Annotated in this window: 225 protein-coding genes, 5 tRNA genes, 1 other RNA gene and 2 riboswitches (1 of these 233 cut by a window edge); of the genes, 141 read left to right on the top strand and 90 right to left on the bottom strand. The window is 70.4% G+C overall.

The features are described from left to right. The 4 genes in view from nadC to P8R59_RS16810 are tightly spaced (at most 11 nt apart) and all read right to left on the bottom strand, a layout consistent with a single transcriptional unit that may run on beyond the window. Positions 1-665: the 5' portion of a carboxylating nicotinate-nucleotide diphosphorylase gene (gene nadC, locus P8R59_RS16825; RefSeq protein ID WP_278101999.1), read on the bottom strand. The gene continues 193 nt to the left of window position 1, outside the view; the window shows 665 of its 858 coding nt (coding positions 1-665); the start codon lies at positions 663-665; the stop codon falls past the left edge of the window. Further along, positions 659-2,167 (bottom strand): L-aspartate oxidase, encoded by a 1,509-nt coding sequence (gene nadB / locus P8R59_RS16820; RefSeq protein WP_278101998.1) that lies wholly within the window; start codon positions 2,165-2,167, stop codon positions 659-661. Before nadB ends, nadC begins: the two co-directional genes overlap by 7 nt. After that, positions 2,164-3,495, bottom strand: a complete 1,332-nt coding sequence (gene nadA, locus P8R59_RS16815; RefSeq protein WP_278101997.1) for a quinolinate synthase NadA — start codon at positions 3,493-3,495, stop codon at positions 2,164-2,166. The genes nadB and nadA overlap by 4 nt, the downstream gene beginning before the upstream one ends. 11 nt (positions 3,496-3,506) lie before the next feature. Further along, positions 3,507-4,232 (bottom strand): NUDIX hydrolase, encoded by a 726-nt coding sequence (locus tag P8R59_RS16810; protein ID WP_431606863.1) that lies wholly within the window; start codon positions 4,230-4,232, stop codon positions 3,507-3,509. A 107-nt stretch (positions 4,233-4,339) separates the two neighbouring features. On the opposite strand from P8R59_RS16810, the gene P8R59_RS16805 reads away from it, so the two are divergent. The 4 genes from P8R59_RS16805 to gcvP all read left to right on the top strand — a co-directional run bounded on the left by P8R59_RS16805 (position 4,340) and on the right by gcvP (position 10,270). Beyond that, positions 4,340-5,515, top strand: coding sequence for a MarP family serine protease (locus tag P8R59_RS16805; protein WP_278101995.1), 1,176 nt, complete (start codon positions 4,340-4,342; stop codon positions 5,513-5,515). 67 nt (positions 5,516-5,582) lie between these two features. Further along, a riboswitch (glycine riboswitch) is annotated at positions 5,583-5,677 on the top strand. Then, positions 5,678-5,788: riboswitch (glycine riboswitch) on the top strand. A gap of 47 nt (positions 5,789-5,835) precedes the next feature. Then, positions 5,836-7,023: a glycine cleavage system aminomethyltransferase GcvT gene (locus P8R59_RS16800; RefSeq protein WP_278101994.1), complete on the top strand. Its 1,188-nt coding sequence runs from the start codon at positions 5,836-5,838 to the stop codon at positions 7,021-7,023. Continuing rightward, positions 7,020-7,394 carry a glycine cleavage system protein GcvH gene (gene gcvH / locus P8R59_RS16795; protein ID WP_077051803.1) on the top strand — a complete coding sequence of 125 codons (375 nt, stop codon included), beginning with the start codon at positions 7,020-7,022 and terminating at the stop codon, positions 7,392-7,394. Before P8R59_RS16800 ends, gcvH begins: the two co-directional genes overlap by 4 nt. Beyond that, positions 7,391-10,270 carry an aminomethyl-transferring glycine dehydrogenase gene (gene gcvP / locus P8R59_RS16790; RefSeq protein ID WP_278101993.1) on the top strand — a complete coding sequence of 960 codons (2,880 nt, stop codon included), beginning with the start codon at positions 7,391-7,393 and terminating at the stop codon, positions 10,268-10,270. The genes gcvH and gcvP overlap by 4 nt, the downstream gene beginning before the upstream one ends. 143 nt (positions 10,271-10,413) lie before the next feature. On the opposite strand, the gene P8R59_RS16785 is transcribed toward gcvP, so the two are convergent. Then, entirely contained in the window at positions 10,414-11,370 is a 957-nt protein-coding gene (locus P8R59_RS16785) for a hypothetical protein (protein WP_278101992.1), read from the bottom strand. Positions 11,371-11,652: 282 nt separating this feature from the next. Here P8R59_RS16785 and P8R59_RS16780 point away from each other — a divergent pair, with 282 nt between their 5' ends. Then, positions 11,653-13,389 carry an ABC transporter substrate-binding protein gene (locus P8R59_RS16780; RefSeq protein WP_278101991.1) on the top strand — a complete coding sequence of 579 codons (1,737 nt, stop codon included), beginning with the start codon at positions 11,653-11,655 and terminating at the stop codon, positions 13,387-13,389. 16 nt (positions 13,390-13,405) lie between these two features. Here the strand turns inward: P8R59_RS16780 and P8R59_RS16775 are convergent, their stop codons facing one another. Continuing rightward, positions 13,406-14,236 carry a CPBP family intramembrane glutamic endopeptidase gene (locus P8R59_RS16775; RefSeq protein ID WP_077051800.1) on the bottom strand — a complete coding sequence of 277 codons (831 nt, stop codon included), beginning with the start codon at positions 14,234-14,236 and terminating at the stop codon, positions 13,406-13,408. A 162-nt stretch (positions 14,237-14,398) separates the two neighbouring features. Here P8R59_RS16775 and P8R59_RS16770 point away from each other — a divergent pair, with 162 nt between their 5' ends. From P8R59_RS16770 to P8R59_RS16760, 3 genes are all read left to right on the top strand, one after another. Further along, complete coding sequence (locus P8R59_RS16770) at positions 14,399-16,192, top strand: ABC transporter family substrate-binding protein (RefSeq protein WP_278101990.1); 1,794 nt, start codon at positions 14,399-14,401, stop codon at positions 16,190-16,192. Positions 16,193-16,346: 154 nt separating this feature from the next. Next, positions 16,347-17,891, top strand: coding sequence for an ABC transporter permease (locus P8R59_RS16765; RefSeq protein WP_077051798.1), 1,545 nt, complete (start codon positions 16,347-16,349; stop codon positions 17,889-17,891). Between the two features lie 31 nt (positions 17,892-17,922). Continuing rightward, positions 17,923-18,972, top strand: a complete 1,050-nt coding sequence (locus P8R59_RS16760) for an ABC transporter permease (protein ID WP_278101989.1) — start codon at positions 17,923-17,925, stop codon at positions 18,970-18,972. 20 nt (positions 18,973-18,992) lie between these two features. Here the strand turns inward: P8R59_RS16760 and P8R59_RS16755 are convergent, their stop codons facing one another. After that, positions 18,993-19,595 (bottom strand): PH domain-containing protein, encoded by a 603-nt coding sequence (locus P8R59_RS16755; RefSeq protein ID WP_278101988.1) that lies wholly within the window; start codon positions 19,593-19,595, stop codon positions 18,993-18,995. A gap of 62 nt (positions 19,596-19,657) precedes the next feature. Between P8R59_RS16755 and P8R59_RS16750 the strand changes: the two genes are divergently transcribed. After that, positions 19,658-21,412 carry a dipeptide ABC transporter ATP-binding protein gene (locus P8R59_RS16750; protein WP_278101987.1) on the top strand — a complete coding sequence of 585 codons (1,755 nt, stop codon included), beginning with the start codon at positions 19,658-19,660 and terminating at the stop codon, positions 21,410-21,412. Between the two features lie 158 nt (positions 21,413-21,570). Beyond that, a complete protein-coding gene (gene typA / locus P8R59_RS16745; RefSeq protein WP_278101986.1) occupies positions 21,571-23,484 on the top strand; it encodes a translational GTPase TypA in 1,914 nt (637 codons plus the stop codon). Between the two features lie 9 nt (positions 23,485-23,493). Here typA and P8R59_RS16740 read toward each other — a convergent pair whose 3' ends face one another. Both P8R59_RS16740 and P8R59_RS16735 read right to left on the bottom strand, forming a co-directional pair. Beyond that, complete coding sequence (locus P8R59_RS16740) at positions 23,494-23,847, bottom strand: DUF2200 domain-containing protein (protein ID WP_278101985.1); 354 nt, start codon at positions 23,845-23,847, stop codon at positions 23,494-23,496. 180 nt (positions 23,848-24,027) lie between these two features. After that, complete coding sequence (locus P8R59_RS16735; protein WP_278101984.1) at positions 24,028-24,582, bottom strand: helix-turn-helix domain-containing protein; 555 nt, start codon at positions 24,580-24,582, stop codon at positions 24,028-24,030. 64 nt (positions 24,583-24,646) lie between these two features. On the opposite strand from P8R59_RS16735, the gene P8R59_RS16730 reads away from it, so the two are divergent. The 7 genes from P8R59_RS16730 to ddaH all read left to right on the top strand — a co-directional run bounded on the left by P8R59_RS16730 (position 24,647) and on the right by ddaH (position 30,030). Then, positions 24,647-25,366: an AzlC family ABC transporter permease gene (locus tag P8R59_RS16730; protein WP_278101983.1), complete on the top strand. Its 720-nt coding sequence runs from the start codon at positions 24,647-24,649 to the stop codon at positions 25,364-25,366. Continuing rightward, a complete protein-coding gene (locus tag P8R59_RS16725) occupies positions 25,363-25,677 on the top strand; it encodes an AzlD domain-containing protein (RefSeq protein ID WP_278101982.1) in 315 nt (104 codons plus the stop codon). The genes P8R59_RS16730 and P8R59_RS16725 overlap by 4 nt, the downstream gene beginning before the upstream one ends. A gap of 21 nt (positions 25,678-25,698) precedes the next feature. After that, the gene (locus tag P8R59_RS16720; RefSeq protein WP_077051789.1) at positions 25,699-26,094 is read left to right on the top strand and encodes a histidinol dehydrogenase; all 396 of its coding nucleotides are present in this window, start codon (positions 25,699-25,701) and stop codon (positions 26,092-26,094) included. Positions 26,095-26,145: 51 nt separating this feature from the next. After that, positions 26,146-26,466 carry a ferredoxin gene (fdxA, locus tag P8R59_RS16715; protein ID WP_022878250.1) on the top strand — a complete coding sequence of 107 codons (321 nt, stop codon included), beginning with the start codon at positions 26,146-26,148 and terminating at the stop codon, positions 26,464-26,466. A gap of 3 nt (positions 26,467-26,469) precedes the next feature. Beyond that, entirely contained in the window at positions 26,470-27,573 is a 1,104-nt protein-coding gene (gene dapC, locus P8R59_RS16710) for a succinyldiaminopimelate transaminase (protein ID WP_278101981.1), read from the top strand. Positions 27,574-27,745: 172 nt separating this feature from the next. Next, positions 27,746-29,071 (top strand): citrate synthase, encoded by a 1,326-nt coding sequence (locus tag P8R59_RS16705; RefSeq protein ID WP_278101980.1) that lies wholly within the window; start codon positions 27,746-27,748, stop codon positions 29,069-29,071. Positions 29,072-29,268: 197 nt separating this feature from the next. Then, entirely contained in the window at positions 29,269-30,030 is a 762-nt protein-coding gene (gene ddaH / locus P8R59_RS16700; RefSeq protein WP_278101979.1) for a dimethylargininase, read from the top strand. Between the two features lie 12 nt (positions 30,031-30,042). Here the strand turns inward: ddaH and dapD are convergent, their stop codons facing one another. Further along, on the bottom strand, positions 30,043-30,957 hold the full coding sequence (gene dapD / locus P8R59_RS16695; protein ID WP_077051786.1) for a 2,3,4,5-tetrahydropyridine-2,6-dicarboxylate N-succinyltransferase: 915 nt from the start codon (positions 30,955-30,957) through the stop codon (positions 30,043-30,045). A gap of 40 nt (positions 30,958-30,997) precedes the next feature. On the opposite strand from dapD, the gene dapE reads away from it, so the two are divergent. From dapE to P8R59_RS16680, 3 genes are all read left to right on the top strand, one after another. After that, positions 30,998-32,074: a succinyl-diaminopimelate desuccinylase gene (dapE, locus tag P8R59_RS16690; protein ID WP_278101978.1), complete on the top strand. Its 1,077-nt coding sequence runs from the start codon at positions 30,998-31,000 to the stop codon at positions 32,072-32,074. Then, the gene (locus tag P8R59_RS16685; RefSeq protein ID WP_278101977.1) at positions 32,071-33,294 is read left to right on the top strand and encodes a hypothetical protein; all 1,224 of its coding nucleotides are present in this window, start codon (positions 32,071-32,073) and stop codon (positions 33,292-33,294) included. Before dapE ends, P8R59_RS16685 begins: the two co-directional genes overlap by 4 nt. A gap of 95 nt (positions 33,295-33,389) precedes the next feature. Further along, on the top strand, positions 33,390-33,563 hold the full coding sequence (locus P8R59_RS16680) for a DUF3117 domain-containing protein (RefSeq protein WP_076490128.1): 174 nt from the start codon (positions 33,390-33,392) through the stop codon (positions 33,561-33,563). A 75-nt stretch (positions 33,564-33,638) separates the two neighbouring features. Here the strand turns inward: P8R59_RS16680 and P8R59_RS16675 are convergent, their stop codons facing one another. After that, entirely contained in the window at positions 33,639-34,277 is a 639-nt protein-coding gene (locus P8R59_RS16675; protein ID WP_077051783.1) for an O-methyltransferase, read from the bottom strand. A gap of 71 nt (positions 34,278-34,348) precedes the next feature. Between P8R59_RS16675 and P8R59_RS16670 the strand changes: the two genes are divergently transcribed. Continuing rightward, positions 34,349-34,732: a Sec-independent protein translocase TatB gene (locus P8R59_RS16670; protein ID WP_160897416.1), complete on the top strand. Its 384-nt coding sequence runs from the start codon at positions 34,349-34,351 to the stop codon at positions 34,730-34,732. Positions 34,733-34,735: 3 nt separating this feature from the next. Here the strand turns inward: P8R59_RS16670 and P8R59_RS16665 are convergent, their stop codons facing one another. The 3 genes from P8R59_RS16665 to P8R59_RS16655 are packed head-to-tail and all read right to left on the bottom strand — an operon-like array spanning position 34,736 to position 37,736. Next, positions 34,736-35,887 carry an Mrp/NBP35 family ATP-binding protein gene (locus P8R59_RS16665; RefSeq protein ID WP_278101976.1) on the bottom strand — a complete coding sequence of 384 codons (1,152 nt, stop codon included), beginning with the start codon at positions 35,885-35,887 and terminating at the stop codon, positions 34,736-34,738. Further along, positions 35,884-36,417, bottom strand: coding sequence for a DUF1003 domain-containing protein (locus P8R59_RS16660; RefSeq protein ID WP_077051780.1), 534 nt, complete (start codon positions 36,415-36,417; stop codon positions 35,884-35,886). The genes P8R59_RS16665 and P8R59_RS16660 overlap by 4 nt, the downstream gene beginning before the upstream one ends. After that, positions 36,417-37,736: a magnesium transporter MgtE N-terminal domain-containing protein gene (locus tag P8R59_RS16655; RefSeq protein WP_077051779.1), complete on the bottom strand. Its 1,320-nt coding sequence runs from the start codon at positions 37,734-37,736 to the stop codon at positions 36,417-36,419. The genes P8R59_RS16660 and P8R59_RS16655 overlap by 1 nt, the downstream gene beginning before the upstream one ends. A gap of 71 nt (positions 37,737-37,807) precedes the next feature. Between P8R59_RS16655 and P8R59_RS16650 the strand changes: the two genes are divergently transcribed. Together P8R59_RS16650 and P8R59_RS16645 are read left to right on the top strand one after the other, a co-directional pair. Then, the gene (locus P8R59_RS16650; RefSeq protein ID WP_278101975.1) at positions 37,808-38,551 is read left to right on the top strand and encodes a general stress protein; all 744 of its coding nucleotides are present in this window, start codon (positions 37,808-37,810) and stop codon (positions 38,549-38,551) included. Next, the gene (locus P8R59_RS16645) at positions 38,548-39,234 is read left to right on the top strand and encodes an alpha/beta hydrolase family protein (protein ID WP_278101974.1); all 687 of its coding nucleotides are present in this window, start codon (positions 38,548-38,550) and stop codon (positions 39,232-39,234) included. Before P8R59_RS16650 ends, P8R59_RS16645 begins: the two co-directional genes overlap by 4 nt. Here the strand turns inward: P8R59_RS16645 and P8R59_RS16640 are convergent. The 6 genes from P8R59_RS16640 to P8R59_RS16615 are packed head-to-tail and all read right to left on the bottom strand — an operon-like array spanning position 39,231 to position 46,127. Further along, the gene (locus P8R59_RS16640; RefSeq protein WP_278101973.1) at positions 39,231-39,725 is read right to left on the bottom strand and encodes a hypothetical protein; all 495 of its coding nucleotides are present in this window, start codon (positions 39,723-39,725) and stop codon (positions 39,231-39,233) included. The genes P8R59_RS16645 and P8R59_RS16640 overlap by 4 nt on opposite strands. Further along, positions 39,722-41,449, bottom strand: coding sequence for a hypothetical protein (locus tag P8R59_RS16635; RefSeq protein WP_278101972.1), 1,728 nt, complete (start codon positions 41,447-41,449; stop codon positions 39,722-39,724). The genes P8R59_RS16640 and P8R59_RS16635 overlap by 4 nt, the downstream gene beginning before the upstream one ends. Beyond that, positions 41,446-41,805: a hypothetical protein gene (locus P8R59_RS16630; protein WP_278101971.1), complete on the bottom strand. Its 360-nt coding sequence runs from the start codon at positions 41,803-41,805 to the stop codon at positions 41,446-41,448. Before P8R59_RS16630 ends, P8R59_RS16635 begins: the two co-directional genes overlap by 4 nt. A gap of 56 nt (positions 41,806-41,861) precedes the next feature. Further along, positions 41,862-43,643, bottom strand: coding sequence for a gamma-glutamyltransferase family protein (locus P8R59_RS16625; protein ID WP_278101970.1), 1,782 nt, complete (start codon positions 43,641-43,643; stop codon positions 41,862-41,864). After that, complete coding sequence (locus P8R59_RS16620; RefSeq protein WP_278101969.1) at positions 43,640-45,058, bottom strand: aminopeptidase P family protein; 1,419 nt, start codon at positions 45,056-45,058, stop codon at positions 43,640-43,642. The genes P8R59_RS16625 and P8R59_RS16620 overlap by 4 nt, the downstream gene beginning before the upstream one ends. 37 nt (positions 45,059-45,095) lie before the next feature. Further along, positions 45,096-46,127 carry an endonuclease/exonuclease/phosphatase family protein gene (locus P8R59_RS16615; protein WP_278101968.1) on the bottom strand — a complete coding sequence of 344 codons (1,032 nt, stop codon included), beginning with the start codon at positions 46,125-46,127 and terminating at the stop codon, positions 45,096-45,098. A gap of 103 nt (positions 46,128-46,230) precedes the next feature. On the opposite strand from P8R59_RS16615, the gene P8R59_RS16610 reads away from it, so the two are divergent. Continuing rightward, the gene (locus P8R59_RS16610; protein ID WP_278101967.1) at positions 46,231-47,091 is read left to right on the top strand and encodes a PHP domain-containing protein; all 861 of its coding nucleotides are present in this window, start codon (positions 46,231-46,233) and stop codon (positions 47,089-47,091) included. Between the two features lie 54 nt (positions 47,092-47,145). On the opposite strand, the gene P8R59_RS16605 is transcribed toward P8R59_RS16610, so the two are convergent. After that, positions 47,146-48,606, bottom strand: a complete 1,461-nt coding sequence (locus tag P8R59_RS16605) for a DEAD/DEAH box helicase (protein WP_278101966.1) — start codon at positions 48,604-48,606, stop codon at positions 47,146-47,148. A 150-nt stretch (positions 48,607-48,756) separates the two neighbouring features. Between P8R59_RS16605 and P8R59_RS16600 the strand changes: the two genes are divergently transcribed. Further along, the gene (locus P8R59_RS16600; protein ID WP_077051770.1) at positions 48,757-49,470 is read left to right on the top strand and encodes a ferritin-like fold-containing protein; all 714 of its coding nucleotides are present in this window, start codon (positions 48,757-48,759) and stop codon (positions 49,468-49,470) included. Positions 49,471-49,526: 56 nt separating this feature from the next. Here P8R59_RS16600 and P8R59_RS16595 read toward each other — a convergent pair whose 3' ends face one another. Continuing rightward, complete coding sequence (locus P8R59_RS16595) at positions 49,527-49,814, bottom strand: hypothetical protein (RefSeq protein WP_278101965.1); 288 nt, start codon at positions 49,812-49,814, stop codon at positions 49,527-49,529. A 10-nt stretch (positions 49,815-49,824) separates the two neighbouring features. Next, entirely contained in the window at positions 49,825-50,049 is a 225-nt protein-coding gene (locus P8R59_RS16590; protein ID WP_077051768.1) for a DUF3107 domain-containing protein, read from the bottom strand. 160 nt (positions 50,050-50,209) lie between these two features. On the opposite strand from P8R59_RS16590, the gene P8R59_RS16585 reads away from it, so the two are divergent. Both P8R59_RS16585 and P8R59_RS16580 read left to right on the top strand, forming a co-directional pair. Further along, positions 50,210-53,425 (top strand): ATP-dependent helicase, encoded by a 3,216-nt coding sequence (locus P8R59_RS16585; protein ID WP_278101964.1) that lies wholly within the window; start codon positions 50,210-50,212, stop codon positions 53,423-53,425. Next, complete coding sequence (locus P8R59_RS16580) at positions 53,386-56,709, top strand: ATP-dependent DNA helicase (RefSeq protein ID WP_278101963.1); 3,324 nt, start codon at positions 53,386-53,388, stop codon at positions 56,707-56,709. The genes P8R59_RS16585 and P8R59_RS16580 overlap by 40 nt, the downstream gene beginning before the upstream one ends. Before the next feature lie 64 nt (positions 56,710-56,773). Here P8R59_RS16580 and P8R59_RS16575 read toward each other — a convergent pair whose 3' ends face one another. Then, positions 56,774-58,168 carry a phosphotransferase gene (locus P8R59_RS16575; protein WP_278101962.1) on the bottom strand — a complete coding sequence of 465 codons (1,395 nt, stop codon included), beginning with the start codon at positions 58,166-58,168 and terminating at the stop codon, positions 56,774-56,776. Between the two features lie 64 nt (positions 58,169-58,232). On the opposite strand from P8R59_RS16575, the gene nudC reads away from it, so the two are divergent. Next, positions 58,233-59,144 (top strand): NAD(+) diphosphatase, encoded by a 912-nt coding sequence (gene nudC, locus P8R59_RS16570; RefSeq protein WP_278101961.1) that lies wholly within the window; start codon positions 58,233-58,235, stop codon positions 59,142-59,144. Next, positions 59,141-60,895 (top strand): ATP-dependent helicase, encoded by a 1,755-nt coding sequence (locus tag P8R59_RS16565; RefSeq protein WP_278101960.1) that lies wholly within the window; start codon positions 59,141-59,143, stop codon positions 60,893-60,895. Before nudC ends, P8R59_RS16565 begins: the two co-directional genes overlap by 4 nt. A 740-nt stretch (positions 60,896-61,635) precedes the next feature. Here P8R59_RS16565 and P8R59_RS16560 read toward each other — a convergent pair. Next, positions 61,636-63,048, bottom strand: coding sequence for a zinc-dependent metalloprotease (locus P8R59_RS16560; protein ID WP_278101959.1), 1,413 nt, complete (start codon positions 63,046-63,048; stop codon positions 61,636-61,638). A 125-nt stretch (positions 63,049-63,173) separates the two neighbouring features. On the opposite strand from P8R59_RS16560, the gene P8R59_RS16555 reads away from it, so the two are divergent. Continuing rightward, positions 63,174-64,313, top strand: coding sequence for a YlbL family protein (locus tag P8R59_RS16555; RefSeq protein ID WP_278101958.1), 1,140 nt, complete (start codon positions 63,174-63,176; stop codon positions 64,311-64,313). 43 nt (positions 64,314-64,356) lie between these two features. Then, on the top strand, positions 64,357-67,293 hold the full coding sequence (locus tag P8R59_RS16550; RefSeq protein WP_278101957.1) for a UPF0182 family membrane protein: 2,937 nt from the start codon (positions 64,357-64,359) through the stop codon (positions 67,291-67,293). 213 nt (positions 67,294-67,506) lie between these two features. Here P8R59_RS16550 and P8R59_RS16545 read toward each other — a convergent pair whose 3' ends face one another. From P8R59_RS16545 to idi, 7 genes are read right to left on the bottom strand one after another with little or no spacing between them, the layout of a single operon-like run. Beyond that, on the bottom strand, positions 67,507-68,397 hold the full coding sequence (locus P8R59_RS16545; protein WP_278101956.1) for a prenyltransferase: 891 nt from the start codon (positions 68,395-68,397) through the stop codon (positions 67,507-67,509). Beyond that, the gene (locus P8R59_RS16540; RefSeq protein WP_278101955.1) at positions 68,394-68,702 is read right to left on the bottom strand and encodes a lycopene cyclase domain-containing protein; all 309 of its coding nucleotides are present in this window, start codon (positions 68,700-68,702) and stop codon (positions 68,394-68,396) included. Before P8R59_RS16540 ends, P8R59_RS16545 begins: the two co-directional genes overlap by 4 nt. Beyond that, entirely contained in the window at positions 68,699-69,058 is a 360-nt protein-coding gene (locus P8R59_RS16535) for a lycopene cyclase domain-containing protein (protein WP_077051759.1), read from the bottom strand. Before P8R59_RS16535 ends, P8R59_RS16540 begins: the two co-directional genes overlap by 4 nt. 1 nt (position 69,059) lies before the next feature. Then, a complete protein-coding gene (gene crtI, locus P8R59_RS16530) occupies positions 69,060-70,616 on the bottom strand; it encodes a phytoene desaturase family protein (RefSeq protein ID WP_278101954.1) in 1,557 nt (518 codons plus the stop codon). Continuing rightward, the gene (locus P8R59_RS16525; protein ID WP_278101953.1) at positions 70,613-71,482 is read right to left on the bottom strand and encodes a phytoene/squalene synthase family protein; all 870 of its coding nucleotides are present in this window, start codon (positions 71,480-71,482) and stop codon (positions 70,613-70,615) included. Before P8R59_RS16525 ends, crtI begins: the two co-directional genes overlap by 4 nt. Then, positions 71,479-72,546 carry a polyprenyl synthetase family protein gene (locus P8R59_RS16520; RefSeq protein ID WP_278101952.1) on the bottom strand — a complete coding sequence of 356 codons (1,068 nt, stop codon included), beginning with the start codon at positions 72,544-72,546 and terminating at the stop codon, positions 71,479-71,481. Before P8R59_RS16520 ends, P8R59_RS16525 begins: the two co-directional genes overlap by 4 nt. Then, on the bottom strand, positions 72,543-73,094 hold the full coding sequence (gene idi, locus P8R59_RS16515; protein ID WP_278101951.1) for an isopentenyl-diphosphate Delta-isomerase: 552 nt from the start codon (positions 73,092-73,094) through the stop codon (positions 72,543-72,545). Before idi ends, P8R59_RS16520 begins: the two co-directional genes overlap by 4 nt. A gap of 72 nt (positions 73,095-73,166) precedes the next feature. On the opposite strand from idi, the gene P8R59_RS16510 reads away from it, so the two are divergent. Further along, positions 73,167-73,637, top strand: a complete 471-nt coding sequence (locus tag P8R59_RS16510; protein ID WP_238592376.1) for a MarR family winged helix-turn-helix transcriptional regulator — start codon at positions 73,167-73,169, stop codon at positions 73,635-73,637. Here P8R59_RS16510 and P8R59_RS16505 read toward each other — a convergent pair. The 3 genes from P8R59_RS16505 to P8R59_RS16495 form a co-directional block, all read right to left on the bottom strand. After that, complete coding sequence (locus P8R59_RS16505) at positions 73,621-74,277, bottom strand: formylglycine-generating enzyme family protein (RefSeq protein WP_278101950.1); 657 nt, start codon at positions 74,275-74,277, stop codon at positions 73,621-73,623. The genes P8R59_RS16510 and P8R59_RS16505 overlap by 17 nt on opposite strands. A gap of 152 nt (positions 74,278-74,429) precedes the next feature. Beyond that, positions 74,430-74,945 (bottom strand): hypothetical protein, encoded by a 516-nt coding sequence (locus P8R59_RS16500; protein ID WP_278101949.1) that lies wholly within the window; start codon positions 74,943-74,945, stop codon positions 74,430-74,432. 349 nt (positions 74,946-75,294) lie between these two features. Further along, positions 75,295-75,368: transfer RNA gene (locus P8R59_RS16495), tRNA-Met, on the bottom strand. Between the two features lie 84 nt (positions 75,369-75,452). Between P8R59_RS16495 and P8R59_RS16490 the strand changes: the two genes are divergently transcribed. After that, entirely contained in the window at positions 75,453-76,001 is a 549-nt protein-coding gene (locus P8R59_RS16490) for a DUF6328 family protein (protein ID WP_278101948.1), read from the top strand. Continuing rightward, a complete protein-coding gene (locus tag P8R59_RS16485) occupies positions 75,998-76,804 on the top strand; it encodes a carbon-nitrogen hydrolase family protein (protein ID WP_278101947.1) in 807 nt (268 codons plus the stop codon). The genes P8R59_RS16490 and P8R59_RS16485 overlap by 4 nt, the downstream gene beginning before the upstream one ends. 9 nt (positions 76,805-76,813) lie before the next feature. On the opposite strand, the gene P8R59_RS16480 is transcribed toward P8R59_RS16485, so the two are convergent. Next, positions 76,814-78,019, bottom strand: a complete 1,206-nt coding sequence (locus P8R59_RS16480) for an aminotransferase class I/II-fold pyridoxal phosphate-dependent enzyme (protein ID WP_278101946.1) — start codon at positions 78,017-78,019, stop codon at positions 76,814-76,816. 199 nt (positions 78,020-78,218) lie between these two features. Between P8R59_RS16480 and P8R59_RS16475 the strand changes: the two genes are divergently transcribed. Genes P8R59_RS16475 through P8R59_RS16465 form a run of 3 tightly spaced genes read left to right on the top strand, consistent with a single transcriptional unit; the run spans position 78,219 to position 82,655 of the window. Further along, positions 78,219-79,901, top strand: coding sequence for a S1C family serine protease (locus P8R59_RS16475; RefSeq protein WP_278101945.1), 1,683 nt, complete (start codon positions 78,219-78,221; stop codon positions 79,899-79,901). A gap of 40 nt (positions 79,902-79,941) precedes the next feature. Next, entirely contained in the window at positions 79,942-81,201 is a 1,260-nt protein-coding gene (locus tag P8R59_RS16470) for a CDP-glycerol glycerophosphotransferase family protein (protein ID WP_278101944.1), read from the top strand. Further along, complete coding sequence (locus P8R59_RS16465; RefSeq protein ID WP_278101943.1) at positions 81,198-82,655, top strand: CDP-glycerol glycerophosphotransferase family protein; 1,458 nt, start codon at positions 81,198-81,200, stop codon at positions 82,653-82,655. Before P8R59_RS16470 ends, P8R59_RS16465 begins: the two co-directional genes overlap by 4 nt. A 15-nt stretch (positions 82,656-82,670) precedes the next feature. On the opposite strand, the gene P8R59_RS16460 is transcribed toward P8R59_RS16465, so the two are convergent. Continuing rightward, complete coding sequence (locus P8R59_RS16460) at positions 82,671-83,756, bottom strand: glycosyltransferase family 2 protein (protein ID WP_278101942.1); 1,086 nt, start codon at positions 83,754-83,756, stop codon at positions 82,671-82,673. Positions 83,757-83,798: 42 nt separating this feature from the next. Here P8R59_RS16460 and P8R59_RS16455 point away from each other — a divergent pair, with 42 nt between their 5' ends. Beyond that, positions 83,799-85,028 (top strand): CDP-glycerol glycerophosphotransferase family protein, encoded by a 1,230-nt coding sequence (locus P8R59_RS16455; protein ID WP_278101941.1) that lies wholly within the window; start codon positions 83,799-83,801, stop codon positions 85,026-85,028. A gap of 33 nt (positions 85,029-85,061) precedes the next feature. Here the strand turns inward: P8R59_RS16455 and P8R59_RS16450 are convergent, their stop codons facing one another. The 4 genes from P8R59_RS16450 to P8R59_RS16435 form a co-directional block, all read right to left on the bottom strand. Further along, a complete protein-coding gene (locus P8R59_RS16450) occupies positions 85,062-86,396 on the bottom strand; it encodes a maltokinase N-terminal cap-like domain-containing protein (protein ID WP_278101940.1) in 1,335 nt (444 codons plus the stop codon). A gap of 70 nt (positions 86,397-86,466) precedes the next feature. Continuing rightward, the gene (locus P8R59_RS16445) at positions 86,467-87,393 is read right to left on the bottom strand and encodes a hypothetical protein (protein ID WP_278101939.1); all 927 of its coding nucleotides are present in this window, start codon (positions 87,391-87,393) and stop codon (positions 86,467-86,469) included. Between the two features lie 56 nt (positions 87,394-87,449). After that, the gene (locus P8R59_RS16440) at positions 87,450-88,142 is read right to left on the bottom strand and encodes a phosphocholine cytidylyltransferase family protein (RefSeq protein ID WP_278101938.1); all 693 of its coding nucleotides are present in this window, start codon (positions 88,140-88,142) and stop codon (positions 87,450-87,452) included. Between the two features lie 357 nt (positions 88,143-88,499). Continuing rightward, positions 88,500-88,784, bottom strand: coding sequence for a hypothetical protein (locus P8R59_RS16435; protein WP_278101937.1), 285 nt, complete (start codon positions 88,782-88,784; stop codon positions 88,500-88,502). A gap of 115 nt (positions 88,785-88,899) precedes the next feature. On the opposite strand from P8R59_RS16435, the gene P8R59_RS16430 reads away from it, so the two are divergent. The 3 genes from P8R59_RS16430 (at position 88,900) to P8R59_RS16420 (ending at position 92,398) form a co-directional block, all read left to right on the top strand. Then, positions 88,900-90,513 carry an ABC transporter ATP-binding protein gene (locus P8R59_RS16430; protein ID WP_278101936.1) on the top strand — a complete coding sequence of 538 codons (1,614 nt, stop codon included), beginning with the start codon at positions 88,900-88,902 and terminating at the stop codon, positions 90,511-90,513. Next, positions 90,489-92,051, top strand: a complete 1,563-nt coding sequence (locus tag P8R59_RS16425) for a hypothetical protein (protein ID WP_278101935.1) — start codon at positions 90,489-90,491, stop codon at positions 92,049-92,051. The genes P8R59_RS16430 and P8R59_RS16425 overlap by 25 nt, the downstream gene beginning before the upstream one ends. Positions 92,052-92,131: 80 nt before the next feature. Continuing rightward, positions 92,132-92,398 carry a DUF3039 domain-containing protein gene (locus P8R59_RS16420; protein ID WP_077051737.1) on the top strand — a complete coding sequence of 89 codons (267 nt, stop codon included), beginning with the start codon at positions 92,132-92,134 and terminating at the stop codon, positions 92,396-92,398. Between the two features lie 12 nt (positions 92,399-92,410). On the opposite strand, the gene P8R59_RS16415 is transcribed toward P8R59_RS16420, so the two are convergent. Together P8R59_RS16415 and P8R59_RS16410 are read right to left on the bottom strand one after the other, a co-directional pair. After that, positions 92,411-92,920, bottom strand: coding sequence for a hypothetical protein (locus tag P8R59_RS16415; RefSeq protein ID WP_278101934.1), 510 nt, complete (start codon positions 92,918-92,920; stop codon positions 92,411-92,413). A 166-nt stretch (positions 92,921-93,086) separates the two neighbouring features. Continuing rightward, on the bottom strand, positions 93,087-94,409 hold the full coding sequence (locus tag P8R59_RS16410) for a nicotinate phosphoribosyltransferase (RefSeq protein ID WP_077051735.1): 1,323 nt from the start codon (positions 94,407-94,409) through the stop codon (positions 93,087-93,089). A gap of 180 nt (positions 94,410-94,589) precedes the next feature. Between P8R59_RS16410 and murI the strand changes: the two genes are divergently transcribed. From murI to P8R59_RS16390, 4 genes are all read left to right on the top strand, one after another. Beyond that, positions 94,590-95,408 (top strand): glutamate racemase, encoded by an 819-nt coding sequence (gene murI / locus P8R59_RS16405; protein WP_278101933.1) that lies wholly within the window; start codon positions 94,590-94,592, stop codon positions 95,406-95,408. A gap of 33 nt (positions 95,409-95,441) precedes the next feature. Beyond that, on the top strand, positions 95,442-96,167 hold the full coding sequence (rph, locus tag P8R59_RS16400; protein WP_076490178.1) for a ribonuclease PH: 726 nt from the start codon (positions 95,442-95,444) through the stop codon (positions 96,165-96,167). Position 96,168: 1 nt separating this feature from the next. Further along, on the top strand, positions 96,169-96,765 hold the full coding sequence (rdgB, locus tag P8R59_RS16395; protein WP_278101932.1) for an RdgB/HAM1 family non-canonical purine NTP pyrophosphatase: 597 nt from the start codon (positions 96,169-96,171) through the stop codon (positions 96,763-96,765). A 208-nt stretch (positions 96,766-96,973) separates the two neighbouring features. Continuing rightward, complete coding sequence (locus tag P8R59_RS16390) at positions 96,974-97,558, top strand: hypothetical protein (protein ID WP_278101931.1); 585 nt, start codon at positions 96,974-96,976, stop codon at positions 97,556-97,558. A 50-nt stretch (positions 97,559-97,608) separates the two neighbouring features. Here the strand turns inward: P8R59_RS16390 and P8R59_RS16385 are convergent, their stop codons facing one another. Then, positions 97,609-97,860 (bottom strand): hypothetical protein, encoded by a 252-nt coding sequence (locus tag P8R59_RS16385; RefSeq protein ID WP_278101930.1) that lies wholly within the window; start codon positions 97,858-97,860, stop codon positions 97,609-97,611. A gap of 20 nt (positions 97,861-97,880) precedes the next feature. Here P8R59_RS16385 and P8R59_RS16380 point away from each other — a divergent pair, with 20 nt between their 5' ends. Next, on the top strand, positions 97,881-98,321 hold the full coding sequence (locus P8R59_RS16380) for a hypothetical protein (RefSeq protein ID WP_278101929.1): 441 nt from the start codon (positions 97,881-97,883) through the stop codon (positions 98,319-98,321). Here the strand turns inward: P8R59_RS16380 and P8R59_RS16375 are convergent. From P8R59_RS16375 to P8R59_RS16350, 6 genes are all read right to left on the bottom strand, one after another. Beyond that, positions 98,303-98,485, bottom strand: a complete 183-nt coding sequence (locus P8R59_RS16375; protein WP_278101928.1) for a hypothetical protein — start codon at positions 98,483-98,485, stop codon at positions 98,303-98,305. The genes P8R59_RS16380 and P8R59_RS16375 overlap by 19 nt on opposite strands. Positions 98,486-98,495: 10 nt before the next feature. Then, positions 98,496-99,137 carry a hypothetical protein gene (locus P8R59_RS16370; RefSeq protein ID WP_278101927.1) on the bottom strand — a complete coding sequence of 214 codons (642 nt, stop codon included), beginning with the start codon at positions 99,135-99,137 and terminating at the stop codon, positions 98,496-98,498. An 800-nt stretch (positions 99,138-99,937) separates the two neighbouring features. Beyond that, positions 99,938-100,132, bottom strand: coding sequence for a hypothetical protein (locus P8R59_RS16365; protein ID WP_278101926.1), 195 nt, complete (start codon positions 100,130-100,132; stop codon positions 99,938-99,940). A gap of 237 nt (positions 100,133-100,369) precedes the next feature. Next, positions 100,370-100,645: a hypothetical protein gene (locus P8R59_RS16360; RefSeq protein WP_278101925.1), complete on the bottom strand. Its 276-nt coding sequence runs from the start codon at positions 100,643-100,645 to the stop codon at positions 100,370-100,372. Next, positions 100,642-100,767 carry a hypothetical protein gene (locus P8R59_RS16355; protein ID WP_278101924.1) on the bottom strand — a complete coding sequence of 42 codons (126 nt, stop codon included), beginning with the start codon at positions 100,765-100,767 and terminating at the stop codon, positions 100,642-100,644. Before P8R59_RS16355 ends, P8R59_RS16360 begins: the two co-directional genes overlap by 4 nt. 122 nt (positions 100,768-100,889) lie before the next feature. Continuing rightward, positions 100,890-101,321, bottom strand: coding sequence for a hypothetical protein (locus P8R59_RS16350; protein ID WP_278101923.1), 432 nt, complete (start codon positions 101,319-101,321; stop codon positions 100,890-100,892). 192 nt (positions 101,322-101,513) lie between these two features. On the opposite strand from P8R59_RS16350, the gene P8R59_RS16345 reads away from it, so the two are divergent. After that, entirely contained in the window at positions 101,514-102,431 is a 918-nt protein-coding gene (locus tag P8R59_RS16345; protein ID WP_278101922.1) for a cation diffusion facilitator family transporter, read from the top strand. 3 nt (positions 102,432-102,434) lie between these two features. On the opposite strand, the gene P8R59_RS16340 is transcribed toward P8R59_RS16345, so the two are convergent. Continuing rightward, positions 102,435-104,864: an ATP-dependent DNA ligase gene (locus tag P8R59_RS16340; RefSeq protein WP_278101921.1), complete on the bottom strand. Its 2,430-nt coding sequence runs from the start codon at positions 104,862-104,864 to the stop codon at positions 102,435-102,437. 82 nt (positions 104,865-104,946) lie between these two features. Here P8R59_RS16340 and P8R59_RS16335 point away from each other — a divergent pair, with 82 nt between their 5' ends. Further along, positions 104,947-105,810 carry a Ku protein gene (locus P8R59_RS16335; RefSeq protein WP_077051730.1) on the top strand — a complete coding sequence of 288 codons (864 nt, stop codon included), beginning with the start codon at positions 104,947-104,949 and terminating at the stop codon, positions 105,808-105,810. 9 nt (positions 105,811-105,819) lie between these two features. Here the strand turns inward: P8R59_RS16335 and P8R59_RS16330 are convergent, their stop codons facing one another. Continuing rightward, positions 105,820-106,566 carry a DedA family protein gene (locus tag P8R59_RS16330; RefSeq protein WP_278103846.1) on the bottom strand — a complete coding sequence of 249 codons (747 nt, stop codon included), beginning with the start codon at positions 106,564-106,566 and terminating at the stop codon, positions 105,820-105,822. A 51-nt stretch (positions 106,567-106,617) separates the two neighbouring features. Then, positions 106,618-106,699 (bottom strand) — tRNA-Leu (locus P8R59_RS16325). A 128-nt stretch (positions 106,700-106,827) separates the two neighbouring features. Here P8R59_RS16325 and P8R59_RS16320 point away from each other — a divergent pair. Continuing rightward, on the top strand, positions 106,828-107,856 hold the full coding sequence (locus P8R59_RS16320) for an NADPH:quinone reductase (protein WP_278101920.1): 1,029 nt from the start codon (positions 106,828-106,830) through the stop codon (positions 107,854-107,856). Positions 107,857-107,910: 54 nt separating this feature from the next. Here P8R59_RS16320 and P8R59_RS16315 read toward each other — a convergent pair whose 3' ends face one another. The 3 genes from P8R59_RS16315 to P8R59_RS16305 form a co-directional block, all read right to left on the bottom strand. Continuing rightward, positions 107,911-108,546, bottom strand: a complete 636-nt coding sequence (locus tag P8R59_RS16315) for a YoaK family protein (protein WP_278101919.1) — start codon at positions 108,544-108,546, stop codon at positions 107,911-107,913. Positions 108,547-108,695: 149 nt separating this feature from the next. Next, complete coding sequence (locus P8R59_RS16310) at positions 108,696-110,465, bottom strand: M20/M25/M40 family metallo-hydrolase (protein WP_278101918.1); 1,770 nt, start codon at positions 110,463-110,465, stop codon at positions 108,696-108,698. A gap of 162 nt (positions 110,466-110,627) precedes the next feature. Beyond that, positions 110,628-111,923 (bottom strand): MFS transporter, encoded by a 1,296-nt coding sequence (locus P8R59_RS16305; protein WP_278101917.1) that lies wholly within the window; start codon positions 111,921-111,923, stop codon positions 110,628-110,630. Between P8R59_RS16305 and prfB the strand changes: the two genes are divergently transcribed. The 4 genes from prfB (at position 111,922) to smpB (ending at position 115,577) form a co-directional block, all read left to right on the top strand. Then, the gene (prfB, locus tag P8R59_RS16300; protein ID WP_077052644.1) at positions 111,922-113,034 is read left to right on the top strand and encodes a peptide chain release factor 2; all 1,113 of its coding nucleotides are present in this window, start codon (positions 111,922-111,924) and stop codon (positions 113,032-113,034) included. The two genes, P8R59_RS16305 and prfB, sit on opposite strands and share 2 nt — an antisense overlap. Positions 113,035-113,136: 102 nt before the next feature. Then, positions 113,137-114,135: a cell division ATP-binding protein FtsE gene (ftsE, locus tag P8R59_RS16295; protein WP_278101916.1), complete on the top strand. Its 999-nt coding sequence runs from the start codon at positions 113,137-113,139 to the stop codon at positions 114,133-114,135. Beyond that, complete coding sequence (gene ftsX, locus P8R59_RS16290; RefSeq protein ID WP_077051726.1) at positions 114,132-115,049, top strand: permease-like cell division protein FtsX; 918 nt, start codon at positions 114,132-114,134, stop codon at positions 115,047-115,049. Before ftsE ends, ftsX begins: the two co-directional genes overlap by 4 nt. 51 nt (positions 115,050-115,100) lie before the next feature. Further along, on the top strand, positions 115,101-115,577 hold the full coding sequence (gene smpB / locus P8R59_RS16285; RefSeq protein ID WP_022878410.1) for an SsrA-binding protein SmpB: 477 nt from the start codon (positions 115,101-115,103) through the stop codon (positions 115,575-115,577). A gap of 3 nt (positions 115,578-115,580) precedes the next feature. Here smpB and P8R59_RS16280 read toward each other — a convergent pair whose 3' ends face one another. Continuing rightward, positions 115,581-116,228: an SIMPL domain-containing protein gene (locus tag P8R59_RS16280; protein WP_278101915.1), complete on the bottom strand. Its 648-nt coding sequence runs from the start codon at positions 116,226-116,228 to the stop codon at positions 115,581-115,583. Positions 116,229-116,362: 134 nt separating this feature from the next. On the opposite strand from P8R59_RS16280, the gene ssrA reads away from it, so the two are divergent. Then, positions 116,363-116,732, top strand: a transfer-messenger RNA (tmRNA) gene (ssrA, locus tag P8R59_RS16275). Between the two features lie 64 nt (positions 116,733-116,796). Here the strand turns inward: ssrA and P8R59_RS16270 are convergent. Further along, positions 116,797-117,471, bottom strand: coding sequence for a TetR/AcrR family transcriptional regulator (locus P8R59_RS16270; protein WP_278101914.1), 675 nt, complete (start codon positions 117,469-117,471; stop codon positions 116,797-116,799). 28 nt (positions 117,472-117,499) lie between these two features. On the opposite strand from P8R59_RS16270, the gene P8R59_RS16265 reads away from it, so the two are divergent. Continuing rightward, positions 117,500-118,159 carry a DUF4386 family protein gene (locus P8R59_RS16265; RefSeq protein WP_278101913.1) on the top strand — a complete coding sequence of 220 codons (660 nt, stop codon included), beginning with the start codon at positions 117,500-117,502 and terminating at the stop codon, positions 118,157-118,159. Positions 118,160-118,222: 63 nt separating this feature from the next. Here P8R59_RS16265 and P8R59_RS16260 read toward each other — a convergent pair whose 3' ends face one another. Further along, positions 118,223-118,762: a YaeQ family protein gene (locus P8R59_RS16260; protein ID WP_278101912.1), complete on the bottom strand. Its 540-nt coding sequence runs from the start codon at positions 118,760-118,762 to the stop codon at positions 118,223-118,225. Positions 118,763-118,821: 59 nt separating this feature from the next. Between P8R59_RS16260 and P8R59_RS16255 the strand changes: the two genes are divergently transcribed. Further along, positions 118,822-119,076, top strand: a complete 255-nt coding sequence (locus P8R59_RS16255) for a hypothetical protein (RefSeq protein WP_278101911.1) — start codon at positions 118,822-118,824, stop codon at positions 119,074-119,076. On the opposite strand, the gene P8R59_RS16250 is transcribed toward P8R59_RS16255, so the two are convergent. Together P8R59_RS16250 and P8R59_RS16245 are read right to left on the bottom strand one after the other, a co-directional pair. Next, entirely contained in the window at positions 119,067-119,645 is a 579-nt protein-coding gene (locus tag P8R59_RS16250) for a hypothetical protein (protein ID WP_278103845.1), read from the bottom strand. The two genes, P8R59_RS16255 and P8R59_RS16250, sit on opposite strands and share 10 nt — an antisense overlap. After that, on the bottom strand, positions 119,645-120,448 hold the full coding sequence (locus P8R59_RS16245) for an inositol monophosphatase family protein (protein WP_278101910.1): 804 nt from the start codon (positions 120,446-120,448) through the stop codon (positions 119,645-119,647). Before P8R59_RS16245 ends, P8R59_RS16250 begins: the two co-directional genes overlap by 1 nt. Before the next feature lie 142 nt (positions 120,449-120,590). On the opposite strand from P8R59_RS16245, the gene P8R59_RS16240 reads away from it, so the two are divergent. Beyond that, a tRNA-Lys gene (locus tag P8R59_RS16240) sits at positions 120,591-120,663 on the top strand. Here P8R59_RS16240 and P8R59_RS19265 read toward each other — a convergent pair. Next, complete coding sequence (locus tag P8R59_RS19265; protein WP_431606898.1) at positions 120,625-120,891, bottom strand: helix-turn-helix domain-containing protein; 267 nt, start codon at positions 120,889-120,891, stop codon at positions 120,625-120,627. The two genes, P8R59_RS16240 and P8R59_RS19265, sit on opposite strands and share 39 nt — an antisense overlap. Before the next feature lie 112 nt (positions 120,892-121,003). On the opposite strand from P8R59_RS19265, the gene P8R59_RS16235 reads away from it, so the two are divergent. The 22 genes from P8R59_RS16235 to P8R59_RS16130 all read left to right on the top strand — a co-directional run bounded on the left by P8R59_RS16235 (position 121,004) and on the right by P8R59_RS16130 (position 135,651). Beyond that, positions 121,004-121,630, top strand: a complete 627-nt coding sequence (locus tag P8R59_RS16235) for a helix-turn-helix domain-containing protein (protein ID WP_278101909.1) — start codon at positions 121,004-121,006, stop codon at positions 121,628-121,630. Further along, positions 121,627-121,884 carry a hypothetical protein gene (locus P8R59_RS16230; RefSeq protein WP_278101908.1) on the top strand — a complete coding sequence of 86 codons (258 nt, stop codon included), beginning with the start codon at positions 121,627-121,629 and terminating at the stop codon, positions 121,882-121,884. The genes P8R59_RS16235 and P8R59_RS16230 overlap by 4 nt, the downstream gene beginning before the upstream one ends. Then, positions 121,881-122,324 (top strand): hypothetical protein, encoded by a 444-nt coding sequence (locus P8R59_RS16225; protein WP_278101907.1) that lies wholly within the window; start codon positions 121,881-121,883, stop codon positions 122,322-122,324. The genes P8R59_RS16230 and P8R59_RS16225 overlap by 4 nt, the downstream gene beginning before the upstream one ends. Before the next feature lie 89 nt (positions 122,325-122,413). Beyond that, positions 122,414-122,632 carry an HNH endonuclease gene (locus P8R59_RS16220; RefSeq protein ID WP_278101906.1) on the top strand — a complete coding sequence of 73 codons (219 nt, stop codon included), beginning with the start codon at positions 122,414-122,416 and terminating at the stop codon, positions 122,630-122,632. An 87-nt stretch (positions 122,633-122,719) separates the two neighbouring features. Then, positions 122,720-123,055, top strand: a complete 336-nt coding sequence (locus P8R59_RS16215; protein ID WP_278101905.1) for a hypothetical protein — start codon at positions 122,720-122,722, stop codon at positions 123,053-123,055. Then, positions 123,052-124,566 carry a hypothetical protein gene (locus P8R59_RS16210; protein ID WP_278101904.1) on the top strand — a complete coding sequence of 505 codons (1,515 nt, stop codon included), beginning with the start codon at positions 123,052-123,054 and terminating at the stop codon, positions 124,564-124,566. The genes P8R59_RS16215 and P8R59_RS16210 overlap by 4 nt, the downstream gene beginning before the upstream one ends. Continuing rightward, positions 124,566-124,763, top strand: coding sequence for a hypothetical protein (locus P8R59_RS16205; protein WP_278101903.1), 198 nt, complete (start codon positions 124,566-124,568; stop codon positions 124,761-124,763). Before P8R59_RS16210 ends, P8R59_RS16205 begins: the two co-directional genes overlap by 1 nt. Then, positions 124,760-125,083 (top strand): hypothetical protein, encoded by a 324-nt coding sequence (locus tag P8R59_RS16200; RefSeq protein WP_278101902.1) that lies wholly within the window; start codon positions 124,760-124,762, stop codon positions 125,081-125,083. Before P8R59_RS16205 ends, P8R59_RS16200 begins: the two co-directional genes overlap by 4 nt. 105 nt (positions 125,084-125,188) lie before the next feature. Beyond that, positions 125,189-126,328 carry a hypothetical protein gene (locus P8R59_RS16195; protein WP_278101901.1) on the top strand — a complete coding sequence of 380 codons (1,140 nt, stop codon included), beginning with the start codon at positions 125,189-125,191 and terminating at the stop codon, positions 126,326-126,328. Then, a complete protein-coding gene (locus P8R59_RS16190) occupies positions 126,325-128,244 on the top strand; it encodes a head maturation protease, ClpP-related (RefSeq protein ID WP_278101900.1) in 1,920 nt (639 codons plus the stop codon). The genes P8R59_RS16195 and P8R59_RS16190 overlap by 4 nt, the downstream gene beginning before the upstream one ends. Before the next feature lie 68 nt (positions 128,245-128,312). Continuing rightward, positions 128,313-128,675, top strand: coding sequence for a hypothetical protein (locus P8R59_RS16185; RefSeq protein ID WP_278101899.1), 363 nt, complete (start codon positions 128,313-128,315; stop codon positions 128,673-128,675). A 3-nt stretch (positions 128,676-128,678) separates the two neighbouring features. After that, positions 128,679-129,110 (top strand): hypothetical protein, encoded by a 432-nt coding sequence (locus P8R59_RS16180; RefSeq protein ID WP_278101898.1) that lies wholly within the window; start codon positions 128,679-128,681, stop codon positions 129,108-129,110. A 4-nt stretch (positions 129,111-129,114) separates the two neighbouring features. Further along, complete coding sequence (locus P8R59_RS16175; protein ID WP_278101897.1) at positions 129,115-129,504, top strand: hypothetical protein; 390 nt, start codon at positions 129,115-129,117, stop codon at positions 129,502-129,504. Next, the gene (locus P8R59_RS16170) at positions 129,504-129,917 is read left to right on the top strand and encodes a hypothetical protein (protein WP_278101896.1); all 414 of its coding nucleotides are present in this window, start codon (positions 129,504-129,506) and stop codon (positions 129,915-129,917) included. Before P8R59_RS16175 ends, P8R59_RS16170 begins: the two co-directional genes overlap by 1 nt. Continuing rightward, the gene (locus tag P8R59_RS16165; protein ID WP_278101895.1) at positions 129,917-130,996 is read left to right on the top strand and encodes a hypothetical protein; all 1,080 of its coding nucleotides are present in this window, start codon (positions 129,917-129,919) and stop codon (positions 130,994-130,996) included. Before P8R59_RS16170 ends, P8R59_RS16165 begins: the two co-directional genes overlap by 1 nt. Then, positions 130,993-131,346, top strand: coding sequence for a hypothetical protein (locus P8R59_RS16160; RefSeq protein ID WP_278101894.1), 354 nt, complete (start codon positions 130,993-130,995; stop codon positions 131,344-131,346). Before P8R59_RS16165 ends, P8R59_RS16160 begins: the two co-directional genes overlap by 4 nt. Then, positions 131,346-132,491 carry a hypothetical protein gene (locus P8R59_RS16155; RefSeq protein ID WP_278101893.1) on the top strand — a complete coding sequence of 382 codons (1,146 nt, stop codon included), beginning with the start codon at positions 131,346-131,348 and terminating at the stop codon, positions 132,489-132,491. The genes P8R59_RS16160 and P8R59_RS16155 overlap by 1 nt, the downstream gene beginning before the upstream one ends. Beyond that, complete coding sequence (locus P8R59_RS16150; protein ID WP_278101892.1) at positions 132,491-133,855, top strand: hypothetical protein; 1,365 nt, start codon at positions 132,491-132,493, stop codon at positions 133,853-133,855. Before P8R59_RS16155 ends, P8R59_RS16150 begins: the two co-directional genes overlap by 1 nt. Continuing rightward, a complete protein-coding gene (locus P8R59_RS16145; protein WP_278101891.1) occupies positions 133,848-134,468 on the top strand; it encodes a hypothetical protein in 621 nt (206 codons plus the stop codon). Before P8R59_RS16150 ends, P8R59_RS16145 begins: the two co-directional genes overlap by 8 nt. 1 nt (position 134,469) lies before the next feature. After that, entirely contained in the window at positions 134,470-135,063 is a 594-nt protein-coding gene (locus P8R59_RS16140) for a hypothetical protein (protein WP_278101890.1), read from the top strand. 10 nt (positions 135,064-135,073) lie between these two features. After that, positions 135,074-135,400: a hypothetical protein gene (locus tag P8R59_RS16135; protein ID WP_278101889.1), complete on the top strand. Its 327-nt coding sequence runs from the start codon at positions 135,074-135,076 to the stop codon at positions 135,398-135,400. Beyond that, positions 135,400-135,651 carry a hypothetical protein gene (locus P8R59_RS16130; RefSeq protein WP_278101888.1) on the top strand — a complete coding sequence of 84 codons (252 nt, stop codon included), beginning with the start codon at positions 135,400-135,402 and terminating at the stop codon, positions 135,649-135,651. Before P8R59_RS16135 ends, P8R59_RS16130 begins: the two co-directional genes overlap by 1 nt. Here P8R59_RS16130 and P8R59_RS16125 read toward each other — a convergent pair. From P8R59_RS16125 to P8R59_RS16110, 4 genes are read right to left on the bottom strand one after another with little or no spacing between them, the layout of a single operon-like run. Beyond that, complete coding sequence (locus tag P8R59_RS16125; RefSeq protein ID WP_278101887.1) at positions 135,648-136,001, bottom strand: hypothetical protein; 354 nt, start codon at positions 135,999-136,001, stop codon at positions 135,648-135,650. The two genes, P8R59_RS16130 and P8R59_RS16125, sit on opposite strands and share 4 nt — an antisense overlap. A gap of 19 nt (positions 136,002-136,020) precedes the next feature. Continuing rightward, the gene (locus tag P8R59_RS16120) at positions 136,021-136,860 is read right to left on the bottom strand and encodes a tyrosine-type recombinase/integrase (RefSeq protein ID WP_278101886.1); all 840 of its coding nucleotides are present in this window, start codon (positions 136,858-136,860) and stop codon (positions 136,021-136,023) included. Between the two features lie 41 nt (positions 136,861-136,901). Beyond that, positions 136,902-137,228, bottom strand: coding sequence for a hypothetical protein (locus P8R59_RS16115; protein ID WP_278101885.1), 327 nt, complete (start codon positions 137,226-137,228; stop codon positions 136,902-136,904). Then, entirely contained in the window at positions 137,221-137,544 is a 324-nt protein-coding gene (locus P8R59_RS16110; protein WP_278101884.1) for a hypothetical protein, read from the bottom strand. Before P8R59_RS16110 ends, P8R59_RS16115 begins: the two co-directional genes overlap by 8 nt. 287 nt (positions 137,545-137,831) lie before the next feature. Here P8R59_RS16110 and P8R59_RS16105 point away from each other — a divergent pair, with 287 nt between their 5' ends. The 4 genes from P8R59_RS16105 to P8R59_RS16090 all read left to right on the top strand — a co-directional run bounded on the left by P8R59_RS16105 (position 137,832) and on the right by P8R59_RS16090 (position 140,954). Next, entirely contained in the window at positions 137,832-138,083 is a 252-nt protein-coding gene (locus tag P8R59_RS16105; protein WP_278101883.1) for a hypothetical protein, read from the top strand. Positions 138,084-138,139: 56 nt separating this feature from the next. Beyond that, positions 138,140-138,661, top strand: a complete 522-nt coding sequence (locus tag P8R59_RS16100) for an NUDIX hydrolase (protein WP_278101882.1) — start codon at positions 138,140-138,142, stop codon at positions 138,659-138,661. Continuing rightward, entirely contained in the window at positions 138,658-139,536 is an 879-nt protein-coding gene (locus P8R59_RS16095) for an alpha/beta hydrolase (RefSeq protein ID WP_278101881.1), read from the top strand. Before P8R59_RS16100 ends, P8R59_RS16095 begins: the two co-directional genes overlap by 4 nt. Positions 139,537-139,643: 107 nt before the next feature. After that, positions 139,644-140,954, top strand: a complete 1,311-nt coding sequence (locus P8R59_RS16090; RefSeq protein ID WP_278101880.1) for an SGNH/GDSL hydrolase family protein — start codon at positions 139,644-139,646, stop codon at positions 140,952-140,954. A 69-nt stretch (positions 140,955-141,023) separates the two neighbouring features. Here P8R59_RS16090 and P8R59_RS16085 read toward each other — a convergent pair whose 3' ends face one another. Genes P8R59_RS16085 through P8R59_RS16075 form a run of 3 tightly spaced genes read right to left on the bottom strand, consistent with a single transcriptional unit; the run spans position 141,024 to position 143,512 of the window. Next, complete coding sequence (locus tag P8R59_RS16085) at positions 141,024-142,244, bottom strand: MFS transporter (protein WP_278101879.1); 1,221 nt, start codon at positions 142,242-142,244, stop codon at positions 141,024-141,026. Beyond that, positions 142,241-142,675 (bottom strand): MarR family winged helix-turn-helix transcriptional regulator, encoded by a 435-nt coding sequence (locus P8R59_RS16080; RefSeq protein WP_278101878.1) that lies wholly within the window; start codon positions 142,673-142,675, stop codon positions 142,241-142,243. The genes P8R59_RS16085 and P8R59_RS16080 overlap by 4 nt, the downstream gene beginning before the upstream one ends. Before the next feature lie 39 nt (positions 142,676-142,714). Further along, positions 142,715-143,512, bottom strand: a complete 798-nt coding sequence (locus P8R59_RS16075) for an IclR family transcriptional regulator (RefSeq protein WP_278101877.1) — start codon at positions 143,510-143,512, stop codon at positions 142,715-142,717. 106 nt (positions 143,513-143,618) lie between these two features. Between P8R59_RS16075 and P8R59_RS16070 the strand changes: the two genes are divergently transcribed. From P8R59_RS16070 to P8R59_RS16060, 3 genes are read left to right on the top strand one after another with little or no spacing between them, the layout of a single operon-like run. Continuing rightward, positions 143,619-144,392, top strand: a complete 774-nt coding sequence (locus P8R59_RS16070) for a CoA transferase subunit A (RefSeq protein WP_278101876.1) — start codon at positions 143,619-143,621, stop codon at positions 144,390-144,392. A gap of 1 nt (position 144,393) precedes the next feature. Next, positions 144,394-145,047, top strand: coding sequence for a CoA transferase subunit B (locus tag P8R59_RS16065; protein WP_278101875.1), 654 nt, complete (start codon positions 144,394-144,396; stop codon positions 145,045-145,047). Then, positions 145,044-146,231: an acetyl-CoA C-acetyltransferase gene (locus tag P8R59_RS16060; RefSeq protein WP_278101874.1), complete on the top strand. Its 1,188-nt coding sequence runs from the start codon at positions 145,044-145,046 to the stop codon at positions 146,229-146,231. The genes P8R59_RS16065 and P8R59_RS16060 overlap by 4 nt, the downstream gene beginning before the upstream one ends. Positions 146,232-146,286: 55 nt before the next feature. On the opposite strand, the gene P8R59_RS16055 is transcribed toward P8R59_RS16060, so the two are convergent. After that, positions 146,287-146,541 (bottom strand): hypothetical protein, encoded by a 255-nt coding sequence (locus tag P8R59_RS16055; RefSeq protein ID WP_278101873.1) that lies wholly within the window; start codon positions 146,539-146,541, stop codon positions 146,287-146,289. Positions 146,542-146,674: 133 nt separating this feature from the next. Between P8R59_RS16055 and P8R59_RS16050 the strand changes: the two genes are divergently transcribed. The 9 genes from P8R59_RS16050 (at position 146,675) to serA (ending at position 156,918) form a co-directional block, all read left to right on the top strand. Beyond that, the gene (locus tag P8R59_RS16050) at positions 146,675-148,141 is read left to right on the top strand and encodes an alpha,alpha-trehalose-phosphate synthase (UDP-forming) (protein WP_278101872.1); all 1,467 of its coding nucleotides are present in this window, start codon (positions 146,675-146,677) and stop codon (positions 148,139-148,141) included. After that, positions 148,138-148,917 carry a trehalose-phosphatase gene (gene otsB / locus P8R59_RS16045; protein WP_278101871.1) on the top strand — a complete coding sequence of 260 codons (780 nt, stop codon included), beginning with the start codon at positions 148,138-148,140 and terminating at the stop codon, positions 148,915-148,917. Before P8R59_RS16050 ends, otsB begins: the two co-directional genes overlap by 4 nt. Before the next feature lie 9 nt (positions 148,918-148,926). Further along, positions 148,927-150,645 (top strand): dihydroxy-acid dehydratase, encoded by a 1,719-nt coding sequence (gene ilvD / locus P8R59_RS16040; protein ID WP_278101870.1) that lies wholly within the window; start codon positions 148,927-148,929, stop codon positions 150,643-150,645. A gap of 43 nt (positions 150,646-150,688) precedes the next feature. Next, positions 150,689-152,494 (top strand): acetolactate synthase large subunit, encoded by a 1,806-nt coding sequence (locus tag P8R59_RS16035; RefSeq protein ID WP_077051696.1) that lies wholly within the window; start codon positions 150,689-150,691, stop codon positions 152,492-152,494. 1 nt (position 152,495) lies between these two features. Then, on the top strand, positions 152,496-153,005 hold the full coding sequence (ilvN, locus tag P8R59_RS16030) for an acetolactate synthase small subunit (protein WP_077051695.1): 510 nt from the start codon (positions 152,496-152,498) through the stop codon (positions 153,003-153,005). Between the two features lie 69 nt (positions 153,006-153,074). Further along, a complete protein-coding gene (gene ilvC / locus P8R59_RS16025) occupies positions 153,075-154,100 on the top strand; it encodes a ketol-acid reductoisomerase (protein WP_278101869.1) in 1,026 nt (341 codons plus the stop codon). A gap of 169 nt (positions 154,101-154,269) precedes the next feature. Beyond that, positions 154,270-154,794, top strand: a complete 525-nt coding sequence (locus P8R59_RS16020; RefSeq protein ID WP_278101868.1) for a DNA polymerase III subunit gamma/tau — start codon at positions 154,270-154,272, stop codon at positions 154,792-154,794. Next, the gene (locus tag P8R59_RS16015; RefSeq protein WP_278101867.1) at positions 154,791-155,129 is read left to right on the top strand and encodes a bacitracin resistance protein; all 339 of its coding nucleotides are present in this window, start codon (positions 154,791-154,793) and stop codon (positions 155,127-155,129) included. Before P8R59_RS16020 ends, P8R59_RS16015 begins: the two co-directional genes overlap by 4 nt. A gap of 184 nt (positions 155,130-155,313) precedes the next feature. Beyond that, complete coding sequence (serA, locus tag P8R59_RS16010; RefSeq protein ID WP_077051691.1) at positions 155,314-156,918, top strand: phosphoglycerate dehydrogenase; 1,605 nt, start codon at positions 155,314-155,316, stop codon at positions 156,916-156,918. A gap of 389 nt (positions 156,919-157,307) precedes the next feature. On the opposite strand, the gene P8R59_RS16005 is transcribed toward serA, so the two are convergent. Then, positions 157,308-157,850, bottom strand: a complete 543-nt coding sequence (locus P8R59_RS16005) for a TetR/AcrR family transcriptional regulator (protein WP_278101866.1) — start codon at positions 157,848-157,850, stop codon at positions 157,308-157,310. Positions 157,851-157,931: 81 nt separating this feature from the next. On the opposite strand from P8R59_RS16005, the gene P8R59_RS16000 reads away from it, so the two are divergent. The 5 genes from P8R59_RS16000 (at position 157,932) to P8R59_RS15980 (ending at position 164,046) form a co-directional block, all read left to right on the top strand. After that, complete coding sequence (locus P8R59_RS16000) at positions 157,932-159,470, top strand: MFS transporter (RefSeq protein WP_278101865.1); 1,539 nt, start codon at positions 157,932-157,934, stop codon at positions 159,468-159,470. 25 nt (positions 159,471-159,495) lie between these two features. Next, positions 159,496-160,548: a 3-isopropylmalate dehydrogenase gene (locus tag P8R59_RS15995; protein WP_278101864.1), complete on the top strand. Its 1,053-nt coding sequence runs from the start codon at positions 159,496-159,498 to the stop codon at positions 160,546-160,548. 60 nt (positions 160,549-160,608) lie between these two features. Further along, the gene (locus P8R59_RS15990) at positions 160,609-161,715 is read left to right on the top strand and encodes a branched-chain amino acid aminotransferase (protein WP_077051688.1); all 1,107 of its coding nucleotides are present in this window, start codon (positions 160,609-160,611) and stop codon (positions 161,713-161,715) included. A 335-nt stretch (positions 161,716-162,050) separates the two neighbouring features. Continuing rightward, the gene (locus tag P8R59_RS15985) at positions 162,051-162,818 is read left to right on the top strand and encodes a fumarylacetoacetate hydrolase family protein (RefSeq protein WP_278101863.1); all 768 of its coding nucleotides are present in this window, start codon (positions 162,051-162,053) and stop codon (positions 162,816-162,818) included. Then, entirely contained in the window at positions 162,811-164,046 is a 1,236-nt protein-coding gene (locus P8R59_RS15980) for an MFS transporter (protein ID WP_278101862.1), read from the top strand. Before P8R59_RS15985 ends, P8R59_RS15980 begins: the two co-directional genes overlap by 8 nt. On the opposite strand, the gene P8R59_RS15975 is transcribed toward P8R59_RS15980, so the two are convergent. Continuing rightward, positions 164,030-165,097 carry an aminotransferase class V-fold PLP-dependent enzyme gene (locus P8R59_RS15975; protein WP_278101861.1) on the bottom strand — a complete coding sequence of 356 codons (1,068 nt, stop codon included), beginning with the start codon at positions 165,095-165,097 and terminating at the stop codon, positions 164,030-164,032. The genes P8R59_RS15980 and P8R59_RS15975 overlap by 17 nt on opposite strands. An 81-nt stretch (positions 165,098-165,178) precedes the next feature. On the opposite strand from P8R59_RS15975, the gene P8R59_RS15970 reads away from it, so the two are divergent. From P8R59_RS15970 to P8R59_RS15955, 4 genes are all read left to right on the top strand, one after another. Further along, a complete protein-coding gene (locus tag P8R59_RS15970; protein WP_278101860.1) occupies positions 165,179-166,159 on the top strand; it encodes a LysR family transcriptional regulator in 981 nt (326 codons plus the stop codon). Positions 166,160-166,168: 9 nt separating this feature from the next. Then, positions 166,169-167,683 (top strand): glutamate--tRNA ligase, encoded by a 1,515-nt coding sequence (gene gltX / locus P8R59_RS15965; RefSeq protein ID WP_278101859.1) that lies wholly within the window; start codon positions 166,169-166,171, stop codon positions 167,681-167,683. A 208-nt stretch (positions 167,684-167,891) separates the two neighbouring features. Then, positions 167,892-167,963 (top strand) — tRNA-Gln (locus P8R59_RS15960). A gap of 114 nt (positions 167,964-168,077) precedes the next feature. Then, positions 168,078-168,764, top strand: coding sequence for a hypothetical protein (locus P8R59_RS15955; protein ID WP_278101858.1), 687 nt, complete (start codon positions 168,078-168,080; stop codon positions 168,762-168,764). A gap of 8 nt (positions 168,765-168,772) precedes the next feature. On the opposite strand, the gene P8R59_RS15950 is transcribed toward P8R59_RS15955, so the two are convergent. After that, positions 168,773-171,064, bottom strand: coding sequence for a molybdopterin-dependent oxidoreductase (locus P8R59_RS15950; RefSeq protein WP_278101857.1), 2,292 nt, complete (start codon positions 171,062-171,064; stop codon positions 168,773-168,775). A gap of 151 nt (positions 171,065-171,215) precedes the next feature. Between P8R59_RS15950 and P8R59_RS15945 the strand changes: the two genes are divergently transcribed. From P8R59_RS15945 to P8R59_RS15935, 3 genes are read left to right on the top strand one after another with little or no spacing between them, the layout of a single operon-like run. Further along, positions 171,216-171,635: a hypothetical protein gene (locus P8R59_RS15945; RefSeq protein WP_278101856.1), complete on the top strand. Its 420-nt coding sequence runs from the start codon at positions 171,216-171,218 to the stop codon at positions 171,633-171,635. 59 nt (positions 171,636-171,694) lie between these two features. Continuing rightward, positions 171,695-173,821 carry an adenylate/guanylate cyclase domain-containing protein gene (locus P8R59_RS15940; protein ID WP_278101855.1) on the top strand — a complete coding sequence of 709 codons (2,127 nt, stop codon included), beginning with the start codon at positions 171,695-171,697 and terminating at the stop codon, positions 173,819-173,821. After that, a complete protein-coding gene (locus tag P8R59_RS15935) occupies positions 173,821-175,254 on the top strand; it encodes a mechanosensitive ion channel domain-containing protein (RefSeq protein WP_278101854.1) in 1,434 nt (477 codons plus the stop codon). Before P8R59_RS15940 ends, P8R59_RS15935 begins: the two co-directional genes overlap by 1 nt. Here the strand turns inward: P8R59_RS15935 and P8R59_RS15930 are convergent. Next, positions 175,248-175,946 carry a GntR family transcriptional regulator gene (locus tag P8R59_RS15930; RefSeq protein WP_278101853.1) on the bottom strand — a complete coding sequence of 233 codons (699 nt, stop codon included), beginning with the start codon at positions 175,944-175,946 and terminating at the stop codon, positions 175,248-175,250. The genes P8R59_RS15935 and P8R59_RS15930 overlap by 7 nt on opposite strands. 138 nt (positions 175,947-176,084) lie before the next feature. Here P8R59_RS15930 and P8R59_RS15925 point away from each other — a divergent pair, with 138 nt between their 5' ends. The 7 genes from P8R59_RS15925 (at position 176,085) to P8R59_RS15895 (ending at position 183,242) form a co-directional block, all read left to right on the top strand. Continuing rightward, positions 176,085-177,173, top strand: coding sequence for an urea carboxylase-associated family protein (locus P8R59_RS15925; RefSeq protein WP_278101852.1), 1,089 nt, complete (start codon positions 176,085-176,087; stop codon positions 177,171-177,173). Further along, positions 177,166-177,792, top strand: a complete 627-nt coding sequence (locus tag P8R59_RS15920) for a flavin reductase family protein (RefSeq protein ID WP_278101851.1) — start codon at positions 177,166-177,168, stop codon at positions 177,790-177,792. Before P8R59_RS15925 ends, P8R59_RS15920 begins: the two co-directional genes overlap by 8 nt. A gap of 31 nt (positions 177,793-177,823) precedes the next feature. Further along, complete coding sequence (locus P8R59_RS15915) at positions 177,824-178,993, top strand: ABC transporter substrate-binding protein (RefSeq protein ID WP_278101850.1); 1,170 nt, start codon at positions 177,824-177,826, stop codon at positions 178,991-178,993. A gap of 123 nt (positions 178,994-179,116) precedes the next feature. Continuing rightward, complete coding sequence (locus P8R59_RS15910) at positions 179,117-179,902, top strand: DeoR/GlpR family DNA-binding transcription regulator (protein ID WP_175627610.1); 786 nt, start codon at positions 179,117-179,119, stop codon at positions 179,900-179,902. Continuing rightward, complete coding sequence (locus P8R59_RS15905) at positions 179,899-180,864, top strand: 1-phosphofructokinase family hexose kinase (protein WP_278101849.1); 966 nt, start codon at positions 179,899-179,901, stop codon at positions 180,862-180,864. Before P8R59_RS15910 ends, P8R59_RS15905 begins: the two co-directional genes overlap by 4 nt. Positions 180,865-180,884: 20 nt before the next feature. Further along, a complete protein-coding gene (locus P8R59_RS15900; protein WP_278101848.1) occupies positions 180,885-182,945 on the top strand; it encodes a PTS fructose transporter subunit IIABC in 2,061 nt (686 codons plus the stop codon). 27 nt (positions 182,946-182,972) lie between these two features. Continuing rightward, positions 182,973-183,242 carry an HPr family phosphocarrier protein gene (locus tag P8R59_RS15895; RefSeq protein WP_077051674.1) on the top strand — a complete coding sequence of 90 codons (270 nt, stop codon included), beginning with the start codon at positions 182,973-182,975 and terminating at the stop codon, positions 183,240-183,242. Between the two features lie 75 nt (positions 183,243-183,317). Here the strand turns inward: P8R59_RS15895 and P8R59_RS15890 are convergent, their stop codons facing one another. Continuing rightward, on the bottom strand, positions 183,318-183,956 hold the full coding sequence (locus P8R59_RS15890) for an MBL fold metallo-hydrolase (RefSeq protein WP_278101847.1): 639 nt from the start codon (positions 183,954-183,956) through the stop codon (positions 183,318-183,320). A 217-nt stretch (positions 183,957-184,173) separates the two neighbouring features. On the opposite strand from P8R59_RS15890, the gene P8R59_RS15885 reads away from it, so the two are divergent. Continuing rightward, positions 184,174-184,249 (top strand) — tRNA-Glu (locus P8R59_RS15885). 272 nt (positions 184,250-184,521) lie between these two features. Here the strand turns inward: P8R59_RS15885 and P8R59_RS15880 are convergent. After that, the gene (locus P8R59_RS15880; RefSeq protein WP_278101846.1) at positions 184,522-185,607 is read right to left on the bottom strand and encodes a DUF4349 domain-containing protein; all 1,086 of its coding nucleotides are present in this window, start codon (positions 185,605-185,607) and stop codon (positions 184,522-184,524) included. After that, a complete protein-coding gene (locus P8R59_RS15875; RefSeq protein ID WP_278101845.1) occupies positions 185,604-186,158 on the bottom strand; it encodes an RNA polymerase sigma factor in 555 nt (184 codons plus the stop codon). Before P8R59_RS15875 ends, P8R59_RS15880 begins: the two co-directional genes overlap by 4 nt. Positions 186,159-186,312: 154 nt before the next feature. On the opposite strand from P8R59_RS15875, the gene P8R59_RS15870 reads away from it, so the two are divergent. Beyond that, on the top strand, positions 186,313-187,302 hold the full coding sequence (locus P8R59_RS15870; protein WP_077051663.1) for a TerC family protein: 990 nt from the start codon (positions 186,313-186,315) through the stop codon (positions 187,300-187,302). A 6-nt stretch (positions 187,303-187,308) separates the two neighbouring features. On the opposite strand, the gene P8R59_RS15865 is transcribed toward P8R59_RS15870, so the two are convergent. Together P8R59_RS15865 and P8R59_RS15860 are read right to left on the bottom strand one after the other, a co-directional pair. Further along, positions 187,309-188,622, bottom strand: coding sequence for an LLM class flavin-dependent oxidoreductase (locus P8R59_RS15865; RefSeq protein ID WP_278101844.1), 1,314 nt, complete (start codon positions 188,620-188,622; stop codon positions 187,309-187,311). Then, positions 188,619-189,962 (bottom strand): O-acetylhomoserine aminocarboxypropyltransferase/cysteine synthase family protein, encoded by a 1,344-nt coding sequence (locus P8R59_RS15860; RefSeq protein ID WP_278101843.1) that lies wholly within the window; start codon positions 189,960-189,962, stop codon positions 188,619-188,621. Before P8R59_RS15860 ends, P8R59_RS15865 begins: the two co-directional genes overlap by 4 nt. 231 nt (positions 189,963-190,193) lie before the next feature. Here P8R59_RS15860 and leuC point away from each other — a divergent pair, with 231 nt between their 5' ends. The 6 genes from leuC to P8R59_RS15830 all read left to right on the top strand — a co-directional run bounded on the left by leuC (position 190,194) and on the right by P8R59_RS15830 (position 196,565). Then, on the top strand, positions 190,194-191,675 hold the full coding sequence (gene leuC, locus P8R59_RS15855; protein ID WP_278101842.1) for a 3-isopropylmalate dehydratase large subunit: 1,482 nt from the start codon (positions 190,194-190,196) through the stop codon (positions 191,673-191,675). A gap of 1 nt (position 191,676) precedes the next feature. Next, positions 191,677-192,273, top strand: a complete 597-nt coding sequence (gene leuD, locus P8R59_RS15850) for a 3-isopropylmalate dehydratase small subunit (RefSeq protein ID WP_278101841.1) — start codon at positions 191,677-191,679, stop codon at positions 192,271-192,273. Positions 192,274-192,336: 63 nt separating this feature from the next. Continuing rightward, entirely contained in the window at positions 192,337-193,710 is a 1,374-nt protein-coding gene (murA, locus tag P8R59_RS15845) for a UDP-N-acetylglucosamine 1-carboxyvinyltransferase (protein ID WP_077051658.1), read from the top strand. A 3-nt stretch (positions 193,711-193,713) separates the two neighbouring features. Beyond that, on the top strand, positions 193,714-194,454 hold the full coding sequence (locus tag P8R59_RS15840; RefSeq protein WP_278101840.1) for a lysophospholipid acyltransferase family protein: 741 nt from the start codon (positions 193,714-193,716) through the stop codon (positions 194,452-194,454). Further along, positions 194,444-195,580 (top strand): NAD(P)H-dependent glycerol-3-phosphate dehydrogenase, encoded by a 1,137-nt coding sequence (locus P8R59_RS15835; RefSeq protein WP_077051656.1) that lies wholly within the window; start codon positions 194,444-194,446, stop codon positions 195,578-195,580. Before P8R59_RS15840 ends, P8R59_RS15835 begins: the two co-directional genes overlap by 11 nt. Next, the gene (locus P8R59_RS15830) at positions 195,480-196,565 is read left to right on the top strand and encodes a D-alanine--D-alanine ligase family protein (RefSeq protein ID WP_278101839.1); all 1,086 of its coding nucleotides are present in this window, start codon (positions 195,480-195,482) and stop codon (positions 196,563-196,565) included. Before P8R59_RS15835 ends, P8R59_RS15830 begins: the two co-directional genes overlap by 101 nt. An 18-nt stretch (positions 196,566-196,583) precedes the next feature. On the opposite strand, the gene P8R59_RS15825 is transcribed toward P8R59_RS15830, so the two are convergent. After that, complete coding sequence (locus tag P8R59_RS15825; RefSeq protein WP_278101838.1) at positions 196,584-197,087, bottom strand: DUF3515 family protein; 504 nt, start codon at positions 197,085-197,087, stop codon at positions 196,584-196,586. Between the two features lie 25 nt (positions 197,088-197,112). On the opposite strand from P8R59_RS15825, the gene P8R59_RS15820 reads away from it, so the two are divergent. Further along, the gene (locus P8R59_RS15820; protein ID WP_278101837.1) at positions 197,113-198,105 is read left to right on the top strand and encodes a thiamine-phosphate kinase; all 993 of its coding nucleotides are present in this window, start codon (positions 197,113-197,115) and stop codon (positions 198,103-198,105) included. 19 nt (positions 198,106-198,124) lie between these two features. On the opposite strand, the gene rsmD is transcribed toward P8R59_RS15820, so the two are convergent. Then, complete coding sequence (gene rsmD / locus P8R59_RS15815) at positions 198,125-198,697, bottom strand: 16S rRNA (guanine(966)-N(2))-methyltransferase RsmD (RefSeq protein WP_278101836.1); 573 nt, start codon at positions 198,695-198,697, stop codon at positions 198,125-198,127. 49 nt (positions 198,698-198,746) lie between these two features. Here rsmD and P8R59_RS15810 point away from each other — a divergent pair, with 49 nt between their 5' ends. The 8 genes from P8R59_RS15810 to P8R59_RS15775 all read left to right on the top strand — a co-directional run bounded on the left by P8R59_RS15810 (position 198,747) and on the right by P8R59_RS15775 (position 205,364). After that, positions 198,747-200,909, top strand: coding sequence for an ATP-dependent DNA helicase RecG (locus P8R59_RS15810; RefSeq protein WP_278101835.1), 2,163 nt, complete (start codon positions 198,747-198,749; stop codon positions 200,907-200,909). Positions 200,910-200,925: 16 nt separating this feature from the next. Next, a complete protein-coding gene (gene coaD / locus P8R59_RS15805; protein WP_077051650.1) occupies positions 200,926-201,423 on the top strand; it encodes a pantetheine-phosphate adenylyltransferase in 498 nt (165 codons plus the stop codon). A gap of 143 nt (positions 201,424-201,566) precedes the next feature. After that, the gene (locus tag P8R59_RS15800; RefSeq protein WP_077052639.1) at positions 201,567-202,061 is read left to right on the top strand and encodes a YceD family protein; all 495 of its coding nucleotides are present in this window, start codon (positions 201,567-201,569) and stop codon (positions 202,059-202,061) included. A gap of 2 nt (positions 202,062-202,063) precedes the next feature. After that, entirely contained in the window at positions 202,064-202,273 is a 210-nt protein-coding gene (gene rpmF, locus P8R59_RS15795; protein WP_019179169.1) for a 50S ribosomal protein L32, read from the top strand. Positions 202,274-202,283: 10 nt separating this feature from the next. After that, entirely contained in the window at positions 202,284-202,964 is a 681-nt protein-coding gene (rnc, locus tag P8R59_RS15790; protein ID WP_077051649.1) for a ribonuclease III, read from the top strand. After that, on the top strand, positions 202,957-203,847 hold the full coding sequence (gene mutM, locus P8R59_RS15785; protein ID WP_278101834.1) for a bifunctional DNA-formamidopyrimidine glycosylase/DNA-(apurinic or apyrimidinic site) lyase: 891 nt from the start codon (positions 202,957-202,959) through the stop codon (positions 203,845-203,847). Before rnc ends, mutM begins: the two co-directional genes overlap by 8 nt. 50 nt (positions 203,848-203,897) lie before the next feature. Next, the gene (locus P8R59_RS15780) at positions 203,898-204,335 is read left to right on the top strand and encodes a MerR family transcriptional regulator (RefSeq protein WP_278101833.1); all 438 of its coding nucleotides are present in this window, start codon (positions 203,898-203,900) and stop codon (positions 204,333-204,335) included. Positions 204,336-204,368: 33 nt separating this feature from the next. Continuing rightward, positions 204,369-205,364: an NAD-dependent epimerase/dehydratase family protein gene (locus P8R59_RS15775; RefSeq protein WP_278101832.1), complete on the top strand. Its 996-nt coding sequence runs from the start codon at positions 204,369-204,371 to the stop codon at positions 205,362-205,364. 115 nt (positions 205,365-205,479) lie between these two features. On the opposite strand, the gene P8R59_RS15770 is transcribed toward P8R59_RS15775, so the two are convergent. Beyond that, entirely contained in the window at positions 205,480-206,562 is a 1,083-nt protein-coding gene (locus P8R59_RS15770) for a GNAT family N-acetyltransferase (protein ID WP_278101831.1), read from the bottom strand. A gap of 61 nt (positions 206,563-206,623) precedes the next feature. Beyond that, on the bottom strand, positions 206,624-207,163 hold the full coding sequence (locus P8R59_RS15765) for a hypothetical protein (RefSeq protein WP_278101830.1): 540 nt from the start codon (positions 207,161-207,163) through the stop codon (positions 206,624-206,626). Between the two features lie 195 nt (positions 207,164-207,358). Here P8R59_RS15765 and smc point away from each other — a divergent pair, with 195 nt between their 5' ends. The 3 genes from smc to P8R59_RS15750 all read left to right on the top strand — a co-directional run bounded on the left by smc (position 207,359) and on the right by P8R59_RS15750 (position 212,334). Beyond that, positions 207,359-210,886 carry a chromosome segregation protein SMC gene (smc, locus tag P8R59_RS15760; RefSeq protein WP_278101829.1) on the top strand — a complete coding sequence of 1,176 codons (3,528 nt, stop codon included), beginning with the start codon at positions 207,359-207,361 and terminating at the stop codon, positions 210,884-210,886. A gap of 4 nt (positions 210,887-210,890) precedes the next feature. Beyond that, positions 210,891-211,763, top strand: a complete 873-nt coding sequence (ftsY, locus tag P8R59_RS15755; RefSeq protein WP_278101828.1) for a signal recognition particle-docking protein FtsY — start codon at positions 210,891-210,893, stop codon at positions 211,761-211,763. A gap of 70 nt (positions 211,764-211,833) precedes the next feature. Further along, positions 211,834-212,334, top strand: a complete 501-nt coding sequence (locus P8R59_RS15750) for a DUF2004 domain-containing protein (protein ID WP_076490262.1) — start codon at positions 211,834-211,836, stop codon at positions 212,332-212,334. A gap of 22 nt (positions 212,335-212,356) precedes the next feature. On the opposite strand, the gene P8R59_RS15745 is transcribed toward P8R59_RS15750, so the two are convergent. From P8R59_RS15745 to lipB, 4 genes are all read right to left on the bottom strand, one after another. Further along, positions 212,357-212,686, bottom strand: coding sequence for a hypothetical protein (locus P8R59_RS15745; RefSeq protein WP_278101827.1), 330 nt, complete (start codon positions 212,684-212,686; stop codon positions 212,357-212,359). Beyond that, a complete protein-coding gene (locus P8R59_RS15740) occupies positions 212,683-213,855 on the bottom strand; it encodes an inorganic phosphate transporter (RefSeq protein ID WP_278101826.1) in 1,173 nt (390 codons plus the stop codon). Before P8R59_RS15740 ends, P8R59_RS15745 begins: the two co-directional genes overlap by 4 nt. 215 nt (positions 213,856-214,070) lie before the next feature. Then, positions 214,071-215,105, bottom strand: coding sequence for a lipoyl synthase (gene lipA / locus P8R59_RS15735; protein WP_077051638.1), 1,035 nt, complete (start codon positions 215,103-215,105; stop codon positions 214,071-214,073). Continuing rightward, positions 215,102-215,740, bottom strand: coding sequence for a lipoyl(octanoyl) transferase LipB (lipB, locus tag P8R59_RS15730; RefSeq protein WP_278101825.1), 639 nt, complete (start codon positions 215,738-215,740; stop codon positions 215,102-215,104). Before lipB ends, lipA begins: the two co-directional genes overlap by 4 nt. A gap of 64 nt (positions 215,741-215,804) precedes the next feature. Here lipB and P8R59_RS15725 point away from each other — a divergent pair, with 64 nt between their 5' ends. Both P8R59_RS15725 and ffh read left to right on the top strand, forming a co-directional pair. After that, complete coding sequence (locus tag P8R59_RS15725) at positions 215,805-216,350, top strand: TetR/AcrR family transcriptional regulator (protein ID WP_278101824.1); 546 nt, start codon at positions 215,805-215,807, stop codon at positions 216,348-216,350. A 145-nt stretch (positions 216,351-216,495) separates the two neighbouring features. Then, complete coding sequence (gene ffh / locus P8R59_RS15720; RefSeq protein ID WP_278101823.1) at positions 216,496-218,040, top strand: signal recognition particle protein; 1,545 nt, start codon at positions 216,496-216,498, stop codon at positions 218,038-218,040. Between the two features lie 25 nt (positions 218,041-218,065). Here ffh and P8R59_RS15715 read toward each other — a convergent pair whose 3' ends face one another. Together P8R59_RS15715 and P8R59_RS15710 are read right to left on the bottom strand one after the other, a co-directional pair. Continuing rightward, positions 218,066-218,788, bottom strand: a complete 723-nt coding sequence (locus tag P8R59_RS15715; RefSeq protein WP_278101822.1) for an SGNH/GDSL hydrolase family protein — start codon at positions 218,786-218,788, stop codon at positions 218,066-218,068. A gap of 49 nt (positions 218,789-218,837) precedes the next feature. Continuing rightward, positions 218,838-220,001, bottom strand: coding sequence for a glutamate--cysteine ligase (locus tag P8R59_RS15710; RefSeq protein WP_278101821.1), 1,164 nt, complete (start codon positions 219,999-220,001; stop codon positions 218,838-218,840). 189 nt (positions 220,002-220,190) lie between these two features. Between P8R59_RS15710 and rpsP the strand changes: the two genes are divergently transcribed. Genes rpsP through trmD form a run of 4 tightly spaced genes read left to right on the top strand, consistent with a single transcriptional unit; the run spans position 220,191 to position 222,181 of the window. After that, positions 220,191-220,607 (top strand): 30S ribosomal protein S16, encoded by a 417-nt coding sequence (gene rpsP, locus P8R59_RS15705; RefSeq protein WP_077051632.1) that lies wholly within the window; start codon positions 220,191-220,193, stop codon positions 220,605-220,607. A gap of 5 nt (positions 220,608-220,612) precedes the next feature. Then, the gene (locus P8R59_RS15700; RefSeq protein WP_278101820.1) at positions 220,613-220,843 is read left to right on the top strand and encodes an RNA-binding protein; all 231 of its coding nucleotides are present in this window, start codon (positions 220,613-220,615) and stop codon (positions 220,841-220,843) included. Beyond that, positions 220,843-221,490: a ribosome maturation factor RimM gene (gene rimM, locus P8R59_RS15695; RefSeq protein ID WP_278101819.1), complete on the top strand. Its 648-nt coding sequence runs from the start codon at positions 220,843-220,845 to the stop codon at positions 221,488-221,490. Before P8R59_RS15700 ends, rimM begins: the two co-directional genes overlap by 1 nt. A gap of 1 nt (position 221,491) precedes the next feature. After that, positions 221,492-222,181 (top strand): tRNA (guanosine(37)-N1)-methyltransferase TrmD, encoded by a 690-nt coding sequence (gene trmD / locus P8R59_RS15690; protein WP_278101818.1) that lies wholly within the window; start codon positions 221,492-221,494, stop codon positions 222,179-222,181. An 88-nt stretch (positions 222,182-222,269) separates the two neighbouring features. On the opposite strand, the gene map is transcribed toward trmD, so the two are convergent. Further along, positions 222,270-223,052, bottom strand: a complete 783-nt coding sequence (gene map / locus P8R59_RS15685) for a type I methionyl aminopeptidase (RefSeq protein ID WP_278101817.1) — start codon at positions 223,050-223,052, stop codon at positions 222,270-222,272. 172 nt (positions 223,053-223,224) lie between these two features. Here map and P8R59_RS15680 point away from each other — a divergent pair, with 172 nt between their 5' ends. Further along, positions 223,225-223,716 (top strand): MFS transporter permease, encoded by a 492-nt coding sequence (locus P8R59_RS15680; protein WP_077051627.1) that lies wholly within the window; start codon positions 223,225-223,227, stop codon positions 223,714-223,716. The last annotated feature ends 12 nt before the right edge of the window (positions 223,717-223,728 follow it).

Here is a 223,728-nt window from a genome sequence, read left to right as displayed (position 1 = left end):
AAGTTGTCGAGCATGATCGTGTCGACACCTGCGGCCAGGACGGCGTCGATCTGGTCGAGGCGGTCGACCTCGACCTCGACGTGCGTGGTGTGCGGGAGTCGCGCGATCGCGCTTTCCAGCGCCTGCGTGAGCGGCAGACCGGATGCCGCGAGCACGGCGAGGTGGTTGTCCTTGGCCATGACGGCATCCGAGAGGGAGAACCGGTGGTTGTGGCCGCCCCCGTCGCGGACCGCCTGCCGCTCGATCGCGCGGAGTCCCGGCGTCGTCTTGCGGGTGTCGACGATGCGCGCGCCGGTGTGGGCGACGGCGGCGACGTAGCGGCTGGTGAGGGTGGCGATGCCCGACATCCGCTGCACGAAGTTCAGTCCGATCCGCTCGGCGGTCAGCACCGCCCGTGCGGGGCCGGTCACCACCGCGAGCACTTCGCCCGGGACGAACTCGGCGCCGTCGGCGACGCGGATGTCGACGTCGATCGTCGGGTCGGTCAGTGTGAACGCCGCGCGGAACACGGCGGCCCCGCTGAAGACGCCGATCTCACGGGCGATGAGTTCGGCGCGGGCGGTCGCATCCGCGGGGATGAGCGTCTCGCTGGTGAGATCGCCCCACGGGGCGTCCTCCTCGAGTGCGGCGGTGACGACGCGGTCGATCGCGGCGCGGGTCAGCATGCGAGGGCCTCCTGTGCGGGAAGGGACGTCACGGCGGGGCCGGCCTCGTCGGCGCGGAAGTGGGCGCCGACCGATCCGGTGCGGGCGAGGGCGGCGCCGACGACGTGCTGCGCGACGAGGAGCAGTCCCGCGTCCTCCGCGTTTCGGAGGCGGGGGTCCGCTGCCCACGCGGCGAGGACACCGGCGGCGCGGCGGAGGCCGTCGTCGTCGCGGACGAGCCCGGCGTGCTCCCACATGAGCTCTTGCAGAGCGGCACGGGTGAAGGGGGGAGCGCTGGCGGCCGCGACGACCGGGAGCGGGACGGCTGCCGGCGCCTCGACCGGCGGCCACGCGCGGTCGGTGGCCGCCGCCTCGCCGGCGCGCGCGCCGAACACGGCGCCCTCGAGGAGCGAATTGGATGCCAGCCGGTTCGCGCCGTGCACGCCGGTGCGGGCGGTCTCACCGACCGCGTACAGCCCCGGCACCGTGGTCCGTCCGTCGAGGTCGGTCACGACGCCGCCCATGAGGTAGTGCGCGGCGGGAGTGACCGGAATCGGTTCGCGCGACCAGTCGAGGCCGCGGGCGCGGACGGCGGCGTCGATGGTGGGGAACCGCCGGGCGAGACGTTCGGCGCCGAGGGCCGTGGCATCCAGGCGCACGGGGCGCCCTCCCTGCGCGGCCATCGCGCGGGCGTTCGCGCGGGCGACCACGTCGCGCGGGGCGAGTTCGCCGTCGGGGTGGGCGTCGAAGGCGAAACGGCGTCCGGCGTCGTCGATCAGGGTCGCGCCGTCGCCACGGACCGCCTCGGAGACGAGGAACGCGTCACCGACCGCGAGGGCCGTGGGGTGGAACTGCACGAACTCGAGATCGGCGACGGCGGCTCCCGCGCGCAGGGCCGCGGCGATCCCGTCGCCGGTGGCCGAGACGGGGTTGGTCGTGTGGGAGTAGAGCTGCCCGGCACCGCCCGTCGCCAGGATGACCGCGTCGCCGCGGAGGCGCCGCGTCGTACCGCCCGTCTCGACGTCGATGCCGACGACCCGTTCGCCCTCGATCACGAGCTCCCGCAGCATCGTGTGCTCGAGCACCTCGACGCCCCTCGCCGTGCGCACCGCGGCTCCGAGCGCGGCCTGGATCGCCGCGCCCGTGGCATCCCCTCCGGCGTGCAGCACCCGCGGGCGTGCGTGCGCCGCTTCGAGTCCCCGCGCGAAGTCGCCGTCGGCCGCGCGGTCGAAGGTGACTCCGCGGTGGACGAGCTCGGCGATCCGGTCGGGGCCTTCGGTCACGAGCGTCCGCACGGCGGCGGGGTCGTTCAGGCCCACGCCGGCGGTCAGAGTGTCGGCGATGTGCGAGTCGACGGTGTCGTCCGGGGCCGTGACGGCGGCGACGCCGCCCTGCGCCCAGCGCGTGTTGGTGTCGGCCAGGAAGCCCTTGGTGACGACGGTCACCCGGCACCCCCTCTCCGCCGCGTGCAGGGCCGCGGTGAGACCGGCGATGCCGCTGCCGACCACGATGACGTCGGTCATTTCACGGCGCCGTTCGGCTTGGCCGCGAGCATGCGCTCGAGGGCGACCGTGGCGGGCTCGGCGACGTCGGCCGGCACCGTGATGCGGTTGACGACCTCGCCCGCGACGAGCGACTCCAGCACCCACGCGAGGTAGCCGGGGTGGATGCGGTACATCGTCGAGCACGGGCAGACGACCGGGTCGAGGCAGAAGATCTCGTGCTGCGGGTACTGGGCCGCGAGGCGCTGGACGAGGTTGATCTCGGTGCCGATGGCGAAGGTCGTGGGGTGCTCGGCCGCGGCGATGGCCTTGCGGATGATGTCGGTGGACCCGGCTTCGTCGGCCGCGTCGACGACGTCCATCGGGCACTCGGGGTGCACGATCACCCGGACGCCGGGGTGCTCCGCGCGGGCCCTGTCGATCTGATCGACGGTGAAACGACGGTGCACCGAGCAGAAGCCGTGCCACAGGATCACGCGGCTGTCCTCGAGCTGCTCCGCGGTCGAGCCGCCGAGCGGCCGGCGCGGGTTCCACATCGGCATCTGCTCGAGCGGCACGCCCATCGCCTTCGCGGTGTTGCGGCCGAGGTGCTGGTCGGGGAAGAACAGCACGCGGCGGCCGCGGGCGAAGGCCCACTCCAGCACCGTGCGCGCGTTGGACGAGGTGCACACGATCCCGCCGTGACGCCCGACGAACCCCTTGATGGCCGCGCTGGAGTTCATGTAGGTGACCGGGATCACGGGGACGAGGCCGTCGGCATCCGGGGTCTCGAGGTCGCCGAGCACGTCTTCGAGCTGCTCCCAGCACTCCTCGACCTGGTCGATGTCGGCCATGTCGGCCATCGAGCAGCCGGCCGCGAGATTGGGCAGGATGACGGCCTGCTCGGGACGCGACAGAAGGTCGGCGGTCTCGGCCATGAAGTGCACACCGCAGAACACGATCGCCTCGGCTTCGGGGCGGTCCTTCGCCGCGTTGGCGAGCTGGAACGAGTCGCCGACGTAGTCGGCGTGTCGCACGACCTCTTCGCGCTGATAGAAGTGTCCGAGCACGACGACCCGGTCGCCCAGCGTCGCCTTCGCCGCGCGGATGCGCGCGTCCAGCTCGTCGTCGGGGGCCTCGCGGTACTCGCGGGGCAGCTCGCCCTGCCGCGGCGCGCCCGTGGGGATGACGTCGCCCATCGACGAACCCGGGCCGTAGCCGGGGCGCGTGTCGAAGTCCCAGGGCCCTACGGCGAGGTCGGTCGTGCAGGTGGCGTCGGTGGACGCGCCGGAGACGATCGCCTGGATGACGTGATCGACGGAGGGGTCGATCTCGGGGCGGGGCTGCAGGGTGAGGGATGTCGTGCTCATGGGCGGTCCGATCAGTGACGGGACGTGAGCGGGCCGCGGTCGGCGAGCTCCACGTCACGGTTGTAGCGGTACAGGCGTGCGGGGCGGTGGCTCCCGGTGCGGAAGCGTTCGGTCGGGATGAGGGTGTCGGAGGTGTCGATCTGCCGGCGGAAGTTCGCCGGGTCGAGGCGGCGCCCGAGGATCGTCTCGGTGACCTCGCGCAGGTCGGCGAGGGTGAACTCGTCCGGCAGGAGTCCGTGCGCGATGCGGCTGTAGCCGACCTTGTTGCGCAGGCGCCAGAGCGTGTACTCCACGATGTGGTTGTGGTCGAAGGCGAGGGCGGGCAGCGCGGCCGCGTCGAACCACTCGACGTTCTCTGGCGCGTCGCCCTCGCGGGCGTGGGCGGCGACCTGGGCGTCGACCTCGTCGGAGCGCAGTAGCGCCCAGTACACGATGGACACGACGCGGGTCGGTGAGCGGTCCACCGCCCCGAAGGCGTAGAGCTGCTCCAGATAGCTCGGCGTGAGCCCCGTGGTCTCCTCCAGGGTCCGGGATGCCGCGGCATCCAGGCTCTCGGTCGGGTCGAGCCAGCCGCCCGGGAGCGCCCACCGGCCGCCGTAGGGGTCGCGCGTACGCCGGACCAGGGGGAGCGAGAGCACCGGCTCGTCGTCGGCGTCGCGACGGACGCTGAAGATGACGGTCGACACCGCGACGCGCACGTCGGCGTCGCGGGACTCGGGCTCGGGGGTTCGTGTCATGGTGACCATATCTCCGAGGTCGATCTTAGTGTCATCCTGACCCGAAGGGCAAAACGGCTGTCTCCCAGCGGTCCCGCGTACCCTGGCGCTCGACTCTGGAGGTGCGGATGCCGCTCGTCGACATCGTGTTGATCGTGCTCCTCGCGCTCGCGCTCATCGTGGGCATCGCGCGAGGCTTCCTCGCCACGATCGGCTTCTTCGCCGGCCTCGCCCTGGGCGGGATCGCCGCGTACTGGCTCATCCCGTACGTCGGGCAGTGGGTCGTGGACTCGACCTGGCGCGGTGCGGCGATCGTCGCCGCGGGCGTGCTCCTCCTCCTGCTCGGCGCGGCCCTCGGCACCGCGGTCGGGAACGCGCTCCGCCGCGGGGTCGATCGCATCAAGCTGCGCGTCCCCGAGCGGATCCTCGGCGGCATCGTGAACCTGGCCGCCGCCGCCCTCGCGCTGTCCTTCTTCGCGGGCACGCTCACCACCGCCGGCATCCCGGTCGTCTCCGCAGCCCTGGCCTCGTCCACGGTGGTTCGGACGATCGACTCGATCACCCCCGACCCCGTGCGCGCCGCGCTCGCCGAACTCCGCGGCACGGTGTTCGCCGACGGCATCCCGCGTCTCGGTCAGCTCATCCAGATCGGTCCCGTGCCGAGCGCGCCCGCCATCGCGCTGGACGACCCGGCCCTCACGCAGGCGGCGCAGTCGGTCGCGCGCATCACGGGCACGGCGTACGCGTGCGGCATCACGGCGAGCGGATCCGGCTTCGTGGTCGCGGACGACCGCGTCGTCACCAACGCGCACGTCGTCGCCGGCGTCGACGCCCCGCTCGTGGAACTTCCGGGTCGAGAGGCGCAGGAGGGGCGCGTCGTCTACTTCGACCCGATCGACGACCTCGCCGTGATCGCGGTCGACGGCTTGGATGCCACGCCCCTCCCGATCGTTCCCGCGCTCGCCGTCGGGTCGGCGGCGGTCGTGCAGGGCTATCCGTACGGCGGACCGTTCACCTCCGGGAACGCCACGATCCTCTCCGAGGGCACCGTGCCGGTCCCCGACATCTACGGCGACCAGTCCGCGCCGCGCGAGATCTACGCGCTCGGTGCCGTGGTGCGTCCGGGCAACTCCGGCGGACCGCTCCTGACGCCCGCGGGCGAGGTCGCCGGCGTGGTCTTCGCGCGGTCCGAGACCGACGACGACGTCGGCTACGCCATGACCCCCGCCGAGCTCGACCCCGTGCTGGCGCAGCTCGGGTCGCTGACCGGGCCCGTGGCATCCGGGAGCTGCACGACCCGCTGACACGCTGACGGGCTGTGGAGGTGCGCCGCCTCGGATATGCTGGCGCCCACAAGTCCACACCGGCCCCATGATCGATGCGGGAGAGCTCCGGCGAACGCAGCCGGGCACCGAAGGAGCAAGCCTCCCCGCCAATCTCTCAGGTACGCGTACCGCGTCGATCGGGCCACTCTGGAAAGAGACCCGGGTGCAACCGGCCGGGTCCGCCGACGGTGAAAGCCCGCGTCCCCCGTGACGCCCGGGCGAAACTCTCAGGCTCATGACAGAGGGGGAGTTCTCAGACGTCGACCGGCGTCTGACCGTCCTTGCGAACGGCAGAACTCATGACCGACACCCCCGCTCCACCGCGCTCGTCTCCGCTGCACGACCGGCACGAGGCCCTCGGCGCCTCGTTCACCGACTTCGGCGGGTGGAACATGCCCGTGCGGTACACCTCCGACCTCGCCGAGCACCGTGCCGTGCGCGAGGCCGCCGGGCTCTTCGACATCTCGCACATGGCCGAGTTCTGGGTCCACGACGGTCGCGCCGCCGAGTTCCTGGACTACGCGCTGGCGGGCCGGGTCTCGACGATGAAGATCGGCAAGGCGAAGTATTCGCTCGTGCTCGCGGAGTCCGGCGGAATCGTCGACGACGTGATCGTCTACCGCACCGGCGAGAAGTACTACCTCGTCATCGCGAACGCGGGCAACCGCGACGCGGTCGCCGCCGCGTTCGCGCGGGCGCGGGAGACGTGGTCGGCGGCCCAGGCGTTCCTCGACGGGCCGCCCCCGGGTGGCGAGTACGCGGTGGTGTCCGGAGGTGGCGCCCCCCTGGTCGAGGACGTCACCGACCACGTCGCACTGGTCGCGCTGCAGGGGCCGCGGGCCCGCGGCATCCTCGAATCCGTCGCCGCGGTGACGATCCTGGGCACGCCGCTCGACGAGCTCGGCTACTACGCCTTCACCGAGGGCACCTTCGACGGCGACTCGCTCTTCATCGCGCGCACCGGGTACACCGGCGAGGACGGGTACGAACTGCTCGTGCCCGTGCGGCGCGCCGCGGACCTGTGGGACGCCGTCCTGGATGCCGGTACCCCGGCGGGTCTGATCGCCTGCGGCCTCGCGGCCCGCGACACGCTGCGGCTCGAGGCCGGCATGCCCCTCTACGGCCACGAGCTCTCGCGCGACGTCGCTCCGGCGCAGGCCGGCCTCGGCCGCGTCGTCGCCGTGGACAAGCCCGCGTTCGTCGGCAAGGACGGCCTCGCCGCAGGACCCGCCGACGCCCCCGTGCTGGTGGGCCTCGTGTCCGAGGGCAAGCGCGCCGGTCGCGCCGGCTACGCGGTGCTGCACGGCGACGACACCGTCGGCGAGATCACCAGCGGAGCGCTCAGCCCCACCCTCGGCCACCCCGTGGCCATGGCCTACGTCTCCCCGGCCGCGGCCGAACCCGGCACCACCCTGACCATCGACGTCCGAGGGACACGCATCCCCGCGACCGTCACCGCCCTTCCCTTCTACCGGAGGAACGCATGACCGACCTGACCGCACTCCGCTACACCTCCGAGCACGAATGGATCGCCGTCGACGGCGACGTCGCCACCGTAGGGATCACCGATTTCGCGGCCGAGAAGCTCGGTGACGTCGTGTTCGTCGACCTTCCCGCCGCCGATGCGGCCGTCGCCGCGGGCGACGTGTGCGGCGAGATCGAGTCGACCAAGTCGGTCGGCGAGCTCTACGCACCGCTGACCGGCACCGTCGTGGAGGTCAACGACGCGGTCGTCGACGACCCCTCGCTCGTCAACGCCGACCCGTTCGGCGACGGCTGGCTCGTCAAGATCCGTCTCGACGGCGATCTCCCCGGCGATCTGCTCGACCGCGCCGCGTACGAGGACCTCACGGCATGAGTCTGACCACCGCTGCCCGAACGGATGCCGCGGCCCCCGCCGCCTTCACCGATCGCCACATCGGCATCGGCGCTCACGACCGCGCCCGCATGCTCGAGGTCGTCGGGTACGACAGCGTCGAAGACCTTGTCGAGACCGCCGTGCCGGCATCCATCCACGTCCGTCCCCGCGAGACCAGCGACCTGCCCCCGGCCGCCACCGAGGCCGAGGCGCTGGCGGAACTGCGCGAACTCGCCTCGGCGAACCGCTCGGCCCGGCCCCTGATCGGTCTCGGCTACTACGACACCTTCACGCCCTCGGTGATCCAGCGGAACGTGCTGGAGAACCCGTCGTGGTACACCGCCTACACGCCGTACCAGCCCGAGATCTCGCAGGGCCGACTGGAAGCGCTCATCAACTTCCAGACCATGGTGACCGACCTGACCGGCCTCGCGACGGCGAACGCGTCGATGCTCGACGAGTCCACCGCGGTCGTCGAGGGCATGCTCGTCGCCCGCCGCGCGTCGAAGGCGAAGACCGACGTCTTCCTCGTCGACGCCGATGCGCTGCCGCAGACCAAGGCGCTCCTCGCGCACCGCGCCGCCGCCGTCGGCATCCGCCTCGTCGAGACGACGTACGACGGCGAGGTCCCCGAGAGCTTCGGCGCGTTCGTGCAGTACCCCGGGGCCACCGGCCGGGTGTGGGACTTCTCCGACGTCGCGTCGGCCGTGCACCGTCACGGCGGTCTCGTCGTGGCGGCGGCCGACCTGCTGGCCCTGACGCTGCTCCGTTCCCCCGGGACCCTGGGCGCCGACGTCGCCGTGGGGACGACCCAGCGCTTCGGCGTGCCGCTCGGCTTCGGAGGCCCGCACGCCGGATACATGGCCGTGCGCACCGGCCTCGAGCGGCAGCTGCCGGGTCGGCTCGTGGGGGTGTCGGTGGATGCCGCGGGCAACCCCGCCTACCGACTGTCGCTGCAGACGCGCGAACAGCACATCCGTCGCGAGAAGGCGACGTCCAACATCTGCACCGCCCAGGTGCTCCTGGCCGTGATGGCGGCGATGTACGCCGTGTACCACGGCCCCGACGGACTCCGCGCGATCGCGACGCGGGTGGCGCGGACCGCCGACGCCCTGGCATCCGCTCTTGCGGCCTACGACCTGCACCTCGCCGCTGACGCGTTCTTCGACACGGTCCGCGTCCATGTTCCCGGTCGGGCGCAGGACGTCGTCGACCGCGCGCGCGAACGCGGCTACCAGCTGCTGTGGGTCGACGACGCCACGGTGGGCGTCTCCGTCGACGAGACGACGACGGATGCCGACGTCGCCGCGATCGTGGCATCCTTCGGGCTGCCCGTGGAGGACCTGCCCGCGGGCGAGGCGTTGCGCGGCGTTCCGGAGCGGCTGCACCGCGACGACGAGTTCCTCACCCACCCCGTCTTCCACGCGCACCGGAGCGAGACGGCGATGATGCGCTACCTCAAGACGCTCGCCGACCGCGACTACGCCCTCGACCGGGGCATGATCCCGCTCGGCTCGTGCACGATGAAGCTGAACGCCGCGACCGAGATGGCGGCGGTGTCCTGGCCCGAGTTCTCGCGCGTGCACCCGTTCGCGCCCGAGGCCGACGTGCACGGCTATCTCGCGATGATCGAGCAGCTCGAATGCTGGCTGGCCGAGGTCACCGGGTACGACGCGGTCTCGCTGCAGCCGAACGCCGGCTCGCAGGGGGAGCTCGCGGGGCTCCTCGCCATCCGCGGCTACCACCACGCGAACGGCGACACCGCCCGCACCGTGTGCCTCATCCCGTCGTCGGCGCACGGCACGAACGCGGCCTCCGCGATCCTCGCCGGCATGCGCGTCGTCGTCGTCGCGTGCGACGAAGCCGGCAACGTCGACCTCGACGACCTGCGGGCCAAGATCGCGCAGCACGCCGACGAGCTGTCCGCCCTGATGATCACGTACCCCTCGACCCACGGCGTGTACGAGCACGACGTGCTCGAGATCACGCAGGCCGTGCACGACGCCGGTGGCCAGGTCTACGTGGACGGGGCGAACCTCAACGCGCTCCTCGGGTTCGCCCGATTCGGCGACCTCGGCGGCGACGTGTCGCACCTCAACCTGCACAAGACGTTCGCCATCCCGCACGGCGGGGGAGGGCCGGGCGTCGGCCCGGTGGCCGCGAAGGCCCACCTCGCACCGTTCCTGCCGTCCCACCCGTTCGCCCAGCGCGCGGATCACGCCGGCGGCGTGTTCGACGGCGGACCCGTGTCGGCCGCCCCGTACGGCTCGGCCGGCATCCTGCCGATCTCCTGGGCCTACGTGCGGATGATGGGCGCCGAGGGTCTCCGACAAGCGACTGCGGCCGCCGTGCTGTCGGCGAACTACATCGCCGCCCGCCTGCGCGCGCACTACCCGGTGCTGTACGCCGGCGAGGGAGGGCTCGTGGCGCACGAGTGCATCCTCGACCTGCGCCCCCTCAAGGAGCAGACCGGGATCACCGTCGACGACGTCGCCAAGCGACTGATCGACTACGGCTTCCACGCCCCGACGATGTCGTTCCCGGTGGCCGGCACCCTGATGGTCGAGCCGACCGAGAGCGAAGACCTCGCCGAGCTCGACCGGTTCGTGGATGCCATGATCGCGATCAAGAACGAAGCCCTCGCGGTCGCCGCGGGGGAGTGGCCCGCCGACGACAACCCGCTCGTGAACGCCCCGCACACCGCGGAGGCGGCCGTCGCGAACGAGTGGCCGCACGCGTACCCGCGCGAGACGGCGGTGTACCCGCAGCGCTCGCTCGTCCGCGGCAAGTACTGGCCGCCGGTGCGCCGGATCGACCAGGCGTACGGCGACCGCAACCTGGTCTGCTCGTGCCCGCCCCCGGAGGCGTTCGCGTAGCGGCGCGGGGCCCGGGGCGGCCGCCGAGCGGCCGCGAGACTGCATCTGCCTGACATCCCCACTGCAGGCTGCAATGGAGATGTCAGGCTCGTGCAGTCTCGCGGACCTCGGGGATGCCTCGGTCGTTGCGTCACGGCACATGGTCAGCGGTCGGAGCGGAGGAGGCGCCGGAGGCCCGCCAGCTGAGAGAGATCAGGAGGGGAAGTCGGCGTGAGGCCGGCGGACAGCAGGATGTCGCGGAAGGCCGACGGGTCGACAAGGTCCGCCCACGACCAGTGCGCCACCGTTCGCGCGCCGTGCCGGCGCAGCCGGCGGTCCCGCTCCTCCCGCGCACGCAGCATCGCTCCCGGATCGCCGAACCTGCCGTGGTACTTGAGGTGACCGTCGGCCTCGCCGGCCACTCGGGCCCCCGGCCACCACATGTCCGTACGATCGCCATCGTCGTCCGAAGATCCGATCCAGTGCTGAAGTTCGGGGGCGGGGAACCCCCACCACTCGGACGCTGCGCGGCTGACCGACTCCAGCGCGGACTCCGCCGCGCCGTCGGCTCGTTGCAGCGCCCAGCGCGCTCGACGGCGCCCTCGAGCGGAAGCGCGTTCTTCGTTGAGTGCCGCCAGCACGGCGGGGGCGATCGCCTCTCGGCGCATCGTGGCATCCGCTGCCACGAGACCCGCGGCCGGATGGCGAACGCGAGCGATATCGATACACGTGTCGGCCGGAGAGGTGAGCAGGACGCCGCTCACGTCCTTGACCACTCGGTCATCGTGAGCACTGGTATGGACGTGGACGCCGGTGACGCGGCGTGATGTCGCCGCGTCATCCGCGAGCACATGAACAGCCTCGACCGGCCCCACAACCGGCAGCCCCCACATCATCGCCGCCGACTCGAGGCACAGAACGGCATCGGGATGCCGAAGGAGGTGCGCGTGCACGCGGGCGAGGTCGCGTTCCCACCAGGGGAGCCCATGCCAGTCGTTCGCCGCCGCGTACACCCCGCGCAGGACGGGCACGACCTCGCCCCGGCGGATGCTCCGCGTCGAGTGCGTCAGATCCGTCGCGCGCAGCAGCGGTATCGGTGCCGCGCTCAGTATCGATGTCACGATCTCAGGCTGTGGCATCCCCGTCTGGTCTCCGTTGTTGTCCACAGCCGCCGGGCGCGCTCACCTCCGTGTGGAGGAGGGGCCTCGTGCCGGCGCCAGTCGCCGAGACTGCATCTGCCTGACATCTCCACTGCAGGCTGCAATGGGCATGTCACGCACGTGCAGTCTCGCGGCCTCCGGTGCGGCCACCGGGCCGGCGGGGCCCGGGCCGGCGGGGTCGGGGCCGGCCCCCGCCCCGGCCGCTCCGGGGAACCCACAGGGTGCATTGGGTAGGGTGCCCCTGTGCACCTCGGGCAGTACCAGCAGAACACGATGACCTCGCGACGCCGCCTCGTCAGGCTGGCCGTCCTCGGCACGGCCGCGGCGGTCGCACTGGCGGGCTGCTCGGCCTCCGATCCCGCCCCGCAGGAGGAGCCCCCCGCACGGACGACCCTCACGCTCGGCGTGGTCGGCACTCCGACGAGCTTCAACTCCGAGTCCATCCACGGCGACACCGTCGCCAACCGCGCGATCGCCGCGCTTCTGGACGAACACCTCGGCACCCTCGACGGCGAACTCCAGGTCGTGCCCAATGACGGCCTCGGCCGCATCACCCGTATCGAGGGCGACCCGCTGACCGTCAGCTACGAGCTCTTCCCCGACCGGGTCTGGTCGGACGGCACCCCGATCACGCTCGACGACCTCATGTTCGGCTGGGCCGTCTCCTCGCACTACTTCGACGATGCGACGTACGACGAGACCGGTGCTGTCGTGTCCGGCACGCGGTACTTCGAGACGGCGGACCTGCCCGACCCCAACGCCCGCACGTCGCGCCCCACGCTGGACCGCGCCGCCGACACCCTGACCCTCACCTACGACGAGCCGTTCGCCGACTGGAACCGGCAGTGGCTGCTCGACCGTCCGGTGCACGTCGTCGCAGCGAAGGCGGGCGTGACCGTCAAGGAGCTGATGACGGCGATCCTGACCACAGCCGAGGGGGACCCGTCCGCCCCCGTCGCCCCGAACCCCGTGCTCGCCGCCGCGGCAGCCGCGTGGAACACCGGTTTCGACGCCACCGGTGGTGCGCTGGACCCCGCATCGGCCGTGGCATCCGGGCCGTGGACGATCGGCGAAGCCACCAGCACGTCGATATCGCTGGTGCGGCGCGACGATTATCAGGGCGGCCACTACCCGGCGCTCGAGGGCGTGACGATCCGGTTCTTCCCCGATCAGGCGTCGCAGGTGGCGGCGGTCGCGGCCGGCGAGGTCGACGTCGCCAACATCGGCGAGCCGGACGCGACCGATCTCACGACGCTCGCCGACGCCGGCGTGACCGTGACGACGGGACCGACGGCTCAAACCCTCCAACTGCGGTTCACCGACACGACACCGAACGCGCTCCGTCAGGCGATCAGCCTGTCACTGGATCGGGATGCCATCGTCGAGGAGGCGCTCGGGGAGGTCCGTCCCGACGCGCGCCCCCTGCAGTCGTTCCTGTCGTCGCCCGCGACCGGGCCCACCTATCGGCAGCTGACGTCCGGTAACGGCGCCCCCGGGACGGGGAGCGACGTCGGTGCCGCACGATCGGCGCTGGACGACCGACCGGCCGTGCTCCGTGTGGCGTACGACGCGACCGATCCGGTGTCCGCGATCGTGTTCTCGCAGATGGTGAGCATGGGGGCCGAGGCGGGCATCGCGGTGCGTGCGGCGACGGACACCGACATCGCGGATGCCACCCTCGCCTGGGTCGGAGAGGACGAGAGCCTCTACCGCTCGGCGCGCGACCGTCTGGCCGAGGGCGTCACAACCGTCGACGCCGAGAAGACGTTCGACCAGATGACGCGGGACACAGACCCCGTCGACGTCCTGGCCGCCGCGAAGGAGATCGATCAGGCCCTCTTCGAGGCCTACGCGGGTGTGCCCCTGCTCGAGCGCACGGGTGCGGTGGCGGTCGGCAAGGGTGTCGGGGGAGTGACGTACACCTCGGAGCCGAACGGCGTCCCGCCGTCCTTCTGGACGTGGACGCCGCCGGCACCCTGACCCGACAGGGACATGCTCACGACGTCGCACTGGGCGACGGCGAGGGCGACGGGGGAGCGAAGACGCCGGGCCACCAGGCGGCGGCGAGCGGGTACCCGACGAAAGCGATCACGTCGATGAGCGTGTGGGCCACCACGAGCGGCATGACACGCCCCCAGCGCCGGTAGCACCAGCCGAAGACCAGGCCCATGACGACGTTGCCGAGTGCCGACGGCCAGCCCTGATAGAGGTGGTAGCTTCCGCGCAGGAGCGCCGTCGCGACGATGATCGTCGTCCAGGACCATCCGATCCGCCGCAGGCGATCGAAGAGGTAGCCGAGGAAGATCACCTCTTCCGTGAGGCCCGCGCGCAGCGCCGCGAGGACGAGCAGGGCGATCACCCACCACGACGAGTCCAGCGGCGCCGGCACGACGGTGATGCTCTGGCCGAGGAGCCGGCCCACAGCATAGACCCCGATCCCGGGGACCCCGATGAGGGCCACGAGGGCGAGGCCCCGGAGGACGTCCGACCCGAACCGTCGGAAGTCGAGACCGATGCGTCGGAGCGCGTTGTCCGCGGGCTCCCACAGGAGGTAGATGGCTAGGGCGACGAGCGCGAGCGAGAAGAAGATGCCGAGAAACTGATAAACCGCGTCCCAGAACGGCTCGTCGCTGCGGGAGGGGTTCAGTTGCGTCTGCTGCTGTGAGATCGGTGCCCGCGTCGCGGCACGGACGAAGGCCACGACGGAGTAGATCGCCGACTGACCGACACTCACCAGAAGGACGAGCGCGATCTCCCACGGGAGTCTTCGACGGCGGAAGGCATCTTGTTCGATTCCGGGATCGAACACGCCCAGGGTGCGCGGCATGTTGTCAGATTGCCACATGGGACGGGCTTCGAATTAAAGGTATGTAACGGTTTCCCCAGGAGTTTTGACCAACGCAGAGCGTTTACCTATCGTTTCCGTATCTACGGCCCCCCGCTGTCCCGGCAGTTCCGGGGTGCCGTCAAACCTTGCACAGGAGGCAAAGTGTCTGAAAAGACTCGGCGCACGCGCGCCCTGGCGGCGGGAGCAGGTGTCGCCGTTGCGGCGCTCGCGCTCGCCGGCTGCACCACCACCGCCACGCCCGACGCGGGCGCGAGCAGCGGCGGTACCATCACCATCGCCACGACCAACGCGTTCACCTCGTTCAACGGCGACACCCCCGAGGCGAACCTGGACACCAACGGCATGGTGGGCTACCTCACCGGTGTCAGCGGCGGCCTCGGCCTCGGTGGCTTCCAGCGCCTCGACAAGGACTTCAGCGTCCTCGACAACACCGACTTCGGAACGTACGAGAAGATCTCGGACGACCCGCTGACGGTCAAGTACACGATCAACGAGGGCCTCACCTGGTCCGACGGCGAGCCCATCAACGCCGACGACATGCTCGTCAACTGGGCCATCAACTCGGGCTACTACGACGACGCCAAGCTCGACCCCGCCTCTGGCGAGGTCACCAACGGCGGCACCCAGTACTTCACGCTCGCCGGCAGCACCGCGGGTCTGGACACCACCGCGTTCCCCGAGATCAGCGACGACAACATGTCGATGACCCTCGTCTACTCGAAGCCGTTCGTGGACTTCGAGCTCGTGAACCCGATCGGCAAGCCCGCCCACGTGCTGGCCGAGAAGGCCGGCGTCTCCGAGGCCGACTTCATCACGCTCCTGAAGGACACCCCCAAGGGCAACCCCGAAGCGCCCGTCGCCCCCAACGCGACGCTGAAGGCCGCGGCTGACTTCTGGAACACCGGCTACGACGTCACGGCCATGCCGACCGACCAGAGCCTCCTCGTCGCGAGCGGTCCGTTCATCGTGACCGACTTCACCCCCGAGCAGAGCATCACGCTGGGCAAGAACCCCAACTACAAGGGCAGCATGTCGCCCAAGTACGACCAGCTGATCATCCGCTTCATCGGTGACGCCAACGCGCAGGTCACGGCCCTCCAGAACGGCGAGGTGCAGGCCATCCAGCCGCAGGCCTCCGCCGACACCCTGACGGCGCTCGAGAACGCCAACGCCACGGTCCACTCGGGCAGCCAGCTGTCGTACGACCACGTCGACCTGAGCTTCGGTGGCGTGTTCGCCGACGCGAACGTCCGCGAGGCCTTCCTGAAGACCATCCCGCGTCAGCAGATCCTCGACTCGATCATCAAGCCGGTCAACCCCGACGCCGAGGTGCTCAACTCGCAGATCTTCCTGCCGACGGACGGCGATCAGTACACCACGGCCGTCGCGGCCAGTGGCTACGACGCGTTCACCGAGCCCGACATCGAGGGTGCCAAGGCGCTGCTCGCCGGTGCGACCCCGACGGTCCGCATCCTCTACAACACCAACAACCCCAACCGTGTCGACAGCTTCCGCGCCATCCAGCAGTCGGCGCAGCAGGCGGGCTTCAACATCGTCGACGCCGGTTCGCCCGACTGGAGCTCGCTCCTGGGCAGCGGCAGCTACGACGTGTCCATCTTCGGATGGATCTCGCCCGGCGCCGGTAACGCGGCCCTCCCGCAGATCTTCAAGAGCGGCGGCGGCGGAAACTACAACAACTACAGCAACGCCACCGTCGACACGCTCGTCGACGAGAGCCAGGTCACGACCGACCCGGCGCAGCTCGCTGACATCAAGGTGAAGATCGACGCAGAGACGGCCAAGGACTTCTACGGTCTGCCGCTGTTCCAGCTCCCCGGTCTCTTCGCCGACAACGGCACCGTCCAGGGCATCGACTACTTCGGTGGCCAGACGGGCATCGTGTGGAACGCGCAGGAGTGGACGCTCGCGGGTTGATGACCCGCTGAATCCCTCGTGAGGCGCCGGAGTCGCTCGGCTCCGGCGCCTCACTTCGTCTGCGCGCGGTGCACCCCACCCCGGTGCATGCGCGACTATCCTTTCCTGGGCGCCCACAGGCGTCCGTCACCCGATCGAAAGAAGTCCTCCCGCGATGGTCGGATTCATCCTCAGGCGCATCGCCGTCTCGATCCTGGTCCTCCTGGCAGCGTCGTTCATCATGTACGTGCTGGCCGCCAACTCCGGCGACCCGTTGCAGGACCTGCGCGACAGCTCCGCCGCCAACCGCGATCAGCTCATCGCCGCGCGTGTCGCGGCGCTCGACCTGAACGTCCCCGTTCCCCTCCGTTACTTCCTCTGGCTCGGCGGTGCCGCCGGCTGCCTCATCCCATTCGCCGGCACGTGCAACCTCGGTCTCACGATCTCCAACGCCGCCGTCCTCGACATCCTCCCGACCGCCATCGGGTCGACCCTCCAGCTCGTCACAGCGTCGTTCGTGCTGGCCATCGTCCTCGGCATCGTGGTGGGCGTCGTCTCCGCCCTCCGCCAGTACAGCGGGTTCGACTTCGGCATCACGCTGCTGAGCTTCTTCCTCTTCTCGCTGCCCTCTTTCCTGGTCGCCGTGCTCCTGAAGGAGTTCATGGCCCTGGGCTTCAACAACTTCCTGGAATCGGCCACGGCCATCCCGATCTGGCTCATCGTCCTGCTGGGCGTGATCGCGGCCGTCGTGTGGCAGGCCATGATCGGTGGAGACACCCGCCGGCGTCTCATCGTCGCGGGCTCTGCGGGCCTCGCGACCGTCGCCCTGCTGGTGTACTTCAACCTCACCGACTGGTTCCGGAACCCGGGCCTCGGCCCGGTCGGGCTCCTTCTGCTGATCGCGGGCATCGTCGTCATCACGACCGCCCTCATCGCCGGTCTGCGAAACCGTCGGGCGCTCCTCGTCGCGGCGCTCAACGGTGCGATCGCCTACATCTGCTACTTCGCCCTGCAGGGTCTGTTCGACATCTCGACCTTCGCGACGATCATCATCCTCGGTGTCGTCGCCGTGGCGGTCGGTCTCGTCTCGGGATACGTCCTCGGCGCCCCCGACCGCGGGATGGTCGCGCGCATCGGCGGGCTGGTCGCCTTCCTGTCGGGTGCCCTCGTGGTGCTCGATCGCTACATGCAGTCGTGGCCGCAGTACGTGAGCAACCCGCGCATCAACGGCCGACCGATCGCCACGGTCGGTGCCGGCACCCCCGGGTTCACCGGCGACATGTGGATCACCGGAATCGACACGTTCACCCATCTCCTGCTGCCGACGATCTCGCTGCTGCTCATCTCCTTCGCCGGCTACACGCGGTACGCCCGCGCCGGAATGCTTGAGGTGATGAACCAGGACTACATCCGCACGGCACGCGCGAAGGGCCTGCCCGAGCGCACGGTCATCCTGCGCCACGGCCTGCGGAACATGCTCATCCCGATCGTGACGCTCGTCGCCACCGACGTCGGCGCGCTCCTGGGTGGCGCCGTCATCACCGAGAGGGTCTTCGCGATCTCGGGAATGGGCGCACTGTTCGTCACCTCGATCCAGCGCGTCGATGTGAACCCCGTGATGGGGTACTTCCTCGTCATCGCCATCACGGCGATCGTGTTCAACTTCCTGGCAGATCTCGCCTACGCCACGCTCGACCCCCGCGTGCGAGTGGTCGCATGATCGCCGCCGTCCGAATCCCGGAGGTCCTCCGATGACCCAGATGCTCCCCGAGCCGGCCAACGTCGACGCTCCGCCGCCCTCCGATGAGCGCCACACCGTCGGCGTCAGCCAGGGACGACTCATCCTGCGTCGATTCCTGTCGAACAAGGTCGCCGTCGTCTCCGGCATCCTGTTCGTGCTCCTCGCGATCTTCTCGATCTCGGCGATCGGCCTGGGGCCCATCCCCGGGTGGTGGAAGCACGACTACACCTCGCTCAACCCGCAGAACGACGGGGGAGCGCCGACCCTCACGCTGTGGCCGTTCTCGTTCGGCGAGCACCCGTTCGGTCAGGATCGCATCGGCATCGACTACTTCGCGATGACGATGCGCGGCATCCAGAACTCGATCCTGGTGATGATCATCATCAGCGTCGTGGGCACGGCCGTCGGCACCGTCATCGGCGCCCTCGCGGGCTACTACCGCGGGTGGATCGATTCGGTTCTGATGCGCATCACCGATGTCTTCATCGTCATCCCGATCATCGTGATCGGCGCCGTCGTCGGTCGTGCGACCGGTGGCCTCGGTGTGATCCCGCTGGCGTTCTTCCTCGCGATGGTCTCGTGGACGACGATCGCCCGCCTCGTGCGTGCCGAGTTCCTGTCGCTGCGCGAGCGCGAGTTCGTGGAAGCCGCCCGCGTGGCCGGCGCGAGCGACGCCCGCATCATCTTCAAGCACATCCTGCCCAACGCCATCGGCGTGGTGATCGTGGCGGCGACGCTGCTGGCCGCCTCCGCGATCCTCCTCGAGACCGCGCTGAGCTACCTGCAGCTCGGTGTGCGGCCGCCGGACGTGTCGCTCGGTCTGATCATCTCCGACAACCAGTCCGCGTTCCAGACGCGCCCGTGGCTGTTCTGGTGGCCGGCCGTGTTCATCGTGGTGCTCGCCGTACTGGTGAACTTCGTCGGCGACGGCCTGCGCGACGCATTCGACCCGCGGCAGAAGCGCTTCTCGCTGCGGCGCACCAAGGAGCAGCCCGCGTCGTCGACGACGGCGCCGGCCAGCACCGAGGCGCGCGTGCACCCGGAGACGCCGTCGTCATGACGCGTGGCATCCTCGCGATGTCAGCCCAGGACAATCGCCAGCACGACGCCGACCGCACCCGCGGTCAGCAGAAGCAGGTTGTCGACCCGGGGGCGGACACGGACGGGCACCGTCTCGGCGACGCCGGCCTCGACACGGCCGGCGTCGCGCAGGGCGTACCAGCGGTCGCGGACGAGCGCGGCGGCGCGGCCGGAGTCGGTCGTGGGCAGTTCGCCCGGACGCGTTCCGGGAGCCGTCGTGCCCTCGCTCCGGCGGTGCGCCCGCGCGGCGCGCAGGGAGCCGGTGGCTCCCGGCGCCGGGGCTGCGGTCACACCGATGCGGCGGCCCGGAGTGTGCAGCTGGAGAGCGTAGCGCGTGTCGACGTTGATCAGCGCGGCCCAGGGCACGTCGTACGCGAGCGCGATGTTGTCGACCCGGACACCGTCGTCGTCGACGGTGATCGAGGGCGACCACAGGATGCCGTAGACCAGCGCCGCGGCGCCGAGGGCGCCGACGATCACGAGCGCGGGCGAGACCGCCGCCGCGGGAACGGCCAGCAGGCCGATCGCGACCACGGCGATGAGCGCCCACAGGATGCCGCACAGGATGCGGGTGAACGTCGAACGGAACGTCTGGCGTGGCATCCCCTGATTCTTTCATTCCCCGATCACTCACTCCCGCTGCGCGGGACGGAGAGGACAGCCTCATGAGCACGACCGAGAAAACGGGCGTTCCCGCGCTCGAGATGACCGACGTCAGCGTCGACTTCGCGGTGGACGACGTCTGGGTCCCCGCGGCGAAGAACCTCACCTACTCCATCGCCCGTGGCCAGGTCGTCGCCGTCGTCGGCGAGTCGGGCTCGGGCAAGAGCGTGAGCTCCATGGCGGTGCTCGACCTCCTGCCGCGCAACAGTCGTGTGCGCGGAAGCATCAAGGTCAACGGCCGTGAGGTCACGACGCTCAGCACGAACCAGATGCGGCAGCTGCGCGGTCCCGAGGTCGCCGCGATCTTCCAGGAGCCGATGACGGCGCTGAACCCGGTGCTGACGGTCGGGTCGCAGATCATCGAGGCGCTGCGCGCGCACACGACCATGGCGCCCTCCGAGGCGAAGGTCCGCGCGATGGAGCTCCTCGACATGGTGGGGCTGCCCGATCCCGCGAAGGCGTTCGCGTCCTACCCGCACCAGCTGTCGGGCGGTCAGCGTCAGCGCGCCATGATCGCGCAGTCCATCAGCCTCGAGCCCGCGCTCCTCATCGCCGACGAGCCGACGACGGCTCTGGACGTGACGGTGCAGGCCGAGATCCTCGACCTCATCCGCGACCTCCGCGACCGCCTCGACTCGGCGGTGCTGCTGATCACGCACGACATGGGTGTCGTGGCCGACCTCGCCGACTGGATCGTCGTGATGAAGTCGGGCGAGGTCGTGGAGCAGGGCCCCGCCGTGCGCGTGCTCGGCGACCCGCAGGACGACTACACCAAGGAGCTGCTCGCGTCCGTGCCCCGGCTGGGGGAGACGCTCGAGGGCGAGGCGACCGTCGACGTCGTGGAGTCGCTGGCCGCGGCCGTCGCGAGCGGTCCCGCGCGCACGGAGACGATCCGTCTGGCCGCCGAGGCGCCGGAGATCGCGCACCCCGTCCTCACGCTCGAGAACGTGTCGATCGAGTACGGCAAGAAGGGCCGGGTCGCCGCCTTCCGCGCGGTCGACGATGTCACGCTCGGCATCGCCGAGGGCGAGATCGTGGGCCTGGTGGGCGAGTCCGGTTCGGGCAAGTCGACCATCGGTCGCGCGGCCATCGGGCTCCAGCCGATCGCCGACGGGCGTCTCGTCGTCGACGGAGTCGACATCTCCAGCGGCTCGCGCAAGCTCATCAAGTCGCTGCGCCGTCGCGTGGGCATCGTGTTCCAGGACCCGTCGTCGTCGCTGAACCCGCGTCTGCCCATCGGCGAGTCCATCGGCGAGCCGCTGTTTCTCGCCGGCGAGGCGAAGGGCGCGGCCCTCGACGCGCGCGTCGAGAAGCTCCTCGACGAGGTGCGACTGCCGCGCAGCTACCGCAACCGCTACCCGCACGAGCTCTCGGGTGGGCAGAAGCAGCGTGTCGGCATCGCCCGCGCCCTGTCCCTGCAGCCGCGTCTTCTCGTTGCGGACGAGCCGACGAGCGCCCTGGACGTCTCGGTGCAGGCCCGCGTGCTCGAGCTTCTCAGCGAGCTCCAGCAGGAGCACCGGTTCGCGTGCCTGTTCATCAGCCACGACCTGGCGGTGGTGGATGCCATGGCCGACCGCATCGTGGTGCTCAACCGCGGCAAGATCGCGGAGCAGGGCACCCGCGACCAGATCCTGCGCGCTCCGAAGGAGCCGTACACGCAGCGTCTCATCGCGGCCATCCCCGTGCCCGACGTCGAGGTGCAGGCCGCCCGTCGCGAACTGCGCCACGAGCTGCTGAAGAACACTCCGGCATCCTGACCGCGTGTCGAGAGAGGGGCGGCGATCCCGAGAGGATGCCGCCCCTTTCGCGTCCCCCGACGGTTCCTGAGCGTCCGCTGCCGGTTCCCTCGCGGGCGCCCGGTAGACTGGTAGGGCCCGATTCCGGGCGCCACCCCGAATTTTCCTGGAGACCCTCCATGGCGCACGCCCTTCGTCCTGACCTCCGTAACGTCGCGATCGTCGCGCACGTCGACCACGGCAAGACGACGCTCGTCGACGCCATGCTCCGCCAGACCGGCTCGTTCGGCGACCACGCGCACGTCGAAGAGCGCGCGATGGACTCCAACGACCTCGAGCGTGAGAAGGGCATCACGATCCTCGCCAAGAACACGGCGATCACGTACAACGGCATCCACACCGAGGTTCCGGTGACGATCAACGTCATCGACACCCCCGGTCACGCCGACTTCGGCGGCGAGGTGGAGCGCGGTCTGTCGATGGTCGACGGTGTCGTGCTGCTGGTCGACGCGTCCGAGGGGCCGCTGCCGCAGACGCGCTTCGTGCTGCGCAAGGCGCTCGAGGCGAAGCTCCCCGTCATCCTGCTGGTCAACAAGACCGACCGCCCCGACGCCCGCATCGCCGAGGTCGAGGAAGAGGCGCACGACCTGCTGCTGGGCCTCGCCTCCGACCTCGTCGACGACGTGCCCGACCTCGACGTCGACGCGCTGCTCGACGTGCCGGTGGTCTACGCCTCGGGCCGTGCCGGCGCCGCGTCGCTCAACCGTCCCGACAACGGCTCGCTGCCCGACAACGAGGACCTCGAGCCGCTCTTCGGCGCGATCCTCGAGCACGTCCCCGCGCCGGCGTACGACGACGAGGCGCCCCTGCAGGCGTGGGTCACCAACCTCGACTCCTCGCCGTTCCTCGGTCGCCTCGCGCTGCTGCGCGTGTTCAACGGCACGCTGAAGAAGGGCCAGACGGTCGCCTGGGTGCGCTCCGACGGCACCACCAGCAACGCCCGAATCACCGAGCTGCTCAAGACCCGTGCGCTCGAGCGCTACCCCGCCGACGACGCCGGCCCCGGCGACATCGTCGCGATCGCGGGTTTCCCCGACATCACGATCGGCGAGACGATCGCCGACCCCGAGGACGTCCGGCCTCTGCCGGCCATCACGGTCGACGACCCGGCGATCTCGATGACCATCGGCACGAACACGTCCCCCCTCATGGGCAAGGTCAAGGGCCACAAGCTCACCGCCCGCATGGTGAAGGACCGCCTCGACCGCGAGCTCATCGGCAACGTCTCGCTCAAGGTCGTCGACATCGGACGCCCGGATGCCTGGGAGGTCCAGGGCCGCGGCGAGCTCGCGCTGGCGATCCTCGTCGAGAACATGCGTCGCGAGGGCTTCGAGCTCACCGTCGGCAAGCCGCAGGTCGTCACCAAGCGCGGCGAGGACGGCAAGCTCAAGGAGCCGTACGAGCACCTCACGATCGACGCCCCGGAAGAGCACCTCGGCGCGATCACCCAGCTCATGGCCGCCCGCAAGGGCCGCATGGACAACATGACCAACCACGGCACCGGCTGGGTGCGCATGGAGTTCGTCGTGCCCTCCCGCGGCCTCATCGGGTTCCGCAGCGAGTTCCTCACGATCACGCGCGGCACCGGTATCGCCAACGCGATCTCGCACGGCTACGACGACTGGGCGGGCTCGATCACGACCCGCCAGAACGGTTCGATCGTCGCCGACCGCATGGGTGTCGTCACCCCCTTCGCGATGATCGCCCTGCAGGAGCGCATGAGCTTCTTCGTGCAGCCGACCGAAGAGGTCTACGAGGGCATGGTCATCGGCGAGAACTCGCGCGCCGACGACATGGACGTCAACATCACCAAGGAGAAGAAGCTCACGAACATGCGTTCGTCGACCTCCGACTCCTTCGAGTCGATGACGCCCCCGCGCCTGCTCACGCTGGAGGAGTCGCTCGAGTTCGCCCGCGACGACGAATGCGTCGAGGTCACGCCCGAGAAGGTCCGCATCCGCAAGGTCGAGCTCGACGCGACCGCGCGCGGCCGCAGCGCCTCGCGCGCCAAGCGCCAGGACGCCAACGCCTGAGTCTCCTTCTCAGACGGTCGACCCCTCGCGAAGCACTTTCGCGAGGGGTCGACCTTTCGCCAGCTCGTCGACGAGCTTGTCGAGAAGGCGGATGCGGTACATCAGCGGGTCTTCGACCTCTTCGACGCGGACGCCGCACACGACGCCCGTCACGTTCGCCGCGAGCGGGTTCAGTCGTGCGGCCTCGAAGAACTCCCGGAACGACGTGGATGCCGCGATGTGGCGCGACAGCTCTGCATCGTCGAATCCCGTGAGCCACCGGATGACGGCATCCAGTTCATCGCGCGTGCGGCCCTTGCGCTCGACCTTCGCGAGATACAGCGGGTAGACGCCCGCGACGGGTGTGTCGAAGATGCGGTGCATGCGCGGAACGCTACCCGTGTCCGTCTCCGGGAGCGACAGGTGCGGCGATCCGTCACGCCGGTGCCGCTGCCTTCCGGCGCTTCGGTGTCCAAGACACGCGGATGCTCGCGGGCGCGGTCCGCGTGTCTTGGACACTGGATGCCGTGCTCGCGCCGCAGCGCCCCCGAGGCGCCGGGCGGGTCAGCGCGACTCGGACACCAGGACCGCGCTCGTCCCGGGAGTCAGCGCTTCGAAGACGTGCGGTGCATCTCCGGCGTACGACAGGTAGTCGCCCGGGTGCAGCTCGTACGGCGCATCCAGGGGGCCGACGCGTCCGTGCCCGCTGACCAGCACGACATGCTCGACCGTGCCGCGCTGGTGCGGGTCGGACAGGCGGGGCTTCCCGGGTTCGGCGCGCAGCAGGTAGATGTCGCGTCGTGCGTGCGGGGGACTGGCCGAGAGCAGCACGGCGAGGTAGTCGGCGGCCGACGCCGGGACCGCGGCGGACGGGGCGTCCCCCGCGCGGATCAGGGTGGGGGAGCGCACGCCCTCGTCGACCAGCACCGCGAAGGGCACGTCGAGAGCCGTCGCCAGAGCCCACAACGTCTCGACGCTGGGATTGCCTCCGCCGTTCTCGAGCTGCGACACAGTCGCCTTGGCCACGCCGGCACGGCGCGCCAGCTCGGAGACGCTCAGGTCGCGCCGCTCCCGCTCGCGTCGCAGGGTCGCCGCGATACGGTCACCGAGGTCGCTCATGCGTTCATTATGCTCTCCGTTCGTTCGACTTGACGAACGACCCGTGTCGTTCGAGAATCCGATCATGCGTTCACCAGACCGAACACCGCTCCCCGCCGCCACGCGGCAGGGGCTCGCGGTCGCGCTGGCCACCAGTGCGTACGGCATCTCGTTCGGAGCGCTGTCCGTGGCATCCGGTCTCGATGTCTGGCAGACGTGCGTGCTGAGCCTGCTGATGTTCACCGGAGGCTCGCAGTTCGCGTTCGTCGGGGTCGTCGCCGCCGGAGGGCTCGCGGCGGCTCCCGCGGCGATCGCGTCCGCGGGGCTGCTGGGCGTGCGCAACGCCGCCTACGCGATGCGGATGTCGCCCGTCATCGGTCCGGGGCGCTGGCGCCGCGCCCTCGCCACGCCGTTCACGATCGACGAGTCGGTGGCCGTGTCGCTCGCGCAGCCGACGCCCACGGCGCGCCGCACCGGGTTCTGGGTCACGGGCGTCGCGATCTGGATCGGGTGGAATGCGACCACGCTGGCCGGCGCGCTCCTCGGAGACGTCCTGGGCGACCCGCGGGCGTGGGGACTGGATGCCGCGGCCGCCGCCGCTTTCCTGGCCCTGCTGTGGCCGCGTCTGCGCGGACGCCAGCCGCTCGCGGTCGCGGTCGGGGCGGCGGTCGTCGCCGCACTGCTCACGCCGTGGGTGATGCCCGGCATCCCCGTCATCGCCGCGGCGGGCGTCGCCGTCGCGCTGGGATGGTTCGACCCGCGCCCCGCGTCGTCGGCCACGGACGAAGAGAAGGGGATGCCATGACCCTCTGGACCGCCGTCCTCGCGGCATCCGTCCTCTGCCTCGGGCTGAAGGCGATCGGGTATCTGCTCCCGCAGGCGTGGCTCGACGCGCCGCGCCCCGCCCGCATCGCCGATCTGTTGACGGTGGCCCTGCTTTCGGCGCTCGTCGTCGTGCAGGCCCTGGGTGCCGGCTCCGCGATCGTGATCGACGCGCGATTGCCCGCTGTCGTGGTGGCGGCCGGCCTGCTGTGGCGCCGGGCACCGTTCCTCGTGGTCGTGGCCGCCGCGGCCGTGACAGCCGCGCTCCTGAGGGCGCTCGGCTGGGCCATATGAACCCGCGCCTAGACTGACCCTGTGGGTTCAGGGATCGTTCGCGTCATCGGGTGGGTCGTCGCCTTCCTCGTCGGCGCCTTCTACGGCACCGCGGCCACGGTCGGTCACGCCTTCCGTGTCGGGGTCGTCCCGCTGGGACTCATCCTCGGAACCATCGGGTGCGCCGGACTCCTCATTGCTCTCCGCACCCTGACGCAGGACCGCGTCAACGCGATCGCCGGTGGACTCGGGATCATCGGCGCCACCTACCTGTTCTCGCAGGTCGGCCCCGGCGGCTCGGCGATCGTGGCCGCCGCGACCCCCGACACCGAGTGGATCGCGATCGCCTGGACGTTCGTGGGGCCGATCCTCCTCGCCCTCGTGGCCTTCTGGCCGAACGTGTCGACGCTGCGCGTGCAGCCCGCCGACGGATCATAGGACACCGGCGCGGGGCCGGGCCCCCGTCGCCGTCACGCGTAGACTGAGCGGGTGACTTACGTGATCGCCCTCCCGTGTGTCGATGTCAAGGATCGCGCGTGCATCGACGAATGCCCCGTCGACTGCATCTACGAGGGTGAGCGGTCGCTCTACATCCACCCCGACGAATGCGTCGACTGCGGTGCGTGCGAGCCCGTCTGCCCCGTCGAGGCTATCTACTACGAGGACGACCTCCCCGAGGAGTGGTCCGACTACTACAAGGCCAACGTCGAGTTCTTCGACGACATCGGCTCGCCCGGCGGCGCCGCCAAGGTCGGTGTCATCGCCAAGGATCACCCGGTGATCTCGGCGCTCCCTCCGCAGAGCCACTGACCCGTGGGCGTCGCGGACCTCGCCGACTACCCCTGGGACGCGGTCGCGCCGTACGCCGAGCGCGCCCGACGCCACCCCGCCGGGATCGTCGACCTGTCAATCGGTTCGCCCGTCGACCCGACTCCCGCGGTCGTGGCCGAGGCCCTGGCCGCGGCCACCGACGCGCACGCCTACCCCCAGACGATGGGGACGCCCGCGCTGCGTGAGGCGATCGTCGACTGGTATGCCCGCCGCCGCGGCGTCCCCGGTCTGACCCCCGCGCACGTGCTGCCCACGGTCGGCTCGAAAGAGCTGGTCGCCCTCCTGCCGCTGCTGCTCGGCCTCGGTCCCGGCGACGCCGTCGTGCACCCTCGGGCGGCATACCCGACCTACGAGGTCGGTGCCCGTCTCGTCGGCGCGGAGGCCGTGGCATCCGACGATCCGGCCGAGTGGCCCGCGAACACGCGCCTCGTCTGGATCAACTCGCCGGGAAATCCCGACGGCTGCGTGCTGTCCACGCAAGAGCTGACGGATGCCGTGACCCGGGCGCGCGAACGGGGCGCGGTCATCGCCTCGGACGAGTGCTACGCCGAACTGGGCTGGGACGCGCCGTGGGACACCGCGGGGGTGCCGAGTGTTCTCGATCCGGCGGTCGTCGGCGACGATCTCACCGGTGTCCTCTCGGTCTACTCGCTGAGCAAGCAGTCGAACCTCGCGGGATATCGCGCCGCGTTCCTCGCCGGCGATCCCGAGCTCGTGGCGCGCCTCCTGACCGGTCGAAAGCACCTCGGTCTCATGCCCCCCGCCCCCGTGCAGCGGGCCATGACGGTTGCCCTCGGCGACGACGCGCACGTCGCGGAGCAGCGCGAGCGCTACGCCCGACGGCGCGCCGTCCTCAAGCCCGCGGTCGAGGCCGCCGGGTTCCGCGTCGACCGCAGCGAGGGCGGCCTCTACCTCTGGGCGACGGAGGGCCGCGACGCGTGGGAGAGCGTCGGGCGGCTCGCCGATCTCGGCATCCTGGTCGGTCCGGGACACTTCTACGGCACCCATTTCCCCCAGCACGTCCGCTTCTCGCTCACCGCGACCGACGAGCGGATCGCGGCAGCGGCGGAGCGTCTCACTCCCTGAGCCGCCGAACAGTGGGATCCCTCCATCGGAAGGGGGCATCCTTTGGCGGTGTCATCTGTACGTCGTCGGCCCCGATAGGCTGTAAGGGCACTCCGAGCGGGTCACCCTCCGCCGAGCGCCGTGTCGGGAACCGCGCAGATGGATCCCGGCCGAGGACCATGGTCCTGACCACATGGGCGACCAGAAATCGCAAGGAGGCGCGGTGAGCGACGCGGGTATCGAGCACGACAAGGCCACCCTCACGGTGGGGGGCACCACCGCCGAATTCCCGGTTCTGCGGGGCACCGACGGGGTTCCGAGCATCGACATCGCGTCGCTGACGAAGCAGACCGGTCACACCACGCTCGACTACGGCTTCGTCAATACGGCGTCGACCAAGTCGGACATCACCTTCATCGACGGCGACCAGGGCATCCTGCGTTACCGCGGATACCCGATCGAGCAGCTCGCCCAGCACAGCACCTACCTCGAGGTTGCCTGGCTCCTGATCTACGGCGAACTCCCGTCCGCCTCCGAGCTGGCCGCGTTCGACGAGCGCATCCGCCGTCACACGCTGCTGCACGAAGACCTCAAGCGCTTCTTCTCCTCGCTGCCGCCGACCGCGCACCCCATGTCGGTGCTGTCGGCGGCCACGGCGGCACTCTCGACGTACTACGAGTCCGAGTCCGACCCGCACAACCCCGAGCACGTCGAGCTGAACACCGTCCGCATGCTCGCGAAGCTCCCCGTGATCGCGGCCTACGCGCACAAGAAGAGCATCGGCCAGGCGTTCCTGTACCCCGACAACTCGCTGAGCTTCGTCGACAACTTCCTCAAGCTGAACTTCGGCGTGCTGAGCGAGATCTACGAGGTCAACCCGGTCATGACGAAGGCGCTCGACCTTCTGCTGATGCTCCACGCCGACCACGAGCAGAACGCGTCGACCTCGACGGTGCGCCTGGTGGGTTCGACCGGCGCGAACCAGTTCGCGTCGATCTCGGCCGGCATCCAGGCCCTGTCCGGTCCGCTCCACGGCGGTGCCAACGAGGCCGTCCTGCAGATGCTCGGACGCATCCGCGACTCGGGTGAGAGCGTCGAGCGTTTCGTCGAACGCGTCAAGAACAAGGAAGACGGCGTGAAGCTCATGGGCTTCGGGCACCGCGTCTACAAGAACTACGACCCTCGCGCGAAGCTCGTGAAGGGGGCCGCCGACGAGGTCCTCGAGGCACTCGGCGTGAGCGACCCGCTGCTGGATCTCGCGAAGGAGCTCGAGCAGATCGCTCTCGAGGACGACTACTTCAAGGAGCGTCGTCTCTACCCGAACGTCGACTTCTACACCGGCGTCATCTACAAGGCGATGGGTTTCCCGACCCGGATGTTCACGGTGCTCTTCGCGATCGGCCGCCTTCCCGGCTGGCTCGCGCAGTGGCGCGAAGCGATCACCGACCCGCAGACCAAGATCGGCCGCCCGCAGCAGTTGTACACGGGCGCCGCACAGCGCGATTACCCCGGAATCTGATCCGGCGTCGACGCCCCGTCCCTCTCGCGAGGGGCGGGGCGTTTCGCTGTGCGCGCCGGCTGCGCTCGCTCAGTGATGCGCGCAATGTCAGCCCGATCCGGGTCGATGCGGCTGAGCCTGCGCGGATCGCTGACTTAGCGCCGCCCGGCCGGAGGGGTGGATGCCGAGACTCGGCGTCGGCGCGCTAGGTTCGGTGCATGCCGCGTCTGCTCGTCCGTCGCCCCTCGCCCCTGCTCGCGGAGGGTGAGCTCACGCATCTCGACCGGGTTCCGGTCGACGCGGACGTGGCGCTCGCCCAGTGGCGCGGCTACGTCGACGTCTTCCGGAGCCGCGGGTGGGATGTCGTCGAGATCGAGCCCGCCGATGCGCAGCCGGACGGCGTCTTCGTCGAGGATGCCGTCGTGGTGTTCGGTGACCTCGCCGTGCTCTGCCGTGCCGGAGCGGAATCGCGCCGCGGCGAGGCGCCCACGGTGGCCGCGGCGGTCGCGGCATCCGGACTCGAGGTCGCCGAGATCGTGGCGCCGGGGACCCTCGACGGCGGCGACGTGCTCAAGATCGGCCGGACGGTGTACGTCGGCGCCTCCTCGAGGACGAACGCCGAGGGGATCGCCCAGCTCCGCGCGCTGCTCTCTCCCCGCGGGTGGGACGTCGTCGACGTGCCCGTCACCAAGGTGCTGCACCTCAAGTCGGGCGTGACGGCGCTCCCCGACGGAACGGTGGTTGGTTACGCGCCCCTCGTCGACGACCCGGCGTGTTTCCCGGTCTTCGCGCCCGTCCCCGAAGAGCACGGCACCGCGGTCGTGGTGCTCGACGAGGCCACGGTGCTGATGTCGTCCGACGCCCCCGAGACCGCCGCCGCCTACCGGCAGCGCGGTCTCGAGGTCGTCACGGTCGACGTGAGCGAGTTCGAGAAGCTCGAGGGGTGCGTCACGTGCCTCTCGGTGCGCGTGCGCGACTGACGCCGCGCCGGTTCAGGCGTGCAGCGCCGCGTTGAGGGTCACGCCGACGCCCGCGCGCGCGGATGCTTCCACCGCGCCGGTGAGGGAATTGCGACGGAACAGGATGCCGTCGCGCCCCGACAGCTCGCCGGCCTTCACCGTCTCGTCGCCGACGCGCACCTTCGTCCCGGCGGTCACGTACAGGCCCGCCTCCACGACGCAGTCGTCACCGAGCGAGATGCCGATGCCCGCGTTCGCCCCGAGGAGCGTGCGGGCCCCGATCGAGACGCGGTGGGTGCCGCCGCCGGACAGCGTGCCCATGATCGAGGCGCCACCGCCGATGTCGGTCCCGTCGCCGATGACCACACCCTGCGACACGCGCCCCTCGATCATCGAGGCACCGAGCGTGCCGGCGTTGAAGTTGACGAAGCCCTCGTGCATCACGGTCGTGCCGGGGGAGAGGTACGCGCCGAGGCGCACCCGCGAGGCGTCCGCGATACGGACGCCGACCGGCGTGACGTAGTCGAGAAGACGCGGGAACTTGTCGAGCCCCTGCACCTGGATGCCGTGGCGGAGCAGCGTCGGACGCAGTCGCGTCGCGTCGTCGGGGTGGATGGGCCCGGCGTTGGTCCACGCGACGTTGGGAAGGTGCGCAAAGATGCCGTCGAGCGAGATCTCGTTCGGACGGACGAGGCGGTGCGACAGCGCCTGGAGCCGGAGGTAGGCGTCGACGGTCGAGGCGGGCGCGGCATCCGCGTCGATCGTCACCGTCACGACCTCGACGCGGACGGCACGTCGGTCATCGGGCCCGGCGAGCGCCGAGAGGTCGTGGTCGGCGCCGGCATCGGTGGTGCCGAGCGCGGGTGCGGGGAACCAGGCGTCCAGCACCGTCCCGTCGGCGGAGATGGTCGAGAGGCCGGTACCGGTGATCAGTCGTTCGTTCGTCACTCCGACAGGCTAGCGGGGCGCCCTGGGTAGGATCGGACGCATGCCCACGCTCGATCTGACCGCGTCCTCCGTCGAGATCACGCGAGCGATCTGCGACATCCCCAGCGTCTCGGACGACGAGACCCCGCTCGCGGATGCCATCGAGGCGGCCGTGTCGGGCTACTCCCACCTCGAGGTGATCCGCGACGGCGACACGATCGTCGCGCGCACGTCCCTCGGGCGCTCGCGGCGCGTGGTCATCGCGGGGCACATCGACACCGTGCCGATCAACGACAACCTGCCCACGCGCGACGTCGAGATCGACGGCGAGGCGTTCCTGTGGGGACGCGGCACCGTCGACATGAAGGCCGGCGTCGCCGTGCAGCTCAAGCTCGCCGTCGAGCTCACCGAGCCCCCGGTCGACATCACGTGGATGTGGTACGACCACGAGGAGGTCGATTCCGCGCTGAACGGGCTCGGGCGGCTCGCGCGCAACCACCCCGACCTCTTCGTCGGCGACTTCGCCATCCTCGGCGAGCCGAGCAACGGCGAGGTCGAGGGCGGCTGCAACGGCACCCTCCGGGCCCTCGTCCGAACGACCGGTGTCCGCGCCCACAGCGCCCGCTCCTGGATCGGTGAGAACGCCATCCACAAAGCGGCGCCGGTCCTCGCCCGGCTGGCCGAGTATCGGGCCCGCGAGATCGAGGTCGAGGGGCTCGTCTACCGCGAGGGTCTGAACGCCGTTCGGATCACAGGCGGTGTGGCCGGCAACGTCATCCCCGACGCGTGCGAGGTCGAAGTGAACTATCGTTTCGCCCCCAGTCGTGATGCGGCCGCCGCCGAGCGGGTCGTGCGCGACGTGTTCACGGGCTTCGACGTCGAGATCGTCGATGTCGCCGTGGGGGCGCGTCCGGGACTCGACGCCGCCCTGGCCCGCGAATTCGTGGCCGCGGTCGGCGCCACCCCCCAGCCCAAGTACGGCTGGACCGACGTCGCGCGGTTCTCGGCACTCGGCATCCCGGCCGTCAACTACGGTCCCGGTGACCCGCACCTCGCGCACCACGACCAGGAGCGCGTCCCGCTCGCCCAGATCGAGTCCGTCGAACGCGGGCTCCGGTCCTGGCTGACCGGGTCGTGAGCACGGCGACCGCGGCATCCCCGCGGGCACGGTCCTGGCAGGATTGGCCCGCGGTGGCGCGTATCGCGGTCGTCTACGTCGCGGCGCGCCTCGTCACGACCGGCTTCTTCCTCGTCGCTGCCGCGCTGTCGGGACCGGGGTCCCGCTACGGTGTGTCGCCGTCGCTGGGCGAACTGGCGCTCGGCTGGGACGCCCAGTGGTACTGGTACGCGGCTGTCAACGGGTACCCGTCGCAGCTCCCGCTGACCCCGCAGGGGGGAGTCGCCGAGAACGCGTGGGCCTTCCTCCCGGTGTTCCCGTACCTCGCCGCGGGGCTCGGGACGCTCCTCGGCTCGTGGGCCGCGGGCGCTGTCGTCATCTCGCTGCTGTCGGGATTCGGGGCGAGCGTCGTGCTCCACGGGCTGCTGCGCGACCGCATCGGCGGCTCGGCCGCGATGTGGGCGGTGGCGTTCTTCGCCTGCGGACCGCTCGCGCCGATGTTCCAGGTCGGGTACGCCGAGTCGCTGTTCCTGCTTCTGCTCTTCCTCGCCCTCCGGTGCGTGCAGCGACGCCGGTGGGGGTGGCTCTACGTCCTCGTGCCCGTGATGGGGTTCACGCGCCCCGGCATCCTGGCCTTCGCGCTCTTCCTCGGGCTGTACGGCGTGCACCGGTTCGTGCGGCGGCGCGTGGAGCCGCTGCCGCTACGCGATGTCGCCCACCTCGTCGGGGTCGCTGCCGTTGCGGTGGTGGTCGGGTTCGCATGGCAGGTCATCGCGGGATTGGTGACGGGCGACTCCGGTGCATACCTCGCCACCGAACTCGCGTGGCGGCGAAATTGGATCGGCGACAGCACCGGGAGCTTCATCCCCGTCGACGGGTGGATCCAGGCGGCAGGGTTCTGGTTCACGCAGTGGGGGCTCGGCCCCGTCACCGGCTACGTGGCGCTCGTTCTCCTGGTGCTCGGAACCGCTGCGGCGCTGTTGTTCGCCCCCCAGGTGAAGCGTCTCGGCGTCGAGCTGCGTCTCTGGTCGGCGAGCTACCTCATCTATCTGCTGCTCGTGTTCTTCCCGCAGTCGAGCATCTTCCGCCTGCTCCTCCCGATCTCGCCGCTGTGGGGAGCGCTGGCGGTTCCCCCCTCGCGCACCTGGCGGATCGCCGTGCTGGCGGCCGCCCTGCTGGGCCAGTGGTGGTGGATCTACAACATGTACGGGCTCGGAAACACGTACTGGCAGATCCCGTGACCGCGTGTGACGCGACGCGGGGAGGCGCGGCAACTCGGGGTACTCCGGGGACCGACTAAACTAGTCCGTAGACCAACGACGAAAAGGGGGCCGCCATGGCAGCCATGAAGCCGCGTACCGGTGACGGACCGATGGAGGCCGTGAAGGAGGGCCGGCTCATCATCGTGCGCGTCCCGCTCGAAGGCGGCGGACGCCTGGTGGTGTCTGTCAACGACGCTGAGGCCAAGGAACTGTACGACGTGCTCGGAGGAGTCGTCGGCGCAGCCTGACGCATCATGAACGAAGGCCGGTCCCCGCGGGGACCGGCCTTCGTCGTTCTCGCCGGGGTGAGCCCGCGGCGGTGGTCAGGTGAGGGGAGAGACCGTCGTCAGCTGGAGGAGACCCTCGCCGGTGGTCGAGAGCGCACCGAACACGGCGGGTGAGGTCTGCACCTCCTGGATCAGCGAGCGGTAGGCGGTCGTGACGGCGTCGCGGCGCACGGGATCGGCGACCCCGCCCCCGGCGAGGACGCGCGGAACGAGCACCGTGCCTCCCGCACGGACCAGCCGCAGGCCGTGCTCGACGTACTCGATGACGCCCTCGGCATCCGCGTCGATGAGCACGATGTCGTACGACGCCTCGTTCATCCGCGGCAGGACGTCGGCGGCGCGACCGGTGATGAACCGGGCCCGAGCCGCGGGAACACGGGCTTCCGCGAAGGCGGCGCGCGCGGCACCCAGGTGTTCGGGCTCACTGTCGATGGTGGTGAGGGTCGCCCGGGGCGAGCCGTGGAGCAGCCACAGGCCCGACACACCGCCGCCGGTACCGACCTCGACGATGTTGAGGGCACGGGATGCCGCGGCGAGCACGGCGATCTGCGCGCCGACGGCCGGGCTGATCGGTGCCGCACCGAGCTCGAGCGCGTGCGCGCGTGCGCGTGCAATGTGCTCCGGTTCGACCGTCGACTCCTGCACGAACCGCTCGTTCGCCTCGTAACCGCTCACGTGGACCTCCCCGCCCAGGCTAGACGGGTGAGTGGTGCGGACGTCCGAGGCGCGGCGGGTAATCTGAACTCATGTTCTTCGGGCTCACCATCGAGAAGCTTCTGCTGATCGGTGTGATCGCCGCGCTCATCATCGGACCCGAGCGGTTGCCCAAGTACGCCGAGTCTCTCGCGCGACTGAGCAAGCGGGCGCGCGAGGCGATGCAGGGTGCGAAGACACGCATGCGTGACGAGATGGGCCCCGACTTCGACGACGTCGACTGGCGCAAGCTCGACCCGCGGCAGTACGACCCCCGGCGCATCATCCGTGAGGCGCTTCTCGAGGACACCCCGACGGCGACGATGCGCGCGGCCGGGGCCGCGGCGCTGGCGACCCAGGCGGCATCCGACAAGCCGGCCGTCCCGCCGATCTTCGTCCCCGGCAAGACTCCGCCGTTCGACGACGAAGCCACCTGAGTCTCAGCCGAGATTCAGCGGCAGCGGCCGCCCCGACAGCCCCCGCGGGCGCACCGCGAGAGCGGCGGCCGCGGCGTCGATGGCGATCGATGCGGGGTCTTCGGGCCGGCCGACCACGACGGGGCGTCCATCGTCGCCCCCGGTCCGCAGGGCGGGGCTGAGGGGCACGGATGCCAGCAGCGGCACGTCGTCTCCCTCGCTCGAGAGCGCGCGGGCGACCGCTTCACCGCCGCCCGAACCGAACAGGTCGAGCAGTGTCCCGTCGGGCAGGGCCATCGCGGCCATGTTCTCGATGACGCCGATGGGCTTCTGGCCCGTCTGGCGCGCCACGACACCGGAGCGCACCGCGACGTCGGCGGCAGCGGCCTGGGGAGTTGTCACGACCAGCACGTCCGCGTGCGGGAGGAGCTGCCCGACCGAGATCGCGACGTCGCCGGTGCCGGGGGGCATGTCGAGCAGGAGAACGTCGAGATCGCCGAAGTACACGTCCGTCAGGAACTGCTGGACCGTGCGGTGGAGCATCGGACCACGCCACGCGACCGCGCCGGCGGCTTCCTCGCCCGGACGGCGCAGGAACATCCCGATCGAGATCACCTTCACGCCGTAGGCCACCGCAGGGAGGATCAGGTCGTCGAGCCGGGTCGGCGCCGGGGGCAGCCCGTCGGCGTCGACGAGGCCGAGGAGACCCGGAATCGAGAAGCCGTGGACATCGGCATCCACGAGTCCGACCCGGAGTCCCCGCGCCGCGAGGGCGACGGCGAGATTGGCGGTGAGAGTCGACTTGCCCACGCCGCCCTTGCCGCTGGTCACGGCGATGACCCGCGTGAGCGAGTCGGGTCCGAACGGCATCTCGCGCTTCGCGCGACCGCCTCGGAGACGCTCGGTGAGAGCACGCCGTTCGTCGGGCGACATGACGCAGACGGCTACGTCGACCCGGGACACCCCTTCCACGGATGCCGCGGCGTCGCGGACGTCTCTCTCGATCCGATCCGCGGCGGGGCACCCGACGATCGTCAGGGCGATTCCGACCTCCGCGACGCCGTCGACGACCGTGATGTCTCGCACCATGTCGAGTTCGCCGAGCGGGCGGCGCAGCTCCGGGTCGGTGACGGCGGCGACGGCGGTGCGCACGCGGTCGGCGACCGCCGCACTCACGGGGTGGCCGTCTTCGGTTCGACGCTGTCGTTGTCCTCGAGGCGCTCGAGCGCGGCCTTCAGCTCGGCGCGCAGACTCTCCTTCGTGATCACCTCGTCGGTGAGGTCCCGCACCGCCATGCGCAGAGCGACGATCTCGCGGGCGAGGTACTCGGTGTCGGCGAGGTTGCGCTCGGCACGCTGGCGGTCCTGCTCGATCTGCACGCGGTCGCGGTCGTCCTGCCGGTTCTGCGCGAGCAGGATCAGCGGTGCGGCGTACGACGCTTGCAGCGAGAGCACGAGGGTCAGAGCCGTGAACCCGATCTCGGCGGAATCGAAGCGGAGGTTGTCCGGCATGAGCGAGTTCCACCCCATCCACACCACGCAGAAGAGCGTGAGCGAGAGGAGGAAGGTCGGCGTGCCCATGGCGCGGGCGACCCACTCCGTGAACCGCCCGAATCGATCGCGGGAGGGCTGCGGGGTCCGCGGCGCCAGCATCCCGGTGCGCCCGCGCGGGGCGTCGAGGGCGGTCTGTCGTTGTGCACGTGCCATCAGCGCCTCCTCGGAGTCTGCGTGGGGATCTGGGGGATGCTCGCTGTCGCGAGCGGTCTGATCGTGGTCTTGGGTTTCGGATCGTCGCTGTCGTGCGTGCGCCAGTCGTCGGGCAGCAGGTAGTCGAGCACGTCGTCGATGCTGACGCAGCCGACGAGGCGGTGGGCCTGGTCGACCACGGGCAGCGACACGAGGTTGTAGCTCGCGAGAAGACGGGCGACCTCGGCCGCCGAGGCATCCGCGGGTACGGGCTCGAGCGTGTCGTCGATGATCGCGCCGAGCCGCTCGTGCGGCGGGTAGCGCAGCATCCGCTGGAAGTGCACCGTCCCGAGCAGACGGCCCGTCGGTGTCTCGTACGGGGGGAGGGTGATGAACACGGATGCCGCGAGCGCAGGGTGCAGCTCGTGCCGCCGGATGAGTGCGAGGGCCTCGGCCACGGTCGCGTCCGCGGACAGCACGATGGGCTCGGGGGTCATCAGACCACCGGCGGTGTCCGGACCGTACTGCAGGAGGGCGCGGACGTCGTCGGCCTCCTCCGGCTCCATGAGTTCGAGGAGCTGCTCCGAACGCGACTCGGGAAGCTGGCCGAGGAGGTCAGCCGCGTCGTCGGGCTCCATGGCATCCAGGATGTCGGCGGCGCGCTCGTCGCCCAGCTGCTCGAGGATGTGGACCTGCTCGTCTTCGGGCATCTCCTCGAGGGCGTCGGCGAGGCGGTCGTCGCTGAGTTCTTCGGCGACCTCGATGAGACGCTCCTCGGGGAGATCGAGGAGCGTGTTCGCCAGGTCGGCGGGCTTGAGGTCGGAGTACGTCGCCACCAGCTGCTCGGCCGACTGTGCCTGCCCGGGGGTCTGCTGCTCGCGGACCTCGCTCCAGGCCGCGAACGTGGTCGCACCCTTGGCGAACGGCGAGGCGCTCGTGCGGGGACGGCGCAGGAACAGCTGCCCGACGTCCCACTCGCCCAGGCGGTTGCGTTCGATCGCGACGTCTTCGATGACGGCGTCGCCGGAGCCGTCGACGAGGTGCACTCGGCGTCCGAGCATCTCGGCCATCACCCGCACCTCACCGCCGCGCTGCTGGAAACGGCGCACGTTGATGAGGCCGGTCGTGATGACCTGCCCGGATTGGATCGAGGTCACGCGCCCGATCGACACGAAGACATGTCGGCGGCCGGGGATCTCGACGACGAGGCCCACGACGCGCGGCGCGGCCGACGCGCGGTAGATCACCACGACGTCACGCACCTTCCCGAGGCGGTCGCCCGCGGGATCGAACACCGTGCAGCCCGCCAAGCGGGCGACGAAAACCCTTTGCGTGCTCACCGTCCCAGCGTAGTCCGCGAAGCGTCGGGGGTACCCATCGCGCCCACAGGGCCGCGTGACAAGATGGGGAAATGAGCATGTTCGCGGGACCGATGGGCGCGGGTCGGGACGAGGTCGGCGAAAAGGTCGCGTCGTTCCCGACGTACGAGAAGGCGCAGAAGGCCGTGTCCTCGCTCATCGCGGGCGAGGTTCCCGCGCGCGACATCGCGATCGTGGGGAGCGGACTCCGCTCGATCGAGCGGATCACCGGTCGTCTCGGCTACGCCACGGCGGCACGCTCGGGCGCGCTCAACGGTCTGATGCTCGGTCTCCTGTTCGCATTCATCTTCGTGCTGGGCACGCCCACGGTGCAGATCTCCGCATTCCTCGGTGTGCTGCTGGTCGGCATGGCGCTCGGCATGCTCCTCAGCCTCGGCACGTACGCGATCGTGCGCCGGCGTCGAGACTTCGCGTCCGTCATGCAGGTGACCGCCGACCACTACGACGTCTGCGTGGCGGCGGGGAGCGTCGCGAAGGCGCGGGGCGTGCTCGGGCCCGTGGGCGCCTCCCGAACGGTGGTGGCCCGCCCGGACACGGCGGACGCGGCTCCGCCGCTGTACGGCGAGCGTGTGCAGAACCCGGGCGCGTCGTCGCCCGCGGTACCCCCGCGGCCCCCGGTTCCGTCGCGTCCGGCCGACGACGAGCCGCCCCGGTACGGTGAGCGGGTCGCCCCGCGGCCCACTCCGCCTGTCGAGACGCAGGAGCCGACGCACCCTGACGCGCCGGCGTCGCCGCCCCGGTCGGACGAGTCGGACGCGTCGCGCGACGAGCGGTGAGCGCGCGCGACGTTCGCATCCCCGTCGCGTTGCCGACGGGTGAGGCGGAGGTCTCCGGTCTCTGGGCGGAGGTCGCCGACGCTCGGGCGACGGTCGCGCTGGCGCACGGAGCCGGTGCGGGAATGGACCACCCCTTCCTCGAGGGCCTCGCGTCGGCGCTTGCCGGCGACGGCTTCTCCGTTCTGCGCTTCGTGTTCCCGTACGTGGAGGCCGGTCGACGGATGCCGGGCCCCGCCGCCCATGCCGTCGCCACGTGGGCGGGTGTGCAGGCGTGGCTCGGCGAGCAGGGGATCGGGTCGTTCGTCGCCGCGGGGAAGTCGTACGGCGGCCGGATGGCCTCGGTCGCCGCCGCGGAGGGCGCGTTGTCGCCCCGCGCGCTCGTCTACCTCGGGTATCCGCTGCACCCCCCGGGTCGTCCCGACAAGCCTCGCGCCGACCACCTGCCCGCGATCACCGTGCCGCAGTTGTTCGTCGAGGGGGAGAACGATCCGTTCATCGCACCCCGCGAGCAGTTCGACGCGGTCGTCGCAACCTGCCTCGACGCGCGTGTGCAGTGGGTCGAGGGAGCCAACCACTCCTTCGAGGTCAAGGGCGCGCGTCGGCCCGCCGAGGAGATCGGCGCCGGGCTGGCCGGGGTCGTGGGGGAGTTCGTGGCGGGGGTGGCGGGGGTGGCGGGGAGCTAGTTCGTCGGCGTGTCGTCGCCGAGCGGTGGGACACCACATTGCGACATCGCCAGCAGCTCGACGGCCTTGCGATCGCCCTGGACCGACTCTTCGACGGTCAATGACATGTGCGGTGACTCGCGGATCATGCGAACCTGCGCGAAGCTCAGCGGAATACCAAGCGGGTCTACCTCCCACCCTTCTCCCAATATCTGGGGGACGCGTTCGACGAAGTCCGGAACGTCGAAGTCCGCGTCTACATAGATTGTCCACTGCCCTGTGAAGAACGCACCCGACTGCGTTCCAAATGTCAGCCTCTCGTTGCATGGGTACGGATCGAATTCAGGCGTACGGGCGATCTCCGTGGCTTCGGGAACCGACTTCGCAACGGCGTCGAGGACGGCCAGTGTTTCGTCCCGAACTTGCGAGTAGGGCGGGAGCTTGGCGCTCGCGCAACTCGCGAGCATAAGCAACGAGGCGACAATCAGTGGGGGAAGGATGGCGCATCTCACGATGCTCTTCCCCCATCGTCGAGGACTGACCGGACCCGGTCTAGGACCTTCCCATTCACGGACTCGTCGTCGCTCATCAGTGCGTTGTGGTGGTCGACGCTTTGGTCGACGATCGCGGGAAGGTACCCGGGATTGCCGGTCATCGCGTACGGGATCACTGCCCCCATATCGAACCCCCGTATGCCCGAGTCGACGATGTGCACCCCAGGGATCGATTCGGGCGCGACGGTGAAACCTGCTGGCCCCAGACCGAGCCCCGCGTAATACCTGTTGATGTCGTCCGGCGCTTGCGCCGCGAAGTAGGTCGTGTCCGGGTTCGGCTCGAAGGGGCCGACGGCGCCGACGCTCGCGGCGAGGAATCGCGCATCGACGATGCCGCCGTTCTTCTCCGCCTCGCTGCCGACGGCTCCTCCGTAGGAGTGCTCGTAGCTCATCGTCCAGAGGTCGGGCTGCACGCTTCCGATTCCCTGTATGAAGCGGGCGTACTCGGGTCCGCGGTCTACCGCCATCGAATTCCACTCTGGGCCGGTATGCAGGAGGTTCTTGTCCAACTGCGGCATCGGCCCAGTCATCACGGTGAACGCGACGACGGATGCGCCGCCCGATCTCACCTGCCAGTCGGCGAATCGGGTGATCGGCTGCTCGGACATGAACGCTTCCGCTTTCGCGTTCGTCCCGGGAACGACGAAGAGGGCGGCCTTCGCCGTGGACGGATCGCCCGCCATCTCGATCAATGAGCCGTGCTCCGGATCCCACGCGTAAAGCTGCTTCGTCCCGTTCGCGACGGCGTCGAAGTACGCGATCTCGCGGTCGAGGCGCGCGCGTTCCGTCCGGCGATCGAGGACCTCGAGTGCGTTCGCTCGGGAGCGAGGGGCGCGCAGAGCCTCGAGAGCCTGTCGTCGTGTGCGCAACTCGCGCAGATATTCGCTCGCGCGACCACGGTTGACCTCGACGCGTTCGGCGATCGGCAGTCCGTCGAGGTTGCCGACGAGCGAGGGCGCTGTCGTCGCGAGAGCGTCGGCCGTCCGTCGATCGAGGCGGGACCACCACTCGGCGACCGCGGCGGGACCGGTGCCGCGAATGATGCCCGCCCATTCGGGGTGCTCGACGAGCAGTCGTGCGGGATCGCGTTCCGCGGACAGCCGTTCGAGCAGAGCGAGGCCCGCCGCGTCGGAGATGGAGCCCACGGGCCCCGACGCCTCGGGACCACTCCATGCAGCAAGCGATGTCCAGGCGACGTCCGGTATCGCGCGCAGGGCGGACGCGCAGCGTCGGCTCGCGTCGTCGTACGCCTCGTCGAGATCGGCGGCTTCGCGAGCGAGCCCGCTGGCCCACTCGTCTCGGCGGCGATCGTTCAGCACCGCGGCCGGTCCGTCGGCGCTCTCGTCCCAGAGATCCGCCGGAGGACCGGCATCCCGTCTGTCGGCGAGCAGGGTGCGACGGCGCGCGAGGTCGTCGATCTCGTCCGCGAACCGCTCCAGCGCACGACATGCGGAGATGAGACCGTCGCTGATCTCTGCGGCTGCAGGATGCGTCGTGGCGAGTGAGGCGTGCAGGAGGTCGGCTTCCGGGGCGCGGTAGGCCCCGGGGAGGAGGCTCCAGGCGAAGAGCGCCTGCGTGACCAGGAGTTCGTATCGCTCCGACGTCGTGCGCAGACGAGCCGCGTTCTCGCGCAGACGTTCCGGCTCCGCCGGGGGATCGGGGAGCGCGATCGCCATGCTCACAGACGTCTCCGTCCGAACACGATCGGGTCGAACGGATTCGTCACGGCGGCGGCATCGGATGCTGCGACCTCGGCCGCGCCGGCCATCTCCTCATCCGCGGTGAGGTAGGCGAGCACGACGGTCTGGAGGGCCGAGAGCACGGCTCGGCCGCGCGCGACGATGCGGTGCGCCAGATCGATGCGCCCGGCGGTCAGCTCGACGAGGGCGCCGTGGGCGGGCAGGGCGCGCACGAGTCCGAGGGCCGCGGCATCCGCGGCTCTCCGCAGCCCGCGGGCGGCCTCGTCGAGCTCGTCGAACGAGCGACGCATGCGCTCGCCGAGACCGATCAGTTGCGGGGGATCCACCGAGTACGACATGCGCGGGATCGTAGGCAAACGCGCACCGCCGTGTTTTCACCCTGTGGAGAACCTCGTCACCGGCCGGCGGCGTACCCCTGCATCCCGCGCGGGTTCGCGGCGGCCCACAGCAGCCCGGAGGAGTCACGGCCGACGGCGCTCACCCGTCCGAGCGCCCACTCGCCGGCCCGCCGGACGGCATGCCCGCGGCGTTCGAGTTCCGCGACGACCTCGTCGCCGATGCGGTTCTCGACGACGACGCCGGACGGAGTCCAGGTTCGCGGCCAGAACGAATCGAGTACCCCGGTCGTGTGCAGCGAGGGGGCGTCGATCGCCTGCTGCGGCTCGTATTCCCCGATGAGCATGCGGAGGAGGACGGGCAGTTGCCACGCGTCCTGCTGGTCGCCGCCGGGCGACCCCATCGCGATGACCTCCTCGCCGCGGGTCAGCATCGTCGGGGTGAGCGTGGTGCGGGGCCTCCGACCCGGAATGAGGGATGCCGGGTGCCCGGTCATCACCCACGTGGCCTGCAGGCGCGTCCCGAGGCAGAATCCCAGGTCGGGCACCGCGGGGGAGGACTGCAGCCATCCGCCGGAGGGCGTCGCGGACACGACGTTGCCCCAACGGTCGACGACGTCGAGGTGGCAGGTGTCGCCGCGGGTCTGCCCGCTCCGATCCACCGTCGGCTCGCCGGTGCCGGCACTCGTGACTCCGGCATCCGTCCGGAGCGGCGGCAGGACGGGCGGGCGACCGTCCGGAGAACCGGGGCGTAGGGCGGGGCTGGCGGCGTCGTCGATCAGTGCGGCGCGTTCGGCGAGGTACTCGTCGGCGAGCAGGGCGTCGACGTCGGCAGCGACGTCGGCATCGCCGAACCACGCGTCGCGGTCGGCGTACGCGAGCTTCTGCACCTCGAGGAGGGTGTGGGCACCGGCCGCCGTCGACGGGTCGAGGAGCTCGTCGTCGAGCGGGTCGAGCATCCGCAGCGTCTGCAGGAGGGCGGGACCCTGGGTCCACACGCCGGCCTTGAAGACCCGCCATCCGCGGAACGTCGCCGAGACCGCCGGCTCGAACGACGCGCTCCACCCCGCGAGATCGGCGTCGTCGAGCACGCCGGGATGATCGCCGCCGTCCGAGTGTCGATGGGGGATGCGCGCGAACGCGGCGGCCCGCGGCAGCACTGTCGTCATCCACTCGCGTCGGGCCGCGTCGATCCGAGCCTCCCGACCGTCGGCAGGAGATCCCGTCGCCAGGAGACCTTCCAGCACGCCGGCGTACGCCGGGTTGCGGACGATCGTGTTCGGCGCGGGCGCCGCGCCGGTCGGCATCCACAGGTCGGCCGAGGTCGTCCAGTGGTCGCGGAACAGGTCGGCGACCCGGCCGATCGTCACGGCGGCGCCGGCGACGAGTGGGTGCCCGTCGCGCGCGTAGCCGATCGCGTAGTCGAGCACGTCGGCGAGGTCCCACGTGCCGTGATCGCGCAAAAGCAGCAGCCACGCGTCGACGGCGCCGGGCACCGCGGCCGCGAGCCCGCCCGCGCCGGGCACGAGGTCGAGGCCGCGCGCGCGGAACGCCTCCACGGACGCGCCGGCCGGTGCGGGTCCCTGTCCCATCAGCACGAGCGGTTCGTCGCTGCCGGCGGGGCGCACGATCGCGACGAGGTCGCCGCCGGGGCCGTTGAGGTGCGGCTCGACGACGTGCAGCACGAAGGCAGCCGCGACGGCCGCGTCGAACGCATTGCCGCCCCGCTCCAGGACGGACTGCGCGGTGGCCGTGGCCGTCCAGTGCGTGGATGCCGACATGCCGAAGGATCCGCGCAGCGTCGGCCGCGTCGCGAACGACGCGGGTGGGGTGAACGTCATCGCGCGAGCCGCGCGATCCACTCCTCGACCTCGTCCGCGGTCCGCGGAATCCCCGCGGACAGGTTCACCGGGCCGTCGGCGGTCATGACGATGTCGTCCTCGATGCGCACCCCGATCCCGCGGTACTCCTCGGGCACGGTGAGATCGTCGATCTGGAAGTACAGGCCCGGCTCGATCGTGAAGACCATGCCCGGCTCGAGCAGGCCGTCGTAGTACATCTCGCGACGTGCCTGTGCGCAGTCGTGCACGTCGATGCCGAGGTGGTGGCTCGTGCCGTGGACCATGTACCGCCGGTGCTGGCCGCCCTGATCGGCATCCAGCGCTTCTTGTGCCGTCACCGGGAGCAGGCCCCACTCGGCGACGCGGGCGGCGATGATCTCCATCGCCGCTTCGTGCACGCGTCGGAACGGCACGCCCGGACGCGCCGCGGCGAAGGCGGCATCCGCGGCCTCACGGACGGCCTCGTAGACGCGACGCTGCACCTCGGTGAAGCGTCCCGAGACGGGGAGCGTGCGCGTGATGTCGGCGGTGTACAGGCTGTCGACCTCGACACCGGCGTCGATGAGGATGAGGTCGCCCGGCACGACGGCCCCGTCGTTGCGGGTCCAGTGCAGGTAGCAGGCGTGGGGCCCCGACGCGGCGATCGTGTCGTACCCCACGGCGTTGCCGTCGGCGCGCGCACGGCGGTGGAAGACGCCCTCGACGACGCGCTCGCCCCGCGGGTGCTCGACGATGTGGGGGAGCTCGGCGATGATGTCGTCGAATCCGGATGCCGTGACCTCGACGGCCAGCGCCATCTGGGCGAGCTCGTACTCGTCTTTCACCAGACGCAGCTCGGAGACGAAACGCGTGAGCTCGTCGTCGGCGCCGACGACGCGGTCGTCATCCGTCGAGACGAAGCCGTCGACGTGGGCGGTCGCCAGTCCCAGATCGGCGGCGACGCCGGCCAGCGCGGGGCGCGGACCGATCCAGAACTCCCCGATCGTGGCGTCGGCGTAGAACTCTGGCGTCGTCCGGTCGGCGCGCTCGCGGAAGTACAGCACGGCGTCGTGCCCGCCGTCACGCGGCTCGAACACGAGCACCGAGTCGGGCTCGGCATCCGAGGCCCACCCGGTGAGGTGCGCGAAGGCCGAGTGGGCGCGGAACGGGTAGTCGGTGTCGTTGCTGCGCTGCTTGAGCGATCCCGCGGGCACCACGAGACGCTCGCCCGGGAACGCCGCCGACACCCGCTCGCGGCGACGTGCCGCCCATGCGGCCTGCTCGCGCGGTGCCGGGAGGGTCTCGGGGCGCTCGGCCCAGCCGGTGGAGATGGTGTCGAGGAATCCGCGCGGGAAGGGTGCCTTGCGGTTCGTCGTGGTCTCGACGGGCTTCTGCGGAGCGGAGGCGATCGTGTCGCGGTCGGCGGGGGAGTCCATCACCCCAGTCTCGCACCGCCGGCGCGCGAGCGCACGGTCAGCCCGCCGTGCGCTCCAACTGCACGACGATGGGCCGGTGGTCGCTGCCCGAACCGTCGAGCGTCCGCATCACGACGGAGCCCGTGACTGTCCAGTCGGGGGTGGCCATGACGTGATCGATGGGGGCGCCCAGCAGGGCCGGGAAGTCCGTCGGCCACGTGCCGATCCCGCCGTTGCCGCTCTCCGACGCCGCGTCGCGGCACCGTCCCAGGGTGCCGCCCTCGACGCCCAGGCCGGTCATGTGGTCGAGCGTGGCGTTGAAGTCCCCGGCGAGGATGACGTTGTCGGTCGCGCACTGGTCGGCGAGCCACTGCAGGTCCGAACGCCACTGCGTCATGTACTCCTGGCGCGGTGCGACCGCGTGGGCGGCCACGATGATCGGGCCGTTGCCGGACACCGGCATCGCGACGGCGCTCGGCACCGTCGAGGTGTTGCTCGATCCATCCAGCGAGGACTCGATGACGCTGTAGTCGCCGAGCTCGGGCCGGATCAGCACGGTGGTGGAGGTGGCATCCCATCCGGTGATGCCGTACTCGCCGTACTCGGCGTGGTGCGCCCACATCGGCTGCCCCATGTCGCGCATCAGCTCGGCCACCCGGGTGCCGGTCTCGATCGTCGTCTCGGGAAGGGTCACGACGTCGGCCTTCATGCCCACGGCGAACTGCGCGATCGACTCGGCCGAGGTGGCGGAACCCGCGGTGTTCCAGGTCATCACGCGCAGACTCGTGTCGGTCTTCTCCGGCAGACCGTCGGTGCCGGTGCCGCGCTGCAGCACCATCGCGCCGTTCACACCGGCCGCGGCGACGAAGATCACCGTCAGCGTGAGCGCCAGTGCCCGCAGCGGCCGGATGAGGGCGAACAGCAGCGCCAGGGCGGCCGCCGCGACGAACCCGGCGGCGAGCGGAACGCGGAACGAGATGATCTGCGCGAGCGGGAACGTCCGCTCGATGCCGAACAGGGTCGGCCACGTCAGCGCCGTGGCCGCCGCAGCGCACACGAGCGCGAACACGATTCCGAACAGCCGACGCACGCACTCGACCGTAGGCGAGGCGCCTGGGAGATCCACGGATGCCGCCTCTCCGGCGGCTCCACGCCGGCCGCGGTCGCTCGGGCTCGGGCGGTACGCTCGACGGGTGGAGCGAGATCGACGATTCGAAGGACCCAGTGACCTTCATCTCCACTCGACGCACTCCGACGGCACCGAGTCGCCCTCGCTCGTCATGGCGGCGGCCCACCGGCACGGCCTGCGGACCGTGGCCCTCACCGACCACGACACCACCTCGGGGTGGGCCGAGGCGGCCGAGGCCGCGTCATCGCTCGGGATGACGTTCCTCCCCGGCATGGAACTGTCGGCCCAGCACGAGTGGCGCAGCGTCCATCTGCTGGCGTATCTGGTGGATCCCGACGACGAGGACCTGCGCGCCATGACCGACCGGATCCGGTCGTCGCGGCTGGATCGCGCGCAGATCATGGCCGAGCGCATCTCGCGCGACTTCGACATCGACTGGGGCGACATCGTCGCTCAGACCGAAGACGGCGCCACGGTCGGGCGCCCGCACATCGCCGATGCGCTGATCGCGCGGGGGATCGTCGCCGATCGCACCGAGGCGTTCGCGAGCATCCTTCACCCGCGCAATGAGTACTACGTCTCGCTCTACGCCCCCGATCCCGTCACCGCGGTCGAGCTGGTGGTGGGCGCCGGAGGCGTGCCGATCGTCGCCCACCCCGCCGGGCGCGCGCTCCTTCCGCGTCGGGTCCTCGAGGCGATGCTCGCCGCGGGCCTCGCCGGTTTCGAGCTGCGTCATCGCGAGAATCTCCCGGATGCCACGGCCGCCCTCGCGCGGCTCGCCGACGAACGCGACCTGATCGTCACCGGTTCCAGCGACTACCACGGACTCGGAAAGCCCAATCTGCCGGGCGAGAACACGACCGACGACGACATGGTGGCGCGCCTGATCGCGGCCGGGACCGGCTCGGCACCCGTCTTCCCCTGAACGCGGCGGCGCCGCCCCTCCGAGGAGGAACGGCGCCGTGCGTGCGTGGTCGGGTCAGGCGACCGGAGCGGTCGTGCCGCCCCCGGATCCGCTGCTGCGACGGCGGCGCCGACGGCGCGGAGCCGCGTTGCCGTCGTGGTGCTCGCTGCCGCCTCCATCGTGCGTCCCCGCACCCGCGGCGCGGGGCGTCGCGGACTCGGTGCCCTGCTCACCGGTGCCGGAACCGCCGCGACGACGACGGCGGCGGCGCGAGGCGCCTTCGCCGGTGGCATCCGATCCCTCGGCGGTGTCGGTCTTCTCGACCTTCGGCGCCTGCGCTGCCTTGGGTGCGGTGACGAGCCGGCCCTTGGTGCCCTCGGGGATGTTCAGATCGGTGTACAGGTGCGGGCTCGACGAGTAGGTCTCGGTCGGTTCGGGCTGGCCGAACTCGAGGGCGCGGTTGATGAGGGCCCACTTGTGCAGGTCGTCCCAGTCGACGAAGGTCACGGCGATGCCGGTCTTGCCGGCGCGACCCGTGCGACCGGCGCGGTGCAGGTAGGTCTTCTCGTCGTCGGGGATCGTGTGGTTGATCACGTGGGTGACGTCGTTCACGTCGATCCCGCGCGCGGCGACGTCGGTGGCGATGAGCACATCCCGCTTGCCGGCCTTGAAGGCGGCCATGGAGCGCTCACGCGCCTCCTGGCTCATGTCGCCGTGCACGGCGGCGGCGTTGAAGCCGCGGTCGTTGAGCTCGTCGACGAGCTTCTGGGCTGCCCGCTTGGTGCGGGTGAAGATCACGGCCTTCTCGCGTCCCTCGGACTGGAGGATGCGGGCGATGACCTCATCCTTGTCGAGCGAGTGCGCGCGGTAGACGAGGTGCTTGATGTTGGCCTGGGTGAGGCCCTCGTCGGGGTCGTTGGCGCGCATGTGGATCGGGTTCGACATGAAGCGGCGGGCGAGCGCCACGATCGGCCCCGGCATGGTGGCCGAGAACAACTGCGTGTGGCGGACGGCGGGGACCTTCTGGAAGATCTTCTCGATGTCGGCGAGGAAGCCCAGATCGAGCATCTTGTCGGCCTCGTCGAGCACGACCTCGATCGCGCCCGACAGGTCGAGCAGGCGCTGGTTGTTCAGGTCGATCAGGCGACCGGGCGTACCGACGACGATCTGCGCGCCGGCCTTGAGCTGGTCGATCTGCCCCTCGTACGCCTTGCCGCCGTAGATCGCGACCACGCTGGTCGCGCGGTTCTGCGTCAGCATGTCCATGTCCTCGTAGACCTGGACGGCGAGCTCGCGGGTGGGCACCACGATGAGCGCCTTCACGCCGGGCTCGGGGTTCAGCCCGAGACGCTGGACCACGGGGATGCCGAAGCCGAACGTCTTTCCAGTTCCGGTCTTGGCCTGGCCGATGATGTCCTGGCCCGGGAGGCCGAGGGGGATGGTCTGTTCCTGGATCGGGAAGGCATCCACGATGCCCTTGGATGCCAGGGCATCGACGATGTCCTGATCGACGCCGAGCTCGGCGAAAGTCGTCATGAGCGTGCCTGTTCCGGCGGTGAGAGACCGCCTGGGGAGTCGGATCCACGCCCTCCACTCGTCCACAGGCGCGGGGCCCCGATCCATCGCCGGGGCGAGTCCACTCTACCCGGCGCGTGTTTCGGGGGTCCGACGCCTAGGCTGTAGAGCGTGTTCGAGTGGTTCCGTCGTCGTCGACCGGTCGGTCGCACGCTCCAGCTGCGGTCGCGCGGAGACCTCGGCGACGCGATGCGTGTCGACTTCGCCGAGCTCGCTCCCGAGATCGACACCTTCCTCGGTCAGGCCGCCTACCTGCAGCTCGGCTTCTTCGAGACGTTGAGCGAGCTGATCGCCTCCACTCCCGAACTCGCCGAGAAGGAGTCGCTCTCGCGGGCGGCCGGCGCGGCGCTCATCAAGCACCAGGAGATCGTCGCGCTCATCCGCGAACGGGGCGCCGACCCCACGCAGCTCATGCTGCCCTTCCGCGAGTCGCTGGACGCGTTCCGGCGCAACACGCACGGCGTGCGTCCGCAGGAGACGATGCTGTCGGTCCACATCACCGCGGGCATGCTGGACGACTTCTACCTCGCACTGTCCTCGAGCTACGGCGACACCGGCCGTCGCGTGGCGCGCATCCTCCAGGCCGACGACGATCGCCAGGCCATCGTCGAGATCCTCGGCGCGACGATCGCGAGCGACGAGGAATGGCGCTGGTTGCTCGCGCTGTGGGGGAGGCGCCTCGTCGGCGACACCCTGCTCGTCGCCCGCGCGGCGCTGGCCCACCCCCGGTTGGACAGCGCCGAGGAGGCGAAGGTCGAGCCGGTGTTCACCGAACTCATGGGCGCTCACGCCCGGCGAATGGATGCCATGGGCCTCGCGGCCTGAGGACGTCGCCTCGTGCGGCGGCGCCGCAGCGGTCGGAGCTCGCGGGATGCCGGGGGTCAGATGCCGCTGCGCGCCCGGAGTTCGGCGTCCGCCTGTCGGCGTACTCGCGAGACGGCCGGGATGAGGACGAGCGTCGTGACCGCGGGCGCGAGGATCGAGACGACCCACGGGACCGGGGAGTCGGACCCGATGCCCGCCCACGTGAGGACCGTCCACGAAACGCCCGCGGCGGCGGCACCCGCGAACGGGGACAGGACGACTCCGCGCAACTCCCGGTGAGGCAGCAGGAAGTGCGCGGCGAGACCGACGACCGCGCCGAAGATCAGCGCGAGGAGAATCTGCACGGCCGGTGGCTCAGGCGACGAACCCGACCCGGCGGGCTTCCTCGGTGCCGAGCTCGACGAACGCGAGGTTCGCGGTCGGGACGATGTAGGAGTTGCCCTTGACGTCGGTGAAGGTGACGTGGGTGGCGGACTGGTCGAGCGCCGCGGCGATCGACGACTTCACGGCATCCGAGGACTCACCGGTCTCGAAGTTCAGCTCGCGGCCGGTGTTGGTGATGCCGATGCGGATCTCCACGGTGCTCCCTTTCCGCCCGGGCAACTCGGTCCGCCCGGCGCGATGATCCGACTCTACGACACCAGCGGAGGGGGGTTCCCCGCGGGGGACCCGGCTTCGCGGACGGCGAACGGGGCGGGTCGCGGGGCCGGTGTCGGGGGCCGCGGCTAGCGTGGAACACATGCTGGATCCGGATGCCGTGACCCTCGCCCGAGAGGGCGGTCGGGTGCCCGCGACCGGTGCGGATTCCGCCCCGCGAGCGCTCGGCGAACCGGGGGCCGCGCGCCCGCTCGCCGAGGCCGAACTCGACGTCGAGCAGCGTGCCGTCGTCGACTGGGCGCCCGAGGCGAGCGGCGCGATCGTCGGCGCCCCGGGTTCGGGGAAGACCTCGACGCTGCTCGCGCGCGTCCGCGCCCTCGTGGCCCGGGGCGTCGACCCCGACCACATCCTCGTGCTGACTCCGACGCGCCCCGCGGCGACGGCGCTCCGCGACCGTCTCGCCCTCGCCGTCGACCGCGCCACGGCCGGCGCACTCGCCCGTTCGGTGGCATCCTCCGCGTTCCAGATCGTCCGGGGTGCCGAGGTCCGGCGCGGGGCCGAGCCGCCCCAACTGCTGACCGGGGGCGACGAGGACCAGATCATCCGAGAACTCCTCGAGGGCGATGCGCTCGACGAAGCCGAGGGTCGTTCGCGGTGGCCCGAGTGGCTCGGGCCGTCGATCCGAGCCACCCGTGGTTTCCGCGGGGATCTCCGGGCCTTCCTGGCCGAGTGCACCGACCTCGGGCTCGCACCGGACGACCTGTCCGAGCTGGCCGACCGGCACGCGGTTCCCGTCTGGGCGGCGGTCGGGTCGTTCGCGGCCGAATACCGCGCGGTACGCGCCCAGATGCGCGGCGCCCACCGCGATGCCGCCGATCTGGCCCGCGAAGCCGTCGCCGTCATCGACGAGGCGGCGACCGACCGCGAGCTCCTCGGACGCTTCGCCGCGATCCGCTGCATCCTCGTCGACGACGCGCAGGAGCTCACCTCTGGCGCCATCGATCTGCTGAGGGCGTGCCGGGCGCGGGGGATGGGCGTGGTGGCGTTCGGCGACCCGGATGTGGGCTCCGGCGCGTTCCGCGGGGCGACACCCGAGAACTTCGCGCGCCTCGCGGCTGAGCTCGGGACGCTCGCGGCGCTGGGCGAGCCGCACCGCGGGACCGCCGAGCAGATCGACCTCGTGCGAAGCGTCGCGGCGCGCATCGGCGCCGCGGGCGTGGTCGCCCACCGCCGGCCGCCGGCGGGTGCGGCGCCCGAGGGGTCGGTGCGCACCTTCCTCCTGCGTTCGCCCGCCGAGGAAGCGGACGCGATCGCCCGTCTCCTGCGCGAACGGCACGTCCTCGACGGCGTGCCCTGGAGCTCGTGCGCGGTCGTCGCCCACGATTCACGGCAGGTCGCGGCCCTCGAGGCCGAACTCGCCGCTCGCGAGGTCCCGGCGCGCGCCAGCGGACCCGGGTCGGCGCTCGGTGCCCAGCGTCCGGTGCGTGACCTCGTCGCCCTGGTGGAACTCGGCATGCGCGACCCCGAGACCTGGGCGCCGGATGCCGTGCTCGACGCGCTCCTCGGCACGTACGGCGGGCTCGATCCCATCGAGCTCCGACGCCTGCGTGCCGCGCTCCGCCAGGAGGAGCTCGCCGCCGGAGGGTCGCGCTCCGCCGCCGAGCTGCTCACCTCGGGTCTCCGGCATCCGCTGGAGTTCGCCACGATCGATACTCGCGAGGCCCGCCGTGCGACGCGCGTCGGGGAAACGCTCGCGGCGCTGCGGACGCAGTCCGAGCAGCGGGCGACCGCCCACGAGCTCCTCTGGACCGCGTGGGAGCGCAGCGGTCTCTCCCGTCCGTGGCGCGAGGCGTCGCGCGGACATGGGCCGCTCGCGGAGCAGGCCGACCGCGATCTCGACGCGATCGTCGCGCTGTTCCAGGCCGCCAAGCGGTTCACCGAGCGAGAGCCCGACGGCGAGGCCGCCGTCTTCCTCCGGTCGGTCCTCGACAGCGACGTCGCCGAAGACCGGATCGAGCAGGCCGCCGTCGTCGACACCGTCCGCGTCCTCACACCGGCCGCCGCGGCGGGAACCGCCTTCGACACCGTCGTCATCGCCGGTGTCCAAGAGGGCGTGTGGCCGAACACGCGGCTGCGGGGCGGGCTGCTCGAGACCTGGCGCCTCGCCGACGCCGTCCACTACCCCGACCTTCCCGCCGCGGGCATGCTCGATCGGCGCCGGGCCGCGATGCACGACGAGCTGCGGCTGTTCGTCCGGGCCCTCTCGCGGGCGCATTCGCGCCTGATCGCCACGGCGGTCGACGACGACGACACCGGGCCGAGCGTCCTCTTCGAGATGCTGCCGGCACCCGAGCCCGCGGCATCCGTGCCCGAGCACCCGCTCTCGCTGCGGGGTCTGGTGGCGCGCCACCGTCGGACGCTGACGTCGCCCCGTTCGCCGGCGCGGGATCGACGCCACGCGGCCGGACAGCTCGCGCTGCTCGCGGCCGCCGATGTGCCCGGCGCCGCACCCGAGCAGTGGTACGGCGTGGCCGCACCGAGTTCCACGGCGCCGTTGCGCGACCTGGACCGCGAGGACGTGCGGGTGTCGCCGTCCCGACTGCACGCGCTCGAGCAGTGCGAGCTGGACTGGGTCATCGGCGACCTCGGTGGTGATCGCAGCGGTACGACCGCCGGCGTCGGGACGATCATCCACGCCGCGCTCGAGACCGCGGCCGACGGTTCCGAACAGGCGCTGTGGGATGTCGTGGAGCAGCGCTGGGGCGAACTCGTCTTCGACGCCGCCTGGCGCGAACGCGCAGAACGCGTGCGAGCCCGCGAACTCATCCGACGGCTGGCGCTGTATCTGCGCCGCTTCGACGACGCGGGCGGTCGCCTCGTCGGCGCCGAGCGCCACTTCGAGGTCACCATCCCCGTGGCCGACGCGGGGGAGCACGGGGCGATCCTCAGCGGCGACATCGACCGCGTCGAGATCACGCCGCAGGGCGAGGTCGTCATCGTCGACCTCAAGACGGGCAAGAGCGAGCCCCAGACCGATGCGAAGGTCGCCGACAACCCGCAGCTCGCGGCGTACCAGCTCGCGTTCTCGTCGGGCGCCATCGAGCAGGTGGCCGGGATGCCGGCCGGGGGAGCGAAGCTGCTCGTGCTGCGTCCGACCGCCGCGACGAAGGACTACGCCGAGCCGCACCAGCCCCCGTTCGACGACGACGCCCGCACGCAGTTCGTCGAGCGGGTGCAGCACGCGGTCGGGGTGATGCGCGGGCACCGTTTCGCCGCTCCGTACGAGGTGCACTGCCGCGACGAGTTCTCGTTCGGTCTGTGTCGCATCCACACGGTCTCGGCGGTGAGCGCGTCGTGACCGCGCTGCTGTCCGCCGCGACGATCGCGGCCGCGCTCGGCCAGTTCCCGCCGACCCCGGAGCAGACCGCGGTGATCGAGGCCCCGCTCTCGCCCGCCCTCGTCGTCGCGGGTGCGGGAAGCGGCAAGACCGAGACCATGGCCGGACGAGTCGTGTGGCTCGTGGCCAACGGTCTCGTCCGCCGCGACGAGGTGCTGGGCTTGACGTTCACGCGCAAGGCGGCGGGCGAACTCGCCGAACGGATCCACCGACGCTTGCACCGCCTGTCGGAGTTCGAGGCGCGAGGGCTGCTTCCGCGGCTGACCGCCCTGCACGCCGAGGGGCGTCTCGACGTGTTCGCCGATCTCGCGCGGGTCGAGGGAGCGCGCGGCGACGCCGAACGACGGCGGGTCTTGGACGCGCTCGCCCAGGAGGGCGGAATCGACGGCGACGCCGGAGGCGACGACGACCAGCTGCTGCACCGCCCCACGGTGTCCACTTACAACAGCTTCGCCGACTCGATCGTGCGGGAGCACGGTCTGCGGATCGGCCGGGATTCCGAGGCGGCCGTGCTGTCGGAATCCGCGGCGTGGCTCCTCATGCGACGCGTCGTGTTCACGTCGGACGACCCGCGGCTGGAGGAGCGCCAGGAGTCCCCGCGCACCCTCATCGACGCGGCGCTCCGCATCGCTCGCGACAGCGTGGACAACCTGGTCGACCTCGAGCGGCTGGCGGCGTTCCCCTCCGACTTCGGCCGCATCGTCGAGCGCCCGTCCACCTCCTCGCGCGTCACCGTCTACAAGGACGTCGCGGACGCGGCATCCCGGGTCTCCGCTCTGGGGCTGCTCGCCGAGCTCGCGGAGGCGTACGACCGGGAGAAGGCGCGGCTGGGAGTCATGGACTTCGCCGACCAGGTCGCCGGTGCCCTGCGGATCGTCCGCGAGCATCCGGCCGTGGTCGACGAGCTTCGGTCCCGTTACCGCGTCGTCCTGCTCGACGAGTATCAGGACACCTCGGTCGTCCAGACCGACCTGCTCTCGACCCTGTTCGCCGGGACGGGGGTCATGGCGGTCGGCGACCCCCACCAGGCCATCTACGCGTGGCGCGGAGCGAGCGCGGGCAATCTGGGCGGCTTCCCCGCCGCGTTCGCCCCGGAGGGGGGATGCCAGACCTTCTCTCTGCTGACGAGCTGGCGCAACAGCGCGAGCGTGTTGACGGCGGCAAACGCCGTCCTGGCGCCGCTCGCCAGTCGCTCTCCGGTCGCCGTCGAGGAGCTCCTCCCGCGTCCGGGCGCGCCGGCGGGTCTGGTGGAAGCGTTCTTCGAGCGCGACCTCGACACCGAGGCCGACCGCGTCGCCGCGTGGTTCGCCGGCGTGCGGGCGACTCGTGCGGCGCAGGAGCGCCCCACGACCGGTGCCGTGCTGTTCCGGAGCAAGAAGCACATGGTGCGGTTCGGCGACGCGCTCGGGAGGCGTGGCATCCCGCACCGGATCCTCGGACTCGGGGGACTCCTCACGACCCCGGAGGTCGTCGACGTCGTCTCGGCGCTGCGCGTCATCAGCGATCCCGAGGCGGGGTCGGCGCTGATCCGTCTGCTGTCGGGTCCGCGCTGGTCGATCGGCCTCGCGGACCTCCGCGCCCTCGCGCAGCTCGCGCGGCGCCTCGCCACGCACGACGTCGCCCTGCAGCCGCTCGCGCCCGAGGTGGTCGAGCGTCTGCGGTCGACCCCCGGGGCCGACCGGGCGTCCCTCGTGGACGCACTCGATTTCGTCGCCCGTCAGACCGACGGTCACGGGTGGCTCGCCGACCTCACCGACGAGGGGCGCGCGCGTCTCCGCGAGGCGGGAGCCGTCTTCGCGGGCCTGCGCCGCAACATCGGTGCGCCGATCCCCGAACTCATCCGCCTCATCGAGACCGAGCTGCGCCTCGACGTCGAACTGGCGGCGAACGAGTCGCGCGGGCCGGCGCGCATCGCCTCCGCGCAGCTGCGCGCATTCGTCGACGAGATCCGCGGCTTCCTCGCCGCCGACGAGTCCGGTTCGGTGACGAGCCTCCTCGCCTGGCTCGACCACGCCGAGCAGGCGGACGAGTTCGCGCCGCGTACCGAGCCGCCCGAGGACGATGTGGTCCAGCTCCTCACGATCCACGGGTCCAAGGGCTTGGAGTGGGATGCCGTCGCCGTCGTGCGCCTCGTCACGGACGAGCTGCCGTCGCTCGCCCGCGACACGAAGGGGTGGCTGGGATTCGGCATCCTACCGTCGGAGTTCCGCGGGGACTCGGCCTGGTTGCCGGTCCTGGGGTGGCGGGGTGCCGAGACCCAGCAGGAGCTGAAGGCGGCCATCGAGGCCTTCGTCGAGGCGAACCGTGCGCGGCAGCTCGACGAGGATCGCCGCCTCGCGTATGTCGCCTTCACCCGCGCCCGCGACCACCTGCTGCTGTCGGGGTCGAGTTGGTCGGGCACGAAACGCCCGCGCACACCGAGCGTGTTCCTGGACGAGGCCACCGCCGCTCTCGGCCTCGACCTCGGCGTCGGCGACCCGGGTGAGGATCCGTACGACGGCGAACGCCGGCTGCTGCACTGGCCCCTCGACCCGCTCGGTGCGCGCCGGACTGCGGTGACCGCCGCGGTCGCCGACGTGACTGCCGCGCGCACGCGTGCTCCGTCGGATCCGGATGCTGACTTGGAGCTTCTGCTGGCCGAACGCGCCGACCGCCTGCGTCCTTCGCACGCTCCCGCCCCCACGCGCATCCCGGCGTCGAAGTTCAAGGACTTCGTCGCGGACTACGGCGGGGCCGTCGAGGAGCTCCGTCGCCCGCTGCCGGAGCGGCCGTACCGGCAGACGCGCCTCGGAACCCTGTTCCACGCGTGGGTCGAGAAGCGGTCCGGCATCGTCGGTTCCGGCTCGGGGCTCGACGATCCCGGCCTCTGGGACGACGAGGACGACGGTGCCTCGGCGGCCGACGCCGAAGAGCTCCGCCGGCTGCGCGAGATCTTCGAGAGGTCGGAGTGGGCGGGATTGCAGCCCCTCGAGGTCGAGACCGAGATCGACTTCGTGACGACGCGGCTCGACGGACGTCCCCACGTCGTCATCTGCAAGCTCGATGCCGTCTACCGGCGCGGCGAGCGGTTCGAGATCGTCGACTGGAAGACCGGTCGGCCGCCGACGAACGAGGCCGAACGTCGGTCGCGCATGCTCCAGCTCGAGCTGTACCGCGAGGCCTACCACGCCAAGCACGGGGTGCCGTTCGACCTGATCGACGTCACGCTCTTCTACGTCGGGGACGAGATCGTGCTCCGCGGCTGATCAGCTCCCCGCGCGGACGACGCGCGTGGCCGGGGCGGGGCGTGCCGAGCGACCGAGGGTCCGGTCAGGCTCCGTCGCGGGCGACGCCCCAGCGACGCAGCGCGGCACGGCTGGCGCGCGCGGCATCCTCTTCATCGTCGATGTCCTGGTGCAGGTTAGCCGCGTCGAGGCTCTCGCCGGTCGACGCGGACCCGGCGTCTGCCGCGGAGTCGGCGGCGGACGCCTCGGCGGCGCGCGGGGAGACGCCGGCGGGCGTCCAACCCTCGAGGTCGATCGGAGCGGTCGGACCGGGCTCGTCCGGGAGGTCGCTCACCCCGAACTCCGTCACGGTGCCCTCGGATTCGCGCGCTTGCGCGTCCGCGAGCGCGGCGGCGGCCGCCGCCCGGTCGCGTTCGGCGGAGAGATACAGCGACAGAGCCTCGGGGTCGTAGGCGTCCGTCTGCATCGAGGTGTCCACGACCGAGGCGGCGGTCGGGGGGACCCGCTCGACGAGAGCGAGCGCGTCGTCGATGTCCGACCGGTTCGAGGCGACGATGTGATCGCCCCGCACCCCCTCGGCGAGGGCCTCCAGCAGGGCGACCGCGTCAGCCACCACCTCGGGCTCGCCGGCGTCGTGCCCGTGCACGAGCCATTTCGCGAACTCCAGTTCGGCGTAGAGGCGGGCGCGCTCACGCAGGAGCGGGTCGGGTGAACGTTCGCCGGAGGCCGCGTAGCCGTCGTACACGTCGTCGACGGCGGTGGGGGCGGAAGCGAGCCAGCGGAGGTCGACGGCGGGGTCGCCGACGCTGAGTCCCGACCAATCCAGGATGCCGCTCACCCGCGGCACCCCGTCGGCGTCGTCGACCAGGAGGATCGACGCACTGGTGGCACCGCCGAGAACCACGGCGGATTCGAACCGCCACAGGTCGGGCTCGTGGAGCGCGCGCCGCCACCTCATCATCAACCCGTCGGGAACCCTGCCCGTCGCGTCGGCACGGTCGAGAAGTCGCGCGACGTCATCGCGCACCTGCTCGGGCGCCCGGACCGGCAGCCCGTCGGTACGGACGATCGAGACGGGCAGAGCGTGGACGGCCGCGAGCGCGCCGCCGATGGCGGGCGCGTACCCCGGGCCCTTCGGAAGCTCGCCCGGATCGATGCGGTAGCCGTCGACGACGTCCACGACCAGCACGCGGTTCTCACCGGAGCCGTTCTCGCCGACCACCTCGGGGGCGGCGAAGGGCAGCAGCGCACGGACACCGGAGGTCAGCGCGTGCAGGGCGCGGGACTCGGCGGCGAGGTCGGCCGCCGTCTCCTCGCCCGACGGCATCCGCACGACGACCGTGCGCCCGTCGGCGAGCGAGAGGAGCGCGGAGTCGAAGCGACCGGCCGCGTTCTCGGTGAGCGGAGCTGCGCTCGTCACACCGATACCGGGCAGGGCCGCCGTCGCGGACGCGGCTAGAGTGAGGGGCGAGCGTGCCATGCCCCCAGGGTAGGTCGGTCGCTCGCCCGATCCCCCCTCGCCACGCCCTTGAGAGAGGTGTTCGATGCCGCCGTCCGTTCCCGCGGTTCCTGGTTCTTGGCCCGGAGGGGCCCTCGGCCGTGCCGGAGCGGAGCGCGACGTCGACGACCTGCTCGGCGCCCTCCGTGCGGCGCCCGACACGCGGGTCCTCGCCGTGCGGGGTGATGCGGCGCCCGTCGCCGACGAGCGGCTCGTCCTCGTCGGGGTTCCGGCCGTCCTCGCCGCCCGGGAGTGGGCGTTCCTCGGACGGGCGTCCGATGGTGCGGCGCTGCTGTTGGCGGTCGTGGAGGACGAGTCGGATGCCGAGGCACCTGCCGCGGCCCGGTGGTCGCCGCTCCGCGCGGTCGGCGGTGACCTGCCGGCCGATGAGGCGGAGATCCTCGGCACGGCTGTCGCACTGGCCGGCTGGCTGCGCGACGCGGCCTTCTGCCCCGCGTGCGGTACGCGAACGGTGCTACGACAGGCGGGGTGGTCGCGGCACTGCCCGAATTGCGGTCGCGAGCACTTCCCGCGCACCGACCCCGCCGTCATCGTGCTCGTGGCCTCCGCCGACGACCCCGATCGTGTGCTGTTGGGGGCGAACGCGGCGTGGGGCGGCAGCAGGTACTCGTGCTTCGCCGGATTCGCCGAGGCGGGGGAGTCGCTGGAGGCCACGGTGAGCCGGGAGGTCGAGGAGGAGTCGGGCGTCCGTCTCGAGGCGATCCGGTACCGCGGGTCGCAGGTGTGGCCGTATCCGCGCTCCCTCATGCTCGGCTTCCGCGCACGCGCGATCCGTGACGACGAAGCGCGCGCCGACGGCGAGGAGATCGTCGAGGTGCGGTGGTTCGATCGGGCGGAGATCGGTGCGGCACTGCGCGGCGAGACGGCGGTGCAGCTGCCCGGAACGGCATCCATCGCCCACCGGCTCATCGACGAGTGGTACCGGGGGATCGAATGAGCGTCGATCCGCTGAGCGGGCTCGACGACCATCAACTCGAGGCGGCCCGCGCGTTGCGGGGGCCGGTCTGCGTCCTGGCCGGCGCCGGCACCGGCAAGACCCGGGTGATCACGCGACGCATCGCGCACGGCGTCGACACCGGTGCGTATTCGCCGCAGCGGGTGATGGCGGTGACGTTCACGGCGAAGGCGGCGGGCGAGATGCGCGGTCGACTCCGGGCGCTCGGGGTGACGGGCGTCTCGGCGCGCACGTTCCACGCGGCCGCCCTGGCGCAGGTGAACTTCTTCTGGCCGACGCTCGCGGGGGATCAGGCTCCGAGCATCATCGACAACAAGGTCCGGATGCTCGCCCACGCCGCCGACGGCGTCGGGCTCTCGCCCGACACCGCGACCCTGCGCGACGTCGCCGGCGAGATCGAGTGGCGGAAGGTCACGATGCGGTCGATCGAGCAGTACGCGGCGGAGCGCCCCGGTGGCGTCGGTCGCCTCGGCGTCGATCAGGTCGTGGCGCTGCAGCGGGCCTACGAGAAGCTCAAGGACGAGCGTCGGCAGATGGACTTCGAAGACGTGCTGCTGACCTGCGCGGGCATGATCGAGGCGGAGCCCCGGGTGGCGGCGGCCGTGCGGGAGCAGTACCGGCACTTCACGGTGGACGAGTACCAGGACGTGTCGCCGCTGCAGAACCGCCTGCTCGAACTCTGGCTCGGCGACCGGCGCGACCTCTGCGTGGTCGGCGACGCCAGCCAGACGATCTATTCGTTCACCGGTGCCGACGCGCGGTATCTGCTGGAGTTCGACCGCACCCACGAGGATGCGCGCGTCGTGCGGCTCGAGCGCAACTACCGATCGACGGCCGCCGTACTCGCCGTTGCGAATGACCTCATGCGCGGCCGCCCGGGCGCCCTGGAACTCGTCGCCGCGGAACCGCAGGACGCGCCGGTGCCCACGGTGCGCGCGTTCGACGACGAGGAGGCCGAGGCGGAGGGGGTCGCCGCGGCGATCGCCGCGGCCGTCCGCGGCGGCACCGATCCGCGCGACATCGCTGTGCTCTACCGTTCGCACGCGCAGTCGGCGGTCCTGCTGAGCGCCCTGGCGAAGCAGTCGCTGGCGGCGACCGTGCTCGGCGGCCGGAGGTTCTTCGACCTCCCCGAGGTGCGCCAGGCGCTCATGGCTCTGCGAGCGGCGTCGGTCGCGCCTCTGGATACCGGGTTCCTCGCCACCGTCCGCGACGTGCTGCGCAGCGTCGGGCTCACCGACGAGCCCCCCGCGGCGGGCGGAGCGCTCCGCGACGCGTGGGAGGCGCGCGCGGCGCTGCTGCGGTTGGCCGAGGAGGCGCCCGAGGGGACGGACCTGCGCTCGTTCACCGACGACCTGCAGGCTCGCGCGAAGGATCAGCACGAGCCGGCGACGCGAACGGTGACGCTCGCGACGCTCCACGCGGCCAAGGGCCTCGAATGGGATCACGTCCACCTCGTCGGGGTCAGCGAGGGTCTGCTGCCGATCTCCTACGCGCAGACCTTCGAGGCCGTCGACGAGGAACGGCGTCTGGCCTACGTCGGCGTCACGCGGGCCGCGCGAACGCTGTCGGTGAGCTGGTCGCGCGGGCGAGGACGATCGGAGCGGACGCCGTCGCGGTTCCTTCGAGAGATCGGCAGCGGCAGTCTGCGCTCGGCCGATGCGTTCGCCAGGCCCGCTGGAGCGAGTCGACGCGCAGGTGCAGCGAGCGCGTCACGGGGTCGATCCGACCGCTGAGCAGATGGCGTGCGGCGCGGGCCGCCTCGGCCGCGAGGGCCACGTCGATCGCGGGTCTCGGGCGCGCGAGCAGCTGCGCGGCGACGAGGGGCCAGGAGGGGTCGTCCTGTCGACGGGTGGCATCCAGACAACTCAGGCATGCCGTCGCGCCGGGGGCGATCACGGGGCCGACCGTCGCGGCGGAGCCGTCGAGCACGAGCGGCAGGTGCACGACGTCGTGGCGCATCAGGTCGACCGCCCGCCGTGGGTCGACACGGTGCGCCGCGAGGAGCAGCACCCGGGAGCCCGGGGGCGCGGGGTGGGTCGCGGGCCCTGCCCAGTCCACACGGGGTGTTCGCGCGGGCAGGGCGGCCAGCACGGCGCGCACCGCCCCGGCGGGGAGGTCGTCGGCCACCTGGAGCGCGATCGCCGGCGTCCGCCGTCGTCGCACGAGCGCCGGCGAGAGCTGCGACACCAGGTCGTCGGCGTCGCGGTCGCGACCGCCGTGCACACGGATCAGCGCCCGAAGCGCCGCCCGCGACGTGCCGGACTCGAGCGCGGTGAGGGCGGGATCGGTCCATCGGTGGCGGTGCGCCAGGTGGGCCCGCGCGGGAGAACCGAACTGCACGGCGCCGTCGTGGCGCCAGAGCGGGGGAGCGGAGGGGTCGAGTCGGATCATGCCCCGATGATGGCGCGGGTGCGGCACGCCGGCGGCGTTGTCCCCAGGGCCCCGGCGTCGCAGGGGCCCTGGGGAGGAGGCCTCAGACCGGGCGCTGGTCGCCGGGCGTCGGCTCCTCGCCGTCGTCGTCGGCGGCCGGGTCGCCCTCGTCGCCGGTGCCGGACGAGGCCGCCGTCTCTTCGGCGATGAGCTGCGCGAGCGCGTCGTCCATGGCATCCGAGGGGGCCGTCTCGCCGCGCGACGCGGCCGTGAGCCGTGCCACGAGACCTGCGGGGTCGTCGATGTCCTCCGCCGTCGGCATGAGGTCGGGGTAGTCCCACAGCGCGTCGCGCCCGGCGACGCCGACGGCGTCGGTCACCGCTCGCCACATCGCCGCGGCTTCGCGCATGCGACGGGGGCGCAGCTCGAGCCCGACGAGCGAACCCAGCGCCTGCTCGGCGGGACCGCCGACGGCGCGGCGACGGCGCACGGCCTCGGCGATGCGGGCGGCGGAGGGGAGACGCGACGTGGCGTCGTCGGTGACGACGTCGACCCATCCTTCGATCGTGGCCAGGAGGTTCTCGAGACGCGTGAGCGCAGCGGTCTGCTCCTCCGACCGCTGCGGCAGGAGGGCGCCGCTCTCGAGTGCGCTGCGCAGCTCGTCGGGCTGCGACGGGTCGAAGCGCGACGCGAGCTCTTCCAGTCCATCGGTGTCGACGCGGATGCCGTGGGCGAATTCCCGCACCTGCGAGATGACGTGCAGGCGGAGCCAGCGGGCGTGACGGAACAGGCGGGCGTGCGCGAGTTCGCGCGTCGCGAGGTACAGCGCCAGCTGGTCGTCGGGGATCTCGAGGTCGCGCCCGAAGTCCGCGAAGTTCTGCGGAAGGATCGCCGCATCGCCGTCGGGCATCACGGGGATGCCGACGTCGCCGCCGCCCACGACCTCCGTCGACAGGCGACCGACGACGTGGCCGAGCTGGGTTGCGAAGAGCGAGCCGCCGACGGTCCGCATGAGCCGCCCGGCTCCCGCGATCAGATCCTGCATGTCGTCGGGGGCCTGCTGCCCGAGCGCGTCGGTGAGCGCGTCCGCGATGCTCGTGGCCACCGGTTCGGCCAACTCCTGCCACACCGGGAGAGTGGCGCTGACCCACGCGCCGCGGGTGACGGCCTTCGGCGGGCGCGGAAGGTCGCTGATGGTGGTCGCCTCGCCGAGCCACAGGGCGGCGAGCGAGAACGCCTGGTCGAGGTCGGTGCGCTCTCCGGCAGAAACACCCAGTCCGTCCTGGTTCGCGATGTGCAGCGCCTGGCGCTCGGCCAGACTCCAGTCGATGCCGTCCTGCGGGTTCGCGAAGGCGCCCTGCAGCTGGTTCATGACCGCCTGCATCATCGCCGGGTCGATCTGCATCCCGGACAGACGCGAGAGCTCCGCCGCATCCAGGCCGGAGGTGTCGCCCGACATCAGGCGCCGCATGAGCTCCTGGAACTCCTCCTCGGGGTTCCGGTCGTCGTCTGCCACTTCAGCCGCCTTTCAGCCGGGTCAAGGGGAACGGCATCTACGCTAGTCGCACGATTCCTCGCTTCTCTCGGCTCGGCCCCTCGCCGCTTACGCCGCGCGCGAACGACCCGGCAAAGGTAGGACCCGTGACCCTGTTCGACGAGAACGTCTCCGTCGTGCCCGTCCCTCGGCGGCAGCGGAGCCGATCGACCGTCGTCGGCGTGTGGTCCCTCACCGTGTCGGTGCTCGTGCTGCTCGTGCTGTCGTTCCTGCCGTCGCCGTACGTCATCCAGCAGCCGGGGCCCGTCCTGAACACCCTCGGCACGTCGACCGACGCCGACGGCAACGAGGTGCCGCTCATCACCGTGCCCGACGAGAAGGACACGCCGTCGGAGGGCCGACTCGACCTGCTGACCGTCCAGATCAACGGCAATCGCGAGCGCACCCCCAGCTGGATCGAACTCGCGCAGGCGTGGTTCGACCCGTCCCGCGCGGTGGTTCCGCTCGATCGCATCTTCCCGTCCGGACAGTCGACCGAGCAGCGCAACACCGAGAACGCCGCTCTGATGAGCGACTCGCAGCTCGAGGCCTCCGCCGCCGCTCTCCGCCAGCTCGGCTACACCGTTCCGCAGGACGTGGTCGTGGGGACCATCGACGATTCGGGCGCGTCGGCGGGGGTGCTCGAGCTCGGCGACGTCATCACCTCGCTGAACGGCCAGCCCGTCGCGAGCGTGACCGACATCCGGTCGGCCGTGCAGGCCGGCGGTGGTGCACCGGTGACGCTCGGCATCGACCGCGGCGGCGCGCAGAGCTCGGTGTCCGTCACGCCGCGCCTGACCGATGTCGACGGCCAGCAGCAGTGGCTCCTCGGGGTCGGACTGACACTCACCTTCGACCTCCCGGTCGACGTCAAGATCCAGATCAACAACGTCGGCGGACCGAGTGCCGGCATGATGTTCGCCCTGGGCATCATCGACAAGATGTCCACGGGCGACCTGACCGGCGGTCAGCACATCGCCGGCACGGGCACCATCGATGCGGACGGCAACGTGGGCGGCATCGGCGGCATCCGCCAGAAGCTCTACGGGGCCCGCGACGCCGGTGCCACGTGGTTCCTCGCGCCGCAGTCCAACTGCGACGAGGTGGTGGGACACGTGCCCGACGGCATCCGCGTGTTCTCCGTCTCCACCCTGCAGGATTCCCTCACCGCGCTCGAGGCGATCCGCGACGGAGGCGATCTGGACGCCCTTCCGACCTGCGACGGGACACCCGCCTCGGGATCGTAGTATCCACGGCATACCCCCAGAAGTGGCCGCCTAGGATGGACGGGTGACCACGACCTCAGCGCCGAACCAGGCCACGCCCCCGAACCGTTCACGACGGATCATCTCGATCTCGCTGGCGGTCATCGCCGCCCTGGTCGTGGCTTTCTTCGTCTTCGCGAACCTCTACTCCGACTGGCTGTGGTTCGCGCAGCTCGGTTTCACCGAGGTGCTCACGACGCAGTGGATCGCGCGGACGGTGATGTTCGTCATCGGTTTCCTCGCGATGGCGATCCCGGTGTGGGGCGTCATCCAGCTCGCGTACCGACTGCGCCCCGTCTACGCCCGGCTGAGCTCGCAGCTCGACCGTTACCAGGAGGTCGTGGAGCCGCTGCGTCGACTCGCGATGTGGGGGATCCCGATTTTCTTCGGCTTCTTCGCCGGCTTCGCCGCCTCCGCGCAGTGGGAGACCACGTGGCTGTGGTTCAACGGCGTCGCGACCTCGACCACCGACCCGCAGTTCGGTCTCGACACCGGCTTCTACCTGTTCGCGCTGCCGTTCTACACGACGGTCCTCGGCTTCGCCTCGGCGGTCGTGCTCGTGTGCCTCCTGCTCACCGCCGTGGTGTCGTACCTGTACGGCTCGGTGCGGGTGGGGCAGCGCGAGCTGCGCATCTCCAAGGCCGCACGCATCCAGCTCGCGATCCTCGCCGGCCTGTACCTGCTCCTGCAGGGCGGGAGCCTGTGGCTGGACCGTTACACGACGCTGGTCAACCAGGAGGACCGCATCACCGGCCCGGGATACGTGGGCGTGAACGCCGTCATCCCCGGTCAGACGATCCTCGCGATCGCGGCCGTCATCGTCGCGCTCGCGTTCTTCGTGACCGCGGTCATCGGGCGCTGGCGCTACCCCCTCATCGCGACGGCGCTGCTCGTGGTCTCGGCCATCGTCGTCGGCGCGGCGATCCCGTGGGCGGTCACGACCTTCCAGGTGCGCCCGAACCAGCTCGCCCTCGAGAGCCAGTACTACCAGCGCAACATCGACAGCACGAAGGCCGCGTACGGCATCGACGGCATCGAGAAGGAGAACTTCGCCGCCGCCACGACCGCCGAGGCCGGTCAGCTGCGCAACGACGCCTCGTCCACGGCCCAGCTGCGCATCATGGACCCGGCGATCATCGGTCCGACCGTCCGTCAGCTGCAGCAGTACCGCGCGTACTACCAGTTCAACAACCCGCTCGACGTCGACCGCTACACGATCAACGGTCAGACGCAGGATGCCGTGGTGTCGCTGCGCGAGCTCAACATCGGTCAGCTCGGCGACGCCGCGTCCTGGCAGAACACCACGCTCGTCTACACGCACGGCTACGGCATGGTCGCGGCCGCGGGCAACGAGCGCACGGATGACGGCGACCCGGTGTTCCTGGAGCAGGCCATCCCCGGCACCGGCTTCCTCACCGACCTCAAGTACGAGCCGCGCGTGTACTTCGGCGAGCAGTCGCCGCCGTACTCGATCGTCGGCGGGCCCGAGGGCGGCGAGGACATCGAGCTCGACTACCCCCTCGGTGCCGACGGCGGCACGGAGACGCGCACGACCTTCCGCGGCGACGGGGGACCGAGTGTCGGCAACGTCTTCAACCGCCTCATCTACGCGCTGAAGTTCCAGTCGGAGCAGATCCTGTTCTCGGACTACGTCAACGAGGACTCCCAGATCCTCTACGACCGCAACCCGAAGGAGCGCGTCCAGAAGGTCGCACCGTACCTGACGCTCGACAGCGACCCGTACCCGACGGTGGTCGACGGGCGGGTCAAGTGGGTCATCGACGGCTACACCACGAGCGCGAACTACCCGTACTCCTCGGGCGTCTCGCTGTCGCGGGCGATCGCCGACTCGAACACCCCGTCGCCGACGTACTCGCTCGACAACATCAACTACATCCGCAACTCGGTGAAGGCCACCGTCGACGCCTACGACGGCAAGGTCACGCTGTACGCGTGGGATGATCAGGACCCGATCCTGCAGGCGTGGCAGAAGATCTACCCCACGAGCCTCCAGCCGTGGAGCGAGATGTCGGCCGACCTCATGAGCCACGTCCGCTACCCGACCGACCTTCTGAAGGTGCAGCGGTCGATGCTGGGCGTGTACCACGTCGATGACGCGCGGTCGTTCTTCCAGCAGGACAACCGGTGGACGACGCCGAACGACCCGCAGAACGCCAACGAGCTGCAGCCGCCGTACTACCTGACGATGAAGATGCCCGGTCAGGACGCTCCGTCGTACTCGATGTTCACGAGCTTCATCCCGGCATCCCAGGGACAGGCGCGCAACGTCCTGACGGGGTATCTGGCGGTGGACTCGGATGCCGGTGACGAGAAGGGCGCGAAACGCGGCGACTACGGTCGATTGCGCATGCTCGTGATCGATGCCGAGACGCCGGTGCCCGGCCCCGGTCAGGTGCAGAACACCTTCGACTCGGATACCACCGTGTCGTCGCAGATCAACATCCTGAAGCAGGGTCAGTCGCAGGTGCTCAACGGCAACCTGCTGACGCTCCCCGTCGGCGGTGGTCTGCTGTATGTGCAGCCGGTGTTCGTCCAGTCCTCCGGTGGCACGCAGCTTCCGCAGCTGCGGCGTGTGCTCGTGGCGTTCGGTAACAAGATCGCGTTCGAGAACACCCTCAGCGAGGCGCTGGACTCGCTGTTCGGCGGTGATTCCGGTGCGGCCACGGGCGACGAGTCGGTCACCCCGACCGACCAGACGGGCACGGGCGGCGACGGAACGTCGACCACGCCGACGGCACCGGCCGGAGACTACGCGGCGGCGTTGGCCGAGGCTCAGGCGGCTCTCCAGGCGAAGCAGGAAGCGCTGACCTCGGGTGATCTCGCGGCCTTCGCCACGCAGGACGCCCGTCTCAATGCGGCCGTGCAGCGTCTGATCGAGCTCGAGAATCAGGCCCAGGGCGGGACGGCGACGCCGTCGCCGACCCCGACGCCCGGCGGCTGACCCGCGCAGGCGACAGAGGCCGGTTCCCTTCGGGGAGCCGGCCTCTCTCACATGCCGCGCGGGCGCCGCAACGATCGCGCCACGCCCGCGACCCCGCGCCCCGAGCGGCATCCCTCGCTTCGGTGTCCAAGACACGCGGATGGCGGTGGGCGGCATCCGCGTGTCCTGGACACTCAGGATGCCGCCGCGTCAGGGACCGTCCGCAGCGGTGCCTCAGGCGCTGAGGAACCACCACCAGATGAGCAGCATCGTCGTGCCGAAGCCCGCGATCTGGTTGAGCCAGAGGAATCGGTTCCACCCCGCGGTGGCGCTGTCGGAGGTGGCATCCGTGACGTTGCGGTACGGCCAGCACACGACGAGGTAGGGGATCACGAGCAGCGCCGCGAGCGGCCCGGGCCACGCGGTGAACAGCATGACGACGCCGGCGAGGGCGTAGGCCGTCAGGGCGAAGCGCACCGTCCACCGCGCGCCGCGGGCGGTGGCGATCGACGAGATGTCGGCGGCGCGGTCGGCCTCGACGTCCTGGACGGCGCCGAAGGCGTGCGAGGCGATGCCCCACAACCCGAAGGCGACGAGCACGGCCACGAGCTGCCACGTCCAGGTGGCGCCGGCGAGGACGAGACCGTACACGGCGGGGGAGAAGAAGTGGATGCTGCTGGTCACCGAATCGGCGAAGGGGCGCTCCTTCAACCGCAGCGGGGGAGCGGAGTAGAACACCACGAAGAACAGGCTCAGGGCGAGCACGAGCCACGACAGCGGGGATCCGACGACGACGAGGAAGACGACGAACGGCAGGCACGACAGCGCCGATGCCCACAGGGTGATCGGGTGCATGCGCTTGGCGAGCACCGCGCCGTGCGTTCCGCCCTTGCGGGGGTTGCGAAGGTCGGATTCGTAGTCGAAGACGTCGTTCACCCCGTACATGGCGAGGTTGTAGGGAACGAGGAAGAACAGGATGCCGACGACGAGGACGACATCGACCTGACGCGTGGTGAGCAGGTAGGCGGCCGCGAACGGGAACGCGGTGTTGATCCAGCTCACGGGTCGCGAAGAGACGAACAGCTCCCTCAGCACGCGTCCCGGGGTCAGGGCGGGGGTGGTCATGCGGTTTCCCTCCGGGCGGGGGCGAGAGTGAAGAGAGCGGGAACGAGGAACGCCGCGCACAGGGGATACGCGAAGTCCTCCAGTGGTGCCAGGCCGATTCTGAGCCCGCTGAGGTGCTCCGGCGGGTAGGAGAACAGTCCGACGGCGATCATGATGTTGTCGAAGACGGCGGTCAACGCGATGAGCACGAGCGCGGTCCAGCCCGATGCGCGCATGCGCCGTGCGAAGCCGGGACGTCTCGCGCTCAGCAGGGTCACGACGGCCGTCGCGGCGAGGAAGGGGAGGAGGATCAGCGCATACGTCACGACGCGGACTCCTCCGCCTCGACGCGCGCCGGGGAACCGGCATCCCGCTTCGCCTGACGCCGCTCGAACACCGTCCACAGCACGACCGCGAGGTAGCTGAGGAAGAGGAGGAAGAACACCTCTTCGAGCGGCAGGTGCGGGGCCAGATCGATGCCGACGAACAGCGGGCTGTGGCCCTTCACGAAGACCCCGGTCAGGATGCCGACCGCGTCCCACAGGAGGAAGAACACCGTTCCGAGACCCACCGCCAGAAGCGTCCGACGCGGTGCCGTCCGCAGAGCGAGACCGAACCTGAGATCGAGGGCGATCATGCCCGCCAGCGAGAACAGGATCGCGCCCAGGTAGATCCCGGGCACCTCAGACCGCCGTGCGAGCCGGCTCGTTCAGGGGTCCCGCGGTGCGGTCGCCCGTCATGCGCTTTACCACGAGCTCGGCCGAGATCAGGCACATGGGGAGTCCGATGCCCGGAAGCACCGAGGTTCCCGCGTAGTACAGGTTCGACACCTTCCGCGAGCGGTTCTTCGGACGGAAGATCGCGCTCTGGCCCAACGTGTGCGCGAGCCCAAGCGAATTGCCGTGCCACGCGTGCAGGTCCTGGGCGAAATCCTCGGGGGCGATGGTCTTCCGCACGACGATGCGCTCGGCGAAGTCCGGGATGCCGGTCCACTCGCCGATCTGGGCGATCACCCGGTCCGCGGCGGCCTCGATGCGCGGATCGCCGGCACCGGCGACACCGCCGCGGCCGCTGACGGGATCAGCGGGTACGGGCACCAGGACGAAGAGGTTCTCGTGTCCCGCCGGAGCGACGGAGTCGTCCGAGGCGCTCGGCCGGCAGACGTAGATCGAGGCGGGGTCGGGGATGCGCTTGTGCTCGCCGAAGATCGCGTCGAAGTTGGTGTGCCAGTCGTCGGTGAAGAGCAGCGTGTGGTGCGTGAGCTGCGGAAGCTCTCCCTTCACACCGAGCAGGAGCAGCAGCGCCCCGGGGCTCGGCACGCGGTCCTTCCACCACTTCTCCGGATACTGACGATCACCCTCTTCCAGCAGCTGGGTCTCGGTGTGGTGCAGCTCGGCGCCCGAGACCACGGCATCCGCTGGAACGATCCGGCCGTCCGCGAGCCGCACGCCGCGGGCGATGCCGTCGTCGGTGATGATCGCCTCGACGGGGACGCCGGTCTCGATCTGCACGCCGCGCTCACGGGCGAGCCTCTCGATCGCGGCGATGATCTCGGTGAAACCGCCGCGCGGGTAGAGCACGCCGTCGCCGAGATCGAGGTGGCTCATCAGGTGGTACAGGCTGGGCACCTCGAACGGGGATCCGCCGAGGAACACGGACGGGTAGGCGAGGATCTGCTGCAGCCGCGGGTTCGAGAAGTCCCGCGTCACGCGCTTCCACAGCGTCTGCGTGAGGAGCGGGATGAGCGTCGGGAGACGCGTGATGAGCGCGGGGTCGCGAAGCCCCTGCGTCGAGGAGTAGGTGTCGTACAGGAACTTCGACGTCGACAGCTCGTACGCATCCTTCGCCGAGTCGAGGTACGCCTCGACCTTGTCGCCGGAGCCGGGCTCGTGCTCTTCGAACAGCGCGCGGACGGCCTCGCGACCGGACACCACGTCGATGGGCTCGCCCTTCCCGGGAGGACCGTACACGCGGTACGCCGGGTCCAGACGCACGAGGTCGAGCTGCTCTGCGGCGCTCGTACCGAGCAGCCGGAAGAAGTGGTCGAAGACCTCGGGCATGAGGTACCAGCTAGGCCCGGTGTCGAAACGGAAGCCGTCGCTCTCCCACGACCCGGCGCGACCACCGAGCTGCTCGCGTCCCTCGAACAGGTGGACGTCGTGTCCCTGATCGGCCAGGAGCGCGGCGGTGCCGAGGCCGGCAATCCCTCCTCCGACGACGACGATGCGCTGCGAGGTCATGCGTGGGCCCCTTTCGGTGGGCGTCCGAGGAAGGCGCGCACCGCGAGGGTCGCCTTCACTGCGTCCGGGACGCGGACGCGCGGCGCGCCCGCGGGGGTGCGGCGCAGTCGCCGCGAGAGCTCCGCGAACAGGTCGTGCGCGGCGGTGACCGCGCGGCGGCAGTCCGGCGGGAGGAACGGGACTGTCGCGGCGGCCGCGGCCAGGTCGGCGTCGATGCGGTCGAGGACCGCCGTGCGACGGTCGTCGTCGGCGGCGCCGTCGAGGTAGTCACGGCCGAGGCGGGTGGCGTCGTCGTCGAGGTCGCGGAGGAAGTTCACGTCCTGGAAGGCCGCACCCAGTCGGCGGGCTCCGTCGACGAGGTCGGCGGCGGGGCGCGCCGGCTCCGACATCCCCGCGTTGAGGAACACTTGCAGGCACATCAGACCGACGACCTCGGCCGATCCGTACACGTACGCGTCGTGCGACGCGTCGTCGTGGGCGGCGGTGTCGAGGTCGGTGCGCATCGAGGCGAAGAACGGGGCGATGAGGTCGTCGCCGATGCCGCACTCGCGGGCGGTGCGCGCGAACGCGTGGACGACGAGGTTCGCGCTGAAGCCCGAGGCGATGGCATCCCGCACCTCGTTCTCGAGCGCGTCGAGCGTGGCACGTTCCTGCGCGGGCGAGAGCCCGGCGTCGTGCGCGGGGCCGTCCACGATCTCGTCGGCCACGCGGACCAGGGCGTAGATGTTCCGGACGTGCGGCCGCGGACGGGGGCCGAGCAGGCGACAGGCCAGGGCGAACGAGGTCGAATAGCGGTTGATCACCGCGGCGGCGGCATCGTCGGCCGTGCGCGTGTACAGCTCCAGGCCGGTCGCGGTCGCGCTCACGGGACGCGTCCCTGCACGGCGTCGACGAGGTCGTGCAGCATCGTGCGGCACTCCTCGGGGAGGGTGGATGCCGTGACGATCGCGCGCGCTTCGTCCAGAGTCCCGCGGACGAGGTCTTCCAGCCGTGCCCGCGCGCCGGACTCGCTGAGCGCCCGCTGGGCCGCGCGGATCGCGACCGGGCCGGTGTGCGCCTGCGCGAGCGCTTCGCTCACCGCGGGCCACGACTCGGTCTCGCGGGCCAGGACGATGAGATGCGTCTTCTTCGCCTCGCGGAGGTCGCATCCTTCGTCCTTGCCGGAGATCTCGGGCGAACCGAAGGCGCCGATGAGGTCGTCCACCAGCTGGTACGCCAAGCCGAGGCGCTGCCCGAAGCGTTCGAGTGCCGCACGGACGGGGCCGTCGGCGCCGGCGAGCACCGCTCCCGCTTCCAGGGGGGCCGAGAACGAGTACACCGCGGTCTTGTCGTGCGTGGTGCGCAGGATGGTCTCGGCATCCACATCACGGGCGGACACGGCGTTCTCGACATCGGCGAGCTCTCCGGCGGCGGAGATCAGAACAGCGTCCTCGAGGAGGCGGAGGAGGTCGCCGCGCACGCTCGTCGGAAGGTCGGCCAGAGCGACCAGGCGCCCGGCCTCGTGGAGCAGCAGGTCGCCGGCCAGGATGCCGGCCGCATCTCCGAGGAGCGCGGCGCCCGTGGCATCCGCGCCTCGCTCTTCGCCCCGCGCCCGGAACTCGCCGCCGACATTGGCGACACCGCGTCGCTCGGTGTCGTGGTCGATGACGTCGTCGTGGACGACGAAGGCGGTGTGCAGGAGTTCGAACGCGGCGGCGACCTGGTAGAGCGCGGCACGATCGGTCTCGGCACCGCCGAGCGTGTCGAACGCGGCGACCACGAGGAGCGGCCGGAACCTCTTGCCGCCCCGGGCGGAGCGGGCGATCGCGGATGCCAGGGCCCGGGCGCCGTCGCCATGGTCGCGGAGGCGGCGGGCGAGACGGATCAGAACGGTGTCGATCGCGTCGTCGATGGCGGCGCGCGCCGTGGGTGTGGTGGAGAGAGCGATCATGAGGCCGCCCGGATGGCCGGTGGGGACGAGAACAGGTGAAGCTGCTGTGCCTGGAGAACGAGCCACGGGCTGAAGGCCCACGGCGTGGCCTCCAGCGCGGCGGCGAGGTCGGCGGGGTCGACCCAGCGCGATTCCGCGACCTCGGACGGGTTCAGCCGCGGCTCTTCGTGGGTACGGGCGACGTACACCGGGCAGATCTCGTGCTCGACGATGCCGCTGGCGTCGACCGCGCGATAGCGGAAGAGCGGAAGGGCGAGCTCCACGTCGGAGATCGTGAGTCCGACCTCGAAGGCGGCGCGACGGTGAACGGCCTGCAGGACGGGCTCGGCGGGACCCGGATGGCCGCAGAACGAATTCGTCCAGACGCCCGGCCAGGTCTTCTTGTCGAGCGCGCGACGCGTGACGAGCACCTGACCGTCGGCGTTGACGACGTGGCAGGAGAACGCCAGGTGAAGAGCCGTGTCGGTGCCGTGCACACTCGCCTTCGGTGCCGTTCCGATCTCATTGCCCCAGTCGTCCAGGAGGACGACATACTCGGTCTCGCTCATCGTGCCTCCTGTTTGCTAGTTTAGCTAGCGATGTCAGCCGACTATACCCAGAGCGAAACGGAGGTGTCCACCGTGTCCGTCGTCGACGCCTTTCGTGCTAACAGACCCGGTGTCGTCCGTGCGATGGAGTCGGTCCGCGCTCTGAGCGATGCCCTCGACCGCATGAACAGCGGCATGAAGGGCGACATGGACATGAACGCCAGCGACCTCGCGACGCTGCGGATGCTGATCATCCGCGAGCAGCGCGGACAGATGGTCAGCCCGCACGATGTGGCATCTCACCTGCGGATCTCCACGGCGTCCACGACCAAGCTGCTCGATCGGCTCGCGGCGTCCGGGCATCTCGAGCGGCGTCCGCACCCCTCCGACGGCCGGGCGCGCGTGGTGGTCCTGACGCCGAAATCCCGAGCGGAGTTCTTCCGGCACTTCGGTGCGCACCTCGCGGCGATGGTCGCGGTGGCGGAAGGATTCTCCGACGAGCAGCTCGCGACGATCGCCGAGTTCGTCGACGGACTGAGCGAGGCGATCAGCGGGTCCGATTGAGTGCCCCGCGCGCCACGCGGAGGCCGACATCGTCGAAGATCGCGCGCGGATTGGCGCCGCGACGCGCGGAGGCGCGGACGACCGCGCGCGCATCGCTCCACCCGCCGCCGCGGAACACCCGGGCGTCGCTCGTCTCGGGCGCGAAGAGATCCCAGCACCACTCCGACACGTTGCCGAGGATGTCGAAGAGGCCGTGGAGGTTCGGAAGGCGTCCGCCGACCTCGACCGGTCCGCGCAGGCCGTCGCCTGCGGTCCACGCAATCTCGGCGATCGGTCCGTAGGTGGATCCTGTGGATCCCGCCCGGCACGCGTACTCCCACTCGTCCTCGGTCGGCAGTCGGAAGCCGTCGGCCTCCGTGTCCCAGTCGACGACTTCGCCGTCGTACGCGTAGACGGGATCCCGGCCCTCCCACTCGCTCAGCGCGTTGCAGAAGCGCACCGCGCGCAACCAGCTCACCTGCACGGCGGGGCGGCGCGGGTTCTGGGCCGTGATGCCGAGGATCTCCGCCATCTGCTCCTCGGTCACCGGGTAGACACCGATGTCGAACGCCTCGACGGTGATCTCGCGGCGGTCCTCGCCCCGCTGGTCTCCGCGCAGCACGCTTCCGGCGGGGATGCGGGTCATCTCGACGTCGCTCATCGCCGCCCGCCCGTCTCGCTGCCGGATCGGTCGTCCGTGGAGCGGGGGGAGGGGTCGCGTGAGTGACGGAGCATGGTCCCAGTGAATCGGTCTCGACCCGGTCTGACAGCCGGGTTGACGGGACGGCGCCGAAATCGGAAGGGCGATGCCGCTCAGTAGTCGTCGCCCGGCCACATTCCTTCGGGCAGGACGAAACAGGGGGAGAAGGACAGGATCTGCACGAAGGTCTTGTCGACGGAGAGCGCGACCAGGTACCCCTGCCCGAATTCGCCGATGACGTGAGCCCTCGGCTCCCCGTCGGATGTCAGATCCGTATTCGTCCGGTAGGAGTCGCTCGCGTCGTAGGTCTGGGCGATGTTCTCGGTGACGGCTGCCCCGTCGTAGGTGGCTCCCTCGGTGAGCACGACCTTGGTCTGACCGGTCCATTGATAGGCGCGGTCGCCGCTGCACGACATCAGAACACCCGTCTGGTCTTGGTCGACGGATGCCACGACATCGGCCGGCACCAGGGCGGCCAACTCCCGCTCCATCCGCATCGCGGTCGCTTTGGCGTCCTCGAGCGTCAGGGATGTGTCCACGACTCCGGCGCCACCCGGCGCGACGCATCCGGCGAGGACCGCGGAGAGGGCGACGAGGACGGCGAGGGCGGTGATGTGCCGTCGCTTCATCGAGATCATCCTTCTTTCTCTTCGCCCGGCACCGATTCTTCGATCTATTGACGACGAGCCGAATGTCGAGAACGAGGTGGATGACGCACGGCTAATAATTCTGGCTGGGAGACATGCCCTCGGGGAGGACGAAGCAGGGCGAGAAGGACACGATCTCAGCCGCTCAACACGGCCACGTCGGTCGAATACTGCCCACCCATGTGAACCACTGTAATCAGACGCCGGATTCCGTCGCGGGGGCCTGCAGGGGGCTGTGGACGAGTCGTCTCGGAGCGAGGCCTTCAGATGAGGTCGCGTCGCCGGGGGAAAGCCGAAGGCCCCGGATCCGAGGATCCGGGGCCTTCTCTTGTTGCGGGGACAGGATTTGAACCTGCGACCTCTGGGTTATGAGCCCAGCGAGCTACCGAGCTGCTCCACCCCGCGGCACAAGAGATAAACCTAGCACGGGTTTCGGGTCGTGTCGAATCGACGTTGATTCAGGCGTCGTGGACGGGCCATGATTCGGGGATGCTGACCCCCACCGACGACCCGCGCGACGACCTCCGCGACGGCCGCCCCGAGAGTGCGGCGCAGCGCGCCGACCGCAACTGGGCGGACGTCCTGCAGGAACTCCGGGTGCTGCAGACCGGTACCCAGATCCTCACGGGCTTCCTCCTGGCGCTGGCGTTCCAGCCGGCCTTCGCGGACCTGAGTGGACCGCAGCGCACCGGCTACCTCGTACTCGTCGGACTCTCCGCGCTGACCGCGATCCTCGCTCTCGCCCCGGTCGCGCTGCACCGAGCGGTCTTCCACCGCGGTGTGAAGCCCGTCGTCGTCCGGTTCGGTCATCGTGCCCTCATCGCCGCGCTCACCGCGGTAGCGGTGCTGCTCACCGGCGTCGTGGCGTTCGTGTTCGACGTGGTCGTCGGTGTCGAAGCCGCCGTGATCGCCGTGGTCGTGCTCGTGGTCGTGATCCTCGTACTGTGGGTCGTGGGTCCGGCGGTCCTGCGCCGGCTCAGCGGCGAGAACCGGATCAGCGGTGAGAGCCGGTCCGGCGACGAGAAGGGACGCGGATGACGCACGACAGCGTGGGAGTGGCGGTGGCGCAGTTCGCCCCGGCCGCGTCGAAGCAGACCAACCTGGATGCCATCGGCGATCTCGCCCGCACGGCCGCGGCCCGCGGTGCACGGGTGATCGTCTTCCCCGAGTACTCCAGCTACTTCGTCGACCCGTTCGACACCTCTCTCTCCGAGAACGCCGAAGACCTGGGCGGTCCGTTCACGAGCGCACTCCAGGCCCTCGCCGCCGAGTTGGACGTCGTGCTCGTCGCGGGGCTCGTGGAGCGGGCCGACGACGGGCGTCGCGTGCGCAATGCCATCGTGGCCGTCGGGGGAGCCGGCATCCGGGCCGTGTATCGCAAGCTGCATCTCTACGACGCGTTCGGCCAGCGGGAGTCGGACTGGGTGGCCCCCGGCGAGATCGCGCCTCCCGAGACCTTCGAGGTGGACGGTCTGCGCTTTGGCCTCATGACCTGCTACGACCTGCGGTTCCCCGAGGTGGCGAGGACCCTCGCCGACGCGGGGGTGGACGTGGCGCTCGTTCCTGCGGAGTGGGTGCGCGGCCCGCTGAAGGAGCATCACTGGACGACGCTGCTCACGGCGCGCGCGATCGAGAACACGTTCTTCGTCGCCGGCGCCGACCACCCGCCACCGCTCGGGGTCGGTCACTCGACGGTCATCGACCCGCAGGGCGTCGCGCTCGCCACGATCGGGACGGCCACCGACGTCGTCGTCGCCCACATCGATCCCGGCGCGATCGCCCGGGTGCGGCGCGTGAACCCGGCGCTCGACCTGCGCCGTTTCCGGGTCACCCCGCGCTGACGCCCGCGGTCAGCCCCGTGACAGGGCGGAGAGGCGGCCCACCGCGTCGGTGAGCACCTCGACGCGCTTGCACGCGGCGAAGCGCACGAGCGTCGCGTAGTCGGCTCGGTGGTCCGGCGAAGCGAATGCCGTGAGCGGGATGCCGACGACGCCCGCCCGCGCGGGCAGCTCGCGGCAGAACGTATCGGCGTCCGTGGCCCCGAGGGGAGCGGCATCCACGACCGTGAAATACGAACCCCCGGGGGTGCTGACGTTGAAGCCGGCGGCGCGCAGCCCCGTGCCGAGGAGATCCGCCTTCGCCTTCATCTCGCCGGCCACCGAGGCGAAGAACGTCTCGGGAAGCCGCAGGCCCGCCGCGATCGCCGGCTGGAACGGCGAACCGCCGACGTAGGTGAGGAACTGCTTCACGGCCAGCACCGCGGTCACGAGTTCGGCGGGCCCGGTGACCCATCCGGTTTTCCAGCCCGTGAGCGAGAACGTCTTGCCGGCCGACGAGATGGAGAGCGTCCGCTCCGCCGCACCCGGGAGGGTGGCGATGGGGACGTGCGGGCCGTCGAAGACCAGGTGCTCGTACACCTCGTCGGTCACGATGATCGCGTCGTGCCGATGCGCGAGACGGATCACCTCGTCGAGGACCTCGCGGGAGAACACCGACCCCGTCGGATTGTGAGGGTCGTTCACGAGGATCACGCGCGTCCGGTCCGAGACGGCGGATGCCAGTACCTCGAGGTCGGGTTGGAAGTCCGGCCAGCGCAGGGGCACGGGGACGAGCCGCGCGCCCGCCAGGGCCACACAGGCGGCGTAGGAGTCGTAGTAGGGCTCGAAGACGACGACCTCGTCGTCCGGGCCGTCGATGAGCGCGAGAAGGGTGGAGGAGAGGGCCTCGGTCGCTCCCACCGTCACCAGCACCTGCCGGGACGGGTCGAGCTCGATGCCGTAGAAGCGCTGCTGGTGTTCGGCGATCGCCGTCAACAGGTCGGGGAAACCCCGGCCGGGCGCGTACTGGTTCACGCCGTCCGCGATCGCGCGGCGTGCGGCCTCAAGGACCACTTCGGGCCCGTCCTCGTCGGGGAAGCCCTGTCCGAGGTTGAGGGCACCGGTCGAGGCGGCCAGAGCCGTCATCTCGGCGAAGATCGTCGGAACCGAGGTGCCGTCGGGGGCGATGAGGCCCGCGCCGAGCGCGGTGCGGCGCCAGGCGCCGGGGAGGTCGTGCATGATGCGGATGCCTTCGGGGAGAGGGGGCGGGAACCGCCGGGCCGAAACCCTCTCACCGTAGCGGAGCGGCCCGTGCGCAGGACCCCGCATGACCTCGCATTCCGTTCCTGCGACTCTGATAGATCGGACTCACCCGCGTCATAGGAACCACACAGCATCCGGGGTCATGGTTGATCTCGCCTGGAAGAAGGAGCATCACATGAGCGACACCACGGACGACCGTCCCGAGGACCACCGCCCCACCAGCGACGCCGCCGCGCAGGGCGCGGTCCCCGCGTCGCACGAGACCACCCCCGCCGCAGACGCGACCCCGGTCGCGCCCGCCGCGGAGTCCACCCCGGCGGCGCCGCCGGTTCCTACCCGCTCGCCGGCCGACGCCGCTGCGGCGTGGCCGCCGCCCGCGCAGGCCCCCGCATCCGGTCAGGCGCCCACCGCGTCGCAGCCCACCGCGTCGCAGCCCACCGCGTCGCAGCCCGCCGCGTCGCACCAGCCGACCGCGGCGCACTACGGAACCCCGCAGAACCCGGCGCCGCACGCCCACGGGTACGCCTCCGCGCCGAGCGGTGCGACCACCCCCACCGGGCAGGCCTTCGGGCCCGCCGCGACGGGGACCTACGGCACGCACCCGACGCTGACGCTCCCCGAATCCGAGGTGGCCAAGCCGCGCAAGAAGAGCTCCGGCACCAAGATCGCCGCCCTCCTGATCGCCGCGGCGCTCGTCGGCGGCGGGGCCGGCCTCGGCGGTACCTACGCCGGACTGGCCCTGTGGGGCGGGTCCAACGGTGCGACCGCCTCGGGGCCCACGGCGATCACCGTCAACGACCCGAGCGACGTCAACGCCACGGCCGCCGTGGCCGCCAAGGTCGTACCGAGCGTCGTCACGATCAGCGCGACCGCGGGGACCTCGGGAGGCACCGGATCCGGTGTCATCCTGAGCGACGACGGTTACGTCCTGACCAACACGCACGTCGTCACCCTCGACGGCCAGAGCGGCAACACCACGCTCTCGGTCACCACGTCCGACGGGCGGGTGTACGCCGCGAAGCTCGTCGGCACCGACCCCACCTACGACCTCGCCGTGATCAAGCTCGAGAACGCCTCGAACCTGACCCCGATCGAGTGGGCGGACTCGTCGAAGCTCAACGTGGGTGACAACACGATCGCGGTCGGCGCACCCCTGGGCCTTGCGAACACCGTGACCACCGGCATCGTGAGTGCCCTGAACCGCTCCATCGAGGTCGCTTCGTCCGCGGCGCCGAGCGACAGCTCCGACTCGAGCGAGGGCAGCCAGGGCGGCCAGGGCAGCGGCGAGAGCCCGTTCTTCTTCGATTTCGGTCAGGGCCAGCAGAGCACGCAGGCGACCCAGACGATCAAGATCGCCGTCATCCAGACGGATGCCGCGATCAACCCCGGCAACTCCGGTGGCGCGCTCGTGGACGACGAGGGCAAGCTGATCGGCATCAACGTCGCGATCGCGAGCGCCGGCTCGTCCTCGTCGTCGAGCGGTCAGTCGGGCAACATCGGCGTCGGATTCTCGATCCCCTCCGACATCGCCAAGCGCGTCTCGCAGGAGATCATCGACAACGGCTCGGCGACCCACGGCCTGCTCGGCGCGAGCGTCCAGGACGCCGCATCCATCCAGGGCGCGACGACCACCGGCGCCTATGTCGCCGAGGTCACCGCCGGGGGCGCCGCCCAGGCCGGTGGTCTGCAGAAGGGCGACGTGATCACCGAGTTCAACGGCATCCCCGTCACCAGCTCCGTGGACCTCACGGCGCAGGTGCGCGCGCTCGCCGCGGGCTCCGAGGCCACGGTGACCTACCTCCGCGGCGGCAAGCAGGCCACCGCCCAGGTGACGCTGGGCTCGATGCCCGCAAGCTGAGCCCGCCGTTCCGGACGCCACCCCGCGATAGGCTCGCGGGGTGGCGTCTTTCTCGTTCGGTGCGGGGAATGCGCGAAAACTCCGGCGCATTCCGCTGTATCTCGCGGGGCGACTGCTGACCGCGGTGGTCCCGCGTTCACGGGAGCGCTGGGTGTTCGGCTGCGCGGTCGGCGTGGCCGACGGCGCCCTGGCCCTGTGGCGCGTGGCGGATGCCGCGGGCGAGCGGACCACGTGGCTCGTCGCCGACGAGGGTCAGGCGCAGGAGGCCGAGAGGCTCGGCATCCCTTCCCTCCGGCGCGATTCGCTGCGGGGTCTGTGGGCGACGGCCCGAGCGCGTGTGGTCGTGGTGACCCACGGCTTCGGAGACGTCAACCGCTACGCGGTGGCGGGCGCGTTCGTCGTGCAGCTGTGGCACGGGATCCCGCTCAAGCGCATCGGTCTGGATTCGCCCGAGACGACCCGCAGTGCTCTGTTGCCGGGGTCTCGCGCCGTCACGCGGCTCCTGGCCGTGCTGTACCGGCGCACCATGCGCCAGATCTCTCTGCTCCCCGCCGCCTCGCATCTCGTCCGCGGACGCCTGGAGAGCGCGTTCGGTCTCGACGACGCGCGGGTGCCCGTGACCGGCGAGCCGCGGGTCGACGTGCTCTCGCGAGGCACCGCCGACGAGCGGCGCAGCGCCGCGCGCGACGCGCTCGCCGCCGTGACGGGCACCGATCTCGGTGATCGGCGCCTGGTGCTCTACGCCCCGACCTGGCGCGACGGCGATGTCGACCCGGCGATCCCCACGACCTCCGACGCGGATCGCATCGACGCGGTGCTGGCGCACCACGACGCCGTGCTGTTCGTGCGACCCCACCCGCTCGGAGCGGGGGAGTACCGCCTCACGAGCGAGCGCGTGAAGATGCTCGGAAGCGACCGCGTCGCCGACGTCACTCCGCTGCTGCCGGCTTTCGACGCCCTCGTCACCGACTTCTCCTCGCTCGCCTTCGATGCAGGACTCGTTCCGCTCCCGGTGGTGTTCTTCGCCCCCGACGTCGAGGCGTACGTCGCGCGCCGGGGCCTCTACGGCCGATATCGCGACGTCGCCGGCGACGACGTCCCGCGAACGTGGGAAGCCGCGCTCGCCCGGCTCGACGGCATCCTGGACGATCCGACCGACGCTGTGGAGGCCTCGCGCCGGCTGAGCGCGAGCGTGCACGCTCACCACGACGGGCGCAATGCCGAGCGGGTCCACCGCGCGATCCGCGCCCGACTGACCGCTCGTCGCTTTGCGGCGCCCCCGAGGAGGACCATCCCATGACCGACGTGCGTTTCCTCCACGACGACGGGCGCGCCGTGCTCGAGATCTCCGGAACGGGATTGCGGCCGACGGGCGTGACGCTCGAGGGTCCGCGCGCCCGCGTCACCGCGCGCCTGCACGGACGCGGACGGACCTGGCGGGCCGAGCTTCCCCTCCGCGCGGCGCGGTGGGGCGGACCCGAGCTGCCGCTTCCCACGGGCGAATACCGGCTGCGCATCGAACCGGGGGAGGCGACGGATGCCGCGCCCCCCGCGGCATCCCTGCCCCTCACGCAACTTCCGGGGCTCCGGGCGGAGTGGGATGGCCGACGGCTGCGGGTCGGTCCACCGGTCGACCCCGCCTACGACTCCGGCGAAGGGCAGGCCGCGCTCGAACGGCGGTACGCGACCTCTCGGCAGCCGCTGGAGAACGCCGTGTTCTTCGAGAGCTTCTACGGGCGCACCGCCGGCTGCAACCCGCTCGCCATCGATCGGGAGCTCGCGCGCGTGGCCCCCGCCGTCACGCGCTACTGGAGCGTCGTCGACCTGTCGGTGCACGTTCCCCCCGGGGTCGTCGCCGTGGTGGAGGGCAGCCCCGAATGGTGGCGTGCCCGGGCGGCATCCCGACTGCTCGTCGTCAACGACTGGCTGCGTCGGAAGTTCGTCCGCAAGCCCGGTCAGCGTGTGCTTCAGACCTGGCACGGCACACCCCTCAAGCGTCTCGCACTCCACCGCCCCGGCTTCGATCCGCGAAGGACACTGGCCGTTCTCCGCGAGAGCCGGCGCTGGGACGTGCTGCTCGCCCAGAGTCCCTATGCGGCGCGGCTCCTCTCCCGTGCGTACGCGTTCCTCCGGCGCCCCGTGTGGATCGAGGGGTATCCGCGCAACGACGTCCTCCAGACCGACGACGGCACCGCGACGCGCCGCGCACTCGGCATCGGGGCGGACGAGCGCGTCCTCCTCTACGCCCCGACGTGGCGCGACGACCGGGAGGCGATCGTCGACTTCCTCGATCCGTCCGCCCTGGCACGGGCCACGGATGCCGTGGTGCTCGTCCGCGGCCACACCCGGACGCTTCACCCGGGCGAGGACTCGCGGGGGCCCCGCGTCATCGACGTCACCGGCTACCCGGACACGGCGCGGCTGCTGGCGGCATCCGACGCCCTCATCACCGACTACTCGTCGGTGATGTTCGACTTCGCCATCACCGGCAAACCGATGTACTTCCTCGTGCCCGACCTCGAGCACTATCGCGGAGAGCTGCGCGGGTTCTACTTCGATCTGCTGGATGCCGCCCCCGGACCGGTCGTGCGGTCGCAGGACGACCTCGAGCGGGCGATCGCGGAGGTCGACCCGGCGATCTTCCGCGAACGCTACGAGCGGTTCCAGCGCGTGTTCGTCGCGCGCGAGGACGGTCGGGCGGCGGAGCGGGTCGTCGCCCGGCTCCTCGACCAGGGATTCGTCGACCGGTATTGAGGCGGATGCCGCTGCTCAGGGCAGCGGTGTGTTGCGGCCGTCGAGCCGCGAGGTGTCGACGGTGTCACGGGCTCCGCGCGCGACACCCCAGAGGAACCCGGCTCCCCAGGGCAGGTGCATCGAGGGCAGGACGGCCGCGGTCCAGGCGCGATCGCGCCATCCCCGGCCTCCGCCGCGCCCCAGGGCGACGACGGCGACGAGCACCCCGTACGCGGCGACGGGCAGGTGCACCGCGTGGGCCGCGGGGGAGCGCACGATCCCGAGAGCCTGCGCGACGGCGACGGCGAGCGACAGGGCGGCCGCACCGACGAGTGCCGGGGGAGCGAAGAAGCGCAGGGAGTTGCGTCGTCCGTAGCGCCGTACGAGTTCGCCGCGCCACGCGCCCGTCGCCCGGAACTGCCGCACCAGCCGCGTCCAGCTTTCCCGCGGCCAGTAGACCACCGACAGCGCCGGATCGAACCACACGCGGTAGCCGGCGCGGCGGATGCGCAGGTTCAGCTCCCAGTCCTCGCCGCGGCGGAGGGTCTCGTCGAACCCGCCCACCTCCTCCAGCACGCTGCGCCGGAACACTCCCAGGTACGCCGACTCGGCCGGCCCTTCCTCGGTGCCTCCGTGGTACGCGCCGCCCCCGAGGCCGACGGGGGAGTTGTAGGCGCGGGCGACCGCGCGCTGGAACGGCGAGCGTCCGTCCGCCCGCATCACTCCGCCGACGTTCGCCGCGCGCGTGCGCCGGAGCGTCGCCAAGGCGCGTCGCGTGTATCCGGGTCGCAGCTCGGAGTGCGCGTCCACCCGCACGATCGTGGCGAAGCGGCTCCGATCGATCGCGAGGTTCAGCCCCACCGGGATATCGGCGGCGGGGTTGTCCACCAGCACCACCCGGGGGTCCGCGGCGGCGATCTCGCGGGCGATCTCGTCGCTGGCATCCGTGGACGGCCCGAGCGCCAGCACGAGCTCGACCGGGCCCGGCACCTCCTGCGCCAGCGTCGAGGCGACCGCACGGCGCAGGTACCGCTCTTCGTTCAGGACGGGCATGACGAAGCTCACGCCGGCGTCGTCGGGGGGAACGGGCGCGTCTCGGCGGCCGGGGGTCGCGAGGTGCATCATTCCATCGTCCCACGCCGACCTGGCCGGTACCCTGGAAGGATGCCCCTCGCCCGCGACGCCCGGCTCGCCGTCGGGCTCCTCCGCAAGGCCCTGGCCACCCGCCGTGCGCGCACCGACCTCCGCCGAGCGCTCGCCGAACGCGGACCCCTGCCGCAGAACCGCTTCCGCATCGCGGTCTACTTCGCTGACGGCCCCGTGAACATGTACCAGATGCGCCAGTGGTACGCACCGCTCCGCGAGCTCGCGCGGAAGTGGCCCGTCGTGGTGATCGCCCGCTCGATCCGCGGCGCCGACGCGCTGCTGCGCGACGACGCACTGCCGGTGGCCTACGCCCCCACGGTGCGCGACGTCGAACAGGTGCTCGACGAGCAGGACGTGCGGATCGTCTTCTACGTCAACCAGAACACCCGCAACTTCCAGATGTTCCGATACGGGCGGCGCTGGCACGTGTTCATCAACCACGGCGAGTCCGACAAGATGTACATGACGACCAACCAGTTCACCGCGTACGACTACGCGTTCGTCGCCGGTGACGCCGCTCGGGCGCGTCTGTCCCGGACTCTCTGGGACTACGACCTCGACCGCCGGACCTTCGCGATCGGCCGTCCGCAGGCCGACCACTACTCCGGCGACCTGCCGTACACGCCCGATGGTCGCCGCGTCGTGCTCTACGCCCCGACGTGGGAGGGGGATCGTCCCGCTGCCCACTACGGCTCGATCCTCACGCACGGCGAAGCGCTGGTGACGGCGCTGCTGGCCACCGGCCGTCACCGGGTGATCTACCGACCCCATCCGCGGTCCGGCGTGGTCGACGCGGCCTACGGCGCGGCGAACGATCGGATCGTCGCCGCCCTCGGCGCCGCGAATGCCGCCGATCCGACCGCCCAGCACGTGCACGACACCGGGGCCGATCTCGGGTGGCAGCTCGCCGCCGCCGACCTCGCGGTGGTCGACATCTCCGCGATGGTGTACGACCGGCTCGCCGCGGGAAGACCGCTGCTGGTCACGCGGCCCGTCGACCCGGAGGCCCTCGTGGACGACACCGGGTACCTGTCGGATGCCGAATGGCTGGATGCCGATTCCGCGGCCGACATCGTGGCACGCGCCGACCGGGTGCTGGACGACCCCGACGCCGTCGCGCGCCTCGACCACTGGGTGCGCTACTACTTCGGCGACACGGCTCCCGGTGCCTCGACCGAGCGCTTCCACTCGGCGGTCCGCACGCTCATGGAGCGCTGGGAGAGCTGGAACGCGGGCGTCCCCGCGTGACCTCGCCGGTGCCGATCTCCGGCTCCCGGGTGATCAGGCGGAGAGCGGCGCGAGTCGCCCGATGGCGGCGAGCGGGATGCCGATCCAGTCGGGACGGTTGCGGGTCTCGTAGATCGCCTCGTACACGGCCTTGTCGAGCTCGAACGCGGCCAGCAGCGCGTCGGGGGCCGTCTGGCCCGCGCTGACCGTCTCGGCGTAGCCGGACAGGAACGCCTGCTGCGCCGCGATGACCCAGGCGCGCACGGCCGCGCCGTCGTCGTCGGCCACGGCGCCCGAGACGTAGTCGAACGAGCGCAGCATGCCGGCGACGTCGCGCACGGCGAGGTCGGGGCTGCGGCGCTCCGAGATCGGGCGCAGCGGTTCTCCCTCGAAATCGAGCAGTACCCACCCGTTCGCGGGCGTATGCAGGACCTGACCGAGGTGCAGGTCGCCGTGCACGCGCTGCAGGGGCGGCCACGCGGCCGCCACGGCGTCGGCGTACACCTGCCGGATGCGGTCGGCGTAGGGCGAGAGCGCGGGCACCTCGGACACCGCGATGGCCAGGCGCCTCTCCCAGGCGGCGGCCACCCGCGCACGCACCTCGGCGTCGGGTGCCACGGTGGGGAAGGCGTCGGCCAACGCCACGTGCATCCGCGCGACGCTGGCCCCGAGCGCGCGTGCCGGGGCGCTGAAGTCGTCTCCGGCGGTGGCGGCGAGAAGGGCCACCCGCCACGCGTCCTCGACCCCGTCGAAGAACTCCTGCGCGAAGGCGAGCGACCCGGTCGCCTCGTCGCCGTCCGCCGTCGTCCAGGTGCCCCGGACCTCGCCGATCGCGGCCGGCACGAACGTCGCCCCGCCGGCTGCGAGCGCGGACTGCAGTTCGACGTCCGGGTTCACCCCCGCGTTGACCTGACGGAACAGCTTGCAGATGACCGGGGCGGCACCCTCCGGGCGGAAGATGATCGAGGTGTTCGACTGCTCGCCGCTCAGCACGCGCGCGGGAACGGCGGTCGCGGTCGTCGCGGGCGGTGCCGTCAGGGGGATGCCGATGAACCCGCCGTCGCCTGTCGCCCCCGCACCGCCCTCGGTGACGAGATGGAACAACAGGTCGGTGAACGCGGGGTCGGTGACGGCGTCCGCCCACACCCGCCCGTCTCCCGCGGGGCCGATGAGACTCCCGGGGAGCACGGCGTCCGGGTCGCGCTGCGACACCGGCACCTGGTAGACGGATGCGGGGGTCACCGCCTCGTCTCGGACGAGAAGCACCCGCGTGCCGGGGATGACGAGCTCCTCATCGGCGACGAGGGTCAGTCGCGGATCGCGACCCTTCGTGCCGTACCACCGCTGTCGCGGCATCCACACGGTCAGGAGATCGAGGAGGTCACCCATGCGGCGAGGCTAACGCGATCGGGGGTCGAGCGCTCGGGTCTTGCGCGCGGGCCGCGTCGATGACATGGCGTCAGGGCGCGTCGGACGACGCCGCGTCGTCGCGGTCCGTGCGGCGCGGCAGTGCCTTCCGGGCGACGGACCCCGTCCGCCGGCCCGCGGAGCCGACGGCTCCGGCGATGGCGCCGCCGACGCGCTGCACGCCGCCCACCGCTCGGCGCTCGAGTCTGTCGGCTCCGGGTCGCGGTTCCAGGTCGTGGGGGAGGATCAGCGGAGGCGCCCCGAAGGCCCGCCGCGACGTGACGAGCACGCGGCGGCCGAGGATGTTGTTCCCGGCTCCGCCCACGACGGCCCCGACGCCGAAAGGGAGCGCCTTGCCGAGCCACGAGGCGCCGCCCCGGGCCGCGAACTGACGGACGAACGTGGTCTTCAGGCGGTCGACTAGGGGTCCGACGGCCGCGCGGGGGAGCGTCTTCGTGACGAGTTCCCCCCAGTAGCCGGCGCGGGTGGTCCCGCGTCCGGCGGCCTGCGACGCGAGTTGGGCGACGAGGTCCGTCCCCTCCTTGCCGAGCATCAGGGTGAGGACGAGGGCGCGCGCACGGTCGGGATCCTCGATCGCGACCCCGTGCACCTCGGCGACCGATTGCGCGAACAGCGCCGTGGCCTCCAGGAAGCCGACCGTCTCCACGCCGCTGAGCGCCAGGGTGACACCGGTCCCGATTCCCGGCACGACGGCGGTCGCACCGACGGCCGCGCCGCCCGTGGTCACAGCCGCGAGGTAACGCCGCTCGAGGATCCGAAGGATCTCCTGCGGTGAGGCATCCGGATGCCGCAGTCGGATGCTCCGCAGGTGGGCCAGCACCGCGGGACGCTGCACGGACAGCACGCGGTCGAGCATCCGGATCGTGCGGGGATGCTCCTCCGACCCCGCCGGCGGCAGCCCGCCCTTCCAGGGCGCGTCGTCGGGCAGGGAATGGATGCGATGCACCTTCTCAGCCATGATTCCATCCTGCCCCGGTGGGGCGATGTCGTCCGGGCCTTGACGCGCGTCGGAGATCAGACGAAGAGGTTCGCGCGCTCCAGGTCTTCCGCGAAGTCGACCTCGACGGCGTAGAGGTCGGAGATGTCGAGAGGCTCGACGCGCATCCCGTCCCGGGCGATGGCCAATTCGATGCCGCGTTCGAAGTAGTCCTGGTCGTCGACGCGCTGCAGGTGGCGCTGGAGTGTCTTCTTGTCGCGGGCGGCGACGTAGTTGATGCCCACGGCTTCCCCGAGGCCGCCACGGACGGTCTTGGAGAGCTCCGCGACGAAGCCCTCGGCATCCACCGTGTACTTCACCTCTTCGTCGCTGACCTTGGCGGTGTTGACCGTGACGAAGGACCGGTCGCCCTCGATCAACTCGAGGGCGCGGCCGAGCACGTCGGGATCGAACACGACGTCGCCGTTCATCCACAGCACTCCGTCACGGCCGGTCGCCGAGAGGGCGCGCAACAGACTCTTGGACGTGTTCGTCTGGTCGTAGCGGTCGTTGTAGACGTAATCCACACGCGGGAACGCGTCGACGACGGTCTCCGCCCGGTAGCCGACGACGGTGGTGATGCGGGCCGTGCGGCCGAACGCCGCGCGGATATTGTCGTGCTGCTGCTGCATGATGCTGCGCCCGTCGGCGAGCACGGTCAGCGGTTTGGGCAGGCTTCTCCCCAATCGCGAGCCCATGCCCGCGGCGAGAATGACGATCTGAAGGGTCAAGGCAGGCTCCTGGGGGATGAGTTGTCATTTCCGGTTCACCGGAATGTCACGCCTTCGTGTCGAATTCATGCTAGCCAAACGCTCTGCGAAGGTGGACAATTCGCCATGGTCGTTGTCCTTTCGTGATGCCTACCGTCTCGGACGGCGCGTGTCACCCGCTGGGGTGGGTGTCGGAGGGGGTTGATAGTTTGGAACGATGACAGCGTCGCTGCCGCAGCCCCCTGAGTCCGCCTCCGCTGGGTCGGAGGACGATGCGGCGAGCGTCGACGCCTCTCCCACGCCCCCGCCGCGTCCCCGGACGCCCCGTCGCACCGCATCGTCGTCGCCTCGCGCAACGGGCGAATCGGATGCCGCCGATCAGGGCGACACGCCGGAGGTGAAGAAGTCGACGCCGCGAACTTCGTCGGCACGCAACGCCTCCACCGGGACCGCGCCGCGCAGCCCGCGCACCCCCGCTGCCAAGAAGCCGGCCACGCCGCGCACGCCGGCCGCGAAGAAGCCGGCCACGCCGCGCACATCCGCGGCCGAGAAGCCGGCGACGCCGCGCACGTCCGCGGCGAAGAAGCCGGCGACGCCGCGCACGCCGGCCGCGAAGAAGCCGGCCACGCCGCGCGCATCCACCGCCGCGAAGAAGCCGGCCACGCCGCGGGCCGCCCCGTCGGCGGTTCCGGACGCGGTGCGTCCGGTGGTCGATCCCGGTCCGCCGCCGCCGTTGCCCGCCGATCTGGTCGTGCCCCCGAGGCCGCCGTTGCCGCCCGTGGGTGGTTCGCCTTCTGTCGCCGACCCCACGCCGGCCGACGTCGCCGTCGAGGAGCCGAAGGTGGTCGACGAGCTGCCGGTCGATGAGTCGGCGGTCGTCGAGGAGCCGGCCGATGACTCGGCGGTCGTCGAGGAGCGGGTGGCTGTCGCGGAGCCGGTGGACGCGGAGCCGGTGGCTGTCGAAGCGCCGGTGGACGCGGAGCCTGCGGGGGGCGAAGACCCGACGGTCGAGGCATCCTTCTCCCCGGTCCTCATCCCATCGGATGAGAATACGACCCCGGTTGAGGCCGTCGTCGAGGAGCCGGTGGCGGTCGAGGACCCGGCGGCCGACGTGCCGGCGGCCGACGAGCCTGCAGTCGTCGGCGAGACGGCGGATCCCGCGGAGCCGGTGTCCGAAGAGCTCGTGACGGTCGCGGAGCCGGTGTCCGTGGAGACGCCGGCCGAAGCGTCGCCTGCGGCTGCCGAAGAAGCGGCGGTCGAAGAGTCGGTGGTCGAGGAGACGGTGGTCGACGAGCCGGTGCTTGTCGACGAGCCGGCCGCCGAAGAGCCTGCCATGGAGCAGTCCGCCGCCGAGGAGCCGGCCGCCGCGGAGCCGCTGACTGTCGACGAATCCGCCGAAAGTGACTCTGCGGTCCCGGAATCCGAGATCGCCGACGAGAGCGTCCCCGAGGAGTCGGCATCCGATCCCGCGGTGGAGGAGTCGCCGTCGACCGACCAAGACACCGATTCGGTCGACGCCGATGCCGACGCCGCTGTGACGGGATCGGCCGATACGCAGGACGCGTCCGCGGCCGAAGTCGCCGGTGCGGCGGCCGCCCCGGCCGCCGCGGACGAGAGCGACGTCGCGAGCGACGTACCGGCGCTGCGTCTGCGCAACGTCACGAAGCTGTTCGGCGAGGTGCGGGCGGTCGACGGCGTCGACCTGACCGTCCCGGCCGGCTCGTTCTACGGTCTCGTGGGACCCAACGGCGCGGGGAAGACGACGACGCTCTCGATCATCGCGGGTCTCCTCCGCTCGAACGGCGGCACGGTCGAGATCAACGGCGTCGACGCGGGACGCCAGTCGCGCGCCGCCAAGAAGCTGATCGGCGTCCTCCCGGATCGCCTCCGTACGTTCGACCGACTCACCGGGCGCCAGCTGCTGTCGTACTACGGTGCACTCCGCGGTCTGCCATCGCCCGTCGTCGAGAGTCGTGCCGCCGACCTGGCTCGCGCCTTCGATCTCGTCGAGGCGCTCGGCCGACCGGTGTCGGATTACTCGGCGGGCATGACGAAGAAGGTCATGCTGGCCGGGGCGATGATCCATTCGCCGCGCCTGCTCGTCCTCGACGAGCCGTTCGAGGCCGTCGATCCCGTCTCCAGTGCGGTGATCCTCGACATCCTGCGCGCCTACGTCGACCACGGCGGCACGGTGATCCTCTCCAGCCATGGAATGGAGCTGGTGGAGCGCGTGTGTTCGCGTGTCGCGGTCATCGTGTCGGGGCAGGTGCTCGCCGAGGGCACCGTCGACGAGGTGCGCGGCGAGTCGACGCTCGAGCAGCGTTTCCTCGAGCTCTCCGGCGGGCTCGGCGACGTGGAGGGGCTCGAGTGGTTGCACACGTTCTCCGCCTGAGGCTCGCGATGATGCTCGGCGCCCTCCGGGGCGATCGGGATCATGTGCTGCGCCGCGCCGTCGGTCTGTTCGTCCTCATCGCCGGCACCGTCTTCGCCGCGGTCAACGTCGTCGCCCTGGCCGACTCCGACCGTCTGACGACCGCGGTGGTGACGGTGCTCGCGGGCTCTGCGGTCACGCTGGGCTTCGCGATCGCCCCGCCGGTCACCGCCTCCGTCGACCCTCTCGACCCCCGTCGGTTCGCCGTGATCTGCCCCGAGCCCCGACCGCTCGCGGCCGCACTGCTGGCGGCCGGGTTCTTCAGCGTCCCCGTGGTCGTCGTGGTCGTCCTGGCCGTCAGCCTCGCGGTGGCGTGGACCGCTCACGGGGCGCCCGTCGGCGGCAGCATCGTGTCGATCGTGCTCGGCGTGACCACCTGCGTTCTGCTCGCCCGTGTCAGCCTCGCCCTCGGAGCCCTCGTGCGCCGTCCCCGGCAGTCGCGCGAGCTGATCGGGGTCTACCTCGTCGCCGTGCTCGTCGTGGTCGTTCCCGTGGGCATCTTCCTGGGCTCGCTCGAGTGGCGCGGAGCCGTTCCCTCGCAGCTCGTTTCGGCCGCCGAAGTGCTCGGGTGGACACCCGTCGGGGCGGCATGGAACATCGCTGTGGCTCCGACAGCGGGTGCCGCTGCCGCGAGCGTCGTCGTGGCCCTCGCGACCGTCGCCCTTCTGGCCGCCGCCTGGTTCGTCCTCGTCCGCGTCCTGCTGACGACGACGCCGCGCCCCTTCACCGTCCGCGAGCGCGCGGGCCTGGGGTGGTTCGCCCTGCTCCCCGGCACGCCCGGAGGCGCTGTCGCGGCGCGCAGCCTGTCGTACTGGTTCCGCGACCGCCGTTACGTGGTCAACGTCGTGGTCGTACCGATCGCCGCGGTCCTCACGACCCTCCCGCTCATCGTGGCCGGCGTCCCCGTGGAGTACGCCGTTCTTCTTCCCGCGCCGATCATCGCCCTGTTCCTGGGATGGCTGCCCCACAACGATCTGGCGTACGACTCCACGGCGCTCTGGATGCACATCGCGAGCGGTGTCCGGGGCCTCTCGGACCGGTTGGGTCGCCTCGTCCCGGTGGTGCTGATCGCGCTTCCGCTCCTGGCCATCGCCATCCCGCTCGCCGTCGCGGTCCACGGTCGGTGGGCGTTCGCTCCCGCGCTCGTGGGCGTGTGCGCGGCCCTCTTCCTCTCGGGGCTGGGTTTGTCGAGCATCGCGTCGGTCGTCGCGCCGTACGCCGTCTCCCGTCCCGGCGACAGCCCCTTCCAGCAGCCGCAGCGCACGGGCTCCGGTGGCGTCGCGTCTCAGGCGCTCGTGATGATCGGCGCCCTGCTCGCGGCGAGCCCGGCGATCTGGTTCGCCTGGCAGGCCGTGGCATCCGACACCGCCGACGCCTTCGCCGCGCTGTGGGCGGGACTCGGGGCAGGGGTCGTCGTCCTCCTCGTCGGGGTCGCGGTGGGAGCGGCGCAGTTCGAGCGGCGGGGGACGCGGCTCATGGAGTTCGCCGAAGCCACCTGAGGCCGTCGGCGGTGGCTCCTGCCGGTGGTCGGAGCGGAGAACCGTCCGAGCCCCGCGGTCCGCGGCTACACTGGCAGACCATGAGCACGCCTCTCGACCGACCGGACAGCGGGGGTCTCGCGACCCTGGATCGCGAGCTCGAAGAGCTCATCCGCGAGGAGAACATCGAGCCGGGTGATCACGAGCGGTTCTCCCACTACGTGAAGAAGGACAAGATCCTCGAGTCGGCCCTGACGGGCAAGCCCGTGCGCGCGTTGTGCGGGAAGAAGTGGACGCCGGGCCGCGATCCCGAGAAGTTCCCCGTGTGCCCGCAGTGCAAAGAGATCTACGAATCTCTGAACGGCTGAATCCCTCCGCGATCACCCGAGGGTGAGCGACTTCGTCTGCGAGGTCGATCCGTCCGAGCCGTAGATCGTGAACGTGATCCTGTACGTCCCCGGGGCGATCGGGTACACGTTCTCGCCGGGGTACCAGTTCAGGTTCTGTGCGTATCCGCCGAGCGTGATCGAGAAGTAACCCGACAGCGTCGTCGTCGCGGCGGGCGCGGGAGGCACGATCGCGAGCGTGTACTGCACAACCGCGGGTTCGGGGTCGCGCGTCGGCCACCACGTGATGTTCTGGTCGTAGTGAGCCGCGGCGTAGATCGCGAGGGGACCGCGCGTGGTGTTGGTCGCGGGGTCGTATCTGCTCGCGTCGGTCACCGCCCAGCCCTCGCTGATCCGCAGCTTCGAGATCGGTACCGACGTCGCCGACTGCGCGACGGCGGGCACGAGCGTCGCCGCGAACGCGGGTGCGACCCAGGCCGTCGCCGAAAGGACGGTGCGGCGCGTGGGGTCGAGCCATCGGGCCGCTGACGCATCGTCGGGCATGGAACTCTCCGTTCGGTGCTGGGGTCGCCCGATCGCTGAGAGCTCGAGAGCAGGTGCACCGGGGCGAGGTTCCACGCTAGGCAGCGCGAGCACGCCCCGCCCCGGACGCGGGACGAATCTCACCCACGACGTCAGGGCTTTCGCCCCGAGAGCGCCGGAAGTGCGCTCACACCTCCACGTACTCGGTCGGCAGAGCCGGGTCTGAGCGGCTGAGCGCGAGAGCGCGCACGGGCAGCTCCTCGCGCACACGGGCATGGTGGGCCCGGGCGGCTCCCACTCCGTCCGGGCCGAGCGCGGCGGCATCCGGTTCCCCGTCCACCATCAGCGGAACCTGGAGTGCCCGGGCGTCGGGGTGCTGGGCGGCGGTGGCGAGCTCTTCGAAGCCGTCGCTCACGACGATGAGCTCCGTCGTGGCCGTTCCCGCGTCGAGTGTGCGGAACGCCGCCTTGCGGCCGCCGTGCGAGGCCTTCTGGGCCGAGGCCTTCGCGACGGGCACCCACGAGCCGTCCGCGTCCGCCCGAGCCACGAGCTTGAAGACGAGACCGGCGGTGGGGACGCCCGAGCCGGTCACGACCGAGGTGCCGACGCCGTAGCTGTCGACGGGGGAGGCGGCGAGCGCGGCGATGGCGTATTCGTCGAGATCGCTGGTGACCGTGATCCGCGTACCGGTCGCGCCGAGTTCGTCGAGGAGCGCGCGCACCTCTCCCGCCACGATCGGCAGGTCGCCGGAGTCGATGCGCACCCCGCCCAGCCCGGTCCCCGCGACGCGCACGGCGGTGCGTACTCCTTCGGGGATGTCGTACGTGTCGATCAGCAGCGTCGTGTCGGTGCCGACGGCCGCGATCTGCGAGCGGAACGCGTCCTCCTCGCTGTCGTGCAGGAGCGTCCAGGCGTGCGCGGCGGTACCCATGGTCGGCACCGCCCAACGGCGGCCCGCCTCGAGGTTGCTCGTGGCGGAGAACCCGGCGATGTACGCGGCGCGCGCCGCGGCGACGGCGGATTCCTCGCCGGCCCGACGCGATCCCATCTCGGCCAGGGGGCGGTCGCCGGCGGCGACGCTCATGCGGGCGGCCGCGGTGGCGACCGCCGAGTCGAAGTTCAGGACGCTCAGGGCGAGCGTCTCGAGGATGACCGCCTCGGCGAACGTCCCCTCGATGGTGAGCAGCGGAGATCCGGGGAAGTAGATCTCGCCCTCCCGGTAGCCGGTGATCGACCCCGTGAAGCGGTACCCGGCGAGGAAGTCGAGGGTGGCGGCATCCACGATCCGGTTGTCCCGCAGGTAGCGCAGCTCGTCGTCGCCGAAGCGGAAGTCGCGGATCGCGTCGAGCAGTCGCCCTGTTCCGGCGACGACGCCGAACCGCCGCCCGCCCGAGAGGCGCCGACCGAACACCTCGAAGACGCAGCGGCGCTGTGCGGTGCCGTCGCGGAGGCCCGCGTCGAGCATGGTGAGTTCGTAGCGATCGGTGTGGAGGGCCGTACTGCGGGTCATCGCGCCAGCCTATTCCGCGGTCTGCTGCAGCAGCGCGCCGTGCGAAACTCCTGAGTTTCCGGTAGAACGGCGGGGCCGCCAGCGCCGAAGCCGGTCTCGCGCCCACGTTCTCAGGAGTTCGGCCCGCGAGCGGCGGGCGCATCGGGGTCGCGCGGTGGCCGCCGGGTAGGCTGGATGCCTATGAACGACGCGCCGATCGGCATCTTCGACTCGGGAGTCGGTGGTCTCACCGTCGCCCGCGCGGTCTCGGCGCAGCTCCCTCGGGAGTCGATCCTCTACATCGGCGACACGGCTCGCTCGCCCTACGGGCCGAAGCCGATCGCGGACGTCCGGCGGTACGCGCTCGAGGTGCTCGACACGCTCGTCGAGCAGGGCGTGAAGATGCTCGTGATCGCCTGCAACACGGCATCCGCTGCCATGCTGCGTGACGCGCGCGAGCGCTACGACGTGCCGGTGGTCGAGGTGATCGGTCCCGCCGTCCGCACCGCGATGTCGACGACCCGCAACGGCCGCATCGGCGTGATCGGCACGGTCGGCACCATCGGTTCGCGGGCCTACCAGGACATGCTCGAGGTCAACGAGCGCCTCACCGTCTTCGCCGAGGCGGCTCCCCGCTTCGTGGAGTTCGTCGAGGCGGGGGTCACCGACTCGCCCGAGGTGCTCGCGGTCGCGGAGGAGTACCTGGCGCCGCTCCGCCGCGCCGGCGTCGACACGCTCGTCCTCGGCTGCACCCATTACCCGTTCCTCGAGGGTGCCATCAGCTACGTGATGGGGCCCGAGGTGAGCCTCGTCTCGAGCGACAGCGAGACCGCGAAGGACGTGTACCGCCAGCTCGTGTCCGGCGACCTGCTGGCCGGGCCCGACGCGGTCCCCACTCACCATTACGAGGCGACGGGAGCGTCGGCCGACGAATTCGTCCGCCTGGCGCATCGCCTGATGGGCCGCGAGATCCGCGATGTGCAGCTGGTGCAGACCGGCGCCATCGACCTGCCGCGCTGAGGCGTGGCATCCATTCCGTCCTGAGGAGGACCCATGACCCGCAAAGACGGCCGGACCGACGACCAGCTGCGCCCCGTGACGATCGAGCGGGGCTGGTCGGCGCACGCCGAGGGCTCGGCGCTCATCACGTTCGGCGGAACGAAGGTGCTGTGCACCGCGTCGTTCACGAACGGTGTGCCGCGCTGGCTCACGGGCAAGGGCAAGGGCTGGGTCACGGCCGAGTACGCGATGCTCCCGCGCGCGACGAACAGCCGCAACGACCGCGAGAGCATCAAGGGCAAGGTCGGCGGTCGCACGCACGAGATCTCGCGCCTGATCGGCCGCGCGCTCCGCGCCGTCGTCGACACGAAGGCGCTCGGCGAGAACACGATCGTCATCGACTGCGACGTGCTGCAGGCCGACGGCGGGACGCGCACCGCCGCGATCACGGGCGCGTACGTCGCCCTCGCAGATGCCATCGCGTGGGGCCGCGAGAAGAAGTTCATCGCGCAGCGCTCCGAGGTGCTGGTGGACTCGGTGTCGGCCGTGTCGGTCGGCATCATCGACGGCACCCCGATGCTGGACCTCGCCTACGTCGAGGACGTGCGCGCCGAGACCGACATGAACGTCGTGGTCACTGGCCGCGGCCTGTTCGTCGAGGTGCAGGGCACGGCCGAGGGCGCGCCGTTCGACAAGCGCGAGCTCGACCAGCTGCTCGAGCTCGGCGTCAACGGCTGCGCGCAGCTGCGCGACCTGCAGACTGCGGCGCTGGAGGGCTGACGTGGCGCGCATCGTCCTGGCCACCCACAATCCGCACAAGGTCGAGGAGTTCCAGGCGATCGTCGCCGCGACCCGTCCCGACCTCGAGGTCGTCGGGTACGACGGACCCGAGCCGGTCGAGGACGGTGTGACGTTCGCCGCCAACGCGCTCATCAAGGCGCGCGCGGCCGCCGCGCACACGGGGCTGCCCGCGCTGGCCGACGACTCCGGTGTCGCGGTGGACGTCCTGGGCGGATCGCCCGGTGTGTTCTCGGCGTACTGGGCCGGGCACAAGAAGGATGCGACGGCCAACCTCGAGCTGCTCCTCGACCAGCTCTCCGATGTCGCCGACCCGCACCGTACGGCGCAGTTCGTGTCGGTCATCGCGCTCGTGCGTCCCGACGGCACCGAGGACACGGTCGAGGGCCGCTGGCCCGGCCGCCTCGCGACGGCGCCCGCCGGGCCCGGCGGCTTCGGCTACGACCCGATCTTCATCCCGGACGGGCAGGATGCCACGGCCGAGCGCACGGTCGGGGAGTGGTCGGCCGAGGAGAAGAACGCGGAATCCCACCGGGCCCGCGCGTTCCGCAGCCTCGTGCCGCTGCTGCGGACGCTCTGATCCGCGCGGCGAGAGCGAAAACCGCTGATTCCCGACCAATGGCCGAGTCCACCACATTTTTCTAGCGGATAGCGGAGCTTCCTCGGGCCTCAGCGTAGCCCGTGTCCACTGGCTCTGGACACGAATTGGAAACGCTCCTCGCGTCGGTAGCGGTCGCTATGCTCCGGGCTATGGAAACGATGACTGACGACAGGTTGGAGTACACGTTGTGAGTGAAATCGAGCAGGCGGAGGCTGAGGTCCAGGCGGCGAGGTCTCAGGTTGACGAGGCCATAACCGAAATGGTGCCCGACGTGCAGGAGTTGGTTAAGTTGGCGCTGGAGAGAGCCGTGGAGAACTGCGTGCGCGATCAATGGCAAGTGATTGAGCACCTTGATATAGCCGAGCTTTCGATCATCAAGGCCAACGCTGCGTTCTCCGTCGTTTCGGCGAAGGCAGGGGTCGCTCAGGCGCTCGAAGGCTTCGACTACGACTCGGCCACCTCGATGGCGGATGGCTGGGCTCAGCCCCGGGTATCGCTGGGCTTATTGGTGGACCCACTGCTCGAAGGAACGGCGGCAGTACTGGAGCAGGCGGGCTTCGATCCAGGGAAGACGGCGCGAACCGTCCGGAGTCCTCTTCGAGTCAGCGAGCTGCTGACACGAGAGGAGAGGGAGGATGTTCTTGCGCCGCTGAACAATACGCTCGCGGAACTCCGCGACGCGAAGGTGCGTCTGCACGCTGCCACGCAAAAAGACGCGCAAGATGCGACAAGGCGACGGTGGGATGAGGCGCAGCCTCCACACTCTCTCTGATCGCAAGGACCCCTACACTCGGAACGGGTATGGGTGTCCTCACGAATACGTCAGCGCACGCGCACAGCCGGTCGCTCAGTGGGGGTGATGAACTCCACGCGCTGGACGCCGCTCCAGGGGAGGAAATGGCGCTCACCTTCCGTCTCAGTCTCGAAGCGTGCAAGCAGACCGATCTCGTCAGAATTTACGTAAAGCATCTCCAGGAGGGAGCCGTCCTCGCCATTGCGGTGGGCCTGATTCACGCGGGTGCGGATGAGACGGGCGGTGGCTCGCCACTCCGCGGAGCTGTGCTTGCCGGTCACTGTCGGACCCTCCCGCTACCGTGAGCGTTATGGAAGTGGGCTGGTGGGCGCTCATCGTCTCGGCGGGGAGTTTGGCAGTCAGCGGCGCGACGTTCTGGCGTAACCGCACTCCCAAACCGAAGTGGGTTCGCGAGGTGACCGTGACAACGGGCGACGATGGAAACCGCCGCGTTCAGGCGTTCGCGACGAACCGTGGACGTGGGGTGGCTCGGGACGCGGCGCTGGAGGCTAACGTGCCCGGCCCCATGCGCCTGTTTAGCCGGGACAGCGCGGTGCGCAGGGAGTTCGGTGAGCATCTGCAGGTGACGATCTACTACGGCCCGGAAGTCCACGGGCAGGGCAGCTTTCTTCTGACCTGGAGCCAGGAGCCGCACCTTCACAGGCAGCGGAAGAGGCGGATGAAGTTCCGCTTGAACGCAGTTCACGTCGAGGATGCTGACGCTCACGGCAACTCCGTATGACGCATATTCGGCTCATGCCAGAAGTCCACGAGGTCCGCGGACGGCGTGAGGGCCAGGCGAAGGCTTAGCTCCAGCGCCTCGGCGTTACCCGTGGCTTTGCCGTATTCGAGTAGGGCTTGTCCGAGCTGGGTCTTTGCCCGCTCGACTTCGGTCTGAATGTTCATGATCTATCCCCTATAGGCCCATGGTCTGGAGGAAGTTGGCGCGGTTCTCGTCCACACGCTTCTTGTGTTCATCCTCGTAGTCCAGGAGAGCCTGTTCCAGTGGGTCGATGGGCTTGCGCGTGGCAATGTCGATGATGGGGTTGTTAGCTGCAACGGAATTAGCTGCGACGTCCATTGGCTTCTTAGCTGCAGCGGGATTAGCTGCAACACTTTCCGCGTCGATGTCGGCCATGACCTGCTCCAGGAAGTCCGGCTGTTCCTGCATGCGTGCACGTTCGGCGCGCAGACGCCCAACCGTGGCCACGGAGCAACCCAGCCGCGCGGCCTGCTCGGTCTTGCTCAGCTCCTCCAGGCCGTCGAGATCACCGGGCTTGTGCGTCGGCGGGCGCTTGCCTCGCGCGCCCTTCTTGTGACCCGACATCTTCCCGCCGTTGGCTCCACGACGGGCGAACGCCTCCCAGACCTCGGGGTCGTATTTGTCCAGGGCGAAAATTGCCGAATCCTGGACCTTCTTCTCGAAGTCGCTGGCGCTCAGGTGATCCAGAGCTCGGCGGCAGTGCTCGGAGATCCACGTCTCCAGCTCGTCCAGCGTGGGGTAGCGCCCAGAGCCCTCCAGGAACTCATGGATGCGTCGAAGGGCGTTACGCCCCATCCAACGGATGATCTGAGTCTCGGGGCCCCAGGAGACCTCTGGGCGTCCCTTGGAGGTGGGGCGGCGGTGGAGGTGTGGGCGGGGGTTCGGGTAAGGCAGAAGCTTCATGACCGGTCCAGGGGTCTCAGCGTGTGAGCTACCCCCTCACCGATGCTGAGTCGGGAGGCGACCAGTCCGAGTGCTACTCGAACGATTCCATGTCTTCTGGAATCAAGCGTTGATGAAGAGATTATCCCATGTGAGGCGAGAGTCAAAGCAATAGCGGCAGAATTTGTTCCTCAGCATCCATCCCATGGATGGATAGCTTCATTTGATATACCCCCGCCCAGTTGATTTCATACACCTGGCCTAGTTCATTTGACACAGGGTGAGACACGCGCGCATTAGCTGCAACGGCGGCTCGGCCGAGTTCATTTGATATAACCCATGGCCGAGGCTCCCGTCCGAATCCGGTCCGACGTGTTCAGAAAGGCCCCCGCTCAATGCTGTGAGAGTGGGGGCGTTCTTCATGTGGTGGGGCTCAGTGTGCGGGGGAGTCAGGGATGAAGGCCACGGACGCTTCCCTGGACGCTCGTAGCTTGACCTCCGCGGATTCGACAGAGCCCGGAACGAGGGTGGAGAACGTGAACCACGTGCTCCCTTGCGCCAGGGCTAGTTCCCACTGGTTCGCTAGCTGCTCCGCACGGACGAAGGTGATGCCGCTCTGAACAGGGTGAGGTCCGTAGTACATGGTCCATGTCGTCATGGTCGCGATGCTAGCGAGGGCCACCCCCACAGGACGCCTTCTCCATGTCCTGAGTTCAGCGCCTCGTCTTCCAGTGGGCCTCTGCGAAGTCCACGAGATAGCCCGCGTCGATCCGTTCGGCCTGGATGAACGCTGTCTCCAGCGCGTCGAGGTCGAGACCACGACGGCGCAGGATCACTTCTCGCGGCCAATCGAAGGTTCGGTTACCGGGCGTCCGGCCGCGACGGCTATGAGTGCGGTTCCAGTCCATGTAGGAGGTGCAACGGCAGCGCCTGGGGGCGGCGTAGGCCGTAGAACACGCTCGGTCGAAGAGCGGGCATCGTTCGCCGGTCATGCGCACCCATCGAGGGGCGGCCGGAGGCGGCGGCGTGGAGCTGTGCGCGCTCGTCGTCGCTGTGTTGGTACTTCATGGTGACGTGTGCGGAGCGGTGTCCACCGAAAGCCATGAGGTCGGCCAGGGTAACTCCAGGGAGCCTGGCGTAGTTGGTCAGCGCAACGTGTCGCAGGTCGTGGAGGCGATCGAAGGGAGCCCCGCCTCGTCGCAGATGGCGCGGAACTTCTTCTCTGCGAGGTCCACGGTCAGGCGTCCGCCGTGGGTGTTGCGGAACACCGGTCCATCCGGTCCGCTCGTCTCGTAGCGCGTCATTAGCAGGTCTGCGACCCAGGTGGGCAGGGAGATGGAGCGCACGTCATCCGCCCCTGTCTTCGTGCCCGCACTCAGACCGGTGGTCGTGAGGTGCTGGCGGACGTGCAGTTCTTTCACAGCACCTCGACGTGCTCCCAATCCAGGGCGACCAATTCCCCGATCCTCAACGCTGTGACCATGAGGATCATGACCCGTGCCTTCATCTGCGGATCGCGGGCAGCGTCGTGGATCTTCTGCACGTCGTCATCCGTAAAGGCGGGGCGCTTGCGGCTGGCGGGGTGCGACGCGCCCTTGATGCGGCAGGGGTTGCGATGGACAGCTCGTCATCCACGGCCACTTCGAAGATCGCGTGAAGGAACCACTAGAGGGTGCGCCGATGCACGGGTGTGGCGGAGCGTTCCTTCCACCAGGCGCGGATGTCGCTGACGGTGATGTCGCGAACGTCGCGGATACCGAACGACTTGTCCAGGAGAGCCAGGTGATTGAGGCGCTTGCGATAGCTTGACGCGGCATAGCCCAGTGACTCGCCGGGGCGACGGGTGTACAGCCACTGCTCTGCGAACAGGTCGAAGCGAGTGACCGGGACCTTGTTTTTCTTCGCTTCGGCTTTCGCGCGCGCCTGCGCTTTCGCCTCGGCTCTCCGCTCCTGCTCGGCGTACAGCTCGCCCATCTTTGCCTTCATGGCGCTCTTGGCCTTCGTCGGGGTGGGTGCTGTCACTCCGTAACGTTCGCCGTCCGGTCCGGTGAAGCGGATGCGCCAGCTCCCGCTAGGCAACTCTTGGGGCTTGTTCATGGTGGGCTCCTTCACGTGGTTCTACGCATGTGAGGAGGGCTCCGCCAAACGGTCGAAGAATCGGGCGGACTGGACACGATTGGACACGGGCGGGGCTCGATCCCAGCGAAGTAGCTGATAACGAGCCCCGCTCTCATTCCCGACTAGCGGGAAACGCCTCCCCGCCCGGCGGCCCGGCTCTAGCCTGGATCCATGCACGATCACGCGCCCGCCGGCGGCATCCGCGATGCCGGGAACCGACGCCTGCTCGCGATCGCGCTGAGTCTCACGGCGACCGTGATGGTCGTTCAGGTCGTGGGCGCGATCCTGACCGGATCGCTCGCACTGCTCGCCGATGCGGCGCACATGTTCACCGACGCCGCGGCCCTCGTCGTCGCGCTCATAGCGACGGCGATCGCGGCGCGTCCGGCCGATGACCGTCGCACCTTCGGGTACCAGCGCGCCGAGGTGCTGGGGGCGCTCGTCAATGGCGTCGTCCTGATCGTCCTGAGCCTGTGGGTCGCATTCGAGGCGGTTCAGCGGCTGCTCACGCCGGCCGAGGCCGAGGTGCAGGGCGGGCTCATGCTCGTCGTGGCCGTCGTCGGTCTCCTCGCGAACGCCGTGTCGATGTGGTTGCTGGGCCGCGCGCAGAAGCGCAGCATCAACGTGCGCGGCGCGTACCTGGAGGTGCTCGGCGACCTCATCGGTTCTGCGGCGGTGATCGTCGCCGCGATCGTGATCGTCACGACCGGATTCGTGCAGGCGGATGCCATCGCCTCACTGTTCATCGCGGTGATGATCGTGCCGCGGGCGATCGGGCTGCTGCGCGAGGTCATGGTCGTGCTCACCGAGTCGGCGCCGACCGGCGTGCACGTCGCGGAGATCCGGAAGCACCTGCGCGAGGCCGACGGCGTCGTCGACGTGCACGACGTGCACGTGTGGCAGCTCACACGCGGAGCGCCGGTGTTCAGCGCGCACGTCGTCGTGGAGGAGGCGGCCCTGACCGACGGTCGCGCATCGCGCATCCTGGCATCCCTCCAGACGTGCCTCGCCGACCACTTCGACGTCGAGCACTCGACGTTCCAGCTCGAACCCGCCGGTCACGTCGAGCACGACGCGCAGCACGCGTAGCGCTCAGTCCTCGCGGACGACGTCCGCCGGGTCCTTGTCGGGCCGGAGGCCGCGCCACCGCGCCTGGCGCAGGATGCCACAGGGCGTGAACTCGGCGAACTCCACCTCGCCCACGAGGTCGGGCCGCACCCACAGGGCGTCGCGGGCGTCGGCCGCCGGCACGCCGACGAAGGGATCGGCATCCGTGCGAAGGGGCTCCAGCACCTCGGACAGGCGCGCGAGCGTCCGCTCGCCGAAGCCCGAACCGACGCGTCCGGCGTACTGCAGCCCATCGGCCGTGGGCACACCGACCAGGAGCGACCCGATCGTGCCCGAGCGGTTGCCCTTCCCGGGACGGATGCCGCCGATGACGACCTCCTGCGTGCGGGAGTGCTTGACCTTGAGCCAGCGGTCGGATCTCTCTCCGCGGCGGTAGGGCGATCCGGCATCTTTCACGACGATGCCCTCGAGTCCGAATCGTCCGCTGGCCGCGAGTGCGGCCTCGACGTCGTCGAAGACGGGCGGCACCACGACGACGGCTGCCGCGTCCGCCGCAAGGTGCTCGAGGATCTCGCGGCGTTCCGCGAGCGGGAGTCCCGTGACGTCGCGGCCGTCCGCCTCCAGTACGTCGAACAGGTACAGGTGCACCGGGGTCCGGGCGGCTTCGTGCGCGATGTCGCGCGCCTGGGCGAGGTTCATACGCTTCTGCAGCAGCGGGAAGCTCGGCCGCCCCTGGGCGTCGAGCGCGACGATCTCCCCGTCGATCACGGCGGGAGCTGCGCCCAGACCAAGGTCGACGGCCGTGAGCTCGGGGTAGGCGGCCGTCAGGTCGTTTCCATTGCGGGACCGGAGCCTCAGGCGCTCCCCGTCCCAGGTCGCGATCCCGCGGATGCCGTCCCACTTCATCTCCACCCACTCCCGGCCCCAGCGCTCGGCGGCCGCGCGCGCCAGGCCCGGCGTGGAAGAGGTGGCCAGCATGGGGCGCAGGTCGCCGGCGGTCGCGGGTGCAGAGGTGGGCGACGGCGTTGCGGCGGCCGTGGGTGCAGGATCCGCGCGGGGGACCACGGCCGGCCCCTCGCCCTGCGGCCGGCCCTCGGCATCCGTCTTCATCCGGTGGAGCAGCCACTGCGACTTCTCGCCGGAGCCCTCGGTGCGGATGAGGGCGAGCCGAACGCGCCCGAGCGGCCCGTCCGGACGACCGGTGAGGGTCGCGATGACCTCGTCGTCCCGCCATTTCTCGAGCTCGTACGTGCCGGTGTCCCAGACGGTCATGGTGCCCGCGCCGTACTGTCCGCGCGGGATCTCGCCCGCGAAGTCGAGGTACTGCATCGGGTGGTCCTCGGTCATCACCGCGAGGCTGTTCTTGCCGGTCGTCGGCGGAACCCCTCTCGGGACCGCCCAGCTGACCAGCACGCCGTCGCGTTCGAGCCGCACGTCCCAATGCAGGCGCGACGCGTGGTGCTCCTGGATCACGAAGCGGGGGAGTCCCTCGCCGCCGGCTTCGGCATGCGGGTGCTCGGGAACGGGCTCGGGCGTGCGGCCGGCCGTGCGCTTCGCGATATAGGCGCGCAGCGGACCCTCCGGGCGATCGATCGCGGCGAGGGGGTCGCCCGTGCGTTCCAGGACCTCGTGGAACAGCAGGTGGCGGAGTCCCGGGTCGTCGAGTTCCTCCCACGTACGCGGCGCGGCGACCGTGGGCTCGGCGCGGCCGCGCAGCGAGTACGGCGCGATCGTCGTCTTCGAGCCGTTGTTCTGGCTCCAGTCGATGAACACCTTGCCGGGGCGCGCGGCCTTGGACATCTGGCTCACGACGAGGTCGGGGTGGTCGGCCTCGATCGCGCGGGCCAGTTCCTTCGCGACGGCGCTGACCGCGTCGCTCGTCTGCCGCCCGTCGAGGTGCGCGTACAGGTGGATGCCCTTGCTGCCGCTGGTGACCGGCGACGGTTCGAGCCCGATGTCGAGCAGGATCGCCCGCGCCCACCGGGCGACCTCGGCGCACTCCGCGAGCCCGACGCCCGGCCCCGGGTCGAGGTCCAGGACGATCCGGTCGGGGTTCAGCCGCGCACCCGCGGCGTCGAACCTCCACTGCGGCACGTGCAGCTCCAGGCTCGCGACCTGCGCGAGGTACACCAGCGCCGGGACGTCCTCGACGAGCGGGTAGTCCTTGGCGCCCGACGAATGATCGATCGGACGCCGTGGCATCCAGGCCGGTGCGCCCGGCTCCAGCGCCTTTGCGAAGAACGGCTCACCCGGCTCGGCCGCGGTTCCCACGCCGTCCGGCCATCGCTTGCGGGTCACGGGTCGACCCTGCACGTGGGGGAGCAGCCGAGGAGCGATGCGGGTGTAGTAGTCGATGACCTCGCCCTTGGTGGTCCCGGTCTCGGGGTACAGCACCTTGTCGAGGTTGGACAGGCGCAGGCGACGGCCGTCGATCCGCACCGTCTGCTCCACCATCGCCCCAGCGTAGAGCGGACGAGGGCGCTGATGCCGCGCAAGGGTCTCGGCATCCGGGGTGCCGGGGGTGTTCACTGGACCCATGCGATCGATCTGGAAAGGCGCACTGACCTTCGGCCTCGTCAACGTGCCCGTAAAGGTGTACTCCGCGACCGAAGACCACGACGTCCCGCTGCACCAGGTGCACAACAAGGACGGCGGACGCATCCGCTACCAGCGCATCTGCGAGGTCGACGGCGAGGTGGTGCCGTACCAGGACATCGATCGTGCGTATGACGACGGCGAGCAGACCGTGGTGCTGACCAAGGACGACCTCGCGTCGCTCCCGAGCGAACGCAGCCGCGAGATCGAGGTCGTCGAGTTCGTCCCCAGCGACCAGGTCGACCTGCTCACCCTCGACAAGGCGTACTACCTCGAACCCGACTCCGCGTCGCCGAAGGCCTACGTCCTGCTGCGGAAGACACTGGAGCAGACCGACCGCACCGCGATCGTCCGATTCTCGCTCCGGCAGAAGACACGGCTGGCGGCGCTCCGCACGCGCGGTGACGTCCTCGTGCTCCAGACGCTGCTCTGGGCCGACGAGGTGCGTGCGGCCGAGTTCCCCGCCCTCGACGAGGACGTGCGCATCTCCGCGAAGGAGCTGGAGATGTCGGCCTCCCTCGTCGAGAGCTTTTCGAAGGACTTCGACGCTGAGGAGTTCGGCGACGAGTACCAGCGCGAGCTGCGCACGCTCATCGACGCGAAGCTCGAACAGGGCGATGCGATCGACACGGCCGCGACGTTCGGGGAACAGGATGCCGACGACGACGGCGGAGAGGTCATCGACCTGATGGAGGCGCTCCGCGCGAGCGTCGAACGCAGTCGCGCGGCGCGTTCCGGGAAAGCCGAGGAACCCGCCCCGAAGAAGAAGGCGGAGCCGAAGAAGAAGGCCTCGAAGGCGTCGTGATCGCCGCGCTCAGTGGGCGCGGTGGTCGCCGTCCTCGAGCGTCTTGGGGTCGAGGACCAGCGACGCCGAATCGGTCGAGGTGCCGGCGGCCGCTTCGCGCTTGGCCGCGGCGCGCTCGCGGAAGTAGTGCACCGCGATGAAGATGGCCGTACCCGCGACGGCGGCGAGCAGGATGACGTCGATGTACTCGGTCACGATGTCGCGTACGAACGGGATGTACCCCACGGCGTAGCCCAGCATCGTCAGGCCGACACCCCAGATGATGGCGCCGATGAGGTTGTAGAGCGAGTACTTCCGCCACGGCATGTGGCCCACGCCGGCGGCGATGGGCGCGAAGGTGCGCACCACCGGCACGAAGCGGGCCAGGATCACGGTGATGCCGCCGAAACGCTCGAAGAACGCGTTCGTGCGTTCGACGTTCTTCCGGCTGAAGATGCCGGATTCCTTGCGTTCGAAGATCGACGGTCCCGCCTTGTGGCCGATGAAGTAGCCGACCTCGCCGCCGATGAACGCGGACACGCCGATCGCCAAGGCGACCCACCAGGCGTTGATCCCGAACACGCCGTTCGGTGCCGCGGGAGTCGAGTGCGACAGGAGCCCCGCCATGATGAGCAGCGTGTCACCGGGGAGGAGGAAGCCGATCAGCAGCCCCGTCTCCGCGAAGATGATGAAGCACACCACCAGCAGCGCCCACGGCTGGGAGTTGGTGATGATGGCGGCCGGGTCCAGCCAGGGGAGCAGGCCTGCGGAGTGGATCACATCGGTCCCGTCGGGTCGGAAGAAACGGTGTCGTGGAAGGGATGTCCGTGCGGAAGGGGGGACTTGAACCCCCACGCCCGAAGGCACAGGAACCTAAATCCTGCGTGTCTGCCGGTTTCACCACTCCCGCGAGATGACTCATTCTAGGGCTGACCGTCCCGCGCTCCATGTGAAGCCGCCGTCAACGACGACGACCCCATGTCGGGAGCAGGCGCGTGTCGCGGGAATGCGGGCTCGCCCCCGGTCCTTCCCCTTCGTATGAAGGCCATCGTCTACTCCACCCCGGGTGATTCGTCCGTCCTCTCGCTCGTCGACCGCGAGATCCCCGAACCCGGCCCCGGCGAGGTCCGGGTGCGCATCGCCGTCTCCGGCGTCAACCCGACCGACTGGAAGGCGCGAGCGAGCGTCGGACGCCCCCTCGTCGCCGACGAGGTCACCCCGAACCAGGACGGTGCCGGAACGGTGGATGCCGTGGGCGACGGCGTCGACCACCTCGCCGTCGGCGACCGCGTGTGGATCCACCTGGCAGCTCACCAGCGGCCGACGGGGACCGCGGCGGAGTACTCCGTGATCCCGGCCGCGCGCGCCGTGCCCCTCGCCGACGGGGCGTCGTTCGAGCTCGGGGCCAGCCTCGGCGTCCCCGCCATGACGGCCCACCGCGCCCTCACCGTGCACGAGTTCGGCCCGGCGCGCCTCACGCCCGGGGCGCTCGAGGGTCGGATCGTCCTGGTGCAGGGCGGCGCCGGTGCCGTGGGGCACGCGGCGATCCAGCTCGCCGTCTGGGCCGGCGCCACCGTCATCGCGACCGTCAGCAGCGCCGAGAAGGAGGCGTTCGCCCGCGCCGCCGGCGCCCACCACGTGCTGCGCTATCCCGATGCCGGGTTGGCGGACGGCATCCGTGAGCTCGCCCCGCAGGGCGTGGACCACATCGTCGAGGTGGCGATCGCCGAGAACGCCGGGCTGGACGTCGAGGTCATCGCGAACCACGGGTCGATCGGGTATTACGCCGACAACGGCGGCGACACCTTCACCGCGGCCGTGCGCGACAGCTTCGCGAAGAACGTCCGGTGGCAGGGACTGCTGCTCTACACGGTGGGCGAGGAGGCTCTCGCCGCCGCGGCGGAGGATGTCTCGGCGGCGGTGGCCGACGGGGTGCTTCCGGTGGGGGAGGACGCCGGTCTTCCCCTCAATCTGTTCTCGCTCGAGCAGACCGCCGCGGCGCATGACGCCGTCGAGGGCGGCGCGACCGGGAAGGTGCTCATCCGGGTGGCGGATGCCGACGACTGATCGGTCTCGCTGAGCCGGGTCGGGGCGCGGGACGGGAAGACCCGCGCCCCGACGTCACGTCGGCCGACGGGCGAGGGTGATCGCGCACATCCCCAGCGCGACGCACGCGAGGGCCAGCGCGAGCGGGCTGCCGGCCCGGTGCGCCACCGCACCCAGGACCGCTCCCGTGACGAGCGCGGCCCACAGCAGCAGCGGTCGCCTCCACGCCGTCCGGGCGCCGCCCGTGACGAGCGCGGCGAGGGCGAGTCCCAGACTGACCAGTGTTCCTGTGCTGTAGGTGATCGCGACGCGCGCACGGCCGTCGGCGAGGAACAGCGTGTTCAGCGCTCCCATCGCGGCCGCCAGGAGTCCGGCGCGCCACAGCGTGGCGGAGCCGGCGAGAGCGAGCAGCGCCACCGAGCCCACGACGAGAGCCGCTCCCGCGACGATCCAGGGCCGGGGTCGCGCCAGAGCCGTGTTCGCGACGCCGCCGAGCGCCACGCCCGCGACGAACGCCGCGATGATGCCGGCGGAGGCGAGGGCGATCAACGCTCCCGGACCGAGCACCTCGACGGCCGCTTGGGTGGAGTTGCCGCTCATGAAGGAGACGAACAGGCCGCCGGTGTCGAGGAAGCCGATCGCGTCGACGAAGCCCGCGACGGATGCCAGGGCGGCGGAAACGGCGAGCGATCCGCGGTCGACGTCTTTCATGACGGCATCCCTTCCAACGATCGGTGCGCGTCCGGGATCATCGTCGGGCGTCGGGGGCGTCGTCGGCAAATCGGCGCGGACGCCGGTTGCGGCCACGACACGGCGACGGGGTCGCGCACATCGGTGCGCGACCCCGTCGGTGCGTGGTGTTACGAGGCGTCTCCGCTCTGCGAGCGACGACGGTGGATGATCGTTCCGGCCGCGATGAGCACGCCGAGGCCGAGCATGCCGGCGCCGATCAGCGGCAGCGGCGAGCCCTCGACCTCCGAGCCGGTGTTCGCGAGATTCCCGCGCGAACCCGTGGTCCCCGCGGGTGCGGTGGTCGCGGTCGGGGACGCGCTGGCCGAGACGCTGGGCTCGGGTGACGGCTCCACCGGGGGGTCGGTGGGCTCGGGCGACGGCTCGACCGGAGGCACGACCGCGTTCCACGCGAGCACCGCGGCGGCGTTGCCGATCGCGGGGGCGAAGATGTCGATCGACTCCCGGCTCACGTTCGCGAGCGTGTCATCGACCGTGTGGTAGTTGCGATCCATGATGACCCCGGCCTCGCCGCCGAACACCGCGGCCTGCTCGGCGGTCTTCACGTCGTCGGCGCCCGAGAAGAGGCCGCCCGCGGGGATGCCGTTGTCGATGAACGCCTGGTAGTCCGAGCGTCCCGAGTACTCGCTGTCGATCCAGGGCTGGTCGATGCCGTCGAAGTAGTCGGTGTAGACCTTCTCCAACTCGGCGGAGCCCTCGGGGATGTCCACGCCCTCCGCGGGGAACGTCGACCGGTTGGCGTCGTACACGCCGACCGTGAAGTTCTCCGAACCGATCATGTCGTAGTTGAGGTACGCCGAGATGCGGCCGAGTTCGGCCGGATCGTTGGCCACGAGGTCCGCGACGTAGCGGGTCGAACCCACGAGCCCGACCTCTTCGGCGCTCCAGAGCGCGAGGCGGATGCGCTTGTCGTTCGGGACGTCGGATGCCGCGATCTTCTCGGCCAGCGCGAGGATCGCCGCGGAGCCGGAGGCGTTGTCGTTCACGCCCGGTCCCTCGGGGACACTGTCGAGGTGCGCACCGATGACGATCGTGTCCTCGGGGTCGCCGGCGATCGTGTCGGCGATGACGTTGAACGTCTTGCCGATGAGGAACTCCTTGACGATCTCGGCCGTCCCCTCCACCGGGGCGTCCGCCGGGGCCGCGTCGATGAGGGCCGCCAGGGTCTCGCCCGAGGCCTGCGGCAGGGTGGCGGCGGGGGCGTTGGCTTCGTTGCGCGGACCCGATGCGACGTTCGTGAGCTGGTCTTCGGGACTGACGCCCTCCTCGGCCGGACGGGTGTTGTTGTAGACGAACACCGCGCCCGCTCCGGCGGTCGAGGCGAAGCCGATCTTCTCCTCGAACGTGCAGACTCCTCGCTGCACGAGCACGATCGCCCCGTCGGGGATGTCGGCGAAGTCATCGGCGACGCAGCCGAGCCGCAGGCCGTCAGCGTCTTCGGCGGGCTGAGCGAGCGGCGCCGTGTAGGGCGCGTCGGTTCCCTCGGACAGGTCGAAATGCGAGCCCTCGTAGACGGTGCCGTCCACGGTCAGGCTCGCATCGCCGAAGACCGAGTACGGCTCCTCGAACTCCTGGCGCGTGACGGTGAAGGCGCCGGTGTCCTCGAGCACCTGCTCGGCGTACTCCGCGGCGGCGGTGTAGCCGGGGGAGTAGAACGCCCGGTAGCTCTGGTCGGCGTACGACTCGGTGATCTCCGCGATCTCGGTCAGGTGCGTCATGACGTCCGCGCCGGTCAGGCCGAGCGTCTCGGGCCCGTCCTCCGGCGCCGCGGTGGCCGCCGGTGCGATCAGGAGCGAGCCGCCGACGAGAGCGCCGGCGGCGATCAGGCAGGTCGCGCGTCTCGCGCGTGGGGGAGGGGTCGACAAAGTGGTTCTGGGCACGTGAATGCACCTCTCCGCGGGCACCTCTGCCCGCATCATCCAGGGGGGAATGACTCCTGCCGTCGTGAGAAGACGACAGTGGTCACGATTGTGACCACAATTTCCGTCGATGAACAACAGGTGCAGGAATGTTTACGGGACAGAAACATCCCGCGGTGCGGATCAGCGCGTGCGCGGCACGTACCTCGGTACCCAGCGCACGAACCCCGCGGCCCCGAGGACCGCGATCACGCCCATCGCCGCGACCGCGACCGGCAGCGACACCGCAGCGGTCAGGACGGAGATGAGAACGGGGGCGACCGCCCCGCCCCCGTCGGTGAGCGTGCGCCAGGATCCGAGGAACGCCGCCGGATCGGTCGTGGGGGCGATGTCGGCGCCGAGGGTCAGCAGGATGCCGCTGGACAGTCCGTTGCCGACGCCGAGCACGGCCGCGAACATGGCGAACCACATGGACGCGCTGTCGAGCTCGTGCGTGACCGAGAGGGCGAAGAATCCCGCGCCCATCAGGATCATGGCGGGGAGTGCGGCCCACAGGCGTCCGAACCGGTCCATGACCTGCCCGCTGGCGTAGAACAGCGCGAAATCGATCGCGCCGGACACGCCGACGACCACGGCGATCGTCGGGGCGTCCAACCCGAGCGAGACACCCCACAGGGGCAGCACGACCTGACGGGCCGACCGCACGGCCGACAGGGAGGCGGCGGCGAGGCCGAGGCGTGCGAGCACACCGCGGAACCGCCACATCGTGCGGAACACGCCGGTGCGCTCCACCGTCGGGATCGAGCCGGTGACGGGTTCGCCGGTGTCCTCGGCATCCACCCCTCGGGTCGCTCGCGCGGTCGGTGCGGCGATCGCGCGTTCCGGGTCCGGACCGAGGAAGACCAGAAGGATCGTCGCCACCTGACAGACCGCGAAGAACGCGATGGATGCCGACTCGTCTCCGAAGATCCCGAGGAGGGCGGCGGAGATGAACGGGCCCACGAACATGCCGAGCCGGAACGTCCCGCCCAGCAGCGACAGCGCCCGCGCGCGGAAGTGCAACGGCACGCGCGTGGTCATGAAGGAGTGCCGGGCGAGGGCGAAGGATGCCGCGCAGAACCCGATCAGGAAGACCGCGGCCGCGAACACGGCCAGCGAGTTCGCGAGCACCACCCCGACGAGGCCGCCGAGGATCACGATGCCGGCGACACCCATCGTGAGGCGCTCGCCGAACCGCGCCACCGCCCACCCGGCGGGGATGTTGCCGCAGAGCTGCCCGACGACGAGCGCCGACGCGATGAGCGCGGCGAGGGCGACGTCCGCGCCGAGCCGGTTCGCGATCACCGGGATGAGCGGGATGACCGCCCCCTCGCCGAGGGCGAAGAGGAGGGTGGGGCCGTAGATCATGGGCGCGAAGCGCACCAGCACGTCTCGGGGGGAGTCGCTCGTCATCGTGTCCACGATAGGCTGGAGTGTCATGCTCGAACTGGACCTTGCCGCCGACATCCAGGCGCTGCGCTCGACCTTCGCCGATATTCAGGCCGTGGTCGACGTCGACGCACTCACCGCCGACATCGAACGCCTGAACGAGGAGGCCGGTGCCCCCGACCTCTGGGACGACGTCGACAACGCCCAGAAGGTCACCAGCCGCCTCAGCCACCGTCAGGCCGAGCTCAAGCGCATCACCGAGATCGAGCAGCGTCTCGACGACCTCGAGGTGCTCGTCGAACTCGCCAACGAGATGGAGGACGAGGAGTCCGCCGAGGAGGCGCGCAAAGAGCTCGCCTCTCTCCGCGACGTGATCGGGCAGCTCGAGGTGCAGACGCTCCTCGACGGCGAGTACGACGCGCGGTCCGCGGTCGTGACGATCCGCTCCGGCGCCGGTGGCGACGACGCGACCGACTTCGCCGAGATGCTCCTGCGCATGTACCTGCGCTGGGCCGAGCGCCACAAGTACCCCGTGAAGGTCATGGACACCTCCTACGCCGAGGGCGCGGGCATCAAGTCGGCCACGTTCGAGATCGACGTCCCCTACGCCTACGGGACGCTCTCCGTCGAGGCCGGCACTCACCGTCTCGCGCGCATCAGCCCGTTCGGCGGCGCCGACAAGCGCCAGACGAGCTTCGCCGCGGTCGAGGTCATCCCCGTCATGGAAGAGGCCGTCGAGGTCGAGGTCCCCGAGGGCGACATCCGCGTCGACGTCTTCCGTTCGTCGGGCCCCGGTGGCCAGTCGGTCAACACGACCGACTCGGCTGTGCGCATCACGCACATCCCGACCGGCCTCGTCGTCTCGATGCAGAACGAGAAGTCGCAGATCCAGAACCGCGCGGCCGCCATGCGCGTCCTCCAGACGCGCCTGCTGCTGCTCAAGCGCGAAGAGGAGGCGGCTAAGAAGAAGGAGCTCGCCGGTACGATCACCGCGAGTTGGGGCGACCAGATGCGCTCCTACTTCCTCTACGGCCAGCAGCTCGTGAAAGACCTGCGCACCGGATACGAGGTCGGAAACCCCGCCGTCGTGTTCGACGGCGATCTCGACGGCCTGATCGCCGCCGGCATCCGTTGGCGCAAGCGCAAGGACGACGACGACTGATCCCGGGATGCCACGGTCGTGGCATCCATAGGACTCTCCCGGTTTCGAGACCCGGCGCGTCCTGTCGGGCTGGGCGCATCGCGCGCTTAGGCTCATCGAGCCATGATCCGGTTCGAGAACGTCACCAAGCGGTATCGCGGCACCACGAGACCGGCGTTGAACGCCGTCGACTTCGAGGTGCAGCGCGGAGAGTTCGTCTTCCTCGTCGGAGCCTCCGGTTCCGGCAAGTCGTCGTGCCTGCAGCTCATCCTGCGGGCGGAGACGCCGAGCGAGGGGAGGGTCGTCGTCCTCGGGCGAGACCTGCGCACCCTCTCCAACCGGAAGGTGCCGTACTTCCGGCGCCACATCGGATCGGTCTTCCAGGACTTCCGACTCCTGCCCAACAAGACCGTGCACCAGAACGTCGCCTTCACCCTCCAGGTCACGGGCGCCTCGCGCGGCTTCATCCAGCAGGCCGTGCCCGAGGTGCTCGCGCTCGTCGGACTCGACGGCAAGGAGAAGCGGCTTCCTCACGAGCTCTCCGGCGGTGAGCAGCAGCGTGTCGCGATCGCCCGCGCGCTGGTGAACCGACCTCAGGTGCTGCTCGCCGACGAGCCGACCGGAAACCTGGATCCCGGCACATCCATCGACATCATGCAGCTGCTCGCGCGGATCAACGCCGGCGGCACGACTGTGGTCATGGCCACGCACGAGGCCGGCTTCGTCGACCAGATGCAGCGACGCGTGATCGAGCTGAGCAACGGCGAGATGGTCCGTGACGAGCGGCGCGGTGGATACGGCGACACGTCCGGTCTGCCCCGGCTCGCCCCCGAGGTCGAGAGGGGCGCGGCCGCGGTCGCCGCCCTGACCGCCGTCTTGGAGGTGCAGCGCGAGGTCGCGCACATCACCGGCGCCGTCGAGCCGCTGAACCTCGAGGACGCGCAGCGCGCCGAGGCCGAGCGGGCCGCGGCCGCGCCGGCGACGGACGCGGCGCCGGAGCCCTCGACGCACACGCGCTCGGTCCCCGTCACGACGCCCGATGTCGATGCGCTCGGACTCGCAGACCGCCTCGGCCTCGCCGACAAGAACGACCGCGACGACGAAGTGGGACCCACCTCATGAGATTCGGTCTCATCCTCTCGGAGGCCTTCTCCGGTCTGCGTCGCAACGCCTCGATGGTCATCTCGGTGATCCTGGTGACGTTCGTCTCGCTCACGTTCGTCGGCGCCGCGATGCTCATGCAGATGCAGATCGGCAAGATGCAGTCGTACTGGACCGATCGCGCCCAGGTCGCCGTCTTCATGTGCTCGACCGTGTCGGACAAGCCGTCCTGCACCGCGGGTGAAGCGGCCAGCCAGGACCAGATCGACCAGGTCCGCGCGACGCTCGAGGGTCCGTCGCTGGCGCCGTTGATCCGCAACTTCACGTTCCAGACCAGTGACGAGGCCTTCGAGAACGCCAAGGGGCTGCTGTCGGCGGACATCGCCGACGTCGTCACCGCCGATCAGTTCAACGCCACCTTCAGCATCAATCTGGTCGATCAGAGCCAGTCGGACGTGATCTCCGAGGCGTTCAGCAACCAGGCCGGCGTCGAAGAGGTGACCGACCAGATGCAGTATCTGGAGCCGCTGTTCCAGACGCTCACCGTGGCGACCTACGTCGCCGTCGGCATCGCCGGTCTGATGCTCATCGCCGCCGTGCTGCTCATCGCGACCACGATCCGGCTGTCGGCTTTCGCCCGGCGGCGCGAGCTCGGCATCATGCGACTCGTGGGCGCGTCGAACAGGTTCATCCAGACGCCGTTCGTGCTCGAGGGTGTGCTGGCCGCGCTGATCGGTTCGGCTCTCGCGAGCGTCGCGGTATGGGCGATCGTCGAGGTCGGCGTCAACCAGTATCTGCGCGAGCGGATTTCGTTCATCACGTCGTGGGTGGGCTTCTCCGACGTCGCGATCGTCGTGCCGGTGATCATCGTCATCGGCGTGCTGCTGGCGGCGCTGAGCGCGAGCTTCGCGATCCGACGCTGGCTGCGCGCCTGATCGCGTAGACTGAGGGGCTCTGTGTGCCCGGAATCATGAGGAGGTGGCACCATGCCTCGTGAGCAGGGTGAAAAGCTCATCGCGTCGAACAAGAAGGCGCGTCACGACTACGCGATCGAGAAGACGTACGAAGCGGGGCTCGTGCTGACGGGCACCGAGGTGAAATCGCTCCGACAGGGGCGGGCGAACCTCACCGACGGCTACGCCTACATCGACGGCGGTCAGGCGTACCTGGATGCCGTCCACATCCCGGAGTACTCGCAGGGCCACTGGACCAACCACTCCGCCAAGCGCACGCGCAAGCTGCTGCTGCACAAGGACGAGATCGTGAAGCTCTCGCACGCGGTCGCCGCGGGCGGGTACACGCTCGTGCCCCTGCGCCTCTACTTCCTCGACGGCCGCGCCAAGGTCGAGATCGCGGTCGCGAAGGGCAAGCGCGAGTTCGAGAAGCGCCAGACGATCCGCGAGCGCGAAGACAAGCGCGAGGCGGAACGCGCGATGCGCACGAAGAACCGCCTGGGGGAGTGACCCTCACTCGGCGACGAATCGGCCTTCGACGGTCGCGCCGACGACCAACTCGGGCGGCTGCAGGCTGAACGACGGTCCGGTGTCGGCCTTCGCGAACATCATGCGGGGGGCCGCGGCATCCTGTCGCGACTCCAGCAGGCCCGCGTCGGCGATCTCGACAGCGGTGACGGATGCCAGCCCCAGCGCCTCGGCGTAGGCGGCCGCGCGCTCCACGGCGACCTGCACGGCTGCGGCGGCCACCTTCCGTTCGACGCCCACGCGGGTGTCGCGGGCGAGGCGCCAGTCCACCGCGGTGACCTGCACGTCGTCCGACTCGGCGACGTCGCCCAGCCACCACGACAGCGCACCGGCGTCGGTGAAGGTGGCCGACAGCTCCACGCTCGCGTGGTGCACGAGCGGCAGTTGGGCGCCCTCGCTGTTCCACGGGCGGTCGGACCAGACGGACACCCGTGCGCTCGACCACTCCGAGACTTCGCCCGATCGCAGGTGCGCGACCAGTCCGTCCTGCACGGATGCCGCCCGCTCCTGCGCGCGCTCGACCACCGGACCCCGCGTGGGACCGTCGGTAGACACGGTGACGCGCACCGCGGCCTCTTCGGCGCGCACGCGCGTTTCGCTCTCGCCCCGCACGGTGATGGTGACCTGACTCATGCGGCGAGCCTAGGGGGAGAGGCCGGGAATGGCCCAGGGGAGCGATCCGTTGTAGTCTGTGATGCTCGGGTGCTTCGGCATCCGAGGATGGCAATTCCACAGTGTGACGATGGTCGCTCCTACACGGAGTTCCCGGGGCTGATCGGTTTCGACAGCGCCTGCGAACCTGCGAGAAGCGGGCCGAGGATGTGGGGTTATCTCGTAAACGCTCCCTGCAAAACAATAAGTGCCGAAACCAAGCGCACTGACTTCGCCCTCGCTGCGTAAGCGAGCCCGATAGTCCGTCAGACCGTGTGTGACCCCGCCACGGATCCTGGCGTCATTTAGGGGTCTTGCTGTGTGACGGCGTCCGGACGTCACGCGGGACTTTTCCCGGACTGGGCCTGTCGACTTAGGTGTCTGTGACAAAGGTCGGGGCCGAGCAGAACGTCTGCACAGACTGCGCCCGGAGAAAACGCGGAGACCCAGCGTTGGACGGGGGTTCGATTCCCCCCAGCTCCACAAACCATCGTCACACCGACGGAGTACGGAAGACCGCCCCACGGGGCGGTCTTCTGCTTTGCGGGGGTCACCCGCGGAATGCCGACAGTCCCGTCACCATGCCGCTCACGAGACGCCGTACGCGAGTCTCATCGGAGAAGTCGGCGAGCTCGGATGCCGCTCGCGCGGTCGCTGCGCGGCCCGCGGTGTGGCCGATGATCCGTTCGGCGATCTCGTCGGCGGACTGCCCGGCGGCGGGTGCAGCGGTCGGCGCGAGGAAGCCGGCGACGCCGTAGACCACGGCGAGGATGCCGGTGAAGAGGTCGACGGCGCCGCGTTCGTCGGCGCCGGCGCGGAAGGCCACCTCTAGGTACGCCTCCCCGACGTCGGCGGCATTCGGGCCGGGGTCCGGGCGCGCGAGGAGGGCGGGGATCGCCCATGGCTCCGCGCGCAGGAGAGCGATGTGCCGGAGGGCGAAGCCGACGAGCACATCGGCCGGCGGCATGCCGATGTCGTCGACCAGCGCCAACTCGCCGAGGAGGTCGTCGACCGCCGCATCCACGATCTCCTCCTTCGATCGCACGTGCGTGTAGAGAGCCATCGGAGACGCACCCAAGGCGTCGGCGACCGCTCTCATCGTCAGCGCTCTTCCGCCGGTGTCGTGAAGGACGCGTCGCGCGGCGGCGACGATATCGTCGCGGCCGAGTCCGTTGCGCGTGCGTCTCCGCTTCTGCGATGAGGGGACGGGATCAGGGGCGTCCATAACGTACATTGTACGTTAGCATCGCACTGTGATCCTCTCCGTGCTGCTGATCGCCACACCCGTCCTGTTCACGGCCGCATACGCGGGACTCGGCATCCGTTTCGGCTATCCGGCGATTCTCCGCGAGCCGACGACCGAGATCCTGCGCCGCTTCCGGGCCGGAGGTGCGGGCCTCATCCTCCTGTGGTGGGTGTTCGCGATGTCGGCACTCCTGTTCGTTCCCGTCGCCGTCCTGGCGGGAGACCTCGTCGTCGACCCGGGTGTGCGGACGCTGTCCATCGCGCTCGGCGTGCTCGCGGCCGCGGTGCAGACCCTCGGCCTCATCCGATGGGTGTACCTCGTCCCCTACCTCGCCCGCGAGGCCGATGCCGGCGCCGACCCGACGGCGGTCGACCTCGTGTTCCAGGCATTCCATCGCTACCTCGGCGTCGCCGTGGGCGAGCACCTTGGATACCTGCTCACCGGTGCGTGGACGCTCGCCTTCTCACTGGGAGCCGCGTCCGCGCTTCCGGTCTGGCTCGTCGTCGCCGGAGTCGTCATCGCGACGATGCTGCTGCTCGGGAGTGTGGAGTTCCTCGGGCCCTTCGAGCGATCCGGATGGGCGATCGCCGGTCATCTGGTGTCCATCGGCTACACGATCTGGGCCGTCTGGCTCGTCGCGATCGGGATCGTCCTTCTCGTGGAGTGACGGCTTCGTCAGGCGTCGGGTCGCGTGGACCTGTGCGGGCGCGCGGTGCGGCGCGCCTGCACGTCAGGCTGCCGACCGCGTATGAACGTCGCTCTCGCCGGAGGCGTCGTTGAGCTCGAGGTAGACGCGGCCCTCGGTGCGGGTGAGGGTCGCGGTGTTGCGGCGCTCGATCGCCCCCGCCATCCGCTCGACGAATCCCGGGTCGAACGAGTGCAGCAGCACCTCGTCACCGCGGTGGATGCGCTTGCCGGCCCATGGCGCGGCCACCTTCTCGGGGTCGCGGTGGGTGTAGACGGCGACCCGCTCGGCCTTCATGCTGCCGGTGTGGAGGCGGGCGGCATCCGGGGCTCCCACCTCGATCCAGGCCACGAGTGCGCCGGTGAGATCCCGCACCGAGACGGCGGGTTCGTCGGTCGCGGCGACGCCCTCGCTGAAGGCGATGCCCTCCTCGTACTCGAGGCAGTAGGCCAGGACGCGCGTGAGCATGTACGCGTCGGTCTCGGACGGATGCCGGGCAACCCGGAGCTGCAGTTCTTCGTACACGCCGCGATCGACGTCGGAGAGCTGCACCGTGAAGGTGTGAATGGTCGCGCCGATAGCCACGAGGGTCGAGCCTACGCGACCGCTTGCCGCCCACCTCGCCGGCGACCTAGCGTCGGAGCATGCCCGATCCCCGCACCCAGCGCATCGATGTCGGTCCGTTCCAGCTCGACCCGGATGCCGACTTCTCGTCATGGCGCGCCGTCGCCTCCGACGGTGTCTCCGCGCCCCAGGGGTCGTGGAACGACTGGGTCGCCCTCGCCGAGCGCGTGCTTCAGCTCGACGGCATCTGGCGGGAGCGCGAAGCGCGGGGCGACGCGTGGGACCAGGGGCACGCGGCATCCGGATCCGTCGACGCGGTGAACCCCTACCGCTGACCCTGCGGCCAGTCGATGAGCACCAGGCTCTGCTTCGTGTCAGCCACTTTCACCCAGCCGTCGCCGAACAGATACGTGATGCCGTAGCCGTCCGCACCGCGCCCCGCGAGCCAGTCGGGATTCTCGGTCACGTAGACCTCGCCGTTCGCGCCGTCCTCCCGCTTCCAGCCCGAGGCGACCAGATCGTCCTCCGCCTTGTCGGCGGCGGTGGCGTCGATCGGCGCCCAGCCGAACATCTGGACGCCCGCCGCCGTCGCAGAGCCGTCGCTCCACTTGCACAGGATGCCGTCCGGCACCTCGGTCGCTCCGACGCGGAAGGTCTCGCTCTGCGGCTTCCAACCGATGCTCTCGAAGTCAGCGGCGGTCGAGGAGAGGATGATCGTCTCGCACGTCGGGTCGGTCGATCCGGCGTCGGGGACGTCTGTGGGTGACGCGTCCGGCGTCGAGGTCGGACCGCCCTCGAGGATGATCGGGGTCGCGCTGGGGTCGGCTTCCGTGGTCGGAGCGCACGCGGTGAGCGCGATCGCGGTCAGGAGCGCGGCCGACGCCGCGCCGAGGGTCCGCCGCATCACGGGGCGTCCTCCGCGTGGAGGAAGGCGAGGAAGTCGTCGTGCAGAACGCCGTTCGTCGCGAGCGACGACTCCGCGTCGAGCCGGTCGGAACCGTCGAACGCCGAGAACCGGCCGCCGGCCTCACGCACGATGGGCGCGATCGCGGCGATGTCGTACTCCTTGACGCCGAACTCGGCGACGAGCTCGAGTCGGCCCTCGGCCAGCCACATGTACGGGAGCGCGTCCCCATAACCGCGGTCGCGCCATACGGCGCGTGCCAGGCGCTCGAGCGTCGGGACGAGGTCGACGTCGTCCCACTGCTCGATGCTCTGGAAGCTGATGCTGGAGTGCGCGATGTCGTCGACGCCGGACACGTGGATGCGACGGGGCTCGCCGTCGCGGCCGTTCGTCCACGCGCCTAGGCCGGTCGCCGCCCACCACCGGCGTCCCAGCGCGGGTTGGCTGACGACGCCGACCTGCGGCACGCCGTCGACGGTGAGAGCGATCAGCGTGGCCCACACCGGGATGCCGCGCATGTAGTTGTGCGTGCCGTCGATCGGGTCGATGACCCATCGGCGCGCGGTGTCTCCGGAGGTCCCGTACTCCTCGCCGAGGATCGCGTCGTCGGGGCGCTCGGCATCCAGGATCCCGCGGATCGCGCGCTCGGTGGCGAGGTCGGCCTCGGTCACGTGGGTGCGGTCGGGCTTGGTGTCGATCCGCAGATCGGCCGCGTCGAACCGCGCCATGGCGACGGCGTCGGCGGCGTCGGCGAGACGCAGCGCGAGGGCGAGGTCGTCGCGCAGCGACGGGTCGGAAGTCACGGACGCGGCACTTGAGAGCGGCTCATCGATCGGGGACACGCGACCAGGATAGACGGCGAGCCTGAGCCGATTTGGTGAGCCTGCGTCACCCCTGGTAACGTAATCCCTCGGTTCGGAACGCGTTTTCCGGGCCGAACGGAACGCACCTCTAGCTCAATCGGCAGAGCAACTGACTCTTAATCAGTGGGTTCTGGGTTCGAGTCCCAGGGGGTGCACAACGCAGACAGCCCCTCGATCATTTGATTGAGGGGCTGTTTCGTTGCGCGCGCCCAGAGGACGAACTGAGTTGCGGATGGCTCGCCGAGGCCGCGCTCCCACTTCGCTACCGTCGTGAACGAGACACCGACCATCGGGCCAATCTGGCGCGTCGTCAGGCCGGCGGCGCCGCGCGTCTCGCGCAGGAGCTCGCCCACGGTGGTGGCGTGGGATTGCAGTGTCGTCATGGCCTCGATGATAGCGCTACGTCCGTAGCGATTTCGCGACACGCCGCCACCAATACGCGCCCGTCTCAATGCGTATCGTCAGGCTTCCGAGCGTGTCGAAAGCGCTACAGCAATGAGCATCGAGTCGATGGCGATCGCCCTTCATCACTCACGAGCCAAGGGCTCAGCCAAGCTCGTGCTGATCGGGATCGCGAATCACGACGGTGACGGGGGAGCCTGGCCAAGCGTCCGCACCCTCGCGAAGTACGCAGCATGCAGCGTGTCGCAGGTCCAACGATCGCTCACCGACCTTGAACGGCTCGGCGAGGTTCGGCGGATGATCCAGGCGGGAGGCGACCACACCACGCCGCCCGCCGAACGGCCCAACCGCTACTACTTCATGCTTCAGTGCCCGCCCGACTGCGACCGGTCGAAGCATCACAGGACGCGCGCCGCGGCGCAGCGGATCCTTGACCTTGACGCACCCATGCGACCGGGTGACGGGTCGCACCCACGCGACCCGGTCGCACCCACGCGACCGGACCCGGTCGCACCCACGCGACCCAAACCGTCCTCAGAACTTCCTGCTCATCTTCCTGAGACAAAGCCGAGTGTTCGCGCGCGCGCGACGTGGTCCGACACGACGTGTCCGGGCAACTGGCGCGAGCAGCGCCACGAGCTCGGCGTGAACGGCAAGTGCCGCCACTGCCACGAGGCGCCGATGATGGTCGATCCCGCGACGGGAGAGCTCGCGTCATGACCGAGAACGATTACCCGACGTGGGCTCAGGTGTCCACCGTTGACACCCTCGCGCGCCTCGTCGAGCTCGCGGCGGATGCCCTCGACGTGATCGTCGATCCCGCCGACCGCTCCGACCTTCACGACATCCTGCGGGGTGCCGAGCGCCTGATGCTCCTGGTCGATGGTCACGACTCCTGGATTGACCTCGCGCTCGCGTTCGACGCCGAGTCCGCAGCGTTCATCCGTCACGCACTCACCCGGAGGCTCGCGTGATCGACGCGATGCCGCTCTGGTTCTGGCTCCCCGCAGCGCTCCTGCTGTGGGGCTACCTCGCCGCCGACGCGCTCGTGCGGTGGCGCAACCGAATGGAGAGCACCATGCCTCAGAGAACGATCGTCATCGCCCGCAGCAAGGAGGAGGGCAAGCGCCGGTTCCCCAACGCGGTGGCCGTCATCACGCCCAAGTCGCCGGACGGCGCGCGCGGCGTCGAGGCAGACCGCGTGGTGGTGCTGCGCAGCATGGACAACCACCCGCGCGTCCTCGAACTGCGTGAGGCCGCGCTGCCCTCGCTCGCGACCACGGGCGGCAGCGTCGAGGGTGAGCCCGAGACGCCGGCCGTGCCGACGCACGTCGAGGGCGAGCAGACGCCGCCCGCTGGCACGCCGGTGCCGACGCACACGCCCGGCCCCGCGTCCATCCCGCCGCTCGTCTGATGTCGCTGGATCTCCGCCACGGCCCCGGGGCGCTGCGCGACCCAGCCTTGCCCACCCCGCGGTGGGGCGGCCGTCGCGCCCAGGAGTACGTGGCGGAGACCCTGCGCAGGTACGGCGATGTCTGCATCATCTGCGGCCGCCCCGGATCCACGAGCGCCGACCACGTGATACCGCGCAGCAAGGGCGGCGCAGTGTATGACCTCGACAACCTCGGGCCAGCGCACGAGCGATGCAACTACGCGCGGCAGGACCGCGAGCTCGCCCCGGTCGGGATCCCGATCGAGAGCGGCATGGGCTTTTTTACGTGAGCTCGTACCTCTACGGACACGGCCTCGTCCCGTTCTCTCCCCGAACCACCCACAAAAACCGAGCCTGACCATGAAAGGCGCCCGAACGTGAGCGATGCAGACGAAACCGCCCCGACGCTCCCCGGACTCGAACTGGAGACCCCGGGCGTGCCCGTCACATCGGCGATGCGCGCCGCCGTCGTCGCCACGATCAACGCGCTCCACGATGAGAACCTGCTCGAACCCCGGCACGCCGGTCTCTGCCAGCTGGCGCTGGAGCTCGCCGACGCCGTGACCGCGGGCCGCCGCTCCGGTCGCGCCTCCGCCGCGGCCATGGCGGCCGGCCAGCTGCGCGACACGCTGCTCGCCCTCCCGCAGCCGGTCGCGGGCGACGTGAAGCAGCGGTTCGAGGACTTCGTAGACAAGCTGGTGAGCAACGGATGACGACCACGGCGGCTCCGGCCTCGTTCGTGATCCCCGACGAGATCCCCGATTGGGACGGGTTCACCTACGCCACACCCCGCAGCCCCGACCGGGCCACGATCGGCGGCCGCGTCGCGAACATCGCGCGGATGCTCGGCAAGCCGGGGATGCCCTGGCAGTGCGAGGTCTGGGACGTAGCCGGCGAGGTCGATAGCTTCGGCCGCCTCGTCTACGAAATCGTCGTGGTCACCGTCCCCCGCCAGTCGGGAAAGACCACCATGTACGGGCCGGTCCAGATCGAACGGGCCGTCACCAACCCCGGCATCAAGACGTTCTACACCGCCCAGACCGGGAAGGACGCGCGATCTCGTTTCAACGACCTGAAACAGCTGATCGAGGGCTCGGCGCTCATGGCCCTCGAACCCGTGTTCAGGCTCTCCGCGGGAGACGAGGCGATCGTCTGGCCCAACGGATCGAGTAACCGCATCTTCGCGCCCGTCGAGGCCGCGCTGCACGGCGAAACACCGCCCCTCGTCGGCTCCGACGAGATCTGGGAATGGGCCGAGCTCCTCGGCGACGCGATCATTGAGGGCGCCGTGATCCCCGCTCAGGTGACCCTCGCCGGGCGCCGGCAAATCTGGCTCATCTCCACAGCCGGCACGGCCGAGTCCAAGTTTCTGCGGAAGTGGGTAGAGCGCGGCCGCAGGTCGGTGACCGAGCCGGGATCGTTCCCCAAGCTCGCCTACTTCGAGTCGTCGCTGCCGGAGGGCGCCGACCCGTTCGACCCGGTGGCGATCGCACGGTTCCACCCCGCGGTGCGCCGGCAGGACGGCACCGGCTCGCAGGGCCTCGCCGACCTCATGGCCCTGTCCGGCCAGGTCAGCCGAGCGACCTGGATCCGCGCGTTCTGCAACCTCTGGACCACGACGGCGGATCCGTTCCTGCCGGCCGCCGATTGGGACGCGATGGGGAACACGACGATTGGCGCGCGTCGCTCCGATATCGCGATCAGCTGGGACGTGGCGCTCGACGGCGAGATGGGCGCCGTACTCGCGACGTGGCGCAGCGAGGCCGGCACCCCGCACACCCGCGTCCTGCACGCCGCCCCCGTCACCGGCTGGATGGTCGATCTCCTCGTGGAGCTCTACAGCTGGAACCCGATCGCGTTCGGCGCCGACGACAGCGGCCCCACCCGCCGAATCACCGACGAGGTACGCCGCCGGCTCAACGAGCTCCACGGCGACGACCCCGATCGCGTGACGACCCTCAACGGTGTCCAGCGCGGCATCGCCGACGAAGCGTGGATCACAGCAGTACGTGACGAGCGGACCCTCATTCACGACGGCTCGGAAACGCTCGCGTTCGGTGTGTCGCACATCGTCGTTAAGCGCGTCGGCGATGTAACCCGGATCAGCCGCTCGGAATCCTCCGGTCCGGTCGCGGCGCCCATCGCGTCGTCGGTCGGGCTCTACCTGTTCGACCACCGGGCCGCGCCCGAGTGGGCACCCGTGACCAACTACATGGAGGGCTGATGACGATCAAGCTCGATACCACCCGATACAGCACGGTAGTCACGTGCGACAAGTGCCCCTGGTGGTACGGGTTCGCCGACTCCAAAGGCGAGGGCCGGCGCGTCGGCGCGCGCCACGAACAGCGCGCGCACCCCGACGAGGACCAGGCGCGGCGGATGCTCGACGAGGCAGACCGTCGCGCGGCCGCACGCGCATGAGCGATCCGGACGACTACCTCGACGGCACGCGAGTTCTCGGCCCTCACGGCGGGCGCAAGGCCGAGCTCGCCGTCCGCGGTAGCTACGAGGCGCACGCCGAGTATTGGGCCGCCCGGTCCAAGCTCGACGACGCCGACAAGGATCGCCTGCGCAAGCTCGCGCACCACGTGCACAACCGCGACTTCCACGAGTCGCAGATCGTCAACGTCGTGATCGACGCGCGCCGCGCGGGTCTCAGCTGGCAGTGGCTCGCCGACGAGCTCGGGATGACGAAACAGGCCGCGCAGCAGCGCTATAGCCGGTTTCTCCCGCGCAGCTGACGGGCGTCAAGACACCTTGACAGGCCCGCCCGCGCGACACGCGACACGCCGTGTTGAACGCCAAATGATCGCGTTTCGTGGGGATTCGGCTCGAACCTCCTCGGCGTGGGAATCGGAAACGTCGTCGCGAAGCTGACCGGCCTCGACCGCGCGTCAGCGGTCGCGGAGTTTCTGGCGTCCCCGCCCGAGTGGGCGGACTCCTCGCACCTGGACCTGGTCTCCTCGCTGTACGGTCTCGCCGACTCCTCGGGCATTCAGGTCAACCGGCGCACGGCGATGTCGTTCCCGGTCATCGCCAAGGGGCGCCGGCTCCTCGCGACCAACCTCGGCCGCATGACCCTCGTCAACCGCAAGGGCCGCGCCAACGCGCCGTTGCAGATGGCCTACCTGCAACAGCCCGAGGAGCACCGCCCGCTCGCGGCCACGCTCACCTGGACCGCTGATGCCCTGTATTTTTACCCCCGCACGTGGTGGATCGTGCAGCGTCGCGACGCCGCTGGCTGGCCCGCCCGCGGCGGCGTGAAGCTCCTCGACCGTAAAGACGCGCAGTTCGACGCCAAGGGCAACCTCACCCACGCGTGGGGCAAGCCGGTGGAGCCGCGCGACATCATCCAGTTCGACGCCCCAGACGGCGGCCTCCTGCACGACGGTCAGTGGCTCCTACGCCGCGCGTACGTGCTCTACCGCGCGGCATCGCTCGCCGAGGAGAACCCCGTTCCCGGCATCGAGCTCCACAACAACGGCAACGACAAGCTCTCGCCGACGCAGATCGTGAGCCTCCTCGAAAACTGGATGGAAGCGCGCCGCCGCTACGGCGTCGCGTACACGGACAAGTCGATCGCGGCCACGCCGATGAAGGCGCCGTTGGAGAACCTGCTCATCGAGGGCCGCAAGGCGATGGACCTCGACCTCGCCCGACAGGCCGGCCTCCCCGCGTGGGCGGCCGACGTGCCCGTGGACGGATCGTCCATCACCTACAACAGCCGCGAGTCCCGCGGCTGGGAACTCATCGACCTGTTCCTGTCCACGTACATGACCGCGATCACGTCGCGCCTGTCGATGAACGACACGACCCCGATCGGCTGGACCACGGAGTTCAACACCGACGAGCTCACCCGCGCCGGCATGAAGGCCCGGTTCGACGCGTACAAGGTCGGCATCGACGGCGGGTTCATCGACCAGGCGTGGATCGACGCGCAGGAGGGCGAGCCGATGAAGCTCGCCGGAACGGAGAACGCAGCGTGACCCCTCGAATCCCGATTCTCGCCGCGTCGATGTCGGTCGATGACATCCGCGCCCGGATGCGCGTCGCCGACGCCAACGCCCGCGGCACACGCCGCTGGAACGTCACCGAGACCGGCGACTCATCCGCGCAGCTGCACATCTACGGCGTCATCGGCGGGTTCTGGGGCGACGTGGCCGCCGCCGACGTGGTACCGGCCCTGCGCGCCCTCGACGTTGACGAACTCCACGTCTACATCAACAGCCCGGGCGGCGACGTGTACGAGGGCATCGCGATCCGCAACGCGCTGCGCAATCACCGCGCCCACGTCACCGTCACCGTGGACGGGCTCGCGGCATCCGCGGCGTCCTACATCGCTGTCGCTGGCGATGAGGTGGTCATGGCCTCGAACGCCGAGGTCATGATTCACGACGCCTGGACGATCGCGCTCGGCAACGCCGAGGAGATGCGCGTCGTCGCCGACGACCTCGACCGGATCAGCGACAACATCGCCGGCATGTACGCCGACAAGGCAGGCGGCACCGCGGCCGAATGGCGCGCCGTGATGAAGGCCGAGACGTGGTACAGCGCCGAGGAAGCCGTAGCCGCTGGCCTCGCCGACCGGCTCGACACTGACGCCCCCGCCGCGGCCGCGCGATTCGACCTCTCGATGTTCGCCCACGCCGGCCGCACCGCCGCACCCGCGCCCCTGATTCCCGCCGCAATGGCACCCGCCGCCCTGGCACCCACCCACCGAAAGGACAACACCGTGAACCCCGAACAGCTGGCGGCCGCCCTCGCAGCCGGACAGATCGACCAGGCCACCCACGACGCCGCCCTCGCCGCGTACCGCGCCCTCAACCCCGTGGCCGCGCCGGCAGCTGCCGCGCCGGTCGCGCCGATGGCCGGCGCCCCGGGCGTTGCCGTCCCCGCCGAGTACGCGGCCGGCCCCGCGGCCGCGGTCGTGCCAGCAGCGACGACGATCGACCGCCCTGCGTCGTTCGCGAGCGTCGCGTCCGACATCATGGCCGCCGCGCAGTCCCGCGATCTCCGCGCGATCGTGCACACCGTGAACAACGCCCTGGAAACCGTGGGCGAGGGCAACGACGGCGGCGAAGCCTTCATCGGCCGCCCCGCGTGGCTCGGCGAGATCTGGCAGGCGGAGACCGACGGCCGCCCCTGGATCGACTCGCTCGGCCCGGTGAAGCCGCTCACGGCCCGCAAGATGGAGGGCTTCCGCTGGGTCCGCGAGGACGAGACCGACAAGTGGGACGAGGACGAGACCCCGGCGCACGTGGAGATCTACGAAGGCAACTTCGCCGAGGTTCCCACGGGCACATGGAAGACGGAGAAGGTCGAAGCCGACTCCGAGGACTGGGGCTTCGGGACGAAGGTGGACAACATCTTCATGGACCTCGGCAGCCCCGACCTGATCGGCTCGCTGTTCGGCAAGCTCGGCGCCGTCTACGACAAGGACTCCGACGCCCACGTGCGTACCGAGCTCCTGTCCGCGGCCACCGGCCCCGCGCCCGCCGTCGTCGGCGTCCTGCCGGCGCTGACCGCGATCGCGTTCGACCTGAAGCGGATCGGCGCCTCGCTCGACAAGGTGTGGGTGTCCGAGAACCTGTTCACCAACTTCGCCGCCCTGAAGTTCGCCGACCTGCCCGCGTGGCTCGCCGGTCAGCTCGGCTTCGCCGACATCCGCAACGGTGACGCGAAGGTGGCGGACAACCTCTCGTTCGAGGTCGATTTCAACCTCGCCCCGGGGACGATGGTCGGCTACGACAAGCGCGCGTTCACCGTGTTCGAGTCGCCGCGCATCCAGCTGCGCGCCCTCGACATCAGCCACCGCGCGACCGACATCGGGTTCTTCGCGTACGGCGGATCGCTCGAGAACGACGTGCGCGCGATCCGCAAGCGCACCGTCAACCTCGCCTGAGCCGCTGCGCCGGGGGTCATCGTCAGCCCCCGGCGCAGCATCCCACCCGCCCCGAACGGAGACCCGCCATGACCGACCCGGATGCCTCGCTCGCCGTCGCCTGGTTCGACGCCGAGCGCGCCAAGGACGAGCTCAACATCACCGTCAGCGAAGCCGGCCTAAAGGTCGCCCGCGAGGAGCTCCTGTCGCGCCGTGGGCTCGCGATCGGCACGACGGTGCCGCCGTCCTACTCGTGGGCAGTCGCCGTCGTCTACCAGGCGCTCGCGAACGCCCAGGCCACACAGTCAGCGAGCAACGACGAGATGGGCGGGCAGAACACCGTCCGCCTGTACCCGTTCGATCGGCGCATCATGGCGATGCTCGTCACCGCCGACCCCGACCCCGACAACGCCGGCCGAGATCTCGGCTACGTGCGATCGCTGATCGGCTGACCCGTGAGCGCCCGCAGCAACCTGAAAGCACTCATCGAGGGCAGCGAGCACTACCCCGACACCTGGACCGTGTACGACTTTCCGACCCGGCTACAGACGTTCGAGGACGCCACAAAGCCGGTCGCGATCGTCATCGAACAGCGCGAGCTCGAAGCCGGCTCGACCTCGCCCGACGAGCACGGCATCCCGATCAGCGTTGACCTCCTCGTGTGGGTAGTGGTTGACGGCACCCGCGGCGTGAGGCTTCCGCAGCTGGAAGACGAGCTCGAAGCCGCCGCCGAGACCATGATCCGCATTCTCGAACCCCTCGCCGACGACGCGTGGAACGGCGCCGCGACCCGCGACGCGTACGACGAGCAAAAGCCGGCCTACCGGTTCCCAGTCAGCGGAACCGGCCGCATCGCCCCTCCCACCCCCACCGACCCCGAGGAGTAAGACCATGCCCGCACCCGTGAACACCACCAAGCGCACCAAGCGCTGGGGCCTCGTCATCGGCGCCGACGAGTACCAGGGCCACACGTCCGCCGTCGAGATCAACCCGAACCCCGTCAGCTGGCAGGGCGGCGACAACAACACCGTTGTCGACGACGGGGACGTGACCCTCACGCTTACCGTCGCGCAGGACACCGAGAACTCCGAGAGCCTGTGGCGGCTCCTCCACGACAACGCCGGAGAGCAGGCGACGTTCAAGGTGTACCCGCACCACGACGGGACGTTCTTCCAGTCGGTGGACGTGACCCTCGTGCGGCCCCGCCTGGTGGCATCCCGTGACGGGAAGATGCCCGAGGTTCAGGTCACCCTCACCGGCGGGTTCACCCCGGAGGACTGATGCTCGATCTCGACACGCGCGAGCTCGCCGCGGCCCAGGAAGGGGCGCGCCGAGCCGCGTCAACACTTCCTGACGCGATGGGCCGCACGGCGCCCTCGCGGGTGCGGCCGCTGTGGCAGCGCGCGCTCGAATCACGCGCCCGCACCCGCGGAGAGCGAGCAACCATCCTGCCCGGCGCGACCGCGACCGCGAGCAAGACGAGCGTTCGCCTCACCGCTGCGGCATCCAGCCGGCCCCTGTACGGCGGGCTGGTTCCCTCCCAGCAGTGGGGCATCTACGAGTACGGCCAACGCGGCCGCGGCGCGGTCGCCATGCCGGCAGCCGGCGAGGTCGGACGGCAGGTTGTCGCCTTGTGGGTTCACGACATCGTGGACGAGCTCGGCGACATCCCCGGCGCCGAGGTGGTGCGCTGATGGCGATCGAGATCGAGTTCCGCGGCCGCCCGCAGAACCTTCAACGCGCGGCTCAGGCCGTCGAGGACGCATTCGACGACATCGGCGACCGCGTCGACGACCTCGGCCGCGACGGTAGACGATCGCTCGACAAGCTCGATGAGGGGCTGAGCAAAGCCAAGCAGGGCGCGGCCGACTTCAAGGAAGAGTCCAGCAGCACCGCCCGCGAGGCCGCCGCGTCGTTCGACGGGACCGCCGAGGCGATCACCGACGCGTTCCAGGAGACCGCCGCGAACGCGTTCGCGGGGTTCGGTCCAGCCGGCGCCGTCGCGGGTGTCGCCGCGGCCGCGGGTATCGGGCTCGTGACGGCCGCGTTCCAGCAGGCCGACGAGCGCCGGCAGCAGCTGCAGGACCGCGCGAACGATCTCGCGAACGCCTACATCGACGCCGGCAGCAGCGTTCTCGATGCCGTGTCGATCGCCGCCCGCACGTCCGAGATCATTACGGGCGACGAACGCGAGGAGGCCCAACAGTACGCCCAGACGCTCGGGGTCGACCTCCCCACCGCCGCCCGCGCGATGGCCGGCGATGTCAACGCCCTTGCCGTGGTGAACAAGCTCGCGACCGACGCGATGGAGGAGAACCGCGACATCGCGGACGGCATGCGCGAGTCGCTGCAAGCCCTGACTCCCGAGCAGCAAGAGCAGATTGTGAAGAACCAAGGCATCATCGGCTCGGCTCGCGAGCTCAACGGCGTTGTCGCCGACGCGACACAGAAATTCAACGACCAGCAGGGCGTGCTGCGTGGTCTTATCCGCGACGCCGGCACCGCCACAAAGGAGGTCGACGCGCTCGGCAACGAGCTCTACACCCTGCCGGACGGCGAACAGATCATGATCGACGCCGAGACCGGCCAGGCAACAACGGACGTCTCGCGATTCAAGGGTGACCTCGACGGCATCCCCGAGACCGTCAACACCCGAGTCGCTGTCGACGCCGACGTTTCCCGCGCACGAGAGACGATCAGCAACCTCAATGGGCAGCGCATCTATGTGACGGTCGACGCGTCGACCGGCCGGACGGGGGTGCCGTTCTATTGAGCGCCATCATCACTTTCGACGGCGGGGCGGCGATCTTCCCTGAGCTCGTGCTGCGCGAGTCGTACGCGGCGCGCAGCGAGAGCGGCACGCGCTCGCACGACATTCTCGACGGGCCGCCCGTTTACACGCTGCGCCCGGCCGGCCCCGACACGGGCATGCTTGCGATGTTGTTCGCGTACGAGACCCCGGCGAGGGACTGTTACACCGCTCACAAGCTCGCCGCGACGTTCACGATCGCCGACACGACGGCCGAGCTCCTGAATTTCGAGTACGTGGTCATCGACCGCCCTGAGATCCGGCTCGACGGTCGGCGTTGGATCGTCTCGGTTCCGTTTCAGGTGGTGATCTGATGTCGGTCCTCGCCGAGCACCACGTGGCGATCACGATCGACCACAGCCCGCACCCGATTCGGCTTGACGTGAGCCGGCACACGTTGGAGATGGACGAGGAGTGGATCCCGTACGTTCAGGCGACCGTGGAGTGCCCTCTCGGTGACGGCGGGGTTCTTGTGGTCGACCCGCAGGCGTCGGACGTGTGGGCGACGATCCAAACCCGGCGACTCCTCGGCCGTGTCGATCGCCTGGCGGATTTCACGCGTCGCTACCGCGGGCGTACCCTGCACGCGCTCTCGTTGGAGTTCGCGGGGCAGACGCTCGCGGGCATCACGCGCGCCACGTATCACGACTACACCGACCCTGGACACCTGCGCCGTGAGGATGCGAGGCAGTGGCGGGTCATGCTGCGCGAGATCTCCGCCGACCGCAAGGCGGCCACCGTCACGCTCACTCTCGCGAGCGGTGAGGCACGGCTGAACGACTGGCAGCACATGTCCGCCACGACCGACCGCATCCCCGGCGCCAACCTGGTGGAGAAGGTCAACTTCATCCTCGAACGGTGCAACCTCCCGCACGTCACCTACGCTCCCGCCTCTGTCCCCTCGGACGCGGAGATCGGGGATGAGGCGCTGCGGTCGCCGGGATCGTCCGCGCTGGAATTCCTCACCGGACTGACCCGTCACCACGGACTCATGCTCTGGTGCGACGAGAACGCCCAATGGCACCTGGCACCCGACCGGACCCGCCTGGTAACCCGCGAGCTCCGCTCCGCGGGCCTGGACCGCTCCGTGATCAACGAGGTGTCCAAACGCTCCCGCGACGACGGCTGGATTACGGCGGTCATGGTGATCTACACGTGGGAGGGGCAGGACTACTACGACGTGGCGTCGCCCTACGCGCCCAACCCGGAAAAGGCGCTCATCCTGCGCTACAACCGCCCCTACCCCGGCCCCGGGCTCGCTGCGCAGATCCTCGCCCGCGTTCTCGGCCGTGGGCGGGCGCTGGAACTCCTCGCTGTGTCCACGTATGTGGCGTCCCCGGGCGAGAGCGTCGCCTACATCACTCCGCGCGAGACCGTCACGGGGCGTCTCGCCGCAATCCGATGGCAGTTCCCGGACGACGAGATGTCGGTCCGGCTGAGAGAAGTGGGGGCCGCGTGATGGCTACTGGCTACTTTGACAACGACGGATTTTGGCACTACGGCGAAGACGACCTCGCCGACGAGGGAGCCGGATTCAGCGAGGTCCTGAACAAGAGCACGAACGCCATTCCCGCCGCGGTGCGGGCGCGAGTCGTGGCCGAACTCAACTCCGATCCGACGATCCGAGCGGCCGTCATCGCCGGGGTTGACGCCGCGGCAGACGAGTACGACTTCGCCGCAAACCTCGGCGTCGAGACCGTCCCCGTGCCCGAGGTGCCCACCGGGGCGCGCCTCATCTTCGCGTTCGAGGACGACTCATACCCGGTCATCATCAAGGAGGACGGCACGATGTTCGCCCGTGAATTCGAGACTCGAACCGACCTGGCCGAAGGCACCGCCCGTGTCATCTTCGCCTACGAAGATGACTCCGTGGCGGGCGTCATCAACGACGACGGGACGGGCCTCGGCGGCGAGGCGAAATCCATGTTCCCCGCCGTCGCCCGCGGCTCCTCTCTCACTGCGGGAGCGGACATCCCGGACCCGGCTGTGAACCGCTGGCAGACGCTCCTCTCTGCGCTCATCGGCAAGAGCATCGACAACTACGGGCTCAGCGGCTCGATGGTGGAGGAGATCGGGTTTCACGCCGGGGCGCACTCCGTCACCGCGACATCCGATGTCGCGTTCCCGTCGGCCGGCGCGATTGCCCTCGCCGCGGCATCGTTCGACGTGGACCCCTGGCGTGCCGGTTCCAACGCTGCCGTGCAGACCGCGGATGTCGTCGCCGTCACCCCGGCCGGACTGGTCATGTCGGGCACCCTCGCCCGCACGAGCGGCACCGTCCGCACGTTCACGCGAACGGACGGCGGACCCGCCGCCCCGGCCGGGAAGGTCACCTTCCGGGCGCGGCCGACCGGGCAGCCCGGCCAACTCCTCATCCTCGACACCATCGCCAACAACACCGACGAGACCGTAGCCGGGTTGCAGACCCTCGCGCAGCTCAAAGCCTGGACGCGCGAAATCACCACGCACCACGACGGCCCCGTCGCGCTGTGGGGACTCCTCGACCGAGGGCTCCCCGAGGCCCCCGGAACCGACGTGGGGAACCTCATCCTCGCTTACGAGGAGTGGTGCGCGACCGAGTACGGCAACGCCTGGTATCCCGTCCGGCGCTACCTCGCATCCGAACAGGCGCTCACCGATGCGCTGATCTTCGACCCGGCATTCGTCCCGACCGCGCTCGATCACCAGACCGTCGCAGCCGGGGCCGTGCCCCCCAGCTTCCGAGCGAGTGAGAACTCGATTCACCAGAGCCTCATCGCACACAAGCTCCAAGCCCTCTACATCGCCCGCGAATTCGCCCTCCGAGGAGTCACCCATGCCTAACGCCGTCCGCATCATCCGCATCCCCGGCACGCCCACCGTCCCGCTCCGCAAGCTGAAGACCTTCGGCATCCACGACCTTTTCGGCCGTGCGAACAACCCCGCCAGCCTCGGCACGAGCGACGACAACAAAACGTGGCTCGCGTGGCGCGGCGTATGGGGCATCCTCGACGGGGCCGCGTACGTCAGCGACCTCAGCGCCAACGGGCAGAAGATCGCCGTCGCCCAGAGCTACGCCTCGGACGGGCGCATCGAGGCGCAGTTCTCCGCCATCGACGCGGCGGGGGACGGCAGCGCGGGAATCATCCTCCGCGGGCAGGACATCAACAACCACCTCATCGCCAACAACGCGGGCGGCGGCAAGCTCCGCCTCTGGAAGCGAGTCAACGGAGCCGCAGTCGCCATCGCAGACGGACCGGCCGCGGTAGGCATCATCGGCAGCGGCGACGTGCTGTCCGTCGAGATGAACGGCCCGAGCATCCGCGTCTACAAGAACGGTGGCCTCGCCATCGACGTGGCCAACGCGCCCGAGTTCGCGGCAGCGACTCTCCACGGCCCCGCCCTGAACGCCGCGGGCACCCGCGTCACCCGCTTCGACTTCACCGCGGCGGTGTGACGTGGGCCTCGAACTCATCCGCATCAACCCGGACGGCGAACGCGTCCAGTTCCGACCGGACGCCGCGGCGAGCTTCCGTCGCATGGAAGCGCAGCAGGGGCGGCAACTCGACGTCAACCGGACCGTCGTCACCTGGGACGAACAGAACGACCTCTACCAGAAGCGACTGCGCGGCGAATACCCGTACAGCGTCGCGCACCCCGACGAGTCGAACCACGTCTACCGCTCAGATACCGACGGCGGCAGCGCGTGGGACACCGACGAGCGCGGCGCGTGGCTCGACGACAACGGCTGGATTGCCGATATCGAGGGCGAACCCTGGCATCGGCACTACATCCCCGGCCGCGATCGCCGCCGCAACGACCCCGCCCCCACCAACACCACCAACACTCAGAAGGAGTACCCCGATATGTTCTACGCCATCATCAAGCCCAAGGGCAGCTGGTATCTCATCGTCCCCCAGGGCAACGCCAAGCCCCGCGCCGTGATCCTCGGCGCGAACGCGATCAAGGGCGGCGATCTGCCCGTGATCGAGTTCGAGTGGGAGGGCAGCATCAACGGGCTGAAGGGTGCCGTTGACGGCATCCTCGACTGAGCTCCGCACCGTGAACCGCACCGTCGTATTTCTCGCGTTCGCGACCCTCGCCGCGCTCGGCATCATCGGCGCGACCGCGATCCTGCTCCTGCGCCCCGACGCGACGGCGACGTTCACGGGTTTCATCGTGCAGATCCTCGGTCTCGCGTCCGTCGCGGCCGTCACGTTCTACGGCCTCGGCAAAGCCAACGAGAAGCTCGAACGCGTCGAGAAGCAAACCAACGGCACGCTCTCCAAGCTCCTCGTCGAGCGCGATACCGCCCTCGCGATCGTGGACAGTCGAAACGCCGAGATCGCGCAACTGAAAGCCACCCACCCCGAATACAAGGAGACATGATGACCCCGACCGACCAGACCCCTGCCGACGACGAGGCGCTGCACTATGGCGTGGGGGTGATCGAAGATCCCCGCCCCGAGTTCCTGCCCCTGCCCGTGCGCCGCGTGCTCTACGTCCTCGGCCTCGCCGCGGCCGTTACGGCGCCCGTGCTGGCCGTGAGCGCCCCCGAGTACGCGGCCGCGATCGTGACCGGCGCCGGCATCCTCAATGCCGCCGCGCTCGGGACAGCCCTCGCGAATCCGTCGCGCTAGCGGCCGACGTTCTCGGATGCCGTGCGCGCGACGTTCTCGCGCGCACGGCTCAGCTGCTCGCTCGACATGTCGCCCTCGAAGTACATCGAGCACGTGGCATCCCAGGCGTAGGTGAGAGACGGCTCTTTCAGCTGGCTACGGTAAGTCTCCGTGCCGCAGCGACCGGCAAAGGCGTCCTCGGCGAGCCCTGCCGCGAGCTCGGCCCAATCGCTCGGTTCGCCTGGACCCGCAGCGAGTTCGATCGAAAACCTCTCGGTCACTTCCTCGTGCGACGGCGCAGCGGAGCATCCCGCGAGCAGCGCCACCGTCACGAGAGCGCCAACAGCAGCCAGTCCGCCACGCATCCGCATGGGGGCGAGGCTACCGGGATCATCCCGCGGCCGCCGCCATCGCCGCGCGACGGATGCTGTCGTCGCTGGTCGCGACGTAGATCTCCGTCGTCGTCGAGTACGCGTGCCCGAGGAGCGCTTGCACCGCGCGGAGGTCGCGCCCGCCCAGGTGGTACGCGCGGGTTCCGTAGCGGTGCCGCAGCATGTGCGCCGTGACGCCGGGGGGAAGGGCCTCGCTGATGAGCTCACTCACTCGCGCCGGCGATAGGTGCCCGTCGATGCGCCCGGCGAATAGATAGCCGGGCTCGGCGTCCTGGATCAGTCGCACGACATCGGGCGGCGCCGGCACGAGCCGTTTCTTGTCGCCCTTGCCGTGTGCGACGAGTGAGTGGCCCACGAGATCGTCGATCAGGTCTCGCGTGTGTACCTGCGCGATCTCGCGGCATCGCAGGCCGCAGCGGACGGCGAGGAGGATCATCGCGCGCGTGCGGTCATCGGGCGTGTGGAGCCCGACCTTGACGGAGTGCTCGGGCGCTGGCCTCGCGACGCCCCGGGGTGCGTTGATGGCGGGTATGCGGAGGGCGGGGTTCGCGTCCCACCGTTCGACGATGACGCCCCACCCATAGAACCCGCGGAGCACCTGGCGGACGGTGCGCCGCGCGCTCGCGCCCACGTCGCGATCGTCGAGGCTCGCGAGGTGATCGACCAGTTGCGTCGTCGTCACTGGCCACGGGTCAAGGCCCGTTGACGTGGCGAAGCGGCGAAGCTGGTAGCTGTGCTGGTAGATCGTGCCTTCCGCTCGACGGACCCCGCGAAGCCATGCGAGGTACGCGCTCAGGGGCTCGATCCATGACTCCGGCGTCGGGATCTCGCGTTTCATGCCCGACGCTATCCCGAGCAAGCTCGGACGCCGCCCCCCTTTCACCCGAAATCGACAGAAGCGTTATGATCTTCGGTCGGATACGACTCGCGGCGCTCACGCAGAAGACGCTCCTCGAATGCCTTCGCCTCGCGCTGCGACGCCTCCACGATCAGGTCAGGCTCCGGATCACTCGGTTGGTGCTTGCCGACGCGTACGACCTCCACCGGGCCGTACCAGCTGACCAGGGCGGACCAGGGCAGTCGCGCCACCCGGAGGATCCGGCGACCGTCCACCGGGGCGCAGCACGTCCAGCGGGTGCGCCCGCGCTCCCACAGATCGCCCGCGCGGTCGCGGACGAGACTGTTCATCTTGAGCGGTTCATCCATCACGGCCCCCATCCGTGTGCTCGGGCTCCTGCACACTCGGTTCGTGCACGGCGGCGATGATCCGATCCGCCACGGCGAGGAGGTGCGTCCAGCACTGTTCGCACGCGCAGGAGTAGTCACCGTCGGCGGGCTCGGGTGGTCCGTAGATGCATCCGATGTGTTCCAGCCCAGCACCGAGCAACCACAGGCCGCTTGCGACCATCTCACGGTCAGGGTCCGCCTCAGCTGCGTCGTCGAGAATCTGGGTGTACTGCTCGTCGATGTACTGGTCGTAGAACTGCGCCCGAACGATCACCTCGGCGGCATCGCGAGTCATGTCGTGCTCCCATCCGTGTGGACGGGGATCATGCCGCCGACGATCGCCCAGAACGCGGCCGCAAACTCTGAATCAGTGGGTTCTGGGTTCGAGTCCCAGGGGGTGCACCCAAGAGGAGAGGCCCGGGAAACCGGGCCTCTTCTGCGTCTGTACCGGCAACTTCGGCTGCGCCCGAGAATGTGCGCGCCGCCGCGCTCCAGTCGTCTTCGACCGTGAGTTCGAAAGGCAGGTCCGCCCCTCCCGCGCAACCGGTCGCGATACCGGGGTCTTCTTGCGAGCATGACCCCATGGGGATAGCGGACAGCACGCGGTGGTTTCGGTTCGTCTTCTGGGCGGGCGCGGGGGTGCTGGTACTTGCGACCGCGTCGGCGGTTGTGCTGCTCGCCGACTGGGTGGGGAGCGGAGACGCGCCTTCGCTGCGTTACGCGGTCGGGCCGTTGTTGTCCCTGAGTACCGGAACTTTGCTGATGATCGCAGCGCGGCTGTACCTGCGGCGGCTCGATCGGCAGCGAGCGGCGTCCGAGGAAGAGGGCTCGTAGGTCGTTCTTCGGGCGCCGACTTCCGGAACGCGCCGCCGCCGCGCGAGGATGGCGGCATGGCCGACGACGAGATATGGGACGTCACCGACGTCCAGGGGACACCCACCGGGACTCTTCACCGGAGGGGCGACGGGCCGGTGCCGGACGGGTCGTTCCACATCGTGGCATCCGTGTGCGTGGTGGCATCCACCGGTCGGGTGCTGGTGAGTCGGCGGGCCGAGGGCAAGGACTATCCGCTCGCATGGGAGTTCCCGGCGGGGAGCGCGCTGCGCGGAGAATCGAGTCGCCGCGGCGCGATCAGGGAGCTCGACGAAGAAGTGGGGATCTCCGTCCTTCCGGATGACCTCGTCCTGGTCGGGCGGGTGATCGAGGAGCGGGCGCTGTTCGACCTGTGGACCGTCCATGTCGACGGAGAGCCGGCCGTCGTGGTGGACCCGGAGGAAGTGCGCGAAGCGGAGTGGGTCGACCTCGACGAGGTGCACCGCCGCCGGCAGGCGGGGGTGTTCGCGAGCCCCTGGAACGCCCGGTTCGCGCAATTGTGGGCGAGCCTCGAGCGCGCCGTCCGGGCCGAGTCGTGACGGATTGCACGTTCGACGTCCCGGTCGCCGGAGGGGCGCTGCACGCGGGGGAGTGGCATCCGGATGCCGACGGCCTCCCGTGGCTCCTCGTGCACGGGGTCACGGCCTCGCACCTCGCGTGGACGTGGGTGGCGCGTGAGACTTCGGACGTGCGACTGATCGCCCCGGATCTCCGCGGGCGGGGCCGCAGCGCCCCGGTCGGTGGGCCGTTCGGGATGGCCGCGCACGCCGACGATCTCGCCGCGGTCCTGGATGCCGCCGGCGTCGACCGCGCGCTCGTCGTCGGGCATTCCATGGGGGCTTTCGTGTCGGCCGTGTTCGCCGACCGTCATCCTGAGCGGGCGGCGGCGGTGGTTCTCGTCGACGGGGGACTGCCCCTGGATCTTCCGCCGGGGATGCCGCCTCGCGAGGCGATCCGGCATGTGCTCGGCCCCACGGCGGCGCGTCTCGAGATGCGCTTCCCGGATGCCGCGGCCTACCGCGACTTCTGGCGGTCGCATCCCGCGTTCGTCGGACGCGAGGACCCCCTGCTCGACGAGTACTTCGCCTACGACCTGATCGAGACGGAGTCCGGGTGGCGGCCCGCCACATCGCCGGCGACCGTCGAGGCCGACTCGCTCGATCAGAACACCGGCGACGACATCGCCCGAGCCCTCGACCGGATGCCGCGACCCACGGTGCTGCTGGCCGCCGAACGCGGGCTGCGGGGTGAGCTCCCGCCGCTCTACCCCGATCTCGCCCGCGTGCGGCGCGACGTGCCCGGGCTTCGTGACGCACGGCGCTGCGAGGGGACCGACCACTACTCGATCGTGATGTCGGCGGAGGGGGCGCGCGAGGTCGCCGTGGCCGCGCGCGCGGTCGTCGGGAGCCTGTGACCCCGGGCGACGCGCGAGGGCGGAGTCGTCAAGCGGGCGGGTGAAGTTCGCCGGGCTCCGGGCCGGATTCCGCTGTCGTCGCGCGGCATGCGCCTACCGTCGGCCGAATGCGTCGTCTCTTCGTCTCCGGTGCCGCCCTGGTCGCCCTCGCCCTCTCGGCGTTCCTCGTCGCCGGTAATCCGGCGGCTGCCGCCGTCCCCGACCTGACCGGCCGCTCGTACGTCGCCCTGGGCGACTCGTACGCCGCCGCGTGGGGGCTGCCCCTCTCGTCGACCCAGCCCGCGCAGGGCTGCGACCAGTCCGACCAGAACTACCCCCACCTCCTCGCCGCCCAGTTCGGCTTCTCCCTAACCGACCGCTCGTGCGGCGGCGCCGTGATCGCCAACGTCGTCGACACCCCCCAGACCGTCGCCGGCGGAACCGCCCCGGCGCAGTCGGACTCCCTGGACGCCGACACGGCCCTGGTGACGCTCACCATCGGCGGCAACGACCTGGGCTTCTGGAACATCGGCCAGATGTGCGTCGCGCTCTCCGCGGCGGGGCCCGTGGCCGGCAGCATCGACGGGCAGACGCATGCGACGTGCCGGGAGCAGTTCGTCGTCGACACGCCCGCGGGCCCCGTCAACACCCTCGAGACGCAGGTCGACCAGACGGTCGCCCCGGCACTCGAGTCCGCGATCGCCGAGATTCAGACGCGCGCGCCGAACGCGAAGATCCTCGTGGTCGGCTACCCCGCTCTCGCCCCCGACGCCGCTCACACCCCGAGCGCCGGCTGCTACGCCGGCCTGTTCCAGGGGCTCGGCTTCCGGGCCAACGCCTACCCGTACACCGACGTCGACGTCGCGCTCCTGCACGACACCCAGGTGTACCTCGACGACGCCATGTCCGCGGCGACGCAGGCGGCGGGGGCGACCTACGTGTCGCTCCTCGCCGACTCGGTGGCGCACAGCCCGTGCACCCCCGCGGACTCCTACGTCAACGGCATCAGCCTCACGCTGTCGCCCGACAGCATCCCCGTGAGCGGACTGCCGTTCGGCGGAGTCAAGATCGGTGCCCTCCACCCGAACGCGTCCGGTGCGGCTTTCGCGGCCGGTCACGCGGCCGACGTCGTCCGTGAACTCTTCGCCGAGCCGGACCCCACGCCCACTCCCACCCCGACCCCGACTCCGACTTCAACTCCGACCACCGACCCCACGGCGACGCCGGAGCCCACAGCGACGCCCGAGCCCACCGCATCGCCGACGGCGACCCCCACACCGACGCCGAGCGCGAGTGCATCCGCCGTCGCGGCGTCCCCGGCGGGCCTCGCCTCGACCGGCGCGCCCTCGGTCGCGACGGCGATCGGGATCGGCATCGTGATGCTGATCGTGGGTGGGGTCGTCACGATCGTCCTTCGTCGTCGACGCGTGCGCGACTGACCCGATCCACGCGAGAGCGCCCGGCCGCCGACACGATGTCGGTGACCGGGCGCTCGTCGCGTGCGGGTGTCAGGCCGCGTCGCCCACGAGGACGGCAGCCCCTTCGTCGGCAGCGGTCGGGTGCGCCTGATCGATGTGCGCGAGCGCGCGGCGACCGAACAGCACGCACGCGGCGGCGATCAGCACCGAGACGGTCGCCATGATGTACGGCGCTCCCGCGCTGACGGCGTGCCACAGGAACGCGGCGAGCGGCGGGGCCACGGCGCCGCCGAGGAACCGGACCGCCGAGTACGCCGACGACGCGACCGAGCGGGGGAGGTCGGTCGCCTCCATGACCGCCTCGGTGAGCGCGGTGTTGACGACGCCGAGCACGAGGCCGCCGACGATGATGCAGGCCACCAGTCCGGGGGCGGAGCCGACGACGAAGGCCGCGACGAGCAGGTCCGCCGCCAACAGCGGCAGGGCCACGAGCAGCACGGAGGTCAACCGCATCCGGCGCAGGAGCAGGGGAGCCACCCACACGCTGGTGATCGCCAGCGCCAGCCCCCAGCCGAAGAACGTCAGTCCGATACCCATCGCGCCGAAGCCGAGCGGGAACGGCGAGAACGCCAGCAGCGTGAAGAAGCCGATGTTGTAGAACAGCGCGGTCGCGGCCAGGATCGCGAGCGCCGGGCGCCCGAGGGCGCGGAACGGGGCGCTGAACGGGATCGGCGTGCGGGCGGGCGACGGCCCGCGCAGCAGCACCGCGACGGCCACGAACGCGATCGCCATGAGGACGACCACGCCGAAGAAGGGTCCCCGCCAGCTGGCCTCGCCGAGGATGCCGCCGAGGAGGGGGCCGACGGCGATGCCGAGGCCCAGGGCGGCTTCGTACAGGATGATCGCGGCGGAGCTTCCGCCCGAGGCGGCACCGACGATGGTCGCGAGGGCCGTCGAGATGAACAGGGCGTTGCCCAGGCCCCAGCCCGCGCGGAAGCCGATCACGGCGTCGACGCTGCCGCTCAGGGCGCAGAAGAGGGCGAACACGACGATCAGGCCGAGTCCGACGAGCAGAGTGGCCTTTGCGCCGATGCGGCTGGAGATCCAGCTCGTCACGAGCATCGCGAGTCCGGTGACCACGAGGTAGCTGGTGAACAGCAACTCCGTCTCGACGGGGCTCGCCTCCAGCGACTCGGCGATGGCCGGGAGGATGGGGTCCACAAGGCCGATGCCCATGAACGCCACCACGCAGGCGAACGCCACGGCCCACACCTGAGCGGGCTGTTTCCAGATGCTGGGGGTGGAGCTCATCGCACGACCTCCGGCTGCAGGCCGACGCGGGCGGCGAGGGCGTCGGCGCTGGTGCGCACGGCATCCCACTCGGCATCCGTCAGATCGGCGACGTGGGGGGTCAGCGCGGCGCTGAGCGCGTCGAACCAGCGGTCGAGCTCTCGCAGCCCTTCGTCGGTCGCGGAGACGACGCTCACGCGCGAATCGTCGGGGTGGATGCCGCGGGCGAGGAGCCCCGCCTCCTCCATCTGGTGCACGAGTCGGGTCATGCCGGGCTGCGAGACGCGGCTGAGCGTGGCGAGGTCGCCGAGGCGCTGTGGTCCGTGGTCACGCAGCAGCGTGAGGGTGCGCCACTGCGCACCGGGGGCGTCGTTCTTGGTGTCGATGGCCGCGATGCGCGTCAAGGCGTGCACCGCGAGGATCAGTCTCTGGAGATCGTCGTCGCGGGTCATTCCTCGAAGTATACCCCTGTTATATAACGTGGGTATTGATTATCGCCCGGCGATCCTGGTTGAGAGCTGATGGGCGTGCGCGAGCAGGATGCGACCGAGCTCGGCGAGGCGTTCCCCGCCGAAGCGGAACTCGACCCCCGTCAGGCTCAGCGCCCACTGCGGTTCGCCCGCATTCGTGAACACGGCCGCGCCGATGCCCCAACTGCCCTCGACGATGAGGCCCGGGTTCACCGCGTACCCGCGCGCCTTCGTGTCGGCGATGCGCGAGCGGATGCGCGTCGGCGCATGGGCCGCTCCCCAGCGGTCGGACAGGTCGTCATGTCGATCGAGGTAGGCGTCGACCTCGTCCGGCGGGAGGAACGCCAGGATGGCCAACCCCGCTGATGCGACCCCGAGCGGGAACCGCACGCCCTCGGAGAGCACGAAGGATCGGATCGGGAAGCTGCCGTCCTCGCGGACGAGGCAGACGGTCTCGTAGCCGCGGCGGACGGAGAGGAACGCGCTCTCCTCGGTCCGCACGGCGAGGGAGCGCACGATGTCACGCGCGAGGGAGGTCACGTCGAACCGGGATGCCGCGATCGTCCCCATCAAATACAGCTCGGGACCGGGCAGCCACCGGCCGGTGGCGTCGTCGCGGTCCACGAGGCCCTCCTGCCGCAGTGCGGACAGCAGGCGATGCGCGGTCGGCCGCGTGAGGTCGGCGAGGCGCGCGAGGTCGCCCACCGCGGCGCCCTCCGTCCCCGCCGCCGTCACCAAGCGGAGCAGGTGCGCCGCGCGAGCGACGGCTTGAGCGCCCGGAACGTTCCCGCGGGCCGAGGGGAGCGGGGTGGTGTCCACGATGTGGACGGTACGCGGTTCGGCATCCACATCGCAAGAACGGACGCGACCGGGGCGGGGGACGGGCGCAGGATGGATCCACCGATCCCTGCACGAAGGAGTCCGCGTGATCGACAAGACCTGGTCCTCGCCGAGCGAGGTCGTCGCCGACATCCCCGACGGAGCCTCGCTCGCGGTCGGGGGGTTCGGCCTCTCCGGCAACCCCATCGCCCTCATCGAGGCGCTGCTCGCCCAGGGCACGAGCGACCTCTCCGTCGTGTCCAACAACTGCGGCGTCGACGATTGGGGGCTCGGCATCCTGCTCGGAGCCGGCCGGATCCGGAAGATGACGTCGTCGTACGTCGGCGAGAACAAGGAGTTCGAGCGCCAATTCCTCTCGGGTGAACTGGAGCTCGAGCTGACGCCGCAGGGCACGCTCGCCGAGAAGCTGCGCGCCGGAGGGTCCGGGATCGCCGCGTTCTACACGCAGACCGGCGTCGGCACCCAGGTCGCCGAGGGCGGCCTGCCGCAACGGTACGACGGCGCGGGCGGCATCGCGGTCGCGTCGCCCCGGAAGGACGTCCGCACCTTCGACGTGCACGGCCAGCCGCGCGAGTTCGTGTTGGAAGAGGCGATCACCACCGACTTCTCCCTCGTCCACGCCTGGAAGGGCGACCGCCACGGCAACCTCGTCTTCCGGAAGGCGGCGCGCAGCTTCAATCCGCTGGCAGCGATGGCCGGGCGCGTGTGCATCGCCCAGGTCGAGCACCTCGTCGAGCCCGGCGAGATCGACCCCGACGACGTGCACCTGCCCGGCGTCTTCGTCCACCGTCTCGTCGAGGTCGGTCCCGACATCGAGAAGCGCATCGAGAAGCGCACCGTCACCGAAGGAGCGCGCTGACATGGCCCTCACCCGCATCGAGATGGCGGCCCGCGCCGCCCGCGAACTCGCCGACGGCTCGTACGTCAACCTGGGCATCGGTCTCCCGACCCTCGTGCCCAACCACGTGCCCGACGGCGTCACCGTCGTGCTGCAGTCCGAGAACGGCATCCTGGGCGTCGGCCCGTACCCGACGGAGGATGCGGTGGATGCCGACCTCATCAACGCCGGGAAGGAGACGGTGACGACGCTGCCCGGGGCCGCGTTCTTCGACTCGGCCACGAGTTTCGGCATGATCCGCGGGGGCAAGATCGACGCCGCGATCCTGGGGGCGATGCAGGTCTCGGCATCCGGTGACCTCGCCAACTGGATGATCCCCGGCAAGATGGTGAAGGGCCCGGGAGGAGCGATGGACCTCGTCCACGGCGCGGCCCGCGTCATCGTCCTGATGGAGCACGTCGCGCGCGACGGCTCGCCGAAGATCGTCGACGCGTGCTCGCTGCCCCTCACCGGTCGGGGTGTGGTGGACCGCATCATCACGGACCTCGCCGTCATCGACGTGACGCCCGAGGGTCTCGTGCTCGTCGAGCTCGCTCCCGGCGTCACCCTCGACGACGTCGTCGCCGCGACCGAACCCCCGCTCACCGTCCGCATCCCCGAGGAGCAGAACGCATGACCTCCGCCACCGACGTCGTCATCGTCGCCGCCGCCCGCACGCCCCAGGGCCGCCTCAAGGGACAGCTCGCGCCGCTGACCGCGGTGCAGCTCGGCGCGGCCGCCATCTCCGGCGCCCTGGAGCGCGGCGGCATCCCCGCCGATGCCGTCGACGCCGTGCTCGTCGGACAGGTGCTGCAGGCCGGAGTCGGGCAGAACGCGGCACGGCAGGCCGCGATCGCCGCGGGGATCGGCTGGGACGTCCATGCCGCGACCGTCAACAAGGTGTGCCTGTCGGGCCTCACCGCGATCATCGACGCTTCCCGCATGCTCCGACTCGGAGACGCGACCGTCGTCGTGGCCGCGGGCATGGAGTCCATGACCCGCGCCCCGCACCTGCTCACGAACTCGCGCGAGGGCTACGCGTACGGCTCGATCGAGGTCCTCGACCACATGGCGTACGACGGCCTCACCGACGCGTACGACCGCGAGAGCATGGGGGCCTCCACCGAACGCGCGAACGCCCGGTACGAGATCACCCGGGAGGCTCAGGATGCCGTGGCCGCCCGGTCGCATCAGCGCGCGGCCGCGGCGCGAGAGTCCGGCCTGTTCGACGCGGAGATCGTTCCGGTGTCCATCCCGCAGCGGAAGGGCGAGCCGGTCCACGTGACCGCCGACGAGGGCATCCGCCCGGAGACGACGGTCGAGGTCCTCGGCAAGCTGCGCCCGGCCTTCGCGGAGGGCGGGTCTATCACGGCGGGCAACGCGTCACCGATCTCGGACGGAGCCTCGGCGGTCGTCCTCACGACGCGTGCCGTCGCGGAGGAACGCGGATGGGACGTGCTGGCGACGGTGGGGGCGTCCGGCCAGGTCGCCGGGCCCGACAACTCGCTGCACGCCCAGCCCGCCCATGCGATCGCCCGCGCGCTGGAGAAGCAGGGGATCGCGGCATCCGATCTCGATCACGTCGAGATCAACGAGGCGTTCGGCGCCGTCGTGGCCCGATCGCAGGCCGAGCTGGGCCTGTCCGACGACGTCGTCAATCCGCACGGCGGCGGCATCGCGATCGGGCATCCGATCGGCGCGTCCGGCAACCGTCTCGTCGTGCACGCGGTGCACGAACTCGTGCGGCGGGGGAGCGGCACGGCCGCGGTTGCGCTGTGCGGCGGAGGCGGTCAAGGAGACGCGCTGATCCTCACGCGCTGACCTCGCCTGGACACACGGATGCCGCGGCCCCGAGGCCGCGGCATCCGTCGCTGTATCAGCGGGCGAGGCGCTTCTTCAGGAGCTTCTGCTGCTTCTTCGACACGGGCGAATCACCCGCGACGGTGCCCCCGCGACGCGCGCGGCGGGTGTCGACGACGGCGCCCACCGCAAGGGCGAGCGTGATGCCCCAGCTCAGCCACGCCAGGGCCGTGCGCCACGTGAACTCCTCGTGGTTGCGCAGTCCGCGCAGCAACGTGACGCCACCGGTGATGGCGCTGAGGAGACCGGTTCCGAAGATGTACTGACGCATGCCCCCAACCTAGCGAGCCGCCGACTCTCTGCGCGTGCGCCTTGACATCCCGACGCCCGTATCGCATCCCGGACCGCCCGCGGAACGGCGGCACCCCGCTGTTAGCCTGAGAGGAAGCTACCGAGGAGGACCTGTGTCGCAGGCCGATTTCGTCGTCGTCGCCAATCGTCTACCGGTGGATCGCACCCCCGACGGGGAGGGGTGGCGTCGCTCACCCGGCGGTCTCGTCACCGCGCTGGAGCCCGTCATGCGTCGGGCGGAGGGCGCGTGGGTCGGCTGGGCGGGCCAACCCGATGTGAGCCTCGAACCGTTCGACTTCGACGGAACGCACCTGGTTCCGGTCGAGCTGTCGGCCGCCGACGTGCAGCATTACTACGAGGGCTTCTCCAACGACACGATCTGGCCGCTGTACCACGACGTGATCGCCGAGCCGACGTACAAGCGCGCGTGGTGGGAGGCGTACGTCCGAGTGAACCGGCGTTTCGCCGAGGCGGCCGCCGCGGCGGCGTCCGAGAAGGCGACCGTCTGGGTGCAGGACTACCAGCTGCAGCTCGTGCCGAAGCTGCTGCGCGAACTGCGCCCGGATCTCACGATCGGCTACTTCCACCACATCCCGTTCCCCGCCTACGGTCTCTACTCGCAGCTTCCGTGGCGCAAGCAGGTGCTCGAGGGACTGCTCGGCGCCGACGTCATCGGTTTCCAACGCGTCGCCGACGCCGGCAACTTCGCCCGAGCGGTCCGGCGCCAGCTGCGGTACGAGACCAAGGCGAGCGGCATCTCGGTGCCGGACGGACAGGGCGGTACGCGGGTCGCCCTCGCGAAGGCGTTCCCGATCTCCATCGACGCCGATTCGTACATCGAGCTCGCACAGCGTCCGGACATCCAGCAGCGGGCGAAGGAGATCCGGGAAGGGCTCGGCAACCCGCGCAAGATCCTGCTCGGTGTCGACCGCCTCGACTACACCAAGGGCATCCGCCACCGGCTGAAGGCGTGGGGCGAACTCCTCGAGGACGGCCGAGCGACGGTGGAGGATGCCACCCTCGTCCAGGTCGCGAGCCCGAGCCGTGAGCGCGTCGACGCCTACGTCCAGCTGCGCGACGAGATCGAGATGACGGTGGGGCGCATCAACGGCGACTACGACAGCACGACCCACACGGCGATCCGCTACCTGCACCAGTCCTACCCGCGGGAGGAGATGGTGGCGCTCTTCCTCGCCGCCGACGTCATGCTCGTCACGGCCCTCCGGGACGGGATGAACCTCGTCGCGAAGGAGTACGTCGCCAGCCGCATCGACAATCGCGGTGTCCTGGTGCTCAGCGAGTTCGCCGGTGCCGCCGACGAGATGGGCAGTGCGCTGCTCATCAACCCTCACGACATCGACGGACTGAAGGACACGATCGTCCGCGCCCTCGAGATGCCGGCCGCCGAGCAGGGGCGCCGCATGCGGGCGCTGCGCACGCGCGTCCGCGACCACGACGTCGAGGACTGGTCGCGCGAATTCCTCGACGCTCTGTCGGCGTTCCACGACCGCGCCTCCAGCGCCACCGCGGCCGCCGAGGTCGACGCGAACCTGGACGAGCCGGAGGACGCGTCGTCGTGACCGCGGCGGACGCGGCGATCGAGGCGGTGTCGACGACAGCGGTCCTGCTCGTCGCGCTCGACTTCGACGGGACCCTCGCGCCGCTCGTCGACGACCCGATGACGGCGCGCATGACGCCGCGCGCCCGTGCGGCCGTCGATGCCCTCGCGGGCCTGCCCGACACGGTCGTCGCCCTCGTGTCGGGTCGTTCTCTCGGACATCTCCGCGAGATCGCCGAGCACGACGACGCCTCGCCGATCTGGCTCGCCGCCTCGCACGGGGCGCAGTTCTGGACGCCGGGCGCGGGGGAGGAGCCGGCCCCCGACGACGCGGACGACCTGGCGCTCCGCGACCGTCTGCAGTCGACGATCTCCGACGGCGTCCACCATCTCGACGGCGTGTGGATCGAGCCGAAGGAGTTCGGCGTCGGCGTGCACACGCGGCGAGCGGATGCCGCGGCGACCGAGGAGGCGCGTGGTCTCGCCGATCGCCTCGTCGCGGAGGAGGCGCCCGACTGGCGACGACGCACGGGCCACGACATCCTCGAGTTCGCGTTCCGCCACGAGGGCAAGGACTCCGCGGTGGAGCACCTGCGCGACCGGATCGGGGCCACCGCGGTGATCTTCGCGGGCGACGACGTCACCGATGAAGACGCGCTGGGCGCGCTCGCGTCGGGGGATCTCGGCATCCACGTGGGAAGCGGTGAGACGGCCGCCACGCTGAAGGTCGCCGACATCGACGGACTGGTCGACGTCCTCGAGGCTGTCGCGCATCAGCGTGTCGCCCACGCGCAATAGACTGCGAGAATGCCCGCTCCGCAGAATCCGAACACCGGTGAGTTCGACATCAAGCCCCGCAGTCGCGTCGTCACCGACGGCATCGAAGCCACCACCTCCCGCGGCATGCTCCGCGCCGTCGGCATGGGTGACGAGGACTGGGACAAGCCCCAGATCGGCATCGCGTCGAGCTGGAACGAGATCACGCCCTGCAACCTGAGTCTCGACCGGCTCGCGCAAGGCGCCAAGGAAGGCGTCCACTCCGGTGGCGGCTACCCGCTGCAGTTCGGCACCATCTCCGTCTCCGACGGCATCTCCATGGGCCACGAGGGCATGCACTTCTCGCTCGTCTCGCGCGAGGTCATCGCCGACTCGGTCGAGACCGTCATGATGGCCGAGCGCCTCGACGGATCCGTGCTCCTCGCCGGCTGCGACAAGTCGATCCCGGGCATGCTCATGGCATCCGCTCGTCTCGACCTCTCGAGCGTCTTCCTCTACGCGGGCTCGATCGCTCCGGGCTGGGTCAAGCTCAGCGACGGCACCGAGAAGGACGTCACGATCATCGACTCGTTCGAGGCCGTCGGCGCGTGCCTCGCGGGAAAGATGAGCGAGGCCGACCTCAAGCGCATCGAGTGCGCGATCGCGCCGGGCGAGGGCGCGTGCGGTGGCATGTACACCGCCAACACCATGGCCTCGGTCGCCGAGGCGCTGGGCCTCAGCCTTCCCGGTTCCGCCGCCCCGCCGTCGGCCGACCGCCGTCGCGACTACTTCGCCCACCGCTCGGGCGAGGCCGTGGTCAACCTGCTGCGCCAGGGCATCACGACGCGCGACATCCTCACCAAGGAGGCGTTCGAGAACGCCATCGCGCTGGCGATGGCCCTCGGCGGCTCGACGAACGTCGTCCTGCACCTCCTCGCGATCGCCAACGAGGCCGAGGTCGAGCTGTCTCTGCACGACTTCAACCGCATCGGCGACAAGGTGCCCCACGTCGCCGACATGAAGCCGTTCGGCAAGTACGTCATGAACGACGTCGACCGCCACGGCGGCATCCCGGTCATCATGAAGGCCATGCTCGATGAGGGCCTCCTGCACGGCGACGCGCTCACCGTCACGGGGAAGACCCTGGCCGAGAACCTCGCCGACCTGAACCCCGACCCGGTGGACGGCAACGTCATCCACCGCTTCGACGACCCGATCCACGCCACCGGCGGCATCACGATCCTGCACGGATCCCTCGCCCCCGAGGGCGCCGTTGTGAAGACCGCCGGCTTCGACGCCTCGGTGTTCGAGGGCCCGGCCCGCGTGTTCGAGCGTGAGCGTGCGGCCATGGACGCCCTCGAGGCCGGCGACATCAACGCCGGCGACGTCATCGTCATCCGCTACGAGGGCCCCAAGGGCGGCCCGGGCATGCGCGAGATGCTGGCGATCACCGCGGCCATCAAGGGCGCGGGGCTCGGAAAAGATGTACTACTCTTGACGGACGGTCGATTCTCAGGCGGCACAACCGGCCTCTGCATCGGCCACATAGCTCCCGAAGCGGTGGACGCAGGTCCTATCGCCTTCGTGCGCGATGGTGATCTGATACGGGTCGATATCGCCGCTCGCACTCTCGACTTGATCGTCGATGACGCCGAGCTGAGTTCCCGCCGCGAAGGCTGGGAACCGCTTCCCCCGCGCTATACCCGTGGCGTTCTGGCCAAGTACTCGAAGCTCGTGCACTCCGCTGCGGAGGGCGCGGTCACGGGCTGACGGCCGTCCCCCTTTCACCCCCACCTGGTTCCGAGGTACCACCATGTCCGCCGAATCCGCCACGGCCGTTCCCCGGCCCCCCGCTCGCACCGCCCCGGCGCCCGTGCTCACGGGCGCCCAGGCGGTCGTCCGTTCGCTCGATCTGCTCGGCGTCACCGACGTGTTCGGTCTGCCGGGCGGCGCGATCATGCCCGTCTACGACCCGCTCATGGACGACGAGAACGTCCGCCACATCCTCGTTCGCCACGAGCAGGGCGCCGGCCACGCCGCCGAAGGCTACGCCGCCGCCTCCGGACGCACCGGAGTCGCCATCGCGACTTCCGGCCCCGGGGCGACCAACCTCGTCACGGCGATCGCCGACGCGTACATGGACTCCGTGCCGCTCGTGTGCATCACCGGTCAGGTCTTCTCGACCCTCATGGGAACGGATGCCTTCCAGGAGGCCGACATCGTCGGCATCACGATGCCGATCACGAAGCACTCGTTCCTGGTGAAGACCGCCGAGGAGATCCCCGGCGCGATCGCCGCGGCGTTCGAGATCGCCTCCACGGGGCGTCCCGGTCCGGTGCTCGTGGACATCACGAAGGACGCGCAGCAGAACTCGGCGCCGTTCGTGTGGCCGCCCAAGATCGACCTGCCCGGCTACCGCCCCGTGACGAAGGCCCACGGCAAGCAGATCCAGGCCGCGGCCCAGCTCATCGCCCACGCGAAGAAGCCCGTCCTCTACGTCGGGGGCGGTGTCATCCGAGCGAAGGCGTCGGCCGAGCTCAAGACGTTCGCCGAGGCGACCGGCGCTCCGCTCGTGACCACGCTCATGGCGCGCGGGGCGTTCCCCGACTCGCACGATCAGCACCTCGGCATGCCGGGCATGCACGGGACGGTGCCCGCGGTGCTCGCCCTGCAGGACAGCGACCTGATCGTGTCGCTCGGCGCCCGCTTCGACGACCGCGTCACCGGCAAGGCCGCGCTGTTCGCTCCGAACGCTCAGGTCGTGCACGTCGACATCGATCCCGCCGAGATCTCGAAGATCCGCACGGCGGACGTGCCGATCGTGGGCGACCTCAAAGAGGTGCTCGTCGACCTGGATGCCGCCTTCCGCCAGGCGGCATCCGAGACCGAGGTCGACTACTCGGAGTGGTGGTCGTTCCTCAACGGTCTGCGCGAGGAGTTCCCCCTCGGCTACACGCCGACGACCGACGGCCTGCTCTCGCCGCAGCACGTGATCCAGCGGATCGGCGAGCTCACCGGCCCCGAGGCGATCTACGCCGCGGGCGTGGGTCAGCATCAGATGTGGGCGGCCCAGTTCATCAAGTACGAGCGCCCCAACGCGTGGCTCAACTCCGGCGGTGCCGGCACGATGGGCTACTCCGTCCCCGCGGCGATGGGCGCGAAGGTCGCCGAACCCGAGCGTGTGGTGTGGGCGATCGACGGTGACGGCTGTTTCCAGATGACGAACCAGGAACTCGCGACCTGCGTCATCAACGACATCCCGATCAAGGTCGCGATCATCAACAACTCCTCGCTCGGCATGGTGCGCCAGTGGCAGACGCTGTTCTTCGACGGCCGTCACTCGAACACCGACCTCAACACGGGTCACGGGACGCGTCGCATCCCGGACTTCGTCAAGCTCGCCGAGGCCTACGGATGCCTCGCGATCCGGGTCGAGAAGGAGGACGAGATCGACGCGGCGATCGAACTGGCCCTCGCCACGAACGACCGCCCGGTCGTGATCGACTTCGTCGTGAGCGCCGACGCGATGGTGTGGCCTATGGTTCCCCAGGGCGTCAGCAACAGCTACGTCCAGTACGCCCGCGATCACTCGCCGGCCTTCGCCGAGCAGGAGGACTGACATGTCGAGGCACGTTCTCAGCCTCCTCGTGGAGGACAAGCCGGGTCTGCTGACCCGCGTCGCCGGTCTTTTCGCCCGTCGCGGCTTCAACATCGAGTCCCTCGCCGTGGGGGTGACCGAAGTGCCGGGCCTGTCCCGCATCACAGTTGTCGTCGACGTCGAGGGTCTGCCCCTCGAGCAGGTGACGAAGCAGCTGAACAAGCTGATCAACGTCATCAAGATCGTCGAACTCGACCCCGCCAGCTCGGTGCAGCGCGAGCACGTCCTCGTGAAGGTGCGCGCCGACAACGCCAGCCGCTCCACCGTGCTCGAGGTCGTGAACCTCTTCCGTGCGTCGGTGGTCGACTACGCCCAGGACGCCCTGGTGATCGAGATCACCGGCGACTCGGGCAAGGTCGGCGCGTTCCTCAAGGCCATCGAGCCGTTCGGGGTGAAGGAGCTCGCACAGTCGGGCCTGCTCGCCGTCGGCCGCGGCGGCAAGAGCATCACCGAACGCGTCCTGCGCGGCTGACCCTCCCACCCTTTCCACACACCCCCGGTCCTGCGTCGCGGGACCTGTATCCAAGGAGAAAGCATCCCCATGGCAGAGATCTTCTACGACGACGACGCCGACCTCTCGATCATCCAGGGCAAGAAGGTCGCGATCGTCGGCTACGGCTCGCAGGGTCACGCTCACGCGCAGAACCTGCGCGACTCGGGCGTCGAGGTCGTCATCGCGCTCAAGGACGGCTCGAAGTCGGCCGCGAAGGCGCAGGAGGACGGCTTCGACGTCAAGAACGTCGCCGACGCGACCGAGTGGGCCGACCTGATCATGATCCTGGCGCCCGACCAGCACCAGCGCTCGATCTACGCGGACTCCATCAAGGACAAGCTCACCGAGGGCAAGATGCTGGCCTTCGCGCACGGCTTCAACATCCGTTTCGGCTACATCGACGCCCCCGAGGGTGTCGACGTGATCCTCGTCGCCCCCAAGGCCCCCGGTCACACCGTCCGTCGCGAGTACGTCGCGGGCCGTGGCATCCCGGACATCATCGCCGTCGAGCGCGACGCCTCGGGCTCGGCCTGGGACACCGCCCTGTCGTACGCAAAGGCCATCGGCGGCACCCGTGCCGGCGTCATCAAGACGACCTTCACCGAAGAGACCGAGACCGACCTGTTCGGCGAGCAGGCCGTCCTCTGCGGTGGCATGAGCCACCTCGTGCAGTACGGCTTCGAGACCCTCACCGAGGCGGGCTACCAGCCCGAGATCGCGTACTTCGAGGTTCTGCACGAGCTCAAGCTCATCGTCGACCTCATGTGGGAGGGCGGCATCGCCAAGCAGCGCTGGTCGATCTCCGACACCGCCGAGTACGGCGACTACGTCTCCGGCCCCCGCGTGATCTCGCCCGAGGTCAAGGAGAACATGAAGGCGGTCCTCGCCGACATCCAGTCGGGTGCGTTCGCGCAGCGCTTCATCGCCGACCAGGACAACGGCGCCCCCGAGTTCCTCGCCCTTCGCGAGAAGGAGCAGGGTCACCCGATCGAGGCGACCGGCAAGGAGCTCCGCGGTCTCTTCGCGTGGAAGCAGCAGGACAGCGACTACACGGAGGGCAGCGCTGCGCGCTGACCTCCGCCGGAGGCTTCGTCATCCATAGCGATCGCCCAGGCGATCGCGGTGGGTTCCGCCGCGCGCTGATCCCCTCCGCGAACGCCCCGGAACCGTCCTCGGTACCGGGGCGTTCGCCGTTGCGGCGGGGCGGCGCCCCGGTGTCGAGGGTCGGCGCTAGCGTGGACGCGTGAGCACACCGCGCGACGACGACGCCCTCTCCTGGGACGGTGACGACGACCCGACGCTCGACGTAGGCGAGAAGCGGGCTGCCGAGCCGGAGCAGCCCGAGCCGCTTCAGCCCGAGGCCGAGCCCCTTCGGCCCGAGCCGCGCCCGACCTCCGCGGATCCGGGTCCCCGGGCTCCGGCGGTCGACTCCGCCCCCACTGGAGAGGCCGCGGTCGAGGAACAGGCCGCGCGGGCGCCGCTCGGCAACGTCGGGCTCGTCGGCATCGGGATGATCGCAGCGACGTTCCTGCTGTTCGCGATCGGCTGGCTGGTCGCGGGATTCCGTCTGCGCGACCTGGGTCTCCCCATTCCCGACGTCACGGTCCTCGCCCTGACGATCGGCGCGGCCCTCGCCCCGCTGGTGTGGTTCGTCACCGTGCTCGCTCTGACGCGCACCTGGCGCACCTGGCAGCGGTTCCTGCTCCTGATCCTCGGCATCCTGCTGCTCGTGCCGTGGCCGTTCCTGTCGTTGGGGGCCTCCGCATGAGCACGACCACCCGTCCTCGCCGTCTGCCGACGTGGGTCGTCGTGACCATCGCCGGGCTGTTCGGTCTGTTCTACGCCTTCGTCGTCTGGAGCTCGGTCTCGCTGCTGGTGCAGCAGGCCACGGGCACCCTCGGGCTGAACGGACTCGGCTGGTTCGTCTACATCCTGCCGATCGTGTTCCCCCTGGTCGCCTTCGGTGTGGCGTTCGCGATCGGCGCGCGCCGACGGGCGGGGGAGTTCTCGCTCGCGCTGCTCGCCGGACTCACCCTCTCCGCCGCGTTCTGGCTGGCGATCGTCGGCTACGGCGCGACGTCGTACGGGCTGTACGGCGGCTGACGCCCTTCGCCTTCCATCGGGGCGCAGGACGTCCTCTCCGGGCGGGCCACGGCGTCATGCGGTCGGGCGGCTGTCGCGGCAGCGCTAGGCTGGCAGACGGCCCGCACGGGTCGCGCGCCCGGTTCGCGCCGGCGATGCGCGGCGGTGCGCGCTGCTCCCCAGCACCGTTTCGAAGGACGCATCCGTGACGAAGCCCGTCGTGCTCATCGCCGAAGAACTCTCTCCCGCCACGATCGACGCGCTCGGCCCCGACTTCGACGTGCGCAACGTCGACGGGACCGACCGCCCCGCGCTGCTCTCGGCTCTCGCCGACGCGCACGCCGTGCTCGTGCGCTCGGCCACCAAGATCGACGCCGAGGCTCTCGCGGCCGCGCCGGTCCTGAAGGTCGTCGCGCGCGCCGGCGTCGGACTCGACAACGTCGACATCAAGTCGGCGACGGCCGCGGGCGTCATGGTCGTCAACGCGCCGACGTCGAACATCATCTCGGCAGCCGAGCTCACCGTGGGGCACGTGCTCAGCCTCGCGCGCCACATCCCGGCCGCCCACTCGTCGCTCGCCCAGGGGCTGTGGAAGCGCAGCTCGTTCACCGGCACCGAGCTGTTCGAGAAGACGATCGGCATCATCGGCCTCGGCCGCATCGGTGCCCTCATCGCGGCACGCCTGCAGGCGTTCGACATGCGCGTGATCGCGTACGACCCGTATGTCACCGCGACGCGCGCGCAGCAGCTCGGCGTGCAGCTCGTCACGCTCGACGAGCTCCTCGAGCAGAGCGACTTCGTGACGATCCACATGCCGAAGACCCCCGAGACCACCGGCATGATCGGCACCGAGCAGCTGCGTCGCATGAAGAAGACGGCCTACGTCATCAACGTCGCGCGCGGTGGACTCATCGATGAGGACGCCCTGTACGACGCGCTCACCTCGGGGGAGATCGCCGGAGCCGGCCTCGACGTCTTCTCGACCGAACCCCCCGCCGAGGGCGGTCCGGCCCGGAAGCTGCTCGACCTGCCGAACGTCGTGGTCACCCCCCACCTCGGTGCCAGCACCGAAGAGGCGCAGGAGAAGGCCGGCGTGTCCGTGGCGCGCTCGGTCAAGCTCGCCCTCGAGGGCGATCTGGTCCCGGATGCCGTCAACGTCGCCGGTGGCGCGATCGACCCGTTCGTGCGCCCCGGTATCGCGCTGGTCGAGATGTTGGGTCAGTTCTTCAGCGGACTCGCCGACAGCGCACTGTCGAGCCTCGACATCGAGGTGCGCGGCGAGCTCGCCGAGTACGACGTGAGCGTGTACCGCCTCGCCGCGCTGAAGGGCATCTTCAGCCGCATCGTCAGCGAGACGGTCTCGTACGTCAACGCGCCGCTGTTCGCGGAGCAGCGCGGCGTCGAGACCCGTCTCGTCGTCGAGTCGGAGAGCCCGCTCTACCGCAACATCACGATCCTGCGGGGCACGCTCGCGGACGGATCGACCCTCGAGGTCGCCGGCACACTCGCGGGAACGCGCATGGTGCCGAAGGTCGTCGGGATCAACGGGTACGAGATCGAGGTGCCGATCGAGGCGCACCACATCGTCATGCGCTACGCCGACCGTCCCGGCATCGTCGCCATCTACGGACAGAAGCTGGGCGACGCGGGCATCAACATCGCGGGTCTTCAGGTCGCCCGTCCGGATGCCACGGGCCGCGCCCTCTCGGTCCTCACGGTCGACTCGCCGGTGTCCGACGAGATCCTCGACGCGATGCGCCAGGCGGTGAACGCGGATCTCTTCCGTCAGATCGAGATCGTCGAGAGCTGACGTCCTGAGCAGTACCGGGGGAGGGGGTCGCGGGAGCGGCCCCCTCCTCTCGTATCTCTGCGACGCTGCCCCGACGCTCGGCCTCCGTCGCTTGCACGCGGGGCGAGGTGCGGTACGGGGTGAGATACGACCCGCAGAGGACGGAATCCGACCGGATTCGCGGGCTCCGAGCGGACTCGCCGTCACGCTCGAGGCATGACCTCACTCCTCGCCGCTCGCCTCGCGATGGTGGCGGTCGGTTCGGCGCTCCTCATCGTCGGGCTCGCTGAGACCGCCCACGGCCGGGGGTGGGGGTTCCTCGCGCTGGTCGGTGCGGTCGGCATCCTGCTGTGCGTCACGCTGGAGGCATCCGGGATCATCCGCGTCCCGCGGGCGGCCGTGCGCCGACGTCAGGTGGTGGCCGCGACGACGGCGGAGATCAACGCGTCGAGGTCGGTGCCTTCGAGCGTGGGGCCGGGCAGCGCGTTGAGGTCGAGCACGGCGTTGAAGTAGAGGCCGTCGCTGACGAGCAGCACCATCTGCGGAGCCGTCTCGTCGCGGGTGTGGGCTCGCAGGCTGTCCTCCCACAGTTCGCGCACCCGGCGCAGGCTCGCGGACGCGGCGTCGCTGCCGTTCTGCGCCAGCCGCGAGACCGCGAGGATCGTGACGTCCAGCGGTGATCCGGTGTTCTGCGACGAGCGCAGATGCGCGGCCACGACCCCCTCGGGGGAGTTCTCGATCTCGTCGACGTCCTGCTGAGCGAGCACTTCGAGGCGCTTCACCAGAGCCTCTTCGAGCGCGCTCTTGGAGTTGAAGTGGTAGAGCAGGCCGCCCTTGCTCACCCCGGCGGCACGCGCCGTGGCATCCATCGTCGCGGCACGTTCGCCGTCGTCGACGAGGATGCGTGTGAAGGCGTCGAGGACGGCTTCGCGGGCGAGTGGGGGTCTGCTCATGGCCTCTCGATCGTAGTGGCGGGTGGTGTGAGGGTTCTGTTACTATACCGGCTGGACGGTTTAGAAACGGAACTCGGAAGAATGCTCACCTCGTCGTTGCCCACTCAAGAGATCAACGCCCCTCGCGCCGGCTGGCGCGGGTGGTTCGCACTGGCGGTGCTGATGCTGCCGGTGCTGCTGGTGTCGGTTGACAACACGGTGCTGAGCTTCGCGCTGCCCGAGATCGCCCTGTCGCTGCAGCCCTCCAGCATCGAGCAGCTCTGGATCATCGACGTGTATCCGCTGGTCCTCGCGGGGCTGCTGGTCACCATGGGAACGCTCGGCGATCGTTTCGGTCGTCGTCGCATGCTGCTGATTGGCGCGACGGGATTCGCCGTCGTCTCCGCGCTGTCGGCCTTCGCGCCCACCGCGGCGCTCCTCATCGCCGGACGTGCGCTGATGGGTGTCTTCGGCGCGATGCTGATGCCCTCGACCCTCTCGCTGCTGCGCAGCATCTTCCGCGACCGCGATGAGCGGCGCCTCGCCATCGCGGTGTGGGCGTCGGGCTTCTCCGCGGGCGCCGCGCTCGGCCCCATCGTCGGCGGGTTCCTCCTCGAGCGCTTCACGTGGGGCTCGGTGTTCCTCATGGCCGTGCCGGTGCTCGTGCCGCTGCTCGTCCTCGCCCCGTTCTTCGTGCCCGAAAGCCGCGACCCCGCGCCCGGCCGGTTCGACCCCGTGAGCGTCGTCCTCTCGCTCGCGACGATGGTGCCGGTGGTCTACGGCATCAAGAAACTCGCTGTCGACGGGCCGACTCTCACGGTCGGCGGGCTCTTCGTGGCGGGCGTGGTCTTCGGCTGGCTGTTCGTGCGCCGCCAGCGCACGCTGCCCACGCCGATGCTCGACATGACGCTCTTCCGTCGCGGAACGTTCTCGGGCGCGATCCTGGTCAATCTGCTCAGTGTCGTCGGACTCGTCGGGTTCCTTTACTTCGTCGCACAGCATCTGCAGCTCGTCGTCGGGCTCACGCCGATGGTCGCGGGCTTCGCCCTCGTTCCCGGTCTCGCTCTCATGATCGTGTCGGGGTTGGCTGTCGTGCCCGTCGCCAAGAGGTTCCCGCCGCGTGTGGTCGTGCCCGTTGCGCTGAGCTTCTCGGTCGTGGCGTACATCATGGTCGCGCTGTCCACCGCCGACCTCACCCTGTTGATCATCGCCTTCGGACTTCTCGGCATCGGCATCGGCGCAGCCGAGACGGTGTCGAACGAACTCATCCTCTCCAGCGCCCCGCCGGCGAAGGCCGGAGCCGCCAGCGCCGTCTCAGAGACGGCGTACGAAGTCGGCGCCGTGCTCGGCACGGCCGTGCTGGGTGGCATCCTGGCCGCGTTCTACCGGGCTCAGCTCGTTCTTCCGGCCGGACTCCCGGATGCCGCGGCCGACGCCGCCCGGGAGACGCTCGCCGGAGCCGTTGCGGTGTCGCACACGTTGGACGACGCCGCCCTGGCGGAGTCGCTGCGCCTGGCCGCAGCGCACGCGTTCGATTCCGGCGTCGTCGTCACCGCGTTGATCGGCGCCGGGCTGATCGTCGTGGCCGCCCTCATCGCTGCCACTACCCTGGGAGGAACCCGCGGCGCGTCGACGAAGTGATGCGCCCTGAGCGCTGAGGAGTGCGATGTCGCGCGTCGTCAAACTGGCCGTCATCCCCGGTGACGGCATCGGTCCCGAGGTCGTCGCCGAGGCCGTGAAGGTCCTCGACGCGGTCACCGCCGGATCGGGAGTGGAGTTCGAGAAGACGCCGTTCTCCCTCGGCGCCGCTCGGTATCTCGAGACCGGCGACACCCTCACCGACGCCGACCTCGCCGCGATCGGCGAGCACGACGCGATCCTCCTCGGTGCCGTCGGGGGAGTGCCCGGCGACCCGCGACTCAAGGACGCGAACATCGAGCGCGGTCTGCTGCTGAAGCTCCGCTTCGAGCTCGACCACTACGTCAACCTGCGTCCCTCGAAGCTCTACCCCGGTGCCGCCGGTCCGCTCGCCGACCCGGGCGACATCGACTTCGTCGTCGTCCGCGAAGGCACGGAGGGACCGTACGTGGGCAACGGCGGGTCGATCCGCCGCGGCACCCCGCACGAGGTCGCCAACGAGACGTCCGTGAACACCGCTTACGGGATCGAGCGCGTCGTGCGCTACGCGTTCTCCCTCGCCGGGCGGCGCCGGAAGAAGCTGACGCTGGTGCACAAGACCAACGTGCTCGTGCACGCCGGGGGCATGTGGAAACGCATCGTCGACGCCGTGGCGTCGGAGCACCCCGAGGTCGACGTAGACTACCTGCACGTCGACGCGGCCACCATCTTCCTGGTCACGAACCCGAGCCGCTTCGACGTGATCGTCACCGACAACCTCTTCGGAGACATCCTGACCGACCTGGCCGGCGCCGTCACCGGTGGCATCGGCCTCGCCGCATCGGGCAACATCAACCCCGACGGCGCGTTCCCCTCGATGTTCGAGCCCGTCCACGGATCGGCGCCCGACATCGCAGGAACCCAGAAGGCAGACCCCACGGCTGCGATCCTCTCCGTCGCCCTCCTGCTCGATCACCTCGGGCTCACCGACGAAGCCGCCCGCGTCACCCGCGCGGTGGAAGACGACATCGCCGGCCGGGATGCCACCCCGCGCAGCACCGCGCAGATCGGCGACGCCATCGTCGACCGCGTCCAGGCGTAACCTGGACCGATCGGCACGCGCCGCCGCCCCTGCGCCCCCCGACACCGTGTGAAAGAGACCATGACGACCATCGACACCGACCCCGACACCGGACTCGACCCGCTCGAGTTTGCCGTCACCCGCAACCTCGCCGCGAAGAGCCCCGCGCAGCGCGACGAGATCCTCGCCAGCCCGGGATTCGGGCAGCACTTCACCGACCACATGGTCGACGTCTGCTGGTCGGTCCGCGGTGGGTGGCACCGGCCCCGCGTCTCGCCGTACGGCCCCATCTCGCTCGACCCCGCCGCGGCCGTGCTGCACTACGGGCAGGAGATCTTCGAGGGGATCAAGGCGTACCGCCATGCGGACGGTTCGATCCACACCTTCCGTCCCGACCAGAACGGACGACGCCTGCAGCGCTCGGCCCGTCGCCTGGCGCTCCCCGAACTGCCCGTCCCGTACTTCCTGCAGTCGCTGCGCGAACTCATCGCCGTGGACGGTGCGTGGGTGCCGTCGGGTGCCGATCAGAGCCTGTACCTGCGGCCGTTCATGTTCGCGAAAGAGGCGTTCCTCGGTGTGCGCCCGGCGCACAAGGTCGCCTACTACCTGATCGCCAGCCCCGCGGGTGCGTATTTCAAGGGCGGCGTGCAGCCGGTCTCGATCTGGCTCAGCGAGGACTACTCGCGCGCCGGCAAGGGCGGCACGGGTGCGGCGAAGACGGGCGGGAACTACGCCGCGAGCCTCCTGCCCCAGTCCGAGGCGTACGAGAACGAGTGCGACCAGGTCGTCTTCCTCGACCAGGACCGCAACATCGAGGAGCTCGGCGGCATGAACGTCGTGTTCGTCTACAAGGACGGCACCATCGTCACCCCGCAGTCCGACTCGATCCTCGAGGGCATCACGCGCGACTCGCTCCTGCAGCTGGCCCGTGACCGCGGGCATCACGTGGTCGGACGCAACGTCTCGCTCACCGAGTGGCGTGAGGGTGTGGCATCCGGGGACATCGTCGAGGTCTTCGCGTGCGGCACCGCCGCCGTCGTCACCCCGATCGGCATCCTCAAGGGCAAGGACTTCATCGACGAGCAGCCGACCGGCACCCTCGCGCTGGAGCTGCGCCAGGAGCTCACCGACATCCAGTACGGCCGGGTCGAGGACAAGCACGACTGGCTGTACCGCCTCGACGCCTGAGCGCACGTCGAACACGGAGGGGTCCCGACATCGGGGCCCCTCCGCCGTTTCCGCGCGGGGTTCCGGGCTGCCGCCCGCGCGCTTCTGACGCGCCGATAAACGCCATCTGCGATGAGAAACGGGCTCTCGTCTCGTTTCTCACCGCGGATGCCGTTTATCGCCGGAAGTGTGGGGGCGCCGGGGGTGCGAGATGCCGGGGCCGGCGGCGCCGGGGGTCGGGGCGCCAGGGGTGCCGGAGGTGCGCGCGCACGTCCGACTCTGCGGCGGCGCGAGGACCACCCGCGATGGAGCAGAACCGCGGATGCCACGTCGGAGGCCCCGGTTAGGCTGAACGGGTGAAGATCGCTCGGTTCAGCTACCAGGAAACCCTCCGCTACGGCATCGTCGACGACACCGAACTGGTGGTCCTCAGCGGTGACCCCCTCTTCGCCGGGTTCGAGACGACGGGGGAGCGCATCCCGCTGTCCGAGGTGACGCTCCTCGCGCCGGTGATCCCGCGCTCCAAGGTCGTCTGCATCGGGAAGAACTACCACGACCACGCCGCCGAGATGGGCGGCGAGGCGCCGGCCGAGCCGCTGATGTTCCTCAAGCCGAACACGTCCGTGATCGGTCCCGACGACGTCATCGTGCGGCCGACGGCGCTCAGCTCCCGTACCGACTACGAGGGCGAGGTCGCCGTCGTGATCGGACGTATCGCCAAGAACGTCCCCGCCGAACGCGCGGCCGACTATATCTTCGGGTACACCGTCGCGAACGACGTCACCGCGCGCGACCTGCAGAAGACCGACGGGCAGTGGACGCGCGCGAAGGGCTTCGACACCTTCTGCCCCGTCGGGCCGGTCATCGAGACCGACCTCGATGTGGATGCCGCGATCATCACGACCCGCGTCAACGGCGAGGTGCGGCAGAACGGACCGATGTCCGACATGATCCACTCGGTGCCCGACCTCATCGCGTACGCCTCGTCGGTGTTCACGCTGCTGCCCGGCGACCTGATCCTCACCGGCACGCCCGCCGGCATCGGCCCGTTCGAGGCCGGCGACACCGTCGAGGTCGAGGTGAGCGGGATCGGAGTGCTGCGCAACACCGCGCGCGATGCCTGACCCCACGACGAGCGCGGCGGTCGACGTCGCGCTCGTGCAGCGCCGCACCGTTCGGGTTCTGGCGGCGGGGCAGGTGCTCACCGGCGTTGCATTCGGGTCGACCCTGTCGCTCGGAGCCCTGCTGGCCGCTGACCTCTCGGGCCAGGAGGCGCTTTCGGGCTTCGCCACCGCCGCGGTGACGCTCGGCGCGGCGCTGACCGCCATCCCGCTCGCGCGCCTCGCCGCGGCGCGCGGGCGTCGCTTCGCCTTGAGCACGGGAAACGTCGCCGCGCTCATCGGCATCGCCGTCGTGATCGTCGCCGCCGCCCTGCGGCTGTTCCCCCTGCTCCTCGTCGGGATCGCCCTGATCGGCGCGGGGAACGCCGGCACGCTGCAGGCGCGGTTCGCCGCGACCGACCTCGCGAGCACCACCCGTCGGGGCAGAGACCTCGCGACGGTCGTCTGGGCGACCACGGTCGGCGGCGTCGTCGGACCCCTGCTGCTGGCGCCCGGCGAGGTGCTCGGAGCAGGCATCGGGATGCCGCGCCTCACCGGCGCATACCTGTTCTCCTTCGCCGCCCAGGCGTGCGCGCTCGCGCTGTACGTCCTCGTGCTGCGGCCCGACCCGCTGCTCCTCGCGCAGAGGCGCGACCGTGCGCACGCTGCGACGGTCGTCGACGCGGTGGCCGATCGGCCCGCCGTGGCCCGCTACGCGATGTTCGCCGTGGCCGCGTCGCACGTGACGATGGCATCCGTGATGGCGATGACGCCCGTGCACCTCTCGCACATCGTCGCTCCGGATGCCGTCACCCTCGCGGTCGGCGTGACGATCGCGCTCCACGTGTTCGGGATGTACGGACTCTCGCCGGTGTTCGGGATCCTCGCCGACCGCGTGGGGCGGATCCCCGTCGTCCTCCTCGGGCAGGTTCTGCTGGCTGCGGCTCTGGCGGTGGCGGCGATGCTGCCGTGGTCGCAGGCCGGGGTCCTCGTCGCTCTCGTGCTGCTGGGACTCGGGTGGAGCGCGGCGACGGTCGCGGGGTCGGCGCTGCTGACCGAGGTGACACCGGTCGCCGCCCGTCCCCGCCGTCAGGGGCGCAGCGACACTCTCATGACGGCGTGCGCCGCGGTCGGGTCGGTCCTCGCGGGCGTCATCCTGAACATCGCGGGGTACGGCGGGCTGGCGCTCTGGGCGCTCCTTCCCGTCGCGGCGGTGTGCGTCGGCGCGGTCGCGGTCAGATCACGACGCTGAGCGTGGCGGTGTGCTGCCCCTGCAGGGCCGACAGCGCCCGGTCGACGTCGTCCTCGTCATTGAAGACGTGGAACGCGACGCGTGCGCGTCCGGCGCGTCCGGAGGCGATGATCCCGGATGCCGTGAGCCGGGCGAGCGCGCAGCCCTCGGCATCCGGCCAGGTGACGATGGCCGACGGGCGGCCGGGTTCGTCGAGCTCCATCGCCGCACGGAAACGCTCGGCGAGCCCCGTGGCGTGCGCGTGGACGGCGGCCGGATCGGCCGAGGCGAAGAGGGCGAGAGCGGGCGCGGCCCCGACGAAGGCCTGCCACGCGGGCGAGACGTCGAAGCGACGCGCGTCGGGCGCGAGCGGCGCCGAGGTGCCGTAGCAGGACGCCCAGGGATCGTCCCCCGAGTACCAGCCGGCGTGCACGGGACGGAGCTCCCCGGCGAGGCCGGGGGAGAGCGTGAGGAACGCGACCCCCCGCGGAGCGCACAGCCACTTGTAGGCGTGGCAGACGGTCGCGTCGAAGAGGGTGGCATCCACCGGCAGCCAGCCGGCCGCCTGCGTGAGGTCGCACAGCGTCCGGGTACCGGTGCGCGCCGCGGCGGCGGCGATCGCGGCGGCGTCGGCGACCTCGCCGGTGGCGGACTGCACGAGCGAGAACGCAACGAGCCACGTGTCGGCGGAGATCTCGGCGGCGAGGCTCGCCAGCGGAACCGACCGGAGACGCACGCCCCGACCCGCGTGCGCGAACGGTGCCACGAGCGACGCGAAGTCACCGTCCGCGCAGAGCACCTCCGCCCCGTCGGGGACGGCCGCGGCGATGAGCGAGACGGCGACCGAGGTCTGCGCGGCGATCGCGACCTGCGACACCGGTGCGTGGACGAGCCGGGCGTAGGACCGCCGGGCGTCCTCGACCGCTCGCGTGGCCGCGGCGACGTCGGGGCGACCGGATGCGGCGGCCTCGATGTCGGCGGTCACCGCCGCGACTGTCGCGCGCGGGGGGAGTCCGAGCGTGCACGCGGCGAGGTAGTCGCGGCCGCCGGCGAAGTGCGGGGCGAGGGTCATGCGTCCAGCGTGCCTTCCGGTCGGCGCATTGCACTACGGGAGGTTTTGCATGAAACGCATCCAGGCTGCTTATGTATGAGCATGAGCGACGCTCCCCACGACGACGGACTCGACGCGCACGCGCTGCGCGTGGTGAAGGCGATCGCCGACACGGGGTCGATCACGGCCGCGGCCAGAGCGCTCGGCTACAGCCAGCCGGCCGTGAGCCAGCAACTGAGGCGGCTGGAGCGCCGATCGGGCCTGCCGATCGTCGAGCGCGTGGGGCGCGGGGTCCGGCTGACCGAGGCCGGGTGGGTCCTCGCCCGGCACGCGGCGACGGTGACGACCGCGCTGGACGCCGCCGCGGGCGACCTGGCCGAACTGCGCGGCATGCGGGCGGGGCGCGTGCGGATCGCCGCGTTCCCGTCGGCATCCTCGACGGTCGTCCCGCGGGTGATCGCCGCGCTGTCGGCGCGTCGGCCGGGGGTGTCGCTGAGCTTCGTCGAGGCCGAGCCGCCCGAAGCGATCGCCGCCGTCCGCGAGGATCGCGCCGACATCGCCCTCACCTACAGCTTCCCGGGCGACCGCCGCGAGCAGCTCGAGTCGGCGGCGACGGGTCTGAGCGTCCGCACGGTCGGGGGCGACGACACGGTGGTCGTCGTGCCCGCCGATCACCCGGTCGCCGGCGATGACCCGGTGGATCTGTCGCGTCTCGCGGGGGAGCGGTGGATCGCCGGCTGCCCGCAGTGTCGGGGGCACCTCCTCGAGGCGTGTGGTCGGGCGGGGTTCACCCCCGACATCGCGTTCGAGACCGACAACTACGTCGCCGTCGAGAACCTCGTCGCCCAGGGGGTCGGGGTCGCCATCCTGCCGGGGATGGCCGTGGCATCCCTCCCGCTCGTCGCGGGGATCGCGGTGCCGCGCCTCCCCGTGGCCGAGGCCCGCACGCTCCACGTCGTCACCGCGCGGGGCGCCGAGCGGGTGCCCGCGGTCGGCGCGGCGCTGGGCATCGTCGACGAGGTGCTCGTGGATCACCCGCGTCCGACGCCGGGGCGCCCGGGCCGCGCGGGCGCCGCCGAGTAGGATCGGGGGGTGTCTGCCACACCCGATCCCCGCACCACGACCGCCACCGGCGCCGACGTCCGCGTCCGGTTCTGCCCCTCCCCGACGGGGCTGCCGCACGTCGGTCTCATCCGCACCGTCCTGTTCAACTGGGCCTACGCGCGCCACAACGGCGGCACGCTCGTCTTCCGCATCGAAGACACGGATGCCGCCCGCGACAGCGAGGAGAGCTACCAGCAGCTCCTCGAAGCCCTGCGCTGGATGAACATCGACTGGGACGAGGGTGTCGAAGTCGGCGGACCCCACGCCCCGTACCGGCAGTCGCAGCGCCACGAGATCTACCGCGAGGTCCTCGACAAGCTGATCGCCGCCGGTGCCGTCTACGAGAGCTACTCCACGGCGGAGGAGATCGACGCGCGCAACGAGGCCAACGGCCGCGCGAAGCAGCTCGGCTACGACAACTACGATCGCGACCTCACCGACGAGCAGAAGGCCGCCTTCCGCGCCGAGGGGCGTCAGCCCGCGTGGCGACTGCGCGTGCCCGATCACGACCTCAGCTACGTCGACCTGATCCGCGGCGAGGTCACGTTCCCCGCGGGCTCGTTCCCCGACTTCGTGCTCGTGCGGGCCGGCGGAGTCCCGCTCTACCCGTTCGTGAACCCCGTCGACGACGCGCTCATGGGCATCACCCACGTCATCCGCGGCGAAGACCTCATGCCGTCGACCGCGCGGCAGCTCGCGCTGTATTCGGCGCTCGTGGATGCCGGCGTCACAACGTTCATCCCGCGCTTCGGCCACATGCCGCTGGTGCTGGGGGAGACCGGTAACAAGAAGCTGTCGAAGCGCGACCCGCAGGCCGATCTGTTCCTGCAGCGCGAGAAGGGCTTCATCCACGAGGGTCTGCTCAACTACCTGTCGCTGCTCGGCTGGTCGCTCTCGAGCGACCGCGACGTGTTCTCGCTCGACGAGATGGTCGCGGCCTTCGACATCGCGGACGTGAACCCCAACCCGGCCCGCTTCGACCAGAAGAAGGCCGAGGCGATCAACGGCGACCACATCCGGATGCTGGATGCCGACGACTTCGCCGCTCGCATCGTGCCGTACCTCGCTGCAGCCGGGTACGTGTCCGAGGAGCCGTCCGAGGAGCACCGCGCGATCATCGCCGCGGCCGCGCCTCTGGTGCAGGAGCGTGTGCAGCTGCTCGGCGAGGTCCCGGGGATGCTCGGGTTCCTCTTCGTCGACGAGGTGTCGTACGCGGAGGATGCGCTCAAGGGTCTCCCCGCGAACGCGGGCGAGGTGCTCGTGGCCTCCGTCGGGGCGCTCGAGCTCGTCCCCGAGGGGGAGTTCACCGCCGCGGCCGTGCAAGAGGCGCTGTCCGCCGCGCTCGTCGACGAACTCGGCCTGAAGCCGCGCGTCGCCTACGGCCCGCCCCGCGTCGCACTGACGGGACGCCGCGTGTCGCCGCCGCTGTTCGAGTCGATGGAGCTGCTCGGCAAGGCCGCGACCCTCCGCCGCCTCGACGCCCTGGTGCAGCACCTGGGCTGAGCCCGGGTCGCGCGTGCGTTCCGCCGCGGCCCCCGCGTTCTTCGTCGAGTGTCCAAGACACGCGGATGCCACGCCCCGGCATCCGCGTGTTCTGGACACCGAAGCGGGGGTCACCGTGCCGCGCGACGCGCGCGGGTGGGCGCCGGTTTGGCGCTCAGCCCCGCGTCACGTAAGCTTGATCCTCGGCACGAACTTCGGTTCAGCGCCTTGGGGTATGGTGTAATTGGCAACACGGCGGTTTCTGGTTCCGTTGTTCTTGGTTCGAGTCCAGGTACCCCAGCAAGACGAAAGCCCCGGTCACATCGCATTTCTGCGAAGAGCCGGGGCTCTTGCTTTTCCTCCGAGGATTCTGGAGCCCCTAGAGGCTTTGCGCGAGCTTTGATAGGCACGAAGCATGACTTCCACCGCCACTCGCCCGCGAAAAGAATCGCCGAGCGCGCGCGCCGCGCGGAAGAACCGGCTGCTGACGTGGATCACCCTGGCCATCGCGGCGGTCATCTGCGCGGTGATCGGGGTGGGTGCCTACGCCATGAACACCTCGTGGTGGACCGAGGAATCTCCGGTCGCCGCGTCCGATCAGCAGCTGCCCGACGGCCAGTCGCGCTTCGATCAGGCGGGTCAGGACTTCTTCAACCGGCAGGGACGAGTGACCGTCGATCTGTCGTCGACTACCTCGGCATCCGATCTCGGTCTTCCCCTCGCCGGCACCACCGCCGTCGACACGCTCGTCCCGCTGTCGCTCGATATCCGGACGGGCGGCGAGGACATCACCTTCGGGGGAGTGTCGCACTTCGAGATCACGACCGGACAGGACAGCGTGACCCGCATCTCCGTCGAGCCCCCGTCCAGCGGGTCGTGGTCGACGATCTCCGCGGATCTCCGCTCCCGTGCGACCGCGTGGGGCTGGACGGATGCCGACCTCGCGACGTTGGGCGACCAGGTCGGCGACGCGGCGCGCGATGAGGGCGTGGCATCCACCGTGAGTCTTCCCGAGGTGGCATCCGAGGGTCTGGGCATCACCGCCGACGTGAACGTCACCGCCGGGGGATCGCTTCAGCTCGTCTACACGCTGACACGCTGACGCCTGTCTCAGCGCGTCGCCAGGGGCGGCGGTTCGTACGCCCGGATCGGCGGCACCTCCCCGTCGTACCGCGCGATCGACACGGCCACCCGCGCGCCGCTCGAGGCCTGCGTGAGGTGCGAGGTGCCGATGTCCTTCGTGAGGACGTTGACGTTGCCGTTGATGCAGTCGGCGATCCGCGGCGCGCTGGGGTCGTACCAGGCTCCCGTGTGCATCCGCGCGACGCCCGGTAGCAGCGTGTCGGTGGTCACGACGCCGGCGAGCAGGCTGCCCTGAGCGCTGCGCACGATCGCGAGGTCGCCGTCGGTCAGTCCCCGTGCCGCCGCATCTTCGGGATGCAGCCGGACGGGTTCGCGCCCGGCGACCTTGGTCGAGCGGCTGGGGGCGGCCATGTCGAGCTGGCTGTGCAGCCGGTGCGACGGCTGCGTGCACAGCAGCTGCAGGTCGTAGGGCGAACCCGCCGCCTCCGCGGTGTCGATCCACACGGCGTGCCCGGCGGTGTCGTCGAGTCCGAATCCGTCGAGGGTGGCGGAGAACAGCTCGATGCGGCCGCTCGGGGTGTCGAGCGGGTGCGCGACGGGATCCGCGCGGAAGTCGGTGAACGCGCCGTCCCGGTAGTGATGCTGGGGGAGAGGCGTGCCGCCGTCCCGCCAGAAGTCGGCGAACGGAGGGGCGTCCGGGGTGTCCGGACGCTCGCGCCAGTCCTCGTAGATCTTCTCCAGCCACTCGCGACTGTCGCGGCCCTCGGCGTAGTCGGCATCCAGTCGCCGGGCGAGCTGGTCGTAGATCCAGAACTCCTCGCGCGCGTCGCCGACGGGCTCGACGGCCCGCGGCATGGTGCGCAGGCGGGTGTCGCCGGCGCCGGCCGCGAGGTCGTCTCGTTCGAGGCCGGTCGCCGCGGGCAGCACGATGTCGGCGTGGCGGGCCGTCGGGGTCCAGTGGAACTCGTTGACCACGAGCGTGTCGACCCCGGTGAGGGCCTCGCTGAGGCGACGGAGATCCTGGTGATGGTGGAAGGGGTTGCCGCCCGCCCAGTACACGAGCCGGATGTCGGGGAGATCGAGCGTCCCGCCGTCGTAGGGGATCGTTTCACCGCCGTGGAGCAGGAGGTCGGTGATGCGCGCGCACGGGATGAAGTCCGTGACCGGGTTCCGGCCCTGCGGGAAGGTCGGCAGGGGGACGGGCGCGACGCCCACGCCGTAGTCGCCCATCGACCCGTACCCGTGGGTGAACCCGCCGCCGGGCAGTCCGATCTGGCCGAGGAACCCGGCGAACGTCACCGCCGCGAACACCGCCTGCTCTCCGTGCTCCGCGCGCTGCAGGGAATAGGTCACGTTCACGAGGGTGCGTCCTGAGGCCGCGCGCCGGGCGAGGTCGCGGATCGTCCGGGCCGGAACCCCGCTGAGCGCTTCCGCCCATTCCGGCGTCTTCTCGACGCCGTCGGTCTCGCCACGGAGGTAGGCCCGGACGCGGTCGGCGCCGACCGTGTGCGTTGCGAGGAAGGCATCGTCGGCGAGCCCCTCCGCCACCAGCGTGTGGGTGAGGGCGAGCAGCACCGCGGTGTCGGTTCCGGGGCGGATGCCGACCCACTCGGCATCCAGTTCGGTCAGGGTGTCGTCGCGCTGGGCCGAGACGGACACGATGCGGGTCGAAGCGGCGGCGTCCCGCGCCAAACGCGTCCCCACGTGGCGGTCGTGCCCGCCCGGCACGACCCAGGTGTTGGATCGGCGGAGTCCTCCGAAGGCGATCAGCAGGTCGGTGTGCTCGGCGATGTGTCCCCAGGACGGCGGGCGGTTGCGCAGCTCGCGCATACCGATCGGCCCGATGAGATGGGGGAGCAGGACGAGGCTCGCGCCGCGACTGTAGTCGTTGATCGAGCGGGTGTAACCGCCGATGGAGTTGAGGAACCGGTGCAACTGGCTCTGCGCGTGATGGAATCTCCCGGCGCTTCCCCAGCCGTACGATCCGCCGAAGATCGCCCGGTTTCCGTGGGCGGCGCGCACACGACGGAGCTCGTCCGCGAGGAGGTCGAGGGCTTCGTCCCAGTCGACCTCGACGTACGGGTCGTCGGGGGAGCCGCGGAGGGGGTCGGGGCCCGGGCCCCGTTCCAGCCAGCGACGGCGGACCGCGGGACGCGTGACGCGCGACGGGTGACGGAGCCCTTCGGCGACCGCGGCGATCGCCGGGGCGGCATCCGGGTCGTCCGGATACGGTCGCGTCTCGACGACCGCGCGGCCGTCGTCCGAGATCTCGACCTGGAACGTCCCCCAGTGGGCGGTGCTCTCCTGCGTTCGCGTCACTCGTACATGGTGGTCCACCGCGCGCCGCGGCGCGGCCGCACGCGCAACACGGCGTCAATGTGTGGCCGCAGACGCCTCGCCCGGAGAGGACGTCGCCGACCGCGCGTCGCGATAGCATCCGATCCAGGTGTGATTCGGAAAGGGGGTCGGCGTGATCCGCTCCTCCTTCGCCGTCGCTGCCGTGATCGCTGTCGCGCTGATCACGAGCGGCTGCACGGCGACCACCGAGCCTGCGGTTCCCGCCGCTCCCGCACCGGCGTCGAGCACGACCGCGACCCCGGGTCTGCAGGCTCTTCCTCCGACGATCGTGTCGCCCGGCCAGCTCGACGGCACCGACATCGCCGTCGTCATCGGAACCGCGCTCGTCATCGCCGTCGAGGACGGCACCGAGGACCAGTGGCACGGGACGACCGCCGACGTCGCGATCGCCGAGTTCTCGGCGGGCGGCTCCGACGAGGGGGCGACGTTCCGCCCCGGCTTCGTCGCGAGGGGAATCGGATCGACGACGGCGACACTCACCGCTCCGGACGGTCGAGAGATCCGCTTCACTGTCGACGTCGTCGCCCCTTGATTTCCGCCACGGGGCGAAAAGCGGGGTGAAACGACCCTTCCCTCCGTACTGTGAGCGACATGGGGCATGACGATTCCGCAGGCGCGCGCACGGACGAGAGACGACGCGGGGGCCTGAGTATCCAGTCCCGGCTCCTGATCATGCTGCTGGCGGTGAGCCTGGTCAGTGCTGCGGTGGTCGGGGCGGTCGGGTACGTCAACGGGCGGGAATCCCTGCGTGCCGAGGTGGTCGACAAGCTCACCGCGATGCGCGAACTCCGTACGGGCGAGATCACGTCGCTGCTCGGCGAGGTGCAGCGCGAGTCCGCGCTGGCGAGTAACAACGCCAGCGCCCGCGGGGCTTCCGTCGCCCTCAACGCCGGCTGGGACGAGCTCGCTGGTCGCACGCTCACCTCCACGGAGGATGCCGCGCTGTCGTCGTTCTACGCCGACACCTTCCTGCCGCGACTGGAGGGGGCGACCGGCGAGGACTTCGCGGATCGGGCTTTCGTGCCCCCCTCTCCCGCGGGCCGCGTGGCGCAGTACCTCTTCACCCGTCAGGACGGGGCCGCCGACCGTCCGGTGTCCGACCCCGGCGACGGGAGCCCGTACTCGCAGGCCTACCTCGAGGCCGACTCCTATTTCTCCGAGCTCGTGAAGACGGTGGGCTACACCGACGTCGTCGTGGCCAATCTCGACGGCGACGTGGTCTACACCGCCGCGGGCGGTGTCGATCTCGGCTCGAACCTCACCGATGGGCCGTTCCGCGAGAGCCAGCTGGCGAAGGGGTTCAGCGAGGTCGTCGCGGCGAACTCCGTGAACGACGTCGTGACCACCGACATCGAGGAGTGGACGCCCGCGCTGGGCTTCCCAGTCATGTGGGTCGTCTCGCCGATCGGCGATGACGAGGGGATCACGGGCGTACTGGCCTTGCAGGTGCCGATCCAGTGGATCAACGACGTCATGACGGGCTACGGGGAGTGGGAGAAGCAGGGATTCGGCGAGACGGGGGAGACGTACCTGGCCGGAGCCGACCACCTCATGCGGTCGAACTCGCGCAGCCTGATCCAGAATCCTGACGGTTACGCCGCGGCCGTGATCGCCGACGGGACGACCGCCGACACCGCGGACAAGATCGTCCGTGCGGGGGGCACCGTGCTGCTGCAACCCACGCGAGGCGCCGCGGTGGACGCGGCAGTCGCGGGCCAGACCGGGGCGGAAGTCACGCAGGACTACATCGGCGGCGAGAGCATCACGGCGTACGCGCCGCTCGACATCGACGGTGTCGACTGGGTGATCGTGGCGCGCATGGAGTCGCAGGAGGCGTTCGCGCCCGTCACCGACTTCACCCGCACGCTGCTGCTCTCGACCCTCGGCCTGATGCTGCTGGTGAGCCTGCTGTCGCTGATCCTGTCGCAGAGCTTCACCCGACCCATCCGGCGCCTGGCGACCGCCGTGCGCCGGGTGTCGGACGGCGACTACGACACGCGCGTGGAGACCCGAGGTACCGACGAACTGGCCGACCTGGCGTCGTCGTTCAACGAGATGGCGTCGGGGCTGCGCCTCAAGCAGGAGCTCATCGACCACCAGCGTGACGAGAACGAGCGGCTGCTGCGCAGCATCATGCCCGAGAGTCTCGCCGAGAAGTATCGCGAGGGAGCCGAGACGCTGGCCGAGCGGCACGACGACGTCGCCGTCGTCTTCGCCGAGCTCCTCGGGTTCGACGACTTCTCACGCGACCTCGACGGAGCGCAGGAGACGTCGGCGTTGAACGACCTCATGCGCGGTTTCGACGAGGTGGCCGCGCGCTGCGGGGTCGAGTCGGTGCGCACGCTCCGTGGCGGCTACCTCGCCAGTAGCGGCCTGACCGTCCCGCGGGTGGACAACGCGCGCCGCGCGGTCGAGTTCGCCGTCGGGATGCGCGAGAGCGTGCAGCGCTTCAACGACCGTACGGGCGCGACCCTCGACCTGCGCGCCGGGGTGGACACCGGCAGCGTCACCAGCGGTATCGTCGCGCGGGCGAGTCTCGCCTACGACCTGTGGGGTGACGCGGTGCATCTGGCCTCGCGCCTGCGCCGCGCGGGGGAGGAGCCGGGGGTGTTCGTGACGGATGCCGTGCGCACGCGCGTCGAGGGCCTGTTCGACCTCGTCGAGGCGGATGCCGTCGAGGTCGACGGCCAGGCGACAGCAGTCTGGCGGGTGGCGTGATGACCCCCGTGTTCGACGGGACGGCGATCGGGTGGGCGATCGCGTCGGTCGTCGCGGTGCCGGTGCTGATGGTGATCCTCACGGAGGTCATCGGCATCCTGCGTCGGCGGCGGAGCCCGGCGGTCAAGCCGTTGCTCCTGCTGCGCAACTGGGTGGTCCCGTTCGGCGGTCTCGTCGGGCTGCTCGTGTTCGCCACGCGCTCCGACCAGGATCTCGTGTGGCCGCGCGTCGTGGCGACGATCTTCGGCTTCCTCGTCATCCTGTTGTCTCTGAGCGTCCTGAACTACGCGCTCTTCGCCACGGCCGACCGCGGATCGTGGCGGCAGCGCGTTCCGCAGATCTTCATCGAGATCGTGCGGCTCCTGCTCGTCGTCGTCGGCGTCGCCTTCCTGTTCCAGTGGGTGTGGGAAGCCGACGTCGAGGGGGTCATCGCCGCGCTCGGCGTGACCTCCATCGTGATCGGCCTCGCGTTGCAGAACGCGGCCGGCGGCATCGTGTCGGGTCTGCTGGTGCTGTTCGAGCAGCCCTTCCGTCAGGGGGATTGGATCACGACCGGGGGCACGACCGGACGCGTCGTCGAGGTGAACTGGCGCGCCCTGCACATCGACACCGGCTCGGGTCTCCAGATCATCCCGAACTCGGGCCTGGCCGACGCGTCGTTCCTGAACCTCAGCCGTCCGCCGGGACCGTTCACCGCGGTCGCCACCGCGACATTCGCCCCCGCCGATCCTCCGCACGTCCTGATCGCGACGCTGCGGGAGGTGGCGGGTGACCTCCCGACGCTGACTCCAGGCGGCGAGATCGAGGTCACCAACGCCGGAGGCGGTTCCTGGAGCGTCGCGATCCCGCTCGACTCGCCGGTCTACGCCGACAGCACGCTGAGCACCTTCCGTTCCTGGCTTTGGTACGCCGCTCGCCGCCGCGGGCTCTCTCTCGACAAGATCCCCGTGGATGCCGCGGTGCGCGAGGCCGCGCTCGGTCACGCCCTCGAGAGCACCGCGCGGGCGCTGCACCTCGACGATGCCCTCCGCGACGACGCGCTCCGGGAATGCCGCGTCGAGCAGTTCGGGATGGGGGAGACGATCGACCGGGCGGGCGAGATGGGTTCATCCGTCCGCCGGGTGCTCGAGGGGCGGGTGATCCTGACCGGGCCCGACGGCGAGCCTCTCCCGGGGACGGTGGAACGCGGCGATTGGCTCGGAACCTCGGCGCTGACGCGCGAGCGTTCGCTCACCACGGCTACGGCTGCGACCGTCGTGACGGTCCTGACGCTGCCGATCGCGTTCGTCGACCGGCTGTCCCGCCTTCGCCCCGCCCTCGCGCGCGACCTCGGCGCGGACGCCGAACTGCGTCGCACGCAGGTGCGGGACATGCGGGTACGGCCGGGGGTGATCGGCTCGCGGGAGTCCTCTGCGCCGGCGACCGATCAGTAGCGCGAGAGCACCGATAGGAGCGGATCGGCCTCGGCATCTGCCGGGCGGAGGGTCTTGCGCTGGACCTCGTCGAGGTGGTGGGTGACGAGGTCGGCCGCGCGTTCGGCGTCCCCCGCGGCCAGGAGGGCGAGGAGCTCCTCGTGCTCCTCGATCGATGCTTGCTGGTCGATGTCGCGACCGTAGACGGCGAGGATGAGCGCGGTGCGGGACACCACCTCCGACATGTAGCGCTCGAGGAGGTCGTTGCCCGTCTCCCGGGCCAACAGGATGTGGAACTCGCCGCCGAGCCGCGCCGAAGCGGTGCTGCGGCGATGCGTCCAGGCCTCGCGTTCGGCGTCCACGTGCGCGCGCAGACGCGCCGCGGTCGCGGCATCCCAGCGCTCCGCGACGCGGAGGACGGCTTCCCTCTCGAGGACGCGTCGGACGGCGAAGGCGTCGCGCGCTTCCTCGACGGTGGGATGAGCGACTTCGGCCGAGCGCCCGTGGGGTGAATCGACGATGCCGTCCGCCACCAGGCGCGCGAGCACCGTGCGGACGAGAGTCCGGCTCACGCCGTAGTGGGCGGCCAGCGTCTCCTCGCCGAGCTTCGTGCCCGGCGCGAGCGCGCCCTCGATGACCGCGGCGCGGAGAGACGCATATGCGCGGTCGGCTCGTTCGGCGGGCGAACTGCCCGGTTCTGTCTCCGCACTCATGCCTCGAATGTATACGAGATGCGCAATCTCGTGGTCAGGAACGGCGGGGCCTGGACGTAACGCGACGGACTCGGGCGGGCAACCTCGCTGACTCGTATACGAAGTACAACGGTATCTGTATACAGAAAGGCGGACGGGATGCGACTCTCCCTCACCTCTCAGCAGCGGGAGCTGCTCGACCGATCCATTCTCGCCGGTGAGGCAAGCAACGTGGCGGAGCTCGTCGCTCTCGCCCTGCGCGAAACCGCACGAGGCGTCGTGCCTCGACCGATTCCCGGCGTGGCGCCGGTCGAGCGCGCCTGGAGGGAGGACCTCGCGTTCGACCCCCGGGCTGATCGCGTCCGTCGTCAGGAGCACCGGCTGCTCCCCGGCACCGGCAAGGCCTTCGAGGTCCGTGCGGGGCAGATCCTGCGCGTCGCACAGGTCGACGGGGATCAGTGCGCCGACCTCAACGTCTTCTCGCTGCACGACTACCGCGAGGCGATGCACGTCGGGCGCACACGAACCCTGCACGGCATCCACCCGGGAGAGGGCAGCTTCCTCTGGTCGGCGCCGCCGCGCGAACGCGCCATGATGTTCGTCCTCTCGGACTCCGTCGGCCTGAACGACACGCTGTTCCCCCGCTGCAGTGCGGCGATGTACGAGTCGATGTTCGGGTTCGACGAGCACACGAACTGCGCGGACATGCAAGCCGAGGCGCAGCGTGAGTACGGTCTCACTCCCGACGACGTCCACGACTCGTTCAACCTCTTCATGGACACCCGGGTCAACGCCGACGGCTCGATCGAGGTGGTGCACCAAAGCACCCCGGCGGACGCCTATGTCGAGCTGCTCGCCGTCATGGACGTCCTTGCGGTGCCGAACGTGTGCGGGAACGACATCTTCCGCACGAGCAACTACGCCCTCCGCCCGTTGGACGTCACGGTGTTCGACGCGGCCGAGTCCGACCTCGCGCGCGTGCCGTCGCTCCTGGTGCACCGCGCCCAGCGGACCCCCGCCGACTTCGCGCAGCCCGAGATCCGCTCCGAGCGGACGCTCGCGCGCGACCCCGGCTACGTCCCGCGCTTCCCACGCACCCCGGTCACGGTCCATGACGTGGGGGTCGAGCTGACGGACGGCGACCTCGCCCTGCTGGGCGTGCACGCGCGCCGCGACCTCTACGGCGATGACGACGAGGCCGCGCTGCGCGACATCGTCCTGAGCTGGTGGGTGCACAGTCATGCATGACATCGAGGACTTCGATGCGCTGACCGCGTACGAGCGGTACAAGCTCATGGCGTCGCTCATCGTGCCGCGGCCGATCGCGTGGGTGACGACGCTCGGCCCCACGGGCGTCCCGAATGCCGCCCCCTTCTCGATGTTCGCGATGGTCGGCGAGGACCCGCCTCTGGTGATGGTGAGCATCGATCGCCTTCCCGACGGTGCACGCAAGGACACCGCGGTCAACATCGATGCCACCGGCGAGTTCGTCGTCCACCTCGTCGACCGCCCCCTGGTGGAGTCGATGGATGCCACGAGCGTGCGGCATCCGCCCGAGGTCGACGAGCTCGCCGAACGGGGGATCGCGACCGTGCCCGCGGCATCCGTCCGCCCGCCGGTCATCGCCGAGGCCCCGGTCGCGCTGGAGTGCGAGCTGTGGTCGCGCATGGACATCCCCAGTCGGGAGATCTTCTTCGGCCGAGTGCAGCGCCTGCGCACGCGACCCGGTCTCGTCGACCGCTCGCGGATGCGCGTGCGACTCACCGACTACGCACCCGTCGCCCGATTCGGAGCGAGCTTCTACACCTCGACGCACGACCGTTTCACCGTGACCGATGCCCGTTCGACCGACATCGACGCCCTCTGACCTGCCACGCCCGACGCCTCAGGAGAATCCCATGCCCAGATCAACTCGTCCCCTGTCCACTCTCGCCGCCGCCGCGATCGTCGTCGCCGTCCTCTCCGGGTGCGCCTCGACCGGCAGCGCGGAAGCCCCGTCATCCGGTGCCGGCCTGTCCATCGGCGCCATCGACCTCTCGGGGGCGTGCCCGGCGACCGTCGTCATCCAGACCGACTGGAACCCCCAGGCGGAACAGGGTGGCCTGTTCACCCTGCTGGGTCCCGACGCGACCATCGACGCCGGCAAGAAGAGCGTCTCCGGGCCCCTCGTGGCGAAGGGGGAGTGGACCGGGGTGGACGTCGAGATCCGCGCCGGCGGCCCGGCGATCGGCTTCTCCGGTGTGCCGGCGCAGATGTACACCGACCCCGACATCCTGCTCGGGTGGGTGAACACCGACGACGCGATCGCGGCATCCGACACGCTCCCCACGACCGCCGTGATGTCGACCTTCGAGAAGGCTCCCTGGGCGATCATGTGGGATCCGGAGACCTACCCCGACGTGCACTCCATCGCTGACCTCGGGAAGACGGATGCCACCGTCCGCTACTTCGACGGAACGACGTACATGGACTATCTGACCGGCTCGGGGCTCGTGCGCCAGGACCAGCTCGACGGCTCGTACGACGGCACGCCGGCCGCGTTCGTCGCCGCGGAGGGGAAGGCCGCGCAGCAGGGCTTCGCGACGGTCGAGCCGTGGGTCTACGAGAACGCGATCCCGGAATGGGGGCGCCCGCTGGACTACCAGCTCGTCGCCGACACCGGCTACCCGATCTACGCCGTGGCTCTGGCCGTACGCAGCGCTGACGTCGACGCGAAGGCGGACTGCCTCGCGAAGCTCGTGCCGGTGATCCAGCAGGCCAGCGTGGACTACTTCGCCGACCCCACGTCGGCCAACGACGTGATCGTGTCGGCCGTGGAGCAGTACGACAACGGCTGGGTGTACCCGGCGGCCGAGGCCGCGAACTCCACGGCTCAGCAGCGCGCGCTCGGTCTTGCCGCCAACGGCGTGGACGGCACCTTCGGGTCGTTCGACGAGGCCCGCATCGCGCAGGTGCAATCGATCGTGACGCCGATCCTCGTCGGGAAGGGCGTCACGGTGCCGACGGGGCTCACTCCCGAGGAGCTGGCCACGAACCGTTTCCTCGACCCGTCCATCGCCCTCCCCTGACTCCGTTCCCGACGCAGACCGCGGTGCGACCTCGCGCGCACCGCGGTCTGCTTTTTGTGTTCTCGGGGTGTTGATTCGTGTGACTTCGTGTTGTAACGTGTGGGAATCTTCGAAGGGGATCCCGTGTACGCAATGGAGCGCCAGCAGCTCATCGAGCGCGAACTGCGAGAGATCGGTCGCGTCAGCGTCGTCGACCTCGCTCGTCGTTTCGACGTCACTACCGAGACCGTGCGCCGTGACCTCGACCGCCTCGAGCAGACCGGTTCGCTGCGGCGCGTCCACGGCGGTGCCGTGGGTGTGGACCGCGCGAGCACGACCGAGGCATCCCTCTCCGAGCGCCGTCTGCGGCAGGGCGAGGCCAAGCGCGCGATCGGCATCGCGGCGGCGCGCCTGCTCACCCCCGGCTTCCGTGGCTCGATCTTCATCGACGCCGGCACGACGCCGGCCGCGGTCGCGGCCGAACTGCCGCAGGTTCTCGGAGACAGCGCGGGCGCGGTCGAGATCGTCACGCATTCGCTCGAGGCGGCTCACATCCTCGCAGGTGATGACCGCGTCTCGCTCACCGTGATCGGCGGCAAGATCCGCGGGGTCACCGCTGCGGCCGTCGGCGCGCACACGGTGCGGTCGATCGGCGAGCTGCGCCCCGACATCGCTTTCGTCGGCACCAACGGGCTGAGCGCCGGGTTCGGCCTCAGCACGCCCGATCCCGAGGAGGCCGCGGTGAAGACCGCGATCATCCGTGCCGCCCGCCGCGTCGTCGTCGTCGCCGACACCGCCAAGTTCGGAGAGGAACTGCTCGTGCGTTTCGCCCGCCTCGATGAGATCGACGTGCTCGTCACCGACGGCACACCGCCTGAATCGCTCGCGCAGGCTCTGGCCGACGCCGACGCCGAGGTGCGTGTCGCATGATCGTCACCCTGACCGCCAACCCGTCGGCCGACCGTGCCGTGCAGCTCACCGGCGCGCTCGTTCCCGGCGAGGTCCAGCGCGCCGAGTCCTCGCGGGAGGATGCCGGGGGCAAGGGTGTCAACGTTGCCCGGGTCGTCTCGGCCGCCGGCGCTCCCGCGCGCGCCGTCGTGCCGGTCAACGACCACGACCCGTACCGTCTGCTCCTCGACGACGCCGAGGTCGACGTGGCGATCGTGCCGGTGGCGGGTCGGGTGCGGGCGAACCTCACCATCACCGATCCCACGGGCGAGACGACGAAGCTGAACCTCCCCGGCGCCGAGCTTTCGTCCGCCGAGGCCGCCGCGCTCACCGCGGGTGTGGTCGCGGCGGCGGAGAACGCCACCTGGCTCGTCCTCGCCGGGTCGCTGCCGCCGGGTGTCCCGGCGACGTTCTACGCCGACCTCATCGCCGCCGTCCGCGATCGGTGGGGGGCCGCCGCTCCGCGCATCGCCGTCGACGCCTCGGGCGCCGCCCTCGCCGCCGTCGTCGCATCGGCGCATCCCGACCTCATCAAGCCGAACCACGAGGAGTTGGCCGAGCTCGTCGGCGAGGATGCGGCGGACGACCTCGACGTGATCGCCGAGGCCGCTCGCCGGGCCGCCGAGCTCGTCCCCGGGCGCGTGGTATCCGCCCTCGTCACCCTTGGGGCCGACGGTGCCCTGCTGTTCGACGCGGCCGGCACGTGGCGCGGGCGCGCCCCCAAGATCCAGGTCGCGAGCACGGTGGGCGCGGGCGACAGTTCGCTCGCCGGCTACCTCCTCGCCGACCTCGAGGGGGCGTCCGCCCCCGATCGACTCGCCCGCAGCATCGCGTACGGCGCGGCTGCGGCGACCCTGCCGGGGACGCAAGCCCCGACACCGGCCGACCTGCCCGCCGGGCCGATCGCCGTGACCGTTTTCTCCCCTCCCACCGCAACACCCTGACCACGAAAGGTCACCAGAAAATGTCCGACATCATCACACCGGAGCTCGTCAGCCTCGACGCGCCCCTGGGGGCCGACAAGCAGTCGGTCATCCGTGCTCTGGCCGAGCGTGTCGTCGCGCAGGGCCGCGCGACCAGCGCGCAGGAACTCTTCGACGATGCGTGGGCCCGCGAGCAGAAGGACGAGACGGGCCTCCCGGGCGGCATCGGCATCCCGCACGCCCGCAGCGCCTCCGTCACCGAACCGACCCTCGCGTTCGCGCGCCTGACCCCGGGTGTCGACTTCGGCGCGCCCGACGGTCCCGCGGACATCGTGTTCCTCATCGCCGCGCCCGCCGGTGCCGACGAGGCCCACCTCGCGGTCCTGTCGCAGCTGGCTCGGAGCCTCATGAAGCCCGAGTTCACCGGCGGCCTTCGCGCCGCGGCGACGCCGTCCGACGCGGTCCGGATCATCACGGATGCCATCACCCCCGCTCCCGAGGCACCTGCGGCCGCGGCACCCGCGGCCACGCGTGCCGAGGCCCGCACCGCCACGGCGACGAAGACGACCAAGATCGTCGCGGTCACCGCGTGCGCCACGGGCATCGCCCACACCTTCATGGCCGCGGACGCCCTGACCGCCGCGGGCCTCGAGGCCGACGGCGTCGAGCTCGTCGTCGAGCCGCAGGGCTCGAGCGGCTACAAGGCCCTCCCGCAGAGCGTCATCGACGACGCCGACGCCGTGATCTTCGCGGTCGACGTCGACGTGCGCGAGCCGCAGCGTTTCGCGGGCAAGCCCGTCGTGCGCGCCGGCGTCAAGCGCGGCATCGAGCAGCCGAAGCAGCTCATCGCCGAGGCCATCGCCGCCAGCGAGAACCCGAACGCCGCCCGCGTCCAGGGCGGCGCCGCTGCGGCATCCGCCTCCGACGCTCCGGTCGTCCAGCAGTCCGTGGGACGTCGCATCCAGCGGTGGCTGCTGACCGGTGTCAGCTACATGATCCCGTTCGTCGCCGGCGGTGGCCTTCTCATCGCGCTGGGCTTCCTGCTCGGCGGATACCAGGTCACCAAGGACGCGGCCAACGTCATCATCCAGAACTCGCTGTGGGACCTCCCGACCGAGAACATCACCTCGTCGCTCGGCCCGCTCGGGCAGTACCTCGGGTCGGTGGCCTTCATGATCGGCGCCACGTCGATGGGCTTCATCGTCGCGGTCCTCGCGGGCTTCATCGCCTACGCGATCGCCGACCGGCCCGGCATCGCGCCCGGTTTCGTCGCGGGTGCCGTCGCGGTGCTCATGAACGCCGGCTTCATCGGCGGCATCATCGGCGGTCTGCTCGCCGGTTTCATCGCCTGGTGGCTCGGCCGTTTCGACGCTCCCCGCTGGCTCCGCGGCCTCATGCCGGTGGTGATCGTGCCGTTCCTCGGCTCGATCTTCGCCTCGGGCCTGATGATCCTGTTCCTCGGTCGTCCGATCGCCGCGCTCATGGCCGCCCTGACCGAGGGCCTGACGTCGCTCGCCGCCTCGGGCGCCGGTGCCGTCCTGCTCGGTGTCATCCTCGGCCTCATGATGTGCTTCGACCTCGGCGGACCCGTCAACAAGGTCGCCTACGTCTTCGCCACCACCGGCCTCGCCGCGGCGACGCAGACCAACACCGCGCCGTACCTGATCATGGCCGCGGTCATGGCCGCCGGCATGGTGCCCCCGCTCGCGATGGCCCTGGCATCCACGGTCCTCGCCCGCGGCCGGTTCACGCCCGTCGAGCGCGAGAACGGCGCCGCCGCCTGGCTCCTGGGCGCCTCGTTCATCTCCGAGGGCGCGATCCCGTTCGCGGCGGCCGACCCGCTGCGCGTGATCCCCGCCTCGATGGTGGGCGGCGCGATCACCGGTGGTCTGAGCATGCTCATCGGGGTCCAGTCGTACGCTCCGCACGGCGGCATCTTCGTGCTCTTCGCGATCAATCCCGTGTGGGGTTTCCCGCTCGCGATCATCGTGGGTACGGTCGTTTCGGCGGTGCTCGTCGTCGCCCTCAAGCGGATCGGTGGCACACGCAAGGAAGAAGCCCCCGTCGCCGAGTCCGCCACGGCGGTCCCGGTCGCCGCATAAGGCCCCAACGGTTCGAAAGGAATCACCATGGCAGAACGTCAGGCCACCATCGCCAGCAGCTCGGGTCTCCACGCCCGCCCCGCGAAGCTCTTCGTGCAGGCCGTGCAGGAGAAGAAGGTGCCCGTCACCATCGCGGCCGCGGGCGGTCCCGACCTCAACGCCGGCAGCATCCTGTCGCTCATGGGCCTGGGCGCCGGTCACGGCACCGTCGTGACGCTGAAGGCGGAGGGCGAGGGCGCCGAGCAGGCGCTCGACGAGCTGGTCGCCCTGCTCGAGACCGACCTCGACGCGCAGTAAGCACGTCGTACGCAGAACACCGGATGCCACGGCCCCCAGGGGTCGTGGCATCCGGTGTTCCGTCTGCGGGTGGTGTCAGACCTCGGTCGAGTCGCCCGGGCCCAGGTCGACGAACGATCCGCCGTTCTGCTCGACGGCCCACGTGAGGCGCGCGTCGCCCATCTGCTTCCCGGCGACCGAGAGCGTCATGTCGTGGGTGGCGAAAGCGCGGGCGGGCTTGACGGTCAGCACGTAGTCGATCGCTTCGGAGATCTTCAGCCACGGGGCGCCGACCGGGGCGGCGAGGAGGGCGACGTGCGCCCCCTTCGGGACCGTGTACGAGTCGCCGGGGTAGAAGAACGCGTCGTTCACGAGGACGCCGACGTTGTCGACGATCGGAATCGACGAGTGGATCTCGGCGTGCTTGCCGCCGAAGAACTCCAGGTGGAACGGTCCGAGGTCGAGCGAGTCACCGGGGTGGACCGCGACGACATCGAAGCCCGCGGCCGCCTTCTGCACGCCCTCGGGGCCGTAGATCGGCACGCCGGGGTGCGCCTTCTGGAGTCGGGTGAGGTGCTCGGGGGTCCAGTGGTCGGGGTGCTCGTGCGTGATGACGACGCCGACGAGTCCGGTGAGCTCCTCGAGCGGCGAGGTGAAGACGCCGGGATCGATGACCAGGGTGTGTCCGGCCTCGGTGAGGACGAGGGCCGCGTGTTCGCGTTTGGTGACCTGCATGCGCTCGAGTCAACTCCGCGGTGGGGGAGCCTGCAACCGCTGGACGGCGAGTCATCGGGATGCCACAGGGTGAACGTCGTGCGTCGGCTCCGGCTCGGCTCTTCCCTCGGAGCCGCGGTCGCGGTACGGTGGGCCGGACACGCCCGGGCTGCGAGTCATTCGCGGCCCGATTTGTCGTGCGCGGCACCCGTAGTGCATACTTGAACGGTTGCGACGCGGCCCCATCGTATAGCGGCCTAGTACGCCGCCCTCTCACGGCGGTAACGCGGGTTCGAATCCCGCTGGGGTCACCAACGAGAAGAAAGCCTCGACCGGATGGTCGGGGCTTTCTTGTCGTTTCGGTGCCGTAGCAGGACGAGAAGCCGTCAGTGCGGGTTGGGCCCCACCGCCCGGAGGCTCCGCGCGCCGCGAAGCGGCGGGTGGAGGGGGCGGAGGGAGAATCCCGCTGGGGTCACCAAACGAGAAGAAGCCTCGACCGTATGGTCGGGGCTTTTCTCATGTCTCGGTGCCGTAGCCGGACGAGCCGGCCAGGCCCCGACCGCCGCGGGCCGGGGCCGCCGTCGTCCTACGCCTCGCGCGACCCCCGACGCTTCCGCACGATGCGACGGACACCCCAGACGATCAGCACGACGATGCCCGCGACGGCGATCCACGGGAGCAGGAAGCCGAGGCCGATCACGACGCCGTTGAGCGTGGCGATCAGGCCGTTCCACCCGGCGACGAGGCCGTCGCCGAAGCCCGCGGGATCGGCCGCGACGGTCTGCGACCGCACGTTCAGCTGGACGCTGAGCGACGACATCGCGACCTGCGACTCGATCGAGGTCAAGATCGCGCGATCGGAGTCCAGCTGTGCCTGACGCTCCGACAGGGCGGACTCGGCGGCGATGAGGTCGGACACCGACCCTGCCTGCGCCATCAGTTCGGTCAGACGAGCGACGGATGCCTCGCCGGCGGCGACGCGGGCACGGAGGTCGACCGTCTGCTCGGTGACGTCGGAGCGGTTCACGCTGGTCGCGGTGACGTCGCCGACCGCGGAGAGCCCGTCCATCACCGAGGTCAGCGCTTCGGCGGGCACCCGCACCGTGATCCAGCCGGACGACACGGCCGGCTGCGACGCCGTCGCGTCCAGGGGCACCACGCCGTAGCCGCCCCCGACCTGCGAGGACTCGACGTATCCGCCCGCGGAGGTCGCGGCATCCGAGATCTGCGTGATCGCCGCGGGCACGTCCTCGACCTCCACGGTGCTGGATCCGGTCGCGACGATGTCGCGGGTACCGTCGGCCGCGGACGAGTCGGAGCCCGATGCGGCGAAGGAGGTCGACGAGTCCGCCGACCCTCCCGCGGCGCCCTGGGGGACGAGCGGTGCGCTCATGTCGCGCGTGCCGGCCTCGGTGCCGATGCCCGGGTCCACGGCACTGCCGGCCTCGCCGACGGTGGAGACGGACGACCCCGACGTGCCGGTAGAGGTGGTCAATGCCGGCCCGACGACGGCGGCGACGACGACCACGGCGGCCGCGGCTCCGACGCCCGTCCAGATGTTGCGCCGGCGGCGACGGCGGGCCGCTCGTTCGTCGGCGATCCGCGCGAACACAGCGGACTCCATGGCATCCACGCGCTCGGCGCGAAGGGGGGGAAGGCTGGGGGTGGTCATGGGGTCTCCGTCTCCATCGCGGTGGCGCGCACCCGGGAACGGATGCGGGAGAGGCGGTTGCGCACGGTCCCGTGCGAGACGCCGAGCGTCTCGGCCGCCGCCTGGTAGCCGTAGCCCTCGGCCGCGCACAGGCGGAAGATCTCGCGGTCGAGATCGCCGAGCCCGTCCACGGCGGCGAGGATCGCGGCCACCGTCTCGGCCTCGACGACCTGGTTCTCGACGTCGACGAGCGCGGGGATGCGCTCGTCCAGTTCCGCGGTGTTCCCGTGCCGGCGCTTCGACCGAAGCCTGTTCTGCGCCTGCAGGCGGCAGACCGTGGCGAGCCACGGGAGGAGGGACGCCCCCTCCAATCGCAGCTTCGGGATCTTCCGCCAGGCGACGACGAACGTCTCCTGCACGACGTCCTCCGCGTCGCTCTCGTCGTGGACGAGTCCGAACGCGATCCAGTACACCGGCCGCACGTAGGCGCGGTACAGCGAGCGGAAGGCGTCCTCCGACCCGTCGGCGGCGCGCGCGACCAGCGCCCTGTCGTCGATGACGTCGTCGGTCATGGCATCCGTTCCCTCGATCCGGCACCCGTGCGAGCACTCTCTCACTCAGAGGTGTCCGCTCGCGCCGGATCGTCTCATACCCGATTCCGGGCGGGATGCCGGGTCGGCGGGTCGGTGGATAGACTTCAGCGTTTCCCCGAACGAAAGGCCCGTCATGGAGTTGCAGCTGGACCCGGTGTTCCAGACGGTCACCCTCGTGGTGCTCGTGCTGATCCTCGCCGCGGATCTGCTCATCATCCTCGCCCGCCCGCACATCCCTTCGCCCAAGGAATCGACGCTGTGGGTCGTGTTCTACGTGGTGCTCGCGCTGGCGTTCGCGGGCGTGCTCGTGGTCGTTGCCGGGGGAGAGGTCGCGGGACAGTTCGTGGCCGGCTGGCTCACCGAGTACAGCCTGTCGATCGACAACCTGTTCGTCTTCGTGCTGATCATGGGCCAGTTCTCGGTGCCGCGGCGCTATCAGCAGGAAGTGCTGATGGTGGGCATCATCATCGCCCTCGTCCTGCGCGGCGCGTTCATCCTCGTCGGTGCCACGATCATCGAGAACTTCAGCCCGATCTTCTACCTTTTCGGGGCGTTCCTGATCTACACGGCGATCCGTCAGGCGTTCCCCGGCGACGACCACGAGGACGACACCCAGCGCGAGAACCTCATCGTCCGCATGCTGCGCCGCGTGCTCCCCATCAGCGAGGCGTACGACGGCAAGAAGGTGCTGACGCGCATCGACGGCAAGCGGGTGTTCACGCCCATGATCATCGTGTTCGCGGCGATCGGCGTGACCGACCTCCTGTTCGCGATCGACTCGATCCCGGCGATCTTCGGCATCACGCAGAGCCCGTTCATCGTCTTCACCGCGAACCTGTTCGCGCTGATGGGTCTGCGGCAGCTGTACTTCCTGCTCGGCGACCTGCTCGAGCGACTGCGGTTCCTGCACTACGGCATCGCGTTCATCCTGGCCTTCATCGGCGTGAAGCTGATCCTGCACGCGCTGCACGTGAACGAGCTGCCGTTCCTCAATGCCGGTGAGCCGATCGAGTGGGCTCCGGAGATCTCGACCTGGGTGTCGCTCGCGGTGATCGTGCTGTCGATGGCGGTTGCGACGATCGCGAGCCTGACGATCCCCCAGAAGGTCGACGCGAAGGACTGACCGGGGTCAGAAGGCGCGGAGGTTCGCGCCCAGACCGCCCTCGACGTACTCCTCGCGCAGGATGCCACGGCGACGCAGGATCGGGACGAGTTCGTCGAGCAGCCGGTGCACCGTGACCGGGTGCAGGTCTCCCCACAGCAGGACGCCGTCGTTGCCCCAGTCGCCGAGCTCCTCGATGCGGTCGGCGAACTCGTCCGCGGTGCCGACGAAGCCCGAGCCGTCGTTCAAACGCCCGAGACGCGCGTGCGCGGCGAGGATCGCCCGCAGCGGAGCGTCGGGCGCGTGCTTCCCGACGAGGCGCCGCACGCTTCCCTCCGAGACGTGCTCGCCGAAGATCGCGCGGTCCAGGGGCTGATCGAGGTCGAGTCCGGTGAGGTCGGTCTCGAGGTCGCTGGACTGCTTGCGCGCGATGGCGAGCAGCGCCGCCTCGTCCGGATCCGCGGATGCCGCGACCAGGCGGTCGGCCTCCTCCGGTGACGACACGAGCACGGGCTGGATCGCGAAGAGGATCTTCACGTCGCTCGGCGTGCGTCCGGCCGCCTCGGCAGCGGCGTGGATGCGGCCCCGGTAGGCGCGGATGCTCTGCTCGTCGAGCGGGGCGAGGGCCAGCTGCACGTCGGAGTTGCGTCCGGCGAACGCGAGTCCGCGTCCGGAGCCGCCGGGGGACACGATCGTGGGCTCGCCGTCGGTGAACGGCACCGCGTTGAGCGGACCGTCGAAGCCGAAGTACTCGCCGCGGTGCGCCGTGCCGGCGAGCCGCGTGCCGTCGGCGTATACGCCGGACTCCTCGTCCTCGACGAGGGCGCCGTCACCCCAGCTGCGCCACAGCTCGCGCAGACCATCGACCCACTCCTCGGCGCGGTCGTACGCGGCGTCGTGACCGAGCTGCGGAGCGGTGGAGAAGTGCCGCGCGCTGCCGGTGTCGGTCACGATGTTGAGGCCCAGGCGGTGGCCGCTGAGGTGCTGGAGCGTCGCGAACTGGCGCGCCGCCGTGTACGGCAGGTACGCGGCGGGGTTCACGGTGGGCACGACGCCGAGGTGCTGCGTCGCGGCGAACAGGTAGGGCGCGAGGAGCAGCGGGTCGTGCTTCGGACCGCCGAACGCGTGCCGGATGCGCAGGTCGATCGTCTCGGCGCTGCCGAGCGAGGGCGCGTCCTCGATGATCAGCAGGTCGAAGCCGGCCTGCTCGAGCGTGCGCGCCGAGTCCTGGTACAGCCCCGGCTCGGTCCAACGGTGGTTCCAGCGGAGGTACGGGTGCCCCCAGCCGTGCGGTCCGAAGCCCCGTGCGAGGAACCAGCCGAAGTGCTGCAGACGGCTCACAGGACGACGACCTCGCGCTCGTCCAGAGCGTCCGCGAGCTCGTCGTCGAGGGCGAGGGATGCCAGCCCCTCGAGGGCCTGAGCGAGGTCGGCGATGATGTCGTCGACGTCCTCGATGCCGATCGAGAGCCGGATCGTGCCGGGGAAGACCCCCGCGCGCTCGCGTTCGGCCACGGTCCGGGCGGAGTGGCTCGTGCTCTGCGGGTGCAGCACGAGGGAACGCACGTCGCCGAGGTGCGTCATGTGGGTGACGAGGCGAACCGACTGCACGAGGTGCCGCGCAGCCTCGAGCCCGCCGCGGAGGGTCACGGTGAACACCGAACCGCTGCCGCGCGTGAGGTACCGCCGACCGAGCTCGTGGTGCGGGTGCGAGGGCAGCCCGACGTAGTCGACGCGTTCGACCTCGGGCCGGCTCTCGAGCCACCGCGCGACGGCGAGCGCGTTGGCCGACTGCCGCTCGACCCGCAGGCTCAGCGTCTCGACGCCCTGACCGATGAGGAAGGCGTTCAACGGCGACGGCGAGGGGCCGAAACGCGGTGCGACACTCTCGCGGAGGTACTGCCCCCGCGCGCGGCGCCCGTGCTTCTCGGCGTAGCTCGCGCCGCCGAGCCGGTCGATCTGCACGAGGTGAGGGAAGAGGTGTCCCGAGGCGGCCGCGTCGAAGCGTCCGTCGTCGACGATGACGCCGCCGAGCACCGCTCCCTGCCCGGCGAGGAACTTGCTCGCCGAGTGCACGACGATCGCCGCGCCGTGTTCGATCGGCCGGAGGAGGTAGGGGGTCGTGAACGTGCTGTCGACGACGAGCGGGACGCCGCGCTCGGAGCCGATCGCCGCGACGGCGGCGACGTCGAGCACGTCGTTGCGGGCATTCGAGAGCGTTTCGGCGAAGAGCGCCTTGGTCCGCGGCGTGATCGCGGCACGCCATGCGGCGAGGTCGTCCGTGTCGACGAAGGTCACCTCGACGCCCAGACGCGAGAAGTTGTCGAGGAGGAGGCCGCGGGTGCCCTCGTAGATGTGCTCGGACACGACGATGTGGTCGCCGGCATCCAGGAGTCCGAGGAGCGCGACGGTGACCGCCGCCTGCCCGCTGGAGACGAGGATCGCCTGGTCGCCTCCCTCGAGGGACGCGAGGCGCTCCTCGACCGCCTGCACCGTCGGGTTTCCGGTCCGGGTGTACCCGAAGCCGCTTCCGGTGGCGAAGTGCGCGGCGGATTCGTCGAGGTCGGAGAAGGTGAACCCGGCGGTCAGGTAGATGGGCGTCGCCCGGGGCGAGGCGGGGGCGACGGACGCTCCCACGTGCACCTGACGGGTCGAGAACCCGGTGTCTTCCTGCGCGCTCATGCGGCACTCTCCTTCCAACGGCGTGGCGACAGGCTCGCACGTCGGCCCACCCGCCGCCCAACCGTGCGGCGCCGTGTTACGCGGAGGGGCCCGTTCGCCCGGTGGTATCGTGGCGACGTGCGGATCGCCGGCCTCCTCCTTAGCGGCCGCGACGAGACCTTGTTCTAGGCCTTTCTCGTCGCGGAGTTCGTCGCGGGCCTCACATCCCATCCGAGGAGAAACGCAAGTCTCATGAGCACGACATCGATCGACGGCATCCACGTTCCCGATCGCCCGCGCACCCTGGCCGAGAAGGTCTGGGACGACCACCTGGTCGTGAAGGGCGAGAACGGTCAGCCCGACCTGATCTACATCGACCTCCACCTCGTGCACGAGGTCACCAGCCCCCAGGCCTTCGACGGTCTGCGCGCCGAGGGGCGCCCCGTGCGCCGCCTCGACCTCACGATCGCTACCGAAGACCACAACACCCCGACGCTCGACATCGACAAGCCGATCGCCGACCTGACCAGCCGCACGCAGATCGAGACGCTGCGACGCAACGCCGACGAGTTCGGTGTGCGCATCCACTCGCTCGGCGACAAGGAGCAGGGGATCGTGCACGTCGTGGGCCCCCAGCTGGGGCTGACGATGCCCGGCATCACCGTCGTGTGCGGTGACAGCCACACGTCGACCCACGGCGCGTTCGGAGCCATGGCGTTCGGCATCGGCACGAGCGAGGTCGAGCACGTCCTCGCCACGCAGACCCTGCCGCTGAAGCCCTTCAAGACCATGGCGATCACGGTCGAGGGCGATTTGAAGCCGGGCGTCACCGCGAAGGACATAATCCTCGCCATCATCGCCAAGATCGGTGCGAACGGCGGCCAGGGCTACGTCCTCGAGTTCCGCGGCAGCGCGATCCGCTCCCTCTCGATGGAGGGGCGCATGACGATGTGCAACATGTCGATCGAGGCGGGCGCCCGCGCCGGCATGATCGCCCCCGACGAGACGACCTTCGCCTACGTCAAGGACAAGCCCCACGCCCCGCAGGGTCAGGACTGGGACGACGCCGTCGCCTACTGGCGCACGCTCCCCAGCGACGAGGGCGCCGTGTACGACGCCGAGGTCTTCCTCGACGCGAACGAGCTCGAGCCGTTCGTCACGTGGGGCACGAACCCCGGCCAGGGCGTGTCGCTGTCCGATGTCGTGCCGACGCCGGCCGAGATCGCCGACGCGAACGAGCGCGCGGCCGCGGAGCGCGCCCTGCAGTACATGGACCTCGCGCCGGGCACCCCCATGAAGGACATCCCGGTGGATGCCGTCTTCATGGGCTCGTGCACCAACAGCCGCATCGAGGACCTCCGCGCGTTCGCCTCCGTCATCCAGGGGCGCACCAAGGCCGACAACGTCCGCGTGATGGTGGTGCCGGGCTCGGCCCGTGTGCGGCTCGAGGCCGAGGCGGAGGGCCTGGACAAGGTCTTCACCGCCTTCGGCGCGGAATGGCGCTTCGCCGGCTGCTCGATGTGCCTGGGCATGAACCCCGATCAGCTCGCTCCGGGCGAGCGCTGCGCCTCGACGTCGAACCGCAACTTCGAGGGCCGCCAGGGCAAGGGCGGTCGCACGCACCTGGTGTCGCCGCTCGTGGCGGCGGCGACCGCCGTGCGGGGCACCCTGTCGAGCCCCGCCGACCTGGATCCGCTGCCCGCGGAGGCCGTCACGACCGGGGCGGAGGCCTGACATGGAGAAGTTCACCACGCACACCGGTGTCGTCGCCCCCCTCAAGCGTTCGGCCGTCGACACCGACCAGATCATCCCCGCGGTCTACCTCAAGCGCGTCACCAAGACGGGCTTCGAGGACGCGCTGTTCGCCAACTGGCGGCAGGACCCCGAGTTCGTCCTGAATCAGGATGCCTACCGCTCGGCATCCATCCTCGTCGCGGGACCGGACTTCGGCACCGGGTCGAGCCGCGAGCACGCCGTGTGGGCGCTGCGCGACTACGGCTTCCAGGTGGTGCTGAGCCCGAAGTTCGCCGACATCTTCCGCGGCAACTCCGGCAAGCAGGGCCTGGTCACGGGTGTGATCACCGAGGACGACGTCGAGCGCATCTGGGCGGCCGTCGAGGCGCAGCCCGGTGTGGAGATGACGGTGGACCTCGAGGCGCGCACCGCCGTACTCGGCGACCTCCGAGTCTCGTTCGAGATCGACGATTACACTAGGTGGCGGCTTCTCGAAGGGCTCGACGACATCGGGCTCACTCTGCGCGACGAAGACAAGATCGCGCAGTTCGAGGCGCGCCGCGAGGCATGGCGGCCGCGGACCCTTCCGGTCCGCTAAGCCCGGTCGGCCCGATCGGGCCGGTCCGCCGCCCCTCGTCCACGAAGTGAGGTCCACCCCCCTATGAGCACACTCGTCACCGAATCCGGAGATCAGATCCCCGGGCAGCCGGACTGGGAAGCGGCGGAGACCCTCTCGATCCGCGGCGGCCGACCGCTCCGCGGAACGGTCGAGGTCAAGGGGGCCAAGAACCTCGTGACCAAGGCGATGGTCGCCGCCCTCCTGGGCGACACCACGAGCACGCTGCGCGACGTCCCGATGATCAGCGACGTCAAGGTCGTCCGGTCGCTCCTCGAGGTGCACGGCGTGACCGTCACCGAGGGCGACGAGGAGGGCACGCTCCACCTCGACCCGTCGGGAGCGGTCGCCGCGCACTTCGAGGAGATCGACGCGCACGCGGGTGCCTCTCGCATCCCGATCCTCTTCTGCGGTCCGCTGCTCCACCTCCTCGGCGAGGCCCTGATCCCCGACCTCGGGGGATGCCGCATCGGCGACCGCCCCATCAACTTCCACATGGACGCGCTCCGCGCCTTCGGTGCGGTGGTCGACAAGAGCTACGAGGGCATCCGCATCACGGCCCCCAACGGTCTGCACGGGGCGAACATCACCCTGCCGTACCCGAGCGTCGGCGCGACCGAGCAGGTTCTGCTCACGGCCGTCCGCGCCAAGGGCGTCACGGAACTGCGCAACGCCGCGATCGAGCCCGAGATCATGGATCTCATCGCGGTGCTGCAGAAGATGGGCGCGATCATCTCGTACGAGCCGAACCGCGTGATCTTCATCGAGGGCGTCGACCGTCTCGCCGGATACGACCACCGCGCGATCTTCGACCGCAACGAGGCCGCGTCCTGGGCGTGCGCCGCCCTCGCCACCGACGGCGAGATCTTCGCCAAGGGCGCGCGTCAGCAGGACATGCTCACGTTCCTCAACGTCTTCCGCAAGGCCGGCGGGTGGTTCGACGTGCGCGAGGACGGCATCCTGTTCCGCCGTGGCGGCGACCTCAAGCCCGTCATGGTCGAGACCGACGTGCACCCCGGCTTCATGACCGACTGGCAGCAGCCGCTCATCGTCGCCCTCACGCAGGCGCACGGCACCTCGACGGTGCACGAGACGGTGTACGAGAACCGCCTCGGCTTCACGCAGGCGCTCAACAAGATGGGCGCCGACATCGTCGTGCACCCCAAGGGTCTCGACAGCCCCGACCGGCGCGTCCCGCGCCGCGACCTCGAGCAGGCCGCCGTCATCAACGGCCCGACGCCTCTCCATGGCGCGGACGTGGAGGTGCCGGACCTCCGCGGCGGGTACAGCTACGTCATCGCCGCCCTCGCGGCCGAGGGTGAATCGACGGTGCGCAACATCGGCATCATCCGTCGCGGATACGAGAAGTTCCTCGAGAAGCTGACCGCTCTCGACGCCGACTTCGACGTCGTGGGCTGACCCGTGGCGGCCTCCCCGGAGAAGAGCCGGCCCAGCGCCTTCTGGCCTCTCGCCGCGATCGTGGTGCCACTCACGGGTCTCTTCGCCCGTATCGAGATGCGCGGCGTGGAGAACCTCCCGAGGGAGGGCGCCTACGTGCTGGCGCCCAACCACAACTCGGAGTTCGATCCGCTCATCGTCGCCGTCTCGGTGTGGCGCGCCGGTCGCGCACCGCGGTTCATGGCCAAGGAGAGCCTGTTCAAGGTCCCCGTCCTCGGCGCGTCGCTGCGGGCGACCGGAATGGTGCCCGTTCCCCGGACGTCCACGAGCGCGAACCAGTCGATCACGGCGGCGCAGGACATCGCCCGCGACGGCCGCGGCGTCATCGTCTACCCCGAGGGCACGCTGACCCGCGACCCGGAGCTGTGGCCGATGCGGGGAAAGACGGGGGCTGTGCGTCTGGCACTCGGCGGTGACCTCCCACTCATCCCCATGGCGCAGTGGGGCGTGCAGCAGATCCTGCCGCGCTATGGAAAGCTCCGCTTCCCCCGACGCGCCCACGTGATCGTGGAGTTCGGTCCGGCGCTGGACGTCTCCGAGTACCGCGCGACCGCGACGCAGCCGGCGACGCTCACGCGCGCGACCGATGCGCTCATGGCCCGCATCTCCGAGATGCTCTCGGGCCTCCGGGGTCTGCCGGCACCGGCCGAGCGCTGGAACCCGTCGCAGCACGGGCAGAACGAGACGGGCCGCCTTGAGTCGTAAGAGCGAAGCTCCCGCACCCAAGGTCGCCGTCGTCGGTGCCGGTAGCTGGGGCACGACGTTCGGCAAGATCCTCGCCGACGGCGGCGCATCGGTGGTCATGTGGGCACGGAGGCCCGAACTGGCCGCCGAGATCACCGAGTCCAAGCGCAACAGCCGCTACCTTTCGGGCATCAACCTGCCGCGCACGATGACGGCGACGACCGACCTCGCCGAGGCCCTGCACGGTGCGGAGCAGATCTACCTGTCCGTGCCCAGCCAGTCGCTGCGCGAGAACCTCGCCGCGATCCGCCCCCTCGTCGAGCGCACCGACGTCCCCCTGGTGTCGCTGATGAAGGGCGTCGAGAAGTCGACGGGGCTGCGGATGAGTCAGGTCATCGCCCAGGTGCTCGAATGCGATCCGGCGCGTATCGCCGTGGCATCCGGACCCAACCTCGCCCTGGAGATCGCGCGCGAGCAGCCGACCGCGGCCGTCATCAGCTCGCTGAGCCCCGAGACCGCCGAAGCCGTCGCCCGGCGCGCGCGCAACCGCTACTTCCGTTCCTTCGTGAACACCGACGTCATCGGCACCGAGTTCGGCGGTGTGCTGAAGAACCTCATCGCGGTGGCCATCGGCATCGTCGACGGCGTCGGATACGGCGAGAACACCAAGGCGTCGATCATCACGCGCGGGCTGGTGGAGATGACGGACTTCGCCGTCGCGCAGGGAGCGCAGCCCGAGACCCTCCAGGGTCTCGCGGGCCTGGGCGATCTCATCGCCACGTGCCAGTCGCCGCTGAGCCGCAACAACACGGCCGGACGCCTGCTGGGTCAGGGCTACGGCTACCAGGACGTCGTGAAGCAGATGCAGCAGACGGCGGAGGGGCTGGCATCCGTGGCCCCCGTCCTGCAGCTCGCCCGCGAGGTCGGTGTCGACATGCCGATCGTCCGGCAGGTGAAGATGGTGCTGGACGGCACCATGGACCCGCGCGACATCGCGCCCCATCTCACGACCGACGACGACCAGCCGCAGGGCGAGAGGACGCAGAATGACCAGACCGGCGGTGGTGGTGCTCTTCGGCGGGCGCTCCAGCGAGCATTCGATCAGTTCCGCCACGGCGGGAGGGGTGCTGCGGGCGATCGATCGTGACCGCTTCCGTGTGATCCCCGTCGGGATCACCCGCGACGGCGCCTTCGTGCTCGAGGACGACGACCCCGACAAGTTCGCGCTGCGCCCCGAGGCGTTGCCCGAGGTGCGCGACAACGGCACCCGAGTGCGACTGCCGGAATCCGTGCTCTCGCGGGAGTGGACGGTCACGGATGCCGACGGCGAACGTTCCCTCGGCGACATCGACGTGGTGCTCCCGATCCTGCACGGTCGGTTCGGGGAGGACGGCACGATCCAGGGGCTCCTCGAGCTCCTCGGCATCCCGTACGCCGGCGGGGGAGTCCTCATGTCGGCGATCGGCATGAACAAGAACGTCACCAAGCGCGTGCTGCGCTCCGCGGGCGTGCCCGTCGTGCCGTGGGTCGCGGTGACCCGGGCCGACCTCGCGCGCAACCGCGACCTGTGGGAGCGCCGCATCCGCTCGCTCGACCTCCCGGTGTTCGTCAAGCCCAACGAGGCCGGTTCCAGCGTCGGCGTCACGAAGGTCTCGCGATGGGAAGACCTGGATGCCGCTTTCGACACGGCCTTCGCCGAGGACCGCCTCGTGCTGGTCGAGCAGGCCGTCGTCGGGCGCGAGCTGGAGTGCGGTGTGCTGCCCGGTCGCGACGGCGGACCGGTGCGCGTCAGCGTCGCCGGCGAGATCGTGGTCACGGGGCGGGAGTTCTACGACTTCGAGGCGAAGTACATGAACGCGCCCGGCGTCGACCTCGTGTGCCCGGCCGACCTCCGGGACGGCGAGCTCGCCGAGATGCAGCGGATCGCTGCGCAGGCGTTCGAGGCGCTCGGCGGCGAGGGGCTCGCCCGCGTCGACTTCTTCTACACCGGCACCGAGTTCTACGTGAACGAGGTCAACACCATGCCCGGGTTCACGCCGATCTCGATGTTCCCCACCTGCTGGATCGCCTCGGGACTGTCGTACCCCGAGCTCATCAGCGACCTGCTCGACGCGGCGCTGACGCGCGACTGACCCGACCGGCGCCCGCGCTCAGGACGAGGGGGTCGGCGCGGGGGTCGCGTCCGCCGGGGAGGTGCAGACCTGCCCGGTCGCGGGCAGGTAGTCGCGGATGAGCGGCGCGAGCGCCCGCGCGATGTCGGCGCTGCTGGCGGTGCCGGCGTTCAGGAAGACCTGGATGGCCGGCTGGTGCCCGAACGTCGTCAGCGTGTACTTCTGATCGGTCGCCTGCGACTCGTCCACGAGCCAGTCGACGCCGTCGAACGTGCGGCACGGCAGGGTCGAGGGACCCGGGGCCTCGAGGCCGCACGTGATGAGGATGCTGGCCGGATTCCCGTACGCGCCGGTCGCCTGCGCGTCCGTCCAGCGGCGGTCCTGGCCCGAGATCGACTTCGGTAGACGCGAGGTGATCTGCGCGCAGGCCGGGTCGTTCGCCGCCTTGGCCGGCTCCATCGAGACCGTCGTGGTGCACGCGGCGAGTCCCGGCAGCAGGGCGAGGACGGCGAGGAGCGCGAGGGGACGACGGGAGCGGGGCACCCCTCCAGGCTAATAGCGTGGGAGGGTGACCGACGCCGAGACCACCGTGGGGGAGCTGTCCGAGGGGCAGGTGCTCCGCGGCATCCTGAGCCGCCTGCCCGCCTCGACCGCGCCCGTCGGCCCCGGTGATGATGCGGCGGTTCTGGCCGTCCCCGACGGCCGTGTCGTCGCCACCACCGACACGCTCGTGCACGGCCCGGACTTCCGGTTGGCCTGGTCGTCGGCGGTCGACCTCGGGTACAAGTCGGCGGCGGTGAACCTCGCCGACGTCGCCGCGATGGGCGCGCGGCCGATCGCGCTTCTCGTGGCCCTCGCGATGCCGGAGTCCACCCCGCTGTCGTTCGTCCGCGGGCTGGCGGACGGTCTCGCCGAGGCGTGCGCCGACCTCGCGCCCGGATGCGCCGTCGAGGGCGGCGACCTCGCCGTGTCGGACACGCTGACGATCGCCGTCACCGCACTGGGGAGTCTCGACGGCCGCGAACCGGTGCGCCGATCCGGAGCGCGGGCGGGGGATGCCGTGCACATCATCGGCGAACTCGGCGTCGCCGGCCGGGGCCTCGACGTGCTGTTCACCCGCTTCGTCGATGCGGCCGGTGCGCCCATCCTGGTGACTCCCGAGGCGCGGGCCTCACTCGGAGCCGAGGACGCGGAAGGCCTGGACCGGCAACTGCGCCCTCATCCGCCGATCGCCGACGCGCTGCGCGCCGCGGACGCGGGAGCCACCGCCATGATGGACGTCTCCGACGGACTGGCCCTGGATGCCGAGCGCCTGGCCGACGCGTCCGGGGTGACGATCGCCTTCGACGCGGGTGCGCTGGGAGACGACCTCGCGCGAGCGCTCGGCGGGGGAGAAGACCACGGCTTCCTCGTGACCTACCCCGCGGGGACCGACGGTCCGGGTCGGCGTGTTGGCACGGTCGTCGCCCGCGGCGAGGTCGCCGTGACGGTCGACGGCCGCCCGTGGACCGGCCGCACCGGTTGGGACCCCTACCGCGATTGGGACGCCGGCCGCGGCTGACCGGTGCGGCGCCGGCGACTCACGCGCGCGGAAGCGCGGGGCGCCCCCACCACAGCGTCGTGTCGCCGTAGGTGCGGTGGCGATCGGCCTCGAGGCCGGCGGCATCCCAGTCCGGGGCCGGGGAACGCTTCGCCCGTTCGACGATGACCACGGCATCGACGCTCAGTCGCGGGGCGACCCCGGCGAGGACCCGGGCGATCTCGTCGTCCGAGACGTCGTACGGGGGGTCGAGGAACACGAGGTCCCACTCGGCGGATGAGGTCTCCAGGTAGGTCGCGGCGTTGGCGCGGTGCACCCGGGCCGTGCCGCTCGCACCGGCGGCGCGCAGCCGTTCCGCGTTCTTGCGGATGAGGGCCGCCGCGGGAGCGGAGAGTTCGACGAGATCGGCGGAGAGGGCACCGCGGCTGAGGCTCTCGAGCCCCAGCGCGCCCGAGCCCGCGTAGAGGTCGAGCACGCGCGCACCGTCGACGAGGTCCGCGGAATCGAGGGCGCCGAAGAGCGACTCGCGGACACGGTCGCTCGTGGGCCGCGTGCCCTTGGGCGGGACGTCGAGGACCGTGCCGCCCGCGCGGCCGGAGATGATGCGGGTCACCCTCTCAGCCTACAAACCGCGTGTCCGGGGCCGTGCCTAGACTCGGTGCATGCCCGGTCTCTCGCTGTCGTCCCGACTCGACGGCGCCGTGGGCGGCAAGACCGCCGCGGCGTTCGAGCGCGCGTTCGGCATGAAGACCGTCGGGGAACTCCTCGAGCACTATCCGCGACGCTACGCGCGGCGCGGAGAGCTCACCCCCATCGCGTCGCTGCCGCTCGGCGAGCCGGTCACGATCGTGGCCGAAGTCGTCAGCGCGACCGAACGGCGGATGCAGAACCGCCGGGGATCGCTGCTGGAGGTCATCATCAGCGACGGCGACGGCCGCCTGTCGCTCACGTTCTTCAACCAGTCGTGGCGTCTGAAAGACCTGACGCCGGGTCGGCGCGGCATCTTCTCGGGAAAGGTGGGGGAGTACCGCCGTCAGACGCAGTTGACCCACCCCGACTACTCGCTCTTCGACGACCTCGAGGAGGCCCGCGCCGAGGCCGAGGTGAACGCCAAGCGCCCCATCCCGATCTATCCCGCCACCAGCACGGTGCCGAGCCCGCTCGTGCAGAAGACGATCGCCCTCGTGCTCGACGGCCTCGGCGCCGTCGACGATCCTCTGCCCGACGATCTGCGCGAGCGCCGCGGCCTCGTCGGCGCGCGGACCGCGCTCGAACACATCCACCGGCCCTACCACGACGACGAGATCCCGCCGGCGGTCGAGACTTTGCGCATGCAGGAGGCTTTCGTCCTGCAGACCGCTCTGCTGCAGCAGCGTCAGTTCGTCCGTGCCCTGTCGGCGACGAAGCGTCCCGCGGCCCCGGGTGGGCTGCTCGAACGCTTCGACGCGTCCCTGCCCTTCGCGCTCACGCCCGATCAGGAGACGGTCGGGGCCCGGATCGCCGACGACCTCGTGGGCGACTGGCCGATGAACCGGCTGGTCCAGGGCGAGGTCGGTTCGGGAAAGACACTCGTGGCCCTCCGGGCGATGCTGCAGGTGGCCGAATCCGGCGGCCAATCGGCGCTCATCGCCCCGACCGAGGTGCTCGCCGCCCAGCACGTCCGCTCGATCGCGAAGATGCTCGGCCCGCAGCTGGCGCCCGAGCTGATGCCGACACTGCTCACGGGTCAGCTCCCGGCGGCCGAGCGTCGTCGCGCCGCCCTGCGGGTGGCATCCGGTCAGGCCCGGATCGTGGTCGGCACCCATGCCCTCCTCAGTTCCACGACGACGTTCGCCGACCTCGGCTTCGTCGTGGTCGACGAGCAGCATCGATTCGGGGTCGACCAGCGCGAAGCGCTCCGAGCCAAGGGCGATTCTCCGCACACGCTCGTGCTGACGGCGACCCCCATTCCTCGCACGGTCGCGATGACGGTGTTCGGCGACCTGGATGTCTCCACGATCCGCACGATGCCGGCCGGGCGTGCCGGCATCCAGACCTTCGTCGCGCCCCTCGCCGAGAAGCCGGGCTGGTTCGCGCGGGTGTGGGACCGCGTCGCCGAAGAGGTGGCGAAGACGCACCAGGTGTTCGTCGTGTGCGCCGCGATCGACGCCGAGAAGCTCACCTCCGACGAGGTCGGCGACGAACCGGCCGAGGGGCCTGCCGACGCGCGTACCCGCTGGGGCGTCGTCCAGGTTCGAGCGCTGCTCGACACGCTCCCGGCGTTCGCCGACATCCGGGTCGAGATCCTGCACGGCAAGATGCACGCCGACGAGAAGGATGCCGTGATGCAGGCGTTCGCGCGCGGCGACATCGACGTCCTGGTCGCGACCACCGTCATCGAGGTCGGGGTCGACGTGCCGAACGCGTCGACGATGGTCATCCTCGAAGCGGATCGCTTCGGCGTCTCGCAGCTGCACCAGTTGCGTGGACGCGTCGGTCGTGGTGGTCTGCCAGGACTGTGCCTGCTCGTGACGGAGGCGGCGCCGGGCACGTCGTCGCGGTCGCGCGTCGAAGCGGTCGCCCGCACCCTGGACGGCTTCGAACTCGCCGAGGTCGATCTCGAGCTGCGCGGAGAGGGCGACGTGCTCGGCGGCGCGCAGTCGGGCGTGCGCTCGTCGCTGCGTCTCCTGCGCGTCGTCACCGACGCCGAGCTGATCGTGGAAGCGCGTGCGGTCGCCGAGACGGTGCTCGCCGACGACCCGGCCCTGGTCCGGCACCCGGGGCTCGCGGCGGCTCTCGAGCGACGTGTCGGCATCGAGGAACGCGCGGCCCTGGCCAAGTCGTGATCGGTAGGCTGGCGGCATGAGTCCGCGGATCGCCGTCGTACCCGGTTCCTTCGACCCCCCGACGCGGGGGCACCTCGACGTGATCCGCCGCGCGGCGGGCCTGTTCGATCAGCTGCACGTGCTCGTCGTCCACAACCCGGGCAAAGAGGCGATGCTGCCCATCGCTCAACGGCAGGCCCTGCTCGAGCAGTCCATCCAGGAGGAAGGCATCGAGGGCGATGTCATCGTCGCCGCGTGGAGCATGGGGCTCCTCGTCGACTACGCCACCGATGTGGGCGCGCAGGTGCTGGTCAAGGGCATCCGGTCGCAGGTCGACGTCGCGTACGAGACGCCGATGGCGATCGTGAACCGCGACCTCGCCCACGTCGAGACCGTGTTCCTGCTGCCCGATCCCTCCCACGCGCTCGTGTCGAGCTCGCTGGTGCGTCAGGTGGCCGCACTCGGTGGAGACGTTTCGCCGTACGTCCCCGCGTCGGTCGCCCGCTTCCTCGACACCGGCGCGCGCGGCCTCTGACGCCCACGGACGCGGGGTGAGGCGTCCGCGATGCCGTGCGGCCCGCGCCCAGGGGCGTCCGGGTAGCATGGACGACCGTGAGAACCCACCGCCCCGGACCCTTCCAGCTCCCCGTGCGCGACATCGTGCGCCACCCGGGCGAGATGCGCGAGCACGAGCTCGAGATCCCCGCCCCCGAGAAGTGGGGAGAGGGTCTCGTCGCCGTCCCCGCGGCTGAGCCGCTGGAGATCGACGTGCGTCTGGAGTCCGTCCACGAGGGCATCCTGGTCTCCGGAACCGTCTACGCCACGGCCTCCGGCGTCTGCGGACGCTGCCTCACCGACATCACCGAGCCTGTCGAAGTCGAGTTCCAGGAACTTTTCGCGTATCCTGGGGATGAAGCGAACGACTTCGAAGTTCAAGACGACCACGTGGATCTTGAAAATCTGGTCCGGGATGCCATCGTCCTGTCGCTTCCGTTCCAGCCGGTGTGTCAGCCGGATTGCCTCGGGCTCGACCCGGTCACGGGTGAGAAGCTGACGGAGAGCGCCGGCGACACGGAGCAGACGCCCGTCGATTCCCGGTGGGCGGCGCTCCAGCAGTACACCCCAGACGACGGCGATGCGCTCCGCGCCGCCCCCAAGACAGAGAAGAGCTAGTCATGGCAGGTAACCCCCCGAAGCGGAAGGTCTCCCGCTCCAACACCCGCTCGCGTCGCGCGCAGTGGAAGGCCGAAGCCCCCACGCTGGTCAAGACCATCGAGAACGGCAAGGTCGTCTACAGCCGCCCTCACCAGGCGAAGGTCGTCACCGACTCGCAGGGCACCGAGCTCTTCCTCGAGTACAAGGGCCGCAAGGTCGCCGACGTCTGATCAACGTCCGGTGACGCGTACATCTGCGCTCATCGAGAAGCTCGGGGTCGACATCGACCCCGAGCTTCTTTCTCTTGCGCTGACCCATCGCTCGTTCGCGTACGAGAACGGCGCCATCCCGCACAACGAGCGCCTCGAGTTCCTCGGCGACTCCGTCCTCGGGCAGGCCGTGACGGTCCGCCTGTACACGCGGCATCCTGATCTCGACGAGGGCAGCCTCGCCAAGCGTCGCGCGAGCGTCGTGTCGACCGTTGCCCTGGCGGAGGTGGCGCGGGCCATCGGTCTCGGCGATCACGTGCGGCTCGGCCGGGGCGAGATCCTCACGGGCGGCCGTGACAAGGATTCGATCCTGGCCGACACGATGGAGGCGGTCATCGGCGCGACGTACCTCTCCGCCGGCCCGGATGCGGCGACCGAGCTCGTGCTGCGTCTGGTCGAGCCGCTGCTCGCCGACCCGGATAGGTACGGCGCCGCGATGGATCCGAAGACGAGCCTGCAGGAGATCGCCGCGCGCCAGTCGCTGTCCGCCCCGGTCTACTCCGTGGAGGCGGCCGGTCCCGACCACGATCGGCGCTTCACCGCCACGGTGACGGTCGGCGACGTCGCCACCCAGGGCCATGGGTCGAGCAAGAAGCAGGCCGAGATGGCCGCGGCCCTCGCGGCGTGGCGCGAGCTCGACGCCCGTGCCTGAGCTGCCCGAGGTCGAGGTCGTCCGCGCCGGCCTCGAGCCCGCGGTGACGGGGGCGCTCATCGCCTCGGTCGACGTGCGGGACCCCCGCGCCCTCACCCGTCACTCCGGTTCGCCCGAGCACTTCGAGGCCGAACTCACCGGTCGCCGTATTGTGGGCGCCGTCCGCCGGGGCAAGTTCCTGTGGATGCCGGTCGGCGACGACGAGGCGGTCGTGACGCACCTCGGCATGAGCGGCCAGATGCTGCTCCGGGTGCCCGGTGCTCCCGAGGAGCGGCACGAACGCATCCGCATCGAGCTCGAGCACCCCGCGCACGGGGCGCTGTCGGTCGTCTTCGCCGACCAGCGCACGTTCGGGTCGCTCGCCCTCGACGAGCTGGTCGACACCCCGGATGCCGCAGCCGGCGGCCGCGGCTCGGCACTGCCCCGCGTCCCCACGCAGGTCGCCCACATCGCCCGCGACCCGCTCGACCCGGCGTTCTCCGACGCGCGGTTCCGGGCGCGTCTCGGGCGCACGTCGTCGGGGATCAAGCGCGTGCTCCTCGACCAGACCGTGGCGAGCGGCATCGGCAACATCTACGCCGATGAATCGCTGTGGGCGGCGCGCATCCACCCCGAGACGCCCGGCTCCGATCTTCCGACCCGCTCGGTGAACCGCCTGCTGGCCGAAGTACGCGCGGTGCTCGAGAAGGCTCTCGCCGAAGGCGGTACGAGCTTCGACGCTCAGTACGTCAACGTCAACGGTCAAGCGGGGTACTTCGCTCACTCGCTCAACGCGTACGGTCGCACCGGACAGCCGTGCCCTCGCTGCGGTCGCCCGATCGTGCGGGTGAGCTTCATGAACCGCTCGAGCCACTTCTGCCCGCGGTGCCAACGCGTGCGCTGAGCACTGCTTGACCTCAAGTGCCTGAGGTGTGCTGAGCTAGCGGCATGTCGATGCTCACCATTCAGCAGGCCGCACGTCGGTCCGGGCTCAGCGTGCCCACGCTCCGGTACTACGAGGACGTCGGGCTCATCGGCCCGATCGCGCGCGATGCGAGCAGCGGTCACCGGCGGTATCGCGAGCGCGACCTCGACGACCTCCAGGTGCTCGCGTGTCTTCGCGCGATGGGCGTCGGGATCGAGGACATGCGCGCGTACCAGGCGAATCGCGCGCGGGGGAACGCCGCCGCGGCCGAGCAGCGCGACATCCTCCTGCGCCATGCCGAGCGAGTGGAGATCGAGAGGGCGACCCTGCGCGTGCACCTCGATTACCTGCGTCGCAAGGCGGACCTGTGGGACGCCCGCGACCGCGGCGATGCCACCGCGGAAGCGGAGGCCCAGGCGCGCGTCCACGAGATCTACCCCGAGATCGAGATGCTGATCCGGGCTTGACCTCCAGCGCTGGAGGGCTGTTCGACTCGGCTCATGAACACTTCTTCTGACACCGTCCTGGTGACCGGAGCCACCGGATACCTCGGAACCCGCGTCGTCGCCGACCTCCTCCAGCGGGGCACGCGCGTGCGCGCCGTCGTCCGCTCCCTCGACGCGGAGCCGGCGCTCCGCGCGGCCGTCCGCCGCGCCGGGGCGGACGACACAGGCCTCGAACTCACCCTCGCCTCCCTGACGGAGGATGCCGGATGGGATGCCGCGGTCTCCGGGGTCGCCGGCATCTACCACCTGGCATCCCCGATGACCCTCGCCACGAAGGACGCGAACCTCCTGGCTCCCGCGCGCGACGGCGCGCTGCGAGTGGTCCGCGCCGCTCGGGATGCCGGAATCCGACGGGTCGTGCTGACCTCGTCGTTCGCGGCCGTCGGGTACTCGCCGAAGCCGCTGAATGCCGAGGGCGAGCGGGAGTACGACGAAAGCGACTGGACCGACCCGGACGCACCCGGGTTGCCGGACTACCCGCGATCGAAGACCCTCGCCGAGCGTGCCGTGTGGGACTTCGTCGAACGAGAGGGGAACGGGCTCGAGCTCGTCGTGCTCAACCCGACGTGGATCGCCGGACCGACTCTGACCGCAGACCCGCGTTCGTCGCTGCAGGCGTTCCTCGCGATGCTCGACGGGCACATGCCGCTCGCGCCGCGGCAGCGGTTCGGTATCGCGGACGTCCGTGACGTCTCGGCGGCGCACCTGGCCGCGATGGGCACGCCGGACGCCGCCGGCAAGCGGTACCTCCTGCTCGCCGACGGGCCGACGATCTCGTGGTTGGGCGTGGCATCCCTGCTCCGGGAGCACCTCGGCGACCTCGCCGCGGCTGCGCCGACCGAGGAGGTGCCGGGCGACGAGCTGCCGCCGCTCGTGATTCACAACGAACGCGCGAAGGCGGAACTCGGCTTCACCCCGCGCCCGGCCGAGACCACCATCTTCGAGACGCTGGACGACATGCGCGAGCGCGGGATGCTCCGCCGGGGCTGACCCGCGTCGCGCCCGCTCCCCGCCGCGAGACCGCATCCGCCTGACGAACCCACTGCACGCTGCGGGGAAGACGTCAGGCGGATGCCGTCTCGGCGCTCCGGGGCCCGTGGGCGGGTCAGCCGAGCACCTTCTGCCATGCACCCTCGTAGGCGATCGGGGCGAACCCGATCGTCTCGTTGATCGAGAGCATGGGGCGGTTCTCTTCCGCGTTGTACGTCATCACGCGGGGCGACTCCGGGACGGCCTCGCGCCAGGCGAGGAGGCCGGCACACTTCACGAGCATCCCCAGTCGGTGTCCCCGGTGGGATGCCACGACCAGCGTGTCCTCCTGGTGGGTCACCGCGGTGCGGTCCTTGCCGACGACGAGCTCGTTGAACGCGGCCAGTTCCCCCGAATCGACGTGCTGTGCGACGGTGACGAGGAGGTGCCGGTCGGCGTCGGAGTAGGTGCGCTCCCACTCGGCGACCCGGGCGGCATCCCAGATCTCCTCGTCGTAGTCGAGACCGGCGGCGGGCGCGTCCGTGATCATGCGCGACTTCATGTACGCGAAGGCGTCCACGAACTCGGGCGGAGTCGGGAGCGTCCACTGGATCACGCGGTACCCCGTGGCCGCCGCCTCCGCCTCCGTCAGGAGTGCCCGCAGGTGCGGCTCCGCGCCGGCGAGGTCGAGACGGCTCTGCCGCACGATCTGCTCGAGGGTGTATCCCGCGTCGAGGTAGAACTGCGCGGCACGATCGAGGGGGATCCGACCGAACCCGGTCGGCGCGTCCAGGTGCGGACCGTCCGTGGCCGGGTGCTCGGCCCAGGACTGCAGGATCGTCCGTCCGTGCTCCCGCGCCGTGCGCTCGATGAGGTCGTGCGCGGCGCGTCCGATGCCTCGGCCCCACGCGCTGCGTCGCAGCTCGATGAGCCAGAAGCCGGTGCGCGCGCCGTCCTCCTGGGGGAGGTCGAGTCCGACGCGGCCCACGACCTCGCCGTCCCACAGCGCGATCCAGACGAGCCGGATCTGCGCAGCGGTCGGGCGGTAGACGGGCAGAAGCTCGTCGGCGGGCATGGCGTGGTCGTCGTGGCCCGCGATCTCGCGATAGACGAGATTGCGCACGCGCGACATCTCGCGGAAGTCGGCGGCATCCGGGGAGTCGATGGATGCCGGGATGTGGAGGGGGCGCAGCTCGAGGCCGGCCGGGAGGGTGCTCATGTCGGAACTTTCGGTGGAAGGAGTGGGGAGGGGCGGGGCCGGCGGTACCGGCCCCGCCGGATCACAGCGGCGGACGCGAGAGAAGCGCCTGCCGCTGCCAGTGGGTCTCGCGCCGGCCCCGCTCGAGAGCGGCGCGGTGCGCGAGGTCGCCGCGCTCCGTGCGGTGCGCGAGCTGGGCGGCGCGTGCCGCGGCGCGCGTCAGCAGCCACAGGCCGAGGCGGAGGGAGAGACGGTCGAGGAATCCGAGGCGGTGCTGGGCCGTGGTCTCGACGACGGGAAGGGACAACGCGGATGCCGTGTGCTGCGGCGCGCGCGTGAGCGAGGTGTTCATGCGGAGGCTCCGATGAGGAAGGGAGAGCGAGGGTGCCACGGCCGACGGAAGGCGGCAGGTGGCGGGAGGGTCGCGGACGACCCGGGCGCACGGCATCCGGAGATCGGACGGGGGTGCGGCGGGAGCGGAGACGAAGAGTCGTCTCGACGCGGCGCGGCTACGCCTGACGAACAGCATGCCGACAGCGGTGGTCACTCCGCGCAGCGGTGCGGAAAGCACGGGAGCGGCGGTGAAGCCGGTGGCGAAGAAGCCGGTGGTGTTGCGAATCATGGGAGTGACCTCCTTTCTCAGTCGGTTGCGACCCCCGACGCTAGCCGGGTCGCTCAGCGGATGTCAAGCGAAGACTCAGAAACGGTGGCCGTCCGGGCGCGTCGGGAGAGGGGTCGATCGGCCAGCCACCGCGGGATTCCGCGGGTCGTCGGGTAGCGTGAGGCGGAAGTTCATCGGTCGGGAAGGCGCATCCGCATGCACCTCAAGAGCGTCACGCTCAAGGGCTTCAAGTCCTTCGCGCAGTCGACGACGTTCGCGCTGGAACCCGGTGTCACCTGCATCGTGGGTCCGAACGGGTCGGGCAAGTCCAACGTCGTGGACGCGCTCGCCTGGGTCATGGGGGAGCAGGGTGCCAAGACCCTCCGCGGCGGCAAGATGGAGGACGTCATCTTCGCGGGCACCTCCACGCGCGGACCTCTCGGACGTGCCGAGGTGCAGTTGACGATCGACAACGCCGACGGCGCTCTGCCGATCGAGTACAGCGAGGTGACGATCAGCCGCACGCTGTTCCGCAACGGCGCCAGCGAGTACGCGATCAACGGCCAGACGTGTCGCCTGCTGGACGTGCAGGAGCTGCTGAGCGACTCCGGTCTCGGGCGCGAGATGCACGTGATCATCGGGCAGGGGCGCCTGGACACCGTCCTGCAGGCCTCGGCCGAGGAACGGCGCGGCTTCATCGAGGAGGCCGCCGGGATCCTCAAGCACCGGCGTCGCAAAGAGAAGACGGTCCGCAAGCTCGAGGCGATGGAGACCAACCTCACCCGGCTGAGCGACCTCGCGGGGGAGTTGCGGCGGCAGCTGAAGCCGCTGGGCAAGCAGGCCGAGATCGCACGCGAGGCGGCGACCATCGCCGCCGTCGTCCGTGATGCCAAAGCGCGCCTCTTCGCCGACGAGCTCGTCCAGCTGCGCCGCCAACTCGCAGACGCGGCCGCGGCCGAGAGCGAACGCCACACCGAGCGGCTCATGCTGCAGGACCAGGCCGACGGCATCCGGCTGAAAGTCGAGCGGCTCGAGGAGGAGCAGCGCTCCGAGGCGGTCGACCGGGCCCGACGCGTCGCCTTCTCGCTCGAGCAGGTGCAGGAACGTCTTCGCGGGCTCTACACGCTGGCCGGGCAGCGCCTGACGCTGCTCGCCGACGATGAGGGGGACGCGTCCGCGGCCGTGCCCACGGTGACGCAGTCGATGATCGACGATCTGCGGACGGAGATCGATGAGATCGCCGGCGGCCTCGGAGATGCTCAGGATGCCGCTGCCGAGGCGGCCCGCGGTGTCGCACGGGCGCGCGCGGAGCTCGACGCCCTCGACGCCGACATCGCGGCCCAGAGCGCGCTGGTCTCCGAGCACGACATGAAGATCGCCGCGTTGCGCGGCTCCGCCGACGCAGCGGCGTCCGGCCTCGCCGCGGTGAGGGGAGCCGTCGAGCGGCAGCAGCGCGCGCTGGATGCCGCGCGCGAGCGCCTCGCCGAGGCCGAGGAGGCGCGGGCGGGGCTCGATCCTGACGTTACGCCCGAGGAGTCCAGCGCCGAGCACGCCGCCGCGTACGAGCGAGCCCAGCGCGAGACGAACGATACCGAGTCGGAGGTCGCGGGGCTGCGCGAACGCCTGCACGCCGCCGAGCGCGAGCGCGACGCCCTCACGGCCCAGACCACGGCGCTCGGCCGTGCGCTGGACGTGCGGAACGCGGCGGCGGATCTCGTCGCGAGCGGGGCCGCCGGCATCCGCGGACTCGTCGGTGATTCCGTCAAGGTCACCGCTGGGTACGAAGCCGCCATCGCCGCGGCGCTCGGCTCCCTCGCCGAGGGCCTTCTCGTCGATGACGGTGCGGCTGCTTTCGCGGCGGCCCACGCCGCGCGCGAGGGCGATCTGGGCGTCGTCGAGATCGCGATCGCGAACGCTCCGGACGCGGGCGACGGCGTGCCGGTCCGCGGGGGCGTGCGCGCGATCGACGTCGTCTCCGCGCCGGCGGGGGTGCGCGGCATCCTGTCGGGTGTCGTCATCGTCGACGATCTCGCGGCCGCGGAGTCCGCACGCGCCGACCTCGAGTCCGCACCGGCGGGCACCGTCGTCGTGACACGCGACGGGGCCGTGATGACCGCGCGGACGCTGCGGGCCGGATCCGGTGGTGGACGTTCGCGCCTCGAGCTCGCGGCGGAGCGCGACGCGGCGGCGGATCGCCTCGCCGAGATCACCGTGATCGCCGATTCGCTCCGCGAGGCCCTCGCCGAGGCGCAGCAGAAGCTCACCGACGTCAGGGCGCGAACGAAAGAGGCGCTCTCGACCCTCCGCGCGCACGATGCCGCCCTCGCGGCGCACGCCGAGAAGCTCAACCGCGTCACGGTGCGGCACGAGGCCGCGGTCGCCGAATGCGAGCGTCTCGAGGCCGGGCTCGCGCAGGCCCAGGCCGCGGTCGCCGATGCCGAGGAGAAAGCCCGCGTCGCCGACGAGACGCTCGCCCGCGCGCTCGAAGCGCCGCGTCCGCTCCTCGATGCGTCCGCCCGTGAGGGGATGCTCGCCGACCTCGAGACGGCCCGCGAGGGCGAGATGCGGGCGCGGCTCGACATCGAGACGCTGCGCGAACGCGTGCGGGCGGGGGAGGCGCGCATCGTGCAGCTCGAGCAGCAGCGCGAACGCGAACGTGCCGCGGCTGCCGCTGCCGCGCGACGCGCCGTGATCCGTCGCGCGCAGCGGGAGATCGCGGCCGAGGTGGCCGGAGCGCTGCCGGCGCTCCTCGACTCGGTCGATCGATCGGTCAGCCAGGCGCGCGTCGACCTCGCCGCCGCGGAGTCCGCGCGCTCGGCCGTCACCGCCGATCTCGCCCGCGCTCGGGCGGAGGACACTGCGGTCCGCGAGAGACTCGCGCGACTCACCGAGAGCGTGCACGGACTCGAGCTGCAGATGCACGAGAAGCGGCTCCATGTCACGAGCCTTCTCGAACGCGTGCACTCGGAGCTGTCGCTCGAGGAAGACATTCTCGTTTCGGAATACGGCCCGGATCAGCCCATACCTACCGGAGAGGGCGAGACGACCGAGCCGTTCGAACGCGGTTCGCAGAAGCGCCGGCTGCAGGATGCCGAGCGCAAGCTCGCTCAGCTCGGCCGCGTGAATCCGCTCGCGCTCGAGGAGTTCGCCGCGCTCGAGCAACGCCACGCGTTCCTCACCGAGCAGCTCGCCGACCTGCAGCAGACCCGGGCCGATCTGCAGACGATCATCGGCGACCTCGACGAGCGGATGCAGACGATCTTCGTCGCCGCGTTCGAGGACACCCGTGCCGCATTCGGGGAGATCTTCCCGATCCTCTTCCCCGGCGGAGCGGGCAGCATCTCGCTCACGGATCCGGACAACCCCCTGACGACCGGCATCGAGGTGGCCGTGCGTCCGGTGGGCAAGAAGATCGAGCGACTCTCGCTCCTCTCCGGCGGGGAGCGGTCGCTCGCGGCCGTGGCGTTCCTCACGGCGATCTTCACGGCGCGCCCGAGCCCGTTCTACATCCTGGACGAGGTCGAGGCGGCGCTCGACGACGCCAACCTGGGTCGCCTGCTCGGTGTGTTCGAGAAGCTGCGCGAGAGCAGCCAGCTCATCGTCATCACGCACCAGAAGCGCACGATGGAGATCGCGGATGCGCTGTACGGCGTGTCGATGCGTCAGGACGGCGTGTCGGCGGTGGTCGGTCAGCGCGTCGGCGACCGCGCCCGCGCGACGGCGGAACCCGCGCCCGTAAGCTGAAGCAATGGCTGAGAACCCCTGGTCGCTCGGCCGCGCGCTGCGCGGTCTGTTCGTCAAACCCACGATCGACGAGACCACGTGGGACGACCTCGAGACGGCTCTTCTGACCGCCGACTTCGGTCCCGACGTGACCGAGCGGCTCATCGACGAGCTGCGTGAGAAGGTCGACCGCTACCGCACGACGGATCCGCGCGACCTGCAGCGCATGCTGCGCGAGACCCTCGAAGAGCACTTCGCGAAGTTCGACACCACGCTGCGCCTGACCGAACGCCCCGCCGTGGTCCTCGTGGTCGGCGTCAACGGCGTCGGCAAGACCACGACGATCGGCAAGTTCGCGAAGTTCCTGCAGCGCTACGGGCGGACGGTCGTCGTCGGCGCGGCCGACACCTTCCGTGCCGCGGCCGTCGACCAGCTGGCGACGTGGGCCGAGCGCGGGGGAGCCACGATCGTGCGCCCCCAGCACGAGGGTCAGGACCCGGCATCCGTCGCGTTCCAGACCGTGGCGCACGCGAAGGAGACGGGCACCGAGATCGTGCTCGTCGACACCGCGGGCCGCCTCCACACCAAGGGCGGCCTGATGGACGAGCTCGGCAAGATCAAGCGCGTCATCGAGAAGCAGGCTCCGATCAGCGAGGTCCTCCTGGTCCTGGATGCCACGACGGGACAGAACGGGCTCATGCAGGCGCAGGCCTTCCTCGACAGCGCCGGGGTGACCGGCCTGGTCCTCACGAAGCTCGACGGGTCGGCCAAGGGCGGGTTCGTCCTGGCGGTGCAGGAGCGTACCGGCATCCCGGTGAAGCTGCTCGGCCAGGGCGAGGGGATCAACGATCTCACGGGCTTCACGCCCCACGTTTTCGCCGCCTCGCTCGTCGACTGATCCTTTACCGCACGTCGTCGCTCTGGCGGGTCGCCTTTCGCGAGGGGGGTCGGGCTGGTTTCATGGGGGGATGGCGATCGAGCACGACTTCTTCGGACTCCTCGAGTCAGGCCCCGACGGGTCGATCTTCTGGTCGGAGAACGTCGAGTTCGGCGACCAGAGCGTCACCGTCGATCTGACCGCACCGGATCAGGACGACGTGTCGATCGACGCCCTCGACGTCGCCGCGGCCATGATCTCGTCGCTCGAGACGATCGACCTCGCCGCCCGCAACGCCATGGTCAACGAGCTCGACGACCGCACGAGCGAGGTGACCGAGTACATCCTGCAGCAGCAGGCGACGCTGGGCGACGAGCTCGACGACCTGCTCTCCGACCCGTCCGGCGATACGCACATCGACGTCATCAAGTCGCTTCAACTCATGAGCATGACGATCCTGGCCGACGAGCACGGGGGGACGGACCCGTTCGCGGTCCTCGAGTACGCACTCGACCCGGACTCGACGGACGACGTCCTGCTGGTGAACCTCGCCTCCGACGGGCAGGTTCAGTCGGTGACCAGCGCCGACTGAGATCCACGGGCCCCCGGCCGCGTCAGTGCCCGTGGAACGCCGGGATGACGAGGTAGACCCCCACGAGCACCGCGGCCGCGAAACCGGCGAAGCACGCGTAGCCGCCGACCGTGGCCGCCACGGGTCGCGGCGCGACCCTCGTGGCCGTGACGGCGTCGCGGCCCTCCGGGTCGCCGTCCGCCCCCACGCGGATGTCGGGCGCCCCCACCGCCAACAAGCGGATGCCGGCGGTGTAGAGCCCCACGATCAGCAGGGTCGCGACGAGACCGACGACGAACACGAGTCCGATCGATCCCCAGTCCACGCCGAGCCACCCGGCCGAGGCCGACGCGGTGTGCCGAATGCCGTTCATGCGCGTGCCTCCTGCGTGGTCGTTCCCTCGCGGCCGACGCGGTCGGCATCCAGGGATTCGTCGTTGACGTTCTCGGCCGAGACCGGCTTCCGGCGGGCGAGCAGGAAGAGTCCGATGCACGCTCCGAGGCCTCCGACCAGGACGGCGACGAGACCGATCGTCCCCGCGGTGGCGGCCCAGGCCGCGAGTCCTCCGACCAGCGCGGCGGCGGGCAGCGTGATCCATGCGAAAGCGATGCGCGCAACGACGTTCCAGTGCACGGACGCCAGTCTTTTTCCGAGCCCCGATCCGACCACCGCGCCCGAGGTCACCTGCGTGGTCGAGAGCGGGAATCCGAGCGTGGAGGAGATGAGGATCGTGGATGCCGCACTCGTCTCGGCCGCGAAGCCCTGGGGAGGTTTGACGTCGGTGATGCGCTTGCCCACCGTCCGCATGATCCGCCACCCGCCGAGGTAGGTGCCGAGGGCGATCGCGAGACCCGCGCCGAGGATGACCCAGAACTGCGGGCCGGTCCCCGTCTCCTGGTATCCCGCCACGATGAGGGTGAGCGTGATGACGCCCATCGTCTTCTGCGCGTCGTTGGTTCCGTGGGCGAGCGAGACCAGGGATGCCGACACCGTCTGCCCGTGTCGGAAGGCGGTGGTGGACCCGGCGACCGTCGCCATCCGCGTGACGCGGTAGACGAGATACGTCGCGACGAGCGCGACCGACCCCGCGATGAACGGCGACAGGAGCGCCGGCAGCACGATCTTGGAGACGACGCCGCCCCACTCGACGGCTCCGAAACCCGCGCCGATGACGGCGGCGCCGATGAGGCCGCCGAACAGCGCGTGCGTGGAACTCGAGGGGAGGCCGAGCCACCAGGTGAGGAGGTTCCAGAGCACAGCGCCCATCAGCCCGGCGAAGATCATGGGGACCGTGATGTCGGGCAGACCCTGGGAGTCCTGGGCCAGGATGCCCTCGGACACGGTCTTGGCGACCGCGGTCGACAGGAATGCTCCGACGAGGTTCAGCACCGCGGAGATGAGGACGGCGACCTTGGGTTTCAGCGCGCCCGTGGCGACGGAGGTCGCCATCGCGTTCGCGGTGTCGTGGAAGCCGTTGGTGAAGTCGAAGAAGAACGAGAGTGCGACGACGAGAAGGACGGGGATGAGGACGACGAGGTCCACCGGGGGCTCCGTTCGAGAGGGTGTTTCCCACGTGCGGTCGGATGACCGCGCGTCAGGATAGGCCTCGGAAACGAACGGAAAGCGTGCTTCCCTCCCCGGTGGGCACAGGTCTACTCTGCGCCGTCACGTCGCGTGCGCGCAGCGTCTCAGACCGCCTGCGCGATGCGTCTCAGACCGCCTGCGCGATGCGTCTCAGACCGCCTGCGCGACGCGTCTCAGACCGCCTGCGCGAAGCCCGCGTCCGCCGCCGCGATGTCCTTCGCGAGGTGGGCGAGGTGCGGCGGGATCTCGCGGCCCTTCGACACCATGGACTGCGCCCACAGGCGTCCCGCGCGGTAGGAGGAGCGCACGAGGGGGCCGGCGAGAACGCCGAGGAACCCGATGCGCTCGGCCTCCTCCTTGAACTCGACGAACTCCGCGGGCTTCACCCAGCGCTGCACGGGAAGGTGCCGCGGGGTCGGCCGCAGGTACTGCGTGATCGTGATGATGTCGGTCCCGGCGTCGTGCAGGTCCTGGAGGGCCTGGACGACCTCCTCGGGCTCCTCGCCCATGCCGAGGATGAGGTTCGACTTCGTGATGAGCCCGGCGTCGCGCGCGGCGGTGAGCACGCCGAGCGACCGCTCGTACCGGAACGCGGGACGGATGCGCTTGAAGATGCGCGGCACCGTCTCGACGTTGTGCGCGAAGACCTCGGGCCGTGAGGAGAAGACCTCCTCGAGCAACGCGGGGTTGCCCGAGAAGTCCGTCGCGAGGATCTCGACGCCGGTGCCCGGATTTTCGGCGTGGATGCGGCGCACGGTCTCGGCGTGCAGCCACGCGCCCTCGTCGGGGAGGTCGTCGCGGGCGACGCCGGTGACCGTCGCGTAGCGCAGCTGCATGCGCGTCACGCTCTCCGCGACTCGGCGCGGTTCGTCGGTGTCGTAGTCGGCGGGCTTGCCGGTGTCGATCTGGCAGAAGTCGCAGCGGCGCGTGCACTGCGAGCCGCCGATGAGGAACGTCGCCTCGCGGTCCTCCCAGCACTCGAAGATGTTGGGGCAGCCGGCCTCCTGGCACACGGTGTGCAGATCCTCGGTCTTCACGAGGTTCTGGAGGGCCGTGTACTCGGGCCCGAGGCGCGCCTTGGTCTTGATCCACTCGGGCTTCCGCTCGATCGGCGTCTGCGCGTTGCGCACCTCGAGGCGTAGGAGCTTGCGTCCGTTCGGGGCGGTGGATGCCGCGCCCCCGGCGCTGCCGGTCCCGCAGGCGCTCACGCGGCGACCGCCGCGTACTCGGCGTGGAAGGCGGTCTCGACACTGGCGACGATGTCGGCGGGGGAGATGTCGGCCCCGAGGACCTCGCTCACCGTCGTGACGCCGGCATCCGTGATCCCGCAGGGCACGATGCCCCGGAATCCGGAGAGGGTGTTGTCGCAGTTGACCGCGAACCCGTGCATGGTGACACCTTTCTCGACGCGGACGCCGATTGCTGCGACCTTGTCGACGCCGAGCGGGCGGCGCACCCACACGCCGCTGCGGCCCTCGACGCGGAAACCCTCGACGCCGTGCGTGGCGAGCGCCGAGATGAGCAGGCCCTCGAGCCGGCGGACGTGGGCGACGACGTCGAGCGGCTCGGGGAGACGGACGATGGGGTAGCCGACGAGCTGCCCGGGGCCGTGCCAGGTGATCTTGCCGCCGCGATCGACGTCGATCACCGGGGTGCCGTCGGTGGGGCGCTCGTGGGCTTCGGTGCGCTTGCCCGCGGTGTACACGGATTCGTGTTCCAGAAGCAGCAGCGTGTCGGGGCGGACGCCCGCGAGCACGTCGGCGTGCACCGCGCGCTGGAGCGCCCAGCCGTCGAGGTAGGGCACGTAGTCGGGGGCGAGCCCCGCGCGAAGGATGTCGAGCATCAGCGCTCCCTGTTTATGGATTGGGTCCAAGAATACATGACCCACCGCGCTCTAGGCTGACGGCATGGCCACCGAATCCCGCACCGGTCGCCCTCGCGCCTCCTCGCGCGAGGTGCTGTCGGAAGCGGCGTGCGAACTCTTCCTCGAGAAGGGGTACGACGCGACGTCGGTCTCGGACATCACGCGCCGTGCCGGCGTGAGCCGCTCGAGCTTCTTCAATTACTTCTCGGCGAAGAGCGACGTCCTCTGGTCGGGTTTCGACGCGCGGGTCGACGCCGCGGTCGGCGACCTCCGCGAGGGCGGTTCCGTCCGGGAGGTGTTCCTCGCCATCGGAGACGGCCTCGCGCCCGACGCGCTGGCGCTGGCCATCGTGAACGCGGATGCCATGGGGATCGGCGCCGAACTCGACCGCGATCGCGCGATCCGCCAGTTCCGTCTGCAGCGGGAGGCGGCCGCGCGGCTGGTGCGCGAGGGCGCGTCTCCGCTTGCGGCACAGGTCGGGGCGGGGGCGCTGTCGGCGGCGGTGCTCGCGGCGGTTTGGGCCTGGGCGGATCACACGGCGGGCCGCTCGCTCACCGAGACGCTGTCGGAGGCGCTCGACGCGGCGTGAGGGCGCGGCATCCGGGGTCGTGTCGTCCGTGATGCGCGCAGGGTCAGTCGTACGCGCCGGATGAGGACTGAGGTTGCGCGGATCGCTGACGATGTGCCGGCGCGCGGCGGCGGTCTGCAGCGGGGCCGCGTAAACTCGTCCCATCATGGCGACTTTCGGCACCCTCTCCGACCGGCTCACAGAGACCTTCCGCAATCTGCGCAAGAAGGGGCAGCTCACCCCTGCCGACGTCGACGGGACGGTCCGCGAGATCCGGCGCGCCCTGCTCGACGCCGACGTGGCGCTGCCCGTCGTCAAGGAGTTCACCGCGGCGGTGCGCGAGCGCGCCCTCGGTGACGAGGTCAACCGTGCACTGAACCCCGCGCAGCAGGTCGTGCAGATCGTGAACGACGAGCTCATCGGCATCCTGGGCGGCCAGCAGCGCCGTCTACGGTTCGCCAAGAACCCGCCGACCGTGATCATGCTCGCGGGCCTGCAGGGATCGGGAAAGACGACGTTCGCGGGCAAGCTCGCGAAGATGCTCGAGAAGGACGGCCACACGCCTCTCCTGGTGGCGTGCGACCTTCAGCGCCCCAACGCCGTGAACCAGCTGCAGGTCGTCGCCGAGCGCGCTGGTGCCGCGATCTACGCGCCCGAGCCGGGCAATGGCGTCGGCAACCCCGTGAAGGTCGCCCGCGACGGCGTCGAGTACGCCAAGCAGAAGCAGTACGACACCGTCATCATCGACACCGCGGGCCGCCTCGGTGTCGACGCCGAGCTGATGAAGCAGGCCGCCGACATCCGCACGGCGACCCAGCCCGACGAGGTGCTCTTCGTCATCGACGCGATGATCGGTCAGGATGCCGTGAACACGGCGAAGGCGTTCCAGGACGGCGTCGACTTCACCGGCGTCGTGCTGTCGAAGCTCGACGGTGACGCGCGCGGTGGTGCCGCGCTGTCCGTCGCGTCGGTCACCGGGCGCCCGATCATCTTCGCGTCGACCGGTGAGGGTCTCGACGACGTCGAGCCCTTCCACCCCGACCGCATGGCATCCCGCATCCTCGACCTCGGTGACATCCTCACGCTGATCGAGCAGGCGCAGTCGGCCTTCGACGAGGCCGAGGCGATGAAGGTCGCCGAGAAGCTCGCGACCGAGACCTTCACCCTCGAGGACTTCCTCGAGCAGATGCAGCAGATGAAGAAGATGGGCTCCATGAAGAAGATGCTCGGGATGCTCCCGGGCATGGGCTCCATGAAGCAGCAGCTGGAGGACTTCGACGAGCGCGAGATCGACCGCACCGAGGCGATCATCCGCTCGATGACCGTCGCCGAGCGCCGGAACCCCAAGCTGCTCAACGGCTCGCGCCGCCTGCGCATCGCGCGCGGTTCGGGCATGACCGTCACCGACGTCAACCAGCTTGTGCAGCGCTTCGAGCAGGCCGCGAAGATGATGAAGACGGTCGCGCGCGGCGGGGTGCCCAACATCCCCGGCATGGGTCCCATCGGGGGCAAGCCCGGCGCATCCTCGAAGCGCGGGAAGCAGCAGAAGGCGAAGGGGTCGCGGTCGGGCAACCCCGCGAAGCGCGCCGCCGAGAACGCCGGGATCGCCGCGGCCGCCCCCGCGACCGGGTCCGGTTTCGGGCTGGGCGGTCAGAAGGCGCCGAGTGAGGAAGACCTCGCCGAACTGCAGAAGCTGCTCGGTCGGGGCTGACCCCCGCGGGGCGGACGGGCCTCCCTCAGGGGAGGACTCCCGCGTCCTGGAGCGCCGACACGACGGTCTGCTCGATGGCTTTCTGTCCGCGCGCCGTGGGATGGACGTCGTCGTCCTGGAGCCACTCCGGGTGGCCGACGAGCGGTTGACCCACGTCGACGAAGGCTCCGCCGACGGAGTCGACCGCGTCCCGGAGCGCGTCCGAGGTGGTGGCGGTGTCATCCGGTACGTCGGGATCGTCGTTCCAGATAGTGCTCAGGCCGACGATGCGGGCTCCGGGGGCGGCGTCGTGCAGTTGCGCGACGGTGTCGTCCGTGTCGGCGCGGATCTCGTCGGAATCCTCCCAGAAGTCGTTGCTCGAGGACTGCACGATGATGAGGTCGGGCTGTAGGGCGGCGATCGCGGGGGAGAAGCCCGCGTACGCGGTGCCGCATTCGCCCGTGACGACGAAGCCCATGCCGCCGCAGGCCAGATTCGTCAGCGACACGTCCTCGCGCTGGGCGAGGAGGGCGGGCCACGCCTCGTCGAGCGGCAGTCCCGCACCCGACATGAGGGAGTCGCCGAGAGTGACCACGCGCAGCGGCGCGAGCGATGTGCTCGGCGCCGCGACCGCTGCCGGCGTCGGGGCCGGGAAAGTCAGCGCCTGGACGGGATCGGTCCGCTCGGGCGCGCAGCCGGCGAGGACGACGATCCCCCCGGCGGCCACGGCGGCCACCAGGGGCAACGCGACACGGCGCCGAGGGATCATGGCGTGATCCTACGGGCGCCAACCTATGTGTTCGCCTTCGCGGGTGCTGTCACACCCGCAGCGCGGCGAGGTGCTCCCGCAGAGTCGGGCCTCCGCGGAACTCGCGGACGAGATGCTGCACGACTTCGCGCAGATCACCGTCCGCAGCCTCGGCCACGGCGATCTGCCGGGCGGAGCTCCCGCCGGTCGCCAGGATCGTCTCGAGGCCCGCGAACTCCCGTGCGCACTTGAGCTCCGCGGCGATGTCGGCGATCTCGTCCATGGTCTCGCGCAGATGCTCGACGACGTGTCGCTGGGTGCCGCGGCGATCCACGATGACCCGTGCGTCCAACCCGTACCGCGCGGCGCGCCACTTGTTCTCGCGGGCGAACCACGGCGGGATGCCGGGGAGCTCCCTGCCCTCGTCCAGCAGGCGCGAGAAGTGCTCGACGAGCGTCTGCGCCAGGGCGGCCACCGCGGCGAGCTCCGGCAGGGTCGACATTCCGTCGCACGCGCGGATCTCCACGGTGCCCCAGCGCGGCGCGGGACGGATGTCCCAGCGCACCTCGCTGGCATCCGCCATCACCCCCGTCCGCACCATGTCGTCGAGGTAACTCTCGAATTCGGCCCAGTCCTTCAGCTGCCAGGGGAGGCCCGCGGTGGGCAGCTGCTGGAACACGAGCGCTCGATTGCTCGCATAGCCGGTGCGCTCACCCGCCCAGAACGGGCTGGATGCCGACAGCGCCTGCAGATGCGGCAGGTACACCGTCAGCGCGTTGACGATCGGGATGACCTTGTCCACGTCATCGACGCCCACGTGGACGTGGATGCCCCAGATCATCATGTTCCGGCCCCACCACTGGGTCCGCTCGATCAGCGTGTGGTACCTCGTCTTGTCGGTGACCTGCTGCTCGAACCACTGGGCGAAGGGATGGCTGCCGGCGCACAGCAGCTCGATGCCGCGCGGCTCGGTCTGTGCGCGCAGCGCACCGATGGCATCAGCGATGTCGTCCACGGCCTCGGCGACGGTGTGGCCGACGCCGCTGGTGACCTCCACCGTGTTGGTCAGCAGCTCGCCGGTGACGGTGAAGCGCTCGAGCGCCGTGGCGTCCTCGACGAGGTCGAGGATCTCGGGGGCACGGCCGACGAGGTCGCCGGTCTCGCGGTCGGCGAGCATGAGTTCCCATTCGAGTCCGACCGAGGAACGCGTGGACGGGGCGAACGGGAGCGTCATCCGGTCAGTCTGACATGACGACACGGCCGCCGGTGGGTTCGCGACCCGCCGTGTCATCTGGCAGAATAGAGGGTCGGACCAGGTGCTCGACCCTCTATCCAGCGCCGGTCCTCCTCTTTGAGCTTCCGCCGGGTGTGCACCCCACGCTCCAGGCGACCGGTTCGTTCATTTCCCACCACAGGAGAAATCGTGGCTGTCAAGATCCGTCTCAAGCGTCTCGGCAAGATCCGTGCGCCCTACTACCGCATCGTCGTCGCCGACTCGCGCACCAAGCGCGACGGTCGTGTGATCGAGGAGATCGGCAAGTACCACCCGACCGAGGAGCCCTCGTTCATCGAGGTCGACTCGGAGCGCGCCCAGTACTGGCTCGGCGTCGGCGCTCAGCCGACCGAGCAGGTGCGCGCCATCCTCAAGCTCACGGGCGACTGGGGCACCTTCAAGGGCGAGAAGGACGCGAAGTCCACCGTCAAGGTCCGCGAGCCGAAGGCCGCCTTCGAGGCCGACGCCGCGAAGAAGTCGGTCGTCAAGCCCAAGGCCGAGAAGAAGGCCGAGGCCCCGGCCGCCGACGAGGCGCCCGAAGCCGCCGCCGAGACCTCGGCAGAGTAAGTCCCGTGCTGTCCGCCGCGCTCGAGCACGTCGTCAAGGGGATCGTCGATCACCCCGACGCCGTCACCATCCGTTCCGCCTCCTCGCCCCGCGGCGAGGTGCTGGAGGTTCGCGTGCACCCCGATGACCGGGGTCGCGTGATCGGGCGCGGCGGTCGCACCGCCAAAGCGCTGCGCACCCTCATCACGGCTCTCGCCGACGGACAGCGCGTCCGCGTCGACGTCGCCGACGACTGATGTCGGCCGGCGACACCGCGGGCGCCGAGCCCGCCAAGACCCAGCTCCGTGTGGGCCGCCTGGTCAAGGCCCACGGCCTCAAGGGCGCCTTCAAGATCGAGCTGTACACGGATGACCCCGAGGGACGATTCGTCCCCGGGAAGACCTTCACGCTGCAGGTTCCCGAGTCCTCGCCGTGGCACGGCCGCGAGCTGACGGTCCGCGAGTTCCGCTGGATGAACTCCCACCCGGTCGCCTTCTTCGAGGGTGTCGACGATCGGACGGCCGCGGAAGAGCTCGTCAAGGCGATCCTGTGGATCGACCAGGACACCGAGACCGCTCCGGCCGAGGATGATGCCTGGTACGACCACCAGCTGGTGGGGCTCGACGTGGTGCGCGACGGTGACGTCATCGGTCGCGTGGTGCGCGTCGACCACTTCCCGGCGCAAGACCTTCTGATCGTGCGACCCACCGGGCGCGGCGAGGACGCCGACGTCCTGGTGCCGTTCGTCAGCGCGATCGTTCCCGAGGTCGACGTCGACGGCGGTCGCGTGGTCGTCACGCCGCCCGCCGGGCTCTTCGAAGAGCTCCCGGGAGACGACGACGCCCCCCGGGAGGAGTCCGCTCCGGACGACTCCGACGAGGCCGCCGACTCCCGCGAGGACTGACGTGCGCATCGACGTCGTTTCGATCTTCCCGACGATCTTCGACGCGCTCGAGGTGTCTCTGCTGGGCAAGGCTCGGCAGAGCGGGCTGCTCGACGTCCGGGTGCACGATCTCCGCGACTACACGCACGACCGTCATCGCACGGTGGACGACACCCCGTACGGCGGCGGCGCCGGAATGGTCATGAAGCCCGGGCCGTGGGGCGAGGCTCTCGACGACGTCGCGCGGGATGCCGAGGCGGCACCGGTGATCGTCTTCCCGTCGCCGGCGGGGGAGCGCTTCACGCAGAAGATCGCCCGGGAGCTCTCGACGGAGCAGCATCTGGTCTTCGGATGCGGCCGGTACGAGGGCATCGACGAGCGCGTGTTCGACTACGCCGCCGACCTCGGGCGCGTCCGGCTGCTCAGCCTGGGCGATTATGTGCTCAACGGCGGCGAGGTGGCCGTCATGGCGATGGTCGAGGCGATCGGGCGTCTGATCCCCGGTGTCGTCGGCAATCCCGAGAGCCTCGTCGAGGAGTCGCACGAGGACGGACTGCTCGAGTACCCGTCCTTCACGAAGCCCGCGTCCTGGCGCGGCCGCGAGGTTCCGCCGGTGCTGCTGAGCGGCAACCACGGCGCCGTCGCGACGTGGCGTCGCGAGCAGCAGCTCGAGCGCACGCGCGAGCGTCGTCCCGACCTCCTCGCCGACTGAGCCTCGCCGTCGGCACGCCCGGCGCGGTGGGTTGCGCGTCCGGCGGGGGCCGGTGGCATCCGGATCGGGGATGCCACCGGCCTGACGCTCAGTCGACGCCGAGGAACGACCGGTCGGTGAGCACGATGGGGCCGTCCGCGGTGATCGCGACCGTGTGCTCGGAGTGCGAGCCGCGCGAGCCGTCCGCGCTGCGAAGGGTCCACCCGTCGGGGTCGGTCACCAGCTCGTCCGTGGTCTGCAGGAACCACGGCTCGAGGGCGAGCACGAGACCGGCGCGCAGGGGGTAGCCCCGTCCGGCCTTGCCGTCGTTGGCGACATGCGGGTCGCCGTGCATGGTGCGCCCGACTCCGTGCCCGCCGAAGTCGGTGTTGATGCTGAGTCCCTCGGCGCGCGCGACGGCGGCGACGGCGGCGGAGATGTCGCCGATCTTGTGATCGACCGTCGCGGCGTCGATCGCGGCGGCCAGGGCGCGCTGGGTGGTGTCGATGAGTGCCAGGTCCTCGTCGCGCGGGGTGCCGACGACGAACGAGACGGCCGAGTCGGCGACCCACCCGTCGACGGAGGCGGCGAAGTCGAGAGACACCAGGTCGCCGTCGCGCAGCGCGTAATCGTGGGGGAGACCGTGCAGCACCGCGTCGTTGATCGAGGTGCAGAGCACCTTGCCGAACGGGCTGGCTCCAAACGACGGGTGGTAGTCGATGTAGCAGGACTCCGCTCCGGCGGCGCGGATCATGTCGTGCGCGCGACGGTCGAGGTGCAGGAGATTCGTGCCGACCTTCGTCTCGTCGCGCAACGTCGCCAGGACCTCGGCGACGAATCTGCCGGCCGGGCGCATGGCGTCGATCTCGGCCGGGGTGCGCAGTTCGATCATCGGTGGTTCCCTTTCCTCGAACCTCCATTCTCTCCGATCACGGCTGCCCGCCGCTCGCACCGTGCGGCTGCACCCGCGGTTTCCGGACGGTCCGGGTCCCGCCTCGGCCCGTGGCGAGCGGGCGCGCCGCGGTTCAAAGCAGCCGCACAACTCCCACCCGTAGCATCGGTCCATGGTGCTGCGCCGCTTCTTCCTCCGCTGGCTCTTCCCGGCCGCCTTCCTGCTGCCCCTGTGGCTGTTCGTCGGGTGGATCGTGTTCGGCGGCGGCAGCGGGTGGGCTCTGCTGTGGCTCTTCATCGCGGCCCCCGCGGTCTTCGTGACGCAGACCCTCGTGGCGCTCCTCGTCCGCGGCCGCGGCACGGTCCGCCTGGAGCGCGCCGCGTCGTGGCGCGACGTCGTCGGCATCGGGCTGTGGCAGGTGGTCGTCATCGCGCTCGGGCTCTACGATTCGCGGATCTTCTTCCCCCTGCTCGTCCTGAGCGTGGTCGGGGCGTTCGTCCTGCTGTGGTCGTCGCTGGCCCAGATGTGGAACGAGGCGCGGGCGGGGGTCGCCCTCCTGCACACGACCGACGGCACCGGCTACATCCCGCCGACGCGCGAACAGCCGCGTCCCCGCGTCGAGGGTGACGTCATCGTCATCACGGAGAAGCCCGCCGCGTCCTGAGCCGGTTTGGTC

It is taken from the genome of Microbacterium proteolyticum, assembly GCF_029639405.1.
Lineage (GTDB): Bacteria > Actinomycetota > Actinomycetes > Actinomycetales > Microbacteriaceae > Microbacterium.
The sequence above is the reverse complement of the archived record's forward strand: the minus strand, read 5'-3'. Positions and strand labels throughout refer to the sequence as shown.

Bases quoted from the DNA above. Each gene is read 5' to 3' on its own strand.
- P8R59_RS15710 (WP_278101821.1), bottom strand. From the start codon at position 220,001: ATGACGCTCCCGTTCGCCCCGTCCACGCGTTCCTCGGTCGGACTCGAA.
- P8R59_RS16185 (WP_278101899.1), top strand. From the start codon at position 128,313: ATGACCGACCCGGATGCCTCGCTCGCCGTCGCCTGGTTCGACGCCGAG.
- P8R59_RS16175 (WP_278101897.1), top strand. From the start codon at position 129,115: ATGCCCGCACCCGTGAACACCACCAAGCGCACCAAGCGCTGGGGCCTC.
- P8R59_RS16365 (WP_278101926.1), bottom strand. From the start codon at position 100,132: ATGGACTGGAACCGCACTCATAGCCGTCGCGGCCGGACGCCCGGTAAC.
- ddaH (WP_278101979.1), top strand. From the start codon at position 29,269: ATGCCGCGTCTGCTCGTCCGTCGCCCCTCGCCCCTGCTCGCGGAGGGT.
- P8R59_RS15810 (WP_278101835.1), top strand. From the start codon at position 198,747: ATGCCCGGTCTCTCGCTGTCGTCCCGACTCGACGGCGCCGTGGGCGGC.
- P8R59_RS15930 (WP_278101853.1), bottom strand. From the start codon at position 175,946: ATGAGTGCGGAGACAGAACCGGGCAGTTCGCCCGCCGAACGAGCCGAC.
- rpmF (WP_019179169.1), top strand. From the start codon at position 202,064: ATGGCAGGTAACCCCCCGAAGCGGAAGGTCTCCCGCTCCAACACCCGC.
- P8R59_RS16750 (WP_278101987.1), top strand. From the start codon at position 19,658: ATGAGCACGACCGAGAAAACGGGCGTTCCCGCGCTCGAGATGACCGAC.
- P8R59_RS16485 (WP_278101947.1), top strand. From the start codon at position 75,998: ATGACGCACGACAGCGTGGGAGTGGCGGTGGCGCAGTTCGCCCCGGCC.
- nadB (WP_278101998.1), bottom strand. From the start codon at position 2,167: ATGACCGACGTCATCGTGGTCGGCAGCGGCATCGCCGGTCTCACCGCG.
- P8R59_RS16100 (WP_278101882.1), top strand. From the start codon at position 138,140: ATGGCCGACGACGAGATATGGGACGTCACCGACGTCCAGGGGACACCC.
- P8R59_RS16250 (WP_278103845.1), bottom strand. From the start codon at position 119,645: ATGCGGCGGACCCTCGGCGCGGCGTCGGCCGCGCTCCTGACCGCGATC.
- P8R59_RS16105 (WP_278101883.1), top strand. From the start codon at position 137,832: ATGGGGATAGCGGACAGCACGCGGTGGTTTCGGTTCGTCTTCTGGGCG.
- P8R59_RS16520 (WP_278101952.1), bottom strand. From the start codon at position 72,546: ATGATCGCTCTCTCCACCACACCCACGGCGCGCGCCGCCATCGACGAC.
- lipB (WP_278101825.1), bottom strand. From the start codon at position 215,740: ATGCTCGACATCCTTCGCGCGGGGCTCGCCCCCGACTACGTGCCCTAC.
- ftsE (WP_278101916.1), top strand. From the start codon at position 113,137: ATGATCCGGTTCGAGAACGTCACCAAGCGGTATCGCGGCACCACGAGA.
- P8R59_RS15765 (WP_278101830.1), bottom strand. From the start codon at position 207,163: ATGATTCGCAACACCACCGGCTTCTTCGCCACCGGCTTCACCGCCGCT.
- P8R59_RS16005 (WP_278101866.1), bottom strand. From the start codon at position 157,850: ATGAGCAGACCCCCACTCGCCCGCGAAGCCGTCCTCGACGCCTTCACA.
- P8R59_RS16170 (WP_278101896.1), top strand. From the start codon at position 129,504: ATGCTCGATCTCGACACGCGCGAGCTCGCCGCGGCCCAGGAAGGGGCG.
- leuC (WP_278101842.1), top strand. From the start codon at position 190,194: ATGAGCACGACATCGATCGACGGCATCCACGTTCCCGATCGCCCGCGC.
- P8R59_RS16035 (WP_077051696.1), top strand. From the start codon at position 150,689: ATGTCCGCCGAATCCGCCACGGCCGTTCCCCGGCCCCCCGCTCGCACC.
- P8R59_RS16585 (WP_278101964.1), top strand. From the start codon at position 50,210: ATGCTGGATCCGGATGCCGTGACCCTCGCCCGAGAGGGCGGTCGGGTG.
- P8R59_RS15990 (WP_077051688.1), top strand. From the start codon at position 160,609: ATGACGACCATCGACACCGACCCCGACACCGGACTCGACCCGCTCGAG.
- ftsY (WP_278101828.1), top strand. From the start codon at position 210,891: ATGGCTGAGAACCCCTGGTCGCTCGGCCGCGCGCTGCGCGGTCTGTTC.
- P8R59_RS16465 (WP_278101943.1), top strand. From the start codon at position 81,198: ATGACCGACGTGCGTTTCCTCCACGACGACGGGCGCGCCGTGCTCGAG.
- P8R59_RS16455 (WP_278101941.1), top strand. From the start codon at position 83,799: ATGCCCCTCGCCCGCGACGCCCGGCTCGCCGTCGGGCTCCTCCGCAAG.
- P8R59_RS15970 (WP_278101860.1), top strand. From the start codon at position 165,179: ATGAGCGACGCTCCCCACGACGACGGACTCGACGCGCACGCGCTGCGC.
- P8R59_RS15940 (WP_278101855.1), top strand. From the start codon at position 171,695: ATGGGGCATGACGATTCCGCAGGCGCGCGCACGGACGAGAGACGACGC.
- P8R59_RS19265 (WP_431606898.1), bottom strand. From the start codon at position 120,891: ATGACGACACTGCAATCCCACGCCACCACCGTGGGCGAGCTCCTGCGC.
- P8R59_RS15890 (WP_278101847.1), bottom strand. From the start codon at position 183,956: ATGCAGGTCACCAAACGCGAACACGCGGCCCTCGTCCTCACCGAGGCC.
- P8R59_RS16625 (WP_278101970.1), bottom strand. From the start codon at position 43,643: ATGACGTTCACCCCACCCGCGTCGTTCGCGACGCGGCCGACGCTGCGC.
- P8R59_RS15980 (WP_278101862.1), top strand. From the start codon at position 162,811: ATGCCTGACCCCACGACGAGCGCGGCGGTCGACGTCGCGCTCGTGCAG.
- P8R59_RS15750 (WP_076490262.1), top strand. From the start codon at position 211,834: ATGGCGATCGAGCACGACTTCTTCGGACTCCTCGAGTCAGGCCCCGAC.
- P8R59_RS16575 (WP_278101962.1), bottom strand. From the start codon at position 58,168: ATGGCACGCTCGCCCCTCACTCTAGCCGCGTCCGCGACGGCGGCCCTG.
- P8R59_RS15905 (WP_278101849.1), top strand. From the start codon at position 179,899: ATGATCGTCACCCTGACCGCCAACCCGTCGGCCGACCGTGCCGTGCAG.
- P8R59_RS16740 (WP_278101985.1), bottom strand. From the start codon at position 23,847: ATGCACCGCATCTTCGACACACCCGTCGCGGGCGTCTACCCGCTGTAT.
- P8R59_RS16725 (WP_278101982.1), top strand. From the start codon at position 25,363: ATGACCCTCTGGACCGCCGTCCTCGCGGCATCCGTCCTCTGCCTCGGG.
- P8R59_RS15770 (WP_278101831.1), bottom strand. From the start codon at position 206,562: ATGAGCACCCTCCCGGCCGGCCTCGAGCTGCGCCCCCTCCACATCCCG.
- idi (WP_278101951.1), bottom strand. From the start codon at position 73,094: ATGAGCGAGACCGAGTATGTCGTCCTCCTGGACGACTGGGGCAATGAG.
- P8R59_RS15725 (WP_278101824.1), top strand. From the start codon at position 215,805: ATGGCCACCGAATCCCGCACCGGTCGCCCTCGCGCCTCCTCGCGCGAG.
- prfB (WP_077052644.1), top strand. From the start codon at position 111,922: ATGCTCGAACTGGACCTTGCCGCCGACATCCAGGCGCTGCGCTCGACC.
- P8R59_RS15875 (WP_278101845.1), bottom strand. From the start codon at position 186,158: ATGACCGACGACGTCATCGACGACAGGGCGCTGGTCGCGCGCGCCGCC.
- P8R59_RS16505 (WP_278101950.1), bottom strand. From the start codon at position 74,277: ATGAGCGACGTCGAGATGACCCGCATCCCCGCCGGAAGCGTGCTGCGC.
- P8R59_RS16115 (WP_278101885.1), bottom strand. From the start codon at position 137,228: ATGGATGAACCGCTCAAGATGAACAGTCTCGTCCGCGACCGCGCGGGC.
- smpB (WP_022878410.1), top strand. From the start codon at position 115,101: ATGCCTCGTGAGCAGGGTGAAAAGCTCATCGCGTCGAACAAGAAGGCG.
- P8R59_RS16055 (WP_278101873.1), bottom strand. From the start codon at position 146,541: ATGCGTCAGTACATCTTCGGAACCGGTCTCCTCAGCGCCATCACCGGT.
- P8R59_RS16270 (WP_278101914.1), bottom strand. From the start codon at position 117,471: ATGGACGCCCCTGATCCCGTCCCCTCATCGCAGAAGCGGAGACGCACG.
- P8R59_RS16670 (WP_160897416.1), top strand. From the start codon at position 34,349: ATGTTCTTCGGGCTCACCATCGAGAAGCTTCTGCTGATCGGTGTGATC.
- P8R59_RS16370 (WP_278101927.1), bottom strand. From the start codon at position 99,137: ATGGGGCGTAACGCCCTTCGACGCATCCATGAGTTCCTGGAGGGCTCT.
- typA (WP_278101986.1), top strand. From the start codon at position 21,571: ATGGCGCACGCCCTTCGTCCTGACCTCCGTAACGTCGCGATCGTCGCG.
- P8R59_RS16060 (WP_278101874.1), top strand. From the start codon at position 145,044: ATGACCTCCGCCACCGACGTCGTCATCGTCGCCGCCGCCCGCACGCCC.
- P8R59_RS15955 (WP_278101858.1), top strand. From the start codon at position 168,078: ATGACTTCCACCGCCACTCGCCCGCGAAAAGAATCGCCGAGCGCGCGC.
- P8R59_RS16110 (WP_278101884.1), bottom strand. From the start codon at position 137,544: ATGACTCGCGATGCCGCCGAGGTGATCGTTCGGGCGCAGTTCTACGAC.
- murA (WP_077051658.1), top strand. From the start codon at position 192,337: ATGAGCACACTCGTCACCGAATCCGGAGATCAGATCCCCGGGCAGCCG.
- P8R59_RS16445 (WP_278101939.1), bottom strand. From the start codon at position 87,393: ATGGCTGAGAAGGTGCATCGCATCCATTCCCTGCCCGACGACGCGCCC.
- ilvC (WP_278101869.1), top strand. From the start codon at position 153,075: ATGGCAGAGATCTTCTACGACGACGACGCCGACCTCTCGATCATCCAG.
- P8R59_RS16735 (WP_278101984.1), bottom strand. From the start codon at position 24,582: ATGAGCGACCTCGGTGACCGTATCGCGGCGACCCTGCGACGCGAGCGG.
- P8R59_RS16760 (WP_278101989.1), top strand. From the start codon at position 17,923: ATGACCCAGATGCTCCCCGAGCCGGCCAACGTCGACGCTCCGCCGCCC.
- P8R59_RS16335 (WP_077051730.1), top strand. From the start codon at position 104,947: ATGCGATCGATCTGGAAAGGCGCACTGACCTTCGGCCTCGTCAACGTG.
- P8R59_RS16630 (WP_278101971.1), bottom strand. From the start codon at position 41,805: ATGTCGTACTCGGTGGATCCCCCGCAACTGATCGGTCTCGGCGAGCGC.
- nadA (WP_278101997.1), bottom strand. From the start codon at position 3,495: ATGAGCACGACATCCCTCACCCTGCAGCCCCGCCCCGAGATCGACCCC.
- P8R59_RS16805 (WP_278101995.1), top strand. From the start codon at position 4,340: ATGCCGCTCGTCGACATCGTGTTGATCGTGCTCCTCGCGCTCGCGCTC.
- P8R59_RS16460 (WP_278101942.1), bottom strand. From the start codon at position 83,756: ATGCACCTCGCGACCCCCGGCCGCCGAGACGCGCCCGTTCCCCCCGAC.
- dapE (WP_278101978.1), top strand. From the start codon at position 30,998: ATGCCCACGCTCGATCTGACCGCGTCCTCCGTCGAGATCACGCGAGCG.
- ilvN (WP_077051695.1), top strand. From the start codon at position 152,496: ATGTCGAGGCACGTTCTCAGCCTCCTCGTGGAGGACAAGCCGGGTCTG.
- ilvD (WP_278101870.1), top strand. From the start codon at position 148,927: ATGCCCGCTCCGCAGAATCCGAACACCGGTGAGTTCGACATCAAGCCC.
- rimM (WP_278101819.1), top strand. From the start codon at position 220,843: ATGTCGGCCGGCGACACCGCGGGCGCCGAGCCCGCCAAGACCCAGCTC.
- P8R59_RS15830 (WP_278101839.1), top strand. From the start codon at position 195,480: ATGACCAGACCGGCGGTGGTGGTGCTCTTCGGCGGGCGCTCCAGCGAG.
- P8R59_RS16775 (WP_077051800.1), bottom strand. From the start codon at position 14,236: ATGCCGCGCACCCTGGGCGTGTTCGATCCCGGAATCGAACAAGATGCC.
- P8R59_RS15935 (WP_278101854.1), top strand. From the start codon at position 173,821: ATGACCCCCGTGTTCGACGGGACGGCGATCGGGTGGGCGATCGCGTCG.
- P8R59_RS16255 (WP_278101911.1), top strand. From the start codon at position 118,822: ATGCCCGATCCCCGCACCCAGCGCATCGATGTCGGTCCGTTCCAGCTC.
- P8R59_RS16565 (WP_278101960.1), top strand. From the start codon at position 59,141: ATGAGCGTCGATCCGCTGAGCGGGCTCGACGACCATCAACTCGAGGCG.
- P8R59_RS15880 (WP_278101846.1), bottom strand. From the start codon at position 185,607: ATGACCACCCCCAGCCTTCCCCCCCTTCGCGCCGAGCGCGTGGATGCC.
- P8R59_RS16150 (WP_278101892.1), top strand. From the start codon at position 132,491: ATGGCTACTGGCTACTTTGACAACGACGGATTTTGGCACTACGGCGAA.
- P8R59_RS15775 (WP_278101832.1), top strand. From the start codon at position 204,369: ATGAACACTTCTTCTGACACCGTCCTGGTGACCGGAGCCACCGGATAC.
- P8R59_RS16315 (WP_278101919.1), bottom strand. From the start codon at position 108,546: ATGAAAGACGTCGACCGCGGATCGCTCGCCGTTTCCGCCGCCCTGGCA.
- P8R59_RS16800 (WP_278101994.1), top strand. From the start codon at position 5,836: ATGACCGACACCCCCGCTCCACCGCGCTCGTCTCCGCTGCACGACCGG.
- P8R59_RS16145 (WP_278101891.1), top strand. From the start codon at position 133,848: ATGCCTAACGCCGTCCGCATCATCCGCATCCCCGGCACGCCCACCGTC.
- P8R59_RS16730 (WP_278101983.1), top strand. From the start codon at position 24,647: ATGCGTTCACCAGACCGAACACCGCTCCCCGCCGCCACGCGGCAGGGG.
- P8R59_RS15800 (WP_077052639.1), top strand. From the start codon at position 201,567: ATGCGCGAGCACGAGCTCGAGATCCCCGCCCCCGAGAAGTGGGGAGAG.
- P8R59_RS16500 (WP_278101949.1), bottom strand. From the start codon at position 74,945: ATGAAGCGACGGCACATCACCGCCCTCGCCGTCCTCGTCGCCCTCTCC.
- P8R59_RS15745 (WP_278101827.1), bottom strand. From the start codon at position 212,686: ATGAACGGCATTCGGCACACCGCGTCGGCCTCGGCCGGGTGGCTCGGC.
- P8R59_RS15915 (WP_278101850.1), top strand. From the start codon at position 177,824: ATGCCCAGATCAACTCGTCCCCTGTCCACTCTCGCCGCCGCCGCGATC.
- P8R59_RS16420 (WP_077051737.1), top strand. From the start codon at position 92,132: ATGAGCACGCCTCTCGACCGACCGGACAGCGGGGGTCTCGCGACCCTG.
- P8R59_RS16125 (WP_278101887.1), bottom strand. From the start codon at position 136,001: ATGCGGATGCGTGGCGGACTGGCTGCTGTTGGCGCTCTCGTGACGGTG.
- P8R59_RS15870 (WP_077051663.1), top strand. From the start codon at position 186,313: ATGGAGTTGCAGCTGGACCCGGTGTTCCAGACGGTCACCCTCGTGGTG.
- gcvH (WP_077051803.1), top strand. From the start codon at position 7,020: ATGACCGACCTGACCGCACTCCGCTACACCTCCGAGCACGAATGGATC.
- P8R59_RS16200 (WP_278101902.1), top strand. From the start codon at position 124,760: ATGAGCGATCCGGACGACTACCTCGACGGCACGCGAGTTCTCGGCCCT.
- P8R59_RS16000 (WP_278101865.1), top strand. From the start codon at position 157,932: ATGCTCACCTCGTCGTTGCCCACTCAAGAGATCAACGCCCCTCGCGCC.
- P8R59_RS16080 (WP_278101878.1), bottom strand. From the start codon at position 142,675: ATGACCCGCGACGACGATCTCCAGAGACTGATCCTCGCGGTGCACGCC.
- P8R59_RS15860 (WP_278101843.1), bottom strand. From the start codon at position 189,962: ATGAGCGCGCAGGAAGACACCGGGTTCTCGACCCGTCAGGTGCACGTG.
- P8R59_RS16065 (WP_278101875.1), top strand. From the start codon at position 144,394: ATGGCCCTCACCCGCATCGAGATGGCGGCCCGCGCCGCCCGCGAACTC.
- nudC (WP_278101961.1), top strand. From the start codon at position 58,233: ATGCCGCCGTCCGTTCCCGCGGTTCCTGGTTCTTGGCCCGGAGGGGCC.
- P8R59_RS15895 (WP_077051674.1), top strand. From the start codon at position 182,973: ATGGCAGAACGTCAGGCCACCATCGCCAGCAGCTCGGGTCTCCACGCC.
- P8R59_RS16085 (WP_278101879.1), bottom strand. From the start codon at position 142,244: ATGAGCTCCACCCCCAGCATCTGGAAACAGCCCGCTCAGGTGTGGGCC.
- ftsX (WP_077051726.1), top strand. From the start codon at position 114,132: ATGAGATTCGGTCTCATCCTCTCGGAGGCCTTCTCCGGTCTGCGTCGC.
- rph (WP_076490178.1), top strand. From the start codon at position 95,442: ATGACCCGCAAAGACGGCCGGACCGACGACCAGCTGCGCCCCGTGACG.
- P8R59_RS16280 (WP_278101915.1), bottom strand. From the start codon at position 116,228: ATGAGTCAGGTCACCATCACCGTGCGGGGCGAGAGCGAAACGCGCGTG.
- P8R59_RS16605 (WP_278101966.1), bottom strand. From the start codon at position 48,606: ATGACGACTTTCGCCGAGCTCGGCGTCGATCAGGACATCGTCGATGCC.
- P8R59_RS16410 (WP_077051735.1), bottom strand. From the start codon at position 94,409: ATGACCCGCAGTACGGCCCTCCACACCGATCGCTACGAACTCACCATG.
- P8R59_RS16130 (WP_278101888.1), top strand. From the start codon at position 135,400: ATGACCCCGACCGACCAGACCCCTGCCGACGACGAGGCGCTGCACTAT.
- P8R59_RS15975 (WP_278101861.1), bottom strand. From the start codon at position 165,097: ATGACCCTCGCCCCGCACTTCGCCGGCGGCCGCGACTACCTCGCCGCG.
- P8R59_RS16620 (WP_278101969.1), bottom strand. From the start codon at position 45,058: ATGGACTCCCCCGCCGACCGCGACACGATCGCCTCCGCTCCGCAGAAG.
- P8R59_RS16650 (WP_278101975.1), top strand. From the start codon at position 37,808: ATGAGCATGTTCGCGGGACCGATGGGCGCGGGTCGGGACGAGGTCGGC.
- P8R59_RS16350 (WP_278101923.1), bottom strand. From the start codon at position 101,321: ATGAACAAGCCCCAAGAGTTGCCTAGCGGGAGCTGGCGCATCCGCTTC.
- P8R59_RS16765 (WP_077051798.1), top strand. From the start codon at position 16,347: ATGGTCGGATTCATCCTCAGGCGCATCGCCGTCTCGATCCTGGTCCTC.
- P8R59_RS16155 (WP_278101893.1), top strand. From the start codon at position 131,346: ATGTCGGTCCTCGCCGAGCACCACGTGGCGATCACGATCGACCACAGC.
- P8R59_RS16090 (WP_278101880.1), top strand. From the start codon at position 139,644: ATGCGTCGTCTCTTCGTCTCCGGTGCCGCCCTGGTCGCCCTCGCCCTC.
- crtI (WP_278101954.1), bottom strand. From the start codon at position 70,616: ATGACCTCGCAGCGCATCGTCGTCGTCGGAGGAGGGATTGCCGGCCTC.
- P8R59_RS15715 (WP_278101822.1), bottom strand. From the start codon at position 218,788: ATGATCCCTCGGCGCCGTGTCGCGTTGCCCCTGGTGGCCGCCGTGGCC.
- P8R59_RS16375 (WP_278101928.1), bottom strand. From the start codon at position 98,485: ATGAACATTCAGACCGAAGTCGAGCGGGCAAAGACCCAGCTCGGACAA.
- P8R59_RS16210 (WP_278101904.1), top strand. From the start codon at position 123,052: ATGACGACCACGGCGGCTCCGGCCTCGTTCGTGATCCCCGACGAGATC.
- P8R59_RS16205 (WP_278101903.1), top strand. From the start codon at position 124,566: ATGACGATCAAGCTCGATACCACCCGATACAGCACGGTAGTCACGTGC.
- P8R59_RS16480 (WP_278101946.1), bottom strand. From the start codon at position 78,019: ATGCACGACCTCCCCGGCGCCTGGCGCCGCACCGCGCTCGGCGCGGGC.
- P8R59_RS15995 (WP_278101864.1), top strand. From the start codon at position 159,496: ATGTCGCGCGTCGTCAAACTGGCCGTCATCCCCGGTGACGGCATCGGT.
- P8R59_RS16660 (WP_077051780.1), bottom strand. From the start codon at position 36,417: ATGGCACGTGCACAACGACAGACCGCCCTCGACGCCCCGCGCGGGCGC.
- P8R59_RS16475 (WP_278101945.1), top strand. From the start codon at position 78,219: ATGAGCGACACCACGGACGACCGTCCCGAGGACCACCGCCCCACCAGC.
- P8R59_RS16230 (WP_278101908.1), top strand. From the start codon at position 121,627: ATGACCGAGAACGATTACCCGACGTGGGCTCAGGTGTCCACCGTTGAC.
- P8R59_RS16305 (WP_278101917.1), bottom strand. From the start codon at position 111,923: ATGACACTCCAGCCTATCGTGGACACGATGACGAGCGACTCCCCCCGA.
- P8R59_RS15680 (WP_077051627.1), top strand. From the start codon at position 223,225: ATGGTGCTGCGCCGCTTCTTCCTCCGCTGGCTCTTCCCGGCCGCCTTC.
- P8R59_RS16120 (WP_278101886.1), bottom strand. From the start codon at position 136,860: ATGAAACGCGAGATCCCGACGCCGGAGTCATGGATCGAGCCCCTGAGC.
- P8R59_RS15925 (WP_278101852.1), top strand. From the start codon at position 176,085: ATGCGACTCTCCCTCACCTCTCAGCAGCGGGAGCTGCTCGACCGATCC.
- P8R59_RS15780 (WP_278101833.1), top strand. From the start codon at position 203,898: ATGCTCACCATTCAGCAGGCCGCACGTCGGTCCGGGCTCAGCGTGCCC.
- murI (WP_278101933.1), top strand. From the start codon at position 94,590: ATGAACGACGCGCCGATCGGCATCTTCGACTCGGGAGTCGGTGGTCTC.
- gcvP (WP_278101993.1), top strand. From the start codon at position 7,391: ATGAGTCTGACCACCGCTGCCCGAACGGATGCCGCGGCCCCCGCCGCC.
- coaD (WP_077051650.1), top strand. From the start codon at position 200,926: ATGAGTCCGCGGATCGCCGTCGTACCCGGTTCCTTCGACCCCCCGACG.
- P8R59_RS16415 (WP_278101934.1), bottom strand. From the start codon at position 92,920: ATGCCCGACGATGCGTCAGCGGCCCGATGGCTCGACCCCACGCGCCGC.
- P8R59_RS15900 (WP_278101848.1), top strand. From the start codon at position 180,885: ATGTCCGACATCATCACACCGGAGCTCGTCAGCCTCGACGCGCCCCTG.
- ffh (WP_278101823.1), top strand. From the start codon at position 216,496: ATGGCGACTTTCGGCACCCTCTCCGACCGGCTCACAGAGACCTTCCGC.
- P8R59_RS16165 (WP_278101895.1), top strand. From the start codon at position 129,917: ATGGCGATCGAGATCGAGTTCCGCGGCCGCCCGCAGAACCTTCAACGC.
- P8R59_RS16340 (WP_278101921.1), bottom strand. From the start codon at position 104,864: ATGGTGGAGCAGACGGTGCGGATCGACGGCCGTCGCCTGCGCCTGTCC.
- smc (WP_278101829.1), top strand. From the start codon at position 207,359: ATGCACCTCAAGAGCGTCACGCTCAAGGGCTTCAAGTCCTTCGCGCAG.
- P8R59_RS16450 (WP_278101940.1), bottom strand. From the start codon at position 86,396: ATGGGTGACCTCCTCGATCTCCTGACCGTGTGGATGCCGCGACAGCGG.
- P8R59_RS16680 (WP_076490128.1), top strand. From the start codon at position 33,390: ATGGCAGCCATGAAGCCGCGTACCGGTGACGGACCGATGGAGGCCGTG.
- P8R59_RS16810 (WP_431606863.1), bottom strand. From the start codon at position 4,232: ATGACACGAACCCCCGAGCCCGAGTCCCGCGACGCCGACGTGCGCGTC.
- P8R59_RS16490 (WP_278101948.1), top strand. From the start codon at position 75,453: ATGCTGACCCCCACCGACGACCCGCGCGACGACCTCCGCGACGGCCGC.
- map (WP_278101817.1), bottom strand. From the start codon at position 223,052: ATGATCGAACTGCGCACCCCGGCCGAGATCGACGCCATGCGCCCGGCC.
- P8R59_RS16345 (WP_278101922.1), top strand. From the start codon at position 101,514: ATGCACGATCACGCGCCCGCCGGCGGCATCCGCGATGCCGGGAACCGA.
- P8R59_RS15920 (WP_278101851.1), top strand. From the start codon at position 177,166: ATGCATGACATCGAGGACTTCGATGCGCTGACCGCGTACGAGCGGTAC.
- P8R59_RS16545 (WP_278101956.1), bottom strand. From the start codon at position 68,397: ATGACCACCCCCGCCCTGACCCCGGGACGCGTGCTGAGGGAGCTGTTC.
- P8R59_RS16705 (WP_278101980.1), top strand. From the start codon at position 27,746: ATGGGCGACCAGAAATCGCAAGGAGGCGCGGTGAGCGACGCGGGTATC.
- P8R59_RS16320 (WP_278101920.1), top strand. From the start codon at position 106,828: ATGAAGGCCATCGTCTACTCCACCCCGGGTGATTCGTCCGTCCTCTCG.
- P8R59_RS16755 (WP_278101988.1), bottom strand. From the start codon at position 19,595: ATGCCACGCCAGACGTTCCGTTCGACGTTCACCCGCATCCTGTGCGGC.
- P8R59_RS16015 (WP_278101867.1), top strand. From the start codon at position 154,791: ATGAGCACGACCACCCGTCCTCGCCGTCTGCCGACGTGGGTCGTCGTG.
- P8R59_RS16235 (WP_278101909.1), top strand. From the start codon at position 121,004: ATGAGCATCGAGTCGATGGCGATCGCCCTTCATCACTCACGAGCCAAG.
- leuD (WP_278101841.1), top strand. From the start codon at position 191,677: ATGGAGAAGTTCACCACGCACACCGGTGTCGTCGCCCCCCTCAAGCGT.